The sequence below is a fragment of the Curvibacter sp. GW821-FHT01G03 genome, from assembly GCF_059422285.1.
Map to the genome: position 1 here is coordinate 1 of NZ_JBWKWP010000006.1, position 227,130 is coordinate 227,130.

At 66.9% G+C, this 227,130-nt stretch carries 189 protein-coding genes, 2 pseudogenes and 1 riboswitch (1 of these 192 only partly in view); of the genes and pseudogenes, 97 read left to right on the plus strand and 94 right to left on the minus strand.

The genetic code is table 11. The annotated features are described in order from the left end of the window. Positions 1 to 171: 171 nt before the first annotated feature. The 3 genes from minE to minC are packed head-to-tail and all read right to left on the minus strand — an operon-like array spanning position 172 to position 2,056. Positions 172 to 432: a cell division topological specificity factor MinE gene (gene minE, locus AC07VS_RS09480; RefSeq protein ID WP_019573655.1), complete on the minus strand. Its 261-nt coding sequence runs from the start codon at positions 430 to 432 to the stop codon at positions 172 to 174. A 3-nt stretch (positions 433 to 435) separates the two neighbouring features. Continuing rightward, entirely contained in the window at positions 436 to 1,251 is an 816-nt protein-coding gene (gene minD / locus AC07VS_RS09485) for a septum site-determining protein MinD (RefSeq protein ID WP_492349522.1), read from the minus strand. 49 nt (positions 1,252 to 1,300) lie between these two features. Then, the gene (gene minC / locus AC07VS_RS09490; protein WP_494750826.1) at positions 1,301 to 2,056 is read right to left on the minus strand and encodes a septum site-determining protein MinC; all 756 of its coding nucleotides are present in this window, start codon (positions 2,054 to 2,056) and stop codon (positions 1,301 to 1,303) included. A 130-nt stretch (positions 2,057 to 2,186) separates the two neighbouring features. Between minC and AC07VS_RS09495 the strand changes: the two genes are divergently transcribed. Further along, positions 2,187 to 3,077, plus strand: coding sequence for a DMT family transporter (locus AC07VS_RS09495; RefSeq protein ID WP_492349520.1), 891 nt, complete (start codon positions 2,187 to 2,189; stop codon positions 3,075 to 3,077). A gap of 28 nt (positions 3,078 to 3,105) precedes the next feature. Here AC07VS_RS09495 and AC07VS_RS09500 read toward each other — a convergent pair whose 3' ends face one another. After that, positions 3,106 to 5,235, minus strand: a complete 2,130-nt coding sequence (locus tag AC07VS_RS09500) for an acetoacetate--CoA ligase (protein WP_494750827.1) — start codon at positions 5,233 to 5,235, stop codon at positions 3,106 to 3,108. A gap of 180 nt (positions 5,236 to 5,415) precedes the next feature. On the opposite strand from AC07VS_RS09500, the gene AC07VS_RS09505 reads away from it, so the two are divergent. Continuing rightward, the gene (locus AC07VS_RS09505; protein WP_494750828.1) at positions 5,416 to 6,435 is read left to right on the plus strand and encodes an Rpn family recombination-promoting nuclease/putative transposase; all 1,020 of its coding nucleotides are present in this window, start codon (positions 5,416 to 5,418) and stop codon (positions 6,433 to 6,435) included. Between the two features lie 3 nt (positions 6,436 to 6,438). On the opposite strand, the gene AC07VS_RS09510 is transcribed toward AC07VS_RS09505, so the two are convergent. Further along, positions 6,439 to 7,305, minus strand: coding sequence for an HDOD domain-containing protein (locus AC07VS_RS09510; RefSeq protein WP_492349517.1), 867 nt, complete (start codon positions 7,303 to 7,305; stop codon positions 6,439 to 6,441). 210 nt (positions 7,306 to 7,515) lie between these two features. Between AC07VS_RS09510 and AC07VS_RS09515 the strand changes: the two genes are divergently transcribed. Both AC07VS_RS09515 and AC07VS_RS09520 read left to right on the plus strand, forming a co-directional pair. After that, a complete protein-coding gene (locus AC07VS_RS09515; RefSeq protein WP_494750829.1) occupies positions 7,516 to 8,805 on the plus strand; it encodes a solute carrier family 23 protein in 1,290 nt (429 codons plus the stop codon). A gap of 101 nt (positions 8,806 to 8,906) precedes the next feature. Next, entirely contained in the window at positions 8,907 to 9,458 is a 552-nt protein-coding gene (locus tag AC07VS_RS09520; RefSeq protein WP_494750830.1) for a superoxide dismutase family protein, read from the plus strand. Between the two features lie 41 nt (positions 9,459 to 9,499). On the opposite strand, the gene AC07VS_RS09525 is transcribed toward AC07VS_RS09520, so the two are convergent. Next, on the minus strand, positions 9,500 to 10,654 hold the full coding sequence (locus tag AC07VS_RS09525; protein ID WP_494655900.1) for an ABC transporter substrate-binding protein: 1,155 nt from the start codon (positions 10,652 to 10,654) through the stop codon (positions 9,500 to 9,502). Between the two features lie 204 nt (positions 10,655 to 10,858). Between AC07VS_RS09525 and AC07VS_RS09530 the strand changes: the two genes are divergently transcribed. Beyond that, on the plus strand, positions 10,859 to 11,806 hold the full coding sequence (locus AC07VS_RS09530) for a CysB family HTH-type transcriptional regulator (protein WP_494750831.1): 948 nt from the start codon (positions 10,859 to 10,861) through the stop codon (positions 11,804 to 11,806). Here the strand turns inward: AC07VS_RS09530 and AC07VS_RS09535 are convergent. After that, a complete protein-coding gene (locus AC07VS_RS09535; protein WP_494750832.1) occupies positions 11,794 to 12,579 on the minus strand; it encodes an aspartate/glutamate racemase family protein in 786 nt (261 codons plus the stop codon). The two genes, AC07VS_RS09530 and AC07VS_RS09535, sit on opposite strands and share 13 nt — an antisense overlap. 2 nt (positions 12,580 to 12,581) lie before the next feature. Then, complete coding sequence (locus AC07VS_RS09540; protein ID WP_492349511.1) at positions 12,582 to 13,466, minus strand: transporter substrate-binding domain-containing protein; 885 nt, start codon at positions 13,464 to 13,466, stop codon at positions 12,582 to 12,584. A gap of 306 nt (positions 13,467 to 13,772) precedes the next feature. Between AC07VS_RS09540 and AC07VS_RS09545 the strand changes: the two genes are divergently transcribed. Together AC07VS_RS09545 and AC07VS_RS09550 are read left to right on the plus strand one after the other, a co-directional pair. Then, positions 13,773 to 14,990, plus strand: coding sequence for a D-amino acid dehydrogenase (locus AC07VS_RS09545; RefSeq protein ID WP_494750833.1), 1,218 nt, complete (start codon positions 13,773 to 13,775; stop codon positions 14,988 to 14,990). 78 nt (positions 14,991 to 15,068) lie between these two features. Next, the gene (locus tag AC07VS_RS09550) at positions 15,069 to 15,479 is read left to right on the plus strand and encodes an META domain-containing protein (protein WP_492349509.1); all 411 of its coding nucleotides are present in this window, start codon (positions 15,069 to 15,071) and stop codon (positions 15,477 to 15,479) included. Positions 15,480 to 15,512: 33 nt separating this feature from the next. Here the strand turns inward: AC07VS_RS09550 and AC07VS_RS09555 are convergent, their stop codons facing one another. Next, positions 15,513 to 16,412: a LysR substrate-binding domain-containing protein gene (locus AC07VS_RS09555; RefSeq protein WP_494750834.1), complete on the minus strand. Its 900-nt coding sequence runs from the start codon at positions 16,410 to 16,412 to the stop codon at positions 15,513 to 15,515. Between the two features lie 12 nt (positions 16,413 to 16,424). Beyond that, entirely contained in the window at positions 16,425 to 16,985 is a 561-nt protein-coding gene (locus AC07VS_RS09560) for a cob(I)yrinic acid a,c-diamide adenosyltransferase (protein WP_492349507.1), read from the minus strand. Positions 16,986 to 17,198: 213 nt separating this feature from the next. Between AC07VS_RS09560 and AC07VS_RS09565 the strand changes: the two genes are divergently transcribed. Then, entirely contained in the window at positions 17,199 to 18,623 is a 1,425-nt protein-coding gene (locus tag AC07VS_RS09565; protein ID WP_494750835.1) for an FAD-binding oxidoreductase, read from the plus strand. A gap of 19 nt (positions 18,624 to 18,642) precedes the next feature. Here the strand turns inward: AC07VS_RS09565 and AC07VS_RS09570 are convergent, their stop codons facing one another. The 3 genes from AC07VS_RS09570 to AC07VS_RS09580 all read right to left on the minus strand — a co-directional run bounded on the left by AC07VS_RS09570 (position 18,643) and on the right by AC07VS_RS09580 (position 28,353). Further along, positions 18,643 to 19,047 (minus strand): RHS repeat-associated core domain-containing protein, encoded by a 405-nt coding sequence (locus AC07VS_RS09570; protein ID WP_494750958.1) that lies wholly within the window; start codon positions 19,045 to 19,047, stop codon positions 18,643 to 18,645. 185 nt (positions 19,048 to 19,232) lie between these two features. Beyond that, positions 19,233 to 19,700, minus strand: a complete 468-nt coding sequence (locus AC07VS_RS09575) for a DUF4279 domain-containing protein (protein WP_494750836.1) — start codon at positions 19,698 to 19,700, stop codon at positions 19,233 to 19,235. After that, positions 19,663 to 28,353, minus strand: a complete 8,691-nt coding sequence (locus tag AC07VS_RS09580; RefSeq protein ID WP_494750837.1) for an RHS repeat-associated core domain-containing protein — start codon at positions 28,351 to 28,353, stop codon at positions 19,663 to 19,665. Before AC07VS_RS09580 ends, AC07VS_RS09575 begins: the two co-directional genes overlap by 38 nt. A gap of 617 nt (positions 28,354 to 28,970) precedes the next feature. Here AC07VS_RS09580 and AC07VS_RS09585 point away from each other — a divergent pair. Then, positions 28,971 to 29,159: pseudogene (locus AC07VS_RS09585) on the plus strand (FAD-linked oxidase C-terminal domain-containing protein); the annotation flags it as partial. A gap of 15 nt (positions 29,160 to 29,174) precedes the next feature. Here the strand turns inward: AC07VS_RS09585 and AC07VS_RS09590 are convergent. The 4 genes and pseudogenes from AC07VS_RS09590 to AC07VS_RS09605 all read right to left on the minus strand — a co-directional run. Continuing rightward, positions 29,175 to 29,306: pseudogene (locus AC07VS_RS09590) on the minus strand (addiction module antidote protein); the annotation flags it as partial. 79 nt (positions 29,307 to 29,385) lie between these two features. Continuing rightward, positions 29,386 to 29,943: a hypothetical protein gene (locus tag AC07VS_RS09595; RefSeq protein ID WP_494750838.1), complete on the minus strand. Its 558-nt coding sequence runs from the start codon at positions 29,941 to 29,943 to the stop codon at positions 29,386 to 29,388. Further along, complete coding sequence (locus AC07VS_RS09600) at positions 29,940 to 30,464, minus strand: ComF family protein (RefSeq protein ID WP_492349504.1); 525 nt, start codon at positions 30,462 to 30,464, stop codon at positions 29,940 to 29,942. Before AC07VS_RS09600 ends, AC07VS_RS09595 begins: the two co-directional genes overlap by 4 nt. A 345-nt stretch (positions 30,465 to 30,809) precedes the next feature. Beyond that, on the minus strand, positions 30,810 to 31,106 hold the full coding sequence (locus tag AC07VS_RS09605; RefSeq protein WP_027474907.1) for a hypothetical protein: 297 nt from the start codon (positions 31,104 to 31,106) through the stop codon (positions 30,810 to 30,812). Between AC07VS_RS09605 and AC07VS_RS09610 the strand changes: the two genes are divergently transcribed. Further along, entirely contained in the window at positions 31,105 to 31,362 is a 258-nt protein-coding gene (locus tag AC07VS_RS09610; RefSeq protein WP_494655896.1) for a hypothetical protein, read from the plus strand. The genes AC07VS_RS09605 and AC07VS_RS09610 overlap by 2 nt on opposite strands. Here AC07VS_RS09610 and AC07VS_RS09615 read toward each other — a convergent pair. The 8 genes from AC07VS_RS09615 to mnmG form a co-directional block, all read right to left on the minus strand. Then, positions 31,343 to 32,425 carry an alginate lyase family protein gene (locus AC07VS_RS09615; RefSeq protein ID WP_494750839.1) on the minus strand — a complete coding sequence of 361 codons (1,083 nt, stop codon included), beginning with the start codon at positions 32,423 to 32,425 and terminating at the stop codon, positions 31,343 to 31,345. The two genes, AC07VS_RS09610 and AC07VS_RS09615, sit on opposite strands and share 20 nt — an antisense overlap. 91 nt (positions 32,426 to 32,516) lie before the next feature. Then, on the minus strand, positions 32,517 to 33,269 hold the full coding sequence (locus tag AC07VS_RS09620; RefSeq protein ID WP_494655893.1) for a class I SAM-dependent methyltransferase: 753 nt from the start codon (positions 33,267 to 33,269) through the stop codon (positions 32,517 to 32,519). A 16-nt stretch (positions 33,270 to 33,285) separates the two neighbouring features. Beyond that, the gene (locus AC07VS_RS09625; RefSeq protein WP_494750840.1) at positions 33,286 to 34,227 is read right to left on the minus strand and encodes a ParB/RepB/Spo0J family partition protein; all 942 of its coding nucleotides are present in this window, start codon (positions 34,225 to 34,227) and stop codon (positions 33,286 to 33,288) included. A 40-nt stretch (positions 34,228 to 34,267) separates the two neighbouring features. Further along, positions 34,268 to 34,831 (minus strand): RBBP9/YdeN family alpha/beta hydrolase, encoded by a 564-nt coding sequence (locus AC07VS_RS09630; RefSeq protein ID WP_492349500.1) that lies wholly within the window; start codon positions 34,829 to 34,831, stop codon positions 34,268 to 34,270. A 16-nt stretch (positions 34,832 to 34,847) separates the two neighbouring features. Further along, complete coding sequence (locus tag AC07VS_RS09635; RefSeq protein WP_492349499.1) at positions 34,848 to 35,618, minus strand: ParA family protein; 771 nt, start codon at positions 35,616 to 35,618, stop codon at positions 34,848 to 34,850. A 29-nt stretch (positions 35,619 to 35,647) separates the two neighbouring features. After that, a complete protein-coding gene (locus AC07VS_RS09640) occupies positions 35,648 to 36,262 on the minus strand; it encodes a LysE family transporter (protein ID WP_492349498.1) in 615 nt (204 codons plus the stop codon). An 83-nt stretch (positions 36,263 to 36,345) separates the two neighbouring features. Next, a complete protein-coding gene (rsmG, locus tag AC07VS_RS09645) occupies positions 36,346 to 37,002 on the minus strand; it encodes a 16S rRNA (guanine(527)-N(7))-methyltransferase RsmG (RefSeq protein WP_494750841.1) in 657 nt (218 codons plus the stop codon). Next, entirely contained in the window at positions 36,999 to 38,996 is a 1,998-nt protein-coding gene (gene mnmG / locus AC07VS_RS09650) for a tRNA uridine-5-carboxymethylaminomethyl(34) synthesis enzyme MnmG (RefSeq protein ID WP_494750842.1), read from the minus strand. Before mnmG ends, rsmG begins: the two co-directional genes overlap by 4 nt. A gap of 252 nt (positions 38,997 to 39,248) precedes the next feature. Here mnmG and AC07VS_RS09655 point away from each other — a divergent pair, with 252 nt between their 5' ends. Next, positions 39,249 to 39,575 carry a YkgJ family cysteine cluster protein gene (locus tag AC07VS_RS09655; RefSeq protein ID WP_494750843.1) on the plus strand — a complete coding sequence of 109 codons (327 nt, stop codon included), beginning with the start codon at positions 39,249 to 39,251 and terminating at the stop codon, positions 39,573 to 39,575. 14 nt (positions 39,576 to 39,589) lie between these two features. On the opposite strand, the gene AC07VS_RS09660 is transcribed toward AC07VS_RS09655, so the two are convergent. The 3 genes from AC07VS_RS09660 to AC07VS_RS09670 form a co-directional block, all read right to left on the minus strand. Further along, positions 39,590 to 43,336: a PAS domain-containing hybrid sensor histidine kinase/response regulator gene (locus AC07VS_RS09660; RefSeq protein WP_494750844.1), complete on the minus strand. Its 3,747-nt coding sequence runs from the start codon at positions 43,334 to 43,336 to the stop codon at positions 39,590 to 39,592. 3 nt (positions 43,337 to 43,339) lie between these two features. After that, positions 43,340 to 44,506: an HD domain-containing phosphohydrolase gene (locus tag AC07VS_RS09665; protein WP_494655887.1), complete on the minus strand. Its 1,167-nt coding sequence runs from the start codon at positions 44,504 to 44,506 to the stop codon at positions 43,340 to 43,342. A 112-nt stretch (positions 44,507 to 44,618) separates the two neighbouring features. After that, entirely contained in the window at positions 44,619 to 45,839 is a 1,221-nt protein-coding gene (locus tag AC07VS_RS09670) for a YbfB/YjiJ family MFS transporter (RefSeq protein WP_492349492.1), read from the minus strand. Positions 45,840 to 46,057: 218 nt separating this feature from the next. Here AC07VS_RS09670 and AC07VS_RS09675 point away from each other — a divergent pair, with 218 nt between their 5' ends. From AC07VS_RS09675 to AC07VS_RS09705, 7 genes are all read left to right on the plus strand, one after another. Further along, positions 46,058 to 47,155 carry an alkene reductase gene (locus AC07VS_RS09675; protein ID WP_492349491.1) on the plus strand — a complete coding sequence of 366 codons (1,098 nt, stop codon included), beginning with the start codon at positions 46,058 to 46,060 and terminating at the stop codon, positions 47,153 to 47,155. Between the two features lie 78 nt (positions 47,156 to 47,233). Next, positions 47,234 to 47,905, plus strand: coding sequence for a response regulator (locus AC07VS_RS09680; RefSeq protein ID WP_494655886.1), 672 nt, complete (start codon positions 47,234 to 47,236; stop codon positions 47,903 to 47,905). A gap of 5 nt (positions 47,906 to 47,910) precedes the next feature. Continuing rightward, positions 47,911 to 49,320, plus strand: coding sequence for a sensor histidine kinase (locus tag AC07VS_RS09685; RefSeq protein WP_492349489.1), 1,410 nt, complete (start codon positions 47,911 to 47,913; stop codon positions 49,318 to 49,320). Between the two features lie 100 nt (positions 49,321 to 49,420). Then, complete coding sequence (locus AC07VS_RS09690; protein ID WP_492349488.1) at positions 49,421 to 50,614, plus strand: efflux RND transporter periplasmic adaptor subunit; 1,194 nt, start codon at positions 49,421 to 49,423, stop codon at positions 50,612 to 50,614. Then, the gene (locus AC07VS_RS09695; RefSeq protein WP_494750845.1) at positions 50,614 to 53,709 is read left to right on the plus strand and encodes an efflux RND transporter permease subunit; all 3,096 of its coding nucleotides are present in this window, start codon (positions 50,614 to 50,616) and stop codon (positions 53,707 to 53,709) included. The genes AC07VS_RS09690 and AC07VS_RS09695 overlap by 1 nt, the downstream gene beginning before the upstream one ends. Then, positions 53,706 to 54,059 (plus strand): DUF3240 family protein, encoded by a 354-nt coding sequence (locus AC07VS_RS09700; protein WP_492349486.1) that lies wholly within the window; start codon positions 53,706 to 53,708, stop codon positions 54,057 to 54,059. The genes AC07VS_RS09695 and AC07VS_RS09700 overlap by 4 nt, the downstream gene beginning before the upstream one ends. Beyond that, positions 54,056 to 55,396: a TolC family protein gene (locus AC07VS_RS09705; RefSeq protein ID WP_494750846.1), complete on the plus strand. Its 1,341-nt coding sequence runs from the start codon at positions 54,056 to 54,058 to the stop codon at positions 55,394 to 55,396. Before AC07VS_RS09700 ends, AC07VS_RS09705 begins: the two co-directional genes overlap by 4 nt. A 33-nt stretch (positions 55,397 to 55,429) precedes the next feature. On the opposite strand, the gene AC07VS_RS09710 is transcribed toward AC07VS_RS09705, so the two are convergent. The 3 genes from AC07VS_RS09710 to AC07VS_RS09720 all read right to left on the minus strand — a co-directional run bounded on the left by AC07VS_RS09710 (position 55,430) and on the right by AC07VS_RS09720 (position 58,213). Continuing rightward, positions 55,430 to 56,008: a hemerythrin domain-containing protein gene (locus tag AC07VS_RS09710; protein ID WP_027474890.1), complete on the minus strand. Its 579-nt coding sequence runs from the start codon at positions 56,006 to 56,008 to the stop codon at positions 55,430 to 55,432. A gap of 85 nt (positions 56,009 to 56,093) precedes the next feature. Further along, a complete protein-coding gene (locus AC07VS_RS09715) occupies positions 56,094 to 57,530 on the minus strand; it encodes a sensor histidine kinase (RefSeq protein ID WP_492349484.1) in 1,437 nt (478 codons plus the stop codon). Further along, positions 57,527 to 58,213 (minus strand): response regulator transcription factor, encoded by a 687-nt coding sequence (locus tag AC07VS_RS09720; protein WP_492349483.1) that lies wholly within the window; start codon positions 58,211 to 58,213, stop codon positions 57,527 to 57,529. Before AC07VS_RS09720 ends, AC07VS_RS09715 begins: the two co-directional genes overlap by 4 nt. A gap of 209 nt (positions 58,214 to 58,422) precedes the next feature. On the opposite strand from AC07VS_RS09720, the gene AC07VS_RS09725 reads away from it, so the two are divergent. The 6 genes from AC07VS_RS09725 to AC07VS_RS09750 are packed head-to-tail and all read left to right on the plus strand — an operon-like array spanning position 58,423 to position 66,418. Then, entirely contained in the window at positions 58,423 to 59,703 is a 1,281-nt protein-coding gene (locus AC07VS_RS09725; protein WP_494750847.1) for a TolC family protein, read from the plus strand. A gap of 48 nt (positions 59,704 to 59,751) precedes the next feature. Further along, the gene (locus tag AC07VS_RS09730) at positions 59,752 to 60,984 is read left to right on the plus strand and encodes an efflux RND transporter periplasmic adaptor subunit (RefSeq protein WP_494750848.1); all 1,233 of its coding nucleotides are present in this window, start codon (positions 59,752 to 59,754) and stop codon (positions 60,982 to 60,984) included. Then, entirely contained in the window at positions 60,981 to 64,064 is a 3,084-nt protein-coding gene (locus AC07VS_RS09735) for an efflux RND transporter permease subunit (protein WP_492349480.1), read from the plus strand. Before AC07VS_RS09730 ends, AC07VS_RS09735 begins: the two co-directional genes overlap by 4 nt. Positions 64,065 to 64,069: 5 nt before the next feature. After that, a complete protein-coding gene (locus AC07VS_RS09740) occupies positions 64,070 to 64,894 on the plus strand; it encodes an alpha/beta hydrolase (protein ID WP_492349479.1) in 825 nt (274 codons plus the stop codon). A gap of 19 nt (positions 64,895 to 64,913) precedes the next feature. Beyond that, complete coding sequence (locus AC07VS_RS09745; RefSeq protein WP_492349478.1) at positions 64,914 to 65,183, plus strand: acyl carrier protein; 270 nt, start codon at positions 64,914 to 64,916, stop codon at positions 65,181 to 65,183. Beyond that, entirely contained in the window at positions 65,180 to 66,418 is a 1,239-nt protein-coding gene (locus tag AC07VS_RS09750) for a beta-ketoacyl-[acyl-carrier-protein] synthase family protein (RefSeq protein ID WP_494750849.1), read from the plus strand. Before AC07VS_RS09745 ends, AC07VS_RS09750 begins: the two co-directional genes overlap by 4 nt. Positions 66,419 to 66,463: 45 nt before the next feature. Here AC07VS_RS09750 and AC07VS_RS09755 read toward each other — a convergent pair whose 3' ends face one another. The 3 genes from AC07VS_RS09755 to AC07VS_RS09765 form a co-directional block, all read right to left on the minus strand. Beyond that, positions 66,464 to 68,110 (minus strand): methyl-accepting chemotaxis protein, encoded by a 1,647-nt coding sequence (locus AC07VS_RS09755; protein WP_494655878.1) that lies wholly within the window; start codon positions 68,108 to 68,110, stop codon positions 66,464 to 66,466. A gap of 133 nt (positions 68,111 to 68,243) precedes the next feature. Beyond that, positions 68,244 to 70,475, minus strand: coding sequence for a heavy metal translocating P-type ATPase (locus tag AC07VS_RS09760; RefSeq protein ID WP_494655877.1), 2,232 nt, complete (start codon positions 70,473 to 70,475; stop codon positions 68,244 to 68,246). A 613-nt stretch (positions 70,476 to 71,088) separates the two neighbouring features. Further along, on the minus strand, positions 71,089 to 71,592 hold the full coding sequence (locus tag AC07VS_RS09765) for a pyridoxamine 5'-phosphate oxidase family protein (protein WP_494750850.1): 504 nt from the start codon (positions 71,590 to 71,592) through the stop codon (positions 71,089 to 71,091). Between the two features lie 461 nt (positions 71,593 to 72,053). Here AC07VS_RS09765 and AC07VS_RS09770 point away from each other — a divergent pair, with 461 nt between their 5' ends. The 3 genes from AC07VS_RS09770 to AC07VS_RS09780 all read left to right on the plus strand — a co-directional run bounded on the left by AC07VS_RS09770 (position 72,054) and on the right by AC07VS_RS09780 (position 72,991). Further along, positions 72,054 to 72,251 (plus strand): heavy-metal-associated domain-containing protein, encoded by a 198-nt coding sequence (locus AC07VS_RS09770; protein ID WP_492349474.1) that lies wholly within the window; start codon positions 72,054 to 72,056, stop codon positions 72,249 to 72,251. Beyond that, positions 72,248 to 72,727, plus strand: coding sequence for a Cu(I)-responsive transcriptional regulator (cueR, locus tag AC07VS_RS09775; protein ID WP_492349473.1), 480 nt, complete (start codon positions 72,248 to 72,250; stop codon positions 72,725 to 72,727). Before AC07VS_RS09770 ends, cueR begins: the two co-directional genes overlap by 4 nt. Positions 72,728 to 72,796: 69 nt before the next feature. Then, positions 72,797 to 72,991, plus strand: coding sequence for a YgaP family membrane protein (locus tag AC07VS_RS09780; RefSeq protein ID WP_492349472.1), 195 nt, complete (start codon positions 72,797 to 72,799; stop codon positions 72,989 to 72,991). Between the two features lie 7 nt (positions 72,992 to 72,998). Here the strand turns inward: AC07VS_RS09780 and AC07VS_RS09785 are convergent, their stop codons facing one another. Together AC07VS_RS09785 and AC07VS_RS09790 are read right to left on the minus strand one after the other, a co-directional pair. Then, positions 72,999 to 74,249: a nucleoside recognition domain-containing protein gene (locus tag AC07VS_RS09785; RefSeq protein WP_494750851.1), complete on the minus strand. Its 1,251-nt coding sequence runs from the start codon at positions 74,247 to 74,249 to the stop codon at positions 72,999 to 73,001. 59 nt (positions 74,250 to 74,308) lie between these two features. Next, positions 74,309 to 75,289, minus strand: a complete 981-nt coding sequence (locus AC07VS_RS09790) for a recombination-associated protein RdgC (RefSeq protein WP_492349470.1) — start codon at positions 75,287 to 75,289, stop codon at positions 74,309 to 74,311. A gap of 197 nt (positions 75,290 to 75,486) precedes the next feature. On the opposite strand from AC07VS_RS09790, the gene AC07VS_RS09795 reads away from it, so the two are divergent. Continuing rightward, positions 75,487 to 76,008 carry a Spy/CpxP family protein refolding chaperone gene (locus AC07VS_RS09795; protein WP_494750852.1) on the plus strand — a complete coding sequence of 174 codons (522 nt, stop codon included), beginning with the start codon at positions 75,487 to 75,489 and terminating at the stop codon, positions 76,006 to 76,008. Between the two features lie 1,010 nt (positions 76,009 to 77,018). Here AC07VS_RS09795 and AC07VS_RS09800 read toward each other — a convergent pair. After that, positions 77,019 to 77,288: a hypothetical protein gene (locus AC07VS_RS09800; RefSeq protein ID WP_494655873.1), complete on the minus strand. Its 270-nt coding sequence runs from the start codon at positions 77,286 to 77,288 to the stop codon at positions 77,019 to 77,021. On the opposite strand from AC07VS_RS09800, the gene AC07VS_RS09805 reads away from it, so the two are divergent. Beyond that, positions 77,287 to 79,944, plus strand: a complete 2,658-nt coding sequence (locus AC07VS_RS09805) for a sensor domain-containing phosphodiesterase (RefSeq protein ID WP_494750853.1) — start codon at positions 77,287 to 77,289, stop codon at positions 79,942 to 79,944. The two genes, AC07VS_RS09800 and AC07VS_RS09805, sit on opposite strands and share 2 nt — an antisense overlap. Before the next feature lie 29 nt (positions 79,945 to 79,973). On the opposite strand, the gene AC07VS_RS09810 is transcribed toward AC07VS_RS09805, so the two are convergent. Further along, the gene (locus tag AC07VS_RS09810; protein WP_494750854.1) at positions 79,974 to 84,425 is read right to left on the minus strand and encodes an EAL domain-containing protein; all 4,452 of its coding nucleotides are present in this window, start codon (positions 84,423 to 84,425) and stop codon (positions 79,974 to 79,976) included. A 599-nt stretch (positions 84,426 to 85,024) separates the two neighbouring features. Here AC07VS_RS09810 and AC07VS_RS09815 point away from each other — a divergent pair. After that, positions 85,025 to 85,243, plus strand: a complete 219-nt coding sequence (locus AC07VS_RS09815) for a DUF6566 family protein (protein WP_027474877.1) — start codon at positions 85,025 to 85,027, stop codon at positions 85,241 to 85,243. Between the two features lie 15 nt (positions 85,244 to 85,258). Next, positions 85,259 to 85,513, plus strand: a complete 255-nt coding sequence (infA, locus tag AC07VS_RS09820) for a translation initiation factor IF-1 (protein ID WP_019573714.1) — start codon at positions 85,259 to 85,261, stop codon at positions 85,511 to 85,513. Positions 85,514 to 85,641: 128 nt separating this feature from the next. Here infA and AC07VS_RS09825 read toward each other — a convergent pair whose 3' ends face one another. From AC07VS_RS09825 to AC07VS_RS09835, 3 genes are read right to left on the minus strand one after another with little or no spacing between them, the layout of a single operon-like run. Continuing rightward, complete coding sequence (locus AC07VS_RS09825; protein ID WP_494750855.1) at positions 85,642 to 86,463, minus strand: VOC family protein; 822 nt, start codon at positions 86,461 to 86,463, stop codon at positions 85,642 to 85,644. Between the two features lie 11 nt (positions 86,464 to 86,474). Next, positions 86,475 to 87,455, minus strand: a complete 981-nt coding sequence (locus tag AC07VS_RS09830; protein ID WP_494655870.1) for a tripartite tricarboxylate transporter substrate binding protein — start codon at positions 87,453 to 87,455, stop codon at positions 86,475 to 86,477. A gap of 37 nt (positions 87,456 to 87,492) precedes the next feature. Then, complete coding sequence (locus tag AC07VS_RS09835; RefSeq protein ID WP_494750856.1) at positions 87,493 to 89,190, minus strand: thiamine pyrophosphate-binding protein; 1,698 nt, start codon at positions 89,188 to 89,190, stop codon at positions 87,493 to 87,495. A gap of 117 nt (positions 89,191 to 89,307) precedes the next feature. Between AC07VS_RS09835 and AC07VS_RS09840 the strand changes: the two genes are divergently transcribed. After that, positions 89,308 to 89,985 (plus strand): GntR family transcriptional regulator, encoded by a 678-nt coding sequence (locus AC07VS_RS09840; protein WP_492349463.1) that lies wholly within the window; start codon positions 89,308 to 89,310, stop codon positions 89,983 to 89,985. Positions 89,986 to 90,006: 21 nt separating this feature from the next. Here AC07VS_RS09840 and AC07VS_RS09845 read toward each other — a convergent pair whose 3' ends face one another. The 4 genes from AC07VS_RS09845 to leuA form a co-directional block, all read right to left on the minus strand. Next, positions 90,007 to 91,350 carry an MATE family efflux transporter gene (locus AC07VS_RS09845; RefSeq protein WP_494750959.1) on the minus strand — a complete coding sequence of 448 codons (1,344 nt, stop codon included), beginning with the start codon at positions 91,348 to 91,350 and terminating at the stop codon, positions 90,007 to 90,009. Positions 91,351 to 91,565: 215 nt separating this feature from the next. Next, on the minus strand, positions 91,566 to 92,450 hold the full coding sequence (locus AC07VS_RS09850) for an HDOD domain-containing protein (RefSeq protein WP_492349462.1): 885 nt from the start codon (positions 92,448 to 92,450) through the stop codon (positions 91,566 to 91,568). A gap of 112 nt (positions 92,451 to 92,562) precedes the next feature. After that, positions 92,563 to 93,063: a GNAT family N-acetyltransferase gene (locus AC07VS_RS09855; protein WP_494750857.1), complete on the minus strand. Its 501-nt coding sequence runs from the start codon at positions 93,061 to 93,063 to the stop codon at positions 92,563 to 92,565. Then, a complete protein-coding gene (gene leuA / locus AC07VS_RS09860) occupies positions 93,060 to 94,757 on the minus strand; it encodes a 2-isopropylmalate synthase (protein WP_492349460.1) in 1,698 nt (565 codons plus the stop codon). Before leuA ends, AC07VS_RS09855 begins: the two co-directional genes overlap by 4 nt. A 497-nt stretch (positions 94,758 to 95,254) precedes the next feature. On the opposite strand from leuA, the gene AC07VS_RS09865 reads away from it, so the two are divergent. Beyond that, positions 95,255 to 95,800 (plus strand): hypothetical protein, encoded by a 546-nt coding sequence (locus AC07VS_RS09865; RefSeq protein WP_494750858.1) that lies wholly within the window; start codon positions 95,255 to 95,257, stop codon positions 95,798 to 95,800. A gap of 28 nt (positions 95,801 to 95,828) precedes the next feature. Here the strand turns inward: AC07VS_RS09865 and AC07VS_RS09870 are convergent, their stop codons facing one another. From AC07VS_RS09870 to AC07VS_RS09880, 3 genes are all read right to left on the minus strand, one after another. Next, positions 95,829 to 97,025 (minus strand): MFS transporter, encoded by a 1,197-nt coding sequence (locus AC07VS_RS09870; RefSeq protein WP_494750859.1) that lies wholly within the window; start codon positions 97,023 to 97,025, stop codon positions 95,829 to 95,831. A gap of 13 nt (positions 97,026 to 97,038) precedes the next feature. Beyond that, positions 97,039 to 97,620 carry an NnrU family protein gene (locus tag AC07VS_RS09875; RefSeq protein WP_494750860.1) on the minus strand — a complete coding sequence of 194 codons (582 nt, stop codon included), beginning with the start codon at positions 97,618 to 97,620 and terminating at the stop codon, positions 97,039 to 97,041. A 65-nt stretch (positions 97,621 to 97,685) separates the two neighbouring features. Continuing rightward, entirely contained in the window at positions 97,686 to 98,645 is a 960-nt protein-coding gene (locus tag AC07VS_RS09880) for a LysR family transcriptional regulator (RefSeq protein WP_492348631.1), read from the minus strand. A 92-nt stretch (positions 98,646 to 98,737) separates the two neighbouring features. Between AC07VS_RS09880 and AC07VS_RS09885 the strand changes: the two genes are divergently transcribed. From AC07VS_RS09885 to AC07VS_RS09895, 3 genes are all read left to right on the plus strand, one after another. Then, complete coding sequence (locus tag AC07VS_RS09885) at positions 98,738 to 99,583, plus strand: ureidoglycolate lyase (protein ID WP_494655859.1); 846 nt, start codon at positions 98,738 to 98,740, stop codon at positions 99,581 to 99,583. A 14-nt stretch (positions 99,584 to 99,597) separates the two neighbouring features. Next, on the plus strand, positions 99,598 to 100,335 hold the full coding sequence (locus tag AC07VS_RS09890; RefSeq protein WP_494655858.1) for an SDR family NAD(P)-dependent oxidoreductase: 738 nt from the start codon (positions 99,598 to 99,600) through the stop codon (positions 100,333 to 100,335). An 83-nt stretch (positions 100,336 to 100,418) separates the two neighbouring features. Then, positions 100,419 to 101,399: a Bug family tripartite tricarboxylate transporter substrate binding protein gene (locus AC07VS_RS09895; RefSeq protein ID WP_492348628.1), complete on the plus strand. Its 981-nt coding sequence runs from the start codon at positions 100,419 to 100,421 to the stop codon at positions 101,397 to 101,399. 6 nt (positions 101,400 to 101,405) lie between these two features. Here AC07VS_RS09895 and AC07VS_RS09900 read toward each other — a convergent pair whose 3' ends face one another. The 5 genes from AC07VS_RS09900 to AC07VS_RS09920 form a co-directional block, all read right to left on the minus strand. After that, on the minus strand, positions 101,406 to 102,026 hold the full coding sequence (locus AC07VS_RS09900) for a 3'-5' exonuclease (RefSeq protein WP_492348627.1): 621 nt from the start codon (positions 102,024 to 102,026) through the stop codon (positions 101,406 to 101,408). 73 nt (positions 102,027 to 102,099) lie between these two features. Then, the gene (locus tag AC07VS_RS09905) at positions 102,100 to 103,569 is read right to left on the minus strand and encodes a sensor domain-containing diguanylate cyclase (protein WP_494750861.1); all 1,470 of its coding nucleotides are present in this window, start codon (positions 103,567 to 103,569) and stop codon (positions 102,100 to 102,102) included. A 99-nt stretch (positions 103,570 to 103,668) separates the two neighbouring features. Beyond that, positions 103,669 to 104,805 (minus strand): 3-deoxy-7-phosphoheptulonate synthase, encoded by a 1,137-nt coding sequence (locus tag AC07VS_RS09910; RefSeq protein ID WP_492348625.1) that lies wholly within the window; start codon positions 104,803 to 104,805, stop codon positions 103,669 to 103,671. A gap of 39 nt (positions 104,806 to 104,844) precedes the next feature. Further along, positions 104,845 to 105,201, minus strand: coding sequence for a zinc ribbon domain-containing protein YjdM (locus tag AC07VS_RS09915; protein ID WP_492348624.1), 357 nt, complete (start codon positions 105,199 to 105,201; stop codon positions 104,845 to 104,847). A gap of 52 nt (positions 105,202 to 105,253) precedes the next feature. Continuing rightward, on the minus strand, positions 105,254 to 106,792 hold the full coding sequence (locus AC07VS_RS09920; RefSeq protein ID WP_494750862.1) for an RNB domain-containing ribonuclease: 1,539 nt from the start codon (positions 106,790 to 106,792) through the stop codon (positions 105,254 to 105,256). A 343-nt stretch (positions 106,793 to 107,135) separates the two neighbouring features. Between AC07VS_RS09920 and AC07VS_RS09925 the strand changes: the two genes are divergently transcribed. After that, positions 107,136 to 108,434, plus strand: a complete 1,299-nt coding sequence (locus tag AC07VS_RS09925; protein ID WP_492348643.1) for an MATE family efflux transporter — start codon at positions 107,136 to 107,138, stop codon at positions 108,432 to 108,434. 31 nt (positions 108,435 to 108,465) lie between these two features. Here AC07VS_RS09925 and AC07VS_RS09930 read toward each other — a convergent pair whose 3' ends face one another. The 3 genes from AC07VS_RS09930 to AC07VS_RS09940 all read right to left on the minus strand — a co-directional run bounded on the left by AC07VS_RS09930 (position 108,466) and on the right by AC07VS_RS09940 (position 111,133). After that, complete coding sequence (locus AC07VS_RS09930; RefSeq protein ID WP_494750863.1) at positions 108,466 to 108,858, minus strand: hypothetical protein; 393 nt, start codon at positions 108,856 to 108,858, stop codon at positions 108,466 to 108,468. A 17-nt stretch (positions 108,859 to 108,875) separates the two neighbouring features. After that, positions 108,876 to 110,450 (minus strand): bifunctional aminoglycoside phosphotransferase/ATP-binding protein, encoded by a 1,575-nt coding sequence (locus tag AC07VS_RS09935; RefSeq protein WP_494750864.1) that lies wholly within the window; start codon positions 110,448 to 110,450, stop codon positions 108,876 to 108,878. Between the two features lie 74 nt (positions 110,451 to 110,524). Then, positions 110,525 to 111,133, minus strand: coding sequence for a glutathione S-transferase family protein (locus tag AC07VS_RS09940; protein ID WP_492348620.1), 609 nt, complete (start codon positions 111,131 to 111,133; stop codon positions 110,525 to 110,527). Positions 111,134 to 111,262: 129 nt separating this feature from the next. On the opposite strand from AC07VS_RS09940, the gene AC07VS_RS09945 reads away from it, so the two are divergent. Beyond that, positions 111,263 to 111,712, plus strand: a complete 450-nt coding sequence (locus AC07VS_RS09945) for an Lrp/AsnC family transcriptional regulator (protein WP_492348619.1) — start codon at positions 111,263 to 111,265, stop codon at positions 111,710 to 111,712. Between the two features lie 17 nt (positions 111,713 to 111,729). Here the strand turns inward: AC07VS_RS09945 and AC07VS_RS09950 are convergent, their stop codons facing one another. Further along, positions 111,730 to 114,060, minus strand: a complete 2,331-nt coding sequence (locus tag AC07VS_RS09950) for an ATP-dependent DNA helicase (RefSeq protein ID WP_492348618.1) — start codon at positions 114,058 to 114,060, stop codon at positions 111,730 to 111,732. Then, on the minus strand, positions 114,057 to 114,905 hold the full coding sequence (locus tag AC07VS_RS09955) for a hypothetical protein (RefSeq protein ID WP_494750865.1): 849 nt from the start codon (positions 114,903 to 114,905) through the stop codon (positions 114,057 to 114,059). The genes AC07VS_RS09950 and AC07VS_RS09955 overlap by 4 nt, the downstream gene beginning before the upstream one ends. Positions 114,906 to 115,183: 278 nt before the next feature. On the opposite strand from AC07VS_RS09955, the gene AC07VS_RS09960 reads away from it, so the two are divergent. After that, on the plus strand, positions 115,184 to 115,564 hold the full coding sequence (locus AC07VS_RS09960; protein WP_492348616.1) for a hypothetical protein: 381 nt from the start codon (positions 115,184 to 115,186) through the stop codon (positions 115,562 to 115,564). 70 nt (positions 115,565 to 115,634) lie between these two features. Here AC07VS_RS09960 and AC07VS_RS09965 read toward each other — a convergent pair whose 3' ends face one another. Together AC07VS_RS09965 and AC07VS_RS09970 are read right to left on the minus strand one after the other, a co-directional pair. Continuing rightward, complete coding sequence (locus AC07VS_RS09965; RefSeq protein WP_494750866.1) at positions 115,635 to 116,273, minus strand: DNA-3-methyladenine glycosylase I; 639 nt, start codon at positions 116,271 to 116,273, stop codon at positions 115,635 to 115,637. Positions 116,274 to 116,360: 87 nt separating this feature from the next. After that, entirely contained in the window at positions 116,361 to 117,308 is a 948-nt protein-coding gene (locus AC07VS_RS09970; protein ID WP_494655850.1) for a LysR substrate-binding domain-containing protein, read from the minus strand. A gap of 212 nt (positions 117,309 to 117,520) precedes the next feature. On the opposite strand from AC07VS_RS09970, the gene AC07VS_RS09975 reads away from it, so the two are divergent. The 8 genes from AC07VS_RS09975 (at position 117,521) to AC07VS_RS10010 (ending at position 126,892) form a co-directional block, all read left to right on the plus strand. Beyond that, a complete protein-coding gene (locus AC07VS_RS09975; protein WP_494750867.1) occupies positions 117,521 to 118,753 on the plus strand; it encodes a metal-dependent hydrolase family protein in 1,233 nt (410 codons plus the stop codon). 65 nt (positions 118,754 to 118,818) lie between these two features. Further along, positions 118,819 to 120,042, plus strand: a complete 1,224-nt coding sequence (locus AC07VS_RS09980) for an ABC transporter substrate-binding protein (protein ID WP_494750868.1) — start codon at positions 118,819 to 118,821, stop codon at positions 120,040 to 120,042. 103 nt (positions 120,043 to 120,145) lie between these two features. Then, positions 120,146 to 121,021 (plus strand): branched-chain amino acid ABC transporter permease, encoded by an 876-nt coding sequence (locus AC07VS_RS09985; RefSeq protein ID WP_492348611.1) that lies wholly within the window; start codon positions 120,146 to 120,148, stop codon positions 121,019 to 121,021. A gap of 7 nt (positions 121,022 to 121,028) precedes the next feature. Further along, complete coding sequence (locus AC07VS_RS09990; protein ID WP_492348610.1) at positions 121,029 to 121,910, plus strand: branched-chain amino acid ABC transporter permease; 882 nt, start codon at positions 121,029 to 121,031, stop codon at positions 121,908 to 121,910. Continuing rightward, positions 121,907 to 122,665 (plus strand): ABC transporter ATP-binding protein, encoded by a 759-nt coding sequence (locus AC07VS_RS09995; RefSeq protein ID WP_494750869.1) that lies wholly within the window; start codon positions 121,907 to 121,909, stop codon positions 122,663 to 122,665. Before AC07VS_RS09990 ends, AC07VS_RS09995 begins: the two co-directional genes overlap by 4 nt. Beyond that, positions 122,662 to 123,369, plus strand: coding sequence for an ABC transporter ATP-binding protein (locus tag AC07VS_RS10000; RefSeq protein WP_492348608.1), 708 nt, complete (start codon positions 122,662 to 122,664; stop codon positions 123,367 to 123,369). The genes AC07VS_RS09995 and AC07VS_RS10000 overlap by 4 nt, the downstream gene beginning before the upstream one ends. A 60-nt stretch (positions 123,370 to 123,429) precedes the next feature. Further along, positions 123,430 to 125,532: an acyltransferase family protein gene (locus tag AC07VS_RS10005; RefSeq protein WP_494750870.1), complete on the plus strand. Its 2,103-nt coding sequence runs from the start codon at positions 123,430 to 123,432 to the stop codon at positions 125,530 to 125,532. A gap of 37 nt (positions 125,533 to 125,569) precedes the next feature. Continuing rightward, positions 125,570 to 126,892 carry a lytic murein transglycosylase gene (locus tag AC07VS_RS10010; RefSeq protein ID WP_494750871.1) on the plus strand — a complete coding sequence of 441 codons (1,323 nt, stop codon included), beginning with the start codon at positions 125,570 to 125,572 and terminating at the stop codon, positions 126,890 to 126,892. Here the strand turns inward: AC07VS_RS10010 and AC07VS_RS10015 are convergent, their stop codons facing one another. The 8 genes from AC07VS_RS10015 to AC07VS_RS10050 all read right to left on the minus strand — a co-directional run bounded on the left by AC07VS_RS10015 (position 126,893) and on the right by AC07VS_RS10050 (position 139,990). Beyond that, positions 126,893 to 129,355, minus strand: a complete 2,463-nt coding sequence (locus AC07VS_RS10015; RefSeq protein ID WP_494655847.1) for a glycogen/starch/alpha-glucan phosphorylase — start codon at positions 129,353 to 129,355, stop codon at positions 126,893 to 126,895. It abuts the gene before it with no gap. 73 nt (positions 129,356 to 129,428) lie between these two features. After that, positions 129,429 to 130,889, minus strand: coding sequence for a glycogen synthase GlgA (gene glgA / locus AC07VS_RS10020; RefSeq protein ID WP_494750872.1), 1,461 nt, complete (start codon positions 130,887 to 130,889; stop codon positions 129,429 to 129,431). Positions 130,890 to 130,928: 39 nt separating this feature from the next. Beyond that, on the minus strand, positions 130,929 to 132,257 hold the full coding sequence (gene glgC, locus AC07VS_RS10025; RefSeq protein ID WP_494750873.1) for a glucose-1-phosphate adenylyltransferase: 1,329 nt from the start codon (positions 132,255 to 132,257) through the stop codon (positions 130,929 to 130,931). Between the two features lie 55 nt (positions 132,258 to 132,312). Continuing rightward, on the minus strand, positions 132,313 to 133,959 hold the full coding sequence (locus AC07VS_RS10030; RefSeq protein ID WP_494655845.1) for an alpha-D-glucose phosphate-specific phosphoglucomutase: 1,647 nt from the start codon (positions 133,957 to 133,959) through the stop codon (positions 132,313 to 132,315). 29 nt (positions 133,960 to 133,988) lie between these two features. After that, positions 133,989 to 136,103, minus strand: a complete 2,115-nt coding sequence (gene glgX, locus AC07VS_RS10035; protein ID WP_494750874.1) for a glycogen debranching protein GlgX — start codon at positions 136,101 to 136,103, stop codon at positions 133,989 to 133,991. Then, a complete protein-coding gene (gene glgB, locus AC07VS_RS10040) occupies positions 136,100 to 138,301 on the minus strand; it encodes a 1,4-alpha-glucan branching protein GlgB (protein WP_494750875.1) in 2,202 nt (733 codons plus the stop codon). The genes glgX and glgB overlap by 4 nt, the downstream gene beginning before the upstream one ends. Before the next feature lie 49 nt (positions 138,302 to 138,350). After that, entirely contained in the window at positions 138,351 to 139,859 is a 1,509-nt protein-coding gene (malQ, locus tag AC07VS_RS10045) for a 4-alpha-glucanotransferase (RefSeq protein WP_494750876.1), read from the minus strand. After that, positions 139,856 to 139,990 carry a hypothetical protein gene (locus tag AC07VS_RS10050; protein ID WP_494750877.1) on the minus strand — a complete coding sequence of 45 codons (135 nt, stop codon included), beginning with the start codon at positions 139,988 to 139,990 and terminating at the stop codon, positions 139,856 to 139,858. Before AC07VS_RS10050 ends, malQ begins: the two co-directional genes overlap by 4 nt. Before the next feature lie 164 nt (positions 139,991 to 140,154). Between AC07VS_RS10050 and yghU the strand changes: the two genes are divergently transcribed. Both yghU and AC07VS_RS10060 read left to right on the plus strand, forming a co-directional pair. Further along, a complete protein-coding gene (gene yghU, locus AC07VS_RS10055) occupies positions 140,155 to 141,036 on the plus strand; it encodes a glutathione-dependent disulfide-bond oxidoreductase (protein WP_494655841.1) in 882 nt (293 codons plus the stop codon). A 9-nt stretch (positions 141,037 to 141,045) separates the two neighbouring features. After that, positions 141,046 to 141,681 carry a glutathione S-transferase family protein gene (locus tag AC07VS_RS10060; RefSeq protein WP_494750878.1) on the plus strand — a complete coding sequence of 212 codons (636 nt, stop codon included), beginning with the start codon at positions 141,046 to 141,048 and terminating at the stop codon, positions 141,679 to 141,681. A 2-nt stretch (positions 141,682 to 141,683) separates the two neighbouring features. Here AC07VS_RS10060 and tmpT read toward each other — a convergent pair whose 3' ends face one another. Further along, the gene (gene tmpT, locus AC07VS_RS10065) at positions 141,684 to 142,334 is read right to left on the minus strand and encodes a thiopurine S-methyltransferase (RefSeq protein ID WP_494750879.1); all 651 of its coding nucleotides are present in this window, start codon (positions 142,332 to 142,334) and stop codon (positions 141,684 to 141,686) included. Between the two features lie 123 nt (positions 142,335 to 142,457). On the opposite strand from tmpT, the gene AC07VS_RS10070 reads away from it, so the two are divergent. The 4 genes from AC07VS_RS10070 to AC07VS_RS10085 are packed head-to-tail and all read left to right on the plus strand — an operon-like array spanning position 142,458 to position 149,416. Beyond that, complete coding sequence (locus AC07VS_RS10070) at positions 142,458 to 143,897, plus strand: Wadjet anti-phage system protein JetA family protein (RefSeq protein ID WP_494750880.1); 1,440 nt, start codon at positions 142,458 to 142,460, stop codon at positions 143,895 to 143,897. Beyond that, positions 143,894 to 144,589 carry a DUF4194 domain-containing protein gene (locus AC07VS_RS10075; protein WP_494750881.1) on the plus strand — a complete coding sequence of 232 codons (696 nt, stop codon included), beginning with the start codon at positions 143,894 to 143,896 and terminating at the stop codon, positions 144,587 to 144,589. The genes AC07VS_RS10070 and AC07VS_RS10075 overlap by 4 nt, the downstream gene beginning before the upstream one ends. A 1-nt stretch (position 144,590) precedes the next feature. Then, positions 144,591 to 148,205 (plus strand): SbcC/MukB-like Walker B domain-containing protein, encoded by a 3,615-nt coding sequence (locus AC07VS_RS10080; RefSeq protein WP_494750882.1) that lies wholly within the window; start codon positions 144,591 to 144,593, stop codon positions 148,203 to 148,205. 26 nt (positions 148,206 to 148,231) lie between these two features. Continuing rightward, positions 148,232 to 149,416, plus strand: coding sequence for a hypothetical protein (locus AC07VS_RS10085; RefSeq protein WP_494750883.1), 1,185 nt, complete (start codon positions 148,232 to 148,234; stop codon positions 149,414 to 149,416). A gap of 76 nt (positions 149,417 to 149,492) precedes the next feature. Here AC07VS_RS10085 and AC07VS_RS10090 read toward each other — a convergent pair whose 3' ends face one another. Beyond that, entirely contained in the window at positions 149,493 to 151,115 is a 1,623-nt protein-coding gene (locus AC07VS_RS10090) for an inorganic phosphate transporter (RefSeq protein WP_492348595.1), read from the minus strand. A 261-nt stretch (positions 151,116 to 151,376) separates the two neighbouring features. Here AC07VS_RS10090 and AC07VS_RS10095 point away from each other — a divergent pair, with 261 nt between their 5' ends. Together AC07VS_RS10095 and AC07VS_RS10100 are read left to right on the plus strand one after the other, a co-directional pair. Continuing rightward, positions 151,377 to 152,762, plus strand: a complete 1,386-nt coding sequence (locus AC07VS_RS10095) for an MFS transporter (RefSeq protein ID WP_492348594.1) — start codon at positions 151,377 to 151,379, stop codon at positions 152,760 to 152,762. A 271-nt stretch (positions 152,763 to 153,033) separates the two neighbouring features. Continuing rightward, entirely contained in the window at positions 153,034 to 155,697 is a 2,664-nt protein-coding gene (locus AC07VS_RS10100) for a bifunctional diguanylate cyclase/phosphodiesterase (RefSeq protein WP_494750884.1), read from the plus strand. A 28-nt stretch (positions 155,698 to 155,725) separates the two neighbouring features. On the opposite strand, the gene AC07VS_RS10105 is transcribed toward AC07VS_RS10100, so the two are convergent. Genes AC07VS_RS10105 through egtB form a run of 3 tightly spaced genes read right to left on the minus strand, consistent with a single transcriptional unit; the run spans position 155,726 to position 158,275 of the window. Continuing rightward, on the minus strand, positions 155,726 to 156,004 hold the full coding sequence (locus AC07VS_RS10105) for a DUF427 domain-containing protein (RefSeq protein WP_492348592.1): 279 nt from the start codon (positions 156,002 to 156,004) through the stop codon (positions 155,726 to 155,728). Positions 156,005 to 156,017: 13 nt separating this feature from the next. Then, positions 156,018 to 156,989 (minus strand): L-histidine N(alpha)-methyltransferase, encoded by a 972-nt coding sequence (gene egtD / locus AC07VS_RS10110; protein ID WP_494750885.1) that lies wholly within the window; start codon positions 156,987 to 156,989, stop codon positions 156,018 to 156,020. Next, positions 156,986 to 158,275 (minus strand): ergothioneine biosynthesis protein EgtB, encoded by a 1,290-nt coding sequence (gene egtB / locus AC07VS_RS10115; protein WP_492348590.1) that lies wholly within the window; start codon positions 158,273 to 158,275, stop codon positions 156,986 to 156,988. Before egtB ends, egtD begins: the two co-directional genes overlap by 4 nt. Before the next feature lie 275 nt (positions 158,276 to 158,550). On the opposite strand from egtB, the gene AC07VS_RS10120 reads away from it, so the two are divergent. Next, complete coding sequence (locus tag AC07VS_RS10120) at positions 158,551 to 159,180, plus strand: LysE family translocator (RefSeq protein WP_492348589.1); 630 nt, start codon at positions 158,551 to 158,553, stop codon at positions 159,178 to 159,180. A 127-nt stretch (positions 159,181 to 159,307) separates the two neighbouring features. Here the strand turns inward: AC07VS_RS10120 and gyrB are convergent, their stop codons facing one another. The 3 genes from gyrB to dnaA form a co-directional block, all read right to left on the minus strand. Further along, positions 159,308 to 161,926 (minus strand): DNA topoisomerase (ATP-hydrolyzing) subunit B, encoded by a 2,619-nt coding sequence (gene gyrB / locus AC07VS_RS10125; protein ID WP_492348588.1) that lies wholly within the window; start codon positions 161,924 to 161,926, stop codon positions 159,308 to 159,310. Between the two features lie 118 nt (positions 161,927 to 162,044). Continuing rightward, positions 162,045 to 163,151, minus strand: coding sequence for a DNA polymerase III subunit beta (gene dnaN, locus AC07VS_RS10130; RefSeq protein ID WP_492348587.1), 1,107 nt, complete (start codon positions 163,149 to 163,151; stop codon positions 162,045 to 162,047). A gap of 194 nt (positions 163,152 to 163,345) precedes the next feature. Continuing rightward, positions 163,346 to 164,767, minus strand: a complete 1,422-nt coding sequence (gene dnaA, locus AC07VS_RS10135; RefSeq protein WP_492348586.1) for a chromosomal replication initiator protein DnaA — start codon at positions 164,765 to 164,767, stop codon at positions 163,346 to 163,348. A gap of 352 nt (positions 164,768 to 165,119) precedes the next feature. Here dnaA and rpmH point away from each other — a divergent pair, with 352 nt between their 5' ends. The 8 genes from rpmH (at position 165,120) to AC07VS_RS10175 (ending at position 172,247) form a co-directional block, all read left to right on the plus strand. After that, on the plus strand, positions 165,120 to 165,254 hold the full coding sequence (gene rpmH / locus AC07VS_RS10140) for a 50S ribosomal protein L34 (RefSeq protein ID WP_006299042.1): 135 nt from the start codon (positions 165,120 to 165,122) through the stop codon (positions 165,252 to 165,254). Positions 165,255 to 165,289: 35 nt separating this feature from the next. After that, the gene (locus AC07VS_RS10145; protein WP_494750886.1) at positions 165,290 to 165,793 is read left to right on the plus strand and encodes a ribonuclease P protein component; all 504 of its coding nucleotides are present in this window, start codon (positions 165,290 to 165,292) and stop codon (positions 165,791 to 165,793) included. Beyond that, positions 165,793 to 166,089 (plus strand): membrane protein insertion efficiency factor YidD, encoded by a 297-nt coding sequence (gene yidD, locus AC07VS_RS10150; RefSeq protein WP_494750960.1) that lies wholly within the window; start codon positions 165,793 to 165,795, stop codon positions 166,087 to 166,089. The genes AC07VS_RS10145 and yidD overlap by 1 nt, the downstream gene beginning before the upstream one ends. Further along, on the plus strand, positions 166,086 to 167,747 hold the full coding sequence (gene yidC, locus AC07VS_RS10155; RefSeq protein WP_494750887.1) for a membrane protein insertase YidC: 1,662 nt from the start codon (positions 166,086 to 166,088) through the stop codon (positions 167,745 to 167,747). Before yidD ends, yidC begins: the two co-directional genes overlap by 4 nt. Positions 167,748 to 167,824: 77 nt before the next feature. Further along, entirely contained in the window at positions 167,825 to 169,237 is a 1,413-nt protein-coding gene (gene mnmE / locus AC07VS_RS10160) for a tRNA uridine-5-carboxymethylaminomethyl(34) synthesis GTPase MnmE (RefSeq protein WP_494750888.1), read from the plus strand. A 126-nt stretch (positions 169,238 to 169,363) separates the two neighbouring features. Further along, positions 169,364 to 170,872, plus strand: coding sequence for a glycosyltransferase (locus tag AC07VS_RS10165; RefSeq protein WP_494750889.1), 1,509 nt, complete (start codon positions 169,364 to 169,366; stop codon positions 170,870 to 170,872). 77 nt (positions 170,873 to 170,949) lie between these two features. Next, on the plus strand, positions 170,950 to 171,441 hold the full coding sequence (locus AC07VS_RS10170; RefSeq protein WP_492348581.1) for a Crp/Fnr family transcriptional regulator: 492 nt from the start codon (positions 170,950 to 170,952) through the stop codon (positions 171,439 to 171,441). Between the two features lie 71 nt (positions 171,442 to 171,512). Further along, on the plus strand, positions 171,513 to 172,247 hold the full coding sequence (locus AC07VS_RS10175) for a hypothetical protein (RefSeq protein ID WP_492348580.1): 735 nt from the start codon (positions 171,513 to 171,515) through the stop codon (positions 172,245 to 172,247). Positions 172,248 to 172,272: 25 nt separating this feature from the next. On the opposite strand, the gene AC07VS_RS10180 is transcribed toward AC07VS_RS10175, so the two are convergent. After that, positions 172,273 to 172,839: an adenine phosphoribosyltransferase gene (locus AC07VS_RS10180; protein ID WP_492348579.1), complete on the minus strand. Its 567-nt coding sequence runs from the start codon at positions 172,837 to 172,839 to the stop codon at positions 172,273 to 172,275. Positions 172,840 to 173,012: 173 nt separating this feature from the next. Between AC07VS_RS10180 and AC07VS_RS10185 the strand changes: the two genes are divergently transcribed. From AC07VS_RS10185 to nosR, 6 genes are all read left to right on the plus strand, one after another. After that, positions 173,013 to 176,390, plus strand: coding sequence for an EAL domain-containing protein (locus AC07VS_RS10185; RefSeq protein WP_494750890.1), 3,378 nt, complete (start codon positions 173,013 to 173,015; stop codon positions 176,388 to 176,390). 117 nt (positions 176,391 to 176,507) lie between these two features. Beyond that, positions 176,508 to 179,426 (plus strand): EAL domain-containing protein, encoded by a 2,919-nt coding sequence (locus AC07VS_RS10190; protein ID WP_494750891.1) that lies wholly within the window; start codon positions 176,508 to 176,510, stop codon positions 179,424 to 179,426. Positions 179,427 to 179,432: 6 nt separating this feature from the next. Continuing rightward, positions 179,433 to 179,639 carry a hypothetical protein gene (locus AC07VS_RS10195; RefSeq protein WP_492348576.1) on the plus strand — a complete coding sequence of 69 codons (207 nt, stop codon included), beginning with the start codon at positions 179,433 to 179,435 and terminating at the stop codon, positions 179,637 to 179,639. Beyond that, on the plus strand, positions 179,636 to 180,511 hold the full coding sequence (locus AC07VS_RS10200) for an HDOD domain-containing protein (protein WP_494750892.1): 876 nt from the start codon (positions 179,636 to 179,638) through the stop codon (positions 180,509 to 180,511). Before AC07VS_RS10195 ends, AC07VS_RS10200 begins: the two co-directional genes overlap by 4 nt. Further along, positions 180,508 to 181,455 (plus strand): ATP-binding protein, encoded by a 948-nt coding sequence (locus tag AC07VS_RS10205; RefSeq protein WP_492348574.1) that lies wholly within the window; start codon positions 180,508 to 180,510, stop codon positions 181,453 to 181,455. Before AC07VS_RS10200 ends, AC07VS_RS10205 begins: the two co-directional genes overlap by 4 nt. An 8-nt stretch (positions 181,456 to 181,463) precedes the next feature. Next, positions 181,464 to 182,771 carry a response regulator c-di-GMP phosphodiesterase, NosR family gene (gene nosR, locus AC07VS_RS10210; protein ID WP_494750893.1) on the plus strand — a complete coding sequence of 436 codons (1,308 nt, stop codon included), beginning with the start codon at positions 181,464 to 181,466 and terminating at the stop codon, positions 182,769 to 182,771. A 39-nt stretch (positions 182,772 to 182,810) separates the two neighbouring features. On the opposite strand, the gene AC07VS_RS10215 is transcribed toward nosR, so the two are convergent. Next, a complete protein-coding gene (locus tag AC07VS_RS10215; protein WP_492348572.1) occupies positions 182,811 to 184,796 on the minus strand; it encodes a monovalent cation:proton antiporter family protein in 1,986 nt (661 codons plus the stop codon). A 59-nt stretch (positions 184,797 to 184,855) separates the two neighbouring features. Between AC07VS_RS10215 and AC07VS_RS10220 the strand changes: the two genes are divergently transcribed. The 4 genes from AC07VS_RS10220 (at position 184,856) to AC07VS_RS10235 (ending at position 187,914) form a co-directional block, all read left to right on the plus strand. After that, positions 184,856 to 185,833 carry a KpsF/GutQ family sugar-phosphate isomerase gene (locus AC07VS_RS10220; RefSeq protein ID WP_492348571.1) on the plus strand — a complete coding sequence of 326 codons (978 nt, stop codon included), beginning with the start codon at positions 184,856 to 184,858 and terminating at the stop codon, positions 185,831 to 185,833. Between the two features lie 68 nt (positions 185,834 to 185,901). After that, positions 185,902 to 186,456, plus strand: a complete 555-nt coding sequence (locus AC07VS_RS10225; protein WP_492348641.1) for a KdsC family phosphatase — start codon at positions 185,902 to 185,904, stop codon at positions 186,454 to 186,456. Further along, a complete protein-coding gene (lptC, locus tag AC07VS_RS10230; RefSeq protein WP_492348570.1) occupies positions 186,453 to 187,115 on the plus strand; it encodes an LPS export ABC transporter periplasmic protein LptC in 663 nt (220 codons plus the stop codon). The genes AC07VS_RS10225 and lptC overlap by 4 nt, the downstream gene beginning before the upstream one ends. Before the next feature lie 7 nt (positions 187,116 to 187,122). After that, on the plus strand, positions 187,123 to 187,914 hold the full coding sequence (locus tag AC07VS_RS10235) for an SDR family oxidoreductase (protein ID WP_492348569.1): 792 nt from the start codon (positions 187,123 to 187,125) through the stop codon (positions 187,912 to 187,914). 134 nt (positions 187,915 to 188,048) lie between these two features. Here the strand turns inward: AC07VS_RS10235 and rbp are convergent, their stop codons facing one another. The 3 genes from rbp to AC07VS_RS10250 form a co-directional block, all read right to left on the minus strand. Then, complete coding sequence (gene rbp, locus AC07VS_RS10240) at positions 188,049 to 188,540, minus strand: RNA-binding regulator (protein ID WP_492348568.1); 492 nt, start codon at positions 188,538 to 188,540, stop codon at positions 188,049 to 188,051. Between the two features lie 236 nt (positions 188,541 to 188,776). Beyond that, positions 188,777 to 189,007: a zf-HC2 domain-containing protein gene (locus tag AC07VS_RS10245; protein WP_492348567.1), complete on the minus strand. Its 231-nt coding sequence runs from the start codon at positions 189,005 to 189,007 to the stop codon at positions 188,777 to 188,779. Then, a complete protein-coding gene (locus tag AC07VS_RS10250) occupies positions 189,004 to 189,570 on the minus strand; it encodes a sigma-70 family RNA polymerase sigma factor (RefSeq protein WP_492348566.1) in 567 nt (188 codons plus the stop codon). The genes AC07VS_RS10245 and AC07VS_RS10250 overlap by 4 nt, the downstream gene beginning before the upstream one ends. Before the next feature lie 179 nt (positions 189,571 to 189,749). On the opposite strand from AC07VS_RS10250, the gene AC07VS_RS10255 reads away from it, so the two are divergent. From AC07VS_RS10255 to AC07VS_RS10270, 4 genes are read left to right on the plus strand one after another with little or no spacing between them, the layout of a single operon-like run. Further along, positions 189,750 to 190,037, plus strand: coding sequence for a BufA1 family periplasmic bufferin-type metallophore (locus AC07VS_RS10255; protein ID WP_494655824.1), 288 nt, complete (start codon positions 189,750 to 189,752; stop codon positions 190,035 to 190,037). 30 nt (positions 190,038 to 190,067) lie between these two features. After that, complete coding sequence (locus AC07VS_RS10260) at positions 190,068 to 190,970, plus strand: MbnB/TglH/ChrH family RiPP precursor modification enzyme (RefSeq protein ID WP_494750894.1); 903 nt, start codon at positions 190,068 to 190,070, stop codon at positions 190,968 to 190,970. After that, positions 190,967 to 191,755 carry an HvfC/BufC family peptide modification chaperone gene (locus AC07VS_RS10265; protein ID WP_494750895.1) on the plus strand — a complete coding sequence of 263 codons (789 nt, stop codon included), beginning with the start codon at positions 190,967 to 190,969 and terminating at the stop codon, positions 191,753 to 191,755. Before AC07VS_RS10260 ends, AC07VS_RS10265 begins: the two co-directional genes overlap by 4 nt. Before the next feature lie 23 nt (positions 191,756 to 191,778). Continuing rightward, a complete protein-coding gene (locus AC07VS_RS10270) occupies positions 191,779 to 192,231 on the plus strand; it encodes a DoxX family protein (RefSeq protein ID WP_492348562.1) in 453 nt (150 codons plus the stop codon). 68 nt (positions 192,232 to 192,299) lie between these two features. On the opposite strand, the gene AC07VS_RS10275 is transcribed toward AC07VS_RS10270, so the two are convergent. Then, complete coding sequence (locus AC07VS_RS10275) at positions 192,300 to 193,502, minus strand: ammonium transporter (protein WP_494750896.1); 1,203 nt, start codon at positions 193,500 to 193,502, stop codon at positions 192,300 to 192,302. 190 nt (positions 193,503 to 193,692) lie between these two features. Next, positions 193,693 to 193,897: riboswitch (yybP-ykoY riboswitch) on the plus strand. A gap of 7 nt (positions 193,898 to 193,904) precedes the next feature. On the opposite strand from AC07VS_RS10275, the gene AC07VS_RS10280 reads away from it, so the two are divergent. From AC07VS_RS10280 to AC07VS_RS10335, 12 genes are all read left to right on the plus strand, one after another. Beyond that, positions 193,905 to 194,471, plus strand: coding sequence for a TMEM165/GDT1 family protein (locus AC07VS_RS10280; protein WP_492348560.1), 567 nt, complete (start codon positions 193,905 to 193,907; stop codon positions 194,469 to 194,471). 172 nt (positions 194,472 to 194,643) lie between these two features. Then, on the plus strand, positions 194,644 to 195,780 hold the full coding sequence (metX, locus tag AC07VS_RS10285; protein ID WP_492348559.1) for a homoserine O-succinyltransferase MetX: 1,137 nt from the start codon (positions 194,644 to 194,646) through the stop codon (positions 195,778 to 195,780). Beyond that, on the plus strand, positions 195,777 to 196,361 hold the full coding sequence (gene metW, locus AC07VS_RS10290) for a methionine biosynthesis protein MetW (protein ID WP_494655820.1): 585 nt from the start codon (positions 195,777 to 195,779) through the stop codon (positions 196,359 to 196,361). The genes metX and metW overlap by 4 nt, the downstream gene beginning before the upstream one ends. 105 nt (positions 196,362 to 196,466) lie before the next feature. Continuing rightward, positions 196,467 to 197,243 (plus strand): FadR/GntR family transcriptional regulator, encoded by a 777-nt coding sequence (locus tag AC07VS_RS10295; protein WP_492348557.1) that lies wholly within the window; start codon positions 196,467 to 196,469, stop codon positions 197,241 to 197,243. Between the two features lie 130 nt (positions 197,244 to 197,373). Next, positions 197,374 to 198,687: an MFS transporter gene (locus AC07VS_RS10300; protein WP_494655819.1), complete on the plus strand. Its 1,314-nt coding sequence runs from the start codon at positions 197,374 to 197,376 to the stop codon at positions 198,685 to 198,687. Continuing rightward, positions 198,654 to 199,634, plus strand: a complete 981-nt coding sequence (gene ltnD / locus AC07VS_RS10305) for an L-threonate dehydrogenase (protein WP_494655818.1) — start codon at positions 198,654 to 198,656, stop codon at positions 199,632 to 199,634. The genes AC07VS_RS10300 and ltnD overlap by 34 nt, the downstream gene beginning before the upstream one ends. Before the next feature lie 45 nt (positions 199,635 to 199,679). Further along, complete coding sequence (denD, locus tag AC07VS_RS10310; protein ID WP_494750897.1) at positions 199,680 to 200,693, plus strand: D-erythronate dehydrogenase; 1,014 nt, start codon at positions 199,680 to 199,682, stop codon at positions 200,691 to 200,693. Between the two features lie 5 nt (positions 200,694 to 200,698). Then, positions 200,699 to 201,967, plus strand: coding sequence for a 3-oxo-tetronate kinase (otnK, locus tag AC07VS_RS10315; protein WP_494655816.1), 1,269 nt, complete (start codon positions 200,699 to 200,701; stop codon positions 201,965 to 201,967). Positions 201,968 to 201,981: 14 nt separating this feature from the next. Beyond that, positions 201,982 to 202,668, plus strand: coding sequence for a class II aldolase/adducin family protein (locus AC07VS_RS10320; RefSeq protein WP_494655815.1), 687 nt, complete (start codon positions 201,982 to 201,984; stop codon positions 202,666 to 202,668). 26 nt (positions 202,669 to 202,694) lie between these two features. Further along, positions 202,695 to 203,525, plus strand: coding sequence for a 2-oxo-tetronate isomerase (gene otnI / locus AC07VS_RS10325; RefSeq protein WP_494750898.1), 831 nt, complete (start codon positions 202,695 to 202,697; stop codon positions 203,523 to 203,525). 154 nt (positions 203,526 to 203,679) lie between these two features. Further along, positions 203,680 to 205,620 (plus strand): methyl-accepting chemotaxis protein, encoded by a 1,941-nt coding sequence (locus tag AC07VS_RS10330; RefSeq protein ID WP_494750899.1) that lies wholly within the window; start codon positions 203,680 to 203,682, stop codon positions 205,618 to 205,620. 141 nt (positions 205,621 to 205,761) lie between these two features. Further along, positions 205,762 to 207,222: a methyl-accepting chemotaxis protein gene (locus AC07VS_RS10335; protein ID WP_494750900.1), complete on the plus strand. Its 1,461-nt coding sequence runs from the start codon at positions 205,762 to 205,764 to the stop codon at positions 207,220 to 207,222. Between the two features lie 6 nt (positions 207,223 to 207,228). Here AC07VS_RS10335 and AC07VS_RS10340 read toward each other — a convergent pair whose 3' ends face one another. The 4 genes from AC07VS_RS10340 to eat are packed head-to-tail and all read right to left on the minus strand — an operon-like array spanning position 207,229 to position 212,204. Next, the gene (locus AC07VS_RS10340) at positions 207,229 to 208,527 is read right to left on the minus strand and encodes an HAD family hydrolase (protein ID WP_494750901.1); all 1,299 of its coding nucleotides are present in this window, start codon (positions 208,525 to 208,527) and stop codon (positions 207,229 to 207,231) included. Continuing rightward, positions 208,524 to 209,393 carry an ethanolamine ammonia-lyase subunit EutC gene (eutC, locus tag AC07VS_RS10345; RefSeq protein ID WP_494750902.1) on the minus strand — a complete coding sequence of 290 codons (870 nt, stop codon included), beginning with the start codon at positions 209,391 to 209,393 and terminating at the stop codon, positions 208,524 to 208,526. Before eutC ends, AC07VS_RS10340 begins: the two co-directional genes overlap by 4 nt. Then, positions 209,390 to 210,790 carry an ethanolamine ammonia-lyase subunit EutB gene (locus AC07VS_RS10350; RefSeq protein WP_494655809.1) on the minus strand — a complete coding sequence of 467 codons (1,401 nt, stop codon included), beginning with the start codon at positions 210,788 to 210,790 and terminating at the stop codon, positions 209,390 to 209,392. Before AC07VS_RS10350 ends, eutC begins: the two co-directional genes overlap by 4 nt. A gap of 22 nt (positions 210,791 to 210,812) precedes the next feature. After that, positions 210,813 to 212,204 (minus strand): ethanolamine permease, encoded by a 1,392-nt coding sequence (gene eat, locus AC07VS_RS10355; protein ID WP_492348545.1) that lies wholly within the window; start codon positions 212,202 to 212,204, stop codon positions 210,813 to 210,815. A gap of 208 nt (positions 212,205 to 212,412) precedes the next feature. Here eat and AC07VS_RS10360 point away from each other — a divergent pair, with 208 nt between their 5' ends. From AC07VS_RS10360 to AC07VS_RS10370, 3 genes are all read left to right on the plus strand, one after another. Further along, the gene (locus AC07VS_RS10360; RefSeq protein WP_492348544.1) at positions 212,413 to 213,453 is read left to right on the plus strand and encodes a helix-turn-helix domain-containing protein; all 1,041 of its coding nucleotides are present in this window, start codon (positions 212,413 to 212,415) and stop codon (positions 213,451 to 213,453) included. A 120-nt stretch (positions 213,454 to 213,573) separates the two neighbouring features. Continuing rightward, positions 213,574 to 215,049 carry a M20 family metallopeptidase gene (locus AC07VS_RS10365; protein ID WP_494655807.1) on the plus strand — a complete coding sequence of 492 codons (1,476 nt, stop codon included), beginning with the start codon at positions 213,574 to 213,576 and terminating at the stop codon, positions 215,047 to 215,049. A gap of 32 nt (positions 215,050 to 215,081) precedes the next feature. Then, on the plus strand, positions 215,082 to 215,936 hold the full coding sequence (locus AC07VS_RS10370; protein WP_494750903.1) for an alpha/beta hydrolase: 855 nt from the start codon (positions 215,082 to 215,084) through the stop codon (positions 215,934 to 215,936). Here AC07VS_RS10370 and AC07VS_RS10375 read toward each other — a convergent pair whose 3' ends face one another. Both AC07VS_RS10375 and AC07VS_RS10380 read right to left on the minus strand, forming a co-directional pair. Beyond that, entirely contained in the window at positions 215,937 to 217,118 is a 1,182-nt protein-coding gene (locus tag AC07VS_RS10375; RefSeq protein WP_492348541.1) for an MFS transporter, read from the minus strand. It lies immediately after the preceding gene. Between the two features lie 62 nt (positions 217,119 to 217,180). After that, positions 217,181 to 218,080: a LysR substrate-binding domain-containing protein gene (locus AC07VS_RS10380; RefSeq protein ID WP_492348540.1), complete on the minus strand. Its 900-nt coding sequence runs from the start codon at positions 218,078 to 218,080 to the stop codon at positions 217,181 to 217,183. A gap of 191 nt (positions 218,081 to 218,271) precedes the next feature. On the opposite strand from AC07VS_RS10380, the gene AC07VS_RS10385 reads away from it, so the two are divergent. The 3 genes from AC07VS_RS10385 to AC07VS_RS10395 all read left to right on the plus strand — a co-directional run bounded on the left by AC07VS_RS10385 (position 218,272) and on the right by AC07VS_RS10395 (position 221,744). Further along, positions 218,272 to 219,207, plus strand: coding sequence for an amino acid ABC transporter substrate-binding protein (locus AC07VS_RS10385; protein WP_494750904.1), 936 nt, complete (start codon positions 218,272 to 218,274; stop codon positions 219,205 to 219,207). Positions 219,208 to 219,225: 18 nt separating this feature from the next. Then, on the plus strand, positions 219,226 to 220,920 hold the full coding sequence (locus AC07VS_RS10390; protein WP_492348538.1) for a thiamine pyrophosphate-binding protein: 1,695 nt from the start codon (positions 219,226 to 219,228) through the stop codon (positions 220,918 to 220,920). Positions 220,921 to 221,015: 95 nt separating this feature from the next. After that, positions 221,016 to 221,744, plus strand: a complete 729-nt coding sequence (locus tag AC07VS_RS10395) for a hypothetical protein (protein WP_492348537.1) — start codon at positions 221,016 to 221,018, stop codon at positions 221,742 to 221,744. Between the two features lie 18 nt (positions 221,745 to 221,762). Here AC07VS_RS10395 and AC07VS_RS10400 read toward each other — a convergent pair whose 3' ends face one another. After that, a complete protein-coding gene (locus tag AC07VS_RS10400; RefSeq protein WP_492348536.1) occupies positions 221,763 to 222,644 on the minus strand; it encodes an AraC family transcriptional regulator in 882 nt (293 codons plus the stop codon). A gap of 99 nt (positions 222,645 to 222,743) precedes the next feature. Between AC07VS_RS10400 and AC07VS_RS10405 the strand changes: the two genes are divergently transcribed. Then, positions 222,744 to 224,177 carry a cytochrome P450 gene (locus tag AC07VS_RS10405; RefSeq protein WP_494750905.1) on the plus strand — a complete coding sequence of 478 codons (1,434 nt, stop codon included), beginning with the start codon at positions 222,744 to 222,746 and terminating at the stop codon, positions 224,175 to 224,177. Between the two features lie 15 nt (positions 224,178 to 224,192). Here the strand turns inward: AC07VS_RS10405 and AC07VS_RS10410 are convergent, their stop codons facing one another. The 5 genes in view from AC07VS_RS10410 to AC07VS_RS10430 are tightly spaced (at most 49 nt apart) and all read right to left on the minus strand, a layout consistent with a single transcriptional unit that may run on beyond the window. Next, on the minus strand, positions 224,193 to 224,375 hold the full coding sequence (locus AC07VS_RS10410; protein ID WP_494750906.1) for a hypothetical protein: 183 nt from the start codon (positions 224,373 to 224,375) through the stop codon (positions 224,193 to 224,195). A 3-nt stretch (positions 224,376 to 224,378) separates the two neighbouring features. Beyond that, on the minus strand, positions 224,379 to 225,344 hold the full coding sequence (locus tag AC07VS_RS10415) for a hypothetical protein (RefSeq protein WP_494750907.1): 966 nt from the start codon (positions 225,342 to 225,344) through the stop codon (positions 224,379 to 224,381). A gap of 49 nt (positions 225,345 to 225,393) precedes the next feature. After that, entirely contained in the window at positions 225,394 to 225,891 is a 498-nt protein-coding gene (locus tag AC07VS_RS10420; RefSeq protein ID WP_494750908.1) for a hypothetical protein, read from the minus strand. A gap of 8 nt (positions 225,892 to 225,899) precedes the next feature. Then, a complete protein-coding gene (locus AC07VS_RS10425) occupies positions 225,900 to 226,628 on the minus strand; it encodes a 16S rRNA (uracil(1498)-N(3))-methyltransferase (RefSeq protein WP_492348531.1) in 729 nt (242 codons plus the stop codon). A gap of 2 nt (positions 226,629 to 226,630) precedes the next feature. Continuing rightward, on the minus strand, positions 226,631 to 227,130 hold the final stretch of the coding sequence (locus AC07VS_RS10430) for an aminoglycoside phosphotransferase family protein (protein WP_494750909.1). Its footprint extends 616 nt past the window's final position; the window shows 500 of its 1,116 coding nt (coding positions 617–1,116); its start codon lies off the right edge, out of view; its stop codon occupies positions 226,631 to 226,633.

Here is a 227,130-nt window from a genome sequence, read left to right on the forward strand (position 1 = left end):
CGAGGGGGCCGCAGCCGGCCTTGGGGCGGCCCGGCGGCCGGCTGGTGTGGCCCCCACGGTCGCGCACTTCGTGTCGTTCCCTGCCCCCCAAGGGGGCCGCAACCCGCCTTCGGGCGGCCGGGCGGCGGGTTGACCGCTTCGTTGCAGGCCTGCTGAAGGGAGAACGGCGGCTCAGCGCGCGTCGGGGAGTTCGATCTTGACTTCGAGGACTTCGAGGTTGTCCTGGCGTTCGAGGTGGACCTTGATGTCGTCGGCGTTGATGGAGACGTACTTCGAGATCACGGCCACGAGTTCGCGTTGCAGATCGGGCAGGTAGTCGGGGCTGGCAGCGCTGCGGCCGCTGCGCTCGTGGGCCAGGATGATCTGCAGCCGTTCCTTGGCCACACTGGCGGTCTTCTTCTTTTCACCGAGCAGGAATGACAGGAAGGACATGGGTCAACGTCCTCCGAACATGCGCTTGAAGAAGCCGGGCTTGACCGCCTCGACGAAACGCATCGGCTTGTCTTCGCCCAGGAAGCGGGCCACCACGTCCTTGTAGGCCTCGGACACATCGGTGCCCTGGGCGTGGATGGCGGGGGTGCCCTGGTTGGAGGCCTGCAGCACAGCCTCGGACTCGGGGATGACGCCGATCAGCTTGATGCGCAGGATGTCCTGGATGTCTTCGAGCGACAGCATCTGGCCGTCTTCGACACGGCTGGGGTTGTAGCGCGTGATGAGCAGGTGCTCCTTGATGGGCTCCTTGCCTTCGATGGCGCGTTTGGTCTTGGAGCCCAACATGCCCAGGATGCGGTCCGAGTCGCGCACCGAAGACACCTCGGGGTTGGTCACCAGCAGGGCCTCGTCGGCAAAGTGCATGGCCATGAGCGCACCGGTCTCGATGCCGGCCGGCGAATCGCACACGATGAACTCGAAACCCATGCCGATCAGGTCGTTGAGCACGCGCTCGACGCCGTCCTGGGTCAGCGCGTCCTTGTCGCGGGTCTGCGAGGCGGCCAGCACGAACAGGTTGTCGCACTGCTTGTCCTTGATCAGGGCCTGGTTGAGGTTGGCCTCGTTGTGGATCACATTGATCAGGTCGTACACCACGCGACGCTCGCAACCCATGATCAGGTCGAGGTTGCGCAGGCCGACGTCAAAGTCGATCACGGCGGTCTTGTGGCCGCGCAAGGCGAGGCCGGATGCAAAGCTGGCGCTGGTGGTGGTCTTGCCCACGCCACCTTTGCCGGAGGTCACGACGACGATCTTGGCCATGTGTTGCGAGTCCTTGGTTCTTGTAGAAATAGCTTGAATGAGGGCGGGCTCAAAGCGCTTCGATGAGCAGCTTTTCACCCACCAGGCGGATCTGGGCAACCTTGCCGGCCACTTCGGGCGGCAGGGCCACTTCGGTGGTGCGGTAGATGCCGGCGATGGACACCAGCTCGGGCTCCAGGCAGGTGCTGAAGATGCGAGCCTCGGTGTTGCCGCGGGCGCCGGCGATGGCCTTGCCACGCAGCGGGGCGTAAACGTGCACGTTGCCGTCGGCAATCACCTCGGCGCCATTGCTGACCAGCGCCAGCACCACGATGTCGGCGCCACGCGCATACACCTGCTGGCCCGAACGCAGGGGCTTGTCGATCACCACGGTGCCCGGGCCGGCCACCGGCACTTCGACCTTGACCTCCCGGATCACCTCTCGCACGACTTCCTGGACCTCGATCTGGGGCGACTCATGGCGCTGGGACAGCACCACCTCGGGCACGTCGATCAGACCGGCCGCCACAGCGGCCGCGGTCTGCTCGGGATTACCCCCCCGCACGGCGACCGGGAGTACCCGGTGACGCCGCAACAGGGCGATGAGGGCCGGAAAATCGAGCGAAGCCTCGCTGTCGCGGACCGCGCTCAGATCGATGACCAACGGGTCGTTGGAAAAAAAGTCGGGCGTGTCGCTCAGGCGGCGTGTCAGGTCGGCCACCAGCGCCGCAGCGTCGGTGGTCTTGATCAACAAGGCCACCAAGGGCAAGGTGGCGCTCTTGAAATCAAAATGGGCGCGGGCAGAGCCCGTGGTCACACCGGTCATGGATGGCTTGTGGTACGCAAAATGGGTCAAGTTTACAGCGCGACACAAGGCAGGCCACTGGCAATTGATCGGGAATGGCAGCGCCACCTCGGTGACCACTCATGCATTGACGACGTCCTATCATCCAAAAATGAGTGTCACGCGCAAAAACCACCTCGACGGCCTGGCCCTGAGCCTGTTGCTGGCCTGCTGTCTGTTCTGGGGCTTCCAGCAAGTGCTGGTGAAGGCCACGGTGCCCGAGATGGCGCCGGTGTTCCAGGCCTGGCTGCGCTTTGCGCTGGCAGCCGCCCTGCTCTGGGCCTGGTGTCGCTGGCGTGGGGTGGCGCTGTTCCAGCCCGATGGGGCGTTGGGCTGGGGTCTGTTGGCCGGCGCCCTGTTTGCCGGCGAGTTCGTGTGCATCTATGTGGGGCTGCAGCACACCACGGCCTCGCGCTTGACGGTGTTTTTGTACACCTCGCCGTTCTGGGTGGCGCTGATCCTGCCGCGCTTCCTGCCTACCGAGCGGCTGCGCCGGGTGCAGTGGGGGGGCCTGGTGCTGGCCTTTGGCGGCGTCCTGGCCGCCTTGGGCGAACGATTGGGGGCCGGCCCTGGCGGCCAGTGGCTGGGCGATCTGCTCGGACTGATGGCCGGCCTGATGTGGGGGCTGACCACCGTCGTGCTGCGCAGCACGCCGCTGGGCCGGGTGGGGCCTGAAAAACAACTGTTCTACCAGACCGCGGTGTCGGTGGCCTTGCTGCCCCTGGTGTCGCTGGCCCTGGGCGAAAGCTGGGCCTGGCCGCCCAGCGCGTTTGCACTGGGGTCGGTGGCCATCCAGGCGGTCGTCGGGGCCTTTGCCAGCTACCTGACGTGGATGTGGGTGCTGGGCCATTACCCGGCCACCAAGGTGTCGGCCTTTGTGTTCCTGACCCCGGTGTTCGCGCTGGCCGTGGGGGCCGGCTGGCTCGGCGAAGCGGTGACCCCTGGCCTGGTCGGGGCCCTGGCCCTGGTGGGCACGGGCATCGTGCTGGTGAACCGGCGATGAAACCGATGCCCAGCCCGACACCCGCCCCTCAGGCCGGATGGGCCGCGGCCCGACGAGCCGCAAAGTCGACATACCAGTCGAGGCAGGCGGCATTGGCCATGGCGTCCTTGTTGATGACTTTGTCGATCGGCTGACCCAGCAGCAACTTCTTGATGGGCAACTCTTGCTTCTTGCCGGTGAGGGTGCGCGGGATCTCGGCCACCTGAAAGACCTCGTCGGGCACGAAGCGCGGCGACAAAGCCACCTTGACGGCGTCGTTGAGACGCTGGCGCAGCGCGGCATCGAGGGTCAGGCCCTCGCGCAACACCACGAACAAAGGCATGTAGCTGTCACGGCCCAGGTACTCGAGGTCGACCACCATGGAGTCGAGCACCTCGGGCAAGGCCTCGACCGCGCTGTAAAGCTCGCTGGTGCCCATGCGCAGGCCATGGCGGTTGATGGTGGCATCCGAGCGGCCATAGATCACGCAGCCGCCATCAGCACCGATGCGCAGCCAGTCGCCGTGACGCCACACGCCACCGGCCTCGGGCCCGGCATCGCCCCCCCCGGGCCGCCGGCCATGGCCGGCGGGGTACATGTCGAAGTAGCTCGACAGATAACGCCGCCCGCCCTCATCGCCCCAGAAGAACAGCGGCATCGACGGGATGGGCTGGCTGCAGATCAGCTCGCCCACCTCGCCCTGCACGGGTTGGCCCTGCTCGTTCCAGGCCTCGACCGCACTGCCCAGCATGCGGCACTGCATCTGGCCCGGCACCTGGGGCAGTTCGCGGTTGCCACCGATGAAAGCCCCTGCAAAGTCGGTGCCACCGGAGATGTTGCACCACCAGATGTCGGCCTCGGGCGCATAGGCCTCGCTTCGCTCGTGCTCGCCCGAAGCAGCCGCCCGGGCCTGGCGCAACTGATGGAACTGTGCCGTGCCCCAGCGCTGCACCTCCTCGGACAAGGGTGAGCCCGTGGTGCCCAGGGCCCGCACCGCGCCGAGGTCGCCCACCGAGGGCAGGTCCACCCCGGCCTTCATGCAGTTGGCGAAAAAGGCCGCGCCCGCACCAAAAAAGGTGACCCCGGTCTCAGCGGCAAAGCGCCACAACGTGTGCCAGTCCGGCTTGTCGCGGCTGCCGCCGGGGTTGCCGTCAAACGTGACGCAAGTGGTGCCACTGAGCAGGCCACTGACCTGGGCGTTCCACATCACCCAGCCGGTGGAGCTGTACCAGTGGTAGCGCTCACCCCAGGAGTTGGCCTCATAGCTGCAGCCGATGTCGTTGTGCAAGGTCTTCAGGGCCAGGGCCACCAGCACCGTGCCGCCATGGCCATGCACGATGGGCTTGGGCAAGCCGGTGGTACCGCTGGAGTAGACGATCCACAAGGGGTGATCGAAGGGCAGCCACTCGGGCTCGAAGGCTGCGGTGGCCGCCGCATCGGCCACCAGGGTTTGCGCCCAGGGCGTGGCCCCGGGCAGCTGGGCCGCAGGGTCGAGGTTGCCGTGCAGCACCAGGTGCTGCACGCTGGGCAGGGCCTGGCGCAATTCAGCCACCACCGACAAGCGGTCATGGTCGCGCCCGCCGTAACTGACCCCATCGCAGGCGATCAGCACCTTGGGTTCGATCTGCTTGAAGCGGTCGAGCACCGCATGGGTCCCCATGTCGGGCGCACACAGGCTCCACACCGCCCCCAGGCTGGCGGTGGCCAGAAAGGCGATCGTGGCCTCCGGGATGTTGGGCAGATAGGCGGCCACGCGGTCTCCCCGCTGCACGCCCTGGGCACGCAGGTGCAGGGCCAGGGCCGCCACCTGACGGCGCAGTTCGGGCCAACTGAGCTCGCGTTGCTCGCCCTTCTCGTTGCGGCTGATCCAGGCCGCAAAGCCGGCCTGGTGAGCAGGCTGCACGTGGCGGAACACCTGCTGCACGTAATTGACCTGAGCCCCCGGAAACCACACGGCCCCCGGCATGGTGTTGCGCGCCAGCACTGCCGCGTGCGGGGTCGGCGACTGCAGCTCGAAATAGTCCCAGATGCTCTGCCAGAAAGCGTCCAGTTCGGTCACCGACCAGCGCCACAAGGCGTCATAGCGGTCGAAGGCCAGGCCGCGCTCGCGCTGCAGCCACTCGCGGTAAAGGGTCATCTGCGGGCGGAACGGGGCCGGGCCCGGGGGGCTCATGGTCATGTCTTGCTGTCTCCTTGAGACCCAAGGGTAGCAGTGGCCCAGGCCGCCCGTCAGCCGGGATGTCCCGCGGTCTGGCGGCCTGCGTGTCACGGGTTTGACAAGGCGCCCCTCATCTGATGGACCGGGCATTCCGGCCCCTGGCGCCCCACAAGGCCTTGGCGGGTCTCCACCATAGGCACCATGACCAGCGCCCACGACAGCCATTACAAGCTTTTGTTCTCACACCGCGAGATGGTGCGCGATCTGCTGCTCGGCTTCGTCCCGGGCGAGTGGTCGCAAGCCGCTCAATTCGACACGCTGGAGCGCGTCAACGCCAGCTACGTGAGCGACAACGACCGGCAGCGCCACGATGACATGGTGTGGCGACTGAAGGTGGGGCCGCATTGGGTCTGGGTGTACCTGTTGCTTGAGTTCCAAAGCCAGCCCGACGAATGGATGGCCGTTCGGATGATGGCCTATGTGGCCTTGCTGGCTCAGCACCTGATCAAAGAGGGTCAAATGGCGCAGGGCAAGCTACCTGCCCTGATCCCCCTGGTGCTTTACAACGGTGGCCGCAGTTGGAAAAGCCCGACCAACGTGGCCGAATGCTTCAGCCCCAGCTTGCCGGGTCTGGCACCGTTCCGCCCCCAATTGCGCTACCACCTGATCGACGCCACCCGGCTGCAACTGTCGCCCACCCCAGGCGCGCGCAATGTGGCGGCCGCTCTGTTTCAGCTGGAGCGCAGCAATACGCCAACCGACATCGCGCGCTTGGCCGCCGCCGTGGGCGACGTCCTGCTGGCCCCTGAACATCAAGCCCTGCGCCGAACCATCAACCTCTGGCTGCGACGCCTGATCCGGCGCAAAATGCCGGACATCGCCGCCGCCGAACTCGATCAGATCGACGATCTTTTGAAAGGCCCCACCATGCTCGAAGAAACCCTGGAGCGTCTCTACACTGAAGCGATTGAAAAAGGCCTGGCCAAAGGACAGTCGATCGGGATGTCCCAAGGCCTGTCTCAAGGTTTGTCCCAAGGCCTGTCCCAGGGCGCCAGCCAACTTCTGAGCCGACTCCTGGAGCAGCGTTTTGGCCCGCTGCCAACGTGGGCCAGCCAGCGCCTTCAGTCGGCGACGTCACCTCAGTTGGAGCATTGGGCCGATCAGCTGTTCACCGCTTCGACCCTGGAAACCCTGCTCGCAAGCCCGCACCCGGCCGGCTGAGGTTCACAGATGCACCGCCTCAAAGGCCGGGTGCAACTCGTCAATCCAGTGGTTGAGCTCATCCTGATTGACGTGAAGGTGGGCCAGGCAGGTCTCGCCGTGCTGACCCCACTCGCGTGAGGGCGCCAGCAGTTCGTGCTGACCCACCAGGTACTCGGCCATCAGGCCCATGGCCACCAGGTGGCGCACGGTGTCCGGGAAGCGTTCATCGTCCAGGCAGGCAAAATCATGGTGCAGCCAGATGGCCTGGGCCACCTCGTCCGACAGGCGCCAGGTGCGCGCCACGATGGCGCCGACCACGGCATGGTCGGTGCGGTGGTTGGCGTTTTCGGTCTGGGTGAAGGTGCGGTCCTTGCGGGCCAGGGCCTCGGTCAGCGTGCCCGAGTAACCCCGCACCGCACGCATCATCACCGGAATGCCCACATGGCAGAACAGCCCGAAGCTGTAACCCAGGCCCGGGTCCAGGCTGTAGAGCTGGCGCCCGATGTGCTCACAGGCAATGGCGCGGCGCTGTGAACTTTCCCAAAAATGCTCCAGCAGCGCCGAACGCACCGGCAAGGCGTGTGTGACCAGAAAACCGGTCAGCAACTCCACCGAAGGCCGAACCCCCAGCACCGTCAACGCCATGCCCACGGTGTTGACTGGCTGGGCCAATCCATGCAGCGGACTGTTGGCCTGGCGGATCAAGGCGGCGGCCATGGCCACATCGGCGGCGGCCACCTGGGAAATCTCCTCCACATCGGGCTCGCGTTGGGAGACCGCCTGTTGCAGACGCACCAGCAGCTCCGGGCAAGGAGGGATCAGGATGTCGCGCACAGCCGGGTTGCGGCGGGCAGCTTCGATGTCGGGAATGGGCAGCTTGGAAGTCACAAGGTGGCGGGCTGGAGGCCCGTCGCTGGTTGGCGCAAGAGCCCCGATTGTCGTATCAATTTGTTAACAGAACCAGCACAAAAACCACTGCTGGGTCAAACGCCTATCACGTTTGTCAAAGCGCGAACACTCCGTACTGCCCCTGCCATTTACCGCCCATCTCCCTGCTAGCATTCGCCGCATTTCTAACCAAGCAGACAGGATTTCAGCATGGGACTATTCGACTGGCGGCTGCGCAGCCCCGAGGTGTTGCAGCAGGGAGGGGTGATCGGCCCGGATGAACGGCTGCCCTGGGGGCAGACCGCGCTGATGGGGGTACAGCACGTGATCGCCATGTTCGGCGCCACCGTGTTGGCCCCGATCCTGACGGGCTTCGACCCCAACATTGCGATTCTGATGAGCGGCATCGGGACGCTGGTGTTCTTTCTGATCACCGGCGGCAAGGTGCCCAGCTACCTCGGATCAAGCTTTGCTTTCATCGGCGTGGTGATCGCGGCCTCCGGCTATGCCGGCAAGGGCCCGAACGCCGGCATGGCGGTGGCGCTGGGCGGCATCGTGGCCTGTGGCGCGGTCTACACCGCCATTGGCGCCCTGGTGCAGGCCGTGGGCACGCGCTGGATCGAACGCCTGATGCCGCCGGTCGTCACCGGTGCTGTGGTGGCCGTGATCGGCCTGAACCTGGCCAGCGTGCCCATCAAGAACATGGCGGCCAGCAACTTCGACAGCTGGATGCAGGCCGTGACCTTTGTCAGCGTGGGCCTGGTCGCCGTGCTGACACGCGGCATGCTGCAGCGCCTGCTGATCCTGGTGGGCCTGATCGTGGCCAGCGTGATCTACGCGGTGTTGACCAATGGCCTGGGCCTGGGCAAGCCGCTTGACCTGTCGGGCGTGGCCAACGCAGCCTGGCTGGGCCTGCCCGGTTTCACCAGCCCGGTGTTCAGCGCCAATGCCCTGCTGCTGATCGCCCCGGTGGCCATCATCCTGGTGGCCGAAAACCTGGGACACATCAAGGCCGTGACCGCCATGACCGGCAAGAATCTGGATGCCTACATGGGCCGGGCCTTCATCGGTGACGGTGTGGCCACCATGCTTTCGGGCAGCGCGGGCGGTACCGGCGTGACCACCTATGCCGAGAACATCGGCGTGATGGCCGCCACGAAGATCTACTCCACCGCCGTGTTCGCCTGCGCCGCCGTGCTGGCCGTGGTGCTGGGCTTCAGCCCCAAGTTCGGGGCCGTGATCCAGGCCATCCCGTTGCCCGTGATGGGCGGGGTGTCCATCGTGGTGTTCGGCCTGATCGCCGTGGCCGGGGCCAAGATCTGGGTGGACAACAAGGTTGACTTCTCCGACAACAAGAACCTGATCGTGGCCGCCGTGACCCTGATCCTGGGCACCGGCGATTTCACCCTGAAGTTCGGTGACTTCGGCCTGGGCGGCATCGGCACCGCCACCTTTGGCGCCATCGGTCTGTACGCCCTGCTGAACCGGCGTTCGGCCTGAGCAAGCGTCCCCGGCCTGCCTGGCCGGGGCATGGGGGCACCCTGCCCCCTGCGCACGCCGATTGCGCTACCCTCGGGCCTCCACACCTCAGGAGGATTCCCATGACCCCGACAGCCTCGACAGCACGTTCCCGTCTTGCCCGCCTGTTCGGCGGCGCCACCTTGCTGGCGCTGGCCCTGGCCGGCTGTGCCAGCGCCCCGACCGGTCCTCGGGCCGTGGCCGATCTGCAACCCACCCGGGGCAACAACGTCAGCGGCCGCCTGAGCTTCAGCCAGAGCGGCGATGGGGTGCGCGTGAGCGGCCAGATCACCGGCCTCAAGCCGAATGCAGAGCATGGCTTTCATGTGCACGAAAAAGGGGACTGCAGCAGTGGCGACGGCATGAGCACCGGCGGCCACTTCAACCCGGGCGGCAGTGCCCATGGCCGGCACGATGCCGGCGCCCACCACGTGGGCGACCTGCCCGTGCTCAAGGCCGACGCCCAGGGCGTGGCCCGGGTGGACTTCGAAAGCCGCGGCATCACCCTGGTGGCCGGCCCGCAGAGCATCGTCGGCAAAGGCCTGATCGTGCACCGCGACCCGGACGACTACACCACCCAGCCCACCGGCAACTCCGGCCCGCGCGTGGCCTGTGCCGTGATCCAGGCCGGCTGAGCCCCGGGCGACGGCCGCCCGCGCCCCCTCTCTTGGGGGCGTCAGCCCACGAAGCGGCCCGAAGCCCCCAGCACCCCCAGCTCGACGTAGTGCGAGCCGACATAAGGCGCACTGCCGAAGTCGACCACAAAGCCCCCCAGGTCGAGCCCGCGCACCCCGGCCAGCGCCGAGCGCAGGCGGGCCCGGTTGACGTCCTTGCCAGCCCGGTCCAGGCCTTCGGCCAACACCCGGGTGTTGATGTAGCCCTCAAAACTGCCCGGTGAGAATTCGCTCTGTCCCGCGGCCCGCATGGCCGCCTGGTAGTCACGCACCACCGCGATCTTGGCCCGGTTCGGGTCGGGAAACACCATGGTCAGCGCCACGCCGCTGCCCAGGGGCCCGAGCGCCTTCACGCCTTCGTTGCTCAGTGCCACGCTGAGGCCGACCACGGGCATGGACGGCGAGGGCTTGCGCAAGCCCGTCACCAAGGCCTGGGACACGGCCCCTGCCGTGGCCATGAACACCGCACTGGGCTTGGCCGCCAGCACCTGGTTCACCACTTCGGTCAGGTTCTTGCCCGCCGTGTCCAGCGCCACCTGGGCCACCGCCTTCATGCCCTGGCCCTCCATGGCCTTGAGGGCATCGCCCAGCACCTCGCGACCGAAACCGTTGTCCAGGTAGACGATGGCCAGCCCGTTGAGGCCCATCGAGCCCAGGCGCTGGATCAGGCGCTGCGTCTCGTCGGTGTAGCTGGCACGCACATGGAACAGGTTGCGGCTGCCGGCCTTGCGCAGCGAGCTGGCACCGCTCAGCGGCGCCACATACGGCAAGCCGTTGTCCTCGATGACGGGCAGGATGGCCGTGTTGTTGGGGGTGCCCACGCAGGACAACAGGGCCAGCACGCCCCCGTCGCCGGCCATCTTGCGCACATTGTCCAGGGTGCGGTTGGGCTGATAGGCGTCGTCCACCATCTGCAACTGCAGGCTGCGCCCCTGCACCCCGCCACGGGCATTGATCTGCGCCATGGCGGCATCGATGCCCAGCTTGAGATCCTGCCCCAAGGCGGCCAGCGGGCCCGACAGGGCCGCCGAAGAGCCGATCACCACACTGCGGCCGGACACCCCCTCCTGCGCCCGCGCCAAGCCGATCAAGGCCGGCGCCGCGGTAGCGGCCAACAGCCGGGGAGCAAGGGACAGAAATTGACGGCGTTGAGACATACCAGGCTTTGAAGAATCAGATCTAAACCCCCAGTCTGCCATTTGAGCCCGTATGTCGTCATTGGGGATGGCCCGCAATGCCCGCCCCGCCCTGAAGCCAAGCCCGCGCACACCATATGCATGTCACTTTTATGTATTTGGACGTTGTATCAAACGACCGAATAATTACTTTTCCTTATTTAAAAGCCCTCAGCCCTTCAAAAAATGAACTTTCAGCAACTGCGCTCCGTTCGCGAAACCGTGCGCTGCGGCTTCAACCTGACCGAGGTGGCCAACGCCTTGCACACCTCGCAGCCCGGTGTGAGCCGCCAGATCCGCGAGCTGGAAGAGGAACTGGGGATTGAATTGTTTGTGCGCGCCGGCAAGCGCCTGACCGGCCTGACCGACCCGGGCCAGCATGTGCTGCCCATCATCGAGCGCATCCTGCTCGACAGCGCCAACCTGCGCAAGGCGGGGCAGGAGTTCGTGGCCCAACAGAACGGCCAGCTCTCGATCGCGGCCACCCACTCGCAGGCCCGCTACGCCCTGCCGGCGGCGGTGCAGGAGTTCCGCCAGCAGTTTCCGAACGTCAAGCTCAACCTGCACCAGGGTTCACCGCGTCAGGTGGCCGAGATGCTGCTGTCGGGCGAGGCCGATGTGGGCATCGCCACCGAGGCCCTGGCCCAGTACGAGGCCCTGGTCGCCCTGCCCTGCTACCGCTGGACCCACTCGGTGCTGGTGCCGCCCGGCCACCCGCTGCTGGACGCCCCCCTGACCCTGGAGCGCCTGGCCGCCTGGCCCCTGATCACCTACGACAACGGGTTCACCGGCCGCACCCACATCGACGAGGCCTTCACCCAGCGCAAGCTCGCGCCCCACATCGTGCTCAGCGCGATGGATGCCGACGTGATCAAGACCTATGTGGAGCTGGGCATGGGCGCCGGCATCGTGGCCTCGATCGCCTACGAGGCCGAACGCGACACCGGCCTGCGCGCCATCGACGCCGGCCACCTGTTCGGCATCAACCTGACCCGGCTGGCCGTGCGCCGCGGCAGCTACCTGCGCGGCTATGTGTACGCCTTCATCGAGTCGTTTGCGCCGACGCTGAGCCGCGCCATCGTGGAAAAGGCCCTGCAGGACGAATCAGGCACCAGCGCCGACTACGAAATCTGAAACGAGGCCGCCGGCACGTCAGACACCCCGTAAGCCCGTCCGGCCAGCGCCTGCGCCAGCACCTGGGCCGGATCGATCAAGGTGGCGCCCGCCACCTCGGGGGCCCCGGGCAAGGCCAGCGGGATCTCGGTGCAGGCCATCAGCAGCGGCTGGTCGCCGTGGCGCTGCAGCAGGGCCCCGGCCACCTCGGCAAAACAGGCCTGCGCCAACAACCGGTCGCCGCGCTTGACCCCCTCGTAGATGCCCTGCATCAGGCGCTCGCGCTGGGCCTGCTCGGGCAGGATCAGTGCAATCCCCGCCTGCGCCAGCGCCTGCTCATACAACCCACTGCGGTACGTGCCCTCGGTGGCCAGCAGAATGGCCTGCCGGGCACCACGGGCCTGCAGGGCCTGTGCCACCTCCTGCGCCACGTGCAGCAACTCCAGTTGCGGAAAACGCTCCTGCAGCCGCCCGTGCCAGGCATGCGCCGTGTTGCAGGCCATGGCCACGCTGCGCGCGCCCAGGGCGGCCAGCCGCCCCAGCGCCTGCAGCATGGGCTCCAGTGGCTGGTGCGCCCCGTTGTCGCGGTTCAGCAAGGCCCCGGTGCGGTCCGGCACCGGCACCTGGGCCAGCCAATGCTCCGGAAAAGCCTGGTCCTGCACGCCTCGGCCCAGGGCCTGCAGCTGACGCGAGCAGGCTTCGACAAACAGGCGCACGAAATCGGCCCCTGCCGCCGGCCCCATGCCGCCCAGAATGCCGACCACCTGCGGCGCAGAGAGCAATGCAGGTCCCATGATCAGACGGCGGGCTTGTCGCTCAGGGCTTTCAGGTTGTCCTTGAGCTGCGGGCTCATGGGCAGGCCCAGGGGCACGCCGCGCGGCGGGATGGGCTGCATGAACCACTTGGTGTAGAGCTTCTCGAACTCGCCGCTCTTCATCATCCCGCCGATCACGCCATCGACCAGGTGCTTGAAGCCGACGTCGTCCTTGCGCAGCATGCAGGCATAGGGCTCGACCTGCAGCGACTCGCCCACCACCTCGAACTCGTCCGGGTTCTTGGCGTTGGCCTTGAGCCCGAACAGCAGGATGTCATCCATGCCGAAGGCCAGCGCCCGGCCCGACTCCACCAGCAAGAACGAGTCGGCGTGGTCCTTGCCGAAGAGCATGTTGAAGTTCAGGTTCTTCTCGGTGCTGTACTTGCGCAACACCTGCAGGTTGGTGGTGCCGGTGGTGGTGGCCACGTTCTTGCCGGCCAGGTCGGCGTAGTCCTTGATGCCCGAGCCCTTTTTGACCAGCAGCCGGGTGCCGGTGTAGAAGTGGTTGATGGCAAAGGCCACGTCCTTGCCACGCGCTGTGTTGTTGGTGGTCGAACCGCACTCCAGATCGACCGTGCCATTCATGATCAGCGGGATGCGGTTCTGCGAGGTCACCGGCTGCCACTCGATCTGCAGATCGGGCTTCTTGAGCTGCTTGCGCACCGCGTCGGCCACCGCATTGGACATGTCCACGGCAAAGCCGATGGGCTTGGAGGGGCCATCCAGGTAGCTGAAGGGCACCGACGATTCCCGGTAGGCCAGGGTGATCTTGCCGGAGGCCGCGATCTTCTCCAGGGTATCGGCCTGCACCAGGGCAGAGCCCGTGACCAGGGTGGCAGCAGTGAGCAGCAGGGGGACCATTTTCATGAGCAGACCTCTAGAGGGGGTGAGGGATGAATGGAAGGGCGAACCGTGAAGGCCCAGTGTAGGAAGGCCTGCGCCCTGGGCGGTAATTCCTTTTCACGGCATGGGCATTACAAAAGGTAATGGACCTGCTGCCGCAGCGGGAAAGCCCTGAGCAGACCCGCCAGCCCCAAGCTGGCCAGGCCCTGAGCACCGTTGGTGCCCCATAACCTCGCTGCATGGCCCCGGCCTCGATTGGCATGAGCGCGGGCGCCTGGTGCGCCCTACATTGGCAGCAGTCTTGAACCCAACAGAACAGAAGGATCGCTCATGCACGTCTGTGTGCTTGGCGCCGGCATCACCGGGCTGGCCGCCGCCTATTCTCTGCAGCAGGAAGGCCATCGTGTGACCCTGCTCGACGCGGCCGATGCGGTGGGCCAGGGGGCCAGCGGCGGCAATGGGGCCCAGCTCAGCTACTCCTACGTGCAACCCCTGGCAGACCCGTCGATCTGGGGGCAGTTGCCCAAGCTGCTGCTGGCCGCCGATTCGCCGCTGAAGTTTCGCCTGCAGGCCGACCTGCACCAATGGGCCTGGGGGCTGAGCTTCATGGCCGCCTGCAACCGCCCGCGCTCGGAACGCAGCACCGCCACCTTGCTGGGCCTGGCCGCGCGCAGCCGCGAGGGCTTCGAGCACATGCTGGCCGATCTGCGGCCCGACTGCGACCACAGCACACCGGGCAAGCTGGTGCTCTACCCCACCGAGGCCGGGCTGCAAGGGGCGGCGCAGCAGATCGAGCTGCAGGCCCGCCTGGGCGGCGCCGCCCAGCGCCTGGTCTCGCCCGCGGAATGCGTGGCCCTGGAGCCCGCACTGGCCCGCTACCAGAGCGCCATGGCCGGCGCGGTCTACACCCCCAGCGAAAGCGCCGCGGATTGCCTCAAGGTGTGCCAGGCGCTGGACCAGGCGCTGGCGCAGCGCGGTGCCGAGCGCCGCTACGGCCGCCCCGTGACCCGGCTGGAGCTGGCCGGTGGCCGCGTGGTGGCCGCCCACACGGCCCAGGGGCCGGTGCAGGCCGACCACTTTGTGCTGGCCCTGGGGGCCGCCAGCGTGGCGCTGTGCCGCCCACTGGGCCTGCCGCTGCCGGTCTACCCGCTCAAGGGTTACAGCATCACCCTGCCGGTGGGCCGGGATCCGGCCCAGGCCCCACGGGTCAGTGTGACCGACAGTGCCCGCAAGGTGGTGTTCGCCCGCCTGGGCGAGCGCCTGCGCGTGGCCGGCATGGTCGAACTGGTGGGCTATGGCCGCGACATTCCGGCCGAGCGCATCACCAGCCTGTGCCAATCCACCGCTCAGGTGTTTCCGGGCTGCCAGGACTTCAGTGACGTCCAGGCCTGGTGCGGCCTGAGACCGGCCACACCCACCGGCCTGCCGATCGTCGGCCGCCTGCCGAAGGGCCCCGACAACCTGTGGATGAACACCGGCCACGGTGCGCTGGGCTTCACGCTGGCCTTTGGCACCGCACGCCAGCTCTGCGAGGCCTTGCGCGCCTGATCCCGGCCTGATCCGGGCCCTGCCGCCGGTGCCAGAATGCGCGCTTGAACGTGCTGTCACGTGCTTTGTGAGGTGCCCATGGCCCATCCATCTTCTCGTCGATCCCGTCTTGGCGCCCTGCTGGCGCTGGCCACCACCGCCACGCTGCTGAGCGCCTGCGCCCAGGCCCCTGCCCTGCCCGAGCTGGGCGACACCCGCTGGCTGGGCGACGGCAATCCGCCCACCCAGTTGCGGCTGGACGCCAGTGGCCAGGCCAGCGGCTTTGGGGGCTGCAACCGGTTCAGCGGGCGCTGGCGCATCGAACAGGGTCAGCTGCGCGTGGGCCCACTGGCGGCCACCCGCATGATGTGCCTGACCCCGGGCGGGGAGCAGGAGGGCCCCTTCCTGGCCAGCCTGGAGGCCACCCGCTCGGCCCGCCTCGAAGGCGGTCGCCTGCTGCTGCTGGATGCCCAGGGGCAGGTGTTGCAAAGCTTGCGACCCGCGCCCTGAGGCTCGCCCGGCCTCCCCCCACCCCGCAGCGCCTCACAAGGCCTGACGGATGGCCTGCTGCATCTCTTCGGTGATGGCCCGCACCAGCACCGAACCAGGCTTGTCGGCCAGGCGCAGGGCCTGCACCGGAACAGCGATGGCGGGCTCCAGCGCCAGCACATCGACCTTGCTGCGGTCGGCCGACACGGCCGTGCAGGCGTCCACCAGGGCCACGCCCAAGCCGTGGTGGGCCATGGCCAACGCGGCATGGTAGGTCTGCACCGTGACGTAGGAGGTCAGGCCCACGCCGGCCTCGCGGCAGGCCTGGCTCAGGCGCGTGCCCACCGGATCGCGGGCATCGAGGTTGATCACCGGCACGTCCACCAGGTCGGCCAGGCTCAGCTGAGCCTGGCGCAGCTTGCGCACCGGCAGCAGCCCCTTGGGCACCACGCACACCATGGCGCATTCGGCCAGCGGCTCGTGGGTCAGGGACGGGTGGCTGAGCGTGCTGAAGACAAAGCCCACATCGGCCTCCTGCAACATCAGGCTGGAGATGATCTGGGGCGAATGCAGAGCCTCGACACTGACCACGATGTCGGGGTGCTTCTTCTTGAAACGGGCCAAGGCGCGGGGCAGGATGTCGTAGCTCAGCGCCAGCACCGAGACGATGCGCAGCTCGCCGGCCACCTGGCCACCGCGCAGGCTGGTGGCCAGGCGCTGCACCTCGTCGAGCTGGGCAAACAGGCGCTCGATGTGCGGGAACAGCGTCAGCGCCTCGGTGGTCGGGGTGAGCCGACCCTTGGCGCGCTGGAACAGCGCAAAGCCAAGCTGGATCTCGGCATGCTGCAGGGTGCGGCTGACGGCGGGCTGGGTGATGTTGATCAGCCGGGCCGCCGCGCTCACGCTGCCGGTCAGCATGATGGCATTGAAGACCTCGATGTGGCGCAGGCGCATGGGGCCCCCGGCTCAGCTGCCGCGCTGCAGGCGTTCGCTCTTCCAGTAGACGTCGTCGCCGCCATCCACCCGGTTGAGCACCCGGGCCAGCACGAACATCAGGTCTGACAAGCGGTTCAGGTACTGGCGCGGCGTGTCCTTCAGGGCCTCTTCATTGCCCAGCGCCACCACCGCACGCTCGGCGCGGCGCGCCACGGTGCGACACACATGGGCCTGGGCGGCGCTGCGCCGGCCGGCCGGCAGGATGAACTCCTGCAGTCGCGGCAACTCGCCATTGAAGCGCGCCAGCGCCTCATCGAGCTGCAGCACGGCCTCGGCCTTGAGCAGCTCGAAGCCCGGGATCGACAGCTCGCCGCCCAGGTTGAACAACTGGTGCTGGATATCGGTCAGCAGCTCGCGCACCGCCTCGGGCAGGCTCTCGCTGAGCAGCAGGCCGATGTGCGAGTTGAGCTCGTCCACATCGCCCATGGCATGCACGCGCAGGCTGTTTTTGGACACCCGGGTGTTGTCGCCCAGGCCGGTGGTGCCGTTGTCTCCGGTGCGGGTGGCGATCTGGGTCAGGCGGTTGGCCATGCGGGGGTCCTTGCAAACGTTGAAAAAGCGCGGGGCCACGCCCGGCGTGGGGGCGGGCCGACCGGCTGTCGGGTCCTCGATTTTGCGCGAGATCGCCGTCCCTCGCCGCAGCGCCAGGCCATCAGCCCCCGGGCTCGGCAGGAAGCCGCCCACGCTCCTAGAATGGCAGGCTGGCCGCACCCGGCCCCCTATTCAAGCCGTACTGGAGACACCATGAACGCCCCCACCGCCCCCCTGCACCTGCTGCCCGAAGTACAGCAGCGCGACGTGCCCGCCGCCCTGATCGATGCCCTCAAGGCCCGCTTTGGCGAGCAGTGCAGCACCGCCCTGGTGGTGCGTGAACAGCACGGCCGCGACGAGTCCTCGTTCCAGGTGCCGCCGCCGGCGGCCGTGGTGTTTGCCGAAAGCACCACCGACGTGGCCGATGCCGTGCGCCTGGCCAGCCAGTTCGAGGTGCCGGTGATCCCGTTCGGCGTGGGCTCCTCGCTCGAAGGCCACCTGCTGGCCGTGCAAGGGGGCATCAGCCTCGATGTCAGCCGCATGAACCGGGTGCTCAGCGTGAACGCCGAAGACCTGACCGTGACCGTGCAACCCGGCATCACGCGCAAACAGCTCAATGAAGAGATCAAGGCCACCGGCCTGTTCTTTCCCATCGACCCGGGGGCCGACGCCACCATCGGCGGCATGACCGCCACCCGTGCCAGCGGCACCAACGCCGTGCGCTACGGCACCATGCGCGAAAACGTGCTGGCCCTGGAAGTGGTCACCGCCAGCGGCGAGGTCATCCGCACCGGCACCCGCGCCAAGAAGAGCAGCGCCGGCTACGACCTGACCCGCCTGATGGTAGGCAGCGAAGGCACCCTGGGCGTGATCACCGAGATCACCGTGCGTCTGTACCCCCTGCCCGAGGCCGTGTCGGCCGCCATCTGCTCGTTCCCGAGCATCGAGGCGGCGGTGCGCACCACCATCCAGACCATCCAGCTGGGCGTGCCGATTGCCCGTGTCGAGCTGATCGACCACCACACCGTGCGCATGGTCAACCAGTACTCCAAGCTGGGCCTGCGCGAAGAACCCATGCTGTTGATGGAGTTCCACGGCTCGCCCACCAGCGTCAAGGAGCAGGCCGAAACCGTGCAGGAGATCGCCAGCGAGTTCGGTGGCAACGCCTTCGAATGGGCCAGCACCCCTGAAGAACGCACCCGCCTGTGGACGGCGCGGCACAACGCCTACTTTGCCGCCGTGCAGTCGCGCCCGGGCTGCAAGGCCATCTCCACCGACACCTGCGTGCCCATCAGCCGCCTGGCCGACTGCCTGCTCGACTCGGTGACCGAGACCGACGCCAGTGGCATCCCCTACTTCCTGGTGGGCCACGTGGGCGACGGCAACTTCCACTTCGGCTACCTGATCGACCCCGACAGCGCCGAAGAACGCGCCAAGGCCGAAGAGCTCAACCACAAGCTCGTCACCCGGGCGCTGCAGCTGGGCGGCACCTGCACCGGCGAACATGGCGTGGGCCTGCACAAGATGGGCTTTCTGCTCGACGAGACCGGCGCCGGCGCGGTCGACATGATGCGCACCATCAAACGTGCGCTCGACCCCAAGAACATCCTGAACCCGGGCAAAATTTTCTCGCTTTGATCGCCACCGTCAGTTGTCGTCATGACGCAAGATTATCGGACCGGGCAAATGGCGAGACGCCGCCGCGGGTGAAGCCCCCAAACAAGATCGGATCCTTCGCCGTCCACCGCCCCGTCTGCGCGTCATAGTCCCGCGCCCCAAATCGCGTCAGCCCGGTGTCGGCGTCATACAGCCCGCCCGCAAACCCGAAGGACTGGAAGCCGGGGTTCGTGTCCAGCACGATCTGGCCCCATTCGTCGTAGTCGATGCGCTGCATTTCCTCCCCGCTCTGGGCGTTGACCACCAGGCGCACGCTGCCGATCTGGTCGGTGATGATCCTGTAGTCCTGCCCGTTCTTGCGCAGGCCTTCGGGTACGTTGGCCTTCTCTGCGTAGTGGGTTAAGCAATTAGTGATTGTTCCGCGCCTTTGTCTCCGGGAATAAATCCTGGCGGTAGCCCTGAACTTTGAAGGCGGTCAAGACCGATCAATGCTCCAGCGCCACCAATCCCTATCGCAAGGTCTGTAGCCGTAATGCCACCTGCCACAAGCGGTATCGCCAAGCAGAAGGGACAGAGGCCGCGGGGATCCGAATACGTAAGCGGGTTCCCCTCCACATAGGCATATACGTTTTAAGCAGGCGGCTGAAAGTAGATGTCCCAACAGACATCAAGTCTCAACGCGCCAAGCTCTGTCATCTGGTCCGCGCTCATGGTTGGGCCGCCTTGCCCAGAAGACAGGTAGTAGCAGCTGATGTCCAATTCGGCGCCTGACCTACGCAAGTGCTCCAGCGCCGCCTCCTTGGTCCTCAATCTATCGAGCAGCCAACCGATGTGACGTCTTGAATCTCGAGAAGTGACCACTCCGTAAGTGCTAAGCAGCCAGCCGGAATGGCGCCTACTCCGCCCCTTACTTCCGAACGGATCACCTCTTGAGAAGGACTCGGTCGCTGTTAATCCGAGAGCCTCGGCTATCTCCGTTCCGGTCGATGTTTCTGAGAAGACCCGCAGAGTGGCATAGGTTTCCTCACATGAAGGATATTCGTCGTCGAATTGCATCGTGTCACTTCCTTCGCGCGTCGCCCAGGTCACCAACGACATCTCCGTCTGGATTGCACACCTCGCCCGTTTGAGGATTGACACCGTATTTGTCTCGGCCTCGGCCTTTGTCGCTCTGTTTGATTCCGTGAAAGCGGCCACGGGCGTCATTCGGGTCGATCCCATTGTTTCGCCCCCATTGTTCCGCGCCTTTGTCTCCGGGAATAAATCCTGGCGGTAGCCCTGAACTTTGAAGGCGGTCAAGACCGATCAATGCTCCAGCGCCACCAATCCCTATCGCAAGGTCTGTAGCCGTAATGCCACCTGCCACAAGCGGTATCGCCAAGCAGAAGGGACAGAGGCCGCGGGGATCCGAATACGTAAGCGGGTTCCCCTCCACATAGGCATACAACGACACCTCTCCACCCTCAAACAAGATCGGATCCTTCGCCGTCCACCGCCCCGTCTGCGCATCATAGTCCCGCGCCCCGAATCGCGTCAGCCCGGTGTCGGCGTCATACAGCCCGCCCGCAAACCCGAAGGGCTGGAAGCCGGGGTTCGTGTCCAGCACGATCTGGCCCCGTTCGTCGTAGTCGATGCGCTGCATTTCCTCCCCGCTCTGGGCGTTGACCACCAGGCGCACGCTGCCGATCTGGTCGGTGATGATCCTGTAGTCCTGCCCGTTCTTGCGCAGGCCTTCTGGTACGTTGGCCTGCTCTGCGTAGTAGTAGATGGATTCAAGTCGGCCTTGGGCATCGAGTCTGGCCAGGGGGCGCAGTTTGTCAAGCCACAGCAGCCACCATTGCCATTGACCGTCGCGCTGTTTGCCGATGCGCCGGTTGAGCGGGTCGATGGCGTATTGGAGGGTGTGTCCGCTTTCGGTTTCGACTTGGCGCAGGTTGCCCTGGGCGTCGTAGTGGTAGCGGGCGAGGCCTTCGGGGCTTTGGCGTTCTTGCAGCTCGCCAGCGGGGGTGTAGCGGTAGGTGTTGCTCCTCCAGCGCAGCAGCCGGTCTTGTGCGTCGTAGTGGGCGATGGGCTGGCCGTTTTCTGTGAGGCGGTTGCCGTTGGCGTCGTAGCCCCAGGTGAGGGTGTTGTCGAGGCGGCCGTCTGAACTTTCGTCGCTGGCGCTTTGCAGTTGGCCTGCTTCGGTATAGGTGTAGCGTCGAATGCGGGGGGCTGCACCATACAGGCTTTGTTCGCTTCGGGTGATCTGGCCGGCGGGGTTGCGCTGCAGTTGGAGCTGGTACAGATCGGCTTGGCGCGCCGGGTTGTCGAGCAGCTTGTTGAGGGCCAGAATCTGCTGCTGGGCTGCCTGGCTGAGGTAGCTTTGGGTGGGGCGCAGGCCAGGGTCGATGGGGCTGCCGTCAGGGTAGTGGCTGGGGATGAGGCCTGCCGCGCCTTGGGCGTAGCGGGTCTCGGTGTTGTGTAGCAGGGTCTGCAGTGAAGCCAGGCTGGGCGCGCTCAGGGGCTGTTCGAGTAGCTCGGCCCAGCGGTGGTTGAAGGCCTCAAGATCGGCGTGGCAGAAGTCGCGGGGCCGCCAGGTGAGACTGGCGCGGAAGCTGACCTCGATCTGACAGTCGCCTTGCAACGGACCTGCCTTGTACCGACTTCCTTCTTGTTTTTGCAACGTGCAACTGCTTTGCAGTTGGTCGATTTCCATGCCGGGGTCTGACCAGATTTCGAGAGTGGCGCTGCCCCCGGGCCTTACCGTTTGCGTGAGGGGCGAGGCTCGGCCACCTTGCCCGGCTTGGACGCTGACGGTGTGGCTTTGTTCGAGCGGCGAGGCCTGGACCTGGCAATCGCCGGTGGGGGCGTCAAGCTCATAGAATTCCCAACCCTCCAGGCCTGGCAAATCCTCCGGTGCAACGCTTTGAGGTGGGATGTCGAGCAGTTTGACGCTGCCATCGCCACAGTTGCTGAGCACTTTTCTTGCCGGGGGAATGGGCAGGCCGACGAATGCCGGCCATCCTTCGGGTACCGAGAGCAGTTGCAGGCGAAAGACGCTTCCCGGGGTCAGGTCGTCAACGCGCAGGGTGTGACGCACCTGAGGGGCACCGGCGGGCATCACTCGACTCGAGAGGCCTACTGCGCAAGGACCTTGCAAGCGTTCGGTCGTAAAGCTCAGACCCTCCAGATGGCCGTCACAGCTGCTGACGATGTGATTGGCCCAGGCGGGAGGGAGGGTGTCTGCCCCAATGACCTCAACGCGTGCACTTTGACCTCGCGCTGGCCACTGCACTGCAGGGCTGACACGGCCCGCCCCAAGGTAATAGCGGAGGTCGACACTTCTGGACCCGATGACTGGATAGTAAACCTGACCAGATTCATCTGGCCCGAAGCGGGCAGTCACCGTGCATTGCTCCGGAGCACTGACCCCAGGCCCCGCGTAGAGTGCCTCGATGCTGAATTTCCCCTGCGCGAGTTGCTCAAAGACAGGATCCAAACCGCCGATGCCGAATCCAGACAGCTCCCAAAACCCGCTGTTGCCCTGACCACAGTCGGTCTCCAGGCTTTGTATGCGTTGCCCAGGATCGGGGATAAATCTCAGCATTGCTGACTGGGTGTCCGCCACTTTCTGCCGCTCGGGGCTGAGGCGGCCAGCACCGATGCTTTGCGCCAAAACTTCGGTCACATGGTTAACGACAGGTGGATTTAGGCTGGGTGCCGCCAGGACGGCGGGCTGCGGGGGTTCTGGAATCAAGCCGGGCAGGGCGCTTTGGCCTCTTGCAGATGCACGGTCGCGCGGGCTGGCCTCTTCTTCATCGGGCGCTGGCCAACTGATGATGCAGCTGTTTTGCTTGCTCAGTTCGTTGGAGAGGGCCTGCCCCAAGGCCTGGAAGCCGGTCTTGAGCAGTGGGCGCAGACGGGCGTCCAGTTGGGCTTCAGAGTAGACATGGCTGCTGCGGCTTTGCAGCATTTCGCCCATGCCGTTGTAGTGCTGGCTGCTTTGGATTTGGCCCAGGTTGAGTCCGCTCAACCAGCCCGTGGCACCGTCGCGTTGTAACGCCAGGGGGCCAAAGCGGGTGGGAAGGCCGTCAGGGTCACGCTGGAATTCGATGGCTTGCTCAGGGCTGGCGCCCAGGCTCAGTTCCAGGCGCTGGACACGGGGCAGAAAGTTGGCGCTGCCCTCCCCTTCGTAGCGGTAATGCTGCCCCAGGGGCCAGGGGCCGAGTTGGGTGAGCGAGTCGCGCAGCAGGGCGCCTTCGTGGTGCTGCTCGACGCGGTGGCCTTCCTCGGTCTGGGCGGCCTGCAGCCGGCCTTCAGGCCCCCACTCGAAGTGGGTGCGGTAGGGGCCGTCGAGCAGGTCTTGCAGCCGCCCCGCGCCGTCGCGCTGCAATTGGAGCACCTCCGCGCCCGGGCGCTGGATGCGGATGAGGAGTCGGTCGGCGTTATAGAGCCAGTGGGTGCTGGCGTCGTCGAGGCCGCCCAGTGCCGGGGCCTGATATCGGCTGAGGCGGTCGGAGGATGTGTAGTCGAAGCGGTGGCCCGCGCCATTGGGGGTGCTGAGTTCGCGCAGACGGCCGGCCAGATCGTAGCGGTAGTCGATGCGGCGTCCGTCGGGGCCGGTCTGCTGACTCAAGCGGTGGGCCGCGTCATATTCCCAGCGAGTGATGCGACCCAGGGCGTCGGTGTGGCTGGCCAGTTGCCCGGCTCCGTGGCTGCCGCTGGGGTGGTAGCTCAGGGTCTGGGTTCGTTGGACTGACGCTAAGGGGTCGGCCAAGTCTTGCGTTTGCAGGCTGAGCAGGCGCCCACGCGGGTCGTAGAGGTACTGTTGTCGATGGTGCCCCGGCAGTTCGACCCCGGTCGGGCGTTGCCAGGCATCGAGCCAGGTCAGCGTCTTTCGCCCGGCAGGGGAGCTGCGGGTCAAGCGTGAGGCGCTGACGTTGTATTCCAGTTGCCAGGGCGGCTCTTGGTTTTGGTTGGTTCGCTCTGACCAGTTGCTGATGCGCTCGCCCCAGGCCGTGCCGGAGCCCGGCACGGGTGTGCTGCTGCGATAGGTCATTTGACGGACGGTATTGCCCGGGCTCCACTGCTGCTGCAGTGCCTGGGTCGGGCTGGCCATGCCAAAACGCTGATCGGGGATGGGGGTTTCAGTGACGCTGAAGCCGTCGGCCCATTGCCGCTCCAAGGTGCCCAGGTAGCTGCGGTGGCTGCGGCGCTCATGGCCGTCAAACCCGGTCTCGACGCGGGCGCTGCCCTGCCACCACTGTTGTCTTGGCTCATCTTGGATGCGCCTTTCGCGGCCCATTGCGGTGGTGGCCGTCACACTGCCGTCGCCACGCGGGGGGCTGAGGGTCCAGCCGCTGCCGTCGCCATGGCGGTTGCGGATCAAGCGGCGATGGTCGTCGTATTCGAAGCGGTCGATGCCGCCGTTGGGCGCTTCATAGCGCGTCAGCAAGCCGGTCTGGCCGGGGGCTTCGGAATAGGCCAGACGGTGGGTGGCGCCGTTGGGCTCCTTCAGTTCGCTCAGCAGGCCTTGCGGGTTGTAGTGCAACTCGGTGCGCAGGCCGTCGGGCGAGACCACGGCCCGCAGGCGTTGATCCGGCGCGCGTTCGAAATGCGTAGTGTTGCCAAAGGCATCGCTGATGCCGATCAGGTAGCCTGAGGGGTTGTAGTGGTGGTGGCTCAAAGTTTCGCCATTGAGTGCGTTGCGAAGGCGGTAGGGGCGGCCCAGACGATCGAACTCCTGGATCTGCAGGCCGTCGGCGCTGGGCAGACCCGAGGTGGCGCCGCTGAAGCCGGGGTAGCCCGACTCATAGGCGCCAATGCCATCACGGCCCAAGGTGTAGATCACCCCTTCGGGGTCCACTGCGGTGGCGTCCTGGTAGGCGAAGTCATCCAGCGCCGGATCTATGAGGCCCGATTGGCCGCCGGGGCTCAGGTAGCGCAGCGCCCGTCCCTCGGCGGTATCGATCCAGTACAGACCGCCTTGTTCGTCAGGGATCAACTGGACAGGCCGGATCGGCGCAGGCTGCCCGTCGCTGGGAAGCACGCGCTGGATGCGGCCGCTCTCGCCCAAGGCGTACAAAGCCTGGCTGGTGGCAAACCAGACCCGGCCTGCCCGGTCCCCCTTCATGGTGTTCGGCAGCTCATGGCCCTCGGGCCAATTCATCGAGTGACTTTCGCCAGAGGCCGCAACCTGAACCAAAGGATCCGACCGCCATCGGTACAGGACCAGCACGTTGCGGTCCGGCAGCACGGCAACATCGTGGATGGGTTGCGCAAAGCCAGATTGGGGTGGGAGGGCTACGGTCCGGACTTGCCCATCCGGGCTCAGGACTGACAAGCCGCCAAAGCGGGCCTCCTTGAAATAAATGCTGTCATCCGGACCCCAGGCCAAGGGCAGAGGCTCCTGCAGGGGCAAGCCAAGAGCGGGGCCATCGGCCTGACGGGCCCCGTCTTCCCCCGACCCCGCTAACACCGTCAAAGGCCCGGCGGGATCAACAGGCAAGGCCACGATCTGCTGAGCTCTGCCGACGATCATGCGTCCGTCGCCCGACATCAACAGCCCACGGACTCCGACATTCTGATCACCGAAGGCGTGTTTGAGCGTCCGCACCTTGGGCAGCCATTGCAGGGCCGAGATGGTCTGCCCAGCGGCCTGGTAATGGGTGCGCTGGCCCGCATCGTAGAGGCTGAGCGGGCTCAAGGCCCAGCCACCCGCTGCCGCAGCCTGCACTTCGGGGCTGCCCTGGGGTGGAGCAACCCGCAGTCGGTGGGTGTTAGTAAGCGCCACCGATGTGCGGCCCTGGTTGGCTTGAGTGTCCCAGTTGTTGATGCGCTCAAAGGCCCGCCTGAAATCGGCTGGGCTGGGGTAGTAAACCGTGGCGTAGTTGTATTGGACTGCGGTGGTGGCCACAGTGCTCTCGCGGACCTCGCGCCCGTAGGCGTCGCGCCCATCCCACTCAAAGGACAGCTTCTGCCGTTCCTGCCAGCCCTGGGCCGCCGGGATGTTCAGCTGGCGGCGTCTGCCGGCGATGTCCGAGGTCACGGTGATGCCGCTCAGGCTGGCGGGCCAACTGTCGGCGGTGATTTCGACCTGGTACGTGCTGGTGGGGCCTGGCGATGCGGGGGCACTGCCAGGGGCCGCGCCCACCCGGTCGCTGCGGTAGTAAAGGCGGTAAGAGGTGCCGGCCAGGGGCAAGCCCTGGCCGACGGCCCGGGCTTCGAAATGGATGTCGCAGCCTTCACCGGGGCAGGCACAAGGCTGCCCGCCTTGGCCGCACGGGGGCTTGTCGTCCGGGTCGGGCGGAGGGCTGTCAGGCGGTCCAACAGCATCGAGGGGCGGGCCCCAGGGCCAGTTGAAGTCCCAGGCGCTGAGGTGATTCAAGGCCACGCGCCAGAGTTGGGTGCCCGCCGGGTACAAGGATGCCAAGGATTGCAGTTCGCTCTCGGTGATACCCAGGGCCTGCAATTCGTCGGGCCGGGCCGCGCCCGGTGCGGTGCTGACGCGCAGTTGGGCCTGGCCGTCCTCGATGGCCAGGATTTCGATGACACGGCCGTTGTCGCTGCCGATCCAGGCCGCCTTGGCCGGGTCGTACCAACCGGCGGGCACCGAGGTGCCAACCGGTGCGGCGATGAAGTTGTCGACATAGATGGGCACCGGCTGGCTGAAGCTGACGCCGCGAGCGCCTTGCAATTCGGCCTCATCGACCGAGATGTCGACGGCATAGGTGTAGCCCACCGACACCGGGAGTTCGCCCGGCATGGCCGCCGGCCCCAGAGGGCCGACCGTGTATTCGGTGGCACGCAAGGTCAGGTGGCTAAGGGCTTGCTGGCGTCCATCCTGCAGATCGAGGGTTGCTTGCAGCCCGGCAGGGAACCACATCACAGGGCGGCGCTGCCCACGTTCATCGCGGCTCAGAGGGCCCCAGGCCAACTGGGGGCCCTCTGGAGCCTGGGAGCCCAGGTCGATGTCGCTGTATTGCGGGGTACGGGCCAGCAGCACCAGCTCGTCAAGCAGCGTCCAGTCGCGCCAAGCTGGTTTGACCTTGCGTTGTGACCGCAGGTAGCCGGGCTTGTCGTATTCCAGGGTCAGCAAACCCCCACCATTGACCGCGAGGTCGAACCAGCCGTCATTCCGACTGCGGGTCTCGCCGAAGCGCGGTTGTCCGGCCAAGCGCACGCGCACTCCGGGCAGAGGCTGGCCGGCGCTGTCGAGCACGCGTCCGCGCAGCACGGCCAGGCTGCGGGCATCGAACACGCTCGTGTCCGCACCGGTCTGGATCGCGTCAGGCCCTTCGTAGAGAAAGGCGACGCCGTCGGCGAAGGGGGCGATGGCGGCCTCGCTCAAGGGTGGCGCTTGGGTGGCAGGGTCAGGGGGCAGCGCACGCTCGTCATGGACTGCGAGCGCGAAGGTCTGAACGCTGCGCAAGCCTTGCGCGTCTTGCACCAGCAGTTCCACCTTGAACAGGCCGGAGTGCTCTGGCGTCCACCCCAGCCACTGTTGCGGAGCCTGCCCGGAGAGGGCCATGCCTGCGGGCAGGCTCGCCCCCGCCTGCACCGACAAGGCGTGGCCCAGCGCGTCCCGCGCCCGCACCTGGTAGCGCCAGGGGACGCCCACCTGGGCCAGCAAGCCAGGCTGGGTGCTGAAGCGGGGGCTGCGGCTTCGGTCATCCCAAGGCGAAGCTTCTCGTTCGTCTGGCCTGGGCGGATCGGTGTCTGACACCTCAAGACGCCAGCGCTGCTCGCCGGCTTGGCGGCTGCCATTGCCGGCCTGGACCAGGATGTCATGGTGCCCGGCCTGATCCGGTGTCCACACGAGTTGCTGCCCGAGCAGGGCCATGCCGGCAGGGCCCTGCACCAGGCGGAGTTGGACGGAACGAGGCGGGATGTTGGGGTCCTGGACCTCGATCGCGTAGCGCCAGGGCTGGCCGGCACGGCCCTGGGTCGGCGGCGTGCTGACAAAGCGGGGAGGCTGCAAATCACCGATGCTTCCGCCATGGGCGTCCTCAGCTACCACAATAAGGCTACGCTGGTCATAGGCGCCCGATGCATCGCTGACGCGGACCTGAATATCATGCGTACCCGCAGAGGTGGGTGTGAATCGGGCCATGGCCTCCTGGTGTCCGGTGGGCTGGAGACTGAACCCGGCGGGCGTGGCTCCCGGTAATTGCCAGCTCAAGGCGTCGCCATCGGGATCATGGGCGCGCAGCTTCAACTGCCAGGGTTGACCGACGATCAGTGCGAGCGCCTGGGTTGGCCAGTCCTGCAGGCGGGGCGGCTGGTTGGAGGGGCGGTAGCGCAGCGAAAGCCGCAGTTGATCCCCGAACTGCCCTCCATGGAGTGACACCAGATCAGGGCTGTCGGGCAAGTTGTCGTCCAACGCATCCTGGGCCAACAAACGGTCTGTGTCCGCTGGCCTGCCCACTTCAGAGGCGGATGCGGCACGCTGGGCCCAGCCCGTGGAGGGATCGAGCACCGGCTGCAGCAACAGGCACAGCCAAACAGCGGAAGTGCGCCCCCCTCCGCTCAGCCGACGCCCATGCCTTCGCCAGGCGAGTCCGCCGAGCAGCACGGCCAGTGCCAGCGCCGCCCAGAGGTCGAGAGCGGGAATCGCAGCCGGATCTGCCCCACTGGTGCCCAGGGAGCCGTTCAAGGGCAGGAGGATGCTGTCCCCGGCGCCGACCGTGGTTTCCGCTAGATAGTCTCCGGAGGTGGCGAGCACCACGCGCAGCGCACCAGCCCCATGAAAGGTGGCCACAGGCAAGGTCAAGGACAGCACCTGTTCCTGTGACGCAGCCAAGCGCTGGGGTGCAGCATATGCGCCGGGCACTGGTGTGGCCGGCCCAAAAGTTTGAGTCTCGGCGTCGCAGCGGGCCATCAAGGAGAAGGCGCTTTCGCCCGAGGCGTCGAGGGACAGCAGCAGACGATGTGAAAAGCCGGTGATGGAGGCTGGCCCCCCACGCTCCTGCAGCACTGCAGGACAACCCTTTCCGCCTTCAGCGTCAATGAAGAGCTGAAAACCCGGGCCTTGATTCGATGCCTGAGCTTGAGCCAGGGGTAAGAACATACACGACAGAATCCCCAGGATCAGTTGCCCGAGCAGCGCACGCCACCCATTGAGCAATGAGCACGGACCAGGCCCTGACCCCCGTTGCATGCGCGATCTCTGTATGAGCCCGCTGCGACCTGGTTTCGGCATACATCCCCCTGTATTGCGGAGATGGGAAATGCACGTGTATTCCGCTGCGTCTTCGCTTTGCCGCTTTTTAGCGGGGATACCGGAAGCAAGTGCACTTACAAGCGCAAGGTGTGCGTGTAGTTGTTAGCGCGTATCCAATGTCTCGCACGGGCCACGTTGAAGCGTAATCGGGATGTGCGGACGAGTCGGATGCGAGGCATGGGCTAGTGCCCATACAACTGGGCGGCACCTGCACCGGCGAGCATGGCGTGGGCCTGCACAAGATGGGCTTTCTGCTCGACGAAACCGGCGCCGGCGCGGTCGACCTGATGCGCACCATCAAACGCGCCCTCGACCCCAAGAACATCCTGAACCCGGGCAAGATCTTCGCGCTGTGAAAGAGGCCGCCGGCCTCACGCAGGCTTGACGTGCGCAGGCTCCTCAGCACTTGAAGCCAGCGGCTGCACCGCCAGCCGCTGGCCCAGTGCTTTCAGGATGAGCAACAAGTTGCTGAGTGCCGGGTTGCCACTGGGGGACAGGCGGCGTCATGCCATTGAATGGCCCGGCACACCCAAGCGAGCCAGATGAAAACCACCATCGCCCTGAATCTTCAACTTAAGCGGGTCAGGCAAAAAGTTCGGACTGCTCGTGCTTCAAAGCCTCGATCCGGCACATGAGGCCGATCTTTTCATCGGCTTTGCGCCTTGCGTGTTCAGACATGCAACTCGCCAACTCATCAAGTTGTTCAACGCCGCTGATGGTTCGGAACGTCTTTTCCTTGTTGACAAAGACAACCGACTTCTTCTTTTGCGCCAACAACTCAATGATGTTGCTCAATGTGCCGGTGCTCTTCGCATCCCAAACCATGAGGCCGACATCAGCGGCCGCAGCCATCGCGAGATCCTTGGCTGTAAAGAACGCCCTGGTTCCTGGCGCATGCTGGGTGGTGACGACATCCACAGGCCAATTGCCCACGTTGTTGCGGGGCATCCCGCCGCTGCAGTAGACGGTGGTGTTTTCGTGTCCGAGGGCCAGTAACTGCTGCTGGATGGAGGTGTCCGCCCCTTCAGCATCGCCCACAAGCACCTTGAACCCCAACGCGACGATGTTGCCAATACGATCCTTCACCTTCACATCAAGGTGCTTGATGTTCATGGAACCTGCAATGAAAACGGTGGTCATGGCGATCTCCAGGTCAGGGCGGCGACGTAAACATGCCTCACTTTAGGGTACTTTCGGAGAGCAGCGCAGGCGGCCTCCAGGGAGGCCCCGGTATGGAACAGGTCGTCAACCACAAGCACATTCCAGGGCCCCGCTCCCTGAATCGTGTCGTGGACAGCAAAACTGTCGCCGATGGCCTCTATTTTCTCCTCTTTAGTCTGCAGATCCTTGAGGAGCTTGGCAGCGCGGCTTCTGTGTAGCAGGTCGGGAAAAACCGGGATACCTGACAAAGCACTCAGCGCTTGCGCAACTTCCGTCACCGGCTGTCGAGCACGTACCGTGGACGCTGGCATAGGAACAATGAACCCGATCCCGGCAAGCCTCGGGACGACATGGTCCAGCAATGCCTTTGCCAAGGGTTGCACCTGCCCCCAATCCTGACGGTACTTCAACTGGTAGGTGGCTTCACCGACATCGGTGCGGACTGATTCGAATCTCGGACGACCGTATTCATCGTCACCGAGGTGGGTGCTGCGAAGCATGTGCTTGTTCAATGCCCAACCGGCGTTCCAAGGTCCGTGCAACTGCCGCAAAACCACATCCATAGGGCCCCCTGTCGCGTCTGATCGCGATTATTCCCAGGGAAGCGAAGTCGAAGCTTTCCGACAACGTAACAAGGTGCCAGCGGTCTCTTGATCGACCTGCTCCCAAAGCCATGGACGGCGCCCCTCTTTCCGAAACACCTGTTTCGTACGGCTTGGCCGCCACAGTATTCACATCGGAGCATCAGGTCCTCCCAGCCATCTCGAACGCCCATGAAAAACCCCGCCGCGGCTCACGCCGGGCGGGGTTTTTTTGTGTGCCTGGACTCAGCCTGGCGGCGTGGATCAGTAAGTCAGTTCACCGTGCGGCAGCAGGCCGGCGCGGTTGGCTGCAGCGGCGGCCTGGCGCACTTCCTGGCGAGTGATGGCGGACTTCACGGCCGGCAGCACCTGCGAGTTGGTGTCCACGTCAGCGGCGTGACGGGCAGCGGCCACGGCCTGGGTCTTCACTTCGGCGCGGCTGTATTGCGACACCACGTCGGCGCGCTGGTTGTATTCGGCCAGGCCTTCGGCAAAGCTGGGTGCGGCGGCCACGAAGGCAGAGGCGGCAATCAGGGCGGAGGCGATCAGTTGGCGGTTCATGATGATGTTTCCTTTCAAAGTTGATGGACTTCCGGGCAGGGCGGAGGCCTCGATGGGCGCCGTCTTGTCCAGCTCGGTGAGTCTTTGCAGAGGTGTCTGGCTCATCGATGGGATGAACTTTATAGGGTTAACACCAACAATAAAACATCGTCATGCGCAAATGGCTATTCCGTTTTTAGAAACAATCAAAGCGGAACTTTGGGTGCCGCACCGGGCCTGCCCGGCAGCGGGCGGCCTCATGAAGGCAGCTGGTTGAGCAACAGGCGCAGCCGCACCACAGGCAAGCTGTGCTGGCGCCCGGCCGCGGTACCGAGGGGGGTGAGGCCAGGTTGCCAGGCTTCGATCAGGGCTTGCAAGGGCTGCAGCTGACCGGCCTCCACCGTTTGACCGCGCAGCTCGGGGTAGCGGCTGGGGTTTTGGGTACGGGCCTGCAGCCAGGCCACGCTGCGCGCCATCGAGGCCCCGGCTGGGGTGGCCCGGTGGTACAGGTCGTCGCCACTTTCACGCAGCGCCAGGGCCAGCGTGAGCAGGGGGCGCAAGGCGTCCACCTGGTCGGCCAGTTGGCCGCTCTGGCGGTAGTCCAGGCTCTCGCCCGTGGGCAACAGCGCGTCCATCAACTGCTGCTGCAAGCCGCGCCGGGCCGATTCGACCAGGGTGGCGTCGCTCAAGGCCCAGCCGATCAGGCCAATGCTGCACAGGCGGTGGCTGTTGCGGCGGTCCAGCGCATCGGGCCGGTCCAGTTGCCGGTCGCCTTGCTGGGCCAGCGCATGGGCCTGCCACCAGGCGTCGAGGCGAGTCCGATCGGCTGTGGCCATGTGGGGGCGCAACAGGCGGTAGGCCCACACCGCGGGCTCCAGCCAGCGCAGGCTCAGGGGCTGGGCCACCGGGGCCAGGCTGCGCGCCCAGGGGCGCAGCAGCTCCAGCGCCCGCTCCCGGTAGGCCGCCTGCCCATTGAGCGTGAACAGAAAGGCCAGGGCCTGCAGCTGCTCGAACTCGCCCAGGCTGTCGGCCACCCGGCGTGGCGGGGCCTCGCCTTGCCAACGGGGCTCGGCAGGCAGTTGGGCCAAGGCGTGCGGGGGCTGGCTCCAGCCGCGGGCCAGCAACTGGTACTGGGCCTTCATGACGGCCTGCACCTCGGTGGATTGGGGTGCGCGCTCGCGCAGCAGCTGCCAGTGGCGCTCCGGGGGCCACCACAGGGCGGGCAGCGGAGCCTGGGCCGGGGGATCCTGGGCCCACAGCGCACTGGCGGGCAGCCCGCCGACCACACAGGCCAGCCAGGCCCGGCGGTGGATGCTTTGAAAGCGGCTGGCGGTGTTCATGGTGGGCGCTCCTGGCGCGGTGGGCTGGCGGGTCGCCAGCGCTCGATGATAGGTTGCCCCGGCGCCAGGTGAAAGCCGGATCAGCCCCCCTTCAGAGCTGGTAGATCCAGACCGGACGCCCGTCGGGGGCCATCAGTCGGGCCTGGTGGGGCTGCTCCAGCACCTCGAACTCCAGGCTCACCAGCCAGCTGCCCGGGGCCATCTCGGCCTGGGCCTTGGCCAGGGCGCGCGCCATGCTCTCGGGGCGCTGGAACACATAGACCAGTTGGTACGGCGCCCAGGATTCACGCCAGATGTCACCGCGCCGCACCTGGGCCCAGGGGCAGCGCAAGGCGCACAGCAGGCGCAGCGGCCAACTCCACTCCAGGCCGTGCAGCACCGCCTCGGGCCAGGCCCGGCGCAGGGCCCGCAGACCGTCGCCCAGGCCACAGCCCGCGTCCAGCACCGCCGCACCCGCAGGCAAGGCGATCGCCTGGGGCAACCCCAGCAAGGCGCCCCGGGGGGTGGGGAAGATCGGCGCATCGCGCCAGGCATTGATGGGGTAGACCAGCAGCACCAGGCCCAGCGGCAGCAGCCACACCCAAGCTGGCAGCGTGACAGCGCCCGACACCAGCAACGACAGGGGAAAGCCCAGCGCGATCATGAAGCGACGCCACCAGTTGGGCCCCAGCACGCTGCCCAGGGCGCCCAGCGCCGCGGCACTGCCCAGGGCCAGCAGCACACCCACCCCGGCCTGCGCCAGCACGGCAAACAAGCCCCAGGCCGCGGCCCAGACCAGCAATGCCGGCAAGGGCCAGGGCAGGCGCAGCCGGGCAGGTGGGCGGCGGCCGGGCACGGTGCTCATGGGTTCGAGCTGCGCATCAAGCCCCCGCGGAGCTGCCGCGCAAGCGGTCGATCAGGCCGTTGAGTTCTTCCAGCGAACCGAACTGGATGGCCAGTTCGCCCATTTCCTCGGTGCGGCCAGCACGCTTGACGCGCTTCTTCACCCGCACCTCCACCGCCGCGGTCAGCAGGTCGGAGAGTTCCTCCTCCACCCGCTTGAGGTCACGCGACTTGTCTTTCTTGGTCGGTTTGGGCGAGGTCAGGCTGAATTCGGCGCTGATCTTCTTGACCAGGCCCTCAGCCTCACGCACCGACAGCTTCTTGGCCACGATCTGGTTGGCGGCGGTGATCTGGGTGGCCCGGTCGAGCGACAGCAGCGAGCGCGCGTGGCCCATGTCCAGATCGCCGGCCATCAGCATGGTCTGCACTGGCTCGGCCAGGTTCAGCAGGCGCAACAGGTTGGAGGCCGCGCTGCGCGAGCGGCCCACCGCCTGGGCGGCCTGCTCGTGGGTCAGGCCGAACTCTTTCACCAGGCGCTGCAGGCCCTGGGCTTCTTCGAGTGGGTTGAGGTCTTCGCGCTGGATGTTCTCGATCAGCGCCATGGCCGCGGCCGCCTCGTCGGGCACCTCGCGGATCAGCACCGGCACGCTGTCCAGACCGGCCAGGCGCGAGGCGCGGAAGCGGCGCTCACCGGCAATGATTTCGTACTTGCCGTCGTTCGGACCCGCGTGCAGGCGGCGCACCAGGATGGGCTGCATGATGCCCTGCGCCCTGATGCTTTCGGCCAGCTCGTACAGCGCCCCCTCGTCCATGCGGGTGCGCGGCTGGTAGACGCCGGGCACCAGCTGGTCCAGCTGCAGAGTGGCCGGCTGGCCGCTGTTGGCGGCAGGCACATTGCCGTCGGTCGCAGCTTCGTCCACCTTGGGGCCCAGCAGGGCTTCGAGTCCACGGCCCAGGCCCTTGGGTTTCTTGGTCGCCATCTTGGTCAGATCTTTCTTGGAACTTGGATTTCAGGGCCCATCAAAGCGCCTGAGGGGGTTGCAGGGGCGCTGACAAGGACTGCAGCAAGGCCAGCCCCTCGGGCCAGTCGCCCAGGCCTGATTCGGCATTCAGGTGCCCGCGTGGGCCCGCCTCCACCAGGCGGCTGCCCCAGGCCTGGGACAGGCCCTGGGCATGGGCCAGGCTGGCGTAGGGGTCGTTGCTGCTGGCCACCAGCACGCTCGGGAAGGGCAGGCGCTGGCGCGCCATCGGAGCCCAGCCGGGCAGCATCACGCGCAGGTCGTCGCGCGCCAGCTCGGGCGGCGCCACCAGCAAGGCCCCGCGCACACGGGCCGTGTTGCGCGAGTGCGCCGCCCAGGCCGCCACCAGGGCACAGCCCAGGCTGTGGGCCACCAGCCACACCGGCCCGGGCTGGGCCAGCAGCACTTCTTCGAGGCGGGCATTCCAGTCACCGCGCAGCGGGCGCATCCAGTCGTGCTGCTGCACCCGCACAAAGCCATGCTGCTGCTCCCACAGCGTCTGCCAATGGCCGGCGCCACTGTTCTGCCAGCCCGGCAGCAGAAGAACCTCTGAAGCCTGAATCATCGAACGCCTCCGGGGTTCACATGGTTTTGATGCGCTGCACCATTTCTTCGGCGAATTCGACGAAGGCCTGGCTGCCCTTGGCCTGCGGGTCGAACACCACGCCGGGCAGCCCGTAGCTGGGCGCCTCGGCCAGGCGCACGTTGCGCGGGATCACGGTGTTGAACACCTTGTCGGCAAAGTGGCCCTTGAGCTGCTCGCTCACCTGCTGTTGCAGCGTGATGCGGGGGTCGAACATCACGCGCAGCAGGCCGATGATCTGCAGGTCTTTGTTGAGGTTGGCATGCACCTGCTTGATGGTGTTGACCAGATCGGTCAGGCCTTCCAGGGCAAAGTACTCGCACTGCATGGGCACGATCACCCCGTGGGCAGCGCACAGGCCATTCAGGGTCAGCATCGACAGCGAAGGCGGGCAATCGATCAGCATGAAGTCGTAATCGGCATCGACCGCGGCCAGGGCGGTCTTGAGGCGCTTTTCACGCCGCTCCAGCTGCACCAGCTCGACCTCGGCACCGGCCAGCTCGCGGTTGGCACCCAGCACGTCATAGCCGCAGGCCTCGGCGCGCACCTTGGCCTCGGCCACCGAGGCCGACTCGATCAACACGTCGTACACCGTGAATTCGAGCTGGCGCTTGTCCACGCCCGAGCCCATGGTGGCATTGCCCTGCGGGTCCAGGTCGATCATCAGCACGCGCTGGCCGATCTTGGCCAGGCCGGCTGCCAGGTTGACGGTCGAGGTGGTCTTGCCGACCCCCCCTTTTTGATTGGCGACGCAAAAAATCTTGGCCATGAATTCGTTCTTGTTCTAGGGGTCAGGGGTTATTTGGAAAAGGCCAGCTTCAGGCCAAAGCCGATCAGAAACACGCCGGCCAGCTTTTCCAGCCCACGCGCAATCGCGGGGTTGGCACGCAGGCGTTCGGCCAGAAAATGCGTCAGCAGCACCACCACCACGCCATAGGCCAGGGTCAGCGCTGCGATGGTGGCCGCCATCACGCCAAAGGTCAGCAAACCCTGGTGGTGCACCGGGTCCACGAACAGTGGGAAGAAAGCCATGTAAAACACGATGGCCTTGGGGTTGAGCAAGGTGATGGCCGCCGCTTGTTGAAAATACTGGCGCGGCCGGATGTTCAGCACCGGGGCCGACCCCGGCTTGGCCGTGAGCATGCGAAAACCCAGCCAGGCCAGGTAGGCGGCGCCCAGCCACTGCACCGCATGGAAAGCTGGCGGCCAGGCCGCCAGCAAGGCCGCCACACCGGCCACCGCCAACCACATCAGCACCTGGTCACCCGCGATCACGCCCAGGGTGGCGGCCATGCCGCCACGCAGCCCACCCTTGCCGGTGGAGGTGATCAAGGCCAGGTTGCCCGGCCCCGGAATCGCCAAAAACAGGACGATGGCCGCCACGAAAGCGCCGTAATCTGCAACACCGAACATGATTGGATCCTCCACCCACTGAGCGGCCGAGTTTACGCGAGTGGCCTGCCCGCCAGATGTCAGAACGTGCAGACCTTCTCAGATCAGGCCGGCTTCATCCAGATGATGCAGCGTTCGGCCTCCAAGCCGGGCACCTTGAGCTGTTCCACGTGAAACACCTGCACAGCGGCCGGCAAGGCCGCCAGCTCATCCGCCGGGTGCTTGGCCTTCATGGCCAGCCAGACACTGCCCTCGCCCAGGGCTGCCTGTGACCAGTTCACAAAATCGGGCAGCGAGGCAAAGGCCCGGCAGCTGACCACATCAAAGGGGCCGCTGAGGTTCTCGACCCGGGCATGCACGCCACGCAGATTGCCCAGGCGCAGCTCGGCCGCCACCTGCTGCACAAAGGCGGCCTTCTTGGCCACCGTGTCCACGCAGCTGACCGACAGCGTCGGGCAGCAGATGGCAAAGACCACCCCCGGCAGTCCGCCGCCCGAGCCCACGTCCAGCAGCTTGCGGGCCATGCCCTCCCCCAGGCCGGCCAGGTGGCGCTGCAGTGGCGGCACCGCCGCCAGGCTGTCGAGCAGGTGGTGGGTCAGCATCTCGGCCGGGTCGCGCACCGAGGTCAGGTTGTAGACCTTGTTCCACTTCTGGATCAAAGCCATGTAGTCGAGCAAACGGCCCACCTGCTGATCGTCCAGCGACAGGCCCAGGGCCTGCAGGCCGGCCCGCAGTTCGGTTTCAAAAGCACGTGCGCTCATGGGGCCACCGCCGTTTCGTCGGCCTGGGCAGCCTCGTTGGCAAAGCCACGGAAGCCGCCCTTTTTCAGGTGAATCATCAGCAACGAGATCGCCGCAGGGGTCACCCCCGAAATGCGCGAGGCCAGGCCCAGGGTTTCCGGCCGATGCTTGTTGAGCTTCTGGCGCACCTCGATCGACAACGCCCCCACCTGCATGTAGTCAAAGTCGGGTGGCAGTTTGAGGTTCTCGTAGTGGGCCGCGCGCTGCACCTCGTCGCGCTGGCGATCGATGTAGCCCGAATACTTGGCCGCGATCTCAATCTGTTCCACCACGGGTTCGTACAACTCACCCAGGGCTTCGCGTGACACCACCACGGGCTGGGTCTCGCTGGCCACCGGCAGGTACTTGCCGCCGTCCAGCGACATCAGGGCTGCATAGCTCACATCGGGGCGGCGCAGCAGGTCGGCCAGGTTGTATTCGTGCTCGATGGCCTTGCCCAACACCCGCTCGGATTCGGCCGCCGGCAGGTTGCGCGGATTCACCCAGGTGCCGCGCAGGCGCTCTGTTTCACGTGAAACAGCTTCCAGCTTGCGACTGAAGGCGGCCCAACGCGCATCATCGACCAGGCCCAGGCGCCGGCCCGCCTCGGTCAGGCGCATGTCGGCATTGTCTTCGCGCAGCTGCAGCCGGAACTCGGCCCGGCTGGTGAACATGCGGTAGGGTTCGGTCACGCCCTTGGTGATCAGGTCGTCCACCAACACCCCCAGGTAAGCCTCGTCGCGACGCGGCAGCCAGGACTCGTCGCCACGGCATTGCAGGGCCGCGTTGATGCCGGCGAACAAGCCCTGGGCCGCCGCCTCTTCGTAGCCGGTGGTGCCGTTGATCTGGCCGGCAAAGAACAGGCCACCGATCTGGCGGGTCTCAAAGCTGCTCTTCAGGGCGCGAGGGTCGAAGTAGTCGTACTCGATGGCATAGCCCGGGCGCAGGATGTGGGCGTTCTCCAGCCCCACCATGCTGCGCACCAAGTCGTACTGGATGTCAAAGGGCAAGCTGGTGCTGATGCCGTTGGGGTAATACTCGTGGGTGCTCAGGCCTTCGGGCTCCAGAAAGATCTGGTGGCTGTCCTTGTCGGCAAAGCGGTTGATCTTGTCTTCCACGCTGGGGCAGTAGCGCGGGCCCACGCCTTCGATCTTGCCGGTGAACATGGGGCTGCGGTCAAAGCCGCTGCGGATGACCTCGTGCGTGCGCTCATTGGTGTGGGTGATCCAGCATGGCATCTGCTGCGGGTGCATGGACACCGACCCCATGAAGCTGAACACCGGGATGGCCCCTGGCAGCCCGCCAGGCATGCCATCGCCGGGCTGTTCAGTGCACTTGGAGAAGTCGATGCTGCGCCCATCGATGCGCGGCGGGGTGCCGGTCTTGAGGCGGCCCTGGGGCAGCTTCAGCTCCTTGAGACGCGCCGACAAGCTGACCGCAGGCGGGTCACCGGCCCGGCCGGCCGAGTAGTTGTTCAGGCCGACGTGGATCTTGCCATCCAGGAAGGTGCCCGCCGTGAGCACCACGGTGCGCGAACGGAAGCGGATGCCCACCTGGGTGACGGCGCCCACCACGCGGTCGCCCTCCACCATCAGGTCATCCACCGCCTGCTGGAACAGCCACAGATTGGCCTGGTTTTCCAGCCGGTGGCGGATCGCCGCCTTGTACAGAATGCGGTCGGCCTGGGCCCGGGTGGCCCGCACGGCCGGCCCCTTGGAGCTGTTGAGGATGCGAAACTGGATGCCCGACTCGTCGGTGGCGATGCCCATGGCACCGCCCAGGGCATCGACCTCTTTCACCAGGTGGCCCTTGCCGATGCCCCCGATCGAGGGGTTGCAACTCATTTGCCCCAGGGTTTCGATGTTGTGCGAGAGCAGCAAGGTCTTGCAGCCCATGCGGGCCGCGGCCAGAGCGGCCTCGGTGCCGGCATGACCGCCGCCAACGACGATGACGTCGAATTCTTGTGGGTAAAGCATGGTGGTGAAAACGGGCCTGTTGAAGCCGCAGACAGAGGTGGCCAAACAAGACCCCAGCGCCGTGGGCGCCAGGCCGGGGGGCCAACGCCCCGGGAGGCGAGATTTTAACGGGCGCGCCCCACCCGCGCACCTGCCGTGGCCAAAGACCGCAACACCGCCTCTGCGAGCCCGTGCGCCACCGCGCGCCAGCGGCACCCCCACCCCATTCAAGCTGACCCAGCCAACCTCACAACAAGCATCACAATGGCGCCCATGAATCAGCCCGTGTTTCACGTGAAACCAAGCCCCCTGCCCCACCCGCCCGATCGGCCTGGGCGCCCCGATTGCCGTCCAGGCTGTGGCGCCTGCTGCACCGCCCCGTCCATTTCCAGCCCTATCCCGGGCATGCCGAAGGGCAAGCCGGCCGGGGTTCGCTGCATCCAGCTCGACCCTCAGGAGCGCTGCCAGATCTTCGGCCACCCGGATCGCCCGGCCGTGTGCGGCCAGTTGCAACCCAGCCATGAGATGTGCCGTGACAGCCGAGAGTCCGCTCTGCAAGGCTTGGCCGAACTCGAAGCATTGACCCGCCCTGGGCCCTGATCAAGCCCCTGGTCTCAACGCCCCAGGCGTTGTCGCAACTCGCGCAGCAGGCGCAAACCCAGCTCGTGCTCATAGCGGCGCACGCTCAGCTCCAGACGCCCCGCCAGCTCGGCCGACACCTCGGTCAGCTCCGCCAACAGGGGCCGCAGCAGTTCATGGGCTTCAAAGCCGGCCTCGATCAAGGCCAGCTCCAGCGCATCCAGCGCCTCGGCGGTCAGCGACGGGCACGACAGCCCTGCCGCCTCAACCAGCGACGGCGAGGCCATGAGGTCGTCCAGAGGCGCCTGCGACCGAGCCACGTCACTCCCTGCCTGGTGCAGCCAGCGGGTCAGGGCGGCATACAGGGCGGGCGGGTCCACCGGCTTGGCCACAAAGTCGTTCATGCCGGCCGCCAGGCAGTTGGATCGCACCTCGGCAAAGGCATTGGCTGTCATGGCCACAATGGGCAAACGGGCGCACCCCGGCAAGGCCCGCAACTGCCGCGTGGCCTCCAGGCCATCCATGCCCGGCATCTGCAGGTCCATCAGCACCAGGTCCGGCAGCACGGGCAAATCGGCACGCACCTGATCCAATGCACGCTGGCCCGACTCGGCGCAGCTCACCCGCAGCCCGACCGAACTCAGCAGCTCGCTGGCCACCTCGCGGTTGATCGGGTTGTCCTCCACCAGCAACACATGCGCGCCGTCAAAGCGGTGCTCGGGCCCCTGCCCGGCCACCCACTGCGCCGGCACGGCCTGCACGGCTTCGCGCACGCGGCTGACCAACAGCAGCAGGCAGTCCAGCAGCGACGAATAGGACACGGGCTTCTCCAGCACCATGGGCACCCCCAGGGTGGCGGCCTCGGCGCGCAGCTGGGCATCGACGCTGGCGCTGACCAGCAGACAGGCCGGCCCCTGCCCCTCGGGGTGGGCTGCACGCAGGGCCCGCACAGTGTCCAGGCCATTCAGGCCAGGCATCAACCAATCCAGCAACACCAAGGTGTAGGGGTCGCCGGCCTGCTCGGCCTGGGCCACCCGGGCCAGTGCCTGCGGACCCGAATCCGCCACATCGGTGCGCAGACCCAACTGGTTCAGCATGTCTGCCAGGGCCTCACGCGCCTCGGGCAGGTCGTCCACCAGCAAAGCGCGCAAACCCGCCAATGGCTGCACCGAGGGCGGGCGGGCCGGGTTTTCGGCTTCTTGCAGCAGCACGGTCACCCAAAAGCAGCTGCCCCGCCCCGGCTCGCTCTCCACCCCGGCATCGCCCCCCATCAGCTGCACCAGGTGGCGTGTGATGGTCAGGCCCAGACCCGTGCCCCCAAAGCGCCGTGTGGTCGAGGCATCGGCCTGCTCGAAGGCGCTGAACATGTGGGGCAGGCGGTCGGCCGGAATGCCGATGCCGGTGTCCCGCACCTCAAAGCGCACCCGCAGCGCGCCCGCCGGGGCCCCGGGCTGCAGCCGGGCCCGCAGCAGCACCAAGCCGCGCTCGGTGAACTTCACCGCATTGCTCAGCAGGTTCAGCAAGGCCTGCGACAGGCGGGTCGGGTCGCCCCGCAGGGTGCGCGGCAGGTGGTCGGTGTCCAGCACCAGCTCCAGGCCTTTCTCGCGGGCTGTCTCCATCACCAGGGCACAGGTGCGCGCCAGCATGGTGTCCAGCGCAAAGTCGATCGACTCCAGGCTCAGCTTGCCGGCCTCGATCTTGGACAGGTCCAGGATGTCATTGATCAAACTCAGCAGGTGGTGGGCCGCATCGTCGATCTTGATCAGGCGCTCGCGCGCCGAGGGGTCGCTCAGATCGCGCCGCAGCAGGTAGGTCAGACCCATGATGGCGTTCATGGGGGTGCGGATCTCATGGCTCATGTTGGCCAGAAAAGCCCCCTTGGCCCGTGCCGCCGACTCGGCCCGGTCGCGCGCGAGCCCCAGCTCTTCATTGAGCTCCAGCAGGCGCTGCTCGGCCTGCTTGGAGCGGGTGATGTCGGTGGCCAGCACGAAAAAGCCACGCACCTCGCCCTCGCGCCAGTCGGGCGTGTAATGCAACAGGGTCACCGCATGCGTGCCGCGGGCACTGAGCTCTTCGCGCTCAAAGCGCTGCGCCTCACCCGCCAGGGCGCCCTGCACCTGACGACCGAAGGTCTGCAGGCGGGCCGGGCCAAAAATTTCTTCCATGCTGCGGCCCGTCACCTGCTCCTCGCGCAGCCCGAACCAATCCAGGTAGCCTTTGTTGACAAAGCGGCAACGCAGATCGCGCCCCCAGTAAGCCACCCGGCCCGGGATGTTGTCGGCCACCAGGCGCAGCAGTTGCTCGGCCTCGCGCAGACCGACCACCAACTCCCGCTGCCGCGCCTCGGCGTCTTTCAGGGCCTGCACATTGGTGGCAAAGAAGTAATAGCCCTGCACCACCCCGTTCTGCCAGTCGGGCAGGCGCTTGACCAGAAAGTGGGCCGACTGCCCGGCCTGCCCGGGCATGTCGTAGTCATCGGTCAGCGTTTCACCTTGCAAAATTCGCTCGATGAAGGGCAACTGGCGCTGGAAGAAGGCCTCGCCCAGCACCTCGCTCACCGTGCGGCCCAGCACCTGCTCGGCACACTGACCGAACCAGTCCAGGTAGGCCTGGTTGGCAAAGCGCAGGCGCAGGCTGCGGTCCCAGTAGGCCACCAGCGCGGGCTGGTTGTCGGTCACGACCTGGGCCCGGGTCTCGCTGGCCAAGCGGGCCTGCACGGCCTGCTCCAGGGCCTGCGTGCGGGCCTCGACCAGCGTAGCCAGGTGCTCACGGTGGCGCGCCAGTTCGGCCGCCACGGCCCGGCTCTCGGTCACATCGGTGAATGACACCAGCACCCCTTGCAAGGCCTGGGTGGCAGGGTCGCGCAGGGGCTCGGCGTTGACGCTCAGCCACAGCATCGAGCCCTGTCCATCCGGGTGGCCCAGCAGGCACTGGTGCACCGCCTGCCCGTCGCGCAGCACCCGGGCCAACGGCAGGTCTTCGGGGGCCAGGATGTGGCCGTCTTCGCGGCGAGCCTGCCAATCCCGCGGGTGGGGAAAGCGCTGCTGCATGTCCTGCAGGGACAGGCCCAGGATGCGTTCCGCCGACGGGTTGCAGGTGCGAATCCGGCCATCGGGTGCGAACACCATCACCCCCTCGGTCAGCGACGACACCATGGTCCGATACACCGATTCGCTGTCGTGCAGGCGCTGCAACAAGCCGCTGCGCGCCCGCTCGGCCCGGTAGATGGCCACGCAAGCCCCCAGCAACAGCAGCAAGGCGGCCAGCAGGCCGGCATCAAAAGCCAGGTTCAGGCGCTGTGACAAGGCTTCGCTGTCCTGTTGCAATTGCCGGTTCACAGCAGCCACCCCGACATCCAGGTGATGCAACATCGTTCGCAGCGACAGGGCCTGCCGGGAATCGGCAGGCAGGCCATTCAAGGCCAGCGCCTGGCGACGGAACTCGGCCAGATCGCGTGGCAATTCAAGCACACCGGCCCGCTCCAGCACCGGCGCCACGGCGGTGGCGGTATAGCCGTTCAGGGCCTCCGTCAGCAGGGCCTCACCGCGCGAGCGCTGCCACGGTGAGGCCTCGTCGCTGGCCAGCATCAGGTGCAAAAAGCCCTGATGCAGATCCTCTCCCGCCTGGGCCAGGGTCTGCATCTGCCGCTGGGCTGCCGCCAGACGCTGTTGCTGGTGCCCATGCAGGCCGGCCATCGACAGGCAGATCAACACCGCGCCCAGCCCGGCCAGCACGACTCGCCGGGGCACCGGGTAGCGGATGGGGGAGCCTGGGAGCGCCATGCATCAATCCAGCAAAACCCCGCCCAAAGACTGGTACTTGGCAACCACCGCGTCCTCGGTATCGGCATGGCGCTCGGCCACAACACAGAAATCGGCAAATCGCTGGGCAAAGGCCGCCGCCACGTCGGGGTCGAAATGGCGCCCGGCCTCGGCCAGGATCATGTCGCGCGCCACCTCGAAGGCAAACGGCGGCTTGTACACCCGGCGCGAGATCAGGGCATCGAACACGTCGGCCAGGGCCATCAGGCGCGCCGCCAGCGGGATCGCCTCGCCGGCCAGGCCGTCGGGGTAACCGCTGCCGTCCCAGCGCTCGTGGTGATGCCGGGCAATCTGCTTGGCGCAGGCCAGAAAATCGATGGGTGGGCCGCCCTCGTCCATCAGGTCCTGCTCCGCCCGCTCGATGGCCTGGGCGCCCAGCAGCGCGTGGGTCTTCATGAGCTGCCATTCCTCGGGCGTGAGCTTGCCGGGCTTGAGCAGCACGTGGTCCGGAATGCCCACTTTGCCGATGTCGTGCAGCGGCGCCGACTTGGCAAAGCGCTCGATGGTGTCGGCATCCAGATCGCGGGCATGGCGTGGATGCAAGGCCAGTTGCGTGGCCAGCAGGCGCATGTAACCCTGGGTGCGCAGCAGGTGGTTGCCGGTCTCGGGGTCGCGGGTTTCGGCCAGCCGGGCCAGGGCGTGGATGCTGATGTGCTGGATGCGCTGGTTCTCGGCCATGCGCCGGGCCACCTCGGCCTCCAGGCTGGCATTGCGGTCGCTGAGCAGGTCCCGGGCACGCTTGAGCTCCAGCTGGGTCTTGACGCGGGCCATCACCACGGGCGGACGCAGCGGCTTGGTGATGTAGTCCAGCGCGCCCAGGGCCAGGCCCTGGGCCTCGTCGGCGGTGTCGTCCATGGCGGTCACGAACAACACCGGGATGTCCTGGGTCTGCGGGTCGGACTGAAGGCGGCGCAACACCTCCAGGCCATCCATGCCGGGCATCATCACGTCCAGAAGAATCAGATCCGGCCGAGGCGCGGAGGCCGCCAGACGCAGGGCCGCCAGGCCCGAGTTCGCCACCCGCACCCGGTAGTGAGCCTGCAAGAGATCGCCCAGCACGGTGAGGTTGTCGGGCAAATCATCGACGACGAGCACCACGGGCCGGGTGTCGCACGGATCGCGCGCTGGCATGAAGGTATCCCCCTGATGGATTTTTCAGGCCATTATGGGCGTCTGCTTATAGTCTGCAAAGCCCTTGTAGCCCTAGCCCCCGATCCATCCAAGCATGGCGCAGATCACGGATTCAGGCCTCCGGCACCACCGCGCCCAGGGGCCGCTGGCGCCAAGCCAGCAAGGCCCCCACCCACAAGGCCAGTGCCGAAAACACCAGGCCACGCACCAGACCGCCGGGCCCGTCGGCAATCCAGCCCACCGCCGTCGGCCCCACGATCTGCCCGGCCGCAAACACGATGGTGAAGGCACTGATGCCGGCCGCCCAGCGCGAGGCCGGCAGGTTGTGGCGCACCAGCGCCGTGGTCGAGGCCACCACCGACAGAAACACCCCGCCAAACATCAGCCCTGACAGCAACAGCGCCGGCCACCAGTGGCTCAGGGCCGGCAACAGGGCGGCCAGCCCCAGCAAGGCATTCAGAAAAGCCAGCGCGCCCCCACCCCGCGCGCGCTCCAGCAAACCAGCCCAGAGCCGCGCCGAGGCCAGCACCGCCCCGCCCAACAGGGCATAGAACAGGGTGATGCGTTCAGGCGCCACGCCCTGCTCACGCAACAAGGCCACCACAAAAGTCATGTAGCCGATGTAGCCCACGCCAAAGGCCGTGTAGCCGGCCAGGGCCGGCCACAGCGGTCGCAGGTCAAAGCCCCGCCCCGTGTTGCCCACGGAGGCCGGCGGCAGCAAGGCCGCCAGGCGCCGTGCCGGCCACCACAGCGCCGCACTGGCCAGCAGGCTGGCCGCGGCCAGCGCCCACCAGGCCCAGCGCCAGGCATGGGCCTCATGCACGGCCTGCTGCAAGGCCTCGGGCACCAGCCAGGCCGACAGCGCGATGCCCCAGCCGGTGCCGCCGTAATACAGGCCCAGCAACCAGCCCGAACGCCCGGGCTGCAAGGCCCCCAGGCGGGCGGCCATCAGGCCGCCTGCGATGAACACCAGCGCACTGGCCGCACCGGCCAGCAGGCGCTGGACCAGCAAGGGCCCCGCCTCGGTGAAAAACCCGCTGCAGGCCATGAACAGACTGGCCAGCACCGCACCGCCCAGCAACACCCGTTCGGGCCCCTGGCGACGCAGCAGCCAGGGCGTGGCCAGCGCCCCGATCAGGTAGCCCAGGGCATTGGCCGTGTTCATGGCGCCGGCCAGCGCATACGACCAGCCCAGGTCCTCGCGCATGGTGGGCAGCAGCAGACCGTAGGCAAAGCGGGTGATGCCCAGCGAAACTGCCGCCCCCAGCGACAGCGCCAGGGCCAGCAAGGTGGCGGGCAGGGCCGCGGGAGCGCTCAGGGTGGAACGCGGCATGGGTGTTGTCTCCGGCTATTTGTTATGACGCCACTGTAAGCGCGCCAGCGGCTCACTGCAGGAACGGCACCGGGTCGCGGGGGTGACCCACCGGACCGGTGTCAGGGCCGGCTCTGGCATAAAACGCATGATCTTGCGCAAGCAAGCCCATTGCGGGGGCGCTACGCTGTGCCCACTGTTTTGCGCCCCTCCCGTCCCGACCCTTTTTCAGGAACACCATGAGCTCTCTGTTCGAACCCGTCCAGGCCGGCAGCCTGAAACTCGCCAACCGCATCGCCATGGCACCGCTCACGCGCAACCGCGCCCCGGGCGCCGTGCCGGCAGCCATCACGGCCACCTACTACGCCCAGCGGGCCAGCGCCGGTCTGCTGATCACCGAGGCCACCGCCATCAGCCACCAGGGCCAGGGCTATGCCGACGTGCCCGGCCTGTATGGCGAGGACCAGATCGAGGGCTGGAAGAAGGTCACGGCGGCCGTGCACGCGCAGGGCGGCCAGATCGTGGTGCAGCTGTGGCATGTGGGCCGCGTCTCGCACACCGACCTGCAGCCCGGCAACGCCGCCCCGGTGGCGCCATCGGCCATCCGCGCCAACACCAAGACCGTGCTGATCAAGGACGGCGTGCCCGGCTTTGTCGAAACCTCCACCCCGCGCGCCCTCGAACTGGGCGAGCTGCCCGGCATCATCGAGGACTACCGACGCGCCGCCCGCGCCGCCATCACGGCGGGCTTTGACGGGGTCGAGATCCATGCCGCCAACGGCTACCTGATCGACCAGTTCCTCAAGACCGGCAGCAACCACCGCAGCGACGCCTATGGCGGCTCGATCGAGAACCGCGCCCGCCTGCTGCTCGAAGTGGTGGCCGCCATCAGCGCGGAGATCGGTGGCGACAAGACCGGCATCCGCCTGTCGCCGGTCACGCCGGCCAACGACGTGATCGATGCCGACCCGCAGCCCTTGTTCGAGTACGTGCTGCGCCAACTCGCCCCTTGCGGCCTGGCCTATGTGCACGTGATCGAAGGTGCCACCGGCGGTGCGCGCACCCTGCCCGACCGGCCCTTCGACTACACCGCCGCCAAGGCCGCCTACCGCAACGCGGGTGGCCAGGGCGCCTGGATGGTGAACAACGGCTACACCCGTGAGCTGGCCGATGCGGCCGTGGCCGCTGGCGCCGACATCGTGGCCTTTGGCCGCCCCTTCATCGCCAACCCCGACCTGGTGGAGCGCCTGCGCCGCAATGGGCCCTTCAACGAAGGCCACCGCGCCACCTATTACGGCGGCGGCGAGGCCGGCTACCTCGACTACCCCACGCTCTGATCCAGCGCCAGCCGCCGGTCCGGCCCCCGGCCCGGGCTAACATCGGGCCCGCACCCACCAGAGCCCCGCGAGAGCCCCATGAGAATCCTGCTGATTGAAGACGACCCCCAGCTGAGCGAGGCCCTGGTCAGCTTTCTGCGCGCCAAGGGCTTCGTGGTCGACACGGCCGGCACGCTGGCCCAGGCCCGCGCCACCTTGCCGGCGGCGCACTGGGGCGCGGTGCTGCTGGACTTGCACCTGCCCGACGGCGACGGGCTTGGCCTGTTGCCCCTGCTGCAACGCCAACATGCCGACAGCAGCGTCATCGTGCTGACGGCCCGTGACCAGATCACCGACCGCATCCGGGGCCTGGATGCCGGGGCCGATGACTACCTGGTCAAACCGTTCGACCCGGAAGAACTGCTGGCCCGGCTTCGCGCGGTTGAGCGCCGCCGTGGCGGCGCCAGCGGCCAGGGCGCCACCCTCACCCTGGGCGCCCTGAGCGTGGACCTGGCGCGCGACCGCGTGCGCGTCAACGGCCAGCCGGTGGAACTCACGGCCAAGGAATGGGCGCTGCTGCGTGTGATGGCCAGCCGCCCTGAACGCATCCACAGCCGCGAAAGCCTGCTCGATGCCCTGTACGGCTTTGACGACGACACCGACAGCAACACCCTGGAGGTGTTCATCAGCAACCTGCGTCGCAAGATCGGCCGCGAGCGCATCCAGACCCTGCGCGGCCTGGGCTACCGCCTGGCCGGCGACCCGGCCTGAAACCCATGCCCACCCCGGCCCGCCCCCCCACCAGCCTGTCGGCCCGACTGAGCCGCAGCCTGGTGCTGTGGGTGTGTGCGCTGTGGCTGATGACGGCGGTCGGCACCACCTGGTACGTGCGCACCGAGGTCAACGATGTGTACGACAGCGCCCTCAGCGAAAGCGCCTGGCGCCTGCTCGACCTGGTCAGCCACGAGATCGATGAACACGGCGCCAGCCCGGTGCTGGGCGAGGCACCGCCGCCGCGCTCGAGCAGCTTTCCGCTGCACCTGGCACCGCACCACCTGATCTACCAGATCACCAGCCCCGAAGGGCGCCTGCTGCTGCGCTCTGCCGACGCGCCCACCGAGGTGCTGGCCCCCGAGGTGCGCTACGGCTTTTCCGAGCAGGGCCCGTGGCGCGTGTTCAGCCTGACCCACCCGACCCGCCAGGCCCGCATCCATGTGGCCGACGCACTGCAGCACCGCCAGCACACCCAGATCGATGTCGTGCTGTCGCTGCTGCTGCCTTTGCTGGGCCTGCTGCCTTTTCTGGCCCTGCTGATCCGCCACATCACCCAGCGCGAACTGGCCAGCGTGGGCGCACTGGCCGATCAGATCCGCGAGCGCAGCGACCGCAACCTGAGCCCGCTGTCCAGCGCCGGCCTGCCCGCCGAACTGACCGTGATCACCGAGCGCAGCAACCACCTGCTGCAGCGCCTGTCGGGGGCCCTGGACACCGAGCGCGCCCTGGCGGCCAACGCCGCCCACGAGCTGCGCACCCCGCTGGCCACCACCCGGCTGCGCCTGCAAGGGGTGCAGGCCCTGCTCGGCCAGGAACCCACCGAGGTGGTGCAGCGCGAACTGCAGCATGCCCTGGACTCGCTGGCCCAACTGAGCCGGCGCACCGAGAAGCTGCTGCAGATGTCGCGCGCCGAATCAGGCGCCGCCCTGGCCCGCGAGCGTGTGCCCCTGACCCGCCTGGCCGCCGCCGTGGCGCAGGAGTTCTGGGCCGACCCGGCCCTGCTCAACCGGCTGCAACTGCAGTTGCCCGAACACGGCGAACCCGAGGCCCTGGGCGACTTCGACGCCCTGGCCATCGCCCTGCGCAACCTGCTTGAGAACGCCGCCCGCCATGCGCCCCAAGGCCCCATCGTGCTGGGCGTGCACCTGCCGGCCCAACTCAGTGTGAGCGACTGCGGCCCGGGCATTCCGCCCGAGCGCCAGGCCGACCTGCTGCAGCGCCACCAGCAAGAAGGCACGCCATCGCGCAGCACCCCGCAACCCGGCTACGGCCTGGGCCTGTCCATCGTCAGCACCATCATCGAACGCCAGGGTGGCCGGCTGAGTCTGCAGTCGCCCGCCCCCGGGCACACCGATGCTGCCCACCCGGGCCTGTGCGTGACCCTGGCGTTGCGGCCTGCCCAGGGGGCTTGACCGCTTCAAAACGGGGCCTCCGCCGGAGGGCTCCAGCCTTTCATTCATGAAACATTAAGGTGCAGGCCCTAGGCTCGGAAGCTCGCTCCAGAATATGCCCATGAACCTCCGCCACTCCTTCCTGCGGGCCACCCAGCCCGCTCTGCGAACCCTGCGCTCGCGGCACACCCTGGCTGCCGGCCTCACCCTGGGCCTGTTGGCGGGGGTGCCGTCTCAGGCCGCAGAACTGCTCAAGCTCAGCCCGGCCCAGGCCGAGGCCGCCCAACTGCGCACCCAGCCCGCCCAGACGGCCAGCGCCGCCAACACCGGCGCCAACCTGGTGTTGCAAGGCACGGTGATGCTGCCCAGCCAGGCCACCGACCTGGTCAGCGCCCCGGTGGCTGGCGTGGTCCAGGCCGTGTTGGTCAGCCCCGGCCAGAGCGTGCGCGCCGGCACGCCAGTGGCCCGACTGCTCAGCCCGCAACTGGTGGAATGGCAGCGCGACTGGCTGCAGGCCGACACCCAGGCCCAGTTGGCGCGCGAACGCCTGCAACGTGACGAGCAACTGTTTGCCGAGGGCATCATCGCCGAGCAACGCCTGCGCGAAACCCGCGGCCAGGCCCGCATGGCCCAGGTCACGCTGGACGAGCGCAGCCAGGCGCTGCGCCTGGCCGGCGTGTCGGCCCAGCAACTCAAACACCCGGCACTCGACGCCAGCCTCACCCTGGTGGCCCCCGCCAGCGGTACCGTGCTGGAACTCTCGGCCACCCCGGGCCAGCGCCTGGACGCCGGCATGCCGGTGGCCAAGCTCGCGCGCGCCGGCCTGCTCAGCATCGAGGTGCAGGCCAGCCAGCAGCAACTGGGCTGGCTCAAGGTGGGTGACGCCCTGAAGGTCGACGGCTGCAAGACCCCGGCCCGCCTGGCCGCCATCACGCCCCAGGTCAGCAGCGCCAGTCAGGCCGCACTGTTGCGTGCCGATTTCAGCGGCAGCGAGAACTGCCTGCGCGTGAACCAGTTCGTGCAACTGCACGCGGCTGCGACGCTGCCGGCCAGCGGCGCCATCAGCGTGCCCACCGCCGCCCTGGTGCAGCATGAAGGCCAGCCCCATGTGTTCGTGAAACGGGCCCAGGGCTACGAACCCGTGGCCGTGCGCACCGGCGCTGCCGGGGGCACGCAGATCACCGTGCTCAGCGGCCTGAAGGCCGGCGACGAAGTGGTGGTGCAAGGCACCGCAGCCCTGAAGGGCCTGTGGCAGGGGCTGGGCCTTGAAGGTGCACCGGCAGAAGCGCCCACCACCCCGACCAAGGCCAAATGATGCTGGCCCGTCTGATTGCCCTGGCGCTGTCGCAGCGCCTGTTCACCCTGGTACTGACCCTGGGCCTGATCGGCGCCGGCCTGCTGGCCCTGCGTGACCTGCCGATCGACGCCTTTCCGGATGTGTCGAGCACCCAGGTCAAGATCATCCTGAAAGCCCCCGGCATGACGCCGGCCGAGGTCGAGTCCCGCATCGTGGCCCCGCTCGAACAAGAGCTGCTGGGCATTCCCAAGCAAGTCATGCTGCGCTCCAGCAGCAAGTACGCGATTGCCGACATCACCCTCGACTTTGCCGATGGCACCGACATCTACTGGGCGCGCCAGCAGGTCAGTGAACGGCTGAACGGCGTGATGGGCGAACTGCCCCCGGGCATCGGTGGCGGACTGGCCCCCATCACCACCCCGCTGGGCGAGATGTTCATGTTCACGCTGGAGGGCGAGGCCAGCCTGGCCGAGCGCCGCATCGTGCTGGACACCCTGATCCGCCCACGCCTGCGTGGCATCAACGGCGTGGCCGATGTCAACTCGCTGGGCGGCATGGTGCAGACCTTCGAGGTGGTGCCCGACATGGCGGCCCTGTCGGCCCGCCACATCGCGCTGAGCCAGTTGCAAACCGCCCTGGAGGGCAACAACCGCAACGACGGCGCGGGCCGCCTGCAGGCCGGCGAAGAATCACTGCTGGTGCGCAGCGAGGGCAGCATCCGCAGCCTGGACGATGTGCGCGCCATCGCCATCACGGCGCGTGACGGCCAGTCGGTGCGCGTCGGCGACCTGGCCACCGTGCGCCTGGGCGAGCTGGCCCGCTACGGTGCCGTGACACGCAACGGCACCGGCGAAACCGTGCAGGGCCTGGTGCTGGGCCTGCGCGGCGCCAATGCCCGCCAGCTGGTGCGCGAGGTGCGCGCCACCCTGGATGCCCTGGGCCCCACCCTGCCACCGGGCATCACCATCGTGCCCTTCTACGACCGTGGCCAACTGGTCGATCGTGCCGTGGGCACCGTCACCAAGGCCCTGGGCGAAGCCATCGTGCTGGTGCTGATCCTGCTGCTGCTGTTCCTGGGCAACCTGCGCGCCGCGCTGGTGGTGGCCCTGATCCTGCCGCTGTCGGCCCTGGCCACCTTTGTGCTGATGCAGCAGTGGGGCCTGTCGGCCAACCTGATGTCGCTGGGCGGCCTGGCGATCGCCATCGGCATGCTGGTGGATGCCGCGGTGGTGGTGGTCGAGAACATCGAGGCTCGCCAGAGCAGCCTGCATGGGCCGGCCCTGGCCCTGCCCAACCGGCACCATGTCTACCGTGCCACCGTCGAGGTCGCGCAGCCGGTGGGCGCGGGCGTGGCCATCATCATGATCGTGTTCCTGCCCCTGCTCACGCTGCAGGGCCTGGAGGGCAAGCTGTTCAGCCCTGTGGCCCTGACCATCGTGTTCGCGCTGGGGGCCTCCCTGCTGCTGTCGCTGACCGTGATCCCGGCACTGGCCTCGTGGCTGCTGCGCCTGCCCCAGCCCGGGCACAAACCCCACCAGGCCCCCTGGCTGGTGCGGCGACTGGAGGCGCTCTACACCCCGATGCTCGACTGGGCACTGGGCCACGGCAAGAGCGTGGTGCTGGGCTCGGTGCTGGCCCTGGCTGGCGCGCTGGCGGTGTTTCCGCTGCTGGGCAAATCGTTCATGCCTTCGCTCGATGAGGGTGACGTGATCCTGCAGATCGAAAAGCTGCCGTCGATCTCGCTGGACTCGTCGAGTGCCACCGACCTGGAGCTGCAGCGCCGCGTCCTGAAGGCCGTGCCCGAGGTCTCGGGCATCGTGGCCCGGGTGGGTGCCGACGAACTGGGCCTGGACCCCATGGGCTTCAACGACACCGACACCTTCCTGGTGCTCAAGCCCCGCGACAGCTGGCGCTTTGCCAGCAAGGACGCGCTGATCGATGCCCTGCGCGAAGCGGTGGCTCCGGTGCCCGGCATCAACCTCAGCTTCACCCAGCCCATCGAGATGCGCACCTCCGAGATGCTGTCAGGTGTGCGCGGTGATCTGGCCATCAAGGTGTTCGGCCCCGACCCACAGGAGCTGGCCCGCCTGGCCACGCAGGTGGTGCAGGTGGTGCAGGGCGTGCCCGGCAGCGAAGACGTGATCACCGCGCAGAACGAGGGCGTGCAGTACCTCAGCGTGGCCATCGACCGGGCCGCCGTGGGCCGCCTGGGCCTGTCCGTCGAGCAGGTGCAGAACGATCTGCGCGCCCTGCTCGAAGGTCGGCGCAGCGGCACCGTGGTGCAGGGCATCCGGCGCGTGCCGTTGATGATCCGCGGCAGCGATGCGCTGCGCATGGCCCCCGAGCAGTTTGCCCAGCTGCGCCTGCCCCTGCCCGACGGCGCCTCGGTGCCCCTGAGCCAGGTGGCCGACATCCGCGTGGTGGATGGCCCGGTGAAGATCGACCGCGAAAAATCCATGCGCATGTCCGTGGTGCGCGCCAATGTGCGTGACCGTGATCTGGTCGGCTTTGTGGACGACGCCAAGGCCGCGGTGGCACGCGAGGTCAAGCTGCCCCCCGGCTACCTGCTGGCCTGGGGTGGCCAGTTCGAGAACCAGCAACGCGCGGCGGCCCGCCTGAGCGTGGTGGTGCCGGTGGCCCTGGCCCTGATCCTGCTGGTGCTGTTCGCCACCCTGGGCCAATTGCGCCAGGCCCTGCTGGTGTTTGCCAACATCCCCTTTGCCCTGGTCGGTGGTGTGTATGCCCTCGGCGCTACCGGTGAGTATCTTTCGGTGCCGGCCTCGGTGGGCTTCATCGCGCTGATGGGCATTGCCGTGCTCAACGGCCTGGTGCTGGTGACCTGCTTCAACCAGCTCGCCGAACGCCACCTGCCGATCGACGAGGTGGTGCGCCAGGGTTGCCTGCGCCGCCTGCGCCCCGTGCTCATGACCGCCAGCATCACCGGCCTGGGCCTGGTGCCCCTGCTGCTGGCCACCGGACCGGGCTCGGAGATCCAGCGCCCCCTGGCCATCGTGGTCATGGGCGGGCTGTTCAGCGCCACGGTGCTGACCCTGTTCCTGCTGCCACTGCTGTACCGTCACTTTCACCGGCCCTCGCGCCAGGCCCCCGCATGAGCCCTGAAACCCTTTCTGCCCCCCTGCTGACAGCACCCTCTTCCGTGCCGATGTGCCTGCTGACGCTGTCGCTGCCCCAGGCCCTGGAGGAAACCCTGCTCGACGCCTTGCAGGCCCTGCCCGAACACCCCGGCCCCTACACCGTGCTGCAAGGCCACAGCCTGGGCGCCGGCGTGGACCTGCCCAGTGCCATGGAGCAGGTGAAGGGCCGGGCCCGGCGCACCCTGGTGCTGACCGTGCTGGCCGCGAGCACGGTGCCGGCCCTGATCCAGGCCTTGCAGGCCAGCGTGCCCCACCCCGACATCAGTTGGTGGACTGCACCGCTGTTGCAACACGGGAGGCTGGCATGACACGCGCATCCATCAGCCCCCCACGCCTGCTGGTGCTGGCCCTGTGTACCGCACTGAGCCTGCCGGCCTTCGCCGACACGCCGCCAGGCCCGGCCCACACCGACCCCGCCGCCACGCTGGAGCGGGTGCCCCTGCCCTGGGCTGGCCGACTGCAGAACGTGCTGCCCCCCGAAGAGCGCGTGCGCGCCATGCTGCTGCGCCAGCCCATGGTGCAGGCGGCGCGCGCCAACGTCGATGCCGCCGCCGGGCGGCAGGCCCGGCTGAACGCCGGCCCGCACGAGTGGACGTTCAAGGCCGGCGTGCAGCAACGCCGTGAAATGCCTGGGCCGCGCTACCGCGAAACCGAACTGGCCCTGGAACGCGGCCTGCGCCTACCGGCCAAACTCGATGCCGATCAGGCCCTGGGCCGCAATGAGGCCGAGGTCGGGATGCTGGCGTTTGAAGACACCTGGCACGAATCTGCCCGCGCCCTGCTCAAGGCCTGGTTCGACGCGCTGCGCGAAGCCCGCACCCTGCAGGTCCTGCGCGAGCAGGTGGCCCTGGCCGAGCAACAACGCTTGGTGGCACAGCGGCGCCTGCAAGCGGGCGAGGCCGCCCGGCTGGAGCTGCTGCAGGCCGAGGCCGATGTGGGCCGGGCCCAGGCCGCAGCCCAGCAATCGGGCACCCGGCTGCGCGCCCTTCAAGCCGACCTGCGCTTGCGCTACCCCGATGTGCAAGCCGGGCTGGAGCCGACCTCCAGCGGTCTGCCCGCGCCTGCCGGGCTGGCTGAGACCGCCCAGCAGTGGGTAGAGCGGGTGCTCTCCGACAACCACGAGCTGGAACTGGCCGAAGCCCAGGCGCGCCACGCCGAACTGGTGGCCCGCCGGGCCGGGCTGGACCGGCAGGGCGACCCGGTGCTGGGCGTGCGCGCCTCGCGCGAGCGCGGCGGCCAGGAGCAGGTGCTGGGCGTGTATGTGTCGCTGCCCTGGGGCGGCGCCGGGCGCCGGGCCGACGAGCAGACCGCCCTGGCCCTGGCCGAGATGGCCCGCCAGAAGGTGGACGAGGTGCGCCAGCGCGTGGGCTCGGAAGCCTGGCGCGTGGCCATCAATGCGGTGGAAGGTGAAGCCAGCTGGCAGGCACTGGAGGCCGCCTGGCAACGCATGGACCAGAGCGCCCGCCTGGCCGGGCGGGCCTACAGCCTGGGTGAATTGCCGCTGGGCGACGCCCTGCAGGCCCGCCGGCTGGCCCTGGAGGCCCGGCTGAATGCCGACGCGGCCCGACTGGACATCCTGGAAAGCCAGAGCCGCCTGCTGCTGGACGCCCACCAGATGTGGACGCCGCCCGGGCACGGCGGTTGAGTCAGGGCTTGTGGACAGGCCCTGACCGGGCGTTCAGCCCAGGCCCACCGGGCTGGGCGCCCGCATCACGATGCGGGTGAACAGTCGGTCGTAGGCCGGGTCGCGAAGGCTGGGGTTGACCAGCGGGTCGGCATTGCTCAGGAAGGCCTCGTCCAGGGCCTTCCAGTCGCCCTCGTCGAGCACCTTGCGGGCTTCGGGAATGATCACGGTCTCTTCAAGCCGCATGTGATCGAGGTAAAAATCGATGTAGCGGCGCAACTCATCTTCGAAGCGCTTGCGGCGGCCGTCGCCCATCAGCTCCCAGGCCAGCAGCAGGTGCTGCAGCTCGCGCACCGCGGTCTCGCCCTTCATGTGGTCGCGCTCCAGTTGCTCGACCACCGTCATCACATGCGGCGAATGCCGCGCCACCCGCGGAAACAGCAGGTCCGACTCTTTCGGGTGGTGCAGGCGTTCGGGGAATTCATCGATGTAGAACAGCATCGCCCGCATGACGTCAAAGAAGCTTTCTGGCTCGTCACCCGGCCCCCGGTCGAGCATCATCAGCATGGAGCGCAGCATGGCCGCCAGCGCCGTGTGTTCTTCCTGGATGACCTTGATGCATTCTTGTGCCATGGTGTGCCCCGGGGTGTCTGTGAGAAGAGCACGAGCGTGCCACGCCGCCCGGCGCAAGTCCCTGACCCAGATCAAGTGCCGCGCCTCAAAGCGAGGCGCCAGGCTCGATCAACAGTTCCGGGGGCAGCACGATGCCCGCCTTCAGGCCTTGCCCGTCCGGGCCCCGGCCCAGCTCGAAGCGCGCGCCCAGCAACTGCGCATAGCGCGACACGATGGCCATGCCCAGGCCCACGCCTTCGCCCATCCATTCGCGCTCCTCGCCCTGCACCCAACGCTGCAGGATCCGTTCGCGCTCGGCCCCCGGGATGCCGGGGCCGTTGTCGATCACCGACAGGTGCACCCCGTCGGCCTGGCGCTGCAACTCGACGGTGATGCTGCCACCCTCGCCCGAGGCCGGTCGCCCATAGCGCAGGGCGTTGTCCAGCAGGTTGTTGAGAATGCCTTCCAGCAGCGTAGGGTGGCCCATCACGCGCAGCGGCTCATCCAGCCCGCGCCCGCCCAGGTCGATGCCGGCGGCATCGGCACGCGGCAGCAGGCGCAACACCGCATCGCGTACCAGCTCATCGAGGGCCACCGGCACGGCCTGCATCTGGGTGCGGGCCTCGTCGGCCAGGGCCAGGGCCAGCAATTGATCGACCAGGTGGCTGGCACGCGCCTCGCTGCCCACGATGCGCTGCAACTGCATGCGCCAGGCCTCGGGCTCGCGCTGGGCCAGGCCATATTCGGCCAGAGCCCGGATGCCGGCCAGCGGGGTGCGCAGCTCATGCGCCACGTTGCCGGCAAACTCACGCTGGGCCTGCACGCCGCGGGCCACCCGGGCCAGCAGGGCATTGAGCGAATCCTCCAGCAGGTGCACGTCGCGGGTGTTGGCCTGCACCTGCAAAGGCGTCAGGTCCTGGGCGTTGCGCTGGCCCAGGGCCTGCTGCAGGCGGGCCAGGGGCTGCAACTCGGTGCGGATGGCGCGCCCCAGCCAGGCCGCCAGCAGCACCAACAGCAGCACCTCAGGGATCACCGAGTACAGCAGCAGGTTGCGCAGCAGTGCGCTGCGGCTCTGCGTGGTCTGGGCCATGATGACCTCGAAGGCCAGCGGCTCGGATCGGCGCAGGCGCACCGCCCGCAGCGGCTTGCCCTGGTAGTAGATGTCGGCAAAGCCATACACGGCTTCGTCGGTGTCGGAGATCGGCGGCATGTTGAGCCCCGAGTGCCCGGCCAGCAGGCTGCCGTCGGGCCGGCGTACCGCAAAGTACACGCTCTCAACCTGGTCGAACAGCACCGCCCGCACCTCGCGCGAAGACAGCATCAGCTCCAGACCGGCATCGTTGGCGCGCACATTGCTGGCCACCGAATACGCGTCATCCAGCAAAGACCGGTCGTAGGCCGCCTGGGTGAAATGGCGCGCCAGCGAGATCGAGACCACGGCCCCGGCCAGCCAGGTCAGGCCCAGGGGCAGCAACACATGGCGCAGCAGCCGCGAGCGCAGAGAAGGCAGGGCCAGGGTGGCCGCCCCGGCGGCGCCCGTCATGCCTCGGCCTCCAGCAGGTAGCCCAGGCCGCGCAGGGTGCGGATGCTGGCACCGCTGCCCACCAGCTTTTTGCGCAGCCGCGAGATGAAGGCCTCCAGGGCGTTGTCGGCCAGGGCTTCGTCAAAGCCCGACAGCTTGTCAGCCAGGGTGCGTTTGCTGACCACCCGGCCCGGTGGGGTCATCAGCTCCCACAGCACCTCGAACTCGCGCGCGGGCAGCTCGAACCAGTCGCCCTGCAGGCTCAGGCGGCGCGCCTTGCGGTCCAGCGTCAGGGTGCCCACGGTGGTGATGTCCTGGGTGCCCTGGCTGCGCCGCACCAGGGCCCGCAAGCGGGCCTCGACCTCGGCCAGGTCAAAGGGCTTGCCCAGGTAGTCGTCGGCCCCGGCATCCAGGCCGGCGATGCGCTCCTCGGTGCGGTCGCGGGCCGTCAGCACCAGCACCGGCACCTGGTCCCCGCGGGCCCGGGCGGCCCGCAGCAGGGTCAGGCCGCTGCCCAGGCCCTGGCCCACCTGGCCCACGGGCAGGTTCAGATCGAGCAGCACCGCATCAAACAGCTGGATGCGCCAGAAATGGTCGGCCTCACCCAGTGTGGCGGCCTCATCCACCCGGTGGCCCGCCTCACTCAGGCTGCGCACCATCACGTCCCGGAGCACGGCGTCGTCTTCAATCACCAGAATTCGCATGCTTGTCATTCCTGAATGGCAGGATGCAAGCCTACCCCGATTCGCCCACCTTGCCTGCGCCAAGGTGTTCGGCGGCACGAGGCAAACGCCGTCCCCCCGGTTGACCGGTCTGCCCAAGGCCATTGGCGCTCCGTGAACCTGGGGAAAACACCCAAAAGTCAGGTCCTGGTCAGGTTCAGGTCAGGGACCATGAGGCATAAGCTGTAACGATGAGCATCCGACAGATTTCCATGGCCGTGACGCTGGCCTGTGCCTGCGTCACGGCCGCGCTGGCCCAGACGGCCGCGCCCACCCCCTCCGTGCTGCGCCTGGAGCAGGTGTTGCAGGGGGCCCGCAACAACCTTGACGTGCAGTTCTCCAACGAGCTGGCAGCGGCGGCGCGGGCCGACATCGTCAGCGCCGACCACGCCCCGCTGCCGGTGCTGACCACCAAGGCCAGCCAGATGGACCTGCAGCATGGGTTGGGCAGCGGCAGCGTGCTCAATGAGAAGCGCATCGACAAAAGCGTCGGCCTGGACTGGACCTGGGAACGCGGCAACAAGCGGGCCTTGCGCACGCTGTCGGCGCAACGTGCGGCGGATGCGGCCCAGGCCGATGTGGACGACACCCGGGTGCTGCAACTGCAAGCCGGGCTGACTGGCTTCTACGATCTGTTGGCGGCCCAGGAGCGGCTGGCCGAAGTGCGCGCCATCAGCCAGAGCGCCAGCCAGCTGGCCGGCACCGCGGCCCAGCGCGTGCGCGCCGGCGACCTGGCAGCCCAGGATGCCGCCCGCACCGAGATCGAGGCCCAGCGCGCCCAGGGTGATGTGCGCCTGGCCGAGCTGGAGCGCCAACGTGCCGGCGCGGCCCTGAGCCAGGTGCTGGGCCGCAGCACGGCCACCGCGCTGGAAGTAGCCCCCGACTGGCCGGCCCTGACCCCACCGGACACCGGCACCGACCTGGCGGCCGTGGTCGATGCCCGCGCCGATGTGCGCGCCGCCCAGGCCCGCGTGGATGCCGCGCAGTCCGCGCTGGACAACGCCCAGGCACTGACCCGCAGCGACATCACCGTGGGGGCCTCGCTGGACCACTACCCCGGCACCTCGACCCGCCTGCTGGAGCTGCGCCTGCAGATGCCGCTGCAGACCCACTACGCCTACCAGGGCGAGATCGCCCGCGCCCTGGCGGGCCTGAACCAGGCCCGCACCCTGCTCGAACGCGTGCGCCTGAACGCCTTGCTGGAGCTGCAAAGCCTGCAGCAAAGCCTGCTGGGCACCCTGGCCCAGGCCCGCAGCTACGAGACCGAGATCCTGCCGCGCGCGCGCCAGGTGGCGGCCGGCGCCGAGCTGGCCTACAGCAAAGGTGCCATCCCGCTGGTGGATCTGCTCGATGCTCGCCGGACGCTGCGTGCCACCCTGATCGAAGCCGTCAACGCGCGCGCCGAGCACGCCCGTGCCCAAGGCCTGTGGCTGTTGCGCACCCAACCCCAGCGCCTGCTGGCCAACCCCTGATTCACACGGCCCCCTTTCACGGCGCCCCAACCCACTTCTGCCTACCCCATGCGCAAGCTCCCACTCCATCGCCTCTGCACCCTCGCTGTTCTGACCAGCGCGCTGCTGTCGGCCTGCGGCCCAGCCCCCACGCCCAATGCCGCCCCGCAACCCGCCACCCCCATCGTGCAGGGCCAGCAGTTGCGCTTTCCGGCCGGTCACCTCCAACTGGCCCTGCTGCCCACCCAGGCCGCCCGGCCCGCCCAGGACATCACGGTCGAACTGCCCGCGCGCATGGTCTGGAATGAAGAACGCACCCAGCGCATCTACCCCGCCTTTGCCGGCCGGGTCACCCGCATCGATGCCGACGTGGGCCAACGCGTGCAGCCCGGCTCGGCCCTGGCCCATCTGGCTTCGCCCGATTTCGGCCAGGCCCAGGCCGACACCGCGCGCGCCCAGGTCGATGCCCGCCTGATGAACCAGGCCGTGCAGCGCCAGCGCGAACTGTTTGCCGCCGGCATCATTGCGCGCAAGGATCTGGAGCAAAGCGAGGCTGACGCCTCGCGCGCCCAGGCCGAAGTGGCCCGCGCCCAGGCCCGCACCGCCCTGTATGGCGGCTCGGCCCAGGTCAACCAGCAGCTCAGCCTGAGCAGCGGCATCGCCGGTGTGGTGGTGGAGCGCAACCTCAACCCCGGCCAGGAACTGCGGCCCGACCAATCGGGGCCCGGCGTACCGGCCCTGTTCGTGGTCAGCGACCCAGCCTCGCTGTGGGTGCAGATCGATGCCCGCGAGATCGACACCGGCATCCTCAAGCCCGGTGCCAGCTTCGAGCTGGAAGTGGCGGCCTACCCAGGCACCCTGTTCCAGGGCAAGGTGCTGGCAGCGTCCGATTTCATCGACCCCAGCACCCGCACCATCAAGGTCCGTGGCCTGGTGGCCAATGCCGACCGGCGCCTGAAAGCCGAGATGCTGGCCACCGCCCGCGTGCACCAGACCTTCAGCAGCGGTGTGGTCGTACCCGCGGCCGCCATCACCCTCAATGGCACCCACCATGCGGTGTTCGTGCAGACCCAACCCGGGGTGTTCGAGCCGCGTGACGTCACCCTGGTGCACCAGGGGCCCAAAGAGGTCGTGGTGAGCAAGGGCCTGCAGGCCGGCGAGTTGGTGGTGTCGGACAACGCCCTGCTGCTGGCACGCCAGTTCCACGTGGCCCAGGAAGACTCGATCGGCCGCAGCGACAGCCCGAAGAGCGCCCCCGCCACTGAAGGCAAAGAGAGCACCGGCAAAGGGAACGCCCCATGAGACGCCTGATCCAGTACGCGCTCTACCAACCGCTGTTCATCGTCCTGGGCACCCTGCTGTTTGCCCTGGCCGGGGTGATCGCCTTCAAGAACCTGTCGGTCGAGGCCTTTCCCGACGTCACCGACACCCAGGTCACGGTGATCACGCTGTTCCCGGGGCGGGCCGCCGAAGAGGTGGAAAAGCAGGTCACGCTGCCGATCGAGGTGGCCCTGTCGGGGCTGCCGAATTCGATCCGTGTCTTCTCGCACACCCAGTTCGGGCTGAGCTTCATGGTCGTCACCTACGACGACAAGGCCGATGTGAACCTGGTGCGCCAGCAGGTCAGTGAGCGCCTGCGCGGCGTGGACCTGCCCGCCGGCGTCGAGGCCGAGATCGCGCCCAACGCCACCCCCGTGGGTGAAATCATGCGCTATCGCCTGCGCGGCGACGGGCTGAGCACCACCGACCTGCGCACCCTGGAAGACTGGGTGGCCGAACGTGCGCTGCGCCAGGTGCCCGGCGTGGCCGATGTGGTGGCGATGGGCGGCTCGATCAAGCAGTACGAGGTGCAACCCGACCTGGACAAGCTGCGCGCCTACCGCCTCAACTTCCAGAACCTGCTCGATGCCCTGGGGCGTGGCAACTCGAACGCGGGCGGCAGCTATGTGGCCCAGGGGGCTCAGCAGTACACCATCCGCGGCCTGGGCCTGCTCAAGTCGTCGGAAGACATCGGCCGCATCGTGGTGGCCGCACGCAACGGCACCCCGATCCTGATCCGCGACATCGCGCAAGTGAAGATCGGCGCCGTGCCCCGTCTGGGCGTGGTCGGCCAGGACCTGGACGACGACGTGGTGACCGGCATCGTGATCATGCGCAAGGGCGAGAACCCGAGCGTGGTGCTCAAGGGTGTGAAAGACAAGATCGCCGAGCTCAATGAGCGAGGTCTGCCCCCGGGCGTGAAGATCGAGCCCTTCTACGACCGCACCTGGCTGATGGACAAGACCCTCACCACGGTGTTCCGCAACCTGGTCGAGGGCGCGGTGCTGGTGTCGCTGGTGCTCTACATCTTCCTGTCCAACCTGCGCGCCAGCCTGGCCGTGGTGGTGGTGATCCCGCTGGCCCTGTTGGCCACCTTCATGGGCCTGAAGATCATGGGCGTGCCGGCCAACCTGCTGAGCCTGGGGGCCATGGACTTCGGCATCATCGTCGACGGCGCCGTCATCGTGATCGAGAACATCCTGCACCGGCTGGCGCAGAACCGCGAGGACATGCCCGATTCGGAGCGCAAGCAGACCATCATCGACGCGGCCAACGAAGTGGGCCGCCCCACGCTGTTCTCGATGCTGATCATCATTGCCGCGCACATCCCCATCTTTGCGCTGCAGCGCCACGAAGGCCGCATCTTCCAGCCCATGGCCTTGTCGGTGACCACGGCCCTGATCGGCTCGCTGGTGTTCTCGCTCACCCTGGTGCCGCTGCTGGCCTACTGGATGCTGCGCCGCAAACTGCCCCACCACGACAACCGCGTGGTGACCGCCGCCAAGGGCTTGTATGAGCCCGTGCTGGGCTGGGCGCTGAACCACCGCCGCAAGGTGCTGGGCATTGCCGTGGCGGCCTTCGCCATGTCGGGCGTGGTGGCCTCGCGCCTGGGCTCGGAGTTCCTGCCTGAGTTGAACGAAGGCACCACCTGGATCAACTTCGCACTGTCACCCAACGTGTCGACCGAAGAGGCGGCCCGCATCCTGCGCATGGCACGCAAGGCCTTGCTGACCGTGCCCGAGGTGCGCACCACCGTGTCCAAGGCCGGCCAGCCCGAAGACGGCACCGACCCCAAGACCATCAGCATGGCCGAGATCTTTGTGGACTTGAAGCCCGAGCACGAATGGCGTGCCGGCATGACGCACGACAAGATCATTGACGAGATGGACCACGCCCTGTCGGCCATCCCCAGCATCGACCCGGCCTTCTCGCAGCCGATCCGCGACAACGTGCTCGAATCGATCTCCCAGATCAAGGGGCAGATCGTGATCAAGCTCGCGGGTGACGACCTGGCCGAGATGCGCCGCATCACCGAAGCCATCACGCGTGAGGTCAAGCAGGTGCAGGGGGTGTCGCGGGCCGAGATCGACCGCGACGGCCAGGTGCCGCAGTTGTTGATCGACATCGACCGCGACCGGGCCGCCCGCTACGGCCTCAACGTGGGCGACATCCAGGACGTGATCGAGGCCGCCCTGGCCGGCAAGGCCGCCACCAGCCTGTGGGAAGGCGAGCGCAAGTTTGCCGTGGCCGTGCGCCTGCCCGCCGAAGACCGCCTGGTGGCCAAGCTGGAACGCACCCCCATCCCCACGGCCGACGGTGGCTATGTGCAACTGGGTGCGGTGACGCACATCACCGAAACCAGCGGCGCCATGAACATCGCCCGTGAGGCCGGCCGGCGCACCACCGCCATCGGCATCTTCATCAAGGACCGCGACATGGGCTCGGTGGTGGCCGACATGAAGGCCCGGGTCGCCAAGATCGACATCCCGGCCGGCTATGTGGTGAACTGGTCGGGTGAGTTCGAAAACCAGGAACGCGCCATGAAGCGCCTGTCCGTGGTGGTACCGATTTCGCTGCTGCTGATCTTTGTGCTGCTGTTCGATGCCTTCAAGTCCTTCAAGATGGCCTCGCTGATCCTGCTCAACGTGCCTTTGGCCCTGGTGGGCGGGTTTGTGGCACTTTGGATCTTCGGCATCCCGTTGTCGGTGTCAGCGGCCATCGGCTTCATTGCCCTGAGCGGCCAGGCCGTGCTCAACGGGGTGGTGATGCTCTCGGTGTTCCAGCAGTTGCGCAAGGCCGGCCACACGGTGTACGAAGCGGCCCGCATCGGTTCCATGCAACGCCTGCGCACCGTGCTCATGACGGCCATGCTGGCCGCCCTGGGCCTGCTGCCCATGGCACTGTCGCGTGAGATCGGCTCCGAAACCCAGCGCCCGCTGGCCATCGTGGTCATCGGCGGCCTGGTCACGGCCACCCTGCTCACCCTGGTCGTGCTGCCCTCGCTGTACGTGTCGTGGTTCTCGCGGGCCAAGAACGCCAAGACCAGCGAAGGTGCCTCCTGAAGGCCATGACCCAGGCTGCCCTGCCCAGTACGGCCGTGGTGTTGCTGCACGGCCTGTGCAGCACACCCGACGAGTTGCTGAGCGTGAACGGCCCCTTGCGTCAGTTGGGCTGCAGTGTGGTTCCCTTGCAGATCGCAGGCTATTCCTTCGATGCCGAGCACCCCGAGGCACCGGCCCAGCGCTTTGAGCACTGGGTCCGGGCCGTGCACGCCTGCGTGCGCCATCAGCGCGAAAGCCACCAGCGCGTGGTGCTGGTCGGCATCTCGGCCGGGGCCGGCCTGGCCCTGAGTGCCGCCATGGACCCGGCCACCCCGGTGGACGGCCTGGTGCTGATGTCCACCACCCTGCGCTACGACGGCTGGGCCATTCCACCCTGGCATTTTCTGTTGCCGCTGGCGCTGTACACCCCGATCGGGCGGCTGTGGCAGTACAAGGAAAAGCCCCCCTATGGTGTCAAGAACGAGCGCATCCGGGCCTGGATCGCGCGCGAGCTGGAGAACCGGCGGGTGTCACGTGCGGGCAGTGCCACCCTGGGCGTGAGCTACCTGCGCGAAAACGACCGGCTGCTGCGCCGCCTGCGACGACATCTGGGCCAGGTCATCTGCCCCCACATCCTGGCTTTGCATGCCGAAGAAGACGAGGTTGCCAGCCCGGACAATCTGCGTCTGCTGGCAGTTGGACTATCATCCGCGCCTGTCTCACTCAAGACGGTTACCGTCAGAAACAGCTTTCACATGATCAGTATCGACAATGATCGGCAGCAAGTTGTTCGCGAAACCGTCGATTTCGTGCGCTCGCTGCCCGCGAGCTCTCCTGTGCCCCCGATCTGAGCTGCCAGCCGCCTCCAACATGACTCCCGATATCGACCAGACCATTGCCCAGATCCTGGTGGACAAGTTCCACATCGAAGCCGAACGGGTCAAGCCCGACGCGGCCCTCGAGGACCTGGGTCTGGACTCGCTGGCCCTGATGGAATTCGTCTTCGCCATTGAAGACGCATTTCAGCTTCGCATTCCCGAAGAACGCCTGGACCCGCGCCAGGGTGGCATCACCCTGCAGCACCTGGCCGGCGTGATCCGCGAACACCTGGGCACCAGCCCTAAACCTGCAGGCGCATGAGCAGCACCGCAGCCCGCATCGGGGTAGCGGGCCTGGGCCTGATCAGCCCCCTGGGCCACACCCCGGAAGCCTTCCAGGCCAAGGTGATGGCCGGTGAATCCGCGGTCGGCCCCTGGCTGCTCGACCTGCCGGGCATCGACCCGGTGATCCTGCCTCTGGCCCGCTGCGATTTCAACGACGGTGCGGTGCGCACCCCTTCACGGGTGCCGGCCGACCGTGGCACCTCGATGGCCCTGACGGCGGCCCAGTCGGCCTGGGCCGCCAGCGGGCTGGACATGGCGGGGCTCGATGCCGAGCGCGTCGGCCTGTACTGGGGCAGCGGCATGGCCGGTGCACACAGCTTCGACGCCAGTTGCCACACCTTGTACGGCGAGCACAAGCGCCTGCGCCCGACCACCGTGCTGAGCACCATGCCCAATGCCGCAGTGGCCGAGATCAGCCTGCAGCTCGGCATCCGCGGCCCCTCACTGACCTACGCCTGTGCCTGTGCCTCGTCGGCCGTGGCCATCGGCGAGGCCCTGCGTGCCCTGCGGGGCGGCTGGATCGATGTGGCGGTGGTGGGCGGCCATGAATCCATGCTCAGCCCCGGCGTGCTGGCCAGTTGGCAAGCCATGCGGGTCATGGCCCCGACCGGTCCTGAAGGCAGCCTGGCGGCCTCGGCCTGCCGCCCTTTCTCGGCCGACCGGCACGGGTTCGCCATGGGCGAAGGCGCTGCGGCCCTGGTGTTGGAAAGCCCGGCCCATGCCCTGGCCCGGGGTGCCCAGCACACGCTGTGCCTGTCAGGTTACGCCACCAACAGCGATGCCCGCCACATCAGCCAGCCCGATGCAGCCGGCCAGGTGCGCGCCATGCAGGCCGCCCTGCGTGATGCCGGCCTGCAGCCACAAGACATTGGCTACGTGAATGCCCACGGCACAGCCACCCAGGCCGGCGACCGTGCCGAGGCCGAATCGCTGCAAACGGTGTTCGGGGAACGAGGGGTGGCGGTCAGTTCCACCAAGGCCATTCATGGGCATCTGCTGGGGGCCGGTGGCGCCATGGAACTGGTGGTGGCGTTGCAAGCCCTGGCCACTGGCCAGGTGCCTCCCACCGCCCACCTCCACCAGGCTGACCCGGCCTTTGCACTGGACCTGGTCACCGGTGCAGCCCGCGCCGTGCCTAGCTTGCGCCACGCGATGTCGAATTCATTCGCCTTTGGCGGCACCAACGCCGTGCTGATTGCCAGCCTGACTTGAAGAGTGCCGCGAACCGGCCCTGCGCGGGGCCGGTTCATGCCGGGTTCACATGCCCAGCAGATGGGGTTCGCCAGCCGACGAACCCAGGTAGCCGCCCCGGCGGCTGCTTTGGACCGCACTGGCGTGCTGATCGCTCAGGCGGAACTGGCGCACCACGCTGGCCAGGCGATCCGCCTGCTCACGCAGCGATTCGGCGGCGGCGGCCGACTGCTCGACCAGGGCCGCGTTCTGCTGGGTCATCTGATCGATCTGGTTCACGGACTGGTTCACATCGCCAATGCCGGTGGACTGCTCGGAGGCCGCGGCCGTGATCTCGCCGATGATGTCGCTCACGCGCTGCACGCCGGAAACGATCTCGTCCATGGCCGACCCCGCGTCTTCGACCAGCTTCACGCCGCCATCGACTGCGCTCACGCTGTTCTTGATCAAGCCCTTGATTTCGCTGGCGGCCTCGGCCGAGCGCTGGGCCAGGCCACGCACTTCGCTGGCCACCACGGCAAAGCCACGCCCCTGTTCCCCGGCACGGGCCGCTTCGACGGCTGCGTTCAGGGCCAGGATGTTGGTCTGGAAGGCGATGGTGTCGATCAGTCCGATGATGTCGTTGATCTTGCGGCTGGAGGCCGAGATCTCATGCATGCTGCTGATGGCCTGGCGCACCACCGAGCCGCCGCGCACCGCGGCGGTAGAAGCCGAACCCGAGAGCTGGTTGGCCAACTGAGCCGACGAGGCCGTCTGCTGCACATTGCCCGTCAGGTTGCTGATGGACGACACCGTGGCCTGCACGTTGGATGCCGTCTGCTCGGTGCGGCCCGACAGATCCTGGTTGCCCGAGGCAATCTCATGGCTGGCAGTGGCAATGCTTTCGCTGGCGTCACGCACCTGCGACACCATGGAACCGAGCCCGGCCTGCATGTCGGCCAGGGCGTTCAGCAGATCGGTCACCTCGTCTTTGCCCTCGGCCTCGATGCGGCGCGACAGATCGCCCCCGGCAATGGCCTGCGCGGCCTGGCGGGCCACCTCCAGTGGGCGGCAGATCGAGTGCATGTTCAGCAGGGTCAGGGGCACCACCACGATCACCGTGATCACCACGGCTGCCGCAAACAGCAGTTGGGTCTGCTTGGACACCCGGGCCTGATCGGCCACGGCTTCATTGACCTGGGCCGTCAGGCTCTTTTCGATGGCGGCCACGGCCTTCTCAGCCTCGTCGTACTGGGCCACCGAGCGAGCGCTCATGCGGTTGGCAGTGGTCGCGGACTCATACCCGCCCGACTCCAGTTGATTGGCCACCGAGGCAAACTGATCTCGGTAGGCCACCAGCTTCTGGCCCACGGTTTCCAGTTCAGGCTTGTTGCCCATGGTTTCGCTGCTGGCCATGCGCTTGATCATCTGATCAGCCCGGCCCAGCGACTCCAGCCATTTGGCCCGCAGTTGCTTGACCTGCTCGGGCTTCTCGTACTGGATGATCATGTCCTTCTCGAACCGGCGGGCCTGCCCCAGTTCGGCGCGCAACTCCGCCAGATTGCCCATCGAGGCATAGGAGTGGGTCATGAAATCCTCACTCATGGTCTGGATGCGGAACATGCCCAGCATGCCGGCGCCGCCCAACAGACTCAAGAGTCCCAAGACCACCGCAATGGCGCCGATCATCCGGAAGCGGATGGTGAACAAGCGCATCAGCGCAAACACATTCATACAAGAACCTCCGGGTGGCACTCAGAAATGACAGGCCTCACCTGTGAAATCTGGACAGGGCACAACGTGTGAAGAATTCCCCAGTTTGCCAGACTTTTACGTCTGAAACAGGTCCAGAACAACCCGAGCGACTTCAGGGTCTCCAGCGCTTGAGCAACAGGGCATTGGTCATCACGCTGACCGAGCTCAAGGCCATGGCAGCACCGGCCACCACCGGGCTGAGGAAGCCCAATGCCGCCAGGGGCAGGCCCGCCACGTTGTAGGCAAACGCCCAGAACAGGTTCTGCCAGATCTTGGCCACCGTGCGCCGTGACACCTCCAGCGCCTGGCCGACCAGGGCCACGTCGCCACGCATCAGCGTGATGCCGGCAGCGTGCATCGCCACATCAGTCCCGGTTCCCATGGCCATGCCCACATCGGCCGCGGCCAGAGCCGGGGCATCGTTGACGCCATCGCCCACCATCAGCACCGTGGCACCCGCCTGTTTCAGATCGCGGATGTGCGCCGCCTTGTCGGCCGGCAGCACCTCGGCCACCACCTCGTCCGGGCCCAGGCCCAGGCGTTGGCCCATGGCCAGCGCCGCGACCCGGTTGTCCCCCGACAGCATCAGGATCCGCAGCCCACGATCGCGCAGCCCCGACAGGGCCTGGGCCGCACCCGGTTTGGGTTCATCGGCAAAACCCAACAAGGCGCAGGCCTCCAGCCCCTCGGGCCGGCGGCGCATCAGCACCGACACCGTCGCGCCCTGGGCTTGCAAGGCGGCCAGCGGCGCCGGCAACCAGCCGGGGGCCAGCCCCAGTTCATTCATCCAGCGCAAGCTGCCCAGCAGCCATGCCTGGCCGGCCACCTCGCCCTGGCTGCCGCGCCCGACCACCGCCTGCACCGCGTTGGCCGCCTGCAACACCAGCCCACGCTGTTGGGCCTCGGCCAACACCGCCCGGGCCAGCGGGTGCTCGCTGCCGGCCTGCAGACTGGCCGCCGCCAGCAACAAGGGCGACGGCGCCAGGCCGGGTGCGGGCTCGAACGCCAGCAAGCGCGGCTGTCCCACGGTCAGGGTGCCGGTCTTGTCGAACACCACGGTGTCGACCCGGCGAGCCAATTCCAGCGCCTGGGCATCCTTGATGAGAATGCCATGGCGTGCCGCCACCCCGGTTCCGGCCATGATGGCCGCCGGTGTGGCCAGGCCCAGCGCACAGGGGCAGGCAATCACCAGCACCGCCACCGCATGGATCAGCGCCGGCTCCAAGGCCCCGGCATGCCACCACCAGGCCCCGAGGGTGATCAGGGCCAGGCCCAGCACCACCGGCACAAACACGGCAGACACCTGGTCGGCCAGCCGCTGGATGGGCGGCTTGCCCGCCTGGGCGTCCTCCACCAGCCGGATGATGGCTGCCAGCACCGTCTCCTGACCCACGGCCGTCACCTGCATCAGCAATCGGCCTTCGCCATTGATCGAGCCGCCGGTCAGGACTGCGCCCAGCGCCTTGGGTACCGGCAAAGGCTCGCCGGTGAGCATGGATTCATCGACCTGGGACTCGCCCTCTTGCACCAGACCGTCCACGGGCAGGCGTTCGCCCGGTCGCACCACCAGCCGATCGCCTACCAGCACCTCACCCAAGGGCACGTCCACCTCGCCCTCGGCCGTCAACAAGTGGGCCTGATCGGGACGCAGGGCATGCAAGGCGCGGATCGCTGAGGTGGTCTGGCGTTTGGCGCGGGCCTCCAGCCACTTGCCCAGCAGAACCAAGGTGATCACCACGGCCGAGGCCTCGAAATACAGGTGGGGCATCTGATCGGGCGGCGTGTTCAGCCACAGCCAGATCGACAGGCCATAGCCTGCGGATGTGCCCAGCGACACCAGCAGGTCCATGTTGCCCGTGCCCGCTTTCAAGGCATGCCAGCCAGCCTTGTAGAAACGGGCGCCAAGACCGAACTGCACCGGCGTGGCCAACAACCATTGCCACCAGGCCGGCAGCATCCAGTGCCGGCCCGCCAGGTCGCCCAACATGGGCACCACCAGGGGCAATGACAGCAGCAAACCCAAGGCCACCGGCCCGAAACCCGACCACGGCGACAGCTCGGCGGGATCTTCCAGGCCAGCCACCCGGGGCTCATAACCGGCGTCCCGCACCGAGCGACGCAACAGGGCTTCCGCCTGGGGGCTGGCCTGCACCACCACCCGGGCCGATTCGGTGGCCAGGTTCACGGTGGCCTGCTGGACACCAGGCACCTTGCGCAGCGCACGCTCAACCCGGCTCACGCAAGAGGCACAGGTCATGCCGCCAATGCCGATGTCCAGCGTGCAGACGTCGGTCGAAGCCGGCTCGGACCGGGGGGAAGCGTCAATCGAAGATGGAGAAGTCATGTTGGCAAGCCTAAAGCCTCCCACCATGGCAAGGTCAATGAAAAAGTTGGATATCCAGATCGGGCTGTGTTTGAAGATTCACAGCCGCCTGTATTCCAGTCCCTATGTGTTTATGTCGGCCCCGTAGTTCTTCGATGGCTCCGGTGGAGCGGGCGGGAGTTCAGCCTTCGAGGTGCTCTTCCTAGGCATCAGAACTGGCTTCCCGATGCGACTAGGGGAAGCTAGAGCCGTAGCGTCATCTGGTGTACCGTAACCCGCAACTTTATCCACCATCGCCAGGTTAGGTTCACCTCGCAATTCGAACTGGGGTCGAGATAGATCGTGCTTTTATGCGCCTTCGGTGAACAGAATCTTGGCTCGCAGCGACTCTAAGCTGGAGCCGCGCCCCAGCCGGTTCATCACACGGATTAGGCTGTTCAGGAGCTAGGTCAAGGCGTTCGTAAACAGATGCTTGAAGTCGTTGAGGATGAACAGCTGCTCAATCGTGAAGACGCGGATGCCACTCCCACAGATATCTCGCACCTAGGACACCAGCAACCGAGGGGTTGCCGGACCTTTCACAAACGGCGTAAAGGCCTTCCTTGAGGAAGTTAGCGGAACTCATCTATTGAATTCAGTTCAGGGGAATGGGTTGAACGCCATACCGTTGCATCGCAGAGTTGATCTGGGAAGCCTCTTGGGTATCAGGAAACAATCGATAGCTTGGCGCAACAATTGGCTCAACTGATTGCACATCAATCACGAACAGGGACATGAACGAAAACCGTTCCCCAGCAAGAGCGGCGAGGGGAGAGGCAAAGCCCGGGAAGGCTTCGTCTCCAATTCGTATTGCAGAAGCTTTGCCTTTGATCTTGAACCCTTTCTGAGTGAATACATCCACAAAGCTCACGCACACCTGTGGGTTCGTTTGAATATTCCTCAGACTGCCTGGCGAGGCAATATTCGCAATCAGCAGCAAACCGTTGCCAGATGCACAGAAAATTTCCTTCGGAGAAACGTTAGGACAGCCGTTTTCGTCGATGGTTGCCAGCCAACACAGCACTGACTTCTGCAGATAGAGCAAAACGGTGCTGTCCATCACCGAAGGATGTCTGTCAATGGTCATGGTTTCATCCATTCTTTATTGGGATTGCGAGGTAGGGGGCACGCTCACCTGATTGACTCACGCGTACGGGCGGGTAGGCCACCTTGGATCGTTTTCCAGACGATTTCCAAATCCACCTAGTCATAGCCGTGCGAGACGCGATGGGTCATCGCGCAAATGACCTGCCAGGGTATGTCGTCGTGCTGCGCGGCGAATGCCGGGGCCACGTGCCGCGTGTTGTTCGATGCCTCGTCGAAGATCTCTATATTGCGGATTGAGGCAACGGCTCAAAGGGTTTTACGGCTTCTTCTCCCGCAACACAAGGCAGCTTTGCAACAAGGTGACAGAGGCCGATTTAGGCGCAGGAAACACCGTCAAACCCAGATCCCTAAAAATGAAACCCGAAAATACAGCGCAAGGCTTGACCTTCCCACGGTGGCAAGCTTGATCATCACCCCCACGGTCTGAATCCAGACCCCTTCAGGAGAAAGCTCATGGAACATCAATTTCAAGTGCAGGGCATGACCTGCGGCCATTGCGAACGCGCCGTCACCCAGGCCGTCAAGGCTGTCGACCCTCTGGCCCAGGTGCAGATCGACCGCCCAAGCGGTCAGGTCACGGTACAAAGCGAAAAACCTCGCGAACCCCTGGCCGCGGCCATCGCCGAGGAAGGCTACGCCGTCGCCGCATGACACCGAGCCCACAGCGCCGCCAAGACACCGGGCCCGTGCAGATCGGGGAAGCGGCTCGCCTGGCCGGGGTGTCAGCCAAGATGGTCCGTCACTACGAATCATTGGGCCTGCTCGCTGCCGTGCAACGCACCGACAGCGGTTACCGCCTGTATGGTCAGGCCGATGTGCATCGGCTGCGCTTCATCCGGCGCAGCCGCGAGCTGGGTTTTTCGATGGCCGAGATCGCCGAACTGCTGGGCCTGTGGGGCAATCAGGAACGCACCAGCGCCAGCGTCAAACGCATCGCCCAACACCATGTGGATGAGTTGTCGCGCCGCATCGCGGCCATGCAGGCCATGCAACGCTCGCTGCAACACCTGCTGCAGTGCTGCTCGGGTGACGAACGCCCGGAATGCCCGATCCTGGACGACCTGGCGGGCCTGCATGAGGCCGAAGCCAACCCCTGTGCGGGCTCGTGCCCATCGGTAGAACATTGACACAGATCATGTCGATGATACCCCGTGGGGTATCAAATTCAGTCTTCAACAACCCTTCTGGAGCTATTCATGACCAAGAACGTCGGCGGTATCGACCGCATCCTGCGCATTGCCGTGGGCGCCGTGCTGGTGGCCCTGGCAGCCACGGGCACCGTGGGGCTGTGGGGCTGGATCGGTGTTGTGCCGCTGGCCACCGGTCTGCTGGGCTGGTGCCCGCCTTACCAATTGCTGGGCTGGAACACCTGCGGCCTGCGCAAGGATTGAAGCGGTTTCAGCGCCACAGCGCATAGGCCACGCCGATGGCGGCCAACAGGCCCACGGCGTCGGCCACCAGGGCACACACCAGGGCATGGCGGGTGTGGCGGATGCCCACGCTGCCGAAATACACGGCCAGCACGTAGAACGTGGTTTCAGTCGATCCCTGGATGATGGCGGCCAGGCGTCCCACAAACGAATCCACGCCGTGGGTCTGCAACACGTCGACCATCAGCCCACGCGCCCCGGCACCTGAAAGCACCTTCATCAACCCCACCGGCAAGGCGGGCAGAAAAGCCGTGTCCCAACCCAGGGCCGACACGCCCTGGCCCAACCAGCCCATCAGGGCATCCATGCAGCCAGCCGCACGGAACGCCCCCACCGCGACCAGCATCGCCACCAGGTAGGGCACGATCTGCACCGCCACGCTGAAGCCTTCGCGAGCGCCTTCGATGAAGGCCTCGTAGACCGGTACCCGGCGCCAGCTGCCCACCCCAAGGAACAGCATCACCAGCGCCACAATCAGAAAAGCCCCCACCGCCCCCGTGAGGCGAGAAGCCTGCTCGGCTGGCAGGCTGGCCAGGCCGGCCACCACCGCCAGCAGGCCAGCCACCGCCGCCAGCCCGGTCAGCCAGAAACGGGGCCGCCACCAGGCCATGCGCTGGGCCACGGCCACCGCCAGCACGCCGGCCAGCAAGGACGTGAGGGTGACCACCAGGGTGGGCAAGAAAATATCGGCGGCATTGAAGGACAGCAGGCCCTGCTTCAAGGCCACGCTCTGCCGGATGGCAATCACCGAGCTCGGGATCAGCGTCAGGCCGGCGGTGTTGAGCACCACGAACATCACCTGCGCATGGCTGGCCACCTCCGGCTGGGGGTTGAGCGTCTGCAACTCCCGCATGGCCTGCAAACCCAGTGGGGTGGCGGCGTTGTCCAGACCCAGCAGGTTGGCCGACAGATTGAGCGTCATCGCCCCTTGCGCCGCATGCCCAGCCGGCACCTCCGGAAACAGACGTCGCAGCACCGGGCTGGCCAAGCGCGCCAGGCTGGCCACCATGCCGGCCTTTTCGCCGACACGCATCAGGCCCAGCCACAAGGTCATGATGCCGGCCAGGCCCAGCGACAACTCAAAGCCCGACCGGGCTGAATCAAACATCGCCCCGAGCAGGCCCGGAAAGGCCGCGGCATCCCCCCCCACCAGCCAACGCCACAGCGCTGCGGCAAAAGCCGTGCCGAACAGACCGACCCAGACAAGGTTCAAGGCCATGGCGAAATTTCAGTCAAATGTCAGCAAATATCAGCAGATTTCAGCCGAAGTCAGCGCACTCAGAAAGGCGGCGAATCGTCCTCGTCTGCCGAGGCTGCCGCCCCCGGGGCCACCGGCTGCGCGGCCTGGGCCTCCGCCGGGGCCAGGCTGGGCCGCTGGGCTTCCCCCCCCAGCGCATTGATCAGGTCGGGCAGCATCTGCACCAATTCACCGGTGGCGATGGCCACATCGGCGTCAAAACCACCGTCGTCGGCCGATTTACCCTCGAACACCACGTCCTGGAAACTGATTTTCTTGAGCTGCATGCCCTCGGTCAGCATGAAGGAGACCCGGTCATCCCAACTCAAGGCCAGCCGGGTGGGCAGCTTGCCCTGGGCGATGTGTTGCTTGACCTCGTCGTTGTCGAGCGGGTGGCGGGCGTAGCGCACCACCGACTTGGATTCATCTCCGGCCTTGAGCTCGCATTCCTGCTCAATGGCAAAGCCCGCCGGTGGCTCCTGGGTGGTCAGCCACTCGGCCATGGCGCTCACCGGGCTGATCTGGGTGTCGAGCAGGGCCACGGCAAAACCATCGAGCGACTTGACCAGAGCGGTCACCACCTCATCGGCCCGCCCCTGGCTGCCCGCTTCGATCATCAGCAGGCGCGCCGACTGATCGATCCAGACCAACACCGAGCCCTGCTTGGAAAAGGCCATCGGCAGCAGGCTGTGCTTGATCTCTTCCTTGAGTTCCTTGGTTTCCTTCTTGCCGGGCTTGCGGCCGGTGGTCTGCTCGATCTGCTGGGCCCGTTCCTTGGCCTTGCGATTGAGCACCGAGCCGGGCACGCTTTTCACCTCGATCATGAACTTCAGGATCCACTGCCCGCCCACCGACTCCAGCAAGGGGCCGTGGGCATCGCCACGGGGTTCGACCCAGCCGACGGATTTCTCCTGGCTGGCACCGCATTCCACGTAGCGCACCTTGTCGAGCGCCGCTTCCACCTCTTCCATGGAGGCCGTCCAGCCTTCACCCAGGCGGTAAACAATCAAATTCTTGAACACTGAAATCCCTTGAATCAAAAAGGCATCCGGGAACTGTGAATTTCGACAGGTCCCCACCCCTCCATTGTGAGGGCTGGCGGGGGCCTGCAGCTTTACTTAGTCTCACCGCCCACTCATGGCCGCGAAACAGCATCCCAGCAGACTGGGAACCCTGTTGATGTGCCCCCCGGCACGCCAGCTCCCCTGAAAGGAAAGCCATGAAATCACTGACCAAGATCGGATGGTCTGCCTACCTGCTGGTCGCCACGGCCTGCATCGGTCTGGCCCAGGCGGCCCCCACCACGGATGGGGTGACCAACACGCCCTCCCCACGCAGCATGCAGTTCAGCGACTCAGGCCACCATCGACCCGACCCGGCCCGCCGACTGGCCCGATTCGAACGCCACAGTGCCGAACTCAAGGCCCGGCTCAAATTGCGGGCCGATCAGGAAACCGCCTGGACAGCCTTCACCAACGCGATCAAACCGCCGGCCTCCCCACCCACCCGGCCTGACCGGGCCGAATTGGCCCAGCTCAGCACGCCTGAGCGCCTGGACCGACTGGAAACCCTGCACCAGCAGCGCGCTCAAAGCATGGGCCAGCGGCACCAGGCGACCAAGTCGCTTTATGCAGCACTCGATGCCGAACAGCAAAAAGTGTTTGATGCCGAAGCCCAGCGCCTGATGGCCCCCAGGTCAGGCCCAGAACACGGCATGCACCACCCCCATCACCCAGCCTGAGAAAAGGAGGCCAGCACAACACAGGACGCCAGACCCTTCCAAGATTGATCACGCGCAACCCCCCAGCACCGTCAGGTCCTGGGGGGTTTGTTTTTTGCATTATGAAATCCACGAGTCAAAAATGCCGCGGAAAACCCTGGGGATAGCGCAAGAACAACTCGGGGTTTGTCCACAGCCGCCGCGCAGCGATCCCAGTTGTCCCCGGCCAAGCCCGAAATTCCCAGGCCTCGTCCCACAAGGTTTGAAGTGTGACAAGTATTTGATTTAAATAGAAAAAAGTGACTTATCCACAGAAAAGTACCTTGCTTATTACTACTACTATTTAAATAAATTAAATACAAAGAAGAAGTCAGGGACACCCGCACGGGTCCATGGAAGACGCGTTTTTCTTGAATGGGGTGCTGTGGTGAGCAACGAATCGGGCGTCTGAAAAACAAGTTCAAAGGTCTTCGGCCACCCTGACCACACAGGCCGCCCGACCTGAACAGCCTTGATGACCCGGTTGTGCGCTGCCCAGAGCACCAGAAACCCCTGCACAAGCTCTTTTTTTCCAGGTCCGGCAGGGTGACCCCTTGCATCACAGGCCAGCTTTCGCCAACTCAGGCGCTCCAAAATCGTTGAAGCAGGGCTCAGGCCACAGCAGATGGGCAAAAAAACCCTGTCGCGCGTCCCTTCAGCCAACGGCGTTGGTTGACTGTTGTTTTATTGATCAACGCTGTTCGAGCCCTCCAAAGAGGGTCTGCACGGGACAAGTTTGGGGATAAATCCAGAACAAGCCCCTGCTTGTCCACAGGCTGGCGCATCAAGCCAAAGTTGTTGATGAAAGTGAAACACCTTGAGAGCAGAGCTGCGCACAGGCTTCAATCATCTGCAAGTTATTGTCAAAGATAGAGAAAGATGAGTTATCCACAGACTAGGACGCCCCTTACTACTACTACTATTTCAATATATTGAATACAAAGAAGAAGTCAGGGACAACTGGGTGGCCCCAAATGTGATTGAAATGCGGGTCATAAATGATTTCCGCTCTTTTCCGTCGGTCTGGAATGTAAAAATTGCCCGTTTTGGCGCTTTGAACGCGTTTTTGTCGCCAGAATCACGGTTCGCTGCTGGGTCTGTGCCCTGGCAAAACCTGTTTGTCCTCCCTTTTTTGATGCTTTTTTCTGTTCCAAACACGGATGGGTCCGGTGAACGTCGCCTGCATGGGTGGTGCTTTCACACGCCGATACCCATGCGCTGCGATGCCAACCGGTTACGGTGGACGGGCTGCGCACGTTCATGAACTGGATGGGAAACCCGGGGCAGGAGCAGGCCCGAAAGCTCAGCTTGCAGCGCTATCAAGTGCTCGACACCGAAGCCGAGGCCCCTTTTGACGAATTGACCCAGTTGGCCACCCGTTTGCTGGGGGTGTCGACGGCCTTGGTGGGCTTTCTGGATGACCCACGCTGGTGGTTCAAGTCCCGGGTGGGGTTTTCGCTGGAACAATTGCCCCTGGAGCAGTCGTTTTGCCGCGAAATGTTGTCCACAGGTCAAATGCTGACGGTGGATGACGCCAGCATCGACCCCCGTTTTGCCCAGCATCCTCTGGTGTTGGACGGGCCCCAGATCCGCGCCTATGCCGGCGTGCCTTTGATCAATGATGAAGGCCATCTGCTGGGCAGCCTGTGTGCTTTGGACTCTTCGCCACGTCAGTGGCTCGAAGCGGATCGGGTCCAACTGCGTCTGCTGGCCGACCTGGTCATGGCACGCCTGGAATTGCGCCGTCGCCAGATCGAGCTGGCGGCGACCCATCAACGGCTGAGCCACAAGGAGCGCCTAGGGGCGGCCTGTGAACAACAGCTGAACCAGTTGGCCCGTTGGATGCCGACGGCGATCTATCAATTTCGCCTGTCTTCGCCCGGTGTCGGGTCGTTTCCTTTTGCCAGCCATGCGTTCCTGGATCTGTTCGGCTTGGCGCCGGAGATCTTGAAAGCCGACGCAGCGCCGTTTTTTGAGCAATTGCATGTCGATGACCGCGAAGCGATGAGGCAATCGGTGCTGGCTTGCGAAAAGACGCTGACGCCCTGGTCCATGGAGTTCCGCAGCCATCTGCCAGACGGCCGGCTGGAGTGGTTTCAGGGCAAGTCGAGGCCGACCATGGAGCCTGACGGCTCGGTGCTCTGGCACGGGCTTTTCATCCGAATCTCTGACCGCCGCCGTGCCGAGCAGGAACTGCGCGAGGCCGAGGCACGCTGGAAATTCGCACTCGAGGGGGCTGCTGCCGGGGTCTGGGACTGGAACATCGAAAGCAACGAACACTATTTTTCGCCTCAGTACCGCGCCTTGTATGGCTACGGCGAGGCTGAAGCGTTGCCGGGCGATGATCCCGATGCTTGGGTGCATCCGGAAGACCTGGCCGCCCACCAGGCGGCCCGCCAGCAGCATTTCGAGGGTGTCGCCCCTTTGTTTCGCAGCGAGCACCGGGCACGTTGCCGTGACGGACAATGGAAATGGATCCTCAGCCGTGGTCTGGTGGTGGCCCGGGATGCCCAGGGTTGCCCCTTGCGCATGATCGGGACCCACACCGACATCACCGAACGCAAGTTGACCGATGAGGACAACTTCCGGCGTGCCTACTATGACCCGCTGACCAGCCTGCCCAACCGGGCGTTGATGGTGGCCAAGCTGTTCGAGTGGCTGCAGGCTTGCCCGCCCGAAGGGTCGGGTGCCGTCATCCATGTGGATCTTGACGGCTTCAAGCGCCTCAACCATGCGCGAGGCCATGGCCAGGGCGATGTGCTGTTGCGCAGTGTGGCGCGGCGGTTGAGTGAATCGCTGGGCCCGGACGCCATCCTGGCCCGCCTGGGAGCCGACGAGTTCGTGGTGCTGTTGCCACATCTGCCGCGTTCTGCATCGTTGCTTCCGTGGCAACAGGCTCAGGCCCTGGCCGAGCAGTTGCGGGTGGCCTTGCTGCAACCCTTGCCGCTGGGAGACCAGAGCTTCAGCGTGACCGCCAGCCTGGGCGTCACCGTGTGCCCACAACTCGATCAGGGGTCGGATCAGGGGGCCTACCCCGACGCTGAAGATGTGCTGCGCCAGGCTGACGCCGCCATGAACCATGCCAAGGCCACCGGGGCCAACCGGGTGGCCTTGTTCGAGCCCGGTATGCAGACCGAGATCGAAAAACGGTTTTTGATCGAAGAAGACCTCAAGCACGCGCTGCAGGATCAGCAACTGTCGCTGCACGTGCAACCCCAGTTCAGCACCGGGCAGGTGGTGATCGGGGCCGAATTGTTGATCCGTTGGCAACACCCGGTGCGAGGAGCGGTGTCGCCGGTGGAGTTCATCCCGGTGGCCGAGACCTCGGGCCTGATCGTGCCCCTGGGTGAATGGGTGCTGGAGCAGGCCGTGCAGGCCTTGCTGCAGTTGCAGGCGGCCGGGCTGGCGTTCCCGTTGTCGGTGAACGTGAGCCCCAGGCAGTTTCGCCAGCCTGATTTCGTGGAGCGGGTGCGCGCCCTGTTGCAACGCAGCGGTGCCCCGGCCAACCGCCTGATCTTCGAAATCACCGAAGGCTTGCTGCTGGAGCGTTCAGACAGCGTGCAGTCGCAGATGGACGAGCTGATCGCACTGGGCATCCGTTTCTCGATCGATGATTTCGGCACGGGTTTTTCCAGCCTGGGCTACCTCAAGCGGCTGCCGATCCATGAGATCAAGATCGATCGCAGTTTCATCGATGGCATTCCAGAGGATGATGGCGATGTGGCCATCGTGCGTTCGGTGCTGTTGATGGCGCGCCAGTTCCGGCTGCAGGTGATTGCCGAAGGGGTGGAGAACGAACGCCAGGTGGCGTTCCTGTTTGCCCACGGATGCGATGGGCTGCAGGGGTATCACTTTGCGCGCCCCACCCCCTTGTTGCCCTGGCTGGCCAGCTGTACCCGGGGCGAGGCCCCGGCCTGACGCCGGGACCCGCAGGCCTGCCCTGCACTTCAGTGCATCGGCTGCAGGTTCTGGTTGCGGCTCAGGAACTGGCTCAGTTCCTGATCGGCCATCGGCTTGCCGAAGGCGTAGCCCTGGAAGGCATGGCAGTCGTGGCGTGCGAGAAAGTCTTGCTGGTCACGTGATTCGACGCCTTCTGCGATCACCGCCAGACCCAGGCTGCGGCCCAGGTTGATGATGGTGCGCACAATGGCCGCGTCGTTGGGATCGGTGAGCACATCGCGCACGAAGGACTGGTCGATCTTGAGCTGGTCCAGCGGCAGGCGCTTGAGGTAGCTGAGGCTGGAGTAGCCGGTGCCAAAGTCGTCCAGCGAGAATCCCACCCCCAGGTTTTTCAACTGACCCATGCGTTCGATGATGGCGTCCATGTCGTCCACCAGCAGGCTTTCGGTCAGCTCCAGCTTGAGCCGGTCCGGTCGGGCTCCGTGGGCGTCCAGTGCGCTGATCACGTGTTGCACAAAATCAGGGTGTTTGAATTGGCGCGAACTGACGTTCACGGCCACGCTCAGGGACTCGGTCTCGACCTGTCCGGCCCAGCGTGCGAGCAGGCTGCAGGCCGTGTCGAGCACCCAGCGCCCGATGGGAATGATCAGCCCGGTATCTTCGGCCAGCGGGATGAACTCGGCAGGTGACACCATGCCGCGCACCGGGTGGCGCCAGCGCACCAGTGCTTCCACCCCACTGACATGCCGGCCCTGTTCGGTCTGTGGCTGGTAGTGCAGCATCAGCTCGCCCCGGGCCAGTGCCTGGCGCAGTGCCGCTTCCAGGGTGGCGCGGGCACTGACTTCGGCCTGCATGGCCGGGTCGAAGAAGCGCAGCGTGTTGCGCCCGGCCGTCTTGGCCTGGTACATGGCCAGGTCGGCCTGCTTGAGCAGTTCGCTGATGCCGCTGTTGCCATCCATGAAGGGGGCCACGCCAATGCTGCAACTGCTTTCATGCTGTTGGCCGGCCAGCAGGAACGGCGCCGCCATGGTGGCCAGCACCTTGCCCCCGATGCGGCTGGCGTGTTCGATCACGTCCTGGTGGGCCTGGCCCAGGTTTTCCAGCATCACCACGAACTCGTCCCCACCCAGGCGGGCCACCGTGTCCGATTCACGCACGCAGGCGCTCAGGCGCCGCGCCACCTGGCGCAGCAGCTCGTCACCCTGGTCATGGCCCAGGGTGTCGTTGAGGGTTTTGAAGTTGTCCAGATCGATGAACAGCAAGGCCCCGCCTGCGCCGGTGCGTGTGCTGCTGGCGAGTGCATGCTGCAGGCGGTCCATCAACAGCTGGCGGTTGGGCAGCTCGGTCAGGGCATCGAAGAAGGCCAGGCGCTGGATCTGCTGTTCCGCCTGTTTGCGGGCCGTCACATCGGTGTTGATCGACAGAATCGCCTCAGGCGTACCGAAGGCATCGTGCACCAGGGTCCACCGGCTCTCCACGGTGAGCGAGCTGCCATCTTGGCGCTGCTGTTCAATTTCGCCGCTCCATTCGCCGTCTTGCAGCAGGTGCGCGGGATCAAGATCGAAGTGCAGGTGCTCACGTTCGATGCACAGGCCGATCTCGGGGTCCAGGGCCTGGGCAGCGGTGAAGCCGTACAGGCGTTCAGCCCCCTTGTTCCAATAGCTCAGCCCGCCATCGATGCGGCGCACGATGATGGCGTCTTGGGCCTTGTCCAGCAGCGAGGCCTGATCGCGGATCTGGCTGTCTGCGGCCAAGCGGGCCAGTTCGGCGCCGGCGCGCGCGGCAAAGATGTGCAGGGCCGACACCAGAAAGCTGGTCTGGGCCAGCGGTCGCTCGAACAGGGCAAACACCAGGCCCACCGGTTCACCGGCCGCGTTGTCCAGGCGCCGGCCCACATAGGCCACCGCCGGCGCGTGCCCCGCCATGCCGGGATAGGCACAGGCCAGTTCTTTGCGCACCAATCCCATGCCGTCTTTCAGCACTTGTTCACAGGGGGTCCCGGCGAGCAGGTAATCGGCTTGGGCGATGGCCTGCCCAGCCACCTGGGCCGCAATCAGGCGCAGGCGAGCGGGTGAGTCAGCCGTGGCCGGTAGCAATCGGGCCACGAAACCGGCCTGCGCATCCAGGGCCTCGGCCATGTTGCGGGCCAGTTGATCGAAGAACGCCGTGCCGGTGCTGGCCGACACGGCCGTGGCCAGCTTCAGTACGGCATGTTGCAGGCGGTTCTGCTCTTCCTGGGCCCGCAGGTTGCTGATGCCAAAGGCCAGATCGTTGGACAGGGACTGGAGCAACTGCTCTTCGGCATGGCTGATCCGGCACGCTTCGTCCGAGTGCAGTGTCAACAGGCCCAGACGGCGAGCGCCGACGCGCAGAGGCAGGCACACCAGGCCGCGCAGCCCATGTTGCAGCGCCTTGGATCTCCAGGCCGCCCAGTCCGGGCTTTGCTGCAGATCCGCCAGGATCAACAGTCGTCCGTCGAGCAAGGCCTGGGCCATGGGGCTTGGCGGGGCATCGGCCTGGTCCAGTTGTTCCAGAAATCCACCACCCTGGCCGTATCGGGCCACGGCCCTGATCTGCTGCTGGGGCTCGTCCAGCCCCAAGTAAGTCACCCAGGCCAGGCGGTAGCCGCCGATGTCGACCAAGGTGCGGGTCACGTCCTCCAGCAGGCCCAGTTCGGTGCTGGCGCGCACCAGCGCTTCGTTGCAGGCGCTGAGGGTCAGTTGGGCCCGAGTCAGGCGCTGCTGGTCGCGCGCGGCGCGTTGCCGTTCGGTCACGTCGGTGGCGATCACCAGCCGGGCCGCCTCACCGTCGAAGGTGATGGTGTTGGCTGTCACTTCCACATCCATCAGCGTGCCGTCGCGCCGGCGGTGGCAGCGTGGCGTGTTGATCTGCACGTCACCGCGCTGGATCGATGCCAGTCGCTCCTGACGCGAGGCTTCGCTGTCGTCGACCCAGAATTCGGGCGCCTTCATGTGGCGCAGTTCCTCATGGCTGTAGCCGTAGTGCGCCACCATGGCCTTGTTGGCGGCCAGCATGCGCATGTCACCGATGCTGTGCACCCACATGGGCTGTGGGTTCAGGTCGAAGAGCAATCGGTACTGGGCTTCCGAGGCCTGCAATTTGGCCCCCAGGCGCTGGCGCTGAATCACACCGCCCAGTGTCAGGACCAGGATCTGCAAGTTGGTTTCATCGCGCAGGCTGAAGGCCTCGGGTCGGCCCGAGACCACCCGGATCACCCCCAGCACCTGCTCGCCCGCCTTGAGTGGTGCCACGATCAACGAGCGCACTCCCAGTGCGCGGGCCAGCGAAACCTGGACGCGCGGGTCTTGCTCAGTGTCTTGGCAGCGCACGGTGTTGTTTTGCAGCAGCACCTGGCCTGCCAACGTGTCGTGCAGCGCGATGCGCCGGCCCACATAGGCACTCAGCGTGCCGGCGCAGGCCATGCAGACACAATCCAGCGCGTCCACCAACTCGACCGAGCTGCCTTCGGCACCGGTCAACTCGGCAGCGCGCCGGGCCATCAACTCCAGAACGCCGTCCAGGTCGAGTTCGGCGTTGGCGATCTCTTGCTGCATGCGCACGATGGCCAGCCGGGTTTCAACCTCACGCTTGCGGGCATCGATGTTCTCCAGGGCCCCCTGCACTGCCACGGTGGTTCCCTGTTCGTCGCGCACGGCTTCGCCGATCAGCCGTACCCAGATGGCCTGGCCGTCGGCGCGGCGCAGCATCAGTTCAAGCTCGAACCGGGCGCCCTCGCGCACGCAGGCCCGGTAGGCGGTGTTCAAGCGTTGCTGATCGTCGGGCAGGTAGAAGGCAAAGGCCTGTTCCGCCGTGATGGTGGTTTCGGGACTCACACCATGGATGTGGGCCACTTCGGGCGACCAGACAAACTGGCGATCCGGCAGGGTCAGGATCCACCCGCCGACTTCTGCCACCTGCCCGGCAATGCGCTGGGCCTGTCTTTGCAGTTGCTGCCATTGGCGGGCCTGGCGGTTCTGTGTCTCTGCGTCGTTCCAGCGGGATTGCTGGCGCCCGAACTCCAGCAGCAGCAAGGCTTGCGAGGCCAGGGCGTCCAGGGCTTCGCGTTGTTCTGTGTCCAACTCTCGTGCCTGCGAATCAGCGACACACAGCATGCCCATGCGTTCGCCGTCACGGCTGCGCAGGTCCACGCCGGCCAGAAAGCACAGGCCGGGCGGCCCCTGCACCCAGGGGTGGCCGGCCCAGGCCGGGTCCTGTTGCGGAGAAAACTGGCGGATCGTCCCGTCTGCGGCCTCGGACCATGCGGCATGCAATGCACTTGTCCACCGCATGGGGCCCAGTGTGACCCCGGTGCCGGCCACCACCACGGGGACCTGGTCCTGCCACACCGCAAACCAGGCCTGGCGCGTACCGCACAAGGTGGCTGCCAGGCGCACCAGACGATCAAAGTGGGGGGCAGTGGCCAGATCGGGCAAGTGGGGGGTTGACGCTGCGGAGACCGGACGGGTGTCCGTGCTCATGACCGTGCCCGAGCGGCACATCGAAGATGGCACCGGAGACCGGTCGGCAGGGCCGGCTGCCCAGGCGAGAGGGAATAATCAATGAAGGCGCTCAAACGGACAACTCACAGCCCTTGCGAAAAAGTAAAGCAAGGAAATTGTGACCAATGGTTTCAGATGGCAGAGGGGTCGTCAATTGGGGCTCGACACAGGACTGACATTTTTGCAACGGAATCCAGCAGCAGCGTTTTTGGGGCGAGTGTGTTACATTGCGGGATCGCCCTTGGCGACTGACTGCGCCTGTTCACTGGTTGAGCGGATGCGCCCACCCCCGGCAGAGGGGGTTGTCGGTCCAGCCCTGCTTGTGGCGTGTCCGTCAGCTCACGCACCATGCGGGGCGCTGGCGGCTTTCCCCTTCTGTTGACGCTGCCACTGCTGGCGCGTTGCCGGGTTCGCGCCAGTTGTGGCCGGGTTCTCTGGTTGTTCAGGACGGGCTCCCTAGGCATTTGGGGCTGCCAGTATTTTTTGTCCGGGACCATTTGGTCACAGCTGACCCAGGTCTTTTCAACCCCTTGATGATTTTCAACTCGAACTCAACAACTGCTTCAGACCCCATTCAGATGGGCAAGTACCGAATTGCTGCCTGCGCCCGCGAACTGGAAGACGGCGCTTTTGCCTCCCAGGTTTCCATCGCCAGTGGCCGTGGCAGCGCCAGTACCGACCGGGTGATGCGTTTCACCCCCCAGTTTTCGACACGTGCCGCTGCTTCGGGCTATGCCATCGAACAGGGCATCCAATGGGTACGCGACCTTGCGCGCCCTCAACTCCTGACACCGTAATTAAAGGAAAGCACCATGGCCAAGGAAGAGCTGATTGAAATGATGGGTGTTGTGAACGAAGTGCTGCCTGACACGCGTTTCCGTGTCACGCTGGACAACGGTCACGAACTGATTGCCTATTCGGCCGGCAAGATGCGCAAGAACCACATCCGCATTCTGGCTGGCGACAAGGTGTCGCTGGAACTGTCGCCCTATGACCTGAGCAAGGGCCGCATCAAGTTCCGCCACATCGAAGGCCGTGGCCCGATGGTGCCGCGCCGTCCGCGTTGATCGCTGCCAAGGGCTGAGTCGCTTCAGCCCAAGGTCTTTCAGCGATTGAGCTGTCAGGCCATCCATGACCAGTCTGCCTTGCGTGCGGGCGTGGTTGCAAACCCCACCTGGCGTGGGGTTTCGTGTTTTCAGGGACGCTTCAGTGGCGATGCCCAGCTCAGGGCCACACCGTGGCTGAGTTCAAAAGGCAGTTCGACCGGTTGGGCTGCGGGTTCGCCGCGCAACACCAGGGTGCAGGGGCCTTCGCCGCGTGTGGCCAGGCGGTGTTTCAGTGCCTGGGCCCGTGCATTGCCCGCCTCGTCCGGGGCAGGGCTTTGCAAGCGCAACTCGGTGGCCCCCAAGAACAGGCTGATTTGCTGCACGCCTTCGTCGAGCAACACAGGGCTGGCTTGAAGATCGGGGCCCAACAAGGCCTGGTAGCGTGTCAGCGAGGTTGGCAAGGCCTGCACGGCGATGTCCAGTCTGGCCACGCCCAGGCTGCCATTGGGGTGCAAACGATCGGCTGGCAACTCGGACACCCGCAGCGCCCGCGGGCTGATGTCACCGCACAGAAACGGCAGGTCGGGGCTGGCATGGCGCGCAGTCTGCCAGCGCAGTTGGGCCCCGTCGGGGCGCAGGCGGGCGCCGTCAAAGGGGCCCTCCAGGCTGAGCAGGCCACGGGCGCGCGCCGCGTTCAACACCTCGGTGGTGTCGCCGGGCAGCAGGGCGAAGTCGACCAGGCCTTCGCCGGCATTTTGCAAGGTGTTGTACCAGCGCTCCTGGGGGGCTGGGCCCTCCCAGGCGATCAGTTCCAGGTAGCTGCCGTCCTGGAACACCACCAGCGCGTTGTGCGAGGTGCGTCCGTTGTGCCGCCCACCGATCAAGACCTGAAAGCCCAGCGCCCGGTAGTCGGTGATGGCCTGATCCAGCCTGTGCACGGCAATGACGATGTGATCGAGTGGCAGGGGCATGGCGGTTCTTTCTAGTCGTCGAGTTTCAGATGGGTCTGGCGCACGAACAAACCCCAGCGTTCGTATTCATCCTTCAGGTGGCGGTCGAGGGCTGGGCCGTCGGTGGCCATCACCTCGAAACCCGCCTGGCTGAGTTTCTGGTGGATGTCCGGGCTGTTGAGTGTGGCCTGAAAAGCGTCGGTCAGTTGCCGTACCGTGGCTGCGGCCGTGCCCGAGGGGGCAAAGATCCCGATCCACGAATAGGCCTCGAAGCCGGGATAGCCCGATTCGGCCACGGTGGGGACCTCGGGCAGTTCCGGCAGGCGTCGTGCCCCGGTGACGGCCAGTGCCTTGAGTTTGCCGGCTGCAATCTGACTGCGCAGCGCGGCATAGCTCAGCAGGGTCAGGCTGGTCACATCGCCGAGCACGGCCTGCACCGCCGGGCCGCCGCCGCCGAAAGGCACGTGCAGCACAAAGATGCCGGCGCGCCGCTTGAGGTCTTCCATCACCAGGTGGTTCATCGAACCCAGCCCGGTGGAGGCATAGCTGAATTTCCCGGGCGCTTTGCGGGCCGCTTCGATGAAGCCGCGCAGATCACGCGCCGGTACTGAAGCCGATGCAGCAATCACCAAAGGGAAACGCAAGGCCAGCGACACGCCCGTGAAATCCTTGAATGTGTCGTACGGCAGGCGTGGTTTGGCGATTGGGTTGATGGCATGGGTGTCGAAGCTGACCAGCAGGGTGTTGCCATCGGGGGCTGATTTGGCGACGTATTGCGTGGCCACCTGGCTGGCGGCCCCCGGGCGGTTTTCGATCACCACGGGACGGCCAAGCTTCTCGGACAGGCGCGGCTGCAGGATGCGCGCCGCGATGTCGGTGCTGCCTCCGGGTGGAAAGGTGATCACCAGCTTGAGCGGGGTGTCGCTGTCGGCTCGGGCCACGGGCGACAGCGCCAGGGCGGCTGCGCCCAGCAGGCTCAGGGCGTGGCGGCGGTGCAGAGGGAGATCGGACATGGGCAGACTCCTGGTGGGTGGCAATGTTGGAGAGGGGTCAACCCATCCACTGGCTGACAGGTACGGCAGTGTCCTGCAATTCCTGCGAGATCACGTCGACCAGGGCGGGGCCATCATGCATGAGGGCCGCTTTGAGCGCGGCTTCGAGTTCGGATGGGTCTTCCACCCGCCAGGCCTTCACCCCAAAGGCTTCGGCCACGCGGGCGTGCTGGGTGCGGTTGAAGTCGACTGAAAAATAGCGCTGTTCATAGCCCGTCTTCTGGCTGGCCTTGATCCAGCCATACACCGAGTTGGAAAACACAATCATCTTCAGCGGGACGTTGCGCCGGACGATGGTCTCCAGTTCGCCGCAGGTGAAGCCGAAGCTGCCGTCACCCATGACCGACACCACCACCGAGTCGGGCTGCCCGAAGGCCGCCCCCACACCGGCTGACATCGAAAACCCCAGCGCGCCGTGCGCCCGGTTGGTGATGAAATGCCGCCCTGCCTGGGGGGCATTGAAGTAGGCCGAAAAGTAAGGGCAAGGTGTGCCCGGATCGGCCACCACGATGGCCCGGGCCGGCAGCAGCCGGTTGAGCAGATCGACCACCCGCTCGGGCTTGATCGGGCGGTCCAGCGAAGCGGCCAGCGGGGCAAAGAAAGCCTGCTTTTCAGCCCGTGCCCGTGCGGCCAGGGCTCGGCCATCGGCCGCATCAGCCGGTCGCCGGGCGGCCCGCTGGGCCACTGCGGCTGCCAAGGCCTGCAGGCCCAGTAGGGCATCGCCCACCAGAGCGACGTCGGTGCGGTAGTTGGTGGCAATGGTCATGGGGTCCACGTCCAGGTGCACGATGGTGACGCTGCGCGGCGGCATCTGCCAGTGCTCGGTGGTGGTCGAGCCGGCGCGGCAGCCCACAAACAGCACCAGGTCGGCTTGCGCCACCACGGCGCGGGTGGCGGCCACGCCGCCGTTGGTGCCCACCACCCCGGCATTCAGGGGGTGCGTGTCGGCCAGGCTGCCCTGGCCACTCACGGTGGTGCACACCGGCGCGTTGAGGTGGGTGGCCAAGGTGGCCAGGGCCTCGCAGGCGCCAGCAATCACCACCCCGCCGCCGCAGATGATCACGGGGGAGCGAGCGGCCACCAGGCGCTCGGCCGCCTGCTCGATGGCCGCCGGATCGGGCGCGCTGCGGTAGGCCGGCACGTGGTCGTGCCCGGGCTGGGCCCAGACATCGGCAGCGTCGAGCGCATGCTTTTGCACGTCGTAAGGCAAGGCGATGTGGGCCGCCCCGGGGCGGCCCGTGGTCATGGCCCGAAAGGCGCTGCGCACCGCGCCGGGGATCTGGTCCACCCGGTCGATGGTGGTGTTCCACTTGGTCAGCGGTTTGTACAGCGCCTGCTGATCCAATTCGGTCAGCGGAAACTTGCCACGGGCCCCCACCGACACATCGGAGGTGATGCCCAGCACCGGCACCGACGACTCATTCGCTTCCACCAGGCCCGGCAACAGGTAAGTGGCGCCGCCGCCACTGGGGCCTTCGCACACGCCCACCTTGCCAGTCACCCGGGCATAGCCGTCGGCCATGTAGCCGGCACTGCGTTCGTCGCGCGTCAGGATGTGGTCGATGCCGTGGTCCAACCGGGCCATCGCGTCATAGAAAGGCAGGCTGGTATCACCGCACAGGCCGAAGATGTGCTTCACCCCATTGAGTTGCAGCATGCGCACCAGGCCGTCGGCGCCGTTGAAAGAAGAGCTCATGGACCATCCATTGCGTGAAAGTGGGGCTGCTGCCAGCAGCGGGTTGGCCTCGAAAGGCGTGTTTCGATTTAAGTATACTTAAATCAGGCGACGCGTCCAGAGGCACAATCCAGACCCATGAAAGCCCCCATTTCCTCGATCCGGCGCGAACGCGGCAGCGGTGTGTTCAATACCTTGCGTGAGATGGCCATCAGCTGCCAGCTCAAGCCGGGCGAACGCTTGAGCGAGATTGAACTGGCGGCCCGCCTGGGTGTCAGCCGAACCCCCGTGCGCGAGGCACTCAACCGGCTGGTGACCGAGGGGTTTCTGCAGCCCTGCTCGCGGGGTTTCATGCGGCGCCCGCTGGATGTGCAGGAGACGCTCGATCTGTACGAGGCGCGGGTGGCGGTGGAACGCGAATGCCTGCGCCTGGCCCTGTTGCGTGGCACCCCCGAGCAACTGGATGAAACACAGGCTTTTTTGAGCCACAGCCGTGGCGTGCCTGCCGATACGCCCATGGCTGAGTTGGTTGCCCTCGACGAAGCTTTTCACCAGCGTCTTGCCGCCATGTCGGGCAATGCTGAGTTGCAGCGCATGCTGGCGAGCCTGAACGACCGCATCCGTTTCATCCGTTGGATTGACATGGAGCACGTGGGCCGTGACTCCACCCAGCAAGAACATCAGGCCATCCTGGAGGCCTTGCGCCGTCGCGATGCGGCGGCGGCCGAACAAGGCTTGAGTGAGCACATTGCCCTGCGCCGTGACCAGATTGCCGAGGCCATCCGCCTGGCGCTGGCCCGTCTCGAAGCCGCCTGACGCAAGGCCGGCGGCACCGGCTCAGTCGCTGAACCACACCCCTTTGGCGATGGCTGCGGCATTGATGCCGCCATAGGCGGCCAAGGCCAAAGCCTGGGCCGCAAACACCCCGGCCAGCCCCCAGCCGGCGCGCCAGGCCAACCAGCCGCCCGCCGCTGCAATCACCAGCCGAGCGATGTTGCCCAGCACCGGCCACAGCAGGCGCCCCGCCCCTTGCGAAGCAAAGTACAGGATCAGACCCAGGCCGAACAGCCCATACACCGGCCCCACGATGCGCAGGTATTGCGCCCCCACCGCCTGCATGCCGGCATCGCTGTCGAACAGCGACAACCAGGCGTGTGGAAAGGCCGCCGCTGCCAGCCCGATCAGCTCGCACAGGGTCACCGCCATGGCCGCCCCGATCCAGGTGGCGCGCAAGGCCCGGTCACGCCGCCCTGCCCCCACCGCTGTCCCCACCATGGCCACCAACGGCCCCCCGAAGCCAAACACCAGCGGGACCAGCAGGTACTCCAGCCGCGATGCCGTGCCATAGCCGGCAATGGCCTCAGGCCCGAAGCGCCCGGCCAACCCGGTGGCTATCGCGATGGCCACATTGGTCGCCACCGTTGAGATTGCACCGGCCAGGCCCACGCGCAAGATGTCACTGAACAAAGGCCAGCGCAGTCTCGCATCGGCCCAGGTGGGGCGCAGCAGGCTGCGGGGCGACAGCAACCACAGACCCAGCGCCACCGAGCCGCCTGCGTAATACAGCAGCAGAGCCAGGGCGCCGCCGGCAATGCCCATGGCCGGCACCGGGCCCCAGCCGAAAATCAGCAGCGGTGACACCGGCAGCAGCAGCAGCGTGCCCACGCTGATCACCTGAGCCGGCAGGGCCATGTTGCCGGTGCCCCGGATCACCGAGGCCAGCGAGTTGAACAACCACACCAGCACGGCGCCGGCAAACACCCAGTTCGAGTAGGTCAGCGCGGCTTGAAGCGACCCTCCCTGTCCGCCCATGGCGGCATACAGGGGGGCTCCACCCAGCAGCGCCGCCGCCGTGAAGGCCAGGCCGAACAGGCCCGACAACACCAGCGCATGAAACACCAGCGCGTGGGCATCGTGGCGTCGATGGGCGCCCAGCGCCCGGGCAATGGCCGAGGCAATGCCCCCGCCCATGGCGCCGGCCGACATCATCTGCATCAACATCACCACCGGAAACACCAGCGCCATGCCCGCGAGCGCATCGGTGCCCAGCCGGCCCACAAACCAGGTTTCGATCAGGCCAGCGGCGGCCTGGGCCACCATCACGACCACATTGGGAGCGGCCAGGCGCAGCAAGGTGGGCGCGATCGGCCCTTCCAGCAGCAGCCGGGTGCGCGGGTCCATGGCTGGGGGCTGGGTGGGGGCCGCCGTAGCGGCGGTGGTGGCGGTGGCCAGGGCAGGTCTGGGATGCATGGTGTCTCGATGGCCAACGGACCGAAGGGCCTTGGCTTAAATAGATGTATATGCATCAATTATGGGTGACTTGTCCATTTCCTGCTGGCGCGCGCAAGACACGGGTCCGCGCGCGCCGGATCAGGGGGGCTTGGACGGCAGGCCGATCAGCCTGGGGCGGCTGCAGAGTCGACCTTGTGCAGAAAGGCCAGCGTCACGCGTGGGCTGGCGTTGAGCAGCTTGGCCAGTTCCTCGATGTCGCTGCCCAGAGCCGGGTTGTCCCAGCCTTTCATGGTGTGGCGGGCCAAGCGTGAGGCCAGCACCACGTTCTGCACACTGGGGTGATCGGCATGCTTGCCGTCACTGATGCGGATCAGCAGCCGGGGCAGGTGCCACAGGCGCAGCAGCGCCTGACGCAGGTCGTCGAGTTCGACATTGAGCAGGCTGCGCTGCGCCAGCACGCTGCGCAGACCCGGGTCGCGTTGCTGGGCATGGCGCACCTGCAGCATCAGGTCAGGCGCATGGCACCACATCAGCAACTCTGCGAAGTCGTGCAGAAAGGCGGCCTCGTGGATCATGTCGATGTCGGTGTCACTGCGGTGCACAGCAAAAGCCATGGCGAAATGGGCCGCGCGCTCGCTGCGTTGCAGCACCTCGTACAGGGCCTCCAGTGCCTCGGGCTGTTCACGCAGGCGATCCTCGACCGTGGGTTGCGGCCCGAATCGGTTGAAGAACGGCGTGATGCCTGTCATGACCAGCGCACTGGTGATGCTCTCGGTTTCCGTGTCGTCTTCATCGCGGCGCAGTGTCGCCACATGGGCCATGAACTTCACCGTCATCAAGGGGTCGGCGCGCAGCACCGGCCCCAGGTCGCCAGGCCCGATGTCGTCCTCGCGGGCACGCAGTTCCTCCAAGGCCTGGGCCGTGCTGGCCAGCACCGGAATTTCGGCCCGCATGAAGTGCCGTACCCAGGTGCGCAGGTCGCGCAAAGGCCACTTCAGGAACACGGGGGCCGGCGTTTCATCGCTGGCGTGGGGGGCGGTGATGTCCATCGGTGGATTGGGCAGGGGAGAGTCCGGCTAGTGTCATTTTGTGACTGCCGCAGGTCAAGGTCTTCGTGGGACCGTGCTTACCCTGGCCTCCCGTGTTCGACGGCCCGGGTTGTCAGACCCGGGCTTGCATGGGTTGCCAGCGCCAGCCGGCCTCTTCCTGAGCCGCCCCATCGATCACAAAGCCCAGCTTTTCGTAGGCCGTCACCGCATTGAGCGAGGCATTCACCGTGAACGGTGCCATGTCGGCCTGCTGCTGGAGTGCGTGTTCGCGCGCCACCTGCCACAGGGCACGGGCGATGCCCCGGCCTTGCCAGCGTGGGCGCACGAACAGGTACTGCAGCTTGCGCACGCCCTGCAGGGCGATCACGCCGCAGGGGTCGCCGCCTTCGGCGTCCAGCGCCACCCAGAACGGCTGCTGTCCATCGCCCAGGCGCTGGCGCAGCCCGGCCCGCGCGTAGCTCGCCAGCACCCGATCACGGGCACTGGCTTCCAGCGTGGGCCAGATCGAGCGGATGGTGGCAGCCACCATCAGGGCCTGGATCGCATCGGTGTCACCCGGGCCCGCGGGCCGGATGGGCCAGGCCAAGGCACTCTGTGGCTCGCGCGCGCTCATGCGTCCACCTTGGCATTCGTTTCGGCATCCCGCGCCGGGCGACGCTCCTGCAAGCGGTTGGCCACGCTGATCACGGCCTGGATCGAGGCGGTCACGATGTTGTGGCTCATGCCCACACCAAAGCCGCTGCCGGCCACGCCTTCGAGTGCGGCCTCGACGATGGCCAACGCCTGGGCATCGGCACCGCTGCCGGTGGCGCGTTCTTCGTAGCTGTCCACCCGCATCGGCAGACCCAAGGCATCCACGGTGGCGGCAATCGGGCCGTTGCCCTGACCAGACAGGCGTTGGCGCACGCCCTGGATGCTCAGGTCCAGCTCGATGCCCTGGCCGCTGCTGTCCAGGGTGTGGCCGTGGTACTGGATGGCATCGGTGCCGCTGCTGCTGCCGCGCAGATAGGTGTGACGGAACAAGGTCCAGATGTCTTCGCCATTGATCTCGGTTTCGCTGGCATCGGTCTGGCGTTGCACCACCGCGCTGAACTCGACCTGCATGCGGCGCGGCATCACCACGCCACGCTCGCGCTCCAGCAAGAAGGCGATACCGCCCTTGCCCGATTGGCTGTTCACCCGGATCACGCTGTCATAGGTGCGGCCGAGGTCGGCCGGGTCGATCGGCAAGTAGGGCACCTCCCACAGGCCGTTCGGGTCCTGGGCGGCAAAACCCTTCTTGATCGCATCCTGGTGCGAGCCCGAAAACGCCGTGAAGACCAGGTCGCCTGCATAGGGGTGGCGGGGGTGCACCGGGATCGAGGTGCACTCTTCGGCCACACGGGCCACGGCGGTGATGTCCGAAAAATCGAGCTGAGGGTGTACGCCCTGGGTGTACAGATTGAGCGCCAGCGTCACGATGTCCACATTGCCGCAGCGCTCGCCGTTGCCGAACAGGCAGCCTTCCACCCGGTCGGCGCCCGCCATCATGGCGAACTCGGCCGCCGCCACGCCTGTGCCCCGGTCGTTGTGCGGGTGCACCGACAACACAATGTGCTCACGTGGCACCAGGTGGCGGTGCATCCATTCAATCTGGTCGGCAAACACGTTGGCGGTGGCGTTCTCCACGGTGGTGGGCAGGTTGATGATCACCTCCCTGCCCGGGCCCGCGCCCCAGCTGTTGATGGCCGTGTGGCAGGCCTGGAGCGACACTTCGAGCTCGGTGGCGCTGAAGGTCTCGGGCGAGTACTGCAAGGTCCAGCGGGTGTCGGGCTGGGCGTCGGTGAGCTGCTTGAGGTAGCCCACGTGGTGGGCAATCAGGCCCATCACCTGCGGCACGCTCATGCCGAACACGATGCGGCGCCAGGCGGGTGCGGTGGCGTTGTACAGGTGCACGATGGCACGTGGGGCGCCTTTCACGGCCAGCACCGTGCGGGCAATCAGGTCTTCGCGCGACTGGGTCATGACCATGATGGTCACGTCATCGGGAATCAGCTTTTCCTCGATGAGCTTGCGCACAAAGTCAAAGTCGGTCTGCGAGGCGGCTGGGAAGCCCACCTCGATCTGCTTGAAGCCGATGCGCACCAACTCCATGAACAGACTCATCTTGCGCTCGGCGTTCATCGGCTCGAACAAGGCCTGGTTGCCATCGCGCAAGTCGGTGGACAACCACAAGGGGGCCTGGGTGATGGTGCGCGAGGGCCACTGGCGATCGGCGAGGGCGATCGGGGCAAAAGGGGCGTACTTGGCGGACGGGTTGGCAATCATGTCGGGCTCCACGAACAGTTGGCGGCGCCGGGGTTTCCGGGCGCGGCCGCAAGGGTCGAAACAAAGAAAACTAAGAGAAGGCGACGACATCCCCTGCAGCCCTTTGCGCTAGGCAAAGGCTGGTTCGTGGGCCGGGGTCAGGGGGAAGTCTTGGAAGAGCGCGAAGCTCAGGACACGAACGCGAGCAGACCCCGGCCGAGCACTAGGCTTAGCTTCAGGGTGGTGGATTGCTGGCGTTGCATGGGCGAAATGCTATCACAGCTTTTTTGGCAGCGCAGGGGCCAGGGGCCTATCGACGCGATAGCCCCATCTGCCGGGACGCTATACTTTTGGCTTGGGTGCCAGGGGGCGCCCCCCCGCAAAAGAGGCTCTCACCCCTGCCGAACGTGCCTGGTGTGCACCACCGCGATGCGCTCGGTAAACGATGTCTATGGACAGCTATGGTTGATTTCGTCTGACCCAGCGGGAGGGTTGAACACACGAAACAAGAGCTGCTCATGAACTCCAATTCTGTTCCTTCCTCCCCTCAGGCCCTGGTGGCCGAACTCAAGGTGCGCGCCCGCCTCGGCCTCAAGGCCTTGCGCGCGGGTGACACCCGATTGCTGGAGCGTGCCCGCCTCGGCGGACACCGTCAGAACGACCCGGCCGAATGGCGACTGGGCCATTGCCTGACCCTGGTGGCGCGCAGCCTGGGCTATTCCGATTGGGATCAGGCGCGCCGGGTGCTCGGCGGCCACGCTCAGCCCGGTGATGACCTGGGGGCCTTCTGGCACGCCAAAGCCTGTGACCGGCTGCTCAACCACTGGTTTGCCGACCTGGACCGGGCCCGCGAACTGTTGAGGCAGTCAGGGCCGCAGCGGGTGCTGCTGCCTTATCGGCGTCAGTTTGTGGTGGTCGAAGAACCCTACTTGCGTGAGCTGGGTCTGAGCCTGCAACACCTGTCTTCGGGCGCGGGCCAGGACCTGGTGCAGGCCTATGGTAGTCCGGCCTGGCGGGCCTTGTGCTGGCAGCGCTTGCAGGCCCCGCCTGAATGCTGGGGCTGAGACAGCCGCCGCCGCTGCATCGTCTTTTTCAGCGCTGGCCTCGTGGCCACATCAAGGCCAGCAGAGACAGGCCGCAGAACACGGCGCCGGCCACAAAAGTCGTGGCCGGGCCCTGGCTGTCCCACAGCAGGCCGGCCACCGTGCTGGCCAGCAGCATGGCCAGGCCGCTGACCAGGTTGAAGAAGCCGAAGGCCGTGCCCCGCAGGTCATCTGGTGCCGTGTCGGCCACCATGGCCGCCAGCAGGCCTTGTGTCAGGGCCATGTGCACGCCCCACAGCGCCACGCCGGCCAGCAGGCCGGCGGGCCCGGCCTCGGTGGCCAGCAACAGGTCGGCCAGCAGCAGCACCAGCACCCCGGCGGCCAGCAGGCCACGGTGCCCGATGCGATCCGACAGTTTGCCGAAGGGGTAGGCCAGCAGCGAATACACCCCGTTCATGGCCACCATCACCAGCGGCACCAGGGCCATGGCGATGCCGCTTTGTTGGGCGCGCAGCACCAGAAACGCTTCGCTGAAGCGGGCCAGCGTGAACAGTGCACCCAAAGAAACTACCCACCAGTAGGCCGCCGGCAGCCGGCGCAGCTTGGCGCGCTGGATCGGATTTTCGCGGGGTGTGCCAGCAGGCCGCGCGGGTTCCTTCAAGCCCAGTACCAGCAAGGCTACCGCCAGCCAGGCCGGCACCGTGGCCACCCAGAACACGGCGCGGAAATCATTGGCCCAGAGCAGCATCAGGCCGGCAGCGATCAGCGGGCCGGCAAAGGCCCCCACGGTGTCGAGCGACTGGCGCAGGCCAAAGGCCGCGCCGCGCAGATGGGCCGGTGCGATGTCGGCCACCAGCGCATCGCGCGGGGCCCCGCGGATGCCCTTGCCCACGCGGTCCAGCAGGCGGGCTGTCACGATCAGGCTGGCGCCGCCGGTAAGGGCGAACAGCGGCTTGCTCAAGGCCCCCAGGCCATAGCCCAGCACGGCCAGCGATTTGCGTCGGCCCCAGTAATCGCTGAGCACGCCCGAGAACACTTTCACGATCAGTGCCGTGGCCTCGGCCAAGCCCTCGATCAGGCCGACCGTGGCCATGCTCATGCCCAGCGTGCCCACCATGAACATGGGCAGCAGGCTGTGGATCATCTCGGACGAAATGTCCATCAGCAGGCTCACGAAGCCCAGGGTCCAGATGCCTGCCGGGATGTGGCGCAGTCCGCTGGCAGGCGATGTCGGATGGGCGCTCATGGTCTGGGCGGTGTCAGAGGCCCAGGGGCGACACGCCGATCAGCCACTGGTGGCCCCAGAAGGCAAAGGCCGCCCAGGCCAGCAGTCCGGCCAGCACCGTCATGGCGGTGCTGCCACTGTGGGCTGCGGGGTAGACCGTGCCCAAGGCCCGGTCGCGTTGTCGGGCGCTGCGGAAATCCAGCACGGCCCAGGCCAGAAAGCTGCCGAACAGCAGTCCGTCGGCCAGGTTGCCATTGGCCAGCAGGTGCGCCAGCGCCCACACCTTCACCGCCAGCACCATGGGGTGGTGCAAGCGGGCCTTGAATCCGTTGTGGGGCACATAGGCCGCAGCCAGCAACACGAACGAGATCAGCATCAGCAAGGCCGCGCCATGGCGAGTGGCCACCGGGGGGACCCACAGCACCACAGGGCTTTGCCGTGCCAGGCCGTAGCCCCACACGGTCAAGGCAAAGCCCAGCAGCGACAGCAGTGAGTAAAGGCCTTTCCAGGCGCCCTCACCCAGTCGCGTGCGCGTGCGGGTGCGCCAGCTTTCGGCCACGATGCGCACCGAATGGACGCCCAGGAACAAGATCAAGCCCAACACCAACCATGTCATGGATTCACCTCCTCACGCCACCCGGCGACTGGCTGATTATGGGTGCCTTGGCGCGGCTTTGCATGTCAGGTGTGTACAAGGTCGACTCCTTTGCCTGGGGTGGCCGCGTCGCGCAGACACTGCACCAGCAGACTGGCTGCCGGGGACAGCCGTGCGCCGCGGCGGGTGACGATGCCGTAGGCCTCATGGCGTGAGCGGATCGCCAGTGGCAGTCGGCGTGCGATCCGGTGCTCTTCGCAAAAGGCCATGGTGCCCTCGGCCATCAAGGCCACCAGGGTCGGGTCCTGCTTGAGCATCAGCATGGTGGCCAGCGATGAGGCTGTCTCGATCGGATAGGGGGGCAGACCCAGGCCTGCCTCGCGGAACTCGCGCTCCAGCAGGGTGCGCAGGGGCATGTTGCCGGGGTAGAGAATCCAGCGGCACGAGGCCAGTTGGGCCAGCGTCACCCGTCGGGCCTTGGCCAGGGCGTGGCGCGGTCCGACGGCCACGGCCACGCTCTCATCCTGCAAGGCTTCGTAGTCGAACTGGTCGGCCTGTTTGGCCACCGTGGTGCGGCAGATGGCCAGGTCCAGCCGCCCCTCGTTGAGCAGGTTCAGCAGCTCGCTGCTGATGCCTTCGCGCACCTCGATCGACAAGGCCGGCTGGGTCTCGCGCAACTGGGCCAGCGCACCGATCAGCACCGAGTGCAGCGCGCCGGTGATGGTGCCCACGGCCACCCGGCCGCCACTGCCCCGCAGCACCCCGTCGATCTCTTCGCGCAGGTGGTCCAGGTCGGACGAGATCACGCGGGCGTAACGGATGATGCAGCGCCCCAATTCATTGGCCAGCACGCCCTTGGGCGAACGCTCGAACAAAGCCATGCCGAAGGTCGACTCGATCTCGCGCAAGGCCTTGGTCAGCCCCGGCTGCGTCATGCCCAGGCGATCGGCCGCCCGGTGCAGCGAGCCCGCTTCGTCGAGCGCCACCAGCAGGGTGAGTTGGCGAAAGCGCAGGCGAGAGGTGATCGAGGTGAGGCTGGGGACCATGGGGATTCCAAAAGGTTATTGCCAGATCAAAAGCTCTCACTATGCAGCATGGCGGGGCCCTCCCAGAATCCCGCAGCACAAGGAGACAAGGCATGAAACTGCTTCGCTATGGCCCCCCGGGCCAGGAGAAACCCGGCCTGCTGGATGGGGCTGGCCAACTCAGGGATCTGTCGGCCCAGGTGGTCGACATCGAGGGCAGCACCCTCGACCCCAACACCCTCGATCGGCTGCGCGCCATCGACCCCTTCAGCCTGCCTCTTGTGGCCGGTACGCCTCGCCTGGGGCCTTGCGTGGGGCGCATCGGCAAGTTCATCTGCATCGGTCTGAACTATGCCGATCACGCGGCCGAATCGGGCATGCCCGTGCCCACCGAGCCCGTGGTGTTCAACAAATGGACCTCGGCCGTGGTGGGGCCGAACGATGATGTGCGCATCCCGCGTGGATCGCTGAAAACCGATTGGGAGGTCGAGCTGGGGGTGGTCATCGGCCGTGTCGCCAGCTACGTGGAAGAGGCCGAGGCCATGGCCTACGTGGCTGGCTACTGCGTGGTCAATGACGTGTCGGAGCGCAGCTACCAACTGGAGCGAGGCGGCACCTGGGACAAAGGCAAGGGCTGCGACACCTTCGGCCCCACCGGGCCCTGGCTGGTCACCGCCGACGAGGTGCCCGACCCGCATGCGCTGCACCTGTGGCTGGAGGTGGATGGCCAGCGCTACCAGGACGGCAACACCCGCACCATGGTCTTCAAGGTGCCCCAGCTGGTGGCTTACCTGAGCCGCTTCATGACCCTGTACCCCGGTGACGTGATCTCGACCGGCACCCCACCCGGCGTCGGCATGGGCTGCAAGCCCGAGCCGGTCTACCTGCGCCCTGGACAGACCCTGCGCCTGGGCATCGAAGGCCTGGGTGAACAACAACAACGCACCGTGGCCGCCTGAGAGGAGCCGACACCATGAACCAGCAAGAATTTGAAGGCCGCACCGCTGTCATCACGGGCGGCGCCCAGGGCATCGGCCTGGCTGTTGCCCAGCGCCTGCTGGCCGGTGGCGCCCGGGTCAGCCTGTGGGATGCCGATGCCTCGGCGCTGGCCGCGCAGGCCCATCTGCCCGTGCACCGGGTGCAGGCCAACATCACCGATCCGGCCGATGTCGAGGCGGCCCTGAGCGAGACCGAGGCCCGATGCGGCCCCGTGGCCCTGCTGGTGCACAGCGCCGGCATCGCGGGGGCCAATGCCCCCTTGGTGGATTACCCCACGGCCGAGTGGTTGCGCGTGCTCGATGTCAATCTCAACGGCACCTTCCATGTCAACCGGGCGGTGGTGGCGGGCATGATCCGGCGCAACTACGGCCGCATCGTCAACATCGCCTCGATCGCGGGCAAGGAGGGCAACCCCAACGCGGCGGCTTACAGTGCCTCCAAGGCGGGGGTGATCGCCCTCACCAAGAGCCTGGGCAAGGAAACGGCGCAGTACAACATCGCGGTCAATGCCATCACACCGGCCGCCGCGCGCACCCGAATCTTCGAGCAGATGTCGCAGCAGCACATCGATTACATGCTGTCCAAGATCCCGCGCGGCCGCTTCGTCGAGGTGGATGAGATTGCCGCCATGGTGGCCTGGCTGCTGACGGCCGAGAACTCGTTCACCACCGGTGCCGTGTTCGATCTGTCAGGCGGCCGCGCCACCTATTGAGACCTTGAGACCTTGAGACATCGAGACCGGCCCCGCCCGGCGCGCCCCCGCTGATTCCAGCCATGACAACAGGAGACAACACCATGACCATCCCTCGCCGCGGCTTTCTGGCCGCCAGCTGTGCCCTGGGCATCGCAGGCCCTTTCTCGTCGGCCCGCGCCGCCAGCGACTACCCTTCGAGACCGATCGAGCTGATCGTGCCTGTGGCGGCTGGCGGCGGCACTGATCTGGTGGGCCGCGCCTTTGCCGAGGCGGTCAAGAAGTACCTGCCGCAACAACCTGTGGTGGTCACCAACAAGCCCGGGGCCAGCGGCGCCATCGGCACCGCCGAACTCATCAATGCCAAGCCCGACGGCTACAAGCTGGGCATCATCATCTGCGAGCTCACCATCATCCCCAACCTGGGCATCACCAAGCACACGGCCTCCGACCTGCGCCCCATCGCCCGCCTGAATGCCGACCCGTCGGCCATCACCGTGCGCGCCGACGCCCCCTGGCAGACCGTGGACGAGTTCCTGGCTGACGCACGTCGCCGCAAAGACCCGGTAGCCATCGGCAACGCAGGGGTGGGTTCGATCTGGCACATGGCGGCTGCCGCACTCGGCGACAAGACCGGCATCGCTTTCAACCACGTGCCCTTCCTGGGCGCGGCCCCGGCCGCCGTGGCCTTGCTCGGGGGGCATGTCGATGCGCTCACGGTCAGCCCGGGCGAGGTAGCCCAGCATGTGGCGGCCGGCAAGATGCGCACGCTGGCCGTGATGGCTGAGCAGCGCCTGGGTTCGGCATTGTTCGAGAAAGTGCCCACCCTCAAGGAACGCGGGGTGGACCTGTCGGTGCAGGTCTGGCGCGGCCTGGGGGCGCCCAAGGCCCTGCCGCAGGACCTGGCCGACCTGTGGGCCGACGTGGCCCGCAAGGCCGCCGATGACACGGTGTTCCGTGAGGCCCTGCTCAAGGCCAACCTGGGCTGGGCCTATGCCGATGGGCCCAGCTTCCAGGCCGCCATCGACAAGGACCGGGCCTTCTACAAAGACCTGGTGCCCAAGCTCAACATCCCGAAGGCCTGAGTGAGCTCAGCGTGCAGCGTGGCGCTCGCGTTGCTGCGCCAGCCACCCGGGCACCGCGGCCTTGCTGCAACGTTGCAGGGTGCTCAGCAAGCCGTGGTCGGCCTGCAGTTGCCAGCGCTGCTGCAGTTGCTGCTGCAGGTGGGCCAGCAGCGATGCGGCCATCTCGGCATCGGCCAGCGCCCGGTGGGCGCGGCCGGCGGGCGGCAGGCCCAGAAAGGAGATCAGCGAGCCCAGCTTGTGGCTCGGGGCCTGCGGGATCAGCCGGCGTGACAGCAGCACCGTGCAGGCAAAGGCTTGCGGCGCGCTCAGGCCGGCCCGAGCCAGCTCGGCCACCCAGAACTTGCGGTCAAAGGCCGCGTTGTGCGCCACCATGGGCGCGTCGCCCACAAAGCGGCTGGCTTCGCCCATCACCTGCTCGGCCGGCGGCGCGGCGGCCACCATGGCATTGGTGATGCCGGTGAGCTGGGTGATGAAGGACGGGATGCGCACCCCCGCATTCATCAGGCTCTGGAAACGGTCCACCACCCGCCCCTGCTCCAGCAGCACGATGGCCACCTCGGTGGCACGTGCGCCTTGCTCGGGTGAGATGCCCGTGGTTTCGAAGTCGATGACAGCAATGGTGGACATGGGATGGGGCCGAAAACAGAGGAAGTCAGGGGTCGCATCGACCCGGGTGGCACGGCTGCAGAACGAGCGCAGCTCAGTCGCGGCGTCGATCGGAGTCCTGGCTCTGGTAGTAACGCGCCTTGGCCGCATACATGGCCTGGTCGGCCCGTGACACGGCAGCATCAAGCGACTCGCCCTCCTGACAGGTGGCCGTCCCCATCGACAGGGCCAATGGCTGGCCCGGGTAGAACTGGTTGTTCATCTCGAGCAGCGACTGGATGCGCTCCTGCACCGCGGTTGCGGCCCGTGCATCAGAGGCCGGCAGCAGCAGGGCAAATTCGTCGCCCCCGATGCGGGCCGCACAGGCCGGTGCATCCACCGCCTTGCCCAGCACTTCACCGGCGCGGCGCAACATGGCGTCGCCGGCGGCATGGCCTTCTTCGTCGTTGACCCGCTTGAGCCCGTTGAGGTCGACGATCAGCAGGCTGACGGGCCAGGGGCCACGCCGGGCCAGTCGATTGAGCTCGTCGGCATAGAAGGCGCGGTTGCGCAGCCGGGTCAGCACGTCGTGCTTGCCCAGGTACTCCAGGTAGGCTTCGGCCTTCTTGCGGGCGGTGATGTCCACCAGCGACACCAGCACCAGGCTCCAGTCGTTCTCATGGCCTTCCAGCACCGAGAACTGCATGTGGATGTGCAGCTTGTCGCCGTTGAGCGTGTAGTTGGCTACTTCGCGGTGTTGCACCAGCTTGTTCTGCCACAGGTCGATCAACTGGTCGGAGAACGAATCCACCATCTCGCCGCGGAACAGCTGGTCGAGCCGGCTCAGCAGCTCGCCCTTGGACTGGGCACCGAACATGTCCAGCGTCAGCTGGTTCACGTCCACCACCCGGATCTCCTGCATGCAACGGGTCACAAACTCGGGGTGCACCCGGATGAAGGTGGGAAAGTCGGTGATGCCCTGGCGCCGCGCCTCGTCCAGCAATTGCTTGACGGCGCTGAAGTCCTCCACCCACAGCGACACGGGCGAGTGCTCGAAAAGATCGCGCGCGTACTGCTCGCTGTTGGCCAGGCGCTGCAGGTTGCGGGTGGTGTCGGTCACGTCTTCCAGCGACACCATCACGCGGTCCCATTCGGCCTCGTGGCCCTGCAGGATGCGGGCCCGCACCAGCACGTCGAGGCGGCGCCCGTCCAGCGTGTAGTTGACGGTCTGGTTCACGAACTCATGCTGGCCGTTCCACAGCTGCGTCCACTCGGCCACCACCTGCGGGAACATGTCGTCGCGGAACACCTGGCCCAGGTTGGCCAGCAGATGGGTCGCATCGGTGGCACCGAACAGGCTCAGGGTCTTGCCATTCACCCGCAACACCTGGATGCAGCCCGTGCCCTCGGCCACCAGCTCGGGGTGTTGTGCCAGGTGCGCGGCCAGGTCTTGCACGCCCTGGTTGCGCAGGCGCTCGAAAAAGCGCTTGAGCTGGCTGAAGTCTTCCAGCCACAGCGACACCGGCGCCAGCTCGAAGATGCTCTCGAAATCAGTGGCGGCAGCGGTCGGTGTCAGGAGGCTCATGGGCGTGGGGTCGGACGCGGGTGGCGTCCCTGGAAAATGCGGTTCTGGCAGTTTAGCGGGGCCATGTGAAGCCTGGTTGACGGGCTACACAGCGTCGTTTCAGGCGGCTGTGCCTGCGTCGTGGGCCTTGCGTGCGCTGGCGCGCCGCGCCCGCACCGCTTCGGCCAGGCCTTGCAGCACCGGCAGCGTCTGGGCCATGCTGATGCAGGCATCGGTCACCGAGACGCCGTGCTGCAGCGGTTGGCCGGGCACGATGTCCTGGCGCCCTTCTTCCAGGTGGCTTTCGATCATCAGGCCGGTGATGCGCACATCGCCGGCCGCGATCTGGCGCGCCACGTCGGCAGCCACCTCGATCTGGCGGCGGTGCTGCTTGCTGCTGTTGGCATGCGACACATCGATCATCACCTGTTCGCGCAGGCCGGCCGACTTGAGCATGGCGCAGGCCGCGTCCACGTCGGCGGCACTGTAATTGGGCTGCTTGCCGCCGCGCAGGATCACGTGGCAGTCCTGGTTGCCACGGGTCTCGAAGATGGCCGACTGACCCATCTTGGTCATGCCCATGAAGGCATGTGAGGCCTGGGCGGCCTGGATCGCATCGGCCGCCACCTTCACCCCGCCGTCGGTGCCATTCTTGAAGCCCACCGGGCAACTGAGCCCGCTGGCCAACTGGCGGTGGCTTTGGCTCTCGGTGGTGCGCGCGCCGATGGCGCCCCAGCTCACCAGGTCGCTGATGAACTGCGGGCTCAGCAGGTCCAGGAACTCGGTGCCCACCGGCAGGCCCACCTCCAGCACGTCAAGCAGCAACTGGCGGGCCAGCTCCAGCCCTTCGTTGATGGCAAAGCTGCCATCCAGGTGCGGGTCGTTGATGTAGCCCTTCCAGCCCACCGTGGTGCGGGGCTTCTCGAAGTACACCCGCATCACGATCAGCAGGTCGTCGGCCAGCGCATCGGCCTGTTGCTTGAGCTGGCGGGCGTAGGCCATGGCCTGCGCGTGGTCGTGGATCGAGCACGGGCCCACCACCACCACCAGCCGGTCGTCTGCACCGTGCAGCACGCGCGAGATGGCGCTGCGGCTGTGTTCCACCAGAGCCTGGGCCGAGGCGGGCGTGGGCAGCCATTCCTGCAGCAAGGCGGGCGTGATCAGCGGGCGCACCGCACGGATGCGGGTGTCGTCGATGCGGGTGGTGTCGTGGGTGTGGTCGGCCGAGGCGGTCGAAGCGCGAACGTGGGCAGTCATGGTGGCAGCGTTGGGGTTGTTCGGAGGACGGGCTGGGGCTCAGGCCTTCTTGAGGAAGACCGACTTCAGCATGAACTGACCCTGGTCGGTCTTGCAGTCCACATCGTGGTCGCCGTTGTCATGCACCAGGCGGATGCTTTTGACCTTGGTGCCCTTTTTCAGCACGGTGGAGCTGCCCTTGACCTTCAGGTCCTTGATCAGCAGCACGGCGTCGCCGTCGGCCAGCGGCTGGCCGTTGGCGTCACGGATCACGCCGTCGCCCGGGGCGGTGTCTTCATCGCTGGTTTCGGCCTGGGCCGGCCACTCGAAGGCGCAATCGGGGCAGATGAACTGATCGCCATCGGCGTAGGTGTTCTCAAGCCCGCATTGGGGGCAGGCGGGCGGGGTGGTACTCATGGTAGGGTGATCCGGGGAAGCAATGAAAGCCCGATAGTTTAGGCCCCCAGCCTCAATGCCCGTGACGGGGCCTGGCGCGAGGCCGGGCATCGGCCGTGGAGGAATGCACGGGTTCCAGCAGCGCAAAGTCGATGAACCCGCGTTCCACGTCGGTGTGTTTGAGCTCCACGCGCAGCAGCTGGCCCACGCGCAGCGGCGGCAGGTGCCCGATCAGCCGCCCCTCCACCGGGGGCGCCAGCAGACGCACCCAGGTGGCCGAGGCCTCGGTGCCAGTCACCAGCGCGTCGAACGATTGGCCCACAAAGCGCTCCAGGTACAGCGCGGCCTCGCACTTGCGCAGCTTGCGCTCCACCTTGCGCGAGGCGTCTTCCTGGCGGGTGCAGTGCTGTGCCAGCGCCTGCAGTTCGGCGTCGCTGTAAGGCATGGGCTGCTGGGCCAGCGCGGCCTTCACCATGCGCTGCGTGATCAGGTCCGGAAAGCGCCGGTTCGGCGCGGTGGAGTGGGTGTAGTCGCGCAGTGCCAGCCCGAAGTGGCCCAGCGGACGCTGGCCCGCCTGCTCGACCACGTATTCGCCCGAGCCCATCAGCTTCACGATGACCAGCGACAGGTCGGGGAAACGCAGCGGGTCGGCCGCGTGCCGCCGCGCCAGAAAGGCTTCCAGCGCGCGTGAGTCGGGGCTGCCGGGCAAGGTTTCGCCGTACCGGGCCGCCACCTCCACGATGCGCATCCAGCGCTCGGGCGAACGCACCACCCGGCGCAGCGAGCGCCCGCTGTGCCGCGCCAGGAAGTGGGCGGTGCAGGTGTTGGTGGCGATCATCAGCTCTTCGATCAACTGGCGCGCGCGGTTCTGCACCTGCTGCTCGATGCCCACCAGTTGCCCGCCGTCAAACACGGCCCGCGGCTGGAAGGTCTCCAGCGCCAGCGAGCCCTGGGCATGCCGGGCTTGGCGCAGGGACTGGGCCACCTGGTCCTGCAGGCGCAGTTGCTGGTCCATGCCGCTCACGCGGGCTGCGGCCTCGGGCAGCGGGCCCTGGCCCTCCAGCCAGGCGGCCACCGCGTCATAGGCCAGCTTGGCCTGGTTGTGCACCCGGGCCCGGTACAGGCACGCAGCGTGCACGCTGGCATCGGCATGGATCACCATCTCGGTCACCAGGGCCAGCCGGTCCGCCTCGGGGTTGAGCGAGGTGAGGTCATAACACAGGGCCTCGGGCAGCATCGGAAAAATCCGCGCCGACGTGTAGACCGAGGTGGTGTTGAAACAGGCATGCTCGTCGATCGCCGAACCTTGAGGCACCACGCTGTCGACATCGGCAATCGCCACCCACACGCGGGTGGCGCCGTCGGGCAGGGCCTCGGCCACGGTGAGCTGATCCAGGTCGCGCGAATCGTCGTTGTCGATCGAGCACCACAGCAAGTTGCGCAGATCGGGCAAGGCCTCATCAGGCGCCGCCGGGGCCTGCCGGATCGCGTCGACCTGGTGCTGCACGGCAGGCGAGAATTCGGGCTGCAGGCCCCGCTCGGTCATGCTGGCAGTGGCGATGCGTTGCAGGTCGGCGTAGCGGCCGGGCCGGTTGGCGTAGGGAGCAGACATGGGGCACAGCGGCCGGGGCAAGCCCGGGCAAAAAGGGGAGACAACTCATTTTGCAGCAAGCCGACCGGGTGAATGGGCTGGACCGACGCCACCCTGTGCAGGGGGCGACAGCGCTGGATCGACTCGGGCTGTTAGAGTTTTGCGCTTCAAGCGGTGCCCATTCCGGCTGCCGTCCTTGACCCGACCGCACCTGACCCGACCGCATCTGATCTGACCGCACATGACCGCACACCGCAGCGCCTCCGCCCCCTCCTCCGCTCCCGCCGCGCCGCGCCACCCTGGCGCACCGGCACCGGGCCCTGCCAAGCCCCTGTGGCGGGTGTTCCTGAGCTTTCTCGGGCCCATGTTGCTGAGCAACATCCTGCAAGCCCTGTCGGGCACCATCAACAACATCTACATCGGCCAGATCCTGGGCGTGCAGGCCATGGCTGCGGTGTCGGGCTTTTTCCCGGTGGCCTTCTTTTGCGTGTCCTTCATCATCGGCCTGGGGGCGGGTTCGTCGGTGCTGATTGGGCAGGCCTGGGGGGCCCGCGACACCGGGCGCGTCAAGGCCGTGGCCGGCACGGCCTTGTGCGTGGCCCTGCTGCTGGGCCTGATCGTGGCGCTGGTGGGGGGCAGTTTCACCCCGGCGCTGATGCGTGCCCTGGGCACCCCAGCCAACATCCTGGACGAGGCCACGGCCTATGCCCGCATCGTGCTGCTCAACATGCCGATGATGTTCCTCTTCCTGCTGATCACCGCGATGCTGCGGGGCGTCAGCGACACCGTCACGCCACTCAAGGCGCTGCTGCTGTCCACCGCGCTGGGCCTGGTGTTCACGCCGGCCTTCATCCTGGGCTGGGCGGGTCTGCCGCGCATGGGGGTGGCCAGTGGTGCCCTGGCCTCGGTCTTGTCCACGGCCTGCGCGCTGCTGTGGCTGGGCTGGCACCTGCGCCGCCGCCTGCATCCCCTGGCACCCGATGCCGCATTGCTGCGACACCTGCGCATCGAGCCCCGACTGCTGGCCACGGTGCTGCGCATCGGTGTGCCCACGGGGCTGCAGATGATCGTCATCTCGCTGGCCGAACTGGCCCTGCTGTCCCTGGTCAACGGCTTTGGCTCGGACGCCACGGCGGCCTATGGTGCGGTGAACCAGATCGTGGCCTATGTGCAGTTTCCGGCCATCTCGATCGCCATCACGGCCTCCATCCTGGGCGCCCAGGCCATCGGGGCCGGGCGCAGCGAGCGCCTGGGCGACATTGCGCGCACGGGCCTCTTGATGAACCTGGTGCTCACCGGGGCCCTGGTCACCGTGGCCTATCTGTTCTCGCGCGCCGTGATCGGGTTTTTCATCACCAGCGCCCCGGTGCTGGAGCTGGCCCAGAACCTGTTGCACATCATGCTGTGGAGCAGCGTGATCTTTGGCATGGCCAGCGTGTTGTCGGGCGTGATGCGGGCCAGTGGCTCGGTGCTGGCGCCCACCGCCATTTCGATCTTCTGCATCCTGGGGGTCGAGGTGCCTGTGGCCGTGCTCATGAGCCGCCACATCGGCGTGGAGGGCGTTTGGGTGGCCTACCCCGTGGCCTTCATCGCCATGCTGCTGTTGCAGAGCCTGTACTACCGGCTGGTATGGCGGCGGCGTCCGATCCGCAAGCTCGTGTGAAAGGCCCCGCGCCCCAGGCCCTCTTGGTGCTTCACAGCGTGGCCACGTAGCGCACTGCCGCCATGGCAAAGGCAAACACCAGCCCTTGCATGAAGCGGTTGCGCACTGGCACCGGGGAGCCGCGTTGGGCACGCCAGTGCCCGATCCACGCCAGCACGGCGCCCGACAACAAGGGCGACAGTGCCAGATTCGCCAGGCGAAGGCCCTTGCCCGGCAGCAGCGAGTGGGGCAGCACCAGCAGGCTCAGGGCCCCCACGGCCAGGCCCAGCAAGGCATAGCCCAGCAAGGTCACCAGCGGGTGGGGTGGTGCCCGGCGTTCGGGCTTGCGAACCAGGTGCAGGCCCCATTCCGCCAGCAGTTCGCCCATCACCTGCAGCACCACCTCGCCGAAGATCTCGAACACCAATTCGAACAGAAATTCCATCGTGGCAGGTCCTTGGTTCAATGAAAGCGCTGATCGAGCCAGCGCCGGGCCAGGGCGGCGATGTCGGCCGGGCTCAGGGGCTCGGTGGTGTCCACCGACAGCACCCAGGGCAGCTCGTCCGCCTCGGGCCCGCCGGGGCCCCTCAACTGGCTTTGCAGCACTTCGGGCGTGGCCTCCGAGGCATCATCGCCGCGGGCCTGCCGCGCCTGGATGCGAGCGCGCATCAGCGCGGGGTCGCAGTGACAGTGCAGCACTCCAAAAGGCCGGCCCAGCGAACGGGCCAGGGCCTGGAAGCGGTCGCGTTCACCGCGCCTCAAAAAGGCCGCATCCACCACCACGGGCCAGCCCGCGCGCAAGGCCATGTCGGCCTGCTCAAGCAGACGGTCAAAGGTGCGGCGTGTGGCTTCAGGCGTGTAAAGCGACAGCCCCAGTGCCTCGGAACGCTGCAGCGCCTGCAGGCCGAACAAGCGCTTGCGCTCCACGTCCGAGCGCAGGCGCACGGCCCCGGTGGCTTGCAGCAATTGCGCCGCCACCGTGGATTTGCCCGAGCCCGACAGGCCCAGCGTGATCAGCAGGCGTGGCCCGCCTGGCTGGCCCTGGCTCAGGTGTTGCGCGCAGGCCAGGTAGTCGGGCGCGCCCGACTGCGGTGGGCTCAGGGTGGCCACCAGGGCGCGCACCAGAGCACGCGCCACCTCGTAGAAACGCAGCACCGCCAGCCCTGCATGGTCGCCAGTCTGCTGCAGGTAGTGGTCCAGCACCCAGGCTGCCAGATCAGGACGACCGTGGGCGTGCAGGTCCATGGTCAGAAAGCCCAGGTCGTTCATCACATCGATCCAGCGCAGGGCCGGGTCGAACTCGATGCAGTCGAAACCCGTGGCGCCTTCATCGGTCAGCACACAGTTGCTCAGGTGCAGGTCGCCATGGCCTTCGCGCACCCAGCCCTGTTCCAGCCGGGCCTGCCAGACCGGGGCCAGCACCCCGGCCTGGGCCTGGAGCCACTGGCGCAGTGCCGCCACCGAGCCTTCACCCTTGCCCAGGGCCGCCTGCAACTGCGCCTGCAACTGCGCCAGCACCTGCAGCGCCACCTGTTCGATCTGGGGTGCCTGGCCCCAGCCCTGCCCGGGGCGGGCCACGGCCGCCTGCTGGTGAAAGCAACCCAGGCGCTGCGCCAGGTCCTGCAGCTCTTCGGCGCGCAGCAAACCGGCGGCCAGCCGTTCGCTGAGCAGGGCACCCGGGGCAAAGCGGCGCATGTGCACCGCGTACTCGATGGCGGGCCCCTCGCCGCCCAGCACCGGGGCCTCGGGGGTGCCGGTGATGGCCTGCACGCCGAGGTACAGCTGCGGTGCCAGGCGCTGGTTCAGGCGCTGCTCCTCTTCGCAGAAGTGCCTGCGCAGCGCCAGCGTGCTGAAGTCCACAAAGGGCAGCCGCACCGGCTTCTTGAGTTTGTAGGCGCTGGGGCCTGCCAGCAGCACCCACGAGATGTGGGTTTCGATCAGGCGCACGGGCTGCCCGGTGCTGGCCTGCAGCCCGGCCTGCAGGGCATGGATCAGCACGGCGTCCGCACCGGGAAGGATGGGCTTGCTGGGGTTCATGGGGCCCCAGTGTGCCGCACCACGCGGCGGCCGGCTTGACCTGGGGCAAGCCGGCCTTGCGGGCCAGCGCTGGCTCAGTCCATGGGTGCCCGGGTGAACACTGCCAGCCCCTCGGCCCAGGCGCTGAAGTCGGCCAGGTGCGGGCAACGTGTCGCGCCGATCTGCCCTGGCAGCATTCTTTGCGCAAACGACCAGGCGACGGTGGCACTCACGCCGGCCTGGGTCAGGGCCGGGGCCTGGCGTGGCCAGGGCGCACGTGCCAGGTCGGTCTCGAGTGCATCGAAGGCAGCCAGTGCCTGGCCACGCACCCGCTCCAGCCAGGGGCCGTGTTGTTTCTCGGGCGGGCGCAGCTGCAGCTCGTAGACGATCTGAACTGTTTTCTCGCAGGCTGCCAGGGCCAGCCCCGTGGCCCGCAGGGCCTGCAGTCGAGCTGGGCCGGCTGCAGGCCACAGACTGGTGGTGGCGAGTGATTCGAGGTGGTCCAGAATCAGCCCGGAGTCCATCAGCACCGTCCCGTCGTCGCACACCAGGGTGGGTGCCTTGACCACCGGGTTGATGGCCGAAAATTCGGCGTACTGCCTGAACACCGACACCGGCCGATGTTCAAAGGGCAGGCCCAGCCAGTGCATCGACACCGCAACGCGGCGAACATAGGGCGAATCCAGCATGCCTATCAATTGCATCTTCAGGTCCTTCAGAGGAAAGATGCTGACGATAGGCCGGTGGTGCCGATATCGGAATGGGCAACCATCGAAAATCAAGCCCTGGCGCCGATGCCTCATCGGTGGCGTTGGGGTCTCCTGAAAGCGTGTATGAAACTTGACCCCAAAGACCTTCAGATTCTGCAAGCCCTGCAACGTGACGCGCGCCAGAGCCTGGCCGCGCTGGGCAAGCGCATCGGGCTGTCGCAGCCTGCCATGAGCGAGCGCGTGCGCAAGCTTGAAGACGCAGGGGTGATCGAGGGTTATGGTGCCCGGGTCAATCTGCGGGCCCTGGGCGTGGGCTTGCAGGCCATCATCCGCATTGAGACCACGCATGCCTACATCGCACGGTACGTGGCCTTGTTCGAGTCGATGGACGAGGTGCTGGAGGCCGACCGCGTGACCGGCGAAGACTGTTTCATCGTGCGCTGCGCGATTGCCGAACCCGCCGACCTGCAACGGGTGGTGGACACCCTGGCTGCCCATGGCAGCGTCACGACCTCTCTGGTGTTGTCGAGCCCAGTGCGCAAGGTGGTGACGGTGCAGGCAGCGCTTCGTTAGGGCGCCCTCCGGCAGGCTCAGTTCTTCAGGCCCCACCAGCCGGGCAGCAGGCGGCGCACCTCGGGCCGGGCAAAGCGGTCGTCCAGCAGGTGGATCACGCCTTGGTCGTCGGGCCCGCGGATCACCCGTCCGGCGGCCTGCACCACTTTCTGGAGACCGGGGTAGAGGTAGGTGTAGTCGTAGCCGGCATGAAACTGGGCCTGCAGCCGGCGGCGGATTTCTTCGTTGACGGGGTTGAGTTGCGGCAGGCCCAGGGTGGCCACAAAGGCACCGATCAGCCGCCGGCCCGGCAGATCGATGCCTTCGGCAAAGGCCCCGCCCAGCACGGCGAAGCCGATGCCCTGACCCTCGTCCTGGAAGCGAGCCAGAAAGCCCTGCTGCTCGGCTTCGCTCATGCCCCTTGATTGGCTCCAGCAAGGCAGTTGGGGGTGACGTTGGGCCAGGCGGGCTGCGGCCTGCTGCAGGTAATCGTGGCTGCTGAAAAAGGCCAGGTAATTGCCGGGCCGGGCCTGGTACTGCGCGGCCATGCGATCCACCAGGGGGTCGAGCGAGGCCACGCGGTGCTGGAAGCGGGTGGACAGGTTCAGGGCCGTGTGCACCTGCAACTGGGCGGCCTGGAACGGTGACTCGACCTCGATGCAGGCGGTGTTGTCGGGCAGGCCCAGCAGGTCGGCGTGGTAGTGCATGGGTTGCAGCGTGGCCGAGAACAGCGTGGCGGTGCGGGCACTGGCAAAACGCGCGCGCAGAAAGTGCGCCGGCACCAGGTTGCGCAGGCACAGCACCGATTGCCCGGGCACGGGGCTGGCCGCCGGGCCGGGGCTTGTGTCCACCATCGAATGCGGGCCGAACTGCTCCAGCAGGCGGCCCAGTTGCAGGGCTTCGAATTGAAAGTCGAGCAGGGCCGGGTCGTTGTCGCTGGGGTGTTCGGTCTGATGCTCGGCCAGGGTGCTGAGGGCTTGTTGCAGGGCGGCCAGCAGCTTGGGTGGGAAGTGGTCGTGTACCTGGTAATGCGGGCCTTGCGCGTTGTCGTGTGCCTTGTCGTGGGCCACCCAGGCCCGGCCGACCCGGGCCAGGGCCTGGCGCACCGGCACCGACTGCTGGGCGGTGGGGCTTTGGCGTGCCCGGCTCAGGTGTTCGGGGCGCAGCGTCACGCTGTACATGCTGCGGGCCCGCTCCAGCAGGTTGTGGGCCTCGTCCACCAGCAGGGCCACGCGCCAGTGGTTGGCCTGCATCAGGCCGTGCAGCAGGCCGCCTGCGTCGAAGTAGTGGTGGTAGTCGCCCACCACCACATCGGCCCAGCGAGCCAGCTCCTGGCCCAGGTAGTAGGGGCAGACCTGGTGCTGCAAGGCCACGCTGCGCAGCGTGGCCTGGTCAAGCGTTGCGGTGTTGTCGAGCGCTGCGCTGCGGGCCGCGGGCAGGCGGTCGTAGAAGCCGCGGGCCAGCGGGCAGGACTCGCCATGGCAGGCCTGCTCGGGGTGTTCGCAGGCCTTGTCACGGGCCACCAGCTCCAGCACCCGCAGCGGCCAGCCCGGGGCGCGGCCCAGGCGTTGCAGCGCCGCCAGGGCGAGTGGGCGGCCCGAGGTCTTGGCGCACAGGAAAAACACCTTGTCGATCTGCTGTTCGGGTGTGGCTTTGAGCAGCGGGAACAGCGTGCCCACGGTCTTGCCGATGCCCGTGGGCGCCTGGGCCAGCAGGCAGCGCCCGCTGCGTGCGGCCTTGTACACCGCCTCGGCCAGAGGCCGCTGGCCGGTTCGGAAGTCGGGGTGCGGGAAGCCCAGTGCTTGCAGGGCCGTGTCGCGCGTTTGGCGGTGGGCCTGCTCGGCCTGGGCCCAGGCCAGAAAGCGCGCGCACTGGGCCTCGAAATGGGCTTGCAACTCAGCGGCGCTGCAGTGCCGGGTGAACACGGTCTCCTGCTCGGTGCCCACGTCCAGGTAGACCAGGGCCAGCGTCAGCCGGTCCAGGCCGTGTTGTTGGCACAGCAGCCCGCCGTAGACCAGGGCCTGGGCCCAGTGCAACTGGCGCTGGGCGGGGTTTTGCCGCTCCAGCGAACCCTTGTGGGTTTTGACTTCGTCGAGCCGGCCCTGCTCGGCATCGAAACCATCGGCGCGGCCACGCACTCGCAGCAGGCCCTGGTACAAGCCGCTGAGGGGGAGCTCGGCCTGGTAACCCGGGCCACGCCGGCGCGCCACCAGGGTGTGGCCGGCCATGCCCTCCTGCGCGCTGGGGGCGGGGGTGAAGCGCAGGTCAAGGTCGCCTTGCTTGACGGTGAACTCGCACAGTTCGCGAACGGCCACGGTGTAGACCACGGCAGCCTCCGCCTGGGGCGGTGCCGGGGCTGCGTCGCTCACACCAGCTCCTGGTTCGGGTCTTCGCCCAGGCGGGTTTGCAGTTCGTCGCCTTCACGGCGCAGCGGGGTGGCCTTGGACAGGGCCAGCCAGACCGGAAAAGGCAGCGTGCAGCGCGTGTGGCGGGCCGCACGCAGCATCTCGAACTGGCCATCGGCCAGGTTGCCATGCAGCACCCAGATCCCCAGGTGTTCAGGGATCTCATTGGGCCGTGCCACCCCGGCCGGAAACACGTAGTAGCAGGCCTCGCTCAGCCACTGATAAGCCTGGCGTTTGGCGCTGTGGCGCAGGTCGGACAGCAGATCGGCGCGGCTGAACTTGATCTCATGCACCATGGGTTGCAGGTAGGCCTCGACCGAGGTGTTGCGTACCGAAAACAGGTCGGGTCGGGCCATGCGCCACACGTGGGGCGCGGAGGCCGGCGCAGGCGGGGCTTCGTCGGGCCAGAGCGTGGGTTCTGCGGGGGCGGTGTGGGTGTCCGTGTCGGGCCCGGCTGGCGGCATCGGTGGGTCAACCTCCGGGGTCTGTCCTGGCGGGTCGATGGCGGCGCGCAACGAGAGTTCGCGCCACACGATGCGGCCCGTGGCCATCAGGTGCTCGGCAAAGCGTTGCGCCAGCCGGTCGTGGGCACTCAGGGCCCGCAGGCTGCGCTGGCGCGCCTGCGCCAAGGTCTGGATGCCGGCCTCGGTCAGGCGCAGGCATTCGTGGCCCTCAGGGGTGGTCTGCATCGCCACCAGGCCCGCGGCCAGCAGGTCGATCTCCAGGCCGTCCTTGCTCGGCCAGCCGGCCGAGCGCCAGATCTGCATCAGGCGGGTGCGGTGAAAGCGGGTCAGGGTCAGTTCCGTCATGGGGTGCGGCGTCAGCGGTGCGGCGGGCGATGGCTGATTTTATATACAGTATGACGCGCCGACCATGGTCGCTTGTGGGGGCCCGGTTGGCGGGTGGGGTTCCCTCGGGTCTCCATGACATCTTGATGGCAGGATTGTTGTCGAAATTGAAATTCTTATTTGAATATCTAGCGGTTTTGTTGTGGTGATTGCTTGTCTACAGTCGCGTCATTCGGGGTCAGGCCCAAGGCCGGCCCGGTTTGATCTTCCAACGCCACTGACCGCGAGAACCTGACACCATGAAGCCCACTCAACTCACCGCCCTCTTGTTTGCAGCCCTGGCCGCCGTGGCCAGCGTGTCGGCCCAGGCCGATGTGCGCAGCCGCGCCGAAGTCGAAGCCGAAGCGGTCAAGGCCGCCAAAGATTCGGCCGTGTCGGTCGACTCCAAGTCCAAGGTCGCGCCTGTGATGAACAGCACCCGCACCCGTGCCGAGGTCGAAGCCGAAGCCATCAAGGCGGCCCGCGATTCGGCCGTGTCGGTGGATTCCAAGTCCAAGGTGGCCCCGGCCTTGCCCAACAGCCGCGACCGGGCCGAGGTGGACGTGGAAGCCGTCAAGGCCGCCAAGGATTCGGCCGTGTCGGTCGACTCCAAATCCAAGGTGTTCCCGGTGCTGCGCTGAGCCCGGTCCCGCTTGTCACCCCGCAAAAAAGGCTGGCCTGTTGGTCAGCCTTTTTTTCGTCTGTGCGGCCTCAGTTCAGGGCGGCGCGTCGGGCCAGGGCCAGGGGGCGTGCGTGGCAGCCTTCCAGGTGGTCATTGACCAGGCCCATGGCCTGCATGAAGGCATACATCGTGGTGGGGCCGACAAAACTCCAGCCCCGCTTTTTGAGGTCTTTGGACAGGGCCACTGATTCGGCCGAGGTGGTCAGGCCCTGCAGGCTCAGCGAGGTGATGGCATCGGGGCGGCTGCCGGCCGGAGGCTCGAAGCGCCAGAAGTAGGTCGCCAGGCTGCCGAACTCGTCGCGCAGCGCCTGGGCACGGCGTGCGTTGTTGAGCGTGGAGGCGATCTTGCCGCGATGCCGAACGATGCCCGGGTTGAGCAGCAGTCGGGCGATGTCGGCTTCGCCCAGGGCCGCCACGCGGTCGATGTCAAAGCCTTCGAACGCCTGGCGGAAGCCCTCGCGCTTGTTCAGGATGGTCAGCCAGCTCAGGCCGGCCTGAAAGCCCTCCAGGCAGATCTTTTCGAACAGCCGGGTGTCGTCGTGCACCGGAAAGCCCCACTCGGCGTCGTGGTAGCGCTGGTATTCAGGGGTGGCGCGGCACCACACACAGCGCAGGGTCTGGTGATCGTCCTTGAACAGGCCGGCAGGGGGGGGGCTGAGGTCGGGCATGGCGAAGACTGTGATGGTTGGGGTGGCTGTAAATAATCACAGTATAAAAGCAGGAAGCCGGCTTGGGCACCCCCCTGTGCGCCGGGCTCAGTCCTGGGCCGTCTTGCAGAAGATGCAGTCACGTTGCGGGGCGGCGGCGGGCTCGGCGTGGTTGCAGCAGTGCTCCAGCCAGGCGCTGACCAATTTGTAGGCCGACAGGTTGGCGCGTGCGCTGGGGGCACACAGGTAGTAGCCCAGAGGGCTTTGGTAGCGGTCGCCCAGGGGCTCGACCAGGCTGCCCGCCTGCAACTCGTCTTCGACCAGGCAGGTGGGCACGATGGCCACGCCAAAGCCCGACACCGCAGCGCGGATGATCAGCGAGTACAGGTTGAAGCCCGGCCCGAAGCGGCTGCCCGTGGTGTCGCACTGGTGTGCCTGCAGCCAGTCGTGCCAGGCCAGCGGCACCTCGATGTGCTGCAGCAAGGTGGCACGCTGCAGGTCTTGCGGGCAGCGCAGCGCCAGGCTGTCACGCAGTTGCGGGCTGCACACCAGGCTGGTTTCCTGGCCGATCAGGTAGCGTGCGTTGGCGCTGGGCCAGTTGCCATAGCCGAACTGGATCGCAGCATCGAATTCGTAGGGCACCGCAAAGTCATGGGCATGCTGGTAGCGCACAAAGTTCAGCGTGACCTGCGGCAGGGTGCGCTTGAAGTGGCCCAGGCGTGGGAACAGCCATTGCGCCGCAAACGTGGGGGGCACCGACAGGTTCAGGGCTCCGCCATTGCCGCCGTAAGACATCAGCTGCGCCGTGGCCGATTCAAGTGCGGCCATGGCTGGGCGGGTGGCGTTGAGGTAGGTGGCCCCAGCCTCGGTCAGTTCCAGGCCGGCGCTTTTGCGCATGAACAGTTTCTGGCCCAGGTAGTCCTCCAGCGAGGCAATGTGGCGGCTGATGGCGCTTTGGGTCACGCACAGGTCTTTGGCCGCCATGGTGAAGGCCTGGTGCTTGGCGGCGGCATGGAAGGCGTTCAGTTCCGAGATGGTGGGGCACAGTCGTCGCATGGCGGCCTATGAGTAGAAGTCATGGTGTGGTGAGATTTTAGGCATTGCAGCCAGGCGCGATTGGCCCGATAAATGCAACATATTCAAGCCATCAACGGACATTTTCAGAGGGAAAGCCCTGGTCTAACCGTTTGATTGCCGGAGTGCCAGGCCCGGGCATTGAACCCGAAGCCATGAGTAATTTGCTGTGTCCAACTGATTTTTGAACGCCCATGACCCACTTGCTGATCGTCAACAGCCATGTTCTGGATGTGCATGCCCTCACGCTGCGCAGCGGCCTCTCGGTGCTGGTCTCGGACGGGCGCATCGCCGCCGTGGGCACCGAGCTGAGCGTGCCCGCAGGCTGCACCACGCTTGACGCCCAGGGCATGACGCTGATGCCTGGCCTGATCGACTGCCATGTGCACACGGTGGCCTCGTCGTTCAATTTGGGCGGGGTGGCCCGCCAGCCCAACGTGTTCGTGATGCTGCGCGCCCTGCCCATCATGAAGGCCATGCTTGAGCGTGGCTTCACCTCGGTGCGCGATGCCGGGGGGGCCGACTGGTCGCTGGCTGAAGCTGTGCGCACCGGACTGGTGCCGGGTCCGCGCCTGTTCACCTCGGGCAAGGCGCTGTCGCAGACCGGGGGCCACGCCGACTTCAGGCCGCGCAACGACGATCTGGACGCCTGCTCGTGTGCCTACAAGCTGGGCAACATCGGGCGCGTGGTGGATGGCGTCGACGCCTGCCGGCTGGCCGTGCGTGAAGAGATTCTCAAGGGGGCCAGTCAGATCAAGGTGATGGCCTCGGGCGGCGTGGCCTCGCCCAATGACCCGATCGGCAACCTGGGCTACTCCGAAGCCGAGCTGCGCGCCATCGTTGAAGAAGCCGGCAACGCCAACACCTACGTGATGGCCCACGCCTACACCCCGCGCGCGATCGCCCGCGCCGTGCGCTGCGGCGTGCGCACCATCGAGCATGGCAACCTGGTGGACGCACCCACCGCCGAGCTGATGGCTGAACAGGGCGCCTACATGGTGCCCACCCTGATCACCTACGAAGGCCTGGCCAATGAGGGCGAGCGCTACGGGCTGCCGGCGGCCTCGATCGCCAAGATCGAATCGGTGCGTGGCCAGGGCCGACAGGCCATCGAGATCCTGGCGCGGGCCGGCGTGAAGATGGGCCTGGGCAGCGATCTGCTGGGCGAGACCCACCCGCTGCAATCCGACGAGCTGCGCCTGCGCGCCGACATCCTGGGCAATGGCCCGGTGCTGCAGCAGGCCACCCTGATCGGGGCCGAGATCCTGGGCCAGACCGGCCAATTGGGCGAGGTCACGGTCGGGGCCATCGCCGACCTGCTGCTGGTGGACGGCAACCCCCTGACCGACATCAGCTGCCTGCTGAACCAGGGTGAACGCATCCGCGTCATCGTCAAGGATGGGCAGATGCACAAGAACACCCTCTGACCCATTCCTAGTCTCCCAAGGCTTCCGCATTTCCAGCCCCCCTCTTCCCTTCTTGGAGAACCCTCATGCAACGTCGTCAACTTGTCCAGCTCACCGGTCTGGCCGCCGCGCTCTCGTGCCTGCCCCGCCTCAGCTTTGCCCAGCAGGGCGAGGCGTTCCGCATCGGCTCGCTCACGCCCATCACCGGGGCGGGCAGCCCCTATGGCCCGGGCATGCAGCAGGCCATTCGCCTGGCGGTGGACGAGGTCAATGCCGCCGGGGGGGCTGGCGGCCGCAAGCTCGAACTGTTCACCGAAGACACCCAGACCAAGCCCGATGCCGCGGTGCTCGCTGCCAAGAAGCTGATCGAGGTGAACAAGGTGCAGGCGGTGCTGGGAACCTGGGCCTCGGGTGTGACCTTGGCGGTGATGCCCTTGACCGAGGCGGCGGGTCTGATCGAGATGAATGTCTCGGGTGCACCGGCCATCTCCAACCTTGACACCAAAGATCTGGTGTGGCGCTTTCAGGCCACCAATGACCGCTTCGGCGCTGCCTTTGCAGAGATCTGCGCCAAGCGCGGTTTCAAGCGCCCGGCGACGATGGCCTTCAACAACGCCTCGGGCCTGGGCAATACCGAGGGCTTCACCAAAGTCTGGAAGCAGCGCGGCGGCCAGGTGGTGGCGCATGTCACCTACGAGCCCAACCGCCCCAGCTACCGCAGTGAACTGCAGAAGATCCTGGCGGCCAAGCCCGATGTGATCGTGACCGGCTCGTACCTGCCCGACACCACCATCCTGCTGCGCGAATGGTTCCAGGCCGGTGCCGACAACAAATGGGTCATCCCCGGCTGGGCTGCCAACCCCGATCTGGTGAAGGCCCTGGGCGCCGAGGTGTGCGAAGGCATCATCTCCGTGGACACGGTCTCGAACGAGAAGAGCCCGGCCTATGCCCATTTCGACGCCCTGTTCCAGAAGGCCAGCGGCAAGCCCGCCTCGACCAACATCTACGCCGCCATGGCTTACGACATGGTGATCAGCCTGGCCCTGGCCATGGAGGCCGCCGGCCCTGGCGCCAGCATCGAGCAGATCAATGCCCGCATCCGGGATGTGAGCAACACCCCCGGCACGGCCGTGGGCAACTTTGCCGAAGGCAAGGCCTTGCTGGCCAAGAAGGGTAAGGTGAACTACGAAGGCGCCTCCAGCAAACTCGACTTCGACAAGTTCGGCGACGCCACCCCCGATTTCGGTGTGTATGTGATCGAAAAAGGCCAATTGGTGCGTCGCGACGTGGTGTCCATCAGCGCTGCGTGACGGGCCGGCGGGCCGGCCGGGCGCCTGACCCGGTGCCGGCCCGCAGGGCATGTGGCCCCACCCCGGTGAGGGGCCCAACGGGCATGACCCATGAGATGACTTGATGACCTGGATCGAATTCGCAAACCTCTTGATCAATGGCTTGATCGAAGGCCTGGTGGTGGCCTTGCCCGCCCTGGCCATGACCCTGGTGATGGGGGTCAACCGCTTTCCGAATGCGGCCAGCGGCGACCTGCTCACCACCGGTGCCTATGCCGCCGTGGCCGTGCAGTGGCTGCTGGGCTGGCCGCTGTGGGCGGCTGCCCTGCTGGGGGCGGTGATCACCGCCGCGGTGTCGGCCACCGCTTACCGGCTGATCTTCCGCCAACTGGCTGGGCGCCCCATGGTGGCCTCGATGTTGGCGGCCATCGGGCTGGGCTTTTTGCTGCGCAGCCTGATCTCGTTCTTTGCCGGTCACGACCAGCGCACCTTCGACCTGCCCCTGGTGCGGGCCTGGAACTTCGGTGGCGTGCGCCTGCTGCCCACCGACCTGGTGATCGCTGCGCTGGCGGTGGCCTGTCTCGCGCTGGTGTTCGTGCTGATCTACCGCACCAGTTTCGGTCGCCAGTTGCGCGCCGTGGCCGACAGTGCCGATCTGGCCCGGGCCAGCGGCATCCGGGCCGGGGGCTTGATGATCAGCCTGTGGTTGCTGGTGGGGGCGCTGTCCGCGGTGGGGGGCGTGCTGCTGGGCATGAAAGCCGTGGTCACCCCCGACATGGGCTGGGAAAGCCTGATCCCCGCCTTTGCCGCCATGGTGCTGGGGGGCATCGGCAGTCCGGTGGGTGCCGTTTTGGGGGCCTTGCTGCTGGGGGTGGTGCAGGAGCTGGCCGTCCCCTTGCTGGGCCCGTCGTACAAGCTGGTGCTGGCCTTTGCCGTGCTGGCCGGTGTGTTGTTGCTGCGGCCGGCCGGCTTGATGGGCCGGGTGCAGCTGGTGAGGTGAGGACGCCATGACCGCTTATCTTCTGGCCATCGGCATCGTGGCCCTCATTTATGGCTTGCTGGCCTTGGGGTTGAACCTGCAGTTCGGCCTGACCGGCCTGGTCAACTTTGGCGTCGTGGCCTTTTTTGCCGTCGGCGCCTACACCTCGGGCCTGCTGTCGCTGCAGGGCGTGCCCCTGCCGCTGAGCTTTGCGGCCGCAGCCTTGCTGGCTGGCCTGCTGGCGCTGCCCATCGGCCTGTTGTCGCTGCGTTTGCGCGACGATTACCTGGCCATCGTGACGCTGGGCTTTTCCGAGGCCGTGCGCATCACCCTTCAGCAGGAAAGCTGGCTGACCCAGGGGGTGCAAGGCCTGCCCGGTCTGCCCAAGTTGTTCGCCAGTTGGGGCCCTGCGTCGGACGCCGCGATCTTCGCTGTCCTGCTGACCGCGGTGGCCGTGGTGGCCTGGGGCACGGTGCGCCTTACCGGCAGCCCCTTCGGGCGCTTGCTCAAGGCCATCGGCGATGACGAGGCCGCCTTGTCGGCCCTGGGCAAGGACCCGGCGCGCTTCAAGGTGCAGGTGTTCATGCTGGGGGCGTCGCTGGCGGGCTTGGCGGGGGCGTTCTATGCGCACTTCATCACCTTCATCACGCCCGAGCAGTTCATTCCGCTGATCACCTTCTATGTGTGGATGGGCCTGATCATGGGCGGGGCAGGTTCGGTGCGCGGCGCCCTCTTCGGTTCGCTGTTGCTGATGGTGTTTCTTGAAGGCTCGCGCTTTGCCAAGGACTGGGTGCCCGGCGTGTCCGAAGTGGGCATGGCCAGCCTGCGCCTGGCCGCTGTGGGGCTGGCGCTGATCCTGATCACCTTGTATCGCCCCCATGGCTTGTGGGGCGGAGGAAAAAGCCAATGATGCTGAGCGTCGACAACGTGACCCGGCAGTTCGGGGGCTTCAAGGCCGTCGATGGCGTGTCCCTGCAACTGGCCGAGCGCGAGATCCTGGGCATTGCCGGCACCAATGGGGCGGGCAAGAGCACGCTGTTCGCGGCCATCGCGGGCCAGCAGCCGGCGGACGCCGGGCACATCCGCTTTGATGGCCACGATATCACCCGCCTGCCGCCCTACCGGCGTGCCCGTCTGGGCCTGGTGCGGACCTTTCAGGTGCCGCGCGAGTTCAAGAGCCTGAGCGTGCACCAGAACCTGCTGGCCGCGGCCGCCAACCCCCAGGGCGAGCGCCTGCTCAATGCCTTTGTGCGCACCCGCAGCCTGCGCGAGCACGAGGAGCAACTGGTGGCCAAGGCCGACGGCGTCCTGCAGTTCCTCAACCTCAGTCGGGTGCGCGACAAGCTGGCGGGGGGCTTGTCCGGGGGGCAGAAAAAGCTGGTCGAGTTGGGCCGCGTGCTGATGCTCGATCCACGCTGCATCCTGCTTGACGAACCCTTTGCCGGCGTCAACCCGGTGCTGATCGAGGAGATCTGCGAGCGTGTGCGCGAACTCCATGCCCGAGGCATTGCCTTCATCGTCATTGAACACCACCTGCAGGCGCTCAAGGCGCTGTCGCAGCGCATGATCGTGATGGACCGAGGCCGCATCCTGGCTGAGGGCGATCCGCACACCGTGCTCGATGATCCCCGCGTCCAGGAAGCCTACATGGGAGGCGTGGTATGAGTGGCTCTTTGCTTGAGATCCGTGCGTTGCGCGGCGGCTATTCCGAGGTGGACATCATTCAGGGCATCGATCTGAATGTGGCGCCGGGTCAGATCGTCACCATCGCCGGCACCAATGGCGCTGGCAAGTCGACCCTGGTGAAGGCCTTGCTGGGCTTGCTGCCACGTGTGCAGGGCGAGATCGTGCTGGACGGGCGCTCCATCACGCGGCTGGGCGCCGAAGACCGCTTTGATGCGGGGCTGGCCTACGTGCCCCAGGTGGCCAATGTGTTCGCCTCGCTCACCGTGCGCGAGAACCTGCAGGTGGTGCGTGGTGTGCCCGACCTCAAGCGCCGCATGGACGAGGTGCTGGCCGATTTCCCGGCCCTGGTCGAACGCCTGGGCCAACCTGCCAGCAACCTGTCCGGCGGCGAGCGCCAGCAACTGGCTTTCGCACGCGCCCTGATGCCCTCGCCGCGCATCATGGTGCTGGATGAGCCCACGGCCGCCCTCGCGCCCTCGCTGGTGGGCAAGGTCTTCGACATGGTGAAGGCGCTGCCTGCGGCCGGCGTGGCCGTGCTGATGGTCGAGCAGCGCGCCCGCCAGGCGCTGCAGATCAGCCAGCAGGGCTACATCCTGGACCAGGGCCGCTGCGTGCTGGCCGGCCCGGCCCATGAGCTGCTGGGCGATGAGCGCATGGCGCAGCTGTACCTGGGGAGCCATTGAGAGGGGCCTGACATGGGGCTCGGTACACTTTCAAGTTTGTTGAAAGTGAATGCCTCGCCCATGTCAGAACCCTCTCTTCGACCCAGCGTCTCCTACCGCCCAGACATCGACGGCCTGCGGGCCATTGCGGTGCTGGCGGTGCTGGTGTTCCACCTGCACGCCAGCGCCCTGCCGGGCGGCTTTCTGGGCGTGGATGTGTTCTTTGCGATCTCGGGCTATGTGGTGACCGGCTCGTTGCTGGGCCAGCGCGGGTTGGGGTTCTGGCGCCTGATCGGTGAGTTCTATGCCAAGCGCTTCGCCCGCATCTTGCCGGCGTTGTGCGGGGTGCTGCTGGCCACCTCGCTGGCCGCCTCCTTGCTGGTGCCGCAGTCCTGGCTCAGTGGGTTCAGCGAGAGCACGGGTTTGTATGCCTACCTCGGCCTGAGCAACTGGGTGATGCAGAGCAACGCTGACACCTACTTTGCCCCGCGGGCCGAATTCAACCCCTACACCCACACCTGGTCTTTGGGCGTCGAAGAGCAGTTCTACCTGCTGGCGCCGCTGCTGATCTATGCCTTCATGCGCTGGGGGCAACATGGGGCCCGCGCGCGCGCGCTGGCCTTGGGTGTTGCCAGCATCCTGTGCCTGGCCTCGCTGGCCTACTTTGTGCGACAAAGCAGCCGCCAGCCCGATGTGGCGTTCTATTTCATCGCCTGTCGTTTCTGGGAGCTGGGGTTGGGCATGCTGCTGCGCTTTGCGCATCAGGTCTGGCCGCCGCAGCCGGCGCGCACCACACCCGGGGCTTTGATGAGTGCCAGTCTGCCCTGGCTGGGTCTGGCGGGCCTGGCTGCTGCGCTGGTGGGGGCCCGACCCGGCCCTGAGTCCTGGGTCTGGAACGGCTTGGCGGTCCTGGGTGCCATCCTGGTCATCCAGGCCGGCGCCACGGCGCAGGGCCGCCTCAGCGATCGCACCTTGGGCAGTGCCGTGCCGGTCTGGCTGGGCAAGCGCTCGTATTCGATTTACCTTTGGCATTGGCCGGTCTGTGTGCTGCTGCGTTGGACGGTCGGGCTGGACAGTGCGCTTTCCCTGGCAGCAGGGGGCTTGCTGACGTTGCTGCTGGCGCTGGTTTCGTACCATTGCTTGGAGCTGCCCTTGCGGCACCACCGCCGGCTTGAGGCGTTGCCCAGTGCGGTGCGCATCCTGATCTTCGCAGTGTTTCCCTTGCTGGGCTACCAAGCCAGCCAGGCCTTGTTCCTCCATCGCAATGACATCAGTCTGAGCACCGTGGCGCGCCATGCGGTCGACTGGTATGCCGGCGGCCAGATGCCTTACGTGGACCCGGCCCAGCGCAAATGTCAGGTGAGTCTGCAATCTGTGCCATGGTTGGGTGGTGTGGAATATCGCTATCAGGTCCAGTCGTGCACAACCCCGGGGCGGCACCAGTTCCTGAGTGTGATCGGTGACTCCCATGCCACGGCCTACCTGCCCATGTTGGAGCAGCTCAGTGCCGACACCGGCATGAACGTGGTTCTTTACACTTATCCGGGTTGCTCTTTTCTGAACCTAAAACTTTTGCAGACGCGCTACCTGGATCCAGGCTGCCTGCGCTTCATGCAGACAGCGGTGGGTCGGATCGCCGATGAAAGCCGGCCGGGCGATCTGGTGTTCATGCCCAGCCTGCGCATGCCGCGGTATGGGGACCAATGGGCCAGCTTCCACATCCCGGACATGCGAGCCGCGATTTACAACCAGGGTGCGGAGCAGGAGCGGGCCGAGGCGCTCGCCGAGGCGCGCTCCTGGTTGACCCCGCTGGCCCAGCGCGGCCTGCGCCTGATCTTCGAGGCTCCCAAGCCGATCTTCCAGGCGCCCACCTTCCGCTGCGCCGATGCGTTCAACCGGCACAACCCGATCTGCGTGGGCGACAACCAGCAGCCGCGCAGCACCCTGTTGGATCTGCGCGCACCCGTGCTGGCGGGCATGCAGCGCTTGAGCCAGCAGGTGCCAGGCCTCAGCATTTGGGACCCGCTGCCTGTGCTGTGCCCAGGCGAGGTTTGCAGCAGCCTGCGCGACGGTCGCCCCCTGTTCTTCGACGGTGACCACCCCAGCGCCTATGGCAACTGGGTGCTGTACCCCGATTTCAAGCGGATGATCCTGAGCTTGCCCGAGGCGGCGCCTGCCCCTTGAGCGGGCCTGGGCGTTGAAGGCGGGCGACAATCCTCCGATGCTGCATGCCAATCGCCTCTCGCCACGCCCTGCCCTGTCTCGCCCCCTGTGGGCTTTGAGCCTGGGCGCAACCCTGTTGTTGGCCGCCTGTGCCAGCCGCCCTCCCGAATCCGCGCCGACCTCGGCCGCTCCGGTCACGGCCAACTCGGCTGCGCCTCAGGTGGCGGCTCCGCCTGCTCCGGGTCCCGGCGCTGCCAACCCCGAGGCGGGCTTTGCCCGTTGGGTGGAGGGCTTCAAGGCCTCGGCGCGGCGCGCCGGCATCAGCGAGGCCACGCTGCATGCGGCCTTCGACGAGGTGCAGTTTCTGCCCCAGTTGATCGAACTGGACCGGGCCCAGCCCGAGTTCAACCGCCCGGTGTGGGACTACCTGGACCGCGCCGTCACCCCGCAGCGTGTGACCAATGGGCAGAAAAAGCTGCAGCAGGTGCGGGCCGAGGCCGATGCGGCGGCAGCGCGTTACGGCGTGCCGGCCAGCATCCTGGCGGGCTTCTGGGGCATGGAGAGCGACTTCGGGCGCAACTACGGCAACACCTCGGTGATCGATGCCCTGGCCACGCTGGGCTACGAGGGCCGGCGCGAGGCCTGGGCCCGGGGTGAGTTGCTGGCCGCGCTGAAGATCCTGCAAAACGGCGACATCGACCGTGCTCACATGATCGGCTCCTGGGCCGGGGCCATGGGCCAGACGCAGTTCATGCCTTCGATTTTTCTGGCTTATGCCGTTGATGCCGACGGTGACGGTCGCCGCGACATCTGGGGCAGCATGGCCGACGTGATGGCCTCCACCGCTAATTTTGTGGCTCATTCGGGCTGGCTGGCTGGCCAGCCCTGGGGCGGCGAGGTGGTGTTGCCGCCCGGTTTCGACCTGGCCCGAGCCGATGGTGAGTTCAAGCAGAGCAGCGATCAATGGGCCACCGAGGGCCTGCGCGGCCCGGGTGGCGCACCCTTGCCCGTGTTGGCCCAGGCGGCGGTCTTTCTGCCCGCAGGCGCGCGTGGCCCGGCCTTTCTGATCGGGCCCAACTTCAAGGTGATCCTGCGTTACAACAACGCCACCAGCTACGCCTTGGGCGTGGCCCTGCTGGCCCAGCAACTCGATGGGGGCCCGGCGGTGCAGGCCGCCTGGCCCCGCGATCTGCAGCCGCTCAGCCGCAGCCAGACCCGCGCCCTGCAAACCGCCCTCAACGAGCGCGGCTTTGACAGCGGCACCCCCGACGGCCTGATGGGGCCGGCCACGCGCGACGCCGTGCGCCGCTACCAGCGCAGCGCGGGTCGGGTGCCCGACGGCTACCCCACGCTGGAGCTGCTGCAGAGCTTGCAGCCCTGATCAGTCCGCCAGCTTGACGGAAGTTGTCCGCCAGATTTTCTCGGCGTACTCGGCAATCGTGCGGTCCGACGAGAACGGTCCCATGCCGGCCACGTTGCGCAGCGCCATGCGGTTCCAGGCTTCGGGTTTCTGGTACAGGGCGTCGACCTTCTCCTGCGTGGCCACGTACGAGGCGTAGTCGGCCAGCAGCATGTAGTGGTCGCCCCAGTTCACCAGCACGTCGTAGATGGCCTGGTAGCGGTGCGGCTCTTCGGGGCTGAAGCGGCCGTCGCGGATGGCCTCCAGCACCCGCTGCAGCTCGGACTTGCCGGCCAGCACCTGGCGCGGCTGGTAGCCCTGGCTGCGCAGGGCGGCCACCTCGGGTGTGGTGTTGCCGAAGATGAAGATGTTCTCCGGACCCACCGCCTCGCGGATCTCCACGTTGGCGCCGTCGAGCGTGCCGATGGTGAGTGCGCCGTTGAGCGACAGCTTCATGTTGCCCGTGCCCGAGGCCTCGGTGCCGGCGGTGGAGATCTGCTCCGACAGGTCGGCCGCCGGGATGATCAGCTCGGCCAGGCTCACGCTGTAGTTGGGCACGAACACCACCTTGAGCAGATCGCCCACGGCCGGGTCGTTGTTGACGGTGCGCGCCACGTCGTTGATCAGCTGGATGATCAGCTTGGCCATGTGGTAGGCCGAGGCGGCCTTGCCCGCGAACACCACCACCCGAGGCACTTTGACGGAGCCGGGCTGCTCGATGATGCGCAGGTAGCGCGTGACCACGTGCAACACGTTGAGCAGTTGGCGCTTGTATTCGTGAATGCGCTTGATCTGCACGTCGTACAGTGCATCGGCCGGCAGGGCCAGGCCCATGTGCTGCTGCACCCAGGTGGCAAAGCGCTGCTTGTTGTGCTGCTTCGCGTTGCGGAAGGACTGCAGCAGGATGGGGTCGTCCAGCCGGTCTTTGAGCTGGCCCAGCAGGTTCAGGTCGCGCCGCCAGCCCGGGCCCACGGCGCCGTCCAGCACGCTGGCCAGGGCCGGGTTGGCCTGGGCCAGCCACCGGCGCTGGGTGATGCCATTGGTCTTGTTGTTGAAGCGCTCCGGCCACAGGCGGGCGAAGTCGGCAAAGATCGACTGCGTCATCAGCTCGGAGTGCAGGGCCGACACGCCATTGACCGAGTGGCTGGCCATCACCGCCAGGTAGGCCATGCGCACGCGGCGTTCGCCGCCTTCGTCGATCAGTGACACGCGCCGCATCAGGTCGGTGTCGCCGCCGTGGCGCTGCGCCAACTGGCCCAGGAAGTAGGCATTGATGTCAAAGATGATCTGCAGGTGGCGTGGCAGGACGCGGCCCAGCATCTCCACCGGCCAGGTCTCCAGGGCCTCGTGCATCAGGGTGTGGTTGGTGTACGAGAACACCCCCTGGCAGATGCGCCAGGCGTCGGCAAACGGCACGTGGTGCACGTCCAGCAGCAGGCGCATCAGCTCGGGCACCGCCAGCACCGGGTGGGTGTCGTTGAGGTGGATGCTGACCTTGTCCTTGAGCTGGTCGAAGGTGTCGTGACGCGCCAGGTAGCGGCGCAGCAGGTCTTGCACGCTGGCGCTGCAGAAGAAGTACTCCTGGTGCAGGCGCAGCTCGCGGCCCGAAGGGGTGGAGTCGTCGGGGTAGAGCACGCGCGACACGTTCTCGGAGTGGTTCTTGCGCTCCACTGCCTCGAAGTAATTGCCCCGGTTGAAGGCGCCCAGGTCGATTTCTTCGGTGGCCTTGGCCGACCACAGCCGCAGCGTGTTGGTGGCCTGGGTGCCAAAGCCCGGAATGATGGTGTCGTAGGCCATGGCACGCACGTCCTGGGTGTCGACCCATTCGCAGCGGTCACCATGGCGCAGTACGTGGCCGCCGAACTGCACCCGGTAGACCACCTCGGGGCGCGGAAACTCCCAGGGATTGAGGTTGTTCAGCCAGTAGTCGGGTACCTCGACCTGGCGCCCGTCGACGATGGTCTGGCGGAACATGCCGTAGTCGTAGCGGATGCCGTAGCCATAGCCGGGCACGCCCAGCGTGGCCATCGAATCGAGGAAGCAGGCGGCCAGCCGGCCCAGGCCGCCGTTGCCCAGGGCGGCATCGGGTTCGAGTTCGGCCATGGCTTCGATGTCCAGGCCCAGCTCGGCCAGGGCGGTGCGCAGCGGCTGCTCGATCTCCAGCGCGATCAGTGCATTGCTGAAGGTGCGGCCGATCAGGAACTCCATCGACAGGTAATAGACGTTCTTCACGTCCTGGGCCGCCTTGGCGCGGGTGGTGGTCATCCAGCGCTCGACCAGCAGGTCGCGCACCGTGTAGGCCGCAGCGTTGAGCCAGTCCACCGGGCGGGCCGTGGCCGGGTCCTTGCCGACGGTGAACATCAGCTTGTTGGCGATGGCACGTTTGAGCGAGGCCGCATCGTGCTGCGGCGCGTCGTAGTCGAAGACGGACGGGGTGTGGGTCATGGCTGTCTTTCGCTATCAGAAAGGGGCGTGGGTGGGTCGGGCCGCCGTGTGCAGCAAGGGGGTACGCCCCGGTTCAGGGCTTCAGCAGGGACTGGTACAGCGCCACATAGTGCCGGGCCGACTCGTCCCAGCCGCAAGCACGACGCATGCCTGCCTGGCGCACCTTGGCCCAGGCCTTGGGTTGCCGGTACAGCGCAAAGGCGCGGCGCAGGGCGTGGCGGTAGGCGGCCTCGGAGAAATCGTGGAACACAAAGCCGTTGGCGCTGCCGTCGTCCAGGGTGGCCAGGTCGGCATCCACCACCGTGTCGGCCAGGCCGCCCACGGCCCGCACCAGGGGCAGGCTGCCGTACTGCAGGCCGTACAGCTGGGTCAGGCCGCAGGGTTCGAAGCGCGAAGGCACCAGGGTCACGTCGGCGCCGGCAAACACCCGGTGGGCCAGGGCCTCGTCATAGCCCAGGTGCACCGCCACGCGCCCGGGGTGGCGCTGGGCCAGCAGGGCAAAGGCGTGTTGCAGCTCGGGGTCGCCGGTGCCCTGCACCAGCAACTGGCCACCGGCGGCCACGATGTCGTCGCCGCCGGCCAGCACCAGGTGTAGGCCTTTTTGCTCGGTCAGCCGGCTGACCACGCCGAACAGCGGTGCCCCGGGGTGGGGGTCGAGCTTCATCTCGTGCTGCAGCGCCGCTTTGCACGCGGCCTTGCCGTCGGCCTGGTCGGCTGTGTATCGCCGGGCGATCAGCGAATCGGTGGCGGGGTTCCAGACAGTGGTGTCGACCGCATTGAGGATGCCGCTGAGCACGTCACGCCGGTGGCGCAGCAGGCCGTCGAGCCCACAGCCCTGCTCGGGCTGCTGGATCTCGTGGGCGTAGCTCGGGCTCACGGTGGTGATGCGGTCGGCAAAGTGCAGACCGGCTTTCATGAACGAGATCTGGCCGTGGAATTCCAGGCCTTCCACCCTGAAGAAGTGAGCCGGCAGGCCCAGCTCTTGCAGGTGGTGGGCCGCGAACACGCCCTGGTAGGCCAGGTTGTGCACGGTGTACACACTGGGCACCGGCCGGCCGGGCCAGGTGTGCAGGCAGGCGGCGGCGAGCCCGGCATGCCAATCGTGGCCATGCACCAGCTCGGGCCGCCAGGCCGGGTCCAGGCCGTGTGCAAGGTGGGCCGCAGCCCAGCCCAGGGCGCCGAAGCGGCGCGCGTTGTCGGCATAGGGCCGGCGCTCAGCGTCTTCGTAGGGGTTGCCGGGGCGGTCGAACAGGCCGGGGGCGTCCAGCACATAGGCCTGCAGCGGCCCGTCCGGGGTGGGCACGGCGGCCAGGGTGCCGCGGCGCAGGTGGAGCCGCTCGCCCCAGGGGGCATCGAAGTGGCCCACCAACGTGTCATCGCTGAGGCCGGCTCGGATGGCCGGAAAGCCCGGCAGCAAGGCCCGGGGTTCGACGCCGGCCGCCACCAGGGCCGAGGGCAGGGCCCCGGCAATGTCGGCCAGGCCCCCGGTCTTGAGCAGGGGGAACAGTTCGGCACTGACTTGCAGGATGCGCATGGTGGGGTCCTTCCGGGCGTTCGGGGGCATTCTCGGGTTTCAGGGCTTGGGCTCGGTGGCCGCCGGCTCGGCCGCCAGACGCGCCAGCATGGTGCGGGTGACCAGCACCACGCCATTGTCCGTGCGCTCGAAGCGCTGCGCGTCCAGCACCGGATCTTCGCCGATCACCAGCCCCTCGGGCAGCACACAGCCCCGGTCGATCACGGCCTTGCGGATGCGGCAGCCTCGGCCCACGGTGATGTTGGGCAGCAGCACCGCCTGGTCGATCTCGCAGAACGAATGCACCCGCACGCTGGAGAACAGCACCGAGTTGCTGACGTGCGAGCCCGACACGATGCAGCCACCCGACACCATGGTGTTGATGGTCTGGCCATGGCGCCCCTCGGCGTCCTGCACGAACTTGGCCGGTGGCAGCTGGCGCTGGCTGGTCCAGATGGGCCAGTCGGTGTCGTAGATGTCGAGCTCGGGGGTGACCGAGGCCAGGTCAAGGTTGGCCTCCCAGAACGCATCGATGGTGCCCACGTCGCGCCAGTAGGGCTGGGCCTCGGGCGAGGTCGACACGCACGACAGTGAGAACGGGTGCGCCTGGGCGCGGCCCTCACGCACCACACGCGGGATCACGTCCTTGCCGAAGTCGTGGCTGGACTCAGGGTTGGCCAGGTCTTCCTCGAGCAGGTCGTACAGGTATTGGGCGTTGAACACGTAGATGTCCATGCTGGCCAGCGACACCTGGTCGTTGCCGGGCATGGCGGGCGGGTCGGCGGGTTTCTCGACGAAGTCGGTGATGCGCCGTTGCGCATCCACCGCCATCACGCCAAAGGCACTGGCCTCGGCGCGGGGCACCTCGATGCAGCCCACGGTGCAGCCGGCGCCGCTGTCCACGTGGTCTTTGAGCATCAGCGAGTAGTCCATCTTGTAGACGTGGTCGCCAGCCAGCACCACCACGTACTCGGGGCGGCTTGACTGGATGATGTCCAGGTTCTGGTAGATCGCGTCGGCCGTGCCGCGGTACCAGTGCTCTTCATCCACCCGCTGCTGGGCGGGCAGCAGATCGACCATCTCGTTGAGCTCGGCGCGCAGAAAGCTCCAGCCTCGCTGCAGGTGGCGCAGCAGCGAGTGCGACTTGTACTGCGTGATCACCCCGATGCGGCGGATGCCCGAGTTGACGCAGTTGGACAGCGCGAAATCGATGATGCGGAACTTGCCGCCGAAATACACCGCCGGCTTGGCACGGCGGTCGGTCAGCTGCTTCAGGCGTGAGCCACGGCCGCCGGCCAGCACCAGCGCAATCGTGCGGCGCACCAGCATGTGGGGTTGTTGCAGTCGGTCGGCAATCAGGGCCGCCTGCTGGCTGTGGGTGTCGTTCATCTCGGTCTCCTTGCTGTTTTGTCGGTGTGTCTTGGTCAGGCGGCTTCAAGGGCCTTCAGGTGGTCACGGTGGGCTGCTCCATGCCGGTGAAGTGGCGCACCCGGGCCAGTTCTTCGGCCAGGGCGATCAGAGGGGCCAGGGCCTGCTGGGCGTCCAGTCCGTGGCGGGCCGGATCGGCCTCGTGCCGCTCCAGGTACAGGCGCAGGGTGGCCCCTTCGGTGCCAGTGCCCGAGAGTCGGAACACCAGGCGCGAGCCATCGCTGAGCACGATGCGCACGCCCTGGCGCTGGCTGATGCTGCCGTCGACCGGGTCGGTGTAGGCGAAGTCGTCGGCCAGTGCGATGGTCAGCGGCGTGGCAAAGCCGGCCACGCTGCGGCCCGGCAGGGTGGGCAGCTGCTCGCGCAGGCCCTGCATCAGGGCGTCGGCGCGCTCGCTGGCAATGCCCTCGTAGTCGTGGCGCGAGTAGAAGCAGCGGCCGTCGGTGCGCCACAGGGCCTGAACCAGCTCGGGCACGGTCTGGCCGGTGGCAGCGATCAGGTTGAGCCAGAACAGCACGGCCCACAGGCCGTCTTTTTCGCGCACGTGGTCCGAGCCGGTGCCATAGCTTTCTTCGCCACACAGGGTGGCCCGACCGGCGTCCAGCAGGTTGCCGAAAAATTTCCAGCCGGTGGGGGTCTCGAAGCACGGGATGCCGAGGCGGCGCGCCACCCGGTCGACGGCGGTCGAGGTGGGCATGGAGCGTGCCACGCCCTGCAGCCCGCGGGCATAGCCCGGCACGCGGGTGGCATGGGCGGCCAGCACGGCCAGGCTGTCCGAGGGCGAGACCGCGAAGTCCCGCCCCAGGATCATGTTGCGGTCAGCGTCGCCGTCCGAGGCCGCGCCCATGTCGGGCGCATCGGGCTGGGCCATGTGCTGCACCAGGTCGGTGGCGTTGACCGGGTTGGGGTCGGGATGAAGGCCGCCAAAGTCCTCCAGGGGAACGGCATTGACCACCGTGCCTGCAGGCGCGCCCAGCTCGCCTTCGAGCAGCGCCCGGGCGTAGGGGCCGCCGACGGCGTTCATGGCGTCGTAGCGCAGCCTGAAGCCCGAGGCGAACAGGGCCCGGATGGCGTCGAAGTCGAACAGCTCTCGCATCAGGTCGGCGTAGGTGGCCACCGGGTCGATCACCTCGACCACGGTGTGGTGCAGGGTGTGGCTGCCCAAGGTGTCCAGCGGCAGGTCGGGGCTGTCCAGGCTGTGCAGGGTGCTCACTTCCAGGCTGCGGCGGTAGATGGCTTCGGTCACGCTCTCGGGGGCCGGGCCGCCGTTGCCGATGTTGTACTTGATGCCGAAGTCGCCGTCGGGCCCGCCCGGGTTGTGGCTGGCCGACAGCACGATGCCGCCGCTGGCCCCGTGGTGGCGGATCACGGCGCTGACCGCCGGGGTGGACAGGATGCCGCCCTGCCCCACCAGCACACGAGCGTAGCCCTTGGCTGCCGCCATGCGCAGAATGGTCTGGATCGCCACCCGGTTGTGGAAGCGTCCGTCACCGCCCACGACCAGGGTCTGGCCGCTGGCATCGGGCAGCACGTCAAACAGGGCCTGCACGAAGTTGTCCAGGTAGCGGGCTTGTTGGAACACGCTGACCTTCTTGCGCAGGCCCGAAGTGCCGGGGCGCTGGCCTGGGTAGGGTTGGGTGGGCTGGGTGGTCAACGGGGGCATGGCGACGGGGTCTCCTGAAAACGTGGGCATCAAGATGGGTCGGCCAGCAGCAGCGCGAGGCTGCCTGCGGCCAGCGAGTACGGACTTGGCACCGGGGTGCCGGCGGCGTTGAGGCGGTCGGTCTCAGTATCGAGCGCGAGCCGCCAGGGCGCGGCGCCGGGCAGGCAGAAATCCAGCGCCTGCGGCCCGGGGTTGAGCAGCATCAAGACCGCTGTGGCGCGCGGCGCACGGTCGCGTGGCGGCTGCAGCAGAAGCATCAGGCTCGCGCCGCTGGGCTGGGCCCAGTCGGCATCGCCCAGGGGCTGGCCCGCGGGGCTGAACCACCGGGCCTGGGGGCCGGGGCCCTGCCCATCGTGGCGCCACCAGCCGACCGCTTGCAGCGGCCCCAACTGACGGCGCAAGGCCAGCAGTTGCTGCACAAAGCGGCACAGGCTGGTGTCGGCCTGCTGCCAGTCAATCCACGACATGGGGTTGTCTTGGCAGTAGGCGTTGTTGTTGCCCTGCTGGCTGTGACCCAGTTCGTCGCCGGCCAGCAGCATGGGGGTGCCCAGCGACAGGCCCAGCAGGGCCAGCAGGCTGCGACGCTGCAAGGCGCGCCGTTGCAGTACCTCGGGCTGATCGGTGTCGCCTTCCACCCCGTTGTTGGTGCTGAGGTTGTGGCTGTGGCCGTCGCGGTTGTCTTCGCCATTGGCCTGGTTGTGCTTGTGCTGGTAGCTGACCAGGTCGCGCAGGGTGAAGCCGTCGTGCGCGGTGATGAAGTGGACGCTGCTGTGCGCCGGCCGCTGGCCGAACTCGACGCTGGAGCCGGCCAGCCGGTGCGCCAGCGCGCCGCGCGTGCCGGTGTGCAGCAGCCACTGGGCGCGCATCTCATCGCGGAAGCGGTCGTTCCACTCCAGCCAGCCGCTGGGGAAGCCGCCCAACTGGTACCCGCCGGGGCCGATGTCCCAGGGCTCGGCAATCATCAGGCGTTGGCGCAACAGCGGGTCCTGGGCGATGGCGGACAACAGCGGGGCCTGCGGGTTGAAGCGGCCTTGCTGCCCGATGGGTTCGCGCGCCAGCACCGGGGCCAGGTCGAAGCGGAATCCGTCAACCCCGAACTCGCCTACCCAGCGGCGCAGGCTGTCCATCACCAGGCGCAGGGCCAGCGGCTGGTTCAGGTCCAGGCAGTTGCCGCAGCCGGTCCAGTTGACGTAGCGGGCCGGATTGGCGGGGTCGAGTTGGTAGTAATGCCGGTTGGCGATGCCGCGCAGCGAGAGCGTGGGGCCGAGTTCGTCGGTTTCGGCGCTGTGGTTGTAGACCACGTCCAGCACCACCTCCAGGCCCGCTGCGTGCAGGGCTTCGACCATGGCGCGGAACTCGGTGCGCGGGCTGCTGCCGGGGCGGCCGCTCCAGTAGCGGGTTTCGGGGGCGCTCCAGCCCACCGTGCTGTAGCCCCAGTGGTTGCTCAGCCCCAGGGCCTGCAGGCGCGCCTCATCGGCCCTGAAGGCCACCGGCATCAGGCTCACGGTGGTGATGCCCAGGGCCTGCAGGTGGGCGATGCTGGCCGGGTGGGCCAGGCCCGCATAGGTGCCACGCAGGGCGGGTGGCAAGGCCGGGTTGAGGGCGCTGAAGCCCTTCACATGCAACTCGTAGAGGACACGTTGGGCCGGGTCGATCTGGGGGCGCGGCTGCTGCAGCGGCGGCAGGTCGGCCACCACGCGGGCCTTGAGCGCGGTGGCGCCATTGTCCAGCGGGCAAGGGCGGCCGGTGGGCATGCCCTCCACGCGCTCGTCGCCCTGGTGCAGTGCACTGCCGTCGTAGCGGCCCAGCACCTCGCGCGCCCAGGGGTCGAGCAGCAGTTTGGCCGGGTTGAAGCGCAGGCCTTGCTCGGGTGCCCAGGGGCCGTGCACGCGCCAGCCATAGATCAGGCCGGTGGCTTCTGGCGCGCTGCAGGGCAGCAGGGCGTGCCACACGCCGCCGGTGGCGTCGCGGGTGTCGGGGCTCAGGGCCAGACGGGCCGTTTCGTGCCGGCCCTCGGGGTCGTACAGGCACAACTCGACGGCGCTGGCCTCGGGGGCCGTCAGGGCAAAGTGCACCCCACCGGGCACCAGGCTGGCGCCCAGTTCTGCCGGGGCAAGGTGGGGGGGCAGCGGCGCGAAGTTCATGCGCTCGGCGCTAGCACGATGCAGGCCAGCGGGGGCAGGTTCAGGGTGATCGACTGGGCCCGTTGGTGCATGGGCACGGCCTCGACCGGGCCGGGCTGCAGCGGATGGTCGCTGCCGCCGTACACCCCTTGATCGGTGTTGATCAGCGCGCGCCAGGCCCCGGCCTGCGGTAGACCGATGCGGTAAGCCGGGCGTGGCACCGGCGTGAAGTTGCACACCACCACCACGGGGGCACCACTGCGCGAGCGGCGCACGTAGGCGATCACCGACTGGCTGGCGTCGTCGTGCGAGAGCCACTCGAAGCCCGCCGGATCATGGTCGAGTTCGTGCAGTTCGGGGTGGGCGCGGTAGCTCAGGTTGAGGTCGCGCACCAGGCGCTGCATGCCGGCGTGCCCGGGCTGTTCCAGCAGGCTCCAGTCCAGGCTTTGCTCGTGCTGCCATTCGTGGCCCTGGGCGAATTCGCAACCCATGAACAGCAGCTTCTTGCCCGGGTGGGTCCACATGTAGCCATAGAGGGCTCGCAGATTGGCCAGTTGCTGCCAGCGGTCGCCCGGCATCTTGGCCAGCAGCGAGCCCTTGCCGTGCACCACCTCGTCGTGTGACAGGGGCAGCACAAAGTTTTCGTCGAAGGCGTAGACCATGCTGAAGGTGATCTGGCCCTGGTGGTGCCGGCGGTGTACCGGGTTGTGTTGCAGGTAATGCAGGGTGTCGTGCATCCAGCCCATGTTCCACTTGTAGTGAAAGCCCAGGCCGCCGCCTTGCAGATCGGCGCTGGGCGGGCGGCTGACACCGGGGAAGGCGGTCGATTCTTCGGCCAGGGTGATGGCGCCGGGGCGCTGCACGCCCACGGTGTGGTTCATCCAGCGCAAGAACTCGATGGCTTCGAGGTTCTCCCGCCCGCCATGGCGGTTGGGCAGCCACTGGCCGGGCTGACGGCTGTAGTCGCGGTACAGCATCGAGGCCACCGCGTCCACGCGCAGCTCGTCGATGCCGAAGCGCTCCAGCCAGTACAGCGCATTGCCCACCAGAAAGTTGCGCACTTCCAGGCGACCAAAGTTGTAGATCAGGGTGTTCCAGTCCTGGTGAAAGCCTTCGCGCGGATCGGCGTACTCGTACAGGTGGGTGCCGTCGAAGCGGGCCAGGCCATGCGCATCCGACGGGAAGTGCGCCGGCACCCAGTCGAGGATCACGCCCAGGCCGGCGGCGTGGGCGGCATCGACGAAGTATTGAAAGTCTTCGGGGCTGCCGAAGCGCGAGGTGGGCGCGAACAGCCCGATGGGCTGGTAACCCCAGGAGCCATCAAAAGGGTGCTCGCTCACCGGCAGCAGCTCCAGGTGAGTGAAGCCCAGGTCGCGGGCGTAGGGCACCAGGGTGTCGGCCAGCTCGCGGTAATTGAGCCAGCGCCAGCCGTCTTTCTTGCGCCACGAGCCCAGGTGCACCTCGTAGATGCTGATGGGCTGGTCGAACTGGTTGGCCCGGGCCCGCTCGGGGGCCATGGGCCGGTGGGCGGGCAGGCCCTGCACCACGCTGGCGGTGGCGGGGCGCAGCTCGGCCCGCAGGGCAAACGGGTCAGCCTTCTGCAGCCGACTGCCGTCGGCCCCCAACACCTCGAACTTGTAAAGCGCACCGGGGCCGACAGCGGGCAGGAACAGCTCCCAGATGCCGGCTTCGCGGCGCAGGCGCATGGGGTGGCGGCGGCCATCCCAGTGGTTGAAATCGCCCACCACCGAAACACAGCGCGCATTCGGCGCCCACACGGTGAAGCGTGTGCCGGCCACGCCCTCCAGCGTGACCGGGTGGGCACCCAGGCATTCCCAGGGGCGCAGGTGGCGGCCCTCGGCCAGCAGCCACAGATCGAGTTCGCCCAGCAGCAGGCCAAAGCGGTAGGGGTCATCCAGCAGCTGTTCGACCGGTGCGGCGTCCCCCTGCCCGGGCCAGCGTACCTGCAGCCGGTAGTCGGGCGGCGGGTTGTCAGGGCCTGCGGGGCCCAGGTCGGCGGCCCAGACCGCGCTGTCGCCCAGGCGTTGCAGGGCCTGAATGGCCTGCCCTTCGGGGTGGTTCATCAGGGTGACGGCCTCGGCCCCCGGCTGCAGGGTGTGCAGCCACCAGTGGGCGCCGCGCTGGCGCAGGCCCAGCGCGCCGAAGGCGTCGGGGTGGCGGGCCTCCATCAGTGGCGCCAGTTCTTCTTGGTTCAGCATGTCGGCTTGTCTCGTCAGGGGGCAGAAAAAGGGCTGGAAGGGGCTGGGCTCAGGCGGGCGGCAGGCGTTCGTAGAGCTGCGTCAGCCGGCGCAGCAGCGTGGCGTGTTCGGGCTGCACATCGCTCCAGCGCAAGCGCCAGGCCCAGTTGCCCTGGGGGGTGCCCGGCTGGTTCATGCGGTGGCTGCCGTCCAGGCGCAGCACATCCTGCAGCGGGCAGATGGCCAGGCCGGCCACGCTGGCCCAGGCCGCGCGGATGAAGCTCCAGCCCACATCGCTGCCGTCGCAGGCCAGGTAGTCGCGCACGTGGCGGCGGATGGGCTCGGGTGCGCTGGCCCACCAGCCCAGCGAGGTGTCGTTGTCGTGGGTGCCGGGGTAGGCCACGGTGTCGGGCTCGAAGCGGTGGGGCTGGTGGTGCGCCTCTTCCTGGTCTTCGCCCCAGGCAAACTGCAGCACGCGCATGCCGGGAAGGCCCAGTTGGCGGCGCAGGGCCGTCACTTCGGGGGTGATCACCCCCAGGTCTTCGGCGATCACCGGCAGTGGGCCCAGCGTCGCGCTCATGGCCTCGAACAGGCCGGCACCGGGGCCTGGCACCCAGCGACCGTGAATGGCGGTGGGTTCGCTCGCGGGGATCTCCCAGTAGCTCTCGAAGCCGCGGAAATGGTCGATGCGCACTTGATCGACCAGGCTCAGGGTCAGGCGCATGCGTGCCGTCCACCAGGCGTAGCCCTCGGCGGCGTGGGTACTCCAGCGGTACAGCGGGTTGCCCCAGCGCTGACCTTCGGCACTGAAGCCATCGGGTGGCACCCCGGCGACCACCTCGGGGCGGCCATCGGAGCGCAGCTCGAACAGATCGGGCCGGGCCCACACCTCGGCGCTGTGCTGCGCAATGAAGATGGGCACATCGCCCAGCAGCTTCACACCGCGCTGGTGGGCGTACTCGCGCAGGGCCTGCCACTGGCGAAAGAAGGTCCATTGGCAAAAGCCCCAGAAGGCGATGCGCGGCGCCAGCTCAGCCCGTGCCTGCGCCAGGGCAGCGCCTTCGCGCCGGGCCAGCGGCGCGGGCCAGTCCATCCAGTCGCGGCCGGGCTGGCGCTCGGACAGTGCCATGAACAGGGTGTAGTTGGCCAGCCAGGGGGCGTGTTGGGCGCAGAAACCGGCCAGTGCGGCCTGCTCGGCCGCATCGGCCTGCGCCTGAAAGCCGGCATGGGCCTGGGCCAGGGCGGCCAAGCGCCAGGGGATCACCGCCTCGTAGTCCACCCAGCGACCGTCGCCTGTCGGTGGGTGGGCCAAGGCCTCGGGTGGCAGCCAGCCGCGCTGCTGCAGCTCGGCCAGGTCGATCAGCAGCACATTGCCCGCAAAGGCCGAGGGGCTCATGTAGGGCGAGTGCCCCAGGCCTACGCCATTGAGCGGCAAAAACTGCCACCAGCCCTGCCCGGCCGCCTGCAGCCAGTCGATGAAATGGCGGGCATCGGTGCCCAGGTCGCCGCTGCCGTGCGGGCCGGGCAGCGAGCTCAGGTGCAGCAGGACGCCGCTGGCGCGTGGGGTGGGCTGGGTCATCGAGGCGAAAGCGTGTGGAGGGTGAAGGCCAGGGTCGGCGGCAGGGGGCGTTCGATGCCTGGGTGATTTTGTGACAGCCAATTGTTGCCTGCTGGTGACTTGAAGGTCTGATTGGTGAGTTGGGTGTCCATGCGTTCCTTAGGCCTTGGCAATCTTCATGCCAAAGCTGGCTTGTGGGTGCGGTCACCCAGGCGATTCCGTGATCTGCAACAAATCCGGCATCGCCGTAAACTGCCGCCAACCCATTCTGGCGCACCCTTGGGCGGTGCGCGTCTCTTTCTATGGAGCGACAGGCATGACGGATTCTTCCGCTTACACCCCCCCGGCCATCTGGACTTGGAACACCGCCAATGGCGGGCGTTTTGCCAACATCAACCGCCCCATTGCCGGGCCCACCCATGAAAAAGCCCTGCCGGTGGGGCGCCACCCGCTGCAGCTTTACTCGCAGGGCACGCCCAATGGCCAGAAGGTGACGGTGCTGCTGGAGGAGTTGCTGGCCCTGGGGCATGCCGGGGCCGAGTACGACGCCTGGCTGATTCCGATCCAGGAGGGCGCGCAGTTCGGCAGTGGCTTTGTCGAGGTGAACCCCAACAGCAAGATCCCGGCGCTGATGGACCGCAGCGGGCCAGAGCCGATCCGGGTGTTCGAGTCGGGCGCCATCCTCATGTACCTGGCCGAGAAATTTGGCGCCTTCCTGCCCCCGGTCAGCGAGCCGGCACGCCGCGCCGAATGCCTGTCGTGGCTGTTCTGGCAGATGGGCAGTGCGCCTTTTCTGGGGGGCGGTTTTGGCCATTTCTATGCCTATGCGCCGATCAAGATCGAGTACGCGATCGACCGCTACGCCATGGAGGTGAAGCGGCAGCTCGATGTGCTGAACCGCCACCTGGCCACGCACACCTACCTGATCGGCGACGACTACACCATCGCCGACATGGCCATCTGGCCCTGGTACGGGGCCCTGGTCAAAGGCCAGACCTATGGCGCCGGCGAGTTCTTGCAGGTGCACGAGTACACCGATGTGATCCGCTGGGCCGATCTGATCGCCCAGCGCCCGGCCGTGAAGCGGGGCCGCATCGTCAACCGCACGGTGGGCCAGCCCGAGGCCCAGCTGCGCGAGCGCCATGACGCCAGCGACTTCGACACCCGCACCGAAGACAAGCTCAATCCCCCCGCCTGAGGCCGCTCCATGACTGTCACCCTGTACGACTGTTCCACCGCCCCCAGCCCGCGCAGGGCCCGCATCCTGCTGGCCGAGAAAGGGGTGTCCCATGAGACGGTGCAGATTGACCTGCGCCAGGGCGAGCACTTCAGTGACGCGTTCCGGCGCGTCAACCCGCAATGCACCGTGCCCGCCTTGGTGACCGAGGAAGGCCCTGTGCTGACCGACAACGCCGCCATTGCCGCCTACCTGGAGGCGCGCTACCCCGAGCCCCCGTTGCTGGGCATCACGCCGCTTGAAAAGGCTGAGGTGGCGCACTGGCATTGGCGGGCCGAATTCGAGGGCTTGCTGGCGATTGCCGAGGCGCTGCGCAACAGCTCACCGGCCATGGCCAACCGCGCCCTGCCTGGCCCTGTCAACTACCCCCAGATACCGGCCCTGGCCGAGCGCGGCATCGCCCGACTGCAGCAGTTCCTGACCGACTTGAACCAGCGCCTGGAAGGCCGCGAGTTCATCGCCACCGATCGCTTCAGCCTGGCCGACGTCACTGCCGTGGTGGCGGTCGATTTTGCGCGCGTCATCAAGCAAAAGCCCGGCGAGCAGCACCCGCATGTGCTGCGCTGGCGTGCGGCCATGGGGCAGCGGGCCTCGATGGGTTTGTGAGTTCAGCGCCGGGTCAGCCACCAGGCCACATCGGCGGCCGGCACCCGGCCTTTGAGGCCGCCGGGCACCTCGACCCGCTGCAGCAAGGCCAGGTTCAGGGCGGCGCCGTAATGCTGGTGCAGCTCGGTCTCGTTGACGGCGAAAGGCGGTCCGGGCAGCAGACTTTGCTCGTACTCGAAACAGATCAGCAACTGCGGTGCCGCCGCAGACAAGGCCAGCAGCTGCGCCGCGTAGTCGCGCCGCATGGCCTCGGGCAGGGCCACCAGGGCGGCGCGGTCGTACACCGCGTCCACCGGGCCGAGTTGCTCGCGCGTGAGCGCAAAGAAGTCGCCCACAAAAACGTCCAGCCCCGGCGCGCTGTAGCGCTGCAGCGCCCCTTCAGGGCTGATGGTGGGGCGCTGTCCGAGTTCCTCGAACAGCTCGACCACCGCCTGCTCGCTCAGCTCCACCCCTACCACCCGGTGGCCCCGGGCCAGCAGCCAGTGGATGTCCAGCGTCTTGCCGCACAAGGGCACCAGCACCCGGCTGTCTTCTGCGAGCTTCAACTCGCGTTGCAGCCTGGGCCAGTGCGTGGCCAGCAGCGGGTGCACCGCGCTTTGGTGGAAGCCGATCTCTTTTTGGGCCCATTTCTGGTGCCAGAACGTTGCGTGCATGGGGTATTTCGGTCAAGACCTTGATCAGACGGAGGGAAGTGTAGAGCTCAGAGGATGTTCTTGCGGGTTCCGATACCATTCACCCCCTGAGAGTCAGACCAGCATCTTCAGGGGGCAAACGCCGTGACAGGCCCGGTCATTTTTTTCGAGGGTCCACGCGAGCATTTCTTCCGGCCGCTGACCTGGCAGGATCGCGAGGCTTGTGCGGCTGTGCTGCGCCGCCTGCACGACCGCGTGCACGGCCCCGAGGCCGACTATGCCGAGGTACTGACCCGTGAGTTGGTCCTGGAGGTCACGCTGGCCGTGGTGGCCCAGCGGGCCTATCGCCAGGGGGCGCTGGGGGCTGGTGAGGCCGTCGATGCTGAAGCCGAGCGCAGCTACGCCCTGGGCCTGTTGCGTGCGCTCAAGGAGCACGGCTGGCTGGAAGATTACAAGGACCCGATCGAACTGCAGCCCACCCTCAAACTGACCCGGGCCGGTAAAGCCTTTGCCGAGGTGTTTGCTGAACTCGACAACGCCCGCCACCGGACCCGGCAGCGCAACATGCGCTCGGCCCGCAAGGCGCTGCAAGCCTTTTTGGACACCCGTGATGAAGACGAGCTGCTGGATGCCCATGACTACGCCAGCCGCGTGGTGCAAGACCTGCAGGACGACATCGAGTATTTCCGCGGCCTGATGCAGACCCTCACGCGTGAGGCCTTGACTCAGCAACTGGCCTGGAGCGAGTTCAATGATTTTCTGGAACACCGCTTCGGCAAGGAGATGTCGGTGCGCCTGGTGGCCGATTCGGTGGACCGGCACCGCAGCCAGATCGTCGAGCTGCTGGACCAGATCCGGGCCTGGCCTGCCGAGCAGCGGCTGCGTCTGGATGCGGCGCTGGGGCAGCGTGCGGCCTGGTTGGCGCCCCTGCTGGAGGGCCGCAGTGCGGTGCTGTGGTTGTGTCAGCGCATCGAGGTGCTGATTGACGGAGCCTGTGCCGTCAAGCTGCCCATGCTGCGCAGCGAGATGCACAACTATGTGCGCCGCTTCACCAGCTTGCTGCGCCAGGCGCTGTCGCTAGACTACGGCGCCGAGTCGCCCATGGGGCTGACACTGGCCGGCATCAAGGCTGCCGATGCCCCTACCCGCGACGACTGGCTGGAGCGCCTGGGCCAGCGCCTGAGCACGGCCGAGGTGCGCCTGCCAGCCGGAGGGCTGCGTTGGACGCAGCGCGCGCGCCAGACCCAGCCCGATGACGAGACGGAGTGGCAGATCCGTGCCGGCAGTCGTCTGGAGGCCGCCATGCGCCGGGCTGAATCCGAGGCCTTCATCATCAGCGAGGCTCGTGTGTTGGCGCAACTGGATCAACTGGCCCCAGACCGGGCGCTGCGCCTGTCCGAATTGGCCACGCACCGTGCCGATCAGGTGCTCACGGCTTTGCACGCCGTGGGCGCGGCGCGCTCCACCCTGGGGCGTGCCCGCTGGCAGGTGAACAGGTTGCCGACCCGCTTTGAAACCGATAGCTTTGTGGCCGACGATTTCGAGTTGCAGCCCCGTCGCGACGATAGGGTCCTCCCCAGATGAACACGCCCACCACTTTTCACAGCCTGCTGGAGGCTCGGCTGGCCGAACGCACGGCCGCCAGTGTGTCGACCCGGCGCTTTGCCGAAATCTGCAGCCGGCTGCTGGCCAGCGGCATCGTCTGGCGCGAGTACTCCAAGCCTGAACAGGCCTTGTACGACGACGCCACCATTGCCGAAGAGTTGCTGCGTGAATGGTTCGATGTGCTGGGCTTTGCCCTGGTGCACGACACCGATGCCAACCTGATGCGCCTGTACCCCCCGGGCGATGATCAGGACGATGAAGACGGCGTGAAGCGCTTGCGCGCCCGCTTGCCCAAAGACGTGGTGGCGGCCGCGCTGGCCCTGCGTTTTCTTTACACCGAGGGGCTGACGGGCCAACGCGAGTTGGTCAACCAGGAACTCGCCATCAGCCTCGACGAACTGTCGCAGACTCTGGTGTCGCTGCTGGGTCTGACCTTGCCTGCGCCGATGGGCGAGCGCGCCCAGCTGTTGCGCGAGCTGCGCAAACACCGCCTGATCCGTTTCAAGGACGTCGATGGCCTGGGCCAGATGGACACCCTGGTCAGCGTGCTGCGTCCGGTGATGTCCTTTGTCAGCGACGAGGCCTTGAACGAGGTCTTGCAGCACATGGGTCAGCGCCGCGGTACCCGTGCAGGCCTGCCGCAGGCCGAGACCGACCCCCCTCAGGCCTGACATGCAAATCACCCGACTCATCACCCTGAACTGGGGCACGCTGGAAAGCCGCGACTGGCCACTGGCCGCCGCCACCTTGTTGACCGGCGAATCCGGATCGGGCAAATCCACCCTGCTGGACGCCTTGCAAGCGGTGCTGACCGCGGCACGCCAAGGCGTGTTCCACTTCAATGCTGGCCAGAACGAGTCGACGCAAGGTCGGCGTGGCGGGAAAGAGCCACGCACCCTGCACGCCTACGCGTTAGGCCAGTGTGGCAACGAAGTCTTTTTGCGCCAGCGCGCCACCTGCTATGTCGGGCTGGTGTTCGAGCCTTCGGGCCAGGAACAGGCGGCCCCCTTCAGTGCCTTGCTGGGCCTGGAGGCACATGTGGAAAACGGCCGTGCCGATGGCAGCAAGCCCCTGTTCTTTCTGCTGCAAGGGGCACTTTCCTTGAGCCATCTGCTGAGTCCGGCGGTGTCGGGGCGCAGCCGACCCTTGGGCCTCAAAGAGGCCTATGCCCAGCTGCAATTGCGCCTGGGGCTGGCGCCTGAGCAATTGACGCGTTTTGACGGCAAGGACAGTTACCTGCAGCACCTGTATGGCCGCCTGTTGGGCCGAAAGTTTGTGCTGGAGGCCGATGCCACGCGGTGCGGGCGCGCACTCGTCAAGGCCATGGCCTACCGCGAGATCGGCAACGTCAACGACTTGGTGCGCGACGAGATCCTGGATGAACGCGATTTTTCGCAAGAGGTGGGCAAGATGCGTCAGCTCATGCAGGACATCGCCCGCCTCAAGGCCGAGGCCGAACGCCTCAAGCTCAACATCGACCGCCTGCGACTCGTGGATGAAGCGGCGCTCGACGTCGTCACCCTGCTGCGTCGCCATGTGGTGCACCTGAATGCCCACGCCCTGCGCCTGCTGCGCGAATGCCAGCTTGAGCAGGCCAGTGCCGAACGCCGTCAGCAAGCCCTGCTCAAACAAGCCGGTGACTCGCAGGACCGGCTGAACCGCATTGCCAATGATCGCCGCGTGATCGATGCAGACTTGGCCCTGGTGCAAAGCGAGCTGGCCCAGAGCGATGTGGCCCAGGAAAAGCAGCGCCTGGCGGCCAGTGCCGCGCAGTACGCCGAACAGTTCTACAAAGAATGGGCGCGGGTGCAGCAGGCCGCCGTCCAGATGGACCAGGTGTTGGCCAACACCCGGCAATTGCTGGACCTGGAGGCCGTGCTGCCCGCCGAGTTGCGGGCCGTGGTGGCGCGATTGGCTCCGGTGGAACAACATGCGAGCCGGCTGTGGCGGCCTGCGCGCACGCCGCTGCTGGCAGCGGCCCGCCTCGATGATGAACTGGCTGCGTTTGAACTGGAACCACTGGATGCAGCCCTGTGTGAGCTGGAGGTGGCCCTGGTCGGACCAGGCCCTTCGGTGATGGCGGCGTTGATTGGTGCCCGTGCGGCCCTGGGCCAGCAGCGGGCCGAGCTGAACGATGAACAGACCGCCCTGCGTGCCGAGCAAACCTTGTTGTTGCAAGGCCGCTCTCCCGCACCTGCCGATGTTCAACAGGCCTTGAGCTTGCTTGAGGACGAATTGCCCGCCAGCCGCCCCCGCATGTTGGCGGCGCTGATCGAGCCCAAGGCGGACAGCCCGTGGCAGGCCGCCCTCGAGGGCTACATGGGGCGTGACCGCTTTGCCCTGATCGTGGAGACCGACTTTGAAGAGGATGCCCTCAAGCTCATCCGCCGGCGTTTTGCCCGGCGTTCGCCCAAGATCGTGCAGGGCAGCAAGGCCCTGAAAGACACCCAGGGCTTGAGCCTGCCCCCTCAGGCCGTGCTGCACGAGGTGGTCTGCGAGCACCCGGTGGCCCAGGCCTACCTCAAGGCCTTGTATGGCCGCGTGCGCAAGGTGGACAGCGAGGCCGAGTTGCGTCATGTGCCCCAGGGCCTGATGCAGCAAGGCCTGGGCAGCCGTGCCTACGGCATGTTTGCCTGCCTGGCCCATGAACAGGAGCTGGCTTTTGGCCAGCAGAGCCGGCAGCGTCGTCTGGCCTGGGTCAGCCAGCGTCTGGACGCTTTGGTGCCCGAGCTGCGCAGCTTGCAAGCCCTGGACCAATCGCTGCAGGGTGTAGAGGGCTGGTTTCGGCGTGTGGGCGCGGCCTCGCTGGCTGAAGCACTGGTCGAGGCCTTGGGCACGCGGCTGCGCTTTGTCGATGTGCAACAGCACCTGGCGCGGCTGGACACCTCCAGCATCGAGGGCCTGGAGCAGCGCCGCAACAGCCTGCAAGAGCGTCTGGAGGCCTGTGCTGCGTTGTGGGACGCGGAGCAGCGAGCCATGGGCGTGCAGGGCAAAGAGCTGGATCAGTTGGTCAAGCGCCTGAACGAGTTGTCCGAACGCCAGCCTGAGCTGGGCTTGCAGATCACCAGCGCCCAGGTGTGGATCAGCCGCTTTGCCGCTGAGGCGAACGGCGTGGCAACCGAGCTGCAATTGTTGACCGAGGCCCAGGCCCTGTGCGATGCCGATGACCCCAGCACCAGTGCCCTGCAAAGCCGAATCAGTGCCACCCATGAGCAACTGCCTGACCGCCTGAAAACCTTGCGCAACCAGGTCAGCACCTATCTGGCTGGGGCCCGCACCGATGACGAGCGCTTTCAATGGGCCGAGCCCCCTCGCAACCTGGACCAGATCGAGGCGGTGCTGCAGGCGGCCTTGGCGGCCCAGCAGGCTGCGCGTGAGCAGGTGCGGCGCCAGGAGGGCACCGGGCTGGCCGACAACCTGACCCGGCTGGAGCAGGCCGAAGGCCTGTTTAACCACGTGTTCACCAGCGATTTCTGCTTCAAGGTGCGCAGCGATGTGAAAGATGGATCGATCACTTTGCGCAAGCTCAGCAGCGAGCTCAAGGCGATTCAGTTCGGGGTCGACTCGTACGATGTGGTGCAGGACTGGGTGCCCCGCTTCAAGGCCTATTACGACTTCTTCGAGGCCCTGGACGCGGTGGTCGATCAGCTGGAAAAAGACAAGGTCTCGATTTTTGAGGCGCCTCAGTTGTCGGCCGAGCACCGCGACACCGCCCAGGAGATCAAGCGCCTGCTGCTGTCGCAGGATCAGGTGGCGGCCGAGCGGGCCCTCAAGGAGCTGGCCGACTACCGCAACTACCGTCGCTATGACATCCACCGCATCGTCGGGGGCCACCGCACCCCCATGTCCACCTGGGGCACGGGATCGGGCGGTGAGCTGGAGACCCCGTTTTACGTGATCCGTGCCGCCGTGCTGGCCCATGCGCTGGGGCACTTTGGCCGGGGGCCGCAGGCGCCGGCCTTGCGCGTGATGCTGTCTGACGAGGCCTTTTCCAAGATGGACGAGACTCGGTCTCGCGCCGTGCTGCGTTTTCTGGCGCACAACATGGGCCTGCAACTCATTGTGGCCATGCCCACCTCCAAGTCCGGGGCCATCAAGCCCGAGTTCGACAAGGAGTACACCTTCTCCAAGCTCGAAGCCGAGGCGGATGGCCAGACGGTCTATCTCAGTGAGGTGCAAGAGCGTGATTTCAAGCGTGAGGCCCTGGCCCGCCTGTGGGAGCAGCACGCTCAGGCGGCCCGCGATCAGGCCCGCCTGGCCTTTGAGGCCCAGCCCCCCGCCCACTGAAGTTGACGTTGACGTTGACGTTGACGATGACGCTGCCGCCCCGCCACCCCTGCCTGATCCGGCTCTCGCACGCCTTGCTGCGCAAGGCCGAACGCAGCCGGGGTGAGCGCGCCGCGTCATTGGCCTTGGACGCGACCGTGCTGCCCGAATTGCACCAGGCTGCAACGCCCCACGAGCTGACCCACCTGACGTTGTTGTTGCAGGCCTGGTGTGAATCGGGCTGGGTGCAATTGAAACTGGACAAGGCCCTGCCCTTTCAGACCCTGGCCGATCGTCGCCCCAGTGTGATCTTGTTGGACGCTGCTGGCCTGGCGGCCTGGTCGGGTTTCACGCCCACGGCGCCGCGCTGGAGCCGGCAACTGGTGCAGGCCCTGCGTGAGCCGGGTGTGCTCACCGTGCCAGACGCGCCAGCCCTGCTCGACTACCTGCTGCGCAACCCCTTGCCTGTGCTGGTGAATCGACCAGCCACCGATTGCGCCCAGGTGTTCAACGCCCTGGCGGATGACTGTGCCAAGGGCCGACCCCGCTACCTGCGCGAGCTGTCGGCGAGGCATTTCTGGGGGCACAGCAAGGTGCTGGATGCCCGCGAAGAACTGTTGCGCCTGCTGGGGGCGGCCGAGGGGCAGTTTCTTGAGGCGCCTTTGCAACTGCTGATCGACCTGCCCGAGCTGCCGGATGGGGGTGACGAGGGCCGTGTCGGGTTGGAGGCGGTTGTGTTCATCGAAAACGGCGTCAGCTTTGAGCGCATGGCCCAGGCCCGCCAGGCTCTTTGGCAACGCAGTGCCCTGGTCTACGCGGCCGGTTTCAAGGGGGCGGCCCGGCGCTTGCGTCAACCCGGAGGCGCTGCACTTTATTGGCGCAGTCCTGCACCGTTGGGCGGGCGGCAGGCCTTCGAGCAATGGCTGAGCGACCCTGCGCGAACCCCCTCCCTGCAGGTCTGCTTCTTTGGTGACCTCGACTGGGCCGGTCTGCATATCTTGGCGCAGTTGCGCCAGGGCTTCCCGGACTGCCAGGCTTGGCAGCCTGGCTACGCCCCCCTGCTGCAGCACCTGCAAGCCGGCCAGGGCCACCGCCCCGACGAGGCCGACAAAGAAGCCCAGGTCGACCCGGGGCACACAGGCTGTGCATATGCCGACCAGGTTTTGTTGCCGGCCTTGCGCCAGAGCGGGTGCTTTGTGGATCAGGAGTTGTGGCCTGGGGGGCTGGGCTGACCTGCCCGCTCAGGCGCATGCATGGGGGTCGATGGCAGATGCCAGTGCCTTGAGGGCGGAGGTGAACCGGCCCCGCTCAGAACACGTGCGTGAACACCCAGTACAGCGAACCCGACAGCAGCATGGCCGCAGGCAGGGTGAGGACCCAGGCCATGGCCAGGTTGCGCAGGGTGGCCATCTGCAGGCCCGAGCGGCTGGCGGCCATGGTGCCGGCCACGCCGGAGGAGAGCACATGGGTGGTGGAGACGGGCAGGCCGTACAGGTCGGCCGCGCCGATGGTGAGCATGGCCACCACTTCGGCCGAGGCGCCCTGGGCGTAGGTGAGGTGGGTTTTGCCGATCTTCTCGCCCACGGTGACCACGATGCGCTTCCAGCCCACCATGGTGCCCAGGCCCAGCGCGATGGCCACGGCCACCTTCACCCACAGCGGGATGAACTTGGTGGCCTGGTCGATTTCCTTCTTGAACACGCCCACGCTGGCGCGGGTGTCGTCGTCCAGGCGGGCGCCGGGGTCTTTCTCGACAAAGCGCAGCGCCTCGGACAGCAGGTACATGTCGTTGCGCACGTTGGAGACCTGCTCCATCGGCACCTTGGCCAGCGAGCCGTGCGACTTGACCTGCTCACCCACCGAGGCCGTCAGCGCGCCGATGGCGGGCAGGGTGTCGGTGCCGAGGGCCTTGGTGCGCACGTAGGTGGACAGGGCTTCGCGGGCCTGGGCGACAGGCATCGCCGGCCGGCCCTTGAGCAGCGACTCTTGCGTGACGTGGGACACGGCCACGAACTGGGTCACGTTGTCGATGGGCATGGCGCGGTTCAGGGCGTAGGCCATGGGCACGGTGCCCACCAGGATCAGCATGATCAGGCCCATGCCTTTTTGGCCGTCGTTGGAGCCGTGGGCAAACGACACGCCGGTGCAGGTCAGCACCAGCAGGGCGCGGATCCAGAACGGGGGCGGCTTGTGGCCCTTGGGTTCGTCGTACAGGGCGCGGTTCTTGACGAAGGCGCGCAGGGCCAGCAGCAGCAGGGCGGCGCAGCCAAAGCCCACCAGGGGTGACAGCAGCAGCGAGTAGCCCACCTTGGTGGCCTGGGCCCAGTCCACACCGCTGGTGCCGTCGCGGCCATGCATCAGGGCATTGGCCACGCCCACGCCGATGATCGAGCCGATCAGGGTGTGCGAGGACGAGGCCGGCAGGCCCAGCCACCAGGTGCCCAGGTTCCAGAGGATGGCCGCGATCAGCAGGGCGAAGACCATGGCAAAGCCGGCGCTGGAGCCGACTTGCAGGATCAGCTCGACCGGCAGCAGCGAGATGATGCCGAAGGCCACCGCGCCGCTGGAGGTCAGCACGCCCAGGAAGTTGAACAGGCCCGACCAGACCACCGCAAAATTGGGTGGCAGCGAATGGGTGTAGATGACCGTGGCCACGGCATTGGCCGTGTCATGAAAGCCGTTCACAAACTCGAAGCCCAGCGCGATCAGCAAGGCCACGCCCAGCAGCAGGTAAGGCAGCACGGTGGGCGCCATGGCGCCGGCTTCGCTCACGTCGGCAAACAGGCTGTAGGCGGTGAAGAACAGGCCCGCAGCCAGCAGGCCGACAAACACGATCAGGGTGACGGGCCCGGGCTTGGCATGCAGGTGGGGCTTGGTCGGGCCCGTGTGGGCCGGCTCGGCGGGATGGGCCGTGGCGGTGGCTGTGTTCATGGGTGACGACTCCGTCAAATAATTCGGCAGTGTGGTGGGGCTCGGTGACCAGGCTGTGACTGGCTGTTACAGAGCCACCCTGCAGCCGGTGAGGTTGGCGCCCTCATCGGTGCGTCGCTGGCCTGCCAGCGAGGTAACGCAGCGTTGCCAATTCAAGACGGGTGAGCCTTGCGGTGCGGGCGTAAGCTTGGGGACGCGGCTTTGACGGCCCGCAGTCCACCTCCAAGATTTGCATTCGGTGCCCCAGCAGCGGCTGCCTGGATGAAGCCCTTTTTGCGCCCCCACACCATGACCGACGGTTTACCTCACCCCCAAAGAATGCTGGCCTTTGCGGCCATTGCGCTGGCCATGTGCATCTCGGTGCTGGACGGGGCCATCGTCAATGTGGCGTTGCCCGCCATCGGCGCCGACCTGAAGGTGTCGGCGGCGCAGTCGATCTGGGTGGTGAACGCTTACCAGCTGGCCATCACGGTATCGCTGTTGCCCCTGGCCACGCTGGGCGACATCCTGGGCTACAAGCGGGTTTACATGGCCGGGCTGGCGGTGTTCACCCTGGCCTCGCTGGCCTGTGCTCAGGCACAGAGCCTGGAGGTGCTGACCGCGGCCCGCGTGCTGCAGGGCCTGGGGGCGGCAGGCATCATGAGTGTGAACATCGCGCTGGTGCGCTTCATCTTTCCACGCGACCAACTGGGCGTGGGGGTGGGCTACACCTCGCTGGTGGTGGCGGCCTCGTCGGTGGCGGGGCCGGGTATTGCGTCAGCGATCCTGGCGCTGGCCCATTGGCAGTGGCTGTTTCTGGTGAACCTGCCGCTCGGGCTGCTGGCCTTGGTGGTGGCCGCGCGCACCCTGCCGCTCACGCCGGCATCGGGGCATCGCTTCGATGTGTTGAGCGCGGTGCTGAATGCCCTGACGTTCGGGCTGGTGATCTCGGGGCTGGACGCGTTCAGCCGGCCTGGCGGCGCGGCCCATGGCGTGGCCCTGCTGGTGGCCGGGCTGAGCGTGGGCGTGGTGTTTGTGGCGCGCGAACGCCGCCTGGCCGTGCCCATGCTGCCGGTGGATCTGCTGCGCATGCCGGTGTTTGCCTGGTCGCTGGTGACCTCGATCTGCTCTTTCTCGGCCCAGTCCATGGCGATGGTGGCCCTGCCCTTCTACTTTGAGCAGACCTTGGGCCGTTCCCCAGTGCAGACCGGGCTTTTGATGACCCCCTGGCCCTTGATGACGGCCCTGGTGGCGCCGGTGGCCGGCAGGTTATCGGACCGTTTGCGCCCCGAGAAGATCAGCAGTGTGGGGCTGGTGCTGTTTGCGGCGGGCCTGGGTTCGCTGTCGCTGTTGAGCGACACGGCCTCGGCCTGGGACATCGCCTGGCGCATGGGCTTGTGCGGGCTGGGCTTTGGGCTGTTCCAGTCGCCCAACAACCGGGTGATCGTGAGCAGTGCCCCGCGTGAGCGCAGCGGCGGGGCCGCCGGCCTGCAATCGATGGGGCGCCTGCTGGGCCAGTCGGCCGGCGCCGTGGGGGTGGCGCTGGCCTTCGGCCTGCTGTCGCAGCAGCACCCGACCCCCCTGATTTGTGCCGGCGCCGCCTTGCTGAGCCTGCTGGCGGCCGTCGCCAGCGGGCTGCGTGATCCGCGCGCGGCCATGAAGCCTTGACGATGAAGCCTGGATGATCCTGCCGCTGCTGGACCCTGGCCCTCTGGCGCGACTTTGAGGGGCGTCAAGGAAAGCGTCATGGGGGCCCTGGGGCGAGGTTCGGCCTTCTACAATCTGCGGCGCACGGCTTGTGGCCCGGGTGGCCCCGGCTGGAGGCCGCGACATCACCGCCCGGTCTGAGAACACTCCAAACCGGCCACCCACTCCCGGTGATCGACACCCGCAACGGAACAAGTGCAAGGCGAACCCCAAGGTGAAACGCAACGGGAACATGCATGTCTGGCTGCTCACGGCCCTGGTGTTCTGCGCCACGCTGGTGGTGGGGGGCTTGCTGCGAGCGCAGGTCGAGAAGAACCAGCTGCTGGAGGCCCGATCGGTGGCCCGAAGCCTGGCCCACGCCTCGGCCCATGCCATCGAAGAGCGCCTGGGTCGCTCGCTTTCGGCCACCTATGCCCTGGCGGCGGTGGTGGCCCAGGGCAATGGGCGGGTCAATGATTTTGATGCCCTGAGCCGGCAACTGATGCTCAACCTTGGCGGCATCAGCAATCTGCAGCTGGCCCCGGACGGCGTGGTGGCCGCCATTTCGCCCTTGGCGGGCAATGAAAAAGCACTGGGTCACAATTTGCTGGCAGACAGTGCCCGCAACAAGGAGGCCCGCATGGCCCTGGCCACGCGCAGCCTGACCTTGGCCGGCCCGTTCGACCTGGTGCAGGGGGGCATGGCCGTGGTGGGGCGTCTGCCGGTGTACCTGCCGGGCAAGGGTGGGGAGGCCAGCTTCTGGGGTTTCACCACGGCGTTGCTTCTGATTCCGGACCTGTTGCAGAGCAGCCAACTGAACCGGCTGGGTGAGCAGGGGTACCGATACCAGCTGTGGCGCACGCACCCCGACACCCTTCAGCGTCAGGTCATTGCCGGCTTGCCGGGGCACGTGCTGGAGGCGCCGGTCGATACCCCCCTCGAAGTCCCCAATGGCCACTGGACGCTGTCGGTGGAACCGATTCAGGGCTGGATCAACCCGGCGGACAGCGCATGGGGTCTGCTGGCCTGTGTTTTCATGGCTGGTTTGCTGGCGTTTCTCACCCATACCCTGCTGATGCAGCCCGTGCGCCTGCGCCGCGAGGTGGCTCTGCGCACGCAGGAACTGGAGCAGGCCAATGGGCAACTGGCTGGCGAGATCGAAGAGCGGCGAAAGGCCGAAGAGCACCTGCGCCTGGCTGCCAATGTGTTCACCTTTGCGCGTGAGGCGATCTCGATCACCGATGCCCGGGGCACCATCATTGACGTCAACGCGGCCTTCTCGCGCATCACGGGCTACGAGCGTGCCGAGGTGCTGGGCCAGAACCCCCGCATCCTGCAGTCGGGGCGCCAGGGCCCGGCCTACTATGCGGCCATGTGGCAAAGCCTGACGGCCAGCGGCTACTGGTCGGGGGAGATCTGGAACCGGCGCAAGAACGGCGAGGTGTTTGCCGAACTGCTGACCATCAGCGCCGTCAAGAACGCCGAGGGGGTGACCCAGAACTATGTGGCCCTGTTCACCGACATCACGCCGATGAAGGAGCAGCAAAAGCAGCTTGAACACATCGCCCACTACGACGCCCTCACCGATTTGCCCAACCGCACGCTGCTGGCCGACCGGCTGCAGCAGGCCATGGCCCAGACCCAGCGCCGCAGCCAGTCGCTGGCGGTAGCCTATCTGGATCTGGACGGCTTCAAGACCGTGAACGACACCCACGGCCACGCCGTGGGCGACGAGCTGCTGGTGGCGCTGGCGGCACGCCTGCTGGCCACCTTGCGCGAGGGCGATACCCTGTCGCGCATCGGGGGTGATGAGTTCGTGGCGATCCTGGTGGATCTGGAATCGGTGTCGGCCCATGAGACGGTGCTGGTACGCCTGCTGGAGGCCGCCTCCACTCCCGTGAAGATCAAGGGCCTGAGCCTGCAGGTGTCGGTCAGCATCGGCCTCACGCTGTACCCGCAAGACAACGTGAGCGCTGACCAGTTGATGCGCCATGCCGACCAGGCCATGTACATCGCCAAGCAAGGCGGCAAGAACCGCTACCACCTGTTCGATGTGATCCAGGATTCGGCCGTCAAGACGCACCGCGAGCAACTGGCGCAGATCCGTGCGGCCTTGCACAAGGGCGAGTTTGTGCTGCATTACCAACCCAAGGTGGATTTGCAGCTGGGCCGGCTGGTGGGGGTGGAGGCCCTGATCCGTTGGCAATCCCCCCAGGCCGGGCTGCAATTGCCCGGCAGCTTTCTGCCCGCGATCGAGAACGACGTCACCGCCATCGACCTGGGCGAGTGGGTGATTGCCCAGGCCCTGCACCAGCTGAGCGAGTGGCATGCCAGCGGCCTGCTGATCAGCGTGAGCGTGAACATCGGGGCACGCCAGCTGCAGCAGGCCAATTTCAAGCACCGGCTGGCGCGCTTGATGCAATTGCACCTGAAGGTCGACCCGGCCTATGTGGAGCTTGAGATCCTGGAGACCAGCGCGCTGGAGGACATCGAACAGGCCTCGCAGGCCATCCGCGACTGCCGGGCTCTGGGCGTGCGCTTTGCGCTGGATGATTTCGGCACCGGCTACTCATCGCTCACCTACCTCAAGCACCTGCCGGTGGAGGTCCTGAAGATCGACCGCAGCTTTGTCAGCGACATGCTGGACGACCCCGACGACCTGAGCATCGTGCGAGGCGTGGTGAGCCTGGCCGAAGCCTTCGGCCGCGAGGTGATTGCCGAGGGCGTCGAGTCGGTGGCCCATGGGCAGGCCCTGCGCCAACTGGGCTGCCGAATGGCCCAGGGCTTTGGCATCGCCCGCCCCATGCCGGCGGCCGAGCTGCAGGCTTGGCAGATGCGCTGGGACGCGGATCCCGGCTGGATGGCCTTGCGGCAGGCGTGGCCATCCAGCCACACCAGCCAGCCTGCTCCGCTTTGAGCCCCCGCGGCCGTGGCCGTGGCCGTTGTCAGCGCACCTGCACGCCGTTCCAGAATGCGACCCGGCCCCTGACCGCTTCAGCTTCGGGCTTGGGATCCGGGTAGTACCAGATGGCGTTGGCGTTGAGTTCACCATTCACCAGCAGCGAGTAGTAATGCGCCTGGCCTTTCCAGGCGCAGGTGCTGCGGTGGTTGCTGAAGGTGACGTAGCTGCGATTGAGCGCGCTTTCTGGGAAGTAGTGGTTGCCCTCGACGAGCACCGTGTCGTCGCTGTCTGCGATGACGACACCGTTCCAGGTGGCTTGCATGATGTGTTTCCTTTCAGGGAGCGGTCAGCCAATGCAGGCTGAAGAGTTGTTCGGGATCGGTCCAGACGGTGCCAGGCTGCCAGCCCGCCTGGGCCGCCAGATGACGCAGGCCGTCAATGGTGAATTTGTACGAATTTTCAGTGTGCAAGGTCTGCCCTTGCTCGAAGCGGTAGCGTTGCTGCTGCAATTCAACGGTTTGTTGGCACCGGCTCACCAGGTGCATCTCGATGCGTTGCAGCGGCGAGTTGTAGAAAGCGCTGTGATCGAATTGTTCCAGATCGAAGTTGCAGCCCAGCTCCCGGTTGGCCCGCAGCAACAGATTTTTGTTGAAGGCGGCCGTGACGCCCTGGCGATCGTTGTAGGCCGCATGCAGGCGATCAGGGTGTTTGATGAGGTCGACGCCGATCAGCAAGGCACCACCGCGCAGCAAATCGGCCGCCTGGCGGAAGAACTGTTGCGCTTCATCCGGGGTGAAATTGCCCAGTGTCGAGCCTGGGAAAAAGCCCACGCGGCGGCGCGGCCCGGGGTCGGGCAGGCGCAGTTCGGTGGTGTAGTCGGCCACCACCGGGCAGATGGCTATGCCTGGGTACCGACGGGCCAGCCTGGCGGTGGACACCGCCAGGTGCTCCCCCGAAATATCGACGGGGCAGTAGCGCAGGTCCCGCAGGCCTGTGCGCATGTGGTCGAGCAAGGCCTGTACTTTGATGCAAGAGCCGGCACCAAATTCAATCAGTTCGACGGAGTGACCGATGTGCGCGGCCATTTCGTGCCCGCAGCGCTGCAGGATCTGGTGCTCCGTGCGGGTGGGGTAGTACTCTGGCAGGTCGCAAATGGTGTCGAACAGCGCCGAGCCGGCCGCATCGTAAAAGTACTTGGGCGAAATCTGCCGCGGCGTGCCACGCAGCGCGGCGTGCAGGTCGGCGGCGAAGGCCATGGCCTCGGGTGAGGGCGTCGGGGCCGGCGCTGGCGGTGAGAACAAGCTCATGATGCAGTCCCCTCTGAGGCACTCTGCAGGTCGCGCGCCAGCCTCAGGCCACTGAATTGCCAGCGTGCGGCCGGCGGAAAGAAATTGCGGTACGTGTGCCGGGCATGGTCGGGTGGCGTGGCCTGACTGCTGCCGCGCAGCACCAGTTGACCCACCATGAATTTGCCGTTGTACTCGCCCACCGCACCGCTCAGGGGCTTGAAGCCGGGATAGGGGTGGTAGGCCGATCGGGTCCACTGCCAGACCTGACCCTGCAAGTCTTGGCAGGCCGCCGATGTGCTGGCGGCCTCCCATTCGAATTCGGTAGGCAGCCGGGCCCCGGCCCACTCGGCATAGGCCGCCGCCTCATAGAAGCTCACATGGCTGACCGGGGCGTTCGGGTCCAAGGCCTGCACGCCGTGCAAACCAAAAACCTGCCAGTGGGGAGCGGGGGCTCTGGCATCGCCGGGCGCCAGCCAGTAAGGCGGCTGCGTCCAGCCCTGGGCCTGAACAGTGGCCCAGCCATCCGACAGCCACAGGCCCGGACGCTGGTAGCCGCCATCCTCGATGAAGGCCAGAAAATCGCCGCAACTCACCAAGCGGGTCGCGATCTCGAAGCCCTGCAACCAAACCTGGTGGCGCGGGCCTTCGTTGTCAAAATGAAAGCCCTGTTCACCGGCCCCGATGGCGACCATCCCCTCCTCCAGCCGCTGCCAGGCGGGCCCAGCCGCGATGGCCCTGTCAGCGCGGGCTGGGGCCTCTTGAAACCATCGCGGCAGCAGGGGGTTGCACGAGAATGCGTGCAGCAGGTCGGTCAGCATCAGTTCTTGGTGCTGCTGCTCGTGGTGCAGGCCCAGCTCGATCAGAGGCCAAGCCTGTTGCCAGGTGCTGGGCTCGCAGCCCTGCATGAACGCCAGCATGGCCCGATCAACATGTTGGCGGTAGGCCAGCACCTCGGCCAGGTCGGGCCGAGTCAGCAAGCCGCGTTGCGGCCTGGGGTGGCGCGGCCCCAGCGCTTCGTAGTAGCTGTTGAACAGGCGCAGAAAGCGCTCGTCATAGGGCCTGCTGCCGGGCTCGTTGGGCAGCAGCACCACGGCTTCAAAAAACCAGCTCACGTGCCCAAGATGCCATTTGACAGGGCTGGCATCCGGCATCGACTGGACGCACAGGTCCTCGGCACCCAGGTCTTTGCACAAGGCCAGGCTGCGCTGCCGCACGGCCTGGTAGCGTTCAATGGAATTTTGTCGCGCAGACCAATAGGCGTCTTCGCCGGGCTGATCCACGGCGGTGGGCGAGAAAGGCGGCATGCATGGGCTCCTGGTGGGCGTCACAGCCGGCGTCGTGCGACGCCGTCGGGCCGACTCTTGTCTCGCGTGAGTCGTGCCCGACCTGCAATTTATTACAGCACAGTGCCAGTGAGGTGACAAACGCTGCAGGGCCTTGTCTCCGGTCTGTGTTGGCGAATCGGGCTTCTGTATCGCACCCATCCGCTTGGATCTGTATCTTTTCAGGTGCTGGGGCTGTCCCTATCCTTGGGGGCATACCCAACCTTGAGCGTTTTGCCTCGACACAGGACCTGCCCATGCCAGAAATTGCCAGTTTGTTTGCCTTCGGCCTGATCTCGTTGGGCATGGCGCTCACACCCGGGCCGAACATGGTCTACATCATTTCGCGCTCCATCTGCCAGGGGCGGGGCGCCGGCCTGATCTCCCTGGGCGGGGTCGCTCTCGGCTTTGTGTTCTACATGGTGTTCGCTGCATTCGGGATCACGGCCTTGCTGATGGCGGTGCCTTATGCCTATGACGCCTTGAGGATGGGCGGTGCTGTCTATCTTTTCTACCTCGCCTGGCAGGCCATCCGGCCCGGCGGGCGCTCACCCTTCGAGATACGCCAGTTGCCCAAGGACAGCCCGCGAAAGCTGTTCACCATGGGGTTCCTCACCAACTTGCTCAACCCCAAGATCGCGATGATCTACCTGTCCATGCTGCCGCAGTTCATCCAGCCCGAACATGGCAGCCCGCTGCTGCAATCCCTGGTGCTGGGCTTCACTCAGATCGTGGTGAGCCTCAGCGTCAATGCCATGGTGGCCCTGTTGGCGGGCTCGATGGCCGTCTTTCTCGCCACCCGGCCCCGTTGGCAAAGGGTTCAACGTTGGTTGATGGGCACCGTGTTGGCGGGATTGGCCACCCGCTTGGTGCTGGAGCGGCGCTAGGCTCGCGTGCGCGCGAACACCGTCCCAAACAAAAAAATGGCCCGGTGATTCCGGGCCATTTCACTTTTTGGGGCGCAAGCGTTTCAGGGACTGGCCTTGGCTTGCATTGGGTGCGTGAGCAGACGTCTCAAACGTCAATATTCCCCGCCCGCAGCGCGTTGGTCTCGATGAAGTCGCGGCGCGGCTCCACCTCGTCGCCCATGAGCATGGTGAAGACGCGATCGGCCTCGATGGCGTCGTCGATCTGCACGCGCAGCAGGCGGCGCACGTTGGGGTCCATGGTGGTTTCCCAGAGCTGCTCGGGGTTCATCTCGCCCAGGCCCTTGTAGCGCTGGCGGCTGGTGGTGCGTTCGGCTTCGGCGATGAGCCACTTCATGGCCTGGCGGAAGTCGCTGACCTTTTCTTCCTTCTGGCGTTCGCCTTCGCCACGGGTGGCCTTGGCGCCTTCGGAGAGCAGGCCCTTGAAGGTTTCGGCGGCTTCGGCCAGGGCGGCGTAGTCGGCGCCGCGCACAAAGTCTTGCGTGAGCACGCTGCTCTTGATGTTGCCGTGGTGGCGGCGGCTGATGCGCAGCACTGGCTTGTCGGTGCGGGCGTCGAACTCGCCGGCCACTTCGGCGGGCACGCCGGTGGTGGTCAGTTCGCGCAGCTTGGCTTGCAGGGTCACGGCGCTGGCTTCGGCGTCGGCCACGCTGTCGAGGTTCAGGGCCACACCGTCGGCGATGGCGCGCAGGGCCTCGGCGTCCATGAAATTGCTCAGGCGGGCGATCACACTTTCTGCGATCTGGTGCTTGCGGGCCAGTTCGGCCAGGGTGTCGCCGTTGAGGGTTTGCGGGGCTGCGCCACCGGTGCTGATGCTGGCATCCTTGAGGGCGATGCGCAGCAGGAAGCCGTCGAGTGCCGGGCCGTCCTTGAGGTACAGCTCTTCCTTGCCGGCCTTGACTTTGTAGAGCGGCGGCTGGGCGATGTAGATGTGGCCACGCTCGACCAACTCAGGCATCTGGCGGTAGAAGAAGGTGAGCAGCAAGGTGCGGATGTGGGCGCCGTCGACGTCGGCATCGGTCATGATGATGATGCGGTGGTAGCGCAGCTTGGCGACGTTGAAGTCGTCTCCGCCGGTGTTGCCACCGGCCTTGCCGATGCCGGTACCCAGGGCCGTGATGAGCGTGAGGATTTCGTTGCTGGTGAGCAGCTTCTCGTAGCGGGCCTTTTCGACGTTCAGGATCTTGCCGCGCAGGGGCAGGATGGCCTGGAACTTACGGTCGCGGCCTTGCTTGGCCGAGCCGCCGGCGGAGTCGCCCTCGACGATGTAGATTTCGCACATCGCGGGGTCTTTTTCCTGGCAGTCGGCCAGTTTGCCGGGCAGGCCCATGCCGTCGAGCACACCCTTGCGGCGGGTCATTTCGCGGGCCTTGCGGGCGGCTTCACGGGCGCGGGCGGCTTCGATGATCTTGCCGCAGATGATCTTGGCGTCGTTGGGGCGCTCTTGCAGGTAGTCGGTGAGGAGCTTGCTGACGATGTCTTCGACCGGAGCGCGCACTTCGCTGGACACCAGTTTGTCCTTGGTCTGGCTGCTGAACTTGGGCTCAGGCACCTTGACGCTGAGCACGCAGCAAAGGCCTTCACGCATGTCGTCACCGCTGACCTCGACCTTGGCTTTCTTGGCCAATTCCTGCTCTTCGATGTACTTGTTGATGACGCGGGTCATGGCCGCGCGCAGACCGGTGAGGTGGGTGCCACCGTCACGCTGAGGGATGTTGTTGGTGAAGCAGAGCACGCTTTCGTTGTAGCCGCTGTTCCACTGCATGGCCACTTCCACCCCGATGTGGGTGCCGGCAATGCCGCCGTAGGTCTCGGCGGGGCGTTCGCCGTGGGCGTAGAAGATGTTGGGGTGCAGGACCTGCTTGCCCTTGTTGATGAATTCAACAAAGCCACGCACGCCGCCAGCGCCCGAGAAGTCGTCTTCCTTGCCGCTGCGCTCGTCTTTCAGGCGGATGCGCACGCCGTTGTTCAGGAAGCTGAGCTCGCGCAGGCGTTTGGACAGGATTTCGTAGTGGAAATCGTTGTTTTGCTGAAAGATCTCGGTGTCGGGCAGGAAGTGCACCTCGGTGCCGCGCTTCTCGGTGGCGCCGGTGACCTTCATGGGCGAGACCTCGAAGCCGTCGACGGTCTCGAGCAGGCGGTGCTGCACAAAGCCCTTGGCGAATTCGATCTCATGCACCTTGCCTTCGCGGCGCACGGTGAGACGCAGCCACTTGGACAGGGCGTTCACGCAGCTCACGCCCACGCCGTGCAGACCGCCCGACACCTTGTAGCTGTTCTGGTTGAACTTGCCGCCAGCATGCAGCTCGGTCAGGGCGATTTCGGCGGCACTGCGCTTGGGCTCGTGCTTGTCGTCCATCTTGACGCCGGTCGGGATGCCGCGGCCGTTGTCGGTGACGCTGATCGAGTTGTCGCTGTGGATGGTGACGACGATGTCGTCGCAGTGGCCGGCCAGGGCTTCGTCGATTGAGTTGTCGACCACTTCGAACACCAGGTGGTGCAGGCCGGTGCCGTCCGAGGTGTCGCCGATGTACATGCCGGGCCGCTTGCGCACGGCCTCCAGGCCTTCGAGGATCTGGATGGCGCCTTCGCCATAGCCCTCGGACGCCCCTGCCTGGTTGGTGTCGATCTTGGTTTGCGGCAGGTCGCTGAAGGCTTCGTTGGAGCTGGTTTCAGCGTCGGACAGCGGCTTGTTTGGTTCGGTCATGGTGCGTTTTTCTCAATCTCTTGATGGACCAAACCCGCGCAGAACACAGCTGGTTCAGCGCGGGTCGGGTTCAGGGTTGTGGCGTTGTGCGCAAGGCCTTGGTTCTGCTGGAGGGGCCTCAGATGCGCATCGGCATCACCACGTACTTGAAGCTGTCGTTTTCGGGGATGGTGACCAGGGCCGAGCTGTTGGAGTCGGACAGCTCGATCTTCACCATGTCCTGGTCCATGTTGCCCAGGGCATCGATCAGGTAGGTGACGTTGAACCCGATCTCGATGGTGTCGCCGCCGTAGTCGATGTCGAGTTCGTCGACCGCTTCTTCCTGTTCGGCGTTGCTGGAGGCAATGCGCAGGGTGCCAGGCTCGAGGTTCAGGCGCACGCCCTTGAACTTGTCGCTGGTCAGAATGGCGGTGCGCTGCAGGCTGGCCAGCAAGGTGGTGCGGCCCAGGGTCAGGCTGTTGCGGTGGCCCTTGGGGATCACCCGGTTGTAGTCGGGGAACTTGCCCTCGACCAGCTTGGTGACGAACTCCATGCCGTCGAAGCTGAATTTGGCCTGGTTGTTGGCAAACTGCATCTCGATGCCACCTTCGGCATCGGACAGCAGGCGTTGCAGTTCGAGCACGGTCTTGCGCGGCAGGATCACTTCCTGCTTGGGCACTTCCACGTCCAGGGTGGCCGAGGCGAAGGCCAGGCGGTGGCCATCGGTGGCGACCAGGCTCAGGGTCTTGCCCTCGGCAACGAACAAGATGCCATTGAGGTAGTAGCGGATGTCGTGCACGGCCATGGCAAAGGACACCTGACCCAGCAGGCTCTTGAGTGTCTTTTGCGGCACGCTGAACTCGGGGCCGAAGTTGGCGGCCTCTTGCACCAGCGGGAAGTCTTCTGCCGGCAGGGTCTGCAGAGTGAAACGGCTCTTGCCACCCTTGAGAATGAGCTTGTTCTGGCTGGACTCCAGGCTCACGGTCTGATCGCCCGGCATGGTGCGCAGGATGTCGATCAGCTTGCGAGCCCCCACGGTGGTGGTGAAGTTGCCGGCATCACCGTCAAGCTCGGCGGTGGTGCGGATCTGGATTTCCAGATCGCTCGTGGTCAGTTGCAGCGCGCTGCCGGTCTTGCGGATCAGCACGTTGGCGAGGATGGGCAGGGTGTGGCGGCGCTCGACAATGCCTGCAACCGATTGCAGAACCGACAGGACTTTGTCTTGTGTGGCCTTCAGGACGATCATGTCAACCTCTAGTTCAAATTCTTTGTAGCAGCTTCAAGCGACATTCCGGTGCCGGGGCGGTTCGGCACAGCACCGACCCGAGGCCCTCCCTGGAAACACGCCATTTTCACCGTTTTTCGGGGCGTTTTTGAGTCAAGGCCCCGCTTGTTCGGGCTTCTGGGGGCACGCCTTGGCCCGGTGCGCATTTCATCACATCAGCCCTTCAGGGTTTGCTCCAGCACGTGAAGCTGCTGGTTGAGTTCGGTCAGCTGCTGGCGCTCGCCCGAAATCTTGCGCACCGCGTGCAGCACGGTGGTGTGGTCGCGGCCACCGAACAGTTCGCCGATCTCGGGCAGACTCTTCTGGGTCAGTTCTTTGGCCAGGTACATGGCGATCTGGCGCGGGCGGGCGATGCTGGCCGGGCGCTTCTTGCTGTACATGTCGGCCACTTTGATCTTGTAGTAATCGGCGACGGTCTTCTGGATGTTCTCGACACTGATCTGGCGGTTCTGGATTGACAGCAGGTCGCGCAGGGCCTCGCGGGCCAACTGGATCGAGATTTCTTTCTGGTTGAAACGCGAGTAAGCCAGGATCTTGCGCAGTGCGCCTTCGAGTTCACGCACGTTGGAGCGCACGTTCTTGGCCACAAAGAACGCCACTTCTTCGGGCATTTCGGTGCCTTCGGCGCGTGATTTGTTGATCAGGATCGCCACCCGCATTTCGAGCTCAGGGGGCTCGATGGCCACGGTCAGGCCCGAGTCGAAGCGTGAGACGAGGCGCTCGTGGATGTCCGCCAGACCCTTGGGGTAGGTGTCGCTGGTCATCACGATGTGTGATTTCTTGGCCAGCAAGGCTTCGAAGGCGTTGAAGAATTCCTCTTGCGTGCGGTCCTTGTTGGCGAAGAACTGCACGTCATCGATCAACAGCAGATCGAGCGAGTGGTAGCGCTCCTTGAACTCGTCAAAAGCCTTGCGCTGATAGGCTTTAACCACATCCGACACGAATTGTTCGGCATGGATGTAGAGAACTTTCGAGTCTGGCTTGTCGGCCAGCAGGCGGTTGCCCACCGCATGCATCAAGTGGGTCTTGCCCAGGCCCACGCCACCATAGATGAACAGGGGGTTGTAGAGGTGGCCCGGCGTGCCGGCGACGTGCATGGCGGCGGCCCGTGCCATGCGGTTGGCCGTGCCTTCCACCAGGGTGTCGAAAGTCAGGGCCGCGTTGAGTCGGTTCTTGAAGGTGCCGGCGCCCGGGTCTTCGCTGGGAGCGGTCGGCTCAGGGGCTTGCTGAGGCTCGGAGGCCATCGATGCAGTGGGCGCAGAATAAGCTCTGGCCGCGGGTTCTCGCTGAGTGAGCGCTAACTCGATGGGGACGGCTTGGCCATACAGGCGCTCCAGCATCTGGGCGATGCGGCTGGCGTATTGGGCGCGGATCCAGTCGAGCTTGAAGCGGTTGGCAACGTAGATGGTGATCTTGGACAGGTCGTCCGGAGCCTGGGCCACCAGGGGCTTGATCCAGGTGTTGAATTGCTGTTCAGGCAGTTCTTGGGCGAGTTGCTCGATACATGCCTGCCAGAGGCTGTGTCCTGCGTTCGGGGATGCGCTCTCGGTGGCGCTGTTCAGGTTTCCCTCGGTCATTCTTGGTCTGTTTTCTGTGGATAGTCAATTGCGGACAGCGGGCTGGATTCTAGTTTGTCAAATGGTTATCCACAACCTGAAGCGCTGAAGCCCCTGCCCTCGGATCACGGCATGGCGGCAACTGGCAAAGACCTTCAAAATGTGCTTGTACTTGTCGCGGTCATGAAATGTTGCGATAATCATGGGTTTCCCCGAATGCGGTAGCTGCTACGGTAGTTGCTTCAGTCGGGCGATTAGAACAAGGCCCCTGGTTTGGGCGCGGTTTGCAGCAAGGTTGTCAGGCGCAGGTTTGACGGCGTTGCACGAGCAGTGCATGAACGAATGGCCAGAACTGAACCTCTAGGAATTCATCATGAAACGCACTTACCAACCTTCCAAAATCCGTCGCGCCCGCACCCATGGCTTCCTGGTCCGCATGAAGACCCGTGGTGGTCGTGCCGTGATCAACGCACGCCGCGCCAAGGGCCGCAAGCGTCTGGCTGTCTAAGCCAGGCATTGCCTGGTGAACTCCGGGCTGCTCTCGTGCAACGGCTGAAAACCCGTCCGCAGTTCCAGGCCGCGATGGCGGGTGGTACGGTGTCTCGCACACCGCACTTTGCTTTGCACCGCCTGGTGCTCTCCGCCGACGCTGCGGCGTCGACGGTTCGGCCTCAAGAAGGGCCTGATGTTTCGCCAGTGCGAAATGATCAGGCTCTTTTTGTCGTTCCTGGCTCCGTTTCAGGGCAGCCCTGGCTTGGCGCCATGGTGCCCAAGCGCTGGGCCAAGCGGGCCGTGACCCGCAACACCATCAAGCGCCAGATTTACGCGCTGGGGGCGGAATTCGAGCCTCGCCTGATGGTTGCCGCCCATGTGGTGCGTTTGCGCTCCAGCTTTGACCGCAAGCAATTTGTCAGCGCCACTTCCGATGTACTGCGCCAAGCCGTGCGTGCCGAGCTGAATCAGCTGTTTCGGCGCGCGTGTGTATCGCCGTCTCGCGCGGCGCCTTTGGCCCCTGCTCCAGCGGCGGTTGAGCCAGGAGTTGCATGATGATGAAGCGTGTGCTGATCGGTCTGGTTCGCGCGTATCGCCTGCTGTTGAGCCCTTGGCTGGGCTCTGCCTGCCGCTTCGAGCCGACCTGTTCTGTCTATTCATTGCAGGCCCTTGAGCAGCACGATGCTGCGGCCGGCAGTTACCTGACCCTGCGGCGTCTGGTACGCTGCCACCCCTGGTGTGCCGGTGGAGCCGATCCGGTCCCCGCCGAGCGTCCCCGGCTGTTCAGGCTGGGGGGCGTCTCTGCTTGTGCCCCCATTTCCCAACATTCTTCGCAAAAGAAGTCTTCATGAACGACATTCGCCGCACCATCTTGTGGGTGATCTTCGGGTTCTCCATGGTCCTGTTGTGGGACAAATGGCAAGTCCACAACGGAAACAAGGCCATGTTCTTCCCGAGCAGCGCCCCCGCGGCCACGGCTGCGGCAGAAGGCGCGGCCAAGCCCGCGGTGGCTGGCAGTGCGGCTGTGCCCACCAGCGTCAGCAATGCAACGGCTCAGTTGCCGGCTGCTGGCACGGTGGCTGCACCGGCGCCCCGTCAGTCGGTCGAGGTCACCACGGACGTCTTCAAGCTGACCTTTGACAGCGAGGGTGGTTCGTTGGTCAAGGCCGAGCTGTTGAAGTATTCGGACGTTGAGCACAAGGACCGGTCTGTGGTCTTGCTGGACGACAGCAAGGACCGCGTCTACGTGGCCCAGACGGGCCTGATCGGTGGCGGTTTCCCCACCCACAAGACCCCGATGAACGTCGTGCCCGGCCCGCGCACCCTCAAGGACGGCGAGAGCGAGTTGACCGTGCGCTTCGAGTCGCCTGACCTGGGCGGCGTGAAGCTGATCAAGACCTACACCCTGCGCCGTGGCGCCTACGATCTGGCTGTGAAGCACGAAGTGCAGAACACCGGCAGCGCCGCTGTGACCCCGCAGATCTACTTCCAGCTGGTGCGCGATGGCAACAAGCCGCCAGGCGAATCCTCGTTCTATTCCACCTTCACCGGCCCGGCTGCATACACCGAAGCCAAGAAGTACCAGAAGGTCGAGTTCAAGGACATCGAAAACGGCAAGGCCGACATCCAGAAAGAGTCGGCCAATGGTTACGTCGCCATGGTGCAGCATTACTTTGCCAGCGCCTGGCTGCTGGCGGATGGTGTGCAGCGCGACCTGTTCATGCGCAAGGTGGACACCAACCTGTATTCGGTGGGCATGATCACCACCCTGCCCAGCATCGCGCCAGGCGCCAGCCAGTCGCTGGACGCCCGCTTCTATGCCGGCCCTGAGGAAGAAAAGAAACTCGAAGCGCTGAGCCCGGGCCTGGAACTGGTCAAGGACTACGGCTGGCTGACCATCCTGGCCAAGCCGCTGTACTGGCTGCTCGACAAGATCCATGGCCTGCTGGGCAACTGGGGCTGGTCGATCGTGGGTCTGGTGGTGCTGCTGAAGGCGGCGTTCTTCTGGCTCAACGCCAAGGCCTATTCGAGCATGGCCAAGATGAAGGCGATCAACCCCAAGATCACCGAGATGCGTGAGCGCCTGAAAGACAAGCCTCAGCAGATGCAGCAGGAGATGATGCGCATCTACCGCGAGGAAAAGGTCAACCCCATGGGGGGCTGCTTCCCCATCATGATCCAGATCCCGGTGTTCATTGCGCTGTACTGGGTGCTGCTGTCCAGTGTCGAGATGCGCAATGCGCCCTGGATTCTGTGGATCACTGACCTGTCGGCCAAAGACCCGCTGTACATCCTGCCCGTCATCATGACCGGCACTTCGCTGCTGCAGACCTGGCTCAATCCCACCCCGCCGGATCCGATGCAAGCCAAGATGATGTGGATCATGCCCCTGGTCTTCAGCGTGATGTTCTTTGCCTTCCCGGCCGGTCTGGTGATGTACTGGATCACCAACAACATCCTGTCCATCGCCCAGCAATGGGTGATCAACAAGCGGCTCGGCGTGAACTGAGCCCAGCCCTGAACTTCGGTTCGATCGAGGCCGTCCAGCGCAAGTTGGCCGGCCTTTTTTGATGAAGGAGCCCCGCCATGCTGGCCCGCCAATCCGACCCCATCGTTGCCATTGCCACCGCCCCCGGGCGCGGGGCCGTGGGCATCGTGCGCATCAGTGGCCCCGACGTCAGGCCGCTGGTGCTGGCCCTGTGCGGGCGCACGCTGCGCCCCCGCGAGGCCACCTACCTGCCCCTGCGCGATGCGCAGGGGCAGCCCATTGACCATGGCCTGGCGCTGCACTTTCCAGCACCCAACTCCTACACCGGCGAAGATGTGCTGGAGCTGCAGGCGCACGGCGGCACGGTGGTGCTGCAGCTGCTGTTGGCACGCTGCCTTCAGGCTGCCGCCGAGACCGACCCTGCCACCGGACGCGCACGCCTGCCGGGGCTGCGGGTGGCGCAGCCGGGCGAATTCACTCAGCGGGCCTTCCTGAACGACAAGATCGACCTGGCCCAGGCCGAGGCCATCGCCGACCTGATCGACGCCAGCACCGAAGCCGCCGTCCGCAGCGCCGGGCGATCGCTGTCGGGCGAGTTCTCGCGTGAGGTACAACAACTGCGCGACGCGCTGATCCACCTTCGCATGCTGGTCGAGGCCACGCTCGACTTCCCCGAAGAGGAGATCGACTTTCTGCAAAAAGCCGATGCCCAGGGCCAGTTGGACCGACTGCGTGCCAGCCTGCAACGCGTGCAGCAGCGCACCCGCCAAGGTGCCTTGCTGCGTGAGGGCATCAAGGTGGTGATCGCAGGTCAGCCCAACGCGGGCAAGTCCTCCCTGCTCAATGCCCTGGCCGGGGCTGAGTTGGCCATCGTCACCCCGATTGCCGGCACCACCCGCGACAAGGTGGAGCAGACCATCCAGATCGAAGGCGTGCCCATCCATGTGATCGACACCGCCGGCCTGCGTGACAGCCAGGACGAGGTGGAACGCATCGGCATCGAGCGCGCCTGGGGCGAGATCGCCGCGGCCGATGCCGTGCTTTTCTTGCACGACCTCACCCGGGCCGAGCAGGTCGATTACCAGGCCGCCGATCAGGCCATTGCCGACACCCTGGCCAGCACCCTGGCGGCCCGGGTTCCTGTGCTGCATGTCTGGAACAAGGTCGACCAGGCCGCTGACTCGGCCGACGGAGAACTGTCGGGTTTGCGGCTGTCGGCCCGTACCGGCCAGGGCCTGGACCTGGTGCGCCAGCAACTGTTGCAGATGGCCGGCTGGCAGTCGGCCCCCGAGGGGGTCTACATCGCGCGCGAGCGCCACGTGCAGGCCTTGTTGCGGGTGCAGGCGCACCTCGACCAGGCCCACGCCTGTCTGGCCGCTCAGGCCCAGGCGCTGGACCTGCTGGCCGAAGAGCTGCGCCTGGCGCAGGGCGCCCTGAACGAGATCACCGGCGAATTCACGCCTGACGATTTGCTGGGCGTGATCTTTTCCAAGTTCTGCATCGGCAAATAAGACGGCACAGTGCCGTCTGTCCCAGGCATCGGGGCGCGGCCACCGTTCTAGACTGGGGCACTTTCACCGCCCTGCTCCGCCATGCCCACTTCTTTGCCTTCACAGCGCCCACGTATGAGCGTGTGCATGATCGTCCGTGACGAAGCTGCCAACCTGCCCGGTGCCCTGGGCTCGGTGCGGGGCTTGGCGCAAGAGCTGATCGTGGTCGACACCGGCAGCACCGACGACAGCCCTGCGATCGCCCAGGCCCTGGGCGCTCGGGTGCTGCACTTTGCCTGGTGCGATGACTTTGCGCGCGCCCGCAACGTGGCCCTCGAAGCTGCCACGGGCGACTGGGTGCTGTGCCTGGATGCTGACCAGCAACTCGACCCAGCCAGCCTGCCCGCTCTGGAGTGGGCCCTGCAGCGGCAGGATGTTCTGGCCCAGATGGTCACCATCCAACTGCTCACGGCGGCGGCTGATGACCTGGCCAATCCACTGCATGACGGGCGTGCCCTGGCCGTGTTGCAGTCGTTTCCGCAACTGCGCCTGTTTCGGCGTGATGCCCGCATCCGTTTCCAGGGCCGGGTGCACGAGGATGTGGCCGACAGCCTGCTGGCCATCGGCAGCAGCCATTGGCCTGAGTCGGGCGTCGCTCTGTGCGATCACGGCTACGTGCAGGCCAGCGAGCGTGAACGCAAGCGCGAACGCAACCTGGCCCTGCTGCAGCGGGTGCACGAGGAGGCCCCCGATGCCCTCTACCCAGCCTTCAAGCTGGCAATGTCGCTGCCGGCCCACCAGCGGGTCGAACAGGCGGCGCTGCTGCAGGCCACCCTGGGGCGCGTCCTGCAATTGCCGGTGGCCGAGCAAAGCACGTTGCCCTTTCTGCCCCAGTTGCTGGCCCGTGCGGTTGACGCCTGGGTGAATCAGGGATGCCTGCTGGACGCTGCGCGGGCCTGCCAACGAATGCTCGATCTGCATGGCCCGGTGTTCGACTTCACCACCGGCTGTGCCTGGGCCCGTGCTGGCGAGTGGGCGCCGGCGCGCCACAGCCTGCTTCGATACCTGGCCGCACCGGCCAAGGCCCCGCACCCTGCCTGGCAGGCCGACCCTCAGGCCAGCCCGGCCCAGGCCTGCTGGTGGTTGGCCTGGATGGCCCGGCAGCAGGGTGATTTCACGCAGGCGCAGGCCCACGTGCAGCAGGGGCTGCGCACCGCCACGCCCCTGCAACGCGCTGCGCTGGAGGGGGAAGGCGTTGAAATCCTGCTGGCCCAGTTCGAATGGGTGGCCGCTGCCCAGGCCATCGGGGCCATGCAAGCCGGCCCGCAGGCCCCGCCAGCGGCGCTCAGTGAACGGCTGCGCGTCAGTGCCCGACTGGCTGAGCTCACGGGCGACCTGCCCACGGCCCACACCCTGGCGCAGTCGGCCCTGCTGCCGGGGCAGGATGGTGCCGCTGCTCTGCTCGCCACGCTGGAGATCCAGGCGGGCGAGATCGATCTGCAGCGCCTCCAGCACCACCATCAGGCCCTGGCCGGCCAGTTCTTCGACACCCTGGCCCTCAAGCTCCTGATCGCCCGAGAGCTGGGCCTGGCCTGGCCGTCAGACCTCCCGGCTGCCACCCTGGTCTTGATCACGCCGCCGGAGGGCGAGACCTGAAACAAGTGTTTCCGAATGTGCTTTGAGGCGTGGTGTGCCTTGTGCGCTTTTTGTTACGGCGTTAACTTCGCCGCATCATGTATCCACCCTTGCCCGCTGTTGCCAAAGCCGATCTTCAGGGCCTGTTGGCGGCCCTGGCCCATGCTCCGCCAGAAGACCGCCTGGAGCTGAACCTGTCTGCCTTGCAGTGGGACACCCTGGCCGCTTACCTGCAACCCCTGACCCTGGCCTCGGGTGAGGTGCTGTTTCAGAAGGGTGTGCTCGATCGCACGCTGTTCCTGGTCGAGCGGGGCACGCTCAGCGTGCACCTGGAGGACGACAAGGGCCGCCTGCGCCTGGCCATGGTGGGGGCGGGGTCGGTGGTCGGTGAGGGGGCGTTTTTTTCCCATCAACCCCGCAGCGCCACCGTGCAGGCGAACAACGCCTGCCAGTTGTGGGCCCTGAATCCATTGCGGTTTGTTGAGCTGGCCAATCGCCAGTCGGCCCTCGCGCTAGCCTTGAGCCTCGCCTTGGGCTCGGTGATGGCGCGCCGCATGCGGCAGCGCCGCCGCCGCGTGGCCAGCACTTGAGCGCCTGCTCTTTTTCATCTCCAAGTCAGGTTTTCGGGCTACCCTTGGCCACTTTGTAAAGGAATGCGTCGATGTCCCTGCTTGCGTGGTTGTTTGGCAAAAAGCCCCCGCGTGCCTTGCCTGATTCCTCGGGCCTGCAGCACATGGACCACACACGCCCGCTGCACCCCAGGCCGGGGCATGCCACTCCACCGAAAGACAAGGCCCGTTCAGCGCCAGCGGTCGATGAGGCGCAGGCCCCACACCGCAAGAGTGAACGGCACGGCCGCCGTGAATTGCTGTACGGCGTGGTGCGAGACACCATGGCCCGTGTCGGGGTGCTGTCTTCGCGCTACAAATTCAAGGTGCTCTCGCTGGACCAGCAAGGGCGTCAGTTCCTGGTGATGATGGACATCTCGCCCGACGTGACCAGCGACAACATGCGCCTGAGCGAAATCGAGGTGTTGCTGGCCCAGACGGCCAGGGCACGGCATCAGATCCTGGTCACCGCGGTGTACTGGCGCCTGAACAACCATGTCTCCACCGGCTTGGCGCCAGAGCGGCGTTCCGCGGCGGTGCCGGCCGTTCCGGCATCGGCGCCCCAAGCCCCACGTTTCGAGCCGATCCAGTCTGACGAAGTGGCCGCCTTTCACAAGGCCTTGGCCGAGATCGGCGCGGCGCAGCCCGCGCTCGGGCAGACGCTGCAAAGCGGGCCGCGCATGTCCGCCCAGGCCACGGGGTTTGAGGACACCGAACGGATTCCCGGGCACGACTCCGATGATTCGCGCCCGCAGGCCCTGAGCAATACGCAGTACGGCGATCTGTGACGCCCAGGCCTGACCAGGCCGGGTGTCAGTGGCCTTCGAAATCCACCAGCGTGAACAGCGGAAGTCCGCTGTCCACCAGCCGTTGTGATCCGCCCAGTTCGGGCAGGTCCACGATGGCCGCCCCCTCCGTGACCACCGCACCCAGTTTCTCCAGCAGTCGCCGGCCGGCCATCATGGTGCCGCCCGTGGCAATCAGGTCGTCAATCAGCAACACCCGGTCGCCAGGCTTGACCGCATCGGTGTGCAGTTCCACCGTGGCGCTGCCGTACTCCAGTTCGTAGGTCTCCTCGACCGTGGTGAACGGCAGTTTGCCCTTCTTGCGGATGGGCACGAAGCCCACATTCAATTCGTAGGCCACCACGGCCCCCAGGATGAAGCCACGTGCGTCCAGGCCGGCCACCACGTCCGGACGCAGCGCCGGGTCCAGGTAACGGTGCACAAAGGCATCGATCAGTACCCGGAACACCCGAGGGTTCTGCAGCAAGGGGGTGATGTCACGAAACTGCACCCCCGGGGCGGGCCAGTCGGGCACGGTCCGGATGTGGTCTTTGAGGTATTGGCTGACATGCAGCGAGGATTCGGTGCGGTTCATGGCTTGGCGGGCTTCGCAAGAAGCACCTGTCTGTTGATGAATGTGGCCCGCATTCTGCCCTTGCTGGCTCAGTCTTTGCGTCTTGTCCTGCCGCGGGCCGCTTGCATTCCCTTTCAAAGTCGCGCTCATAATCCAAGGGAAACCCTCTGGCTGACCCAGCCACTTCCTACCCTATGGCGATCGCCCTGTTGTTGATTGAGCGTGATGGTGCGCACCGGACCGCCTTGTGCGCCATGCTGACGCGCGAGCACCCGTCCTGGCGCGTGGTGCTGGCGGGCTCTGTGGCGCAGGCGCTGGGCCGGCTGCAACAGGGGCCTTTCGACGCGGCCCTCGTCGGCAACCAACTGCCTGACGGCTCTGCTTTCGATCTGCTCGAGGCACTGGGGCAGATCCCGGCGGTGATCATGGTTGAAGAAGGCGGCGAAGGGGCTGCCGCCAGGGCTTTGCGTGAAGGCTTCGTCGACTACCTGATCCAGGACACGCGGCTGGGCTACTTGCTCACGGTGCCGGGTCAGGTGCTGGGGGCGGTCGACAAGGCCCGGCTGGAGCAGGCCTTCCAGCAATCCGCGGCCCTGTCCGAGATGGCGCTGGAAGGGGCAGGCCTCGGCTTCTGGCAGCGCAACCTGCTCACCGGCGAGGTCCGGCTCAGCCAGCGTTGGCTCGAGATGCTGGGCCTGGATGACCCCCAGGCCCAGAACTCGATCCACACCTGGCAAGGCCTGGTCCACCCAGACGATTGGTCCTTGGTCCAGGACGCACTGAACGACTACCTGGCTGGCACACAAGCCGCGTACGAAGCCGAGTACCGCATGCGCCACCGCGACGGGCACTGGATCTGGGTGGCCAGCCGCGGCCGGGTGGTCGATTGGTCCTCGACGGGACAGGCCCGGCTGATCAGTGGCACCTACATGGACGTCACAGCCCGCCATCGCGCCGATGTGGCCCTCAACCGCCAGCACCGGCTGTTGCAGGCCTTGTCGCGGGCCCAGAGTGCCTTCATCGCGAATGCCGAACCTCATTCGGCCTTCGAAGGGTTGATGGGGTTTGTGCTCGAAATCACCGGAGCCCGGGCCGCCGGGGTGTTCGAGCGCACGCCCGGGCCGCGGCAGGACCCGGTGTGGTCCGCGCAGGCCGTGGTCGGTACCTTGCCTGAGGCCTTCCGCACGTGGATGACCCAAGTCCTGACCCAAGGGCCGCAGCCGGGGCGCGTCCAGCAGACCATGAGCACCGAGGCTGAGGTGGGCGATCGGCGCTGGCAAGTGATTCCGATGGCCTCCGACGGGCGTGTGGTGGCCTGCGTCGGGCTGGTGTTCGATGCCTCGGTGGCAAGTCCCGACTGGGTGGAACTCGATCCCTTGCTCAACACCGCCAGCCACCTGATGCTGGCCTGGCGAGCCCGCCTGGAGCGCCGCCAGGCTCAGGAGCAACTGCGCGAGGCCACCGAACAACTGGCCCAGAAAACCCGGGCCCTGGAACTCACGCTGGACACCATCAGCCAGGGGATCGCCAGCTTTGATGAACAGGGCGTGCTCCGGTTCTACAACCGCCGATTTCAGGAGCTCGTGGACGTGCCCGAGCCCGTGCTCCGGCCGGGTGTCACGGCGGAGGAGCTGCTTCGCTTCCAGGTCATGCGCGGGGATCTGGGGCCTGAACTTGAACTGCTCTCGCCAGAGGCCCGGGCGGGCCTGGTGGCCAATCCCCACACCGACGGCCGTGATCTGCCCGATCAGTACCTGCGACGCACCCTTTCGGGCCGCGTGCTGGAGGTGCGCTCGCGCCCGCAGCCGGGGGGCGGCTGGGTGCGTACCTTCAATGACGTGACCCCCTACGTCGACGCCCAGGAGGCCCTGCGTCAGAGCGAGGAGCGCTGGCGCCACCTGAGTCTGCTGTCCTCCGACTGGTACTGGGAGCAGGATGCCGACTTCCGATTTGTCCGCATTGATGGCCATCATGACGGCCGCAGCGGCCTGAGCGAGCAGCAGACCCTGGGTCGCACCCGCTGGGAGATCGATGCGGCCAACCTGGACGCGGCCCAATGGGCGGAGCACCGCCGCGCCCTGGAAGCGCATGAACCCTTTTACGACTTCGAGATGCAGCGCATCGGCAGCAGTGACGGCCTGGGACGCTGGGTGTCGGTCAGTGGTGCGCCGCTGTTTGATGCGCAAGGTCAGTTCAAGGGCTACCTGGGGGTGGGGCGTGACATCACGGAGCGCAAGCGCAACGAGGCCATCATCGAGCGGCTGGCGTTCTATGACGAGCTCACCGGCCTGCCCAACCGGCGCCTGCTGTTGCAGCGCCTGGGCCATGGCTTGCGCGCCTGCGGACAAGGCGAGCGGCACGGGGCGCTGCTGTTTCTGGACCTCGACAACTTCAAGGACCTCAATGACACCCTCGGCCATGATCGCGGCGACCAGCTGCTGAGCCAGGTGGCCACGCGCCTGGTGGCTTGCGTGCGCCCCGACGACACCGTGGCACGCCTGGGCGGCGACGAGTTTGTGGTGGTTCTGGATGACCTGGGACCGAAGCCCGCCGAGGCCGTGGCCGTGTCGGAGGGGGTGGCGCAAAAGATTCTGCAAGCCCTCAATCAACCGTATCCGATCGGCGACAGCCTGCACCACAGCACGCCCAGCATCGGCATTGCCCTGTTCAGCGATTCGCGCCTGACCCCTGATGAGCTGCTCAAGCGGGGCGACCTGGCCATGTACCAGGCCAAGGCCGCCGGACGCAACACCCTGTGCTTTTTTGACCCCGGCATGCAGGAGGCCGTCAGCGCCCGCTCGGCCATGGAGTCCGACATGCGCCAGGCCCTGCAGCGCGGTGAGTTCCGCCTGCTGTACCAGCCCGTGGTGGATGGGCGCGGCTGCATCCAGGGCGTGGAGGCCTTGGTTCGTTGGAACCACCCGCAGCGCGGCCACATTTCGCCGGCCGAGTTCATCCCGCTGGCCGAAAAGACCGGCTTGATCCTGCCCTTGGGGCGCTGGGTGCTGCAAACGGCCTGCCGTCAGTTGGTGAGTTGGTCCGACAACCCCGACATGGCGCACCTCACCATGGCCGTCAACGTCAGCGCGCGCGAGTTCCGCGACCCGGCTTTCGTCGAGGCCGTGGTGGCTGTGCTGGCTCACACCGGGGCGAAGCCCAGCCTGCTCAAGCTGGAGCTCACGGAGAGCCTGCTGCTCAACGATGTCGAAGACATCATCGCCAAGATGACCCGGCTGCAGATGCGCGGGGTGGGCTTCTCGCTGGACGATTTCGGCACCGGCTACTCCAGCCTCAGCTACCTCAAGCGCCTGCCGCTGGACCAGCTCAAGATCGACCAGTCCTTTGTGCGCGACGTGCTCACCGATCCCAACGACGCCACCATTGCCCGCACCATCATTGCGCTGGCGGCCAGCCTGGGCCTGGCGGTGGTGGCCGAAGGCGTCGAGACCGAGGGCCAGCGCGCATTCCTGATGCGCAATGGTTGTGAAGCCTTCCAGGGCTACCTGTTCAGCCGCCCCGTCCCCGCCGTGGCCCTTGACGCCCTGGTGCTTGAGGGGCGCGATAAATCATAAATATCGTTTGAAATTTGAATTATTTGTTAAAAATGCTTGATCGGGCTCATTTCCGCTCGTAATATGTGATCCAGAGCCCAGCTGGAAAACTGTTTCCAGGGGTTGTAAAGGACCCCCATGTCAAGCGAAGGCCTTCCATCCAGCGAGTGCAGTCTGCCGCCCTGTGCGTCAGGCCCAGCCTGCGACGAGTCTTCGCTGCGGGCCACCTTGTTCGATCAGGCCCCGCTGGGTCTGTGTCTGTTGATGGCCGGGCAACCCCGGCTGGTGAACCGCCGCTTTGCCCGCATGTTGGGCGGGGATGGCGTTGAGGCCACGATGGAGCCGGGCCTGCTGCGCCAATGCTGGCCCACGTTCTGGCCTCAGTTGCGCGGCCTGGGCGAAGAGCATCGCATCGTGGCCTGCGATCTCGCCAATGGCGTGCAGTTCAATGGACGTGCCTTTTCCTGGCGCATTCCGGCTCTCGGGCCGGATGCCGAGATCGTGACCCTGGTCAACGCCAGCCAGCTGGACTGGATCAGCTTTTCAGCCGACTGGCAGGCGCGCATGTTGGCGCAGGCCGAGGGCATGTGCCGCACCGGATCGGCCGAGCTGGATCTGGATCAAGGCCTGGCCGTGGTCTCGCGTGGGCTGGGGGCGCTGATCGGGCGCACCCTGCCCGTGGGCGGCATCGCCGCCTGGCGCCTGCTGCGTTGGGTGCCCTCTGAAGAGCGGGGCTACGTGGCCTCCATCTGGGGCGCTGCCATCGACGATGAGCCCTTCGAGTTCCAGCACCGCCTGGTGCGGGCCGATGGATCGCGCCTGGAGATCCTGCACCGCGGCATGGTCGAAACCGGGCCTGACGGCCGCCGCCATGGCTACCTGATCCTGCAGGACATCACCGCCCAGCGCGAGGCGGAGCACCGCATCCAGGAACTGGCCAACCAAGACGAGGTCACCGGCCTGGCCAACCGCAATCAACTGCTGGACCGGCTGGACGCTGCCGTCCATGCGGCCAGCTGGGACCCGCGTCCCATCACCCTGCTGTCCATCCACATCGAGCAGATCGACCAGCTCTCGCAATCCATGGGCTATGGCGCAGGCGACGCCATGGCCATGGCCGTGGCGGCCCGCCTGAGTGCCCTGGGCGGGGCCGAGCATGTGGTGGCCCGGGTGGGCGGTGGCGAGTTTGCCTTGCTGATGGGCGAGGGGCCGGCCGGGCAGGGTGATCAAGGCACCGCCGGGCGCGAGCTGGCACAGCGTGTGGTGCAGGCCCTGAGCCGGCCAGAGCGCCTGGGCTTTGCCGAGATCGTGCCGGTGCCGCAAGTGGGTGTGGCCCGTTTTCCGGCCGATGCGGACACGGCCAGCCGCTTGCTGGAGGCGGCCCAGACCGCCCGCCAGGGCGTGCGGGCCACAGGTGACCAGATTGCCTTCTTCACGCCACAGATCAATGAGCAGGCCAAGCGTCGCCTCGCCATCGAGGCCGGATTGCGTCATGCCGTCGAGCATGATGAATTGCAGCTGCGCTACCAGTTGCAGATCGACCTGGCCAGCGGTCTGGCCGTGGGCGCCGAGGTGTTGCTGCACTGGCACAGCCGCGAGCTGGGCGAGGTGCCTGCCGAAGAGTTCCTGCCCGTGGCCCGACACACCGGCCTGATCGTGATGCTGGGCGACTGGCAGCGTGAAGCTGCTTGCACCGTGTTGCAGAACTGGTTGCATGAAGGCGTCAAGCCCCTGCGCCTGGCGCTCAACCATTCGGCGCTGCAATTGCAGCAGCCGGATCTGGTGGCCAAGTTCCAGAACGCCCTGCTGGCGCATGGCTTGCCCTCGGTGCTGATCGGCATGGAAGTGTCAGAGCAGGCCCTGATGGCGGGGTCGGCCGACATGGCGCGCAAGCTGACCGAGTTGCGCGCCCTGGGCATCGAGATCACGCTGGACGACTTTGGTACCGGTTCCTCCAACCTGAGTCTGCTGCGCAGCCTGCCGGTGGATGTGCTCAAGGTGCATCGCTCCTGTGTGCCCGACGTCACGGCGGCTTCGGGCGCGGTGTCGCTCACGCGGGCCATCATCAACATGGCCCACAGCCTGCAGATGAAGGTGCTGGCCGAGGGCGTCGAGACCGACGGGCAACTGGCCCTGTTGGTCGCCAACGGCTGCGATCGCATCCAGGGCCCGGCCTTCAGCCCGGTGGTCGACCTGGCCACCTTGGAAAGCCAGCTGCGTGCCGGCGCTGTGCGGCTTTCAGAGCGCTTCATGCGCCGCCAGCGTGAGCGCACCCTGCTGCTGGTGGACGATGAGCCCAACATCGTGGCGGCGCTCAAGCGCCTGTTCCGCCGTGATGGCTACCGCATCGTCACGGCCACCAGTGGCGCCGAAGGCCTGCAGCGCATGGCCGAGTACGAGGTCGATGTGGTGTTGTCCGACCAGCGCATGCCGGGCATGACCGGGGTCGAGTTTCTGCGCCGGGCCAAAGAGCTGTATCCCGACACTGTGCGCATGGTGCTGTCGGGCTACACCGAACTGCAGTCCATCACTGATGCCGTCAATGAAGGCGCCATCTACCGCTTTCTCACCAAACCCTGGGACGATGAACGTCTGCGCGTGCATGTGCAAGAGGCCTTCAGTCAGAAGGGCATGGCCGACGAAAATCGGCGTCTTGCCCTGGAGGTGCGCGAGGCCAACGAAGAGCTGGCCGTGCTCAATGGACGCCTGGAGCGCGTGCTGAACAACCAGCAGGCCCAGCTCGACCTTGAAGCTTCGCGGGCCACGGCGGCCCGCGACATGCTGGATCTGCTGCCGGTCCCTGCCTTTGGCATCGATCCGGCGGGCATGTTGGTGATGGCCAACCTGGCGGCGCAGCAGTTGTTGGGCGCCGATCGCCTGCTTCTGGGACAGCGTGCCGCGGGGGTGCTGCCTGCGCCGCTGGCCTCGCTGTGGGAGCAGCCGGGCGAGCAGTCCCTTGATTTTGAATGGTCCGGGCGGCGCTGGCGCGCCTGCACCCGATCTTTTGGTGCATCTGCCCCCCGGGGGCATTTGCTGGTGTTCAACCCATTGGCTTGACGACCCATGCCCGCAGAGACCCTGATCCCGCTTGACGAAGCGGCCCTGCCTCCGCCAGCCTTGCTGCCAGCCAGCCCGGCGGTGCTGCTTGACACCGCCGGCCTGCCGGAGTCCCCGTCCTCTCCAGGTGCCCGGCTGGCCTACCTGTTTCGCCGCTGCCAGGCGCACCCCTTGCGCCAGATCCTGGCCGACCACCGCGGAGTCCACGAATGAATCTGCCCAACGTTCTGCCGCTGGATCGGGCGCAGTGCATCGAGCAGGTGCGCGCCTTGCCATCGCTGCCGGCGGCGGTGCTTCAGCTCATGTCCTTGCTGCAGCAGCAGGACGTCAACCTGGATCCGATTGCCGAAACCCTGTCGCTGGATCAGGCCTTGGCGGCCAAGGTGCTGCAACTGGCCAATTCCCCGTTTTACGGCATGTCCGGCCGCATCACCTCGATCCGCAACGGCATCAACATCCTGGGTTTGCGCCCGCTGAGCACCCTGGTGCTGGCGGCCGTGCTGACCGTGCAGTTCGACCAGATGCATGGCAAGGCCCTGCACCTGGATGAGTTCTGGTCCCACTCCATCGCCAGTGCCGTGGCGGCGCGTGCCCTGGCCGAAGCGCAAGGCCTGGACGAAGCCTCGGCCTTCACCGCTGGCTTGCTGCACGATGTCGGTCTGCTGGTCCTGGACAGCCTCTACCCGATCGAGATGGCTCAGGCCCTGGAGTGGGCGGTCGAACACGATGCCCCGCATCTGCAAGCCGAGCAGGCCTTGCTGGGGGTGTCGCATGCCGAGGTGGGGGCCTGGCTCGCCCAGCACTGGCATTTTGCGCCTGAGGTGGTGGCCGCCATTGCGGGGCACCACAGCCCCCCTGACAGTGGGCAGCTCAACCTCACGGACCTGGTGCATGGTGCCAACGCGCTGGTCCATGCCCTGGACCTGGCCGGCGTGGCCCATGAGGCTGTGCCCCCGCTGCAGCCGGGGGCCTGGGGCCGGATGGCCCCCGTGCGCCAGCACCTGCCGCGCCTGCTGCCCCGGATCGAGCAGGAGTTCGAACAACTGCGGGCGATCCTGCGCCCCACCCAGGAGAGTCCGGCATGACCCCCGCATCCCCCGAAAACGGCCTGCCCGATGTCCTGCTGGACCAGATGTCCATGGAGCAGGTCCATGCGATGGTCAATGAGCTGCTCAAGGCCAATGAGGAACTCAAGGAACTCAACAGTAAGTTGTCGGATGCCCGCAGCAAGCTGATCCAGTCCGAGAAGCTGGCCTCCATCGGACAACTGGCCGCGGGCGTGGCGCACGAGATCAACAACCCCATCGGCTTCATCTTCTCCAACTTCGGCACCCTCGAAAAGTACTTGCAGGACCTGTTCCGGATGCTGTCGGCCTATGAGCAGGCTGAAAGCGAGCTGGGCAGCAGCCCGGTGGCTGCCAGGCTGCGTGCCCTGTACGAAGAACTTGAAATTGAATACCTCAAGGACGACATCCCCAGCCTGATGAACGAGTCGCGCGACGGCATCCAGCGTGTGCGCAAGATCGTGCAGGACCTGAAGGATTTCTCTCGCGTCGATGCGCGCCAGGAGTGGGAGTGGGCCAATCTGCACAACGGCCTCAACTCCACGCTCAACATCGTCAACAACGAGATCAAGTACAAGGCCGACGTGGTGCGTGAGTTCGGCGACCTGCCCGAGGTGCAGTGCCTGCCCTCGGAGATAAACCAGGTGTTCATGAACCTGCTGGTCAATGCGGCCCATTCCATCACCGCCGAGCGCGGCACGATCACGCTGCGCACGGGGCTGGAGGGGGCCGAGGTGTGGGTCGAGGTGGCCGACAACGGCTGTGGCATCGCCCCCGAGAACCTGTCGCGCATCTTCGACCCCTTCTTCACCACCAAGCCGGTGGGGCAGGGCACGGGCCTGGGGCTTTCGCTGTCCTACGGCATCATTCAGAAGCATGCCGGACGCATGGAGGTCAGCTCCCACCTGGGGCAAGGCACCTGTTTTCGCATCACCCTGCCGGTGCGCCAGGCGCAGCCAGCCTGAGGACCACCATGGAAGAAACCCCTGTCGCCCAGCCGGACAGCGCCCTGTTGTCGTCCTGGAGCGTGCTGTGCGTGGACGATGAGCCCAGCATCCTGTCGGCCCTGCGCCGGGTGCTGCGCGTCGAGGGCTGCCGCATCCTGACCGCCAACAGTGGCGCCGAGGCGCTGGCACTGCTCGAAACCGAGCCGGTGGATGTGGTGGTCAGCGACATGCGCATGCCGGTCATGGACGGCGCCCGCCTGCTGGCCGAGGTGCGCGCGCGCTGGCCCGGCACCGCGCGCGTGTTGCTGACGGGCTATGCCGACATGGACGCCACCATCCTGGCCATCAACGAGGGCCAGATCTACCGCTACATCCACAAGCCCTGGGACGAGACCGAGCTGCGCCTGACCGTGCGCCAGGCGGCCGAACGCCAGGTGCTTCGACGCGAGCGTGATCGCCTGCAGCAACTCACCCAGGTGCAGAACGAAGAACTCCAGGTGCTCAACACCGGCCTGGAGCAGCGGGTGGCTGAACGCACGGCCGAGCTGGGCCAGGCCAACGACCGACTCAAGAAAAACTACCTCACCACCATTCGCGTGTTTGCGGGTCTGCTGGAAATGCGCAGTGGCCAACTCGGCGGGCATGGCAAGCGGGTGGCCGATCTGGCGCGGCGCATCGCGGTGGCCATGGAAGTGCCCAGCGACCAGGTTCAGGACATCTTTGTGGCGGGCCTGTTGCATGACATCGGCTTCATGGCCGTGCCCGACGCGCTGCTGGCCAAGCCCGTGGGCCGTTACACCGCGGACGAGATGCAGCTCTACCAGCGGCATGCGGTGCTGGGGGCGCAGTCCCTGATGGCGCTGGACGACATGCAGGCCGTGGCCGGCCTGATCCGCTCGCACCACGAACGATTTGACGGCAAGGGCTACCCTGACAAGATCGCAGGCAGTGCCATCCCCTTGGGCAGCCGCATCCTGGCCGTGGCCGACACCTGGGACGACTTCCTGCACGGGCACCTGACCGGCGCCCAGCTCAAGCAGACGGAGGCGCAGACCCTGATGCAGCGGGCCCGGGGTGTCCAGTTCGACCCCGAGGTGGTCGACGTGATCCTGCAAGTCACGCAGGTCGAAACACCGCGCACGACCAAGCTTCAGGCCATCGCGACCGATGGCCTGGCGCCGGGCATGGTGCTGGGCAAGGACCTGACCACCCCCGAAGGGGTGGTCTTGCTTGCGGCGGGCCAGAAGCTGACCCAAGGCCTGGTCGACCGCATCCGTCGCTATGAACAATCCGAGGGCCGGCCGCTCGATCTGCTGGTGCGCGAGGCGGCCTGAGGCTGTTGCGCCTCAACACGTCAATGCGTGAATGCGTTTTCAGCCCCGCAACAGCTTTTCTTCGGCCAGGGCCAGGGGCTCGGGGCGGCCCGACAGCACCAGCGTGTCGCCCGGCAGCAGGGGCGTGTCGTCCGCTATCGGCGCCAGTTGACCCCCGTGCCGGCGCAGGCTGAGCACCCGAACCCCCATGGCCAGCAAGGCCAGTTGGCCCAGCTGGCGACCGGCCTGGCGGGTCGCCTCAGGCAGGGTCACGGTATGCAGTCGTTCCTGGTCACGCTCCAGCCCGGTGTCGTCATCGGCGCCGTGGAAGTAGCCCCGCAGCAGGTTGTAGCGCGCATCGCGCTGATCCTGCACCACGCGGATCACCCGGCGCATGGGCACCCCCACCAGGGCCAATGCGTGGCTGGCCAGCATCAGCGAGCCCTCGATCGCCTCGGGTACCACCTCGGTGGCCCCGGCAGCCTGCAGCTTTTCCAGATCATGGTCGTCCTGGGTGCGCACGATCACCGGCACATGCGCCGCGTGAGAGCGGGCATTGGCCAGCACCTTGAGGGCGCTGGGCACCTCCAGGTAGGTCACCACCACCGCGCTGGCCCGGGCCAGGCCGGCGGCCATCAGGGCCTGCAGCCGCGCTGCATCTCCGAACACCACCGAGTCACCGGCCGCGGCCGCCTTGCGCACCCGGTCGGGGTCAAGGTCAAGGGCCATGTAGGGAATGCCTTCACGCTCCAGCATGCGCGCCAGGTTCTGGCCGCACCGCCCGTAACCGCAGATGATCACGTGCTTGCTGGTGTTGATCGACTTGCGGGCGATGGTGGTCATCTGCAGCGACTGTTGCAGCCACTCGCTGGCCACCAGCTTCATCACGATCCGGTTGCTGTACATGATCAGGAAGGGCGTGGCCAGCATCGACAGCACCATGGCTGCCAGGATCGGGTTGGTCAGATCGGGCGACAGCAGCTTGTGCTCCAGGGCCAGCGACAGCAGCACGAAGCCGAACTCGCCGGCCTGCGCCAGGTACAGGCCGGTGCGCAGCGACACCCCGGCCGTGGCGCCCAGGGTGCGGGCCAGCACCGCCACCAGCGTGAGCTTGAGCAGCACCGGCAGCAACAGCAGCACCAGCACCAGCCCCCAGCGTTCGAGCACGATGTGCCAATCCAGCATCATGCCGATGGTGATGAAGAACAGCCCCAACAGCACGTCGTGAAAGGGCCGGATGTCGATCTCCACCTGGTGCTTGTATTCGGTCTCGGACACCAGCATGCCGGCAATGAAGGCGCCCAGTGCCAGGCTCAGCCCGGCAGTTTCCGTGAGCCAGGCCAGGCCCAGGGTGATCAGCAGCAGGTTGAGCATGAACAGCTCATCGCTTTTGCGCCGCGCCACCAGGGTGAGCCACCAACGCATCACGCGCTGGCCCCCCACCAGCAGCAGGGCCACCAGGGCACCGGCCTTCAGCATGGCCACCCCCAGCTCGGCCAGCAGCTGGTTGGGCGGGCTGCTCAGGGCCGGGATCAGCACCAGCAAGGGCACCACGGCCAAATCCTGGAACAACAGCACACCCATCACGCGCTTGCCGTGCTCGCTCTCCAGCTCCAGGCGTTCGGCCATCAGCTTGACCACGATGGCCGTGCTGCTCATGGCCATGGCCCCGGACAAGGCCAGGGCGGTCTGCCAGCCCATTTTCCACAGCGTCGGCGCCAGCGCTGCCAGAAACAGCGAGCCCAGGGTGCCCAGGCCGAGGGTCAGCAACACCTGCAGCAGGCCCAGGCCGAACACATGGCGGCGCATGGCGCGCAGCTTGGGCAGGCTGAATTCCAGCCCGATCGCGAACATCAGGAACACCACCCCGAACTCGCCCAGGTGGCGCACCCCTTCCGAGTTCTGAGCCAGGGCCAGCGCGTGGGGCCCGATCAGAACCCCCGCGATCAGGTAGCCCAGCATCGGCGGCAGCTTCAAGCTGCGGCAGCCGACCACGCCCAGCACGGCGGCCAGTAGGTAAAGCAGCGTGAGTTCCAGTGAAGTCATAGCGTTCGATACTAGCCCACAGACGCTGCGGGCATGGTGCGGTCGATAAAATCGCCGTCATGACATTTGATCCCCAACAGGTGCTGAGCCGCGCCTTGCAAACCTTCGACATCGAGGCCGCTGCAGTCCAGGGCCTCAAGGCCCGCACCGGAGCCGCTTTTGTGGAGGTGGTCCGGCGCATCCTGGCCACGCAGGGGCGCGTGGTGGTCACCGGCATGGGCAAGAGCGGCCACGTGGGCCGCAAGATAGCCGCCACCCTGGCCTCCACCGGCACCCCGGCCCTGTTTGTGCACCCGGCCGAGGCCAGCCACGGCGACCTGGGCATGATCACGGCGGCCGATGTGGTGCTGGCCATTTCCAACAGCGGCGAGTCGGCCGAACTGGATGCCATCCTGCCTGTGGTCAAGCGCCTGGGCGCCTTGCTGATCGGCATGACCGGTGGCGCCCAGTCTTCGCTGGCGCGGCATGCCGATCTGGTGATCGACAGCGGTGTTGAAACCGAAGCCTGCCCCCTCAACCTGGCGCCCACCGCGAGCACCACCGCCCAGATGGCCCTGGGCGATGCCCTGGCTGTGGCCTTGCTGGAAGCCCGGGGCTTTGGCGCGGAAGACTTTGCACGTTCTCATCCCGGCGGGGCTCTGGGCCGCAGACTGCTCACCCATGTGAGTGACGTCATGCGCCGCGGCGATGCCGTGCCCCGCGTCCGACCCGATGCCCCATTCCTGGCCTTGATGCGTGAGATGAGCGGCAAGGGCCTGGGGGCCTCGGCCGTGGTCGACGAGGCCGGTGCTGTCGTGGGCATCTTCACCGATGGTGATCTGCGCCGCCTCATCGAGCAGGGCGTTGATCTGCGTGGGGTTGTGGCCCGCGAGGTCATGCACCCCCGCCCGCGCCGCATCCGCAGCGATGCCCTGGCCGTGGATGCGGCCAGCCTGATGGAGCAGCACAGCATCACCAGCGTGCTGGTCTGCGAACCCGGTGATGTCCTGGTGGGCATCGTGCACATTGGCGACCTGATGCGCGCCAAGGTCATCTGAGAAAGCCTGCCGTGAACCCCTCTGTCCGCGCTTCTGCCCCCGCATCCTCCCCCGCCTCTTTGGCCGCCCTGGCGCCCCTGAGCCCCGCCCTGCGTTTCGATCCCGAGCTGCTGCTGGCCGCCCAGGGGATCAAGGTGGCTTTTTTCGATGTCGACGGCGTGCTCACCGATGGCGGCCTGTACTTCAGCGAGGCGGGCGAGACGCTCAAGCGCTTCAGCACCCTCGACGGCCATGGCCTGAAGCTGCTGCCGCGGGCCGGCATCACCCCGGTGGTCATCACTGGCCGCGATTCACAGCCGCTGCGCCGGCGCCTGCAGGCCCTGGGCATCACCCATGTGCACTACGGCACAGAAGACAAGCGGCCGGCCGCCGAGCAGACCCTGCAGGCCCTGGGCTTGGATTGGTCGCAAGCTGCCGCCATCGGTGACGACTGGCCCGACCTGCCTGTGTTGCGCCGCTGCGCCTTGGCCGCCGCGCCGGCCAATGCCCATCCCGAAGCCCTGGCCTGTGCCCGGTATGTCACCCGGCTGCGCGGTGGCGAAGGGGCTGGGCGTGAGTTCTGCGACCTGTTGTTGGTGGCCAGCGGCCGCTACGCAGGCCTGCTGCAGGATGCCGCCTCATGAGCAGCGCCACCCTGCCTCGGCGCAAGCCGGCCCTGGGCTTGGTGCGCCTGCTGCTCGATCACCTGTCCATCTACCTGCCGGTGATCCTCATGGGCGTGCTGGCCCTGGGCACCTACTGGCTGGTGCGCACCACCCCGGTGTTTGCCCCGGCTGGCCCCCAGCAGGCGCCGCGTCACGAGCCTGACTATTTCATGCGCGACTTTGCCGTCAAAACCTTTGATCCGCAGGGCCGCCTGAAAAGCGAGGTGCGTGGCACCGAGGCCCGCCATTACCCTGACACCGATACCCTGGAAATTGATCAGGTCCATCTGCGCTCGTACAGCGCCGAGGGGCAGGTCACCGTGGCCACCGCCAAGCGCGCCCTGAGCAACAGCGACAGCACCGAGGTGCAGTTGTTCGGCAATGCCGTGGTGGTGCGCGAGCCTTTCACCGACCCTGGCGGGCGGGTGGCCCCGCGCATGGAGTTCCGCAGCGAATTCCTGCACGCCTTCACCGACACCGAGAAAGTGCGCAGCCACCTGCCGGTGGTGCTGATCCGTGGCGACGATCGCTTCACAGGAGATGCCATGGACTTCGACAACCTGGCCCGTACCCTTGAACTGCGCGGTCATGTGCACGGTACGCTGGTGCCCGGTGTGGCGGTCAAACCTCGGCGCTGAGGCCCGCATGAGCCCGCAACAGCGACCCCTGGTGTTCATCACCGGTGCCTCCAGTGGCATCGGACAGGCCTTGGCCTTGCGTTTTCACCAAGCCGGCTGGCGCCTGGCCCTGGTAGCGCGGCGCCATGCCGAGATGCAGGCCTGGGCCGAGCAGCAAGGGCTGCCCTCAGATGCCTATGCGCTCTACGCCGCCGATGTGTCGGTCACCGACGAGATCGTGGCGGCGGGCCAGGCCTGCTTGCAGCAACAGGGCCTGCCCGATGTGGTGGTGGCCAATGCCGGCATCAGTGTGGGGGTGGACACCGCAGAGCGCGAGGATCTGGCGGTGCTGGCCCGCATTTTTGCCACCAACAACATCGGTCTGGCCGCCACCTTCCACCCCTTTGTGGCAGGCATGGTCCAGCGCCGCAAGGGCATCCTGGTCGGGGTCGGCAGCGTGGCGGGCATCCGTGGTCTGCCTGGCCATGGTGGGTATTGCGCCAGCAAGGCCGGCGTGATCAGTTACTGCGAGAGCCTGCGTGGCGAGATGCGCCCCTTTGGCGTGAAGGTGGTCACGATTTGCCCCGGCTATGTCGACACCCCGCTGACCCGCCAGAACCGCTACGGCATGCCGTTTCTCATGACCCCCGAGGCGTTTGCCGAGCGCGCCTACCGAGCCATCATCGGGGGCGTGCGCTACCGCGTCATTCCGTGGCAGATGGGATGGGTGGCCGCGTTGCTGCGCATTCTGCCCAATGCCTGGTTTGATCGCCTGCTGGCCGGGCGCCCTCGCAAGCACCGGCAGCCATCGCAAGGCTGAGCGTAAACCGTTCAATGCAAGGGTATTTCTGGGGCTGCTGAGGCCCGGTATTGGGCGCCCCCAATGAAAAAGGCTCCCTGAGGAGCCTTTTGCTTGCCTGGTTGAACGCCCAGGTGCGTGCGGTTCAAAACCGATCAGTAGCTGTTGCCGCCGCCGTAGCCGCCGCCGCCGCCACCACCGTAGCCGCCACGGCCACCGCCGTTGCCACCACGCGGGCCAGCGCCGTAGGGGCTGCGGAAGCCGCCTTCGCCGCCACCACCACCGCTGCGGCCGCCGCCGAAGCCGCCACCACCGCCGCCGCTGCGGCCGCCACCACCGTAGCCGCCACCGCCGCCGCCGCCGCCGCCGAAGCCGCCACCGCTACGCGGGGGACGGGGCTCCATCGGGCGGGCTTCGTTGACCACCACGCTGCGGCCACCGAGGGATTGACCGTTCATGCCGTTGATGGCGGATTGTGCTTCGGCGTCGCTCGCCATTTCCACAAAGCCGAAACCCTTCGAGCGGCCGGTGTCACGCTCCATCATGACCTTGGCGCTGGTCACAGCACCAAATTGGCCAAAAGCCTGTTCCAGGTCGTTGTCGCGCACCGAGTAAGGCAGGTTGCCGACGTACAGTTTGTTGCCCATCAAGGGACTCCTCAAAAACACATTAACAAAGCGATGGAGTCCCGAAAACGCACACTTCGGACGCGAACCTGACCGATCACCGCAAGCTTGCATGGAATCGAAGCCATGCTTCTGTATTAAAACCATGGTGTATTGAAAAATGCAAGTGTTTTTTGTTTTTTTGCTGGAAATGAATCGAAAAAACAAATTCAATTCCATTCCAATATCAGCACCGCAGGCGACGTGTCATTTCTGCATCAGGGTGGGTCGTCTGGCGGGTGTGGGGCATCGCCTTCGCCCGCGTCCGCCTGGTGGCGCCACTGGGTGAAGGCGCTGCGCATCGTCAGCACCTGCTTGGCAAACAAAGGGCAGGCTTCGCAGGCGGCCAGGTGCAGGCGCAGTGCCAGCTTTTCCTCCAGGCCCAGTCGGCGGTCTTCGCGGGCCAGCAGCAAGGCGGCCACTTCTTTGCAGTTGCGCCTCAAGATCATGGCTTGGCCCCCCGGGGCAGGCCGAACCAATTGATTTCAAGGCATTCGCGCAATCGCAAGCGGGCCCGGTGCAATTGCACATACAGGTGGTTGGGGCTGAGCTTGAGTTCCAGGCAGATTTCTTCGCACGAGAGTTCCAGCCATTCGCGCATCAGAAATACCCGCCCCATGGCGGCAGGCAGGCGTTCGGAGCAGGTTTCAAGCACCTCGATGAATTGGCGGGATTGCAATTGCTGTTCGGGATTGCCCCAGTCCATCGGTGTTTGGGCAAAGTGGCCATTGGCGGTGAAGCTCAGGGCTTCCAGTTCGTCGCCCTCGTCGTCGTTGATATCCAGCACCACCTCGCGGGCGCGCTGACGCATCTGATCGACCACCTTGTGTTTCAGGATGCCCACCAGCCAGGTCTTCAATTGCGACTGCTGCTGAAAAGCCTGCGGTCGGTTCAGGGCGGCGAGGACCGTCTCTGAAACCGCGTCCTCAGCCCAGGTCTCATTGCGCAATTGCAGTCGCGCAAATTTGAGCAGGTAGGGCCGGTGTGCGGCCAACTGATGTTCAAAACTCATGGGTCAAGTGTATTGAAAGGGCGCCGATTGCGTTGTCTGGAAAGTATTGCAAAAAAATATTTCACCAAGCTTGTAAGAATGACCGAGCCAGGCCGACTCACCCTCAACCGGTGATCTGAATGGCCCGACCGGGCCCCGGTTGCAAGTCAATTTTTTCAACGTCACACCAGGAGATTTCCATGAACCAACGTGCTTTGTTTGCCGCCGCTGCCGCTTCTTTGTTGTCCTCGGCCCTGCTGGCCTCCAGCCCCGTGCTGGCGCAAGACACGGCCAAGGAAAAGTGCTTCGGCATTGCCAAGGCGGGCCAGAACGACTGTGCCAACCTCAGTGGCAGCCATTCGTGTGCCGGCCAGGCCAAGGAGGACATGTCCAAGGCCGACTGGAAGTACGTGGCCAAGGGCACGTGCAAGCAGATGTCCGGTCTGACCGCCGACGAAGCCAAGATGGCTGCCGGCAAGAAGGGCTGAGGTTGAGTGTTGCCTGAGCAGGAGCTATCCATGTCCGAGCCCTCGCAAGCCCAGCGTTCGCCCATGCCCTGGGTGGGGCTGGGCTGGCGCCAGCCCCACTATGCCGAGCTGCTGCAAGGCGCGCCCGCCCCGGGCTTTCTGGAGGTGCACTCCGAGAACTTCTTCGGCACCGGGGGCGCCGCCCTCGGGGTGTTGATGCAGGCCCGCGAGCAGCACGCCATCAGCCTGCATGGGGTGGGCCTGTCGCTGGGCTCGGCCGTTGGGCTGGATCCCTGGCACCTGGACCAACTGGCCGAGTTGGTGGCGCGGGTCGATCCGGTGCGCGTGAGTGACCATGCCAGCTTTTCGCGTGGTTTGCTGCGGGGCCAGGCGGTGCACGCCGCCGACCTGCTGCCCGTGCCCTGGACCACCGAAGCCCTCAAGCTGATGGCCAGCCATGTGCAGCAGGTGCAGGACCGGCTGCGCCGCCCGCTGGCGGTCGAGAACCTGTCGGCCTACCTGAGTTGGGCCGACCATGATTTTTCCGAGGTGCAGTTCCTCGTCGAACTGGCCCGCCGAACCGGCTGCGGGCTGTTGGTCGATGTGAACAACCTGCACGTCAATGCCCGCAATGCCTGGCGTCGCCAGCACGGCGCCCAGGTGCCCGAGCCGGTGGAGGCTTTGCTCGATGTCTCGCGGGCCTGGCTGGATGCGGTGCCCGCCGAGTGCGTGGCCGAAATTCACCTGGCCGGCCACGCCGACACCGGTGAATGGTTGATCGACGACCATGGCAGCCTCATCAGCGAGCCCGTCTGGGCGCTTTACCGGCATGCCGTGTCGCGCTGGGGCCCGCGCCCCACCCTGGTTGAATGGGACACCGATCTGCCGCCCTGGGCCGTGCTGATGGATCAGGCCTGGCTGGCTGCCGACGCCTTGGCGGAGTGTGCCCTATGAGCCAGACCCTGCTCGAGCAGCAGTCGGCCTTGCTGGCCGCGCTGTGGTCGCCGACGGCGGCGCCACCTGCGGGTGAAGCCGGTCTGCCCGCCTACCAGCGCAACGCGCGGGCCGTGGCCGAGCGCGCCCTGGCCGCCGCCTACCCCGTGCTGCGCCAATGTGTAGGCGAAGCCACCCTGGCCGCCCTGGCCCGCGACCATTGGCTGGATTGCCCGCCCGTGCTCGGCGATCTGGCCCATTGGGGCGCAGATCTACCCGCCTGGCTGGGCCACCTGGGCCCCGAGCACGAGCTGCCGGCCTGGTTGCCTGAGTTGGCACGGGCCGAGTGGGTGTTGCACCAACTGGTCACCGCACCCGACCCGCTGCCCCAGCCCACCACGCTGGCGCGCCTGGTGCAGGAAGACCCCGATCAACTGCGCCTGGAGATGCCCGCAGGCACGCAGGTGCTGGCTTTCGAGTCTGCGGTGATCTCCGTCCTGCTGGCACACGGCGGTGTTGAGGGGGGCTGTGAGCCATCGGCCCAGGCGTTGCAGGCCGCCGGTCACCGTCTGCAGGCCGATGAGCGTGAGCTGGCCGTTTTCTGGCGCCAGGGCTGGCGACCCCGCGTGCGCCTGATCGACGCCACCGAAGCCGCCTGGCTGCAGGCGCTGCACACCCAGCCCAGCCTGGGCGCGGCCCTGCACTGGCTGGAGTTGCAACCGCCGGGCATGGACCTGGGGGCCTGGCTGCAAGAGGCCGTCGCCCAAGGCCTGGTGCTGGCCGTGGGCGACGCCCACCCCCACTGAACAACGATTCCTAGGAGATTGTCATGACCCCGACCTGCCCCCTGATCCTGAAGCCCTATGCCTTGCTGGTGCGCGGGCTGGATGCCCTGCAGCCCCTGGCGGCCCTGTTGGCACGTCTCTATGTGGCGCGGGTGTTTTTTCTATCCGGTCTGACCAAGCTGCGTGATTGGGAGATCACCCTGGCCCTGTTCCAGGACGAGTACCACGTGCCCTTGCTGCCACCGGCCTGGGCGGCGGTGATGGGCACCCTGGGCGAGGTGGGGTTGCCGGTGTTGCTGGTGCTGGGTTTGGGTGGGCGCATTCCGGCGCTGGGCTTGCTGGTGGTGAACGCCGTGGCCGTGCTGTCCCTGTCCGAGATCTCGTCCGAGGCGCTGCAAGGCCATGTGTTCTGGGCCAGCCTGCTGGCGGCGCTGGCCATCTTCGGCACCGGCCGTTGGACCCTCGATGGGCTCCTGGCACGCTGGTTTCAACGCTGAGCCCCCCCCAAAACGCGCCCCGGGGGCGCGCTCTGGCTCGGACCACCCGGCGTTCGGCCCATTACCAATTACCAGCTGACTTCGCGGTCCGGGGTGGAGCGGATCTTGTGGATCGACAGGTCGGCGCCCTCGAACTCCTCTTCCTGCGACAGGCGCAGCCCCAGCGTGACCTTGAGCAGTCCATAAACCACCAGGCCGCCCACCGCAGCCCACACCACCCCCATGGCGGTGCCGATCAACTGGGCGTTCAGGCTCACGCCGCCCAGGCCGCCGAATGCCTTGCTGCCGAACAGGCCGGCGGCCACGCCGCCCCAAGTGCCGCACAGGCCATGCAGTGGCCACACGCCCAGCACGTCATCGATCTTCCATTTGTTTTGGGTCAGGGTGAACATCAGCACGAAGATCGTGCCGGCCACGGCGCCCACCACCAATGCCCCAAGTGGGTGCATCAGGTCCGAGCCGGCGCACACCGCCACCAGGCCAGCCAGTGGGCCGTTGTGGACAAAGCCCGGGTCGTTCCTGCCCATCACCAGGGCGGCCAAGGTGCCACCCACCATGGCCATCAGCGAGTTCACGGCCACCAGGCCCGAGATCTTGTCCAGGGTCTGCGCGCTCATCACGTTGAAGCCGAACCACCCCACCACCAGAATCCAGGCGCCCAGTGCCAGAAACGGGATGTTCGAGGGCGGGTGGGCCGAGATCGCGCCGTCCTTGCGGTAGCGGTTGGCGCGCGAGCCCAGCAGAACCACCGCCGGCAGGGCGATCCAGCCGCCCACGGCATGCACCACCACCGAGCCGGCGAAATCGTGAAACTCCTCGCCCGTCAGGGTCTTGATCCAGGCCTGCACGCCAAAGTGCTGGTTCCAGGCGATGCCTTCAAAGAAGGGGTAGATGAAGCCCACGATCACGGCGGTGGCGATCAGCTGAGGCCAGAAGCGGGCCCGCTCGGCAATGCCGCCCGAGATGATGGCCGGAATGGCGGCGGCAAAGGTCAGCAGGAAAAAGAACTTCACCAGCTCATAGCCGTTCTTCGCGGCCAGTTCCTCGGCGCCCACAAAGAAATGGGTGCCGTAGGCCACGCCATAGCCCACCCCGAAATACACCACGGTCGAAATCGAGAAATCCACCAGGATCTTCACCAGGGCATTGACCTGGTTTTTCTGCCGGACCGTGCCCAGCTCAAGAAAGGCAAAGCCGGCGTGCATGGCCAGAACCATCACGGCGCCCAGCAGAATGAACAAGGCGTCAGCGCCCTGTTTTAGTGCTTCCATAGTGTCCTCGTGGAGAAAATGAACTGAAATGGTGCATTCGATGCTTTGCATGCGAATGCGCACCAGGAGAAAGCAATAAATGCGCCATAACGGTGATGATTGCCTGATGATGGTGCGCACCAAGCCGGGTCATCCCGATTCGGTGCATCGCCACACCCCGCAGCGGGCCTTGCGGATTGGGTACACTGGCGCCCTGTTCAAGGGGGAGTAGCCTCCCTTCCGGGCCATCACAGGCCTGCGAGAGGGGTTTGCGTCAACAGACTTGTGCGCCGCCATCCAGGTGAGTGCCCATGGCGCAAACGGTTTGCGGACCTGGCGAGACCTTTGACTGCGCAGCCCCCGTTTTTGGCCGGGGGGTGCAGCGCAGTCATGGGTTTTGTCCGGCCGGAGTTCTTTTTCCCCATGGAAGCCTTTCTCGTCTCCACCGGCATCGTCGCCCTCGCTGAAATGGGCGACAAGACGCAGTTGCTGTCGCTGGTCCTCGCCGCCCGTTTCCGCAAGCCCTGGCCGATCGTGCTGGGCATCCTCGTGGCCACCGTGGTCAACCATGGCCTGGCTGGCGCCGTCGGCACCTGGGTCACCACCGTGCTCGGGCCCCAATGGCTGCGCTGGATCCTGGGCGCCTCGTTCATTGCCATGGCGGTGTGGATGCTGATCCCTGACAAGCTCGACGATGACGACACCGGTGGTGCCTCGCCCCGCCTGGGCATTTTCGGCACCACCGTGGTGGCCTTCTTTCTGGCCGAGATGGGGGACAAGACCCAGATCGCCACGGTGATGTTGGCCGCGCAATACCAGGCCTGGGCCGCGGTGGTGGCCGGTACCACCCTGGGCATGATGCTGGCCAACGCCCCGGTGGTCTGGCTGGGCGACCGCCTCACGCGGCGGGTGCCGCTCCGGGTGGTGCACCTGGTGTCGGCGCTGATCTTTGCTGTGCTGGGGCTGCTCGCCCTGTTCGCCCCGGCTTGATGTCGGGGGGGCGCTGCCGGGCTAGGGTCCTTGCTATACTTCGGGCACCTGTTCACAGGGCGCCGATTTGATTCCAGCTTGCGGGCGCCGAAACCACCGTGTTTCGAAATTCAGCTAAAGACAGATAGGCTCAACCCGGTCTCGTTTTTGGCGAACCGGGTTTTTTGTTGCCATGAGTTTTCTAGCCACACCTCAGTTCATGACCTTCGAGGCGCCGCTGCCTCTGCAAAGCGGTGCCTCGATACGGGATTACACCCTCGCCTACGAGACCTACGGCACGCTCAATGCCGAGCGCTCCAATGCCGTGCTGATCTGCCACGCCCTCAATGCCTCGCACCACGTGGCGGGGGTGTACGAAGGCCAGCCCAAGTCCGAGGGCTGGTGGGACAACATGATCGGCCCCGGCAAGCCGGTGGACACCAACCGCTACTTCGTGATCGGCGTCAACAACCTGGGTTCGTGCTTTGGCAGCACCGGGCCCATGCACATCCACCCCGACACCGGCCGCGTCTACGGCGCTGATTTCCCCGTGGTCACGGTGGAAGACTGGGTCAATGCCCAGGCGCGGCTGCTCGATGCCCTGGGCATTCAACAACTGGCGGCGGTCATGGGCGGCAGTCTGGGCGGCATGCAGGCCCTCAGTTGGACCCTGCAATACCCCGAGCGCATGCGCCATGCCGTGGTGGTGGCCAGCGCGCCCAACCTGAACGCCGAGAACATCGCCTTCAACGAGGTGGCGCGCCGCGCCATCGTCACCGACCCCGATTTCCATGGCGGTCACTTTTACGAGCACAACGTGGTGCCCAAGCGTGGCTTGCGCATCGCCCGCATGATCGGTCACATCACCTACCTGAGCGACGACGTCATGAACGAGAAGTTCGGTCGCCAGCTGCGCGAGGCCGTGGTCGACAGCGCCACCGGTTACCGATATTCGACCCAGGATGTCGAGTTCCAGATTGAAAGCTACCTGCGCTACCAGGGTGACAAGTTCAGCGAATACTTTGACGCCAACACCTACTTGCTGATCACCCGGGCGCTCGACTATTTCGACCCGGCCCGCGCCCATGGCGGCAGCCTCAGCGCGGCCCTGGCCCAGGCGCAATGCCGCTTTCTGCTGGTCAGCTTCACCACCGACTGGCGTTTTTCGCCCCAGCGCAGCCGCGAGATCGTCAAGGGCCTGCTCGACAACCGCCGCGACGTCAGCTATGCCGAGATCGATGCGCCGCACGGCCACGATGCCTTTTTGCTCGAAGACCCGCGCTACCTGGATGTGGTACGCGCCTATTTCAACCACAAGGTGCCGGCATGAGCGACGCCCACAACCTCCAAAGCATTGCCGCCCTGGTGCCCCGCGGCGCCCGCGTGCTTGATCTGGGCTGCGGGGACGGCGCCCTGCTCGATGTGCTGCAGCGCGAGCGCGGCTGCACCGGCTATGGCATCGAGATCGACGACGCCAACGTGCTGGCCTGCGTCAAGCGCGGTGTCAATGTGATCCAGCTCAACCTCGACGAAGGTCTGTCGATGTTCGACGACGCCTCATTCGATGTGGTGCTGCAGATCGACACCCTGCAACACCTGCGCAACGCCGAGGTGATGCTGCGCGAGACCGCCCGCGTGGGCAAGACCGGCATCGTGGCCTTCCCCAACTTTGCGCACTGGCCCAACCGCCTGAGCGTGCTGCGCGGGCGCATGCCCGTCACCAAGCGCCTGCCCTACCAGTGGTACGACACGCCCAACATCCGCGTCGGCACCTTTGCCGACTTCATCGACCTGGCGCACAAGAACGCGCTGCGCATCGTCGACGGCTTCGGCCTGCAGCAAGGGCGCGAAGTGCGCTGGCTGCCCAATGCGCGGGCCGGAACCGCTGTTTTCAAGTTCGTGCGGGCCTGATGCGAGGCCGTTTTCTGGCCGGGTAAACCGCAGCCCGCAAGGCCTCAGGCCTGGGCTAAAGTTGTACGATCAATTTTCTTCCCTGCGCGCCAACGCGCCCTGCCCATGACCCCCCAGTTCCAGACCATCACCCCCGGCGCTCGCCTGTCCGACCAGGTGGCCGAGGCACTGGCGGCCGAGATCCGGGCCGGGCGGCTGGTGGTGGGGGCCAAGCTGCCCACCGAGGCCGTGCTGGTGGCTCAGTTCGCGGTCAGCCGCACCGTGGTGCGCGAGGCCGTGTCGCGCCTCAAATCACTGGGCCTGGTCGATTCGCGTCAGGGCAGCGGCGTTTATGTGCGCGAAAAGTCCTTTCAACCCCTCAACTTTGATGCACGCCATGCCGTCTCCAAGAGCGCGGTGGTTCAGATGGCCGAAGTGCGCCGGGCCCTCGAGGCCGAGGTGGCCGGCCTGGCCGCCGAACGCCGCACCCCGGGCGATGTGCTGCGCGTGCGCCAGGCCATCGAGGCCCTGGATGCCGCGGTCCAATCCGGGGGCGATGGCGTCAATGAAGACGTGCTGTTTCACCGCGCCATCGCCGATGCCGCGCGCAACCCTTTTCTGATCGGGACGCTGGAATACCTGAGCCAGTTCCTGCGGGGGGCCACCCAGGTCACCCGGGCCAATGAGGCCCGCCGCGCCGACTTTGTCCGCGAGGTGGCCGAGGAGCATCAGCGCATCTGGCGTGCCATCGAGGCCGGCGACCCCCAGGCCGCCCGCGCCGCCGCGGCAGGCCACATGGACAACGCCATCCGCCGCATCGAGCAGGCCGACCCCGCCTTCTGGCAACAGCAGGGCGAGGCCCTGGCCCAGCCCTTGATCAAGGCGCTGACACCGCCGGCCTGAGGGCCTGACGTCCCAGGGAAAACCCTTGTCTTCGAGACTTGCTTAAATTTGTATGATAACCATATGAATAACGCCGAGGGGTGATCCTGCCCGCTGCAGCCCGGCGTTCCAACCACGGAAGACAACCCTCATGACCGCCCAAACCCTGGCTGGCGCCCACGCTGTGCCGCCCGATCTCGAACGCCAGACTTACGCCAAAGTGTTCTGGCGCCTGGTGCCCTTTCTGATGCTGTGCTATGTCGTGGCCTACCTGGACCGCGTCAACGTGGGCTTTGCCAAGCTCCAGATGGCACAGGACCTGGGCTTCAGCGAAACCGTGTTCGGCCTGGGCGCCGGCATCTTCTTTCTGGGCTACTTTCTGTTCGAGGTGCCCAGCAACATCCTCATGAGCAAGGTGGGTGCGCGCATCTGGATTGCCCGCATCATGATCACCTGGGGCCTGCTTTCGGCGGCCTTCCTGTTCGTCAAGACCCCCACCCAGTTCTATGTGCTGCGCTTTTTGCTCGGCCTGGCCGAGGCGGGCTTCTACCCCGGCGTGATCCTGTACCTCACGCTGTGGTACCCGGCGCACCGCCGCGCCAAGATCGTGGCCGTGTTCATGTCGGCGATTCCCGTGGCTGGCATCTTCGGCAACCCGCTGTCGGGCTGGATCATGGAGTCCTTCCACCAGACGGCCGCCCTCAGTGGCTGGCAGTGGATGTTTGTCATCGAGGCCGTGCCCGCCCTGGTGATCGGCCTGGCCGTGCTGGCCTACCTGGACAACAACGTGGCCGAGGCCCAATGGCTCAGCCCAGAGCAAAAGCGCCTGATCCAGCATGAGATCGACCTCGATCAGGCCCATGGCAGCAAGGGCCCGCACACCGTGGCCGCCGTCTTCACCGACGCCCGCATCTGGTGGATGGCTGCCATCTACTTCGCCTTCGTGATGGGCCAGTACGCCCTCACCTTCTGGCTGCCCACCCTGGTCAAGGCCACCGGCGTCAAAGGCAACTTCAACATCGGCCTGCTCAGCGCCATCCCTTTCCTGTGCGCCATCGTGGCCATGAACCTGTTCGGCCGCAGCGCCGACCGCCTGCGCGAACGCCGCTGGCACCTGATCATCCCGGCCCTGATGGGCGCGGTGGGCTTTGCCGTGGCGGCCTCGTTTGCCGACAACACCGTGGTCTCGCTGGTCTTCCTGTCCTTGGCCGCGGCTGGCGTGCTGACCTGCGCCCCCTTGTTCTGGTCCTTGCCCACGGCCTTTTTATCGGGCACGGCTGCCGCTGCCGGCATCGCCGCCATCAATTCGGTCGGCAACCTGGCCGGCTTTGCCAGCCCCTACCTGATCGGCTATCTGAAAGACCTGACCGGCAGCACCGCCATCGGCATGTACGTGCTGGCAGCCTCACTGGTGGTGGGCGCCGTGCTGGTGTGGCTCACACCCAGGCAGTTGGTCAACCGCTGAGCCAGCCCCTCTTTTCACCCCTTCCAGACAAGTCAAAAAGGAACCTTCACATGAGCACCATCGGATTCATCGGCCTGGGCGCCATGGGCAGCGGCATGGCCGCATCATTGCGCCGTGCCGGCCACGACTTGCAGGTGTTTGACGTGCGCCGCGAGGTGGCCGACGCCTTTGCAGCCCAGGGTGGCCGGGCCTGCGCCTCGCCGGCCGAGGCGGCGCAAGGGGCCGACGTGGTGGTCTCGGTGGTGGTCAACGCGGCCCAGACCGAGGCCGTGCTGTTCGGCGCTGACGGACAAGGCGGCTGCGCCGCCGCCATGTCGCCCGGCGCCGTGTTCGTGATGTGCTCCACCGTCGACCCCAACTGGTCGGCCGCCCTGGAAGGCCGGCTGGAGGCCCTGGGCCTGGGCTACCTCGATGCGCCCATTTCGGGCGGTGCCGCCAAGGCCGCCAGTGCTCAGATGACCATGATGACCGCCGGCCGGCCGGCCGTCTACGACAAGGTTGGCCCCCTGCTCGATGCCATGGCCGCCAAGGTCTACCGCCTGGGCGAGCGCGCCGGCGCCGGCAGCAAGGTCAAGATCATCAACCAGCTGCTGGCCGGCGTGCACATCGCCGCCGCCGCCGAGGCCATGGCCCTGGGCCTGCGCGAAGGCGTCGAGGCCAAGGCCTTGTACGAGGTGATCACGAACAGCGCCGGCAACAGCTGGATGTTCGAAAACCGCATGGCGCATGTGCTGGCGGCCGACTACACCCCCTTGTCGGCGGTCGACATCTTCGTCAAGGACCTGGGCCTGGTGCTCGACACCGCGCGCGCCAGCAAATTCCCGCTGCCCCTGTCCAGCACCGCGCACCAGATGTTCATGCAGGCCTCTACCGCGGGTTACGGTCGTGAGGACGACAGTGCGGTCATCAAGATTTTCCCGGGCATCCAGTTGCCGGGCGCCGAATGACAATCGGCTGAGCCTTCACCCCCTGCTTGCTTCGGAGTACCCCTCATGCACATCCTCATCACCGGCGGCTGCGGCTTCCTCGGCGCCCGCCTGGCCCGCACCCTGCTGACTGCCGGCCCGTTCAGCCTGGCGGGCGCCCCCGCGGCCGCGATCACCCGCATCACCCTGGCCGACCGCATGCCGCCGCCGGCCGACCTGGCCGTCGACCCGCGCATTGCCTACCTGGGTGGCGACCTCAACGAGCAACTGGCCGCCGGCCTGCTGCCCGCGGCCGACACCGCGCTGGTCTACCACCTGGCCGCGGCCGTCAGTGGCGAGTGCGAGGCCGACATGGACCTGGGCCTGCACAGCAACCTTGACGCGACCCTCGGCCTGCTGCAGGCCTGCCGTGCCTTGAAGACCGTGCCCACGCTGGTGTTCTCCAGCTCGGTGGCGGTGTTCGGCAGCTCGCCCGAGCTGCCCCTGCCCGAGGTCATCGAAGACCTCACCCTGCCCACACCCCAAGGCAGCTATGGCGTGCAGAAGTTTGTTGGCGAGCAACTGGTGGCCGACTTTGGTCGCAAGGGCTTCATCCGTGCCCGCAACGTGCGTCTGATGACCGTCAGCGTGCGCCCTGGCCGCCCCAATGGTGCGGCCTCCAGCTTCCTGAGCGGCATGATCCGCGAGCCCCTGGCCGGTCAGCGCGCCAACTGCCCGGTGTCGCCCGACACCCCGGTGGCCTTGTCGTCGCCCGGGCGCACCATCGCCGGGCTGCTGCGCGCGGCCCAGGCCAGCGATGCCGAGTGGGGCCCCCGTGTGGCCCTCAACCTGCCGGCCATCACCACCACCGTGGGTGAGATGGCCCAGGCCCTGGAGCGCGTGGCCGGCCCGGCCGCCACCGCCCTGATCGACTGGCTGCCCGACGCGCGCGTAGCCGCCATCGTCACCAGCTGGCCCAGCCGCATCGCGGCGCGCCGGGCCCAGGCCCTGGGCCTGCTGCCCGACGCCGATTTCGAAACCATCATCCGAGACTACGTGCGCGAAAACCCTGGCGCCGTGACCTTGCCCCTGAAGGCCTGAACCCCATGAACAAGATCGCCCTCGGCTGCATCGCCGACGACTTCACCGGCGCCACCGACCTGGCCAACAACCTGGTGCGCGCCGGCATGCGCGTGGTGCAGACCATCGGCGTGCCCACCGGGCCCCTGGCCGCCGAGGTGGACGCCGTGGTCGTGGCCCTCAAGTCACGCACCATCGCCCCGTCCGAGGCCGTGGCCCAATCGCTGGCCGCGCTGCAATGGCTGCAGGCCCAGGGCGCGCGCCAGATCTATTTCAAGTACTGCTCCACCTTCGACAGCACCCCTGAGGGCAACATCGGCCCCGTCACCGAGGCCCTGATGGATGCGCTGGGCACCGATTTCACCATCGCCACCCCGGCCTTCCCCGACAACAAGCGCACGGTGTTCAAGGGCTACCTGTTTGCCGGTGACGGCCTGCTCAACGAGAGCGGCATGCAGAACCACCCGCTCACCCCCATGACCGACGCCAACCTGGTGCGCGTCATGCAGGCCCAGACCCAACGCCGGGTCGGCCTGATCGACTATGCCGTGGTGGCCCGGGGTGCAGAGGCCGTGCGCGAGCGCATTGCTGCCCTGCGCGCCGAAGGCGTGGGCGTGGCCGTGGTCGACGCCATCTCCAACGACGACCTGCTGCGCATGGGCCCGGCCCTGGCCGATCTGCCCCTGCTCACGGCGGGCTCGGGCGTGGCGATTGCCCTGCCGCACAACTTCGGCCTCGCCCCTTCACCGCAGGCTGCGGCCCTGCCGGCCGCGCAAGGCCTGCAGGCCGTGGTCTCGGGCAGCTGCTCGGTGGCCACCAACCAGCAGGTGGCGCATTTCATCGCCAGCGGCCGCCCTGCGCTGGCCCTCGACCCGATCCAGCTGGCCGCCGGTGAAGACGTGGTCGGCCAGGCCCTGGCCTGGGCCGCCCCCCTGCTGGCCAGCGGCCCGGTGCTGGTGTACTCCACCGCCGAGCCCGCTGCCGTCAAGGCCGTGCAGGGCCAACTGGGCGTGGCCGAGGCCGGCGCCATGGTCGAGCACGCCGTGGCCGCCATCGCCCGTGGCTTGGTGGCCCTGGGCGTGCGCCAGTTGGTGGTGGCCGGGGGCGAGACCTCGGGCGCCTGCGTGCAGGCGCTCGAGATCGCCCAGATGCAGATCGGCCCGCAGATCGACCCGGGCGTGCCCTGGTGCCATGCCGCTTCGCCGGTGGCTGGCGAGGGGGGGCTGCACCTCACGCTCAAGTCGGGCAACTTCGGCTCGCTTGATTTCTTCAGCAAGGCCTTCGCCCTGCTCTGAACCGGAGCCCGCCCATGAACGAGAACCAGGCCCGCGAGGCCATCTGCCGCGTCGGCCGCAGCCTGTTCGAGCGTGGCTACGTGCATGCCACCGCCGGCAACATCAGCGTGCGGCTGGACGACGGCTACCTCATCACCCCCACCGACGCCAGCCTAGGCACGCTCGACCCGGCCCGCCTGGCCCGACTCGACGCCCAGGGCCAGCAGCTGTCGGGCGACCGGGGCAGCAAAACCCTCGTGCTGCACCGGCAGATCTATGACGCCGCCACCCGATTCGACCCGGGCACCCGCTGCGTCATCCACACCCACAGCACCCATTGCGTGGCCCTGAGCCTGCAGCCTGGCCTGCCCGCCGTGGCGCCTTTCACAGGCCTGGAGCTGCTGCCGGCCCTCACGCCCTACTTCGTGATGAAGGTCGGCCACGTGCCCCTGATTCCGTACCACCGACCCGGTGCCCCCGAGGCGGCCCAGGCCGTGGCCCAGGCCATCGTCCGTCAAGGTGAGCAGGGTGCGCCCATCCGCGCCGTGATGCTGGAGCGCCTGGGGCCCAATGTGTGGCACGACAGCCCCGAGGCCGCCATGGCCACGCTCGAAGAGCTGGAGGAGACCGCCCGACTGTGGCTGCTCAGTGCCGGCCGCCCGGGCCCCCTGAGTGCCTCGCAGATTGATGAATTGCGCACCACTTTCGGTGCGCGTTGGTAACTTGTTCCTGTCCGGAGATCCCGCCCATGCCCCGCTTTGCCGCCAACCTGTCGATGCTCTACCCCGAGCTGCCCTTTCTGGAGCGCTTCGGCGCCGCCGCCCGTGACGGCTTCAAGGCGGTCGAGTACCTGTTCCCCTACGCCTTTGCCGCCGAAGACATCCTGGCCCAGTTGAAGGCCCATGGCCTCACGCAGGCCTTGTTCAACGCCCCGCCCGGCGGCACCGATGCGGCCAGCATCGCCCAGGCCTGGGAGGTGGCTGGCGACCGTGGCACGGCCTCGCTGCCGGGCCGCGAGGCCGAGTTCCGCGCCGGCATCGCATTGGCGCTGCAGTACGCCCGCGTGCTCGACTGCCCGCGCATCCACCTGATGGCCGGCATGTTGCCCGCCGGCGCCGACCGTGCCCTGCACCAGGCCACCTACGTCGCCAACCTGCGCTGGGCCGCGGCCGAGGCCGCGCGCGAGGGCCGCGACGTGCTGATCGAGCCCATCAACCAGCGCGACATGCCCGGCTTCTTCCTCAGCCGCCAAGACGATGCCCACGCCGTGATCGCCGAGGTGGGCGCACCCAACCTCAAGGTGCAGATGGACCTGTACCACCTGCAGATCGTCGAAGGCGACGTGGCCATGAAGCTGCGCCAGTACCTGCCCACCGGCCGCGTCGGCCACCTGCAGATCGCGGGCGTGCCGCAACGCCACGAACCCGATCTGGGCGAACTCAACTTCGACTACCTGTTCAGCGTCATTGACGAGCTGGGCTACCAGGGCTGGATCGGTTGCGAATACCGCCCGGCCCGTGGCGTCACCCCCGGGGGCACCTCCGAGGGCCTGGGCTGGTTGCGCCGCGCCACCACCTGAGGCCTTCGAATCGGGTGATCTGATAAATTTGATCGCCTGAAATGTGAATCGCTACGGGATTCCCGCAGTGTCGGGGTTTTTGCCGGTGTTTCAGAATGTTTTGGTCGGGTCACCGACCGCGTGTCATCTCACCGACCTGGAACAGGGAATCCCCATGGCCAAACTCACGTCTTCCAGCGCCCAACGATCCGTGGCCCGCGAGGTCTCCTTGCTGGCGATTGTCATGTTGACCGGGGTGCTGGTGGCGGCCAGTCTGGCCATCAGCACCATCACCGCACGCACGGCCCGCCAGCAGGTGCAGGCTCTGGCGGCCGACAAGGCCGACAACGTGGTGCAGGTGCTGGAGTCGCAAGATGCCACCGCCCGCGAACTGGTGCGCCGCTCCTTCAAGTCCTTCAAGCTGGCTTTCCAGCCCACCATGAGCCTCAATGAGGAGAACGGTGAACTGCAGAGCTACGGGATTGCGCTCAACAACGACTTCAGTCAGGTCGACAAGTTCACCAAGGACACCGGGGGGGTGGCCACCGTCTTTGCGCGCAAGGGGGATGACTTCCTGCGCATCACCACCTCGCTGAAAAAGCCCGACGGAGAACGTGCCATGGGGACTTTGCTGGACCGGCAGCACCCTGCGTATGCGCGCCTGCAGGCGGGGCAGACCTACACCGGCCGTGCCGTGCTGTTCGGCAAGCCCTACATGACGCACTACGAGCCGGTCAAGGACGACGCCGGCAAGGTGGTGGGCGCCTTGTTCGTGGGCAATGACATCTCGATCTTCGAGGACGCGGTGTTCAAACAGGCCCAGGAAACCCGCTTCTTCGACAGCGGCGGCATTTATGTGATTGACCCGGGCAAGGCGAGCGAGGAGGCCCGCTTCCTGGCCCATCCCCAGGCCTCGGGCAAGCGGGTGCTCGAAGTGGTGGCCCAGGCGGGCTCCTTTCTGGATCGGCTGCGCCAGACCGACAGCGGTGAGTTGGTGCTCGACGATGCGGTTCCGTTGCGCGGTGTTGATCTGGTCAACCCGTGGGCTGTGCGCCAGATCGTCAAGACCCACGGTTGGTGGGTGGTGGCCGAGGTCTCCGATCGCGAGGCCATGGCGGGTCACCGTGCCACCATGGGCTGGGTCTGGGGCGTGATTGCGCTGGCCGTGCTGGGGCTGGGGGGCGGCCTGTTCTGGCTGCTGCGCCGGCGTGTCAGCCAGCCCCTGCGCGAACTCACGGCGGCGGTCACCACCGTGGCGCAGGGCGAGTTGACCCGCAGTTTCAGCAGTGAGCGGCAGGACGAGATCGGCGCCCTGGTGCGCGAGGTCGACGCCATGCGCCAGCTCTATCTGCGCCTGTTGCTGCAGGTGCGCTCGGCCGTCGAGGGCATCACCAACGCCAGCGTCGAGATTGCCAACGGCAACCAGGACCTGAGCATGCGCACCGAGCAGACGGCCAGCAGCCTGCAGTCGACTGCGCAGAGCATGGAGCAGATCACCGCCACCGTACAGCAGTCCACCGATGCCGCCCGCCAGGCCAACCAACTGGCGGCCTCCGCCGCCGAGGTGGCGGCCCGAGGCGGTGCGGTGGTGGGCGAGGTGGTCAAGACCATGGACGCCATCCACCACAGTTCGCGCAAGATCGCCGACATCATCGGCGTCATCGACGGCATCGCTTTCCAGACCAACATCCTGGCGCTCAATGCCGCGGTCGAGGCCGCGCGCGCCGGTGAGCAGGGGCGGGGCTTTGCGGTGGTGGCCGGCGAGGTGCGCACCCTGGCCCAGCGCAGCGCCCAGGCTGCGCGCGAGATCAAGTCCCTGATCGGCAACTCGGTCGAGGCCGTCGAATCCGGGGCCCAACTGGTCGGCAGCGCCGGCACCACCATGAGCGACATCGTCAGTTCGGTGCACCGGGTCGGCGACATCGTGGGGGAGATCTCGTCGGCCGCGGTCGAGCAGTCCAACGGCATCGGCCAGGTCAATGGGGCGGTCAACCAGCTCGATCAGATGACCCAGCAGAACGCGGCCTTGGTGGAGCAGTCGGCCGCCGCCGCCGCCAGCCTGCGCGACCAGGCCACGCGCCTGTCCGAGGCCATCCAGGCCTTCCATCTGGGGTGAGCCCCAGCCTGCCTGGGGGCAAACCCTGGCACCGTTGACAAGCCAACAACCGTTGGGCGGCTTATCGCCACCGTTTGAGACTAAATAGTCACAATGTGATCCATTCGGTCACAGTCACAAACGTCCTCAAAGGTTGTTTCCATGAGCAACGAACTCGAACGGTCCGCTGATCTCCGTCGAATCGACCCCTCCAGTGGCGCCCAGCCACGCTGGCCGGACCGCATGATCCTGGCGGCCATGGCCTTGAGCGCGGTGGCTGCGCTGGTGCTGGGCTGGGCCCATGGCACGCTGTGGCTGGCACTGAGCGTGGCCCTGCCCTTGTTGCTGGTGGGGGTCATGGGGTCGGCCCTGGCCCCGGCCACCCTGTTGTCGCGCTTGCTGCTCACCGTCGGGTTGGCCGCGCTGGTCATGTTGCACATCCAACTGGCCCAGGGGCAGGTCGAATACCACTTCGGAGTGTTTGTGACGCTGGCGCTGTTGCTGGTGTACCGCGACTGGCGCCCCATCGTTCTGGCGGCGTTGCTCTTTGCCGTGCATCACGTGCTCTTTGACCGTCTGCAGGCGGCGGGTTTCGGCGTCTACTGCGTGACCCAGCCCGATTTCGCCCGTGTCGTGCTGCATGCCGTCTACGTGGTGATCCAGACCTCTCTCGAGGTGGTGTTCGCGGTGGCCATGCGCCGTGCCGGCCTGGAGGGGGCCGAACTGGCCCGGCTGGTGGCGCAGGTCCGGGACGGCGACCGGCTTCGACTCGATGTCTCCGGTCTGGTCTTCCAAACCCCGGCCGCCCAGGTCTTGCAACAGGCACTGCAGCGTGTGCACAACGCGGTCTCCCAGGTGCATGCGTCAACCAGCAGCATCGAGGCGGCCAGCCGGGAGATCTCGATTGGCAACCTCGATCTCAGCCACCGCACCGAGCAGACGGCCAGCCACCTGGCTCAGGCTGCTTCCAGCCTTGGGGAGCTGACCGTCACGGTGCAGCACTCGGCCGAGTCAGCGCGGCAGGCCAACGACCTGTCGGGTTCCGCCGCCCAGGTGGCCGAGCGTGGCGGCGAGGCGGTACGCCGTCTGGTCAGCACGATGGAGGCGATCCACGCCAGTTCCAGCCGAATCGCCGACATCACGGGCGTGATCGACAGCATTGCGTTTCAAACCAATCTGCTCGCACTCAATGCCGCGGTCGAGGCGGCACGGGCCGGCGAGCAGGGCCGCGGCTTCGCGGTGGTGGCCAGCGAGGTGCGCAACCTGGCCAAGCGCAGCGCCGAGGCCGCCCGTGAGATCAAATCGCTGATCAGCCAATCGGCCGAGAAAGTTGAGGCCGGTACCCAACAGGTGCATGTCGCGGGCCGCACCATGGACGACATCATGGCCTCGGTGCAGCGCGTCAAGCACATCATTGCCGACATCTCGTTGGTGGCCGGTGAACAGTCCCAGGGCTTGAGCCAGGTGCACACCGCCGTGGGTGGGCTCGATCAGATGACCCAGCAGAATGCCGCGCTGGTCGAGCAGTCGGCCGCGGCCGCCGCCAGCCTCACCGATCAGGCGGAGCGGCTGGCGCAGGCGGTGGCCATTTTCCAATCCTCTCAGCCGCTGCTCGGGCGCTGATCGGCGTTACTTCAGCGCCTTGGCGACCGTCGCCCCCAGCGGGGTGTGCAACTGGCTGGGCACGAAGCGGCCGGTGTTGTCGTCGCGGCCCTGCAGCAGGTAGCGTGTGTCGGGCTTGCCGTAGTTCTGCACCGCCATCGCCGAGAACTGGCCGATGGCGCTCTTGGGGTCGCGCAGGCGGTTCACGATCAGCACCTTCTGGGTCTCGCTGAAGTCGGCCATCATGTTCTGGTCGCCCTCGCTGTCGCCCGCGATGAACGCGGGCCCGTAGCCGTAGCGGCTGACCAGAAAGCGCTGGATGCTGCGCGTCTTGCCCGGGCCCTGGGTCTGGTCATAGCCATGGCGGTAATCGGGCAGGATGCGACCCTGGGCGTCACGCTCCAGCTCCATGGCCAGCACATGGCCTTCCTTCACCTGGTAGCCGAAGGCCGGGTTGGACGAGATCTCCTTGATCACGTCCACAAAGGAGGCCGAGCACACCCACACGTCAAAGCCGGCGGCCTTGAAGCGCCCGTACAGGTCTTGCATTTCGGGCACCAGGCGCAGGCCGTTCTTCCAGCTCACCGACACCAGCCCGGCGCGGCCCGGCAGCTCGGCCGGGGTGCTCCACTTCACCTTCTCGACCGGCTGGGTCTGCTGCCACTGCACGGTGTCCACTGTCAGCTGGCGCACCTGGGCCTCGGTCATGCCGGCAAACAGATAGGTCACCCAGGGGTAGGCGGTGTCGTGGTCGAAGGTGTCGCCGATGGCCTCGTACAGGTAGCGCACCTTGGTCAGGAAGGCCTGGTAGTGCGGGCTGCGCTTCACTTCAGCCAGGGGCTGCTGGCCCTTCAGTCCGCTGTAGTGGGTGTACAGCCAGCGGTAGCTGTCCAGGATGTCCGGCACGATGGTCTCAATGCTCACCAACTGACCCGCCGCGTTGTTGTTGGCGGGTTTGAAAGGGGTGGCCGGGATGTTTCGGCGCAAGGCCACTTCCAGCTGCTCGGGGCTGGCGCCAAAGCGCAGGTTTTCGAGCTGGTAGATCAGCGCGGCCTCTTCGATGTCCAGGAACACGCTGGTGTTGTCCCAGTCGAACACCACATAGGGCGGCTTGGCCGGGTTGTAGCCGGCGCTGGTCTTGCCCAGGCGCGCGATCAAATCGTTGATCTGCTGGCGGTTGAAGCTCTCCCACTGCCCGGGGGCCAGGGTCTGGGCGGCGGCCTGGACGGCGGTCGGGGGGCTGCTGCAGCCGGTGCTGGCCAGGGCGGCCAGCAGGCTCAGGGCCAGAGTCAGGGGGGCGAGGCGGAGCAAGGCAGGGGTCTTCATGTTTTCTCCTGGGATGAGGGGGGAACGCTGACAAGTGAATCGGTGGGCGGCGTGGTGCCGGGCAGCCAGGCCTCGGCCTCGCTCTCGTCCTTCAAGTCCACGCCGCTCAAGCCGCGCTGCAGCGCCTGGCGGATCAGCCAGGCCAGCTTGTGCGCGGCCTGCGGGTAGGCCAGGCCCTCTGGGCGCACGTTGGAAATGCAGTTGCGCTGGGCGTCGTGGCGGCCCACCCGGGGCCCATGGGTCAGGTAGATGCCCAGGCTGTCGGGCGAGCTCAGGCCGGGGCGTTCGCCGATCAGGATCACGCTCAGGCGGGCACCCAGGGCCTCACCCACCTCGTCGGCCACGGCCACCCGGGCCTGTTGCACCAGCACCACCGGCGCCAGGCGCCAGCCCGGCGCCAGGTGCGGCAGCAAGGCCGCCAGCAACGGGGCGGCATGGCGTTGCACCGCCAGCGAAGACAGGCCATCGCCCACCACCACGCACACCTCGGGCGGCGGGCCCCCGGTGACGGCCAGGGCACGCAGGCGCTGTGCGTCGGCCGGGTCCAGGCGGCGGCCCAGATCGGGGCGGCGCAGGTATTGGGTCCGGTCGCCGGCCTGGCTGCGCACCTGCAGCACGGCGTGGCCGGCTTGCTCCAGGGCGGTCTGCAGGGCGTGGGTGTCCAGTGGTGTGTGGATGGCGTCGCGCGCCATGGCGTGGGCCAGGCCGAAGCGCAGGGTCTCGTCGGTCGGAATGGCCACCCCCGCCCGGCCCAGCGCGATGCGCGCCGGTGTGCTGCGGCGCCAGGCGGTCCAGGGCATGGGGGTCACGCCCTCGGGCTGATCCGGTGCCGAAGGATCCATGGGGGCTTGTGCCGGGGGGGTCATGCGCCGCCCTCCAGGCCCAGGCTGCCCAAGTGGCTCAGCAAGGGATGGCCCTGGGCCGGGTTCAGCAACTGCCCGGCCGCGTCGGTGATCTGCTGGGCTTGCAGCCAGGCTTCGAATTCGGGGGCCCGCCGCAGGCCCAGGGTCTCGCGCAGGAACAGCGCATCGTGGAACGAGGTGCTCTGGTAGTTGAGCATCACATCGTCCGCCCCGGGCACTCCGATCAGAAAGTTCAGCCCGGCGCTGGCCAGCAACACGCTCAGCGTGTCCATGTCGTCCTGGTCGGCTTCGGCATGGTTGGTGTAGCAGATGTCGCAACCCATGGGCAGGCCCAGCAGCTTGCCGCAGAAATGATCCTCCAGGCCCGCGCGGATGATCTGCTTGCCGTCGTACAGGTACTCGGGCCCGATGAAGCCCACCACCGTGTTCACCAGCAAGGGCTGGTAGCGCCGCGCCAGCGCATAGGCGCGGGCCTCGCAAGTCTGCTGGTCCACCCCGCCATGGGCATTGGCCGACAGGGCGCTGCCCTGGCCGGTCTCGAAATACATCACGTTCTGGCCCAGCGTCCCGCGTTGCAGCGAGCGGGCGGCGGCGCAGGCCTCGTCCAGCAGTTCGGGGCTCACGCCGAAGCTGCGGTTGGTCAGCTCGGTCCCGCCGATCGACTGGAACACCAGGTCCACCGGCACCCCACCCTCGATCAGCTGCAGCGTGTTCGTCACATGGGTCAGCACACAGGCCTGGGTGGGGATCGCCAGGCGCTGGATCAGCTCGTCAAAGCCATGGCACAGCCGGGCCAGCGTGGGCAGGCTGTCCGACACCGGGTTGATGCCGATCACCGCATCGCCCGCACCCATCATCAGCCCGTCCAGCACCGAGGCGGCCACCCCGCGCAGGTCGTCGGTCGGGTGGTTGGGTTGCAGCCGCACGGCCAGCCGGCCCGGCAGGCCCAGCGTGTTGCGAAAGTGCGTCACCACCCGGGTCTTGCGCGCCACCGCGATCAGGTCCTGGTTGCGCATGAGCTTGCTCACCGCGGCCACCATCTCCGGTGTCAGGCCGGGCGCCAGTGCGCTGAGTGTGGCGGTGTCGGCAGCCGGGCCCAGCAGCCAGTTGCGGAAGTCGCCCACCGTCAGGTGGGCCACCGGCGCGAAAGCCCGGGCATCGTGCTGGTCCATGATCAGCCGCGTGATGTTGTCGCTTTCATAGGGCACCAGGGCTTCGCTGAGGAACACCGTCAGCGGCAGTTCGGCCAGCACATGGCGGGCGGCCATGCGTTGCTGCGCGGTGGCGGCACCCAGGCCGGCCAGGTAGTCGCCAGAGCGTGCCGGGCTGGCCATGGCCATCACCTGGCGCAGGTCCTCGAAAAAGAAGCCCTGGCCGCCCAGGGTGGTGTGGTAGCGCATGGCAATGGCTCCGGCAGGTGGCTCAGCGGCCGGTGTCCAGCAGGGCGTCGGGGGCCGCGTCGGCGCGGTGCTGGGCGGTGGCCATGTAATACAGCCAGGCCAGGCCCATCAGGGCGGCAAACAGGCCGGCCAGCACCGGGTTGAACCACACCATGGCGCCCAGGCAGATCAGGCCCAGGCCCAATGCCAGCAGCGGGAACCAGGGGTAGAACGGTGCGCGGTAGCTGCGTGGCATGTCGGGCTCGGTGCGGCGCAGGCGCAGCAGGGCGGCCATCGAGAGGATGTACATCACGATGGCGCCGAACACCGACATGGTGACGATGTTGGCCGTCAGGGTCTGGCCGCCGAACTCGATCCAGTTGTCGCTGAAGATCGCGGCCACGCCCACGGCGCCGCCGGCCAGCAAGGCCCGGTGCGGGGTCTGGAAGCGCGGGCTGAGCACCGCGAAGGTGCGCGGCAGGTAACCGGCGCGGGCCAGGGCGAAGATCTGGCGCGAGTAACCCATCAAAATGCCATGGAACGAGGCCACCAGCCCGAACAGGCCGATCCACACCATCATGTGCAGCCAGCCGCTGTGGGCTCCCAGCACGGCCTTCATGGCCTGGGGCAGCGGGTCGTTGATGTTGGCCAGGCTGCGCCAGTCGCCCACCCCGCCGGCCATGATCATGACCCCGAAGGCCAGGCTCACCAGGGTCAGGATGCCCGCGATGTAGGCGCGCGGAATGGTGCGCTGCGGGTCGCGTGCCTCTTCGGCCGCCATGGCCGCACCCTCGATGGCCAGGAAGAACCAGATCGCAAACGGGATCGAGGCAAAGATGCCCGCCACGGCGGTGCCGTTGAGCACGTCCGAGCCGGCCCAGCCCAGCGCGGCAAACTGGGCCCAGGACCAGCCTGGGCTCACCACGCCCATGAACACCAGCAGCTCGAAGATGGCCAGCAGCGTCACCACCAGTTCGAAGGCCGCCGCAATGCCCACCCCCACCCAGTTCAGGGCGATGAACACCACATAGGCGCCCAGCGCAATCCACTTCGGGTCGATGGCCGGAAACTGCACGTTCAGGTAGGCCCCGATCGCCAGCGCAATGGCGGGTGGCGCGAACACGAACTCGATCAGGGTCGCAAAGCCGGCCACAAAGCCGCCCAGCGGTCCGAAGGCTCGGCGCGCATAGGCAAAGGGGCCACCCGCGTGCGGGATGGCGGTGGACAGCTCGGTGAAGCTGAAGATGAAGGTGGTGTACATGGTGGCCACCAGCAGCGTGGCCACCAGAAAGCCCAGCGTACCGGCGCTGGCCCAGCCGTAGCTCCAGCCGAAATATTCGCCCGAGATCACCAGGCCCACGGCAATGCCCCAAAGCTGGAAGGTGCCGAGCACTTTTTTCAAGTGGGCGGTGGGGGCGGCAGCGGCTGGTTTCATGGTGGGGCCTCGGTGGGTGGTCGTTGCCTGCCATTGCAGCAAAGACGACGCCAGCGTCCTATCCCGAATCGGAAAACCGCCCGGAGCGGCGCGCATTTTTTCCGATTCGGGACAGTGCCGCCCCGCGCCGGTGCTGCACTGCAGCTTGCCCGCGGGCATTTTTCTTGCTGCACTGGAGGCCCCATCACTTTTTGCTGTCCGACTGCCCATGCACCCTGCTTCGGCCTCTACCGGTCGTGCCTTTTCGCCGCCGGCCACCCGCGGGCCGATGGGCCTGCCGCAGTACCGCGTGCGCACCAGCGACGACGTGGACGAGCACGCCGGCCTCCTTTCGGCCTGGCAGCAGCAGTACGACCAGCTTTCGGGCGGGCGTTTCTCGGGCCGGGTGCGTGAGCTGTGGGTCGATGGCCCGCGGTTGCAGGTGTTCCATGAGCACACCTCGCGGCAGACCAGCCAGCAATGCGCGCCCTGGTCCGGCTCGGTGTGGTTTGGCCTGGCCGACCGCCATTGCCGGCAGCCCCTGCACTTTTGTGGGCAGGCCCAGCGCACCGACCAGGGGCGTGCCTTGTTGCGGGCGCGGGCCAGCGAGGGCTTCGAGCTGCGCACCCCGCCCGATTTCGGCATCTATGGCGTGGTGCTCGACCAGGACTGGCTGCAAGCCCAGGCCGAGGCCGCCGGTCTGGGCCCTGCGGCCCGGGGGCTGGCCCACCCGGCCCAGGCCATCGCCCTGAGCGAAGAGCGGCATGCCGCCCTGTGCCAGACCTTTGAGCAACTGCTGCAGCTCGGACAGGCGGGCGAGGTCGACCTGCCCTGGGGCCGACTGGCCCTGCAGGCCGGGCTTGAGCAGTTGCTGCATCTGCTGTGCGCCGGTCCGGGGGCCGAGGGCGCCGCGCCCCGGCCAGCGGCAGCCCAGCGGCGCTTTGCCCTGGTGATGGCCGCCCGCGAGCTGGCCCGGCAACCCAGCCACGAGGCCCTGGGCGTGGACGAGCTGTGCCAGCGCCTGCACCTGACGCGGCGCACGCTGCAAAACCATTTCCAGGCCGTGCTCGGCGAATCGCCGGCCGAGTTCCTCAAGGCCGTGCGCCTCAATGCCTGCCGGCGCGCCTTGCGGGCCGGGCCGGCCGACGCCTCGGTGCAGACCGTGGCGGCCTGCTGGGGGTTTTCACACATGGGCCACTTCTCGCAGGACTACAAGGCCTTGTTCGGCGAGCTCCCCTCTGAAACCCGGCGCCGCGGCGCGGCGTGCTGAGTGCCCTGAGCTAAGCCCCGGCGGGGCGGCTGGGTCTGAGGCAAAATCAAGGCGCTGTGCTGGTCCCGGCCTCATGCCGCGGGCTTCGCGCCGTGCGCACCGTGCAACCAGGAGAGCCCCATGAACGCCCGTGTTCCTTCTTCCGTCTTCCAGCCCGAGCAGGCCCTGGCCGAGGTCAGCCAGCGTTGGGACAGCGATCTGGTGCGCCAGATCACCGACTACATCGCCATTCCCGCCAAGTCGCCGGCCTTCGCCGCCGACTGGGCCCAGCAAGGCCTGCTCGACACCGTGCTGCGCAATGCCGCGCAATGGGTCGAGGCACAGAAGGTCGAAGGCCTCACGCTGGAGATCATCCGCCTGGAAGGCCGCACCCCGGTGCTGTTCTTCGAGGTGGCCGCCACCCAGGCCCACAGCAGCCAGACCGTGCTGATGTATGGGCACCTGGACAAACAGCCCGAGTTCAGCGGCTGGCGCAACGATCTGGGCCCCTGGACCCCCAAGTACGAAGACGGCAAGCTGTATGGCCGCGGCGGCGCTGATGACGGCTATGCGGTGTACGCCAGCATCGCTGCGGTGCAGGCCCTGAAGGCCCAGAACACGCCCCACCCCCGCATCGTCGGCCTGATCGAGACCTGCGAAGAAAGCGGCTCGTACGACCTGCTGCCCTACATCGACGCCCTGCGCACCCGCCTGGGCGAGGTGGCCCTGGTGATCTGCCTCGACTCGGGCGCGGGCAATTACGACCAGCTCTGGCTCACCACCAGCCTGCGCGGCATGGCCAGCGGTACCCTGAAGGTCGAGATCCTGACCGAGGGCGTGCACTCGGGCGATGCCTCGGGCCTGGTGCCCTCCAGCTTCCGCATCATGCGCCAGGTGCTTGATCGCCTGGAAGACAGCGCCACCGGCCGCCTGCTGCCCGCCAGCTTCCACTGCGAGGTGCCCGCCGAACGCCTGGCCCAGGCCCGGGCCACCGCCGCCATCCTCGGCGACGAGCTGTACAAGCGCTTCCCCTGGGCGCACTACGACTGTGGCGGTGCCAGTACCTTCGCCCTGCCCACCACCACCGACCCGGTGCAGGCCCTGCTGGCCCGCACCTGGACCCCGACCCTGAGCGTGACCGGGGCCGATGGCTTTCCCACCCTGCAGAACGCCGGCAATGTGCTGCGTCCTTACACCGCGTTCAAGCTCAGCTTGCGCCTGCCGCCCCTGGTTCAGGCCGACCGCGCCGTGGCCGAACTCAAGCAACTGCTTGAAGACAACGCCCCCTACCAGGCCAAGGTCACCTTCGAAAGCAATGGCGGCGCCACCGGCTGGAATGCCCCCGACACGGCGCCCTGGTTCGAACAGGCCTTGAATTCGGCCTCGCAGGCGCACTTTGGGTCCTCGTGCGGCTACATCGGCCAGGGGGGCACCATTCCGCTCATGAACATGCTGTCGGCGGGCTTCCCCCAGGCGCAGATGATGGTTTGCGGCGTGCTGGGCCCCAAGAGCAACGCGCATGGCCCCAACGAGTTCCTGCATGTGCCCTACGCCAAGAAGCTCACTGCCGCCGTGGCTCAGGTGATCGCGAGCCTGCCCGCCCCCGCGGCGGGCTGAGCCGGTTCAGGCCATCCGCGCGCAGGCCCGCCATGAGCACCGATTCGACCCTGTCCACTTTCACGGCCTCCGATGGCGAGAACCTGGCGGTGCAGGATTGGCCCCTGGCCGAGGGGCGCGTGCCCCGCGCCGTGGTGCTGCTGGTACACGGCCTGGGTGAGCACGCCGGCCGGTACGACGCGCTGGCCCGCCAGCTCAATGGCTGGGGCTTGGTGGTGCGGGGTTATGACCAGTACGGCCACGGCGAGTCCGGTGGCCCGCGCGGCGGCCTCAGCAGCGACACCCGGCTGATCGACGATCTGGCCGATCTGGTCGAGAGCACCCGGGTGCGGCACCCGCGCGACACCCCGCTGATCCTGCTGGGCCACAGCATGGGCGGCTTGGTGGCGGCCCAGTTCGTGGCCCGCTACGCGAGCCGGGTCGATGGCCTGGTGCTGTCCTCGCCCGCCCTGGATGCCGGCCTCAGCCCGGTGCAAAAGCTGCTGCTGGCCGTGTTGCCGCGCTGGCTGCCCCATCTGCGTGTGGGCAATGGCCTGCAGCCCCGATACCTGTCGCACGACCCCGAGGTGGTGCGTGCCTATCTGGCCGACCCGCTGGTGCACGACCGCATCTCGGCGCGCCTGGCCAGCTTCATCGCCCGGGGGGGGCCGGCCGTGGTGGCCCAGGCGGCGCGCTGGCGCGTGCCCAGCCTGCTGATGTTCGCGGGCGATGATCGCCTGGTGGCGCCCGCAGGCAGTCGGGCCTTTGCCGCCGCCGCTCCCTCGTGCGTCGAAAGCGCTGAGTTCCCGGCGCTCTACCACGAGCTTTTCAACGAGTTGGATCCCGCCCCGGTGCTGGCCTGCCTGCAGGCCTGGCTCGACAAGCACTTCGCGCCACTGCCGGCCTGATCAGGCCCTGGCCAGGCTGCGCCGTTGTTGCCAGCCCAGCCAGCCCAGGCCCAGGCCCGTCAGCAGCACCGGCAGCAGCGAGCCCAGGTTGAGCAGGCTCCAGCCCTGGGTGGTCACCAGAGCACCCGAGGCAAAGGCCGTGAAGGCCATGGTGCCGAACACACAGAAATTGATCGCCGCCTGGGCCCGGTCTTTTTCTTCGGGCCGGTAGGCGCGCATGGCCAGCGTGGTGGCGCCGGTGAACAGTAGGTTCCAGCCCAGGCCGAGCAGGAACAGCGCCACCAGGAACTGCTGCAGCTCCACTCCGCTCAGGGCCACCATCACGCAGGCCGCGTTCAGCAGCACGCCCACCCCCATCACCGGCAAAGGCCCATAGCGCTTGATCAGGTGGCCGGTGACGAAGCCCGGGGCAAACATGCCCACCACGTGCCACTCCAGCACCACGGCTGCATCGTCAAAACCCAGACCGCACACCTGCATGGCCAGCGGGGTGGCGGCCATCAGCAGGTTCATCACGCCGTAGCCCAGTGCCGCGCTCAGGGCCGCCACCACAAACACGGGCTGACGCATGATCTCGCCCAGCGGTCGCCCGACCGGGGCCGATCTGCCCTGTCCGGGCCGGGCCGTTTCAGGAAAGCGGATCAGCGACATGCAGGCCATGGCCAGCAAGGCCACCCCCATCAGCGCTGCATAGGCCCCGGCAAACGGCACGGCACCCAGGTCGCGTGTGTACTTGGCCAGGTTGGGCCCGGCCACGGCACCGATCAGTCCGCCGGCCAGCACCAGCGACACCGCCTTTTCGCGGAACGCGGGGGCGGCCAATTCGGCGGCTGCAAAGCGGTACAACTGGCCATTGGCGCTGTAATAGCCCGCCACCAGGGTGGCCCCGCACAGCAGCCAGAACTGCCGGGTGAGCGCCGCCACCAGGCAGGTCAGCGCCGACACAAACGCCACCGCCAGCCCGATCTGGAACGAGCCCCGACGCCCGAATCGGGTCTGCGAGCGGGCCACCAGGGCGGTGGACAAGGCGCCGCCCACCACATAGCCCATCACCGGCAGGGTGGCCATCCAGCTCACGGGGGCCAGGCTCAGCCCGACCAGGCCGTTGATGGCAATGAACACCACGTTGTTGGTCAGGAACAGGCCCTGACACAGCGTCAGCAGCAACAGGTGGCGATTCATGGACGACTCCGGGGGGCGAAAGGCAAACCGCCTATCGTATCCCGCTGCCCTCTTGAGAAGACTCAGGGCTTGCCCGCGCACTCCGCCAGCAGCCAGTCGCGCAGGGCCTGGACCAGCGGGGTTTCGGCGCGCGCATCGGGCACCACCAGGTGGTAGGCATCAGGCCCTTGCAGGTGCGGGCCTGGCAAGGGCACCAGGGCGCCGCTGTCGATCTCCTCCTGCACCAGAAAGCGCGGCAGCAGCGCCGCCCCCAGGCCATGCACGGCGGCCTGGGCAATCATCGAGAACTGTTCGAAGCGCGGCCCGCGCGCCGCCTGGGCCACCGGGTGGCCGGCCGCCGAAAACCAGTCGGCCCACAGTGTGGGGCGGGTGGTCTGTTGCAGGCGCACGGCGCGCGCCAGATCGGCCACGCGACGCAGGCCCTGCTCGCGCTGGTAGGCCGGGCTGCTCAGGGCCACCACCTCTTCGCGCATCAGGGGGTAGCAGGTGGCGCCGGCCCAGTGCGGCGCGCCGAAATGGATGGCGGCGTCAAAGGGCTCGCTGGCAAAGTCAAAGGGTTCGGTGCGGGTGGCCAGGTTCAGGCTGGCCTGCGGGTGCTGGGCCATGAAGCGGCCCAGCCGCGGGGTCAACCAGCGGGTGCCGAAAGTGGGCAGCACGGCCAGGTTCAGCACCCCGCCGTCGCCGGCAAAGCCCATCACCTTCTGGGTGGTGTCGCTGAGCTGGCGCAGCAGAGGGCGCAGCTCGCCGGCATAGATGCGGCCCGGGTCGGTCAGCACCACCCGCTGGCGCACGCGGTGGAACAGGGCCAGGCCCAGTTGCTCCTCCAGCTGGTGGATCTGGCGCGACACCGCGCCCTGGGTCAGGTGCAGCTCGGCGGCGGCGCGCGAGATGCTGCCGTGGCGCGCCGCGGCTTCAAAGGCCAGCAGGCCGGGGATGGGGGGCAGCAGGTTGCGGCGCAGCATGTGATGTCTTCACGTCATGAGGCAGGCCACACGATAACCCAGGCCAAACCGGGCTTGGGGGCTACTTGATGAGCAATGGGAATCAAGTGCTGAGGATTTATCGGTATCGCAAGTCTCGTCTTTGGCTGATATTGAACGTTTTGTAACCCAACGGCCGCGTCAGACGGCCTCACCCCCAAAGGAGCACGCCCATGACATCGAGCGGTTTCCCGGCCTGGCTGGCCAGATCCCTGAGCAGGTCCTTGAGTCTGGTGCTGGCCACTGGCGCCCTGCTGGCGCAGGCCCAGACCCCCGCACCGGCTGAGGGCACGCTGGACAAGATCCGAACCAGCGGCAAGGTGGTGCTGGGGGTGCGCGAAGCCTCGCCACCCATGGCCTATGCGTTGGGGGCCAACGAGCGTTTTGTGGGCTACCACGTCGAGCTGTGCGAGCGTGTGTTGAAGGACATCGTGCCCAAGGCCCGGCTGGAGTACATGGCCCTGACGGCCCAGAACACGCTGCCGCTGGTGAGCAACGGCACGGTTGACATCGGCTGCGGCCCCACCACCAACAACCTGGCGCGACAGCAGCAGGTGGCCTTCGCCCTGACCACCTATGTCAGCGAGGTGCGCATGGCGGTGCGCGCCGACTCGGGCATCACCTCGGTGGCCCAGCTGGCTGGCCGCACCGTGGCGGCCACCACCGGCACCACGGCGGTCCAGTTGCTGCGCAAACTGGAGCGCGCGCAGAACCTCACGCTCAAGACCTCGCTCGGCAAGGACCACCTGGAGAGCTTTCTGATCCTGGAGTCGGGCCGGGCCGATGCCTTTGTGCTCGATGACAACCTGCTGGCCGGCATCATTGCCAATTCCAAGACGCCCCAGGCCTGGCGCATCGTGGGCGAGCCACTGGGCTCCGAGCCCATCGCCCTGCTGTTCCGCAAGGACGACCCGGCCTTCAAGACGGCGGTGGACGGCGCGATCCGGGCCCTGATGAAATCAGGCGAACTGGATCGCCTGTACGCCAAGTGGTTCCTGGAGCCGATTCCGCCACGCCAGACGCCGCTGAACCTGTCCATGAGCACGGCCCTGCGCCAACTCATTGCCAACCCCAATGACCTGCCTCTTGAAAGTTACGCCGCGCGCTGAGCGGCGGTGCTCCTGACCATGACACACGCCATTCCTTCTTCCCCGAACGCCCGCACCGGGGGCCAGATCCTGGTGGACCAGTTGCTGGCCCACGGGGTGCAGCAGCTTTTCTGCGTGCCCGGCGAAAGCTACCTGGCCGTGCTCGATGCCTTGCACGACGCCGACATCGCGGTGACCGTGTGCCGGCAGGAGGGCGGCGCGGCCATGATGGCCGAGGCCCAGGGCAAGCTCACCGGCCGACCCGGCATCTGCTTTGTCACGCGGGGGCCGGGGGCCACCAATGCGGCCGCCGGCATCCACATCGCGCACCAGGACTCCACGCCCCTGATTCTTTTCGTGGGCCAGGTGGCGCGCGGCGCGATGGGGCGCGAGGCCTTCCAGGAGCTCGATTACGCCGCCGTGTTCGGCACCATGAGCAAGTGGGTGGTGCAGATCGACGACCCGGCCCGGGTGCCCGAGCTGGTGGCGCGCGCCTTCCAGGTGGCCACCTCGGGCCGGCCCGGCCCGGTGGTGGTGGCCTTGCCCGAAGACATGCTGACCCAGGCCGCGAGCGTGGCTGATGCCCAGCCCTTTGCCGTGCCCGAGACGCACCCGGGGCCGGCCGAACTGGCCACGCTGCAGCAGCGCCTGCAGGCCGCCCAGCGGCCCATCGCCATCGTGGGCGGCTCGCGCTGGTCGGCCGAGGCGGCGCGCCAGTTCGAGGCCTTTGCCCTGGCCCACGCGCTGCCCGTGGCCTGTTCGTTCCGGCGCCAGATGCTGTTCAGTGCCGAACACCCCTGCTATGCGGGCGACCTGGGTCTGGGCGTCAACCCGCGCCTGTTGGCCCGCATCCGCGAGGCCGATCTGATCGTGCTGGTGGGGGGGCGCCTGTCCGAGGTGCCCTCGCAAGGCTATGAGCTGCTCGGCATCCCCAACCCCGGCCAGCCGCTGGTGCATGTGCATGCCGATGCCGACGAGCTGGGCCGCCTGTACCGCCCCGAGCTGGCCATCCACGCCACGCCGCAGGCCCTGGCGGCTGCGCTGGCGCAGCTGCCGCTGCCGTCGCCCGTGCCAGACCGGGCCCGGGCTGACGAGGCCCATGCCGATTACCTGCGCTGGAGCGATCCGGCACCCATCCGCATCCCTGGCCCGTTGCAGATGGGCGCGGTGATGCAGCACCTGCGTGAGGCGCTGCCGGCCGACAGCATCTTCTGCAACGGCGCAGGCAATTTCGCCACCTGGGTGCACCGCTTCTGGCCCTTCCGCCACTTCGCCAGCCAGCTGGCGCCCACCAGCGGCTCCATGGGCTATGGCCTGCCGGCCGGCGTGGGTGCCAAGCGCCTGTGGCCGCAGCGCGAGGTGGTGGTGTTTGCCGGCGACGGCGACTTCATGATGCACGGCCAGGAGTTCGCCACGGCGGTGCAGTACGGCCTGCCCCTGATCGTGGTGCTGCTGGACAACGCCATGTACGGCACCATCCGCATGCATCAGGAGCGTGAGTACCCGGGTCGCGTCAGTGGCACCGCCTTGAAGAACCCCGATTTCCGCGCCTATGCGCAGGCTTTCGGCGGCCATGGCGAGCGGGTCGAGCGCACCGAGGACTTCGCCCCCGCCCTGGCGCGGGCCCGGGCCAGTGGCCTGCCGGCCATCCTGCACTGCCTGCTCGACCCCGAGGCCATCACCCCCGCAGGCACCCTGCAGGGGCTGCGCGAGGCGGCACTGGCACGGCGCTGACATCGGCTTGGGCAAGGGGCTGAGGAGGGGGCCGGCGCGTCAGGCCCTGGCAGCAGGCCCTAAACTGCGGGGCCTGTCTTACCCCGGATCGCCTGATGCGTGTCGTGTTTGCGCTGGCCCTGCTGGGCCTGTTCCTTCCTGCTTCGTGGGCCCTGGAGGCCGTGCGCGGCCCCTGGCCAGTGCGTGCCATGACCGGGCCTGAGCCGCTGGGGGCGGGCGTCTCCGCCTGGCATTGGTGGCGCAGCGATCAAGGGCAGTACTTTCTGGCCAGCGCGGCACAGGCCGGTGGCGTGGCCCCAGCCGCGGCCCCGACGCATTTGTGGGCCCTGGAGAGCGACCCCGGGGGCCGGGCTTGCCCCCGACTCAAGGCCCAATCGCCTGAGCGCCTGCAAGAGCCCGAACTGCACCCCCTGCCCGATGAGGAACTGGCCCTGCCCCCGCGTTGCCTCAGTGGCCTGGAAGGCCAGTGCCTGAGCCACGACGGCGCCTTGCGCCTGCGCCTGAGCTTTGAGGGCCAGACCCGCCTGGCCCCGGTGCGCACCGGACAAAAGAGTGAGCAAAAGAGTGAGCAAAGGGGGGCGCACAAGGCCGAGCAAAAAGTCGAGCGCCTCTACACCGGGCGCCGTCGCCTGGTGATCGAGCACGTGCTCAGCGGCGTGCAGGCGGTGTTCGAGGAGCACCTGAAGGACAGCCCGCGCTACACCGTGCTCGGGCCGGCCAGCGTGGTCTACCTGCCCGAGCTCGACAGCGTGGTGCTGCAGGGGCTGGGCCCGGCCACGGCGGCGCGGCGCGAGGCCCGCTTGCACTGCCTGCCCATGCCCTGAGGCGGGCGGGCCCAGGGCTCACTGCCAGAGCCGGTAGCTCCAGAAGCCCTCATCGCGGGCCAGGCGCTGCATCAGATCGTCGGGGGCAAAGCCGGTCACCCGGCGCGTTTCGCGGCACAGGTGCGATTGATCGGCATAGCCGCTCGCCTCAGCCAGTTCGGCCCAGCGTGGGCGCCGGCCTTCTTCGGCCTCGGCCAGGGCCATGAAGAAGGCGCGTTCGGAGCGACCGAAGCCACGCAACTCCCGCATCGGCTGGCCGGCCCATTGCTTGATGCGGCGCTCCACCTGGCGCAGGCTGCGCCCCACCGAGGAGGTGGCAGCGCGCAGCGCCATCGACTGGGCCCAGTCCTGGTAGCGCTGGGCCTGCAGCGGCCATCGCGGGCGCACGGCCTGCCAGCGGGGCTCGATGAAGTCCTCTGCGCAGGCCACGCGGCCGGCGTCATCGGGCAGGGCCAGCACGGCTTCGGCCATGGCCACCCAGTCGGCGGGCAGGGCCTCGCTCAGGGGCCCGATGCGGTCCACCCAGGCACCCACGTCCAGGCCGGTCAGGCTTTGCAGGGCGTCGGGCATGATCATCAGCATCATGCCGGCGGCCGGCCCGGGGCTCCAGGTGATCGAGGGGGCCGTCTGCGGGCCGCTGAACATCAGGCGTGATTCATAGCGGCGTCGTGGCGAGGTCAGCGCGGCCGGTGCGCCCCGAGCCAGCAACTCGCCGTCGCCTTCGAACATCCATCCCACACTGCACAAAGGCGTGGCCGGGAAGTGGCTGAAGCGCTGTTCATCGCTCCAATCCAGGCCCAGGGTGCTGCGAACCATGGTGCCGCGAACACAGGCCACCAGCGAGGCCCTGGGCAGGTACAGGCGGGTTGGTGCACCCAGCAAAGAGGCAGTTGGCAGCATGGGCAGAGTCTAGTTCGGCCGCGCTCCCTGGCCGCCAATGGCCCTGCGATGTCGAGTTTGTTCTATACCCCTGGGGGCAGGGCGCGCACGCTCCTGGGCATGAACCGCCAAAACGCCATTCTCCATCCCACACCCTCCCCTGATCCGAGGGGCGGCGGCCGGGCGACCGATCCCCCGGGGCCGTCCACCCGCTGGCTGGGCCTGCCTCAGTTGCGCGCCCTGCGCCGCGACTACCTGGGCTTTGTCACCGGGTTGCAGCGAGAGCATGGCGACCTCACGCTGATGCGCATCGTGCACGAGCGTGCCTACGACCTGCTCAGCCCCGAGCTGGTGCGCGAGGCCCTGGTCGACAACGCCGAGCACCTGATCCGCTGGGAGCGCGGCATCGAGGTGTTCGAGCAGGTGTTCGGGCGCAGCGTGCTGGTCACCGAGGGCTCGCTCTGGCAGCGCCAGCGCCGCCTGCTGATGCCGGCCTTCAGCCCCAAGCGGGTGGCCGGCTATGCCGGGCTGATGTGCGAAGCCGCAGAAGAAACCCTGGCGCAGGCCTTGCCCCCGGGCCAGCGCCAGGGCCTGGTGGCGATGGAGGCCTTGTTCTCACGCCTGACCATGGACGTGATCCTGCGCACCCTGTTCAGCCACCGGGCCAGTGCCGACGAGGTGCAAAGTGCCAGCCGGGCCACCCAGACCCTGAGCGAGACCGCGATGCGGGAAATGTTCCACCCCATGACCTTGCCCGACTGGTGGCCGCTGCCGGGCAAGCGTGCCAAACGCCAGGCCCTGCGCACGCTGCGCGGGTTGATCGGTCGGCACATCGAGGCCCGCCGAGGCCAGGCCCAACCCGACCGGCACGATGACCTGCTGGCCCGCCTGCTGGCGGCGCGCGACGAAAGCGATGGCAGTGCGCTCAGCCCGGCCGAGGTGTTTGACCAGTGCATGGTCAGCTTCCAGGCCGGTCACGAGACCTCGGCCACTGCCTTGCTGTGGTGGAGCCTGTTGCTGGCGCGCCACCCCGAGGTGGCGCAACGTCTGCACACCGAGGTGGACCAGGTGCTGCAAGGCCGCCTGCCCGGCCCCCAAGACTTGCCTGCCCTGCCCTGGCTGGGCGCCAGCCTGAAGGAGGCCCTGCGCCTGTACCCGCCGGTGGCCGCACTGATGAGCCGTCGCACCGTGCGCGACATCCGGCTGGGCGGCCGGCAGATTCCCCGCGGGGCGGTGCTGCGCATCACGCCCTGGGTGCTGCACCATGACCCGCGCTGGTTCAGCGAGCCCGAGGCTTTTCGCCCCGAGCGCTTTCTGCCCGAGGCCGAGCCACCGGTGCGTGGCGCGTGGATACCGTTCGGTGTGGGGCCGCGGGTCTGCATCGGGCAGCATTTCGCCCTGCTGGAGATGACCGTGGTGGCGGCCATGCTGCTGCAGCGCTTTCGCCTGGTGCTGCCCGAGCCGGCCCCAGCGGCCTTGCCGAAGATGAATGTGACCCTGCGCCCCGACGGGCCGGTGCAACTGCTGTTGCAGGTGCGCCACCCTGGCGGATGATGCGCGCGGGGCAACTCAGCGGGGCGGCTGGGGCTGGTCCGGGGCCGGCAGCGATTCGATCTCGGCCTGAGCCTCGGTGATCAGCCGCTCCAGCAGGGCCTGGCTGGCCGGGCTTTCGAGCAGGGTGTCCCAGTCGGGTTCAGTCGCCGGGGTGGCGGTTTCCGGTGGGTGGGGTGTTTGCGGCGTGTCGGGGCTCATGGTTCAGTCGCCCTCCAGCATGCGAAAGGCGCGGTTGGCCATGCTTTCGCGCGGATGGCGGCTCACTTGGCTGGCGTGCTGAGGGGCAGGGGCCAGGCCCAGGCCGCAGTGCTCGGATTCGAGCACAAAGCAGTTCTGCCCGGGCGGTGGCGTGTGCACGCGGTGGGCGGGCACCTGCCACTTGAAAAAGCGCACTTGCAGCCGCACGCCACGCAACTGGGCTGCCACGCACAAGGCCTCCGCCTGATCGGTGCCCAGCAGGGCCTCGCTGTCGGGCAGCACCTGCTGCCAGCAGGCCAGCACGGTGGCGGTGGCCTGCTCGGCCGGGCTGCGACGCAGGCCTTGCCACAGGGCCCGCAGCCCGAAGGCGGCGGCCAGTCCCATCAGCACCCAACCCAGGATGAGCAGCACGCCCTGGTGGCGCAGCAGTCCGCTGAACAGCCCGGCCAGCGCCGGGGCCAGCAGCATCCACACCACGGCCAGGCCGAACAGGCCCGCGCCCAGGCGGGCCGTGCGGCGGGCCCCCTGGCGGCGCTCGGCGCGCCGATCCTGCAGCTGTTCCTGCAGCGCCTGCAGGCCTTGCCGGGTGCTTTGGCAGCACAGGTCATAGGCCTGGGGTTGGGGCGCGGCTGCCGGGGCGGGGGCTGGCCTGGGCCGGGGGGCGCTGCGGGGCGGCAGGCTGGCGGGGCTGGCGCTGGGACGGGTGTTGGCACGCTCGGCCTGGCGCCGGGCCTCTTCTGCCGCCCAGGACTCGCGTTGCAGCACGCCGTCCATGGCGGTCATGGCCTGGAGGGTGGGTGTGCCCGGCATCACCCCGGCGCGGAACTGCAGGTTCGGGTCGGTGTAGACGCCCAGCAGGGGCGGCTCGGGCGGGGACGGTGGTGGGGGCGGGAAGAAATCCACCTCGGGGGTCGGGGCCGTGGGCCAGGCCCGGGCGTCCAGCTCGTTGCCATCGTGAAAACCTGACATGGAACGGCTCCTTGCAGTGGGGAATGGCGAACCCGGCCTGTGTCCGGCCTCAGTGGCCTGCCGGCGTGACACCGCCGCCGGCCAGGGGGATCAGCGTGCTGGCCAGTTGCCGGGCCAGAGGGGTGAGCCGGCCCTGCTGCAGGCCGTCGTCCCAGGCCAGCAGGCCGGTGTCGCGAAAGCGCTGCAGCACGCTCTTTGCCGTGCCCAGCGCATCGGGGCGCAGGGCCTGCCACAGGGCGTCGACCTCGGTGCGGTTGAACCACGCGCCGGGGTGCTCGGCCAGGGTCATGAACATCCACAGGCGCAGCCGGACCAGACCCGCTGGCCCGTGGAACAGGCCGCGCAGGGCATCGATCAGGGCCGAGGGCGACTCGTTGCGATCCAGCCAGGGCGAGCCGGGGGCTTGTTCCGGGTGCCGGAAGTAGTCGCCCAGGCAGGGTTCGGCGGCCGCGCGATCGGGGCCTGGGAGGGGCTGGCGGCTGGCGGGTGTGGCAGGTGTGGCGGGCAGGTTCAGGTCGGGCAGGGCCAGGTCTTGCAATGACAGCACATTCACTTTCAGTCACCCACCTGGGCCAGCACGGCCAGCGGCGCGGTTTCGGCGCGCAGCACGCGCGCACCCAGGCCGGTGGGCAGGAAACCAGCGGCCACGGCGGCGTCTTCTTCTTCGACCTGCAGCCCGCCTTCGGGGCCATTCAGCAGGGTCAGGGCCCCGCTTTGCCGGGCCAGGCGATGGTGCAGCGGCAGGCTGCCCTCGCGCAACGACAACAGCAGGCGGGCGTCATCGGGCGCTGCCACTGGGGCCGGGTGGCGGCGCAGCCAGTCGGCCAGCTCGGTCACCGGGTGGATCAGGGGCACGCGGTTGCGCCCGCATTGCTCGCAGGCGCCCACGGCCACGGCCTGCCAGTGCGCCACCTTCTTGTCGGCCCGCTCGCCCTTGAGGCGCAGCACGCTGTGGGCACTCATCACCGGGGTCAGGCTGGCAGCGCCCAGCTCGGTGGCTTTCTCGACCAGCCAGTCCATGCGGTCGTTGGCGGGCATGGCCACCACCAGGTGCACCGCCCGGGCCAGTTCGCGCTCGATGGCGTGGTGGGCCCCCACCTCGACCTCGACGTCGGAGCGACCCATGCGCGTCACGGTGGCCTCGAATTCGCCGCCTTCGCCGTTGAACAGGGTGATGACCCCGCCGGGTTGCAGGCGCAGCACCTGCACATGGCGCGCCGTGGCGGCCGGCAGGCTCAGGGTGGCGCCGCTGTGCAGCGCGCTGGGGCAATGGAAGCGCGGCATGCTCACATCCGCCCGTAGGCGAAGCCGGTCAGCACCTGCAGGTTTTCCACCTGGTCGATGAAGCGCAGCAGCGGGCCCAGTTCACGATAACGGCTGGCGGTGGACCGGATGTAGTGGATGAAGCGCGGCGCATCGGCCAGGTAGCGCGGCTTGCCGTCGCGCAGGGTCAGGCGGGCAAAAATGCCGGCCACCTTGAGGTGGCGTTGCAGGCCCATCCATTCCACGCTGCGGTAGAAGCTGCCGAAGTCGCTGTGCCAGTCTTCGAAATCCATCAGGCCGACCTTGCGGGCCTTTTGCCAGTAGCGCACGGTGACATCGAGCACGAAGTCTTCCTCCCAGGTCAGGAAGGCATCGCGCATCAGGCTGGCGATGTCGTAGGTGATGGGGCCGTAGACCGCATCCTGGAAGTCGAGCACGCCCAGCGGACCGGCCACGCCCTGGGCATCGGGCAGCCCGAGCATCAGGTTGCGCGCCATGAAGTCGCGGTGCACATAGACCTTGG

Coding starts and splice junctions, on each gene's coding strand:
- minE (WP_019573655.1), bottom strand. CDS start 432: ATGTCCTTCCTGTCATTCCTGCTCGGTGAAAAGAAGAAGACCGCCAGT.
- minD (WP_492349522.1), bottom strand. CDS start 1,251: ATGGCCAAGATCGTCGTCGTGACCTCCGGCAAAGGTGGCGTGGGCAAG.
- minC (WP_494750826.1), bottom strand. CDS start 2,056: ATGACCGGTGTGACCACGGGCTCTGCCCGCGCCCATTTTGATTTCAAG.
- AC07VS_RS09495 (WP_492349520.1), top strand. CDS start 2,187: ATGAGTGTCACGCGCAAAAACCACCTCGACGGCCTGGCCCTGAGCCTG.
- AC07VS_RS09500 (WP_494750827.1), bottom strand. CDS start 5,235: ATGACCATGAGCCCCCCGGGCCCGGCCCCGTTCCGCCCGCAGATGACC.
- AC07VS_RS09505 (WP_494750828.1), top strand. CDS start 5,416: ATGACCAGCGCCCACGACAGCCATTACAAGCTTTTGTTCTCACACCGC.
- AC07VS_RS09515 (WP_494750829.1), top strand. CDS start 7,516: ATGGGACTATTCGACTGGCGGCTGCGCAGCCCCGAGGTGTTGCAGCAG.
- AC07VS_RS09520 (WP_494750830.1), top strand. CDS start 8,907: ATGACCCCGACAGCCTCGACAGCACGTTCCCGTCTTGCCCGCCTGTTC.
- AC07VS_RS09525 (WP_494655900.1), bottom strand. CDS start 10,654: ATGTCTCAACGCCGTCAATTTCTGTCCCTTGCTCCCCGGCTGTTGGCC.
- AC07VS_RS09530 (WP_494750831.1), top strand. CDS start 10,859: ATGAACTTTCAGCAACTGCGCTCCGTTCGCGAAACCGTGCGCTGCGGC.
- AC07VS_RS09535 (WP_494750832.1), bottom strand. CDS start 12,579: ATGGGACCTGCATTGCTCTCTGCGCCGCAGGTGGTCGGCATTCTGGGC.
- AC07VS_RS09540 (WP_492349511.1), bottom strand. CDS start 13,466: ATGAAAATGGTCCCCCTGCTGCTCACTGCTGCCACCCTGGTCACGGGC.
- AC07VS_RS09545 (WP_494750833.1), top strand. CDS start 13,773: ATGCACGTCTGTGTGCTTGGCGCCGGCATCACCGGGCTGGCCGCCGCC.
- AC07VS_RS09550 (WP_492349509.1), top strand. CDS start 15,069: ATGGCCCATCCATCTTCTCGTCGATCCCGTCTTGGCGCCCTGCTGGCG.
- AC07VS_RS09555 (WP_494750834.1), bottom strand. CDS start 16,412: ATGCGCCTGCGCCACATCGAGGTCTTCAATGCCATCATGCTGACCGGC.
- AC07VS_RS09560 (WP_492349507.1), bottom strand. CDS start 16,985: ATGGCCAACCGCCTGACCCAGATCGCCACCCGCACCGGAGACAACGGC.
- AC07VS_RS09565 (WP_494750835.1), top strand. CDS start 17,199: ATGAACGCCCCCACCGCCCCCCTGCACCTGCTGCCCGAAGTACAGCAG.
- AC07VS_RS09575 (WP_494750836.1), bottom strand. CDS start 19,700: ATGTCGTTGGTGACCTGGGCGACGCGCGAAGGAAGTGACACGATGCAA.
- AC07VS_RS09595 (WP_494750838.1), bottom strand. CDS start 29,943: ATGACCACCGTTTTCATTGCAGGTTCCATGAACATCAAGCACCTTGAT.
- AC07VS_RS09600 (WP_492349504.1), bottom strand. CDS start 30,464: ATGCTTCGCAGCACCCACCTCGGTGACGATGAATACGGTCGTCCGAGA.
- AC07VS_RS09610 (WP_494655896.1), top strand. CDS start 31,105: ATGATGATGTTTCCTTTCAAAGTTGATGGACTTCCGGGCAGGGCGGAG.
- AC07VS_RS09605 (WP_027474907.1), bottom strand. CDS start 31,106: ATGAACCGCCAACTGATCGCCTCCGCCCTGATTGCCGCCTCTGCCTTC.
- AC07VS_RS09615 (WP_494750839.1), bottom strand. CDS start 32,425: ATGAACACCGCCAGCCGCTTTCAAAGCATCCACCGCCGGGCCTGGCTG.
- AC07VS_RS09620 (WP_494655893.1), bottom strand. CDS start 33,269: ATGAGCACCGTGCCCGGCCGCCGCCCACCTGCCCGGCTGCGCCTGCCC.
- AC07VS_RS09625 (WP_494750840.1), bottom strand. CDS start 34,227: ATGGCGACCAAGAAACCCAAGGGCCTGGGCCGTGGACTCGAAGCCCTG.
- AC07VS_RS09630 (WP_492349500.1), bottom strand. CDS start 34,831: ATGATTCAGGCTTCAGAGGTTCTTCTGCTGCCGGGCTGGCAGAACAGT.
- AC07VS_RS09635 (WP_492349499.1), bottom strand. CDS start 35,618: ATGGCCAAGATTTTTTGCGTCGCCAATCAAAAAGGGGGGGTCGGCAAG.
- AC07VS_RS09640 (WP_492349498.1), bottom strand. CDS start 36,262: ATGTTCGGTGTTGCAGATTACGGCGCTTTCGTGGCGGCCATCGTCCTG.
- rsmG (WP_494750841.1), bottom strand. CDS start 37,002: ATGAGCGCACGTGCTTTTGAAACCGAACTGCGGGCCGGCCTGCAGGCC.
- mnmG (WP_494750842.1), bottom strand. CDS start 38,996: ATGCTTTACCCACAAGAATTCGACGTCATCGTCGTTGGCGGCGGTCAT.
- AC07VS_RS09655 (WP_494750843.1), top strand. CDS start 39,249: ATGAATCAGCCCGTGTTTCACGTGAAACCAAGCCCCCTGCCCCACCCG.
- AC07VS_RS09660 (WP_494750844.1), bottom strand. CDS start 43,336: ATGGCGCTCCCAGGCTCCCCCATCCGCTACCCGGTGCCCCGGCGAGTC.
- AC07VS_RS09665 (WP_494655887.1), bottom strand. CDS start 44,506: ATGCCAGCGCGCGATCCGTGCGACACCCGGCCCGTGGTGCTCGTCGTC.
- AC07VS_RS09670 (WP_492349492.1), bottom strand. CDS start 45,839: ATGCCGCGTTCCACCCTGAGCGCTCCCGCGGCCCTGCCCGCCACCTTG.
- AC07VS_RS09675 (WP_492349491.1), top strand. CDS start 46,058: ATGAGCTCTCTGTTCGAACCCGTCCAGGCCGGCAGCCTGAAACTCGCC.
- AC07VS_RS09680 (WP_494655886.1), top strand. CDS start 47,234: ATGAGAATCCTGCTGATTGAAGACGACCCCCAGCTGAGCGAGGCCCTG.
- AC07VS_RS09685 (WP_492349489.1), top strand. CDS start 47,911: ATGCCCACCCCGGCCCGCCCCCCCACCAGCCTGTCGGCCCGACTGAGC.
- AC07VS_RS09690 (WP_492349488.1), top strand. CDS start 49,421: ATGAACCTCCGCCACTCCTTCCTGCGGGCCACCCAGCCCGCTCTGCGA.
- AC07VS_RS09695 (WP_494750845.1), top strand. CDS start 50,614: ATGCTGGCCCGTCTGATTGCCCTGGCGCTGTCGCAGCGCCTGTTCACC.
- AC07VS_RS09700 (WP_492349486.1), top strand. CDS start 53,706: ATGAGCCCTGAAACCCTTTCTGCCCCCCTGCTGACAGCACCCTCTTCC.
- AC07VS_RS09705 (WP_494750846.1), top strand. CDS start 54,056: ATGACACGCGCATCCATCAGCCCCCCACGCCTGCTGGTGCTGGCCCTG.
- AC07VS_RS09710 (WP_027474890.1), bottom strand. CDS start 56,008: ATGGCACAAGAATGCATCAAGGTCATCCAGGAAGAACACACGGCGCTG.
- AC07VS_RS09715 (WP_492349484.1), bottom strand. CDS start 57,530: ATGACGGGCGCCGCCGGGGCGGCCACCCTGGCCCTGCCTTCTCTGCGC.
- AC07VS_RS09720 (WP_492349483.1), bottom strand. CDS start 58,213: ATGCGAATTCTGGTGATTGAAGACGACGCCGTGCTCCGGGACGTGATG.
- AC07VS_RS09725 (WP_494750847.1), top strand. CDS start 58,423: ATGAGCATCCGACAGATTTCCATGGCCGTGACGCTGGCCTGTGCCTGC.
- AC07VS_RS09730 (WP_494750848.1), top strand. CDS start 59,752: ATGCGCAAGCTCCCACTCCATCGCCTCTGCACCCTCGCTGTTCTGACC.
- AC07VS_RS09735 (WP_492349480.1), top strand. CDS start 60,981: ATGAGACGCCTGATCCAGTACGCGCTCTACCAACCGCTGTTCATCGTC.
- AC07VS_RS09740 (WP_492349479.1), top strand. CDS start 64,070: ATGACCCAGGCTGCCCTGCCCAGTACGGCCGTGGTGTTGCTGCACGGC.
- AC07VS_RS09745 (WP_492349478.1), top strand. CDS start 64,914: ATGACTCCCGATATCGACCAGACCATTGCCCAGATCCTGGTGGACAAG.
- AC07VS_RS09750 (WP_494750849.1), top strand. CDS start 65,180: ATGAGCAGCACCGCAGCCCGCATCGGGGTAGCGGGCCTGGGCCTGATC.
- AC07VS_RS09755 (WP_494655878.1), bottom strand. CDS start 68,110: ATGAATGTGTTTGCGCTGATGCGCTTGTTCACCATCCGCTTCCGGATG.
- AC07VS_RS09760 (WP_494655877.1), bottom strand. CDS start 70,475: ATGACTTCTCCATCTTCGATTGACGCTTCCCCCCGGTCCGAGCCGGCT.
- AC07VS_RS09765 (WP_494750850.1), bottom strand. CDS start 71,592: ATGGATGAAACCATGACCATTGACAGACATCCTTCGGTGATGGACAGC.
- AC07VS_RS09770 (WP_492349474.1), top strand. CDS start 72,054: ATGGAACATCAATTTCAAGTGCAGGGCATGACCTGCGGCCATTGCGAA.
- cueR (WP_492349473.1), top strand. CDS start 72,248: ATGACACCGAGCCCACAGCGCCGCCAAGACACCGGGCCCGTGCAGATC.
- AC07VS_RS09780 (WP_492349472.1), top strand. CDS start 72,797: ATGACCAAGAACGTCGGCGGTATCGACCGCATCCTGCGCATTGCCGTG.
- AC07VS_RS09785 (WP_494750851.1), bottom strand. CDS start 74,249: ATGGCCTTGAACCTTGTCTGGGTCGGTCTGTTCGGCACGGCTTTTGCC.
- AC07VS_RS09795 (WP_494750852.1), top strand. CDS start 75,487: ATGAAATCACTGACCAAGATCGGATGGTCTGCCTACCTGCTGGTCGCC.
- AC07VS_RS09805 (WP_494750853.1), top strand. CDS start 77,287: ATGAACTGGATGGGAAACCCGGGGCAGGAGCAGGCCCGAAAGCTCAGC.
- AC07VS_RS09800 (WP_494655873.1), bottom strand. CDS start 77,288: ATGAACGTGCGCAGCCCGTCCACCGTAACCGGTTGGCATCGCAGCGCA.
- AC07VS_RS09810 (WP_494750854.1), bottom strand. CDS start 84,425: ATGAGCACGGACACCCGTCCGGTCTCCGCAGCGTCAACCCCCCACTTG.
- AC07VS_RS09815 (WP_027474877.1), top strand. CDS start 85,025: ATGGGCAAGTACCGAATTGCTGCCTGCGCCCGCGAACTGGAAGACGGC.
- infA (WP_019573714.1), top strand. CDS start 85,259: ATGGCCAAGGAAGAGCTGATTGAAATGATGGGTGTTGTGAACGAAGTG.
- AC07VS_RS09825 (WP_494750855.1), bottom strand. CDS start 86,463: ATGCCCCTGCCACTCGATCACATCGTCATTGCCGTGCACAGGCTGGAT.
- AC07VS_RS09830 (WP_494655870.1), bottom strand. CDS start 87,455: ATGTCCGATCTCCCTCTGCACCGCCGCCACGCCCTGAGCCTGCTGGGC.
- AC07VS_RS09835 (WP_494750856.1), bottom strand. CDS start 89,190: ATGAGCTCTTCTTTCAACGGCGCCGACGGCCTGGTGCGCATGCTGCAA.
- AC07VS_RS09840 (WP_492349463.1), top strand. CDS start 89,308: ATGAAAGCCCCCATTTCCTCGATCCGGCGCGAACGCGGCAGCGGTGTG.
- AC07VS_RS09845 (WP_494750959.1), bottom strand. CDS start 91,350: ATGGACCCGCGCACCCGGCTGCTGCTGGAAGGGCCGATCGCGCCCACC.
- AC07VS_RS09850 (WP_492349462.1), bottom strand. CDS start 92,450: ATGGACATCACCGCCCCCCACGCCAGCGATGAAACGCCGGCCCCCGTG.
- AC07VS_RS09855 (WP_494750857.1), bottom strand. CDS start 93,063: ATGAGCGCGCGCGAGCCACAGAGTGCCTTGGCCTGGCCCATCCGGCCC.
- leuA (WP_492349460.1), bottom strand. CDS start 94,757: ATGATTGCCAACCCGTCCGCCAAGTACGCCCCTTTTGCCCCGATCGCC.
- AC07VS_RS09865 (WP_494750858.1), top strand. CDS start 95,255: ATGAACTCCAATTCTGTTCCTTCCTCCCCTCAGGCCCTGGTGGCCGAA.
- AC07VS_RS09870 (WP_494750859.1), bottom strand. CDS start 97,025: ATGAGCGCCCATCCGACATCGCCTGCCAGCGGACTGCGCCACATCCCG.
- AC07VS_RS09875 (WP_494750860.1), bottom strand. CDS start 97,620: ATGACATGGTTGGTGTTGGGCTTGATCTTGTTCCTGGGCGTCCATTCG.
- AC07VS_RS09880 (WP_492348631.1), bottom strand. CDS start 98,645: ATGGTCCCCAGCCTCACCTCGATCACCTCTCGCCTGCGCTTTCGCCAA.
- AC07VS_RS09885 (WP_494655859.1), top strand. CDS start 98,738: ATGAAACTGCTTCGCTATGGCCCCCCGGGCCAGGAGAAACCCGGCCTG.
- AC07VS_RS09890 (WP_494655858.1), top strand. CDS start 99,598: ATGAACCAGCAAGAATTTGAAGGCCGCACCGCTGTCATCACGGGCGGC.
- AC07VS_RS09895 (WP_492348628.1), top strand. CDS start 100,419: ATGACCATCCCTCGCCGCGGCTTTCTGGCCGCCAGCTGTGCCCTGGGC.
- AC07VS_RS09900 (WP_492348627.1), bottom strand. CDS start 102,026: ATGTCCACCATTGCTGTCATCGACTTCGAAACCACGGGCATCTCACCC.
- AC07VS_RS09905 (WP_494750861.1), bottom strand. CDS start 103,569: ATGAGCCTCCTGACACCGACCGCTGCCGCCACTGATTTCGAGAGCATC.
- AC07VS_RS09910 (WP_492348625.1), bottom strand. CDS start 104,805: ATGACTGCCCACGTTCGCGCTTCGACCGCCTCGGCCGACCACACCCAC.
- AC07VS_RS09915 (WP_492348624.1), bottom strand. CDS start 105,201: ATGAGTACCACCCCGCCCGCCTGCCCCCAATGCGGGCTTGAGAACACC.
- AC07VS_RS09920 (WP_494750862.1), bottom strand. CDS start 106,792: ATGTCTGCTCCCTACGCCAACCGGCCCGGCCGCTACGCCGACCTGCAA.
- AC07VS_RS09925 (WP_492348643.1), top strand. CDS start 107,136: ATGTTGCTGAGCAACATCCTGCAAGCCCTGTCGGGCACCATCAACAAC.
- AC07VS_RS09930 (WP_494750863.1), bottom strand. CDS start 108,858: ATGGAATTTCTGTTCGAATTGGTGTTCGAGATCTTCGGCGAGGTGGTG.
- AC07VS_RS09935 (WP_494750864.1), bottom strand. CDS start 110,450: ATGAACCCCAGCAAGCCCATCCTTCCCGGTGCGGACGCCGTGCTGATC.
- AC07VS_RS09940 (WP_492348620.1), bottom strand. CDS start 111,133: ATGCAATTGATAGGCATGCTGGATTCGCCCTATGTTCGCCGCGTTGCG.
- AC07VS_RS09945 (WP_492348619.1), top strand. CDS start 111,263: ATGAAACTTGACCCCAAAGACCTTCAGATTCTGCAAGCCCTGCAACGT.
- AC07VS_RS09955 (WP_494750865.1), bottom strand. CDS start 114,905: ATGACGGAACTGACCCTGACCCGCTTTCACCGCACCCGCCTGATGCAG.
- AC07VS_RS09960 (WP_492348616.1), top strand. CDS start 115,184: ATGAAGCCCACTCAACTCACCGCCCTCTTGTTTGCAGCCCTGGCCGCC.
- AC07VS_RS09965 (WP_494750866.1), bottom strand. CDS start 116,273: ATGCCCGACCTCAGCCCCCCCCCTGCCGGCCTGTTCAAGGACGATCAC.
- AC07VS_RS09970 (WP_494655850.1), bottom strand. CDS start 117,308: ATGCGACGACTGTGCCCCACCATCTCGGAACTGAACGCCTTCCATGCC.
- AC07VS_RS09975 (WP_494750867.1), top strand. CDS start 117,521: ATGACCCACTTGCTGATCGTCAACAGCCATGTTCTGGATGTGCATGCC.
- AC07VS_RS09980 (WP_494750868.1), top strand. CDS start 118,819: ATGCAACGTCGTCAACTTGTCCAGCTCACCGGTCTGGCCGCCGCGCTC.
- AC07VS_RS09985 (WP_492348611.1), top strand. CDS start 120,146: ATGACCTGGATCGAATTCGCAAACCTCTTGATCAATGGCTTGATCGAA.
- AC07VS_RS09990 (WP_492348610.1), top strand. CDS start 121,029: ATGACCGCTTATCTTCTGGCCATCGGCATCGTGGCCCTCATTTATGGC.
- AC07VS_RS09995 (WP_494750869.1), top strand. CDS start 121,907: ATGATGCTGAGCGTCGACAACGTGACCCGGCAGTTCGGGGGCTTCAAG.
- AC07VS_RS10000 (WP_492348608.1), top strand. CDS start 122,662: ATGAGTGGCTCTTTGCTTGAGATCCGTGCGTTGCGCGGCGGCTATTCC.
- AC07VS_RS10005 (WP_494750870.1), top strand. CDS start 123,430: ATGTCAGAACCCTCTCTTCGACCCAGCGTCTCCTACCGCCCAGACATC.
- AC07VS_RS10010 (WP_494750871.1), top strand. CDS start 125,570: ATGCTGCATGCCAATCGCCTCTCGCCACGCCCTGCCCTGTCTCGCCCC.
- AC07VS_RS10015 (WP_494655847.1), bottom strand. CDS start 129,355: ATGACCCACACCCCGTCCGTCTTCGACTACGACGCGCCGCAGCACGAT.
- glgA (WP_494750872.1), bottom strand. CDS start 130,889: ATGCGCATCCTGCAAGTCAGTGCCGAACTGTTCCCCCTGCTCAAGACC.
- glgC (WP_494750873.1), bottom strand. CDS start 132,257: ATGAACGACACCCACAGCCAGCAGGCGGCCCTGATTGCCGACCGACTG.
- AC07VS_RS10030 (WP_494655845.1), bottom strand. CDS start 133,959: ATGCCCCCGTTGACCACCCAGCCCACCCAACCCTACCCAGGCCAGCGC.
- glgX (WP_494750874.1), bottom strand. CDS start 136,103: ATGAACTTCGCGCCGCTGCCCCCCCACCTTGCCCCGGCAGAACTGGGC.
- glgB (WP_494750875.1), bottom strand. CDS start 138,301: ATGCTGAACCAAGAAGAACTGGCGCCACTGATGGAGGCCCGCCACCCC.
- malQ (WP_494750876.1), bottom strand. CDS start 139,859: ATGACCCAGCCCACCCCACGCGCCAGCGGCGTCCTGCTGCACCTGAGC.
- AC07VS_RS10050 (WP_494750877.1), bottom strand. CDS start 139,990: ATGGACACCCAACTCACCAATCAGACCTTCAAGTCACCAGCAGGCAAC.
- yghU (WP_494655841.1), top strand. CDS start 140,155: ATGACGGATTCTTCCGCTTACACCCCCCCGGCCATCTGGACTTGGAAC.
- AC07VS_RS10060 (WP_494750878.1), top strand. CDS start 141,046: ATGACTGTCACCCTGTACGACTGTTCCACCGCCCCCAGCCCGCGCAGG.
- tmpT (WP_494750879.1), bottom strand. CDS start 142,334: ATGCACGCAACGTTCTGGCACCAGAAATGGGCCCAAAAAGAGATCGGC.
- AC07VS_RS10075 (WP_494750881.1), top strand. CDS start 143,894: ATGAACACGCCCACCACTTTTCACAGCCTGCTGGAGGCTCGGCTGGCC.
- AC07VS_RS10080 (WP_494750882.1), top strand. CDS start 144,591: ATGCAAATCACCCGACTCATCACCCTGAACTGGGGCACGCTGGAAAGC.
- AC07VS_RS10085 (WP_494750883.1), top strand. CDS start 148,232: ATGACGCTGCCGCCCCGCCACCCCTGCCTGATCCGGCTCTCGCACGCC.
- AC07VS_RS10090 (WP_492348595.1), bottom strand. CDS start 151,115: ATGAACACAGCCACCGCCACGGCCCATCCCGCCGAGCCGGCCCACACG.
- AC07VS_RS10095 (WP_492348594.1), top strand. CDS start 151,377: ATGAAGCCCTTTTTGCGCCCCCACACCATGACCGACGGTTTACCTCAC.
- AC07VS_RS10100 (WP_494750884.1), top strand. CDS start 153,034: ATGCATGTCTGGCTGCTCACGGCCCTGGTGTTCTGCGCCACGCTGGTG.
- AC07VS_RS10105 (WP_492348592.1), bottom strand. CDS start 156,004: ATGCAAGCCACCTGGAACGGTGTCGTCATCGCAGACAGCGACGACACG.
- egtD (WP_494750885.1), bottom strand. CDS start 156,989: ATGAGCTTGTTCTCACCGCCAGCGCCGGCCCCGACGCCCTCACCCGAG.
- egtB (WP_492348590.1), bottom strand. CDS start 158,275: ATGCCGCCTTTCTCGCCCACCGCCGTGGATCAGCCCGGCGAAGACGCC.
- AC07VS_RS10120 (WP_492348589.1), top strand. CDS start 158,551: ATGCCAGAAATTGCCAGTTTGTTTGCCTTCGGCCTGATCTCGTTGGGC.
- gyrB (WP_492348588.1), bottom strand. CDS start 161,926: ATGACCGAACCAAACAAGCCGCTGTCCGACGCTGAAACCAGCTCCAAC.
- dnaN (WP_492348587.1), bottom strand. CDS start 163,151: ATGATCGTCCTGAAGGCCACACAAGACAAAGTCCTGTCGGTTCTGCAA.
- dnaA (WP_492348586.1), bottom strand. CDS start 164,767: ATGACCGAGGGAAACCTGAACAGCGCCACCGAGAGCGCATCCCCGAAC.
- rpmH (WP_006299042.1), top strand. CDS start 165,120: ATGAAACGCACTTACCAACCTTCCAAAATCCGTCGCGCCCGCACCCAT.
- yidD (WP_494750960.1), top strand. CDS start 165,793: ATGATGAAGCGTGTGCTGATCGGTCTGGTTCGCGCGTATCGCCTGCTG.
- yidC (WP_494750887.1), top strand. CDS start 166,086: ATGAACGACATTCGCCGCACCATCTTGTGGGTGATCTTCGGGTTCTCC.
- mnmE (WP_494750888.1), top strand. CDS start 167,825: ATGCTGGCCCGCCAATCCGACCCCATCGTTGCCATTGCCACCGCCCCC.
- AC07VS_RS10165 (WP_494750889.1), top strand. CDS start 169,364: ATGATCGTCCGTGACGAAGCTGCCAACCTGCCCGGTGCCCTGGGCTCG.
- AC07VS_RS10170 (WP_492348581.1), top strand. CDS start 170,950: ATGTATCCACCCTTGCCCGCTGTTGCCAAAGCCGATCTTCAGGGCCTG.
- AC07VS_RS10175 (WP_492348580.1), top strand. CDS start 171,513: ATGTCCCTGCTTGCGTGGTTGTTTGGCAAAAAGCCCCCGCGTGCCTTG.
- AC07VS_RS10180 (WP_492348579.1), bottom strand. CDS start 172,839: ATGAACCGCACCGAATCCTCGCTGCATGTCAGCCAATACCTCAAAGAC.
- AC07VS_RS10185 (WP_494750890.1), top strand. CDS start 173,013: ATGGCGATCGCCCTGTTGTTGATTGAGCGTGATGGTGCGCACCGGACC.
- AC07VS_RS10190 (WP_494750891.1), top strand. CDS start 176,508: ATGTCAAGCGAAGGCCTTCCATCCAGCGAGTGCAGTCTGCCGCCCTGT.
- AC07VS_RS10195 (WP_492348576.1), top strand. CDS start 179,433: ATGCCCGCAGAGACCCTGATCCCGCTTGACGAAGCGGCCCTGCCTCCG.
- AC07VS_RS10200 (WP_494750892.1), top strand. CDS start 179,636: ATGAATCTGCCCAACGTTCTGCCGCTGGATCGGGCGCAGTGCATCGAG.
- AC07VS_RS10205 (WP_492348574.1), top strand. CDS start 180,508: ATGACCCCCGCATCCCCCGAAAACGGCCTGCCCGATGTCCTGCTGGAC.
- nosR (WP_494750893.1), top strand. CDS start 181,464: ATGGAAGAAACCCCTGTCGCCCAGCCGGACAGCGCCCTGTTGTCGTCC.
- AC07VS_RS10215 (WP_492348572.1), bottom strand. CDS start 184,796: ATGACTTCACTGGAACTCACGCTGCTTTACCTACTGGCCGCCGTGCTG.
- AC07VS_RS10220 (WP_492348571.1), top strand. CDS start 184,856: ATGACATTTGATCCCCAACAGGTGCTGAGCCGCGCCTTGCAAACCTTC.
- lptC (WP_492348570.1), top strand. CDS start 186,453: ATGAGCAGCGCCACCCTGCCTCGGCGCAAGCCGGCCCTGGGCTTGGTG.
- AC07VS_RS10235 (WP_492348569.1), top strand. CDS start 187,123: ATGAGCCCGCAACAGCGACCCCTGGTGTTCATCACCGGTGCCTCCAGT.
- rbp (WP_492348568.1), bottom strand. CDS start 188,540: ATGGGCAACAAACTGTACGTCGGCAACCTGCCTTACTCGGTGCGCGAC.
- AC07VS_RS10245 (WP_492348567.1), bottom strand. CDS start 189,007: ATGATCTTGAGGCGCAACTGCAAAGAAGTGGCCGCCTTGCTGCTGGCC.
- AC07VS_RS10250 (WP_492348566.1), bottom strand. CDS start 189,570: ATGAGTTTTGAACATCAGTTGGCCGCACACCGGCCCTACCTGCTCAAA.
- AC07VS_RS10255 (WP_494655824.1), top strand. CDS start 189,750: ATGAACCAACGTGCTTTGTTTGCCGCCGCTGCCGCTTCTTTGTTGTCC.
- AC07VS_RS10260 (WP_494750894.1), top strand. CDS start 190,068: ATGTCCGAGCCCTCGCAAGCCCAGCGTTCGCCCATGCCCTGGGTGGGG.
- AC07VS_RS10265 (WP_494750895.1), top strand. CDS start 190,967: ATGAGCCAGACCCTGCTCGAGCAGCAGTCGGCCTTGCTGGCCGCGCTG.
- AC07VS_RS10270 (WP_492348562.1), top strand. CDS start 191,779: ATGACCCCGACCTGCCCCCTGATCCTGAAGCCCTATGCCTTGCTGGTG.
- AC07VS_RS10275 (WP_494750896.1), bottom strand. CDS start 193,502: ATGGAAGCACTAAAACAGGGCGCTGACGCCTTGTTCATTCTGCTGGGC.
- AC07VS_RS10280 (WP_492348560.1), top strand. CDS start 193,905: ATGGAAGCCTTTCTCGTCTCCACCGGCATCGTCGCCCTCGCTGAAATG.
- metX (WP_492348559.1), top strand. CDS start 194,644: ATGAGTTTTCTAGCCACACCTCAGTTCATGACCTTCGAGGCGCCGCTG.
- metW (WP_494655820.1), top strand. CDS start 195,777: ATGAGCGACGCCCACAACCTCCAAAGCATTGCCGCCCTGGTGCCCCGC.
- AC07VS_RS10295 (WP_492348557.1), top strand. CDS start 196,467: ATGACCCCCCAGTTCCAGACCATCACCCCCGGCGCTCGCCTGTCCGAC.
- AC07VS_RS10300 (WP_494655819.1), top strand. CDS start 197,374: ATGACCGCCCAAACCCTGGCTGGCGCCCACGCTGTGCCGCCCGATCTC.
- denD (WP_494750897.1), top strand. CDS start 199,680: ATGCACATCCTCATCACCGGCGGCTGCGGCTTCCTCGGCGCCCGCCTG.
- otnK (WP_494655816.1), top strand. CDS start 200,699: ATGAACAAGATCGCCCTCGGCTGCATCGCCGACGACTTCACCGGCGCC.
- AC07VS_RS10320 (WP_494655815.1), top strand. CDS start 201,982: ATGAACGAGAACCAGGCCCGCGAGGCCATCTGCCGCGTCGGCCGCAGC.
- otnI (WP_494750898.1), top strand. CDS start 202,695: ATGCCCCGCTTTGCCGCCAACCTGTCGATGCTCTACCCCGAGCTGCCC.
- AC07VS_RS10330 (WP_494750899.1), top strand. CDS start 203,680: ATGGCCAAACTCACGTCTTCCAGCGCCCAACGATCCGTGGCCCGCGAG.
- AC07VS_RS10335 (WP_494750900.1), top strand. CDS start 205,762: ATGAGCAACGAACTCGAACGGTCCGCTGATCTCCGTCGAATCGACCCC.
- AC07VS_RS10340 (WP_494750901.1), bottom strand. CDS start 208,527: ATGAAGACCCCTGCCTTGCTCCGCCTCGCCCCCCTGACTCTGGCCCTG.
- eutC (WP_494750902.1), bottom strand. CDS start 209,393: ATGACCCCCCCGGCACAAGCCCCCATGGATCCTTCGGCACCGGATCAG.
- AC07VS_RS10350 (WP_494655809.1), bottom strand. CDS start 210,790: ATGCGCTACCACACCACCCTGGGCGGCCAGGGCTTCTTTTTCGAGGAC.
- eat (WP_492348545.1), bottom strand. CDS start 212,204: ATGAAACCAGCCGCTGCCGCCCCCACCGCCCACTTGAAAAAAGTGCTC.
- AC07VS_RS10360 (WP_492348544.1), top strand. CDS start 212,413: ATGCACCCTGCTTCGGCCTCTACCGGTCGTGCCTTTTCGCCGCCGGCC.
- AC07VS_RS10365 (WP_494655807.1), top strand. CDS start 213,574: ATGAACGCCCGTGTTCCTTCTTCCGTCTTCCAGCCCGAGCAGGCCCTG.
- AC07VS_RS10370 (WP_494750903.1), top strand. CDS start 215,082: ATGAGCACCGATTCGACCCTGTCCACTTTCACGGCCTCCGATGGCGAG.
- AC07VS_RS10375 (WP_492348541.1), bottom strand. CDS start 217,118: ATGAATCGCCACCTGTTGCTGCTGACGCTGTGTCAGGGCCTGTTCCTG.
- AC07VS_RS10380 (WP_492348540.1), bottom strand. CDS start 218,080: ATGCTGCGCCGCAACCTGCTGCCCCCCATCCCCGGCCTGCTGGCCTTT.
- AC07VS_RS10385 (WP_494750904.1), top strand. CDS start 218,272: ATGACATCGAGCGGTTTCCCGGCCTGGCTGGCCAGATCCCTGAGCAGG.
- AC07VS_RS10390 (WP_492348538.1), top strand. CDS start 219,226: ATGACACACGCCATTCCTTCTTCCCCGAACGCCCGCACCGGGGGCCAG.
- AC07VS_RS10395 (WP_492348537.1), top strand. CDS start 221,016: ATGCGTGTCGTGTTTGCGCTGGCCCTGCTGGGCCTGTTCCTTCCTGCT.
- AC07VS_RS10400 (WP_492348536.1), bottom strand. CDS start 222,644: ATGCTGCCAACTGCCTCTTTGCTGGGTGCACCAACCCGCCTGTACCTG.
- AC07VS_RS10405 (WP_494750905.1), top strand. CDS start 222,744: ATGAACCGCCAAAACGCCATTCTCCATCCCACACCCTCCCCTGATCCG.
- AC07VS_RS10410 (WP_494750906.1), bottom strand. CDS start 224,375: ATGAGCCCCGACACGCCGCAAACACCCCACCCACCGGAAACCGCCACC.
- AC07VS_RS10415 (WP_494750907.1), bottom strand. CDS start 225,344: ATGTCAGGTTTTCACGATGGCAACGAGCTGGACGCCCGGGCCTGGCCC.
- AC07VS_RS10425 (WP_492348531.1), bottom strand. CDS start 226,628: ATGCCGCGCTTCCATTGCCCCAGCGCGCTGCACAGCGGCGCCACCCTG.